Below are 228,847 nucleotides of genomic sequence, written 5' to 3'. Positions count from 1 at the left end.
GCCCCACGATCGCGGGCGGCGCGAAGCACAGGAAGAACACGTCGGCGTAGCTGGGGCTGGGCACGGGCAGTCCCAGGACGACCTCGTACCAGCCCCAGACCCCGTTGCCCAGGGCGGCCATCGCCGACGAGAGGGCGAACAGCAGCCAGCCGGAGCGGAACCGGACGCGGCGGCTGTGGGCGTAGACGAAGCACGACACGGCGGCCGCGGCGGCCGCGGCCGCCAGCCCGAAGTCGCCCATGACGAGGGCGAGATGGGGCGAACCCCAGCCGACCGCGGCGCCGACGGCGTAGCCCGCGCAGAGCAGGGCCAGGACGAGTTGCTGGTACATGCTCGACCCGCCGCGGGTGGCCGGCGGCCGGGGCAGCAGGGCGCCCGGCGCGGGATGCCGTCGCAGCGCCTGGTCGAGGGTGGTCGTGGGCGGCGCGGGCGCATTCACCGGGGCCTCCCGGTCCGTACCACGCCCGGGTCCCGTGGGTCCCGGGGCGCGCACTGAGCCTGCTGCCTGCGGCTGTTGGGCCTGCGGTGGTGGTGGCTGTGGTAATCGCCGTGGCCGGCGTGCCGGCCCCGCCGTCGCGTGGCCGTGCGCCAGGGCCGCCGTCGGCGGCCCCGCCTCGTCGGATCGTTCGTCCATAGGCCGTGCATCGCCCGTCGCCCCCCTCGCAGTCTGAAACGTCCATCCCCGGCGCCGAACGGTGCGCGGCGCAGCCCCTGTCGGGACGATACACCAGTCTCGTCACTCAGGGACATAGCTTCTCTACGCTCCGTGACCACCAGCGAGAACGTGGAACGGACCGCGTCCGCACGATTGCGGAGGGTGCCCGAGTCAGGTCACACGTCGCCCACGCCGACCGTCCTACGCATCCTTCGCGCCCGTCGTAAGGATCACGTTGCGCAACGGCTCCCGGTTCACGAAACGGTGCAACTGGTCCACGAGCAGCCTCTTGGCGCGCGGCAGGAACGCGGACGTGGGGCCGCCGACATGGGGGCTGATCAGCAGGCCGGGCGCCTGCCACAGGGGGTGTCCGGCGGGGAGCGGCTCCGGGTCGGTGACGTCGAGGGCCGCGGTGATCCGGCCGCTCTCCAGCTCGCTGAGCAGCGCCTTGGAGTCCACGACCGGCCCGCGCGAGACGTTCACGAGCAGCGCGCCGTCCTTCATCCGCTCCAGGAACTCGGCGTTCACGAGGCCCCGGCTGGTTTCGGTCAGCGGCGTGGAGAGGATCACGACGTCCGCCTTGGGGAGCAGCGCGGGCAGTTCGGTGAGCGGATGCACGGGACCGCGCGCCGTGGTGCGCCCTGAGCGCGCGACGCGCGCCACCCGCGCGAGTTCGAAGGGCGTGAGCCGGTCCTCGATGGCCTCGCCGATCGAGCCGTAGCCGACGATGAGCACGTGCTTGTCGGCGAGCGCCGGCCGGAAACCGCTGCGCCACTCCTCCCTGTCCTGCGCCCGGACGAAGTCCGGGATCCCGCGCAGCGAGGCGAGGGTCAGGGTGAGCGCGAGTTCCGCGGTGCTCGCCTCGTGCACACCGCGCGCGTTGCACACGCGCACCCCCGGGCGCAGGTGTCCCAGCCCCGGTTCGACATGATCCATTCCGGCGGTGAGCGTCTGCACGACCTCCACCGAGGTCATCCGGGGCAGTGGCCGTACGGCGACCTCGGAGGGCGTCATGTAGGGGACGACGTAGAAGGCGCAGTCGGCGGGGTCCGCGGGGAACGTCTCGCCCGCGTTCCAGAAGCGGTAGGTCGGCCCGTCCGGGAGTCCCTCGATCTCCTGGGGCGGGATGGGCAGCCACACGTCAGCAGTCATGGTCATGAGGCTAAGTGAGGCGCGGGGTCGGGCGGAGGTTAGGTTGGGGGGCCAGGAGAGGGAGGGTCACGGGCAGGTGGAGCGCAGGACGATCGGCGCGGCGGCGCTCGGTGTGGGGGCCGTCGGACTCGGGTGCATGCCGATGAGCTGGGCGTACAGCACGTCACGGCAACGGGGCGACGAGTCGCTCAGAGCGGTGCACCGGGCGCTCGATCTGGGCTCGACGCTGCTGGACACGGCCGACATGTACGGGCCCTTCACCAACGAACTCCTGCTGGGGCGGGTGCTGAAGGAGCGGCGGTCCGACGCCTTCGTGTCGACGAAGGTGGGGCTGCTGGTGGGCGAGCAGCACATCGTTGCCAACGGCCGTCCCGGGTACGTGAGGCGCGCCTGCGACGCCTCCCTGCGGCGATTGCAGACCGACGTGATCGACCTCTACCAGCTCCACCGGGCGGATCCGGAGGTCCCCGTCGAGGAGACCTGGGGCGCGATGGCGGAACTCGTGCGGGCCGGGAAGGTGCGGGCGCTGGGGCTGTGCGCCATGGCCGCCCTGGGCGGACGCCGGTCCGGGACGCGGCTGCACGACGCCACGATCCGTCAGTTGCAGCGGGTGCAGCAGGTCTTTCCGGTGAGCGCGGTCGAGGCGGAGCTGTCGGTGTGGTCGCCGGAGGCGCTGCGGTCGCTGCTGCCCTGGTGCGAGGCGCGCGGCATCGGCTTCCTGGCCGCGATGCCGCTCGGCAACGGCTTTCTGACCGGCACGCTGACCCCGGGCGAGGGCTTCGAACCGGACGACATGCGCGCCCGCCACCCGCGCTTCACGGCGGAGATGATGGCCTCGAACCAGCCGATAGTGGCGGGCCTGCGCCGCGTGGCCGCCCGCCACGGCGCGGAGGTCACCCCGGCCCAGGTGGCTCTGGCCTGGGTGCTGGCCCAGGGACGGCACGTGGTGCCGGTGCCGGGGGCGAAGCGCGAACGGTGGGTGACTCAGAACGCCGGGGCGGAGCGGGTGGCCCTGACGGAGCAGGACCTGGCGGAGGTGTCGGGGCTGCCGCGGGCGCAGGGGTCCTGGGACTGAGGTCCGGGAAGGACCGGGTCGGGGGCCGCTTCCGGTTCTGCCCTGATCTGCCCTGATCTGCCGGCGAAGCGCTCCTGACCTGCTGCTTCGTGATTCGCCGGCGTCGTCCTCGGTTCGGGATCCCGGGACCGGGAACCTGTGAGGCGCGAGCGGTGTATGACAAGGAGAACTCGCCGCGTCGAAGGGACCATGATCGTGCAACGTCGAGCTGTGACGGCCGTCCTGGCCACGGCCACCCTCCTGCTCACGGCCGGCTGCTCCTCCGACGACGGGGCGGGCGGGCCCGCGGACGGCACCGCGCCGAGTCGTACGACGGCGCAGGCGAACCCCTCCGGGCAGCCCGCGGAGGAGACCCCGCCGGCGAAGGGCACGGTGAAGGTCGTGCGCACGGTCACCGAGGGCCTCAAGAGCCCCTGGGGCCTGGCCGCGCTGCCCGACGGCGACCTGCTGGTCTCCTCCCGCGACGAGGGCACGCTCACGCGCGTCGACACGGAGACGGGGAAGAAGACCGAGCTCGGTGAGGTGCCCGGCGTGTCACCGGAGGGCGAGGGCGGTCTGCTGGGCATCGCCCTCTCGCCGGAGTACGCCTCCGACCACATGGTCTACGCGTACTTCACCTCGGCCTCGGACAACCGCATCGTGCGCATGCTCTACGACGGTGACAAGCCCGCCGGTGAGCAGCTGGGCGCCCCGGACACGATCTTCCGTGGCATCCCCAAGGGCTTCATCCACAACGGCGGCCGGATCGCCTTCGGTCCGGACAAGATGCTGTACGCGGGGACGGGAGAGAGCGGCGAGGAGGGCCTGTCGCAGGACAGGAAGTCGCTCGGCGGCAAGATCCTGCGCATGACCCCGGAGGGCGAGCCGGCCCCGGGGAACCCGTTCCCCGACTCGACGGTCTACTCGTACGGCCACCGCAATGTGCAGGGCCTCGCCTGGGACAGCAAGCAGCGGCTGTTCGCCGCGGAGTTCGGCCAGGACACCTGGGACGAGCTGAACGCGATCGAGCCCGGCGGCAACTACGGCTGGCCGGAGGTGGAAGGCAGGTCCGACGACTCGCGCTACCGCAACCCGACAGCCCAGTGGAGCACCGACGAGTCCTCCCCCAGCGGCATCGCCTACGCCGCAGGCTCGGTCTGGATGGCGGGTCTGGGCGGGGAGCGCCTGTGGCGCATCCCCCTCGACGGCACAAAGGCCTCGGCCGATCCCCAGGCCTTCCTGGAGGGCGAGCACGGCCGGCTGCGCACGGTCCTCGCGGCGGGTGGCGACAGGCTGTGGCTGACGACGAGCGAGACCGACGGCCGGGGGTCCCCGGAGGCCGGGGACGACCGGATTCTGGAGCTCGAGGTGAGCTAGCGCCGCTCCTTCGGGTCCGGCTCCTCGTCCCGAGGGGGCTGCGAAGGCTCCGGGGACCGGACGACCACCTTCCCGGAGGCGAGATCTATCGGGCCGCGGCCCGGGTCGTTGTCGCCGACGTCCTCCCGGGTCAGTTCCAGGCGGTTCTGCTCGTCGCGGGTGTGTTTGCGGCCGGGTGCGAACAGTTCCTCGAAGAGGTTGAACACGGGGCCTCCCTCGGCCGGGTCCGCTTCAGCGTAAGCCTCAGCCCGCCGTGCGCGCTGTCGGCGTCGCGGGCTCCGTGGGCGTCGAGGGCGTGCCGGAGGTGAACAGGCCCAGCCGGTGCGCCACCGCCGCCGCCTCGCCCCGGCCGGAGACGCCGAGCTTGGCGAGGATGTTGGAGACGTGCACGCTGGCCGTTTTCGGGGAGATGAAGAGTTCCTCGGCGATCTGGCGGTTGGTGCGGCCGTTGGAGACCAGGCGGAGCACATCGCGCTCGCGGGTGGTGAGGCCCAGCGCCTCGGCGGGGTCCGCGACCGGTTTCGGCCCGGGGCCCGGTGCCAGGCTCAGGCGGGCGCGCTGGGCGAGCAGGGTGACCGCGTCCGTCAAGGGGCGGGCCCCGAGGTGGTCGGCGACGGCGTGGGCGAGGCGCAGCAGCTCGGTGACGCGGTCGCGGTGGTCCGCGGCGTCGGTGGCCAGCAGCGCCCCGGCGAGGCGGTGGCGGACGCGGGCGAGGTCGTAGGGGCGCTCCAGCTGCTCGAAGGCGGTGACGACCGGCGTCCAGGTGTCGGGGGTGTCGTTGCCCTCGGCGCGCTGGAGTTCGGCGCGGACCCACTGCTCGTGGGCGAGCCAGAGGGGCGCCCTGGCGGTGAGTGCCTTGACGGCGGTGAGGATCCGGTCGAGCGTCTCGGCGCGGCCCTGCTCGGCGGCGGGCAGGGCACGGGCGTCGGCCTCGGCGGTGGCGGCGGCCACCAGCAGCGGCCAGCCGTACTGCTGGGTGCCGGGCGGGGTGCCCGCGTCGAGGGCGGCGCCGAGTTCCGCGCGGGCGTCGAGGAGGCGGCCCTGCGAGGCGGCGATGCCGACGGCCACGGCGGCCATCGGCAGCCACTGCTGGGGCATGGGGTCGTGCGAGCCGAACGCGGCCTGGGCGGCATCCAGTTGGCGCCTGGCCTCGGCCAACTCGCCCCGCCCCAGGGCGAGCTGCGCCAGGCATATGGCGCCGGAACCCTGGGGTTTGGCGCTGCGTCCGTGCCGGAAGACGTTCTGCGCGGCCTGCTCGGCCTCCTGCCAGCGGCCGAGGTTGCCGAGCGACTCGGAGAGGTTGGACCACACCCAGGCCTCGGTGTCGAGGAGACCGAACCGGCGGGCGAAGGCGGCGCCCTCCTCCAGCAGCGGCGCGGCCTCCCGGGAGCGGCCGATGGCTTCGAGCCCGGCGGGCAGGTTCACGTAGGCGCGTCCGGCGACATACGGGAAGCCCTCCTCGAGGGAGCGTTCCTTGACCTCGTACATCTCGGCGAGGCCCGCCTCCACGTCGCCCGCGTCGGCGGTGAGGACGCCGAGGGTGAGGCGGGCGTTGAGCTCTATCTCGCGGGTGCCGACCATGCGCGCGTACTGCACGGCCCGCTCGGCGGCGGCGAGGGCCTCGGGGCCGGGCTGGTGCAGCATCGACCAGTTGGCGACGTTGGTGAGGACCTCGGCGTGCACCTCGGAGGGCGGCAGCCCGCGCAGCAGGTCCTGCGCGGTGGCCAGTTCCTGCCAGCCGTCGCCCCGGGCCAGGGCCTGGACGAGCCGGGAGCGCTGGGTCCAGAACCAGGCGGCGCGCAGCGGGTCGTCGTCCTCCTCCAGGATGCTCAGCGCCCGCCGGGTGATCTTCATGGCGCGTTCGCGTTCGCCGCAGAAGCGGCCGGCGACGGCCGCCTCGGCCATCAGGTCGAGATAGCGCAGCGGGGTGGTCGCGGGGTCGCAGCCACAGGGCGGGTAGGAGGCGGTGTAGTCGACGGGGCGCAGCCCGGCCCGCACGTCCGCGGGGGCGGCGTCCCAGAGCTCCATCGCGCGCTCCAGGAGCCGTAGTTGCTCCGAGTAGGCGTCGCGGCGGCGGGCGGCGACGGAGGCGGCGAGGACGGCGGGCAGGGCCTTCGCGGCGTCGTTCGCCTGATACCAGTAGCTGGCCAGGCGGGCCACCCGCTGGTCGGCGGGGACGAGGCTCGGGTCGGCCTCCAGTGCCTCGGCGTAGCGGCGGTTGAGGCGGGAGCGCTCACCGGGCAGCAGGTCGTCGCCGACGGCCTCGCGGACCAGGGAGTGGCGGAAGCGGTAGCCGTCACCGGAGGGGGCGGCGAGCAGGATGTTGGCGTTCACCGCGGCGCGCAACGCCTCGATCAGGTCGTCCTCGGGCCGCCCGGCCACGGCGGCGAGCAGCCGGTACTCGACGGTGGAGCCGCCCTCGGCGACGATCCGGGCGACCCGCTGGGCGCTCTCGGGCAGCGCCTCCACGCGGACGAGGAGCAGATCGCGCAGCGAGTCGGTGAGGCCGTTGCAGGAACCCTCGTGTGCGGCGACGGCCAGTTCCTCGACGAAGAAGGCGTTGCCGTCGGAGCGTTGGAAGATCGCGTCGACCTTGGTCGGTTCGGGTTCGGCGGCGTGTATGCCGGCGATCTGGCGGGCCACCTCCTCGCGGTTGAAGCGGGGCAGCTCGATGCGCCGGACCGTGCGCAGCCGGTCGAGTTCGGCGAGCAGGGGGCGCAGCGGGTGGCGGCGGTGGATGTCGTCGGAGCGGTAGGTGGCGAGGACGACGAGGCGGCCGGTGCGCAGGGTGCGGAAGAGATAGGCCAGCAGATGGCGGGTGGAGGCGTCGGCCCAGTGCAGGTCCTCCAGGGCGACGACGACTGTGCGGCGGGCGGCGACCCGCTCCAGCAGGCGGGCGGTGAGCTCGAAGAGACGGGCCATGCCCTCCTCGTCGTGGCGGCGCGCGCCCGCGTCCCCCAACTCGGGCAGCAGCCGGGCCAGTTCCTCCTCCTGGCCGGCCGCCGCGGCCGCGAGCTCCGCGGGCAGCTCGCGGCGCAGTGCGCGCAGCGCGGTGGAGAACGGGGCGAAGGGCAGCCCGTCGGCGCCTATCTCGACACAGCCGCCGAGGGCGAACACCGCACCCGCGCCGACCGCCGCGGTGGCGAACTCCTCGACGAGGCGGGTCTTTCCGACGCCGGCCTCACCGCCCAGCAGCAATGCCTGCGGCTCGCCCGCGGCGGCACGGGCGAGCGCGTCGCGCAGCGTCGCCAACTCCTCGGCGCGACCGACGAACACCGGACTGACGGACCTGGTCTCCACGCCCCCGAGCATCGCACGGGGGTCCGACAACCCGGCACCGGTTTTCGGCAGGTGGCGCGGCGTTCGCGCGGGCCGGTCGCGGACGCCGGTCTCCGCACGGGACGCGAGCGCGGGACGGCGGGGGCCGGTCACCCGGCCCCCCGCCGCCCCGCGCGCAGGCGCTCCCCCGTTCCCGGCCACGGCCACGGAAGCCCCGCCCCCCGTGCTCAGGCGGCCCGTGGAGACCGGTGCCGTCGCGTGCCGCCGGTATGCGACTCGCCGCGCCCGGTGCGGGGCGCGGTTTCGTGGCGGGCGGCGCGGGCGAGGCGGACGGCCTCGCGGGCCATGCGCTCCTGCTCGGCCCGGCGGAGCAGGTCGGCGGAGCGCGCCTGGGACAGCTCGTACTCGAACATCTCGTCTCCCCCTGGGAATCGGTGGTTGTCATCGCCTGACGCGATGCCTCCACCTTGGTCTCCCAGGGGGGTCCGCCACATCGGGAGAGTTCCGCATCCTTCGGCGCGGGCGGGGCCTTAGACGCGGGTGAGGGGTCCCAGGGCGCGCGTAAGTGCCTCACGCGCGGCCTAAGACCCCTCAGGAACTGCGGGTATTCAGCTCGCGGCGGGCAGCCCGAGCAGGACGCCGGTGTACTTCAGGACGGCCAGGAGCAGACCGATCACGCCGAGGGAGACGCCTCCCCAGGCGACCGACTTGATCCACGGCGCCTGCGGCGCGCCGGGGGCGCCGAACGCGGGGCGGGCGAGGACCACGACACCGGCGATCAGCGCGGCCAGCGCGAACACACCGGCCCACAGGGCGTTGGCGGCCCAGGCGTCGCCGTAGCCCTCCTTGACCATCGTCGCCACGCCGGCGGACTGCGAGGTCTGCATCTGGCCGATCAGCGACTCGCGCGCGGAGGCCACGGTGCCGACCCAGCTGCCGGTGAGGGAGACGAGGCCGAGCGCGGCGGAGACGACGGCACCGGCACCCTGGCCGACGCCCGTGGGGCCGCTCGGTCCGGCGGGCGCCGCTCCGGGCCGCTCGTCACCGTCCTCGGCGGGGGTGCTGTCGTCCTGCGTGGCGGTGGCGTCCGCCGTCGCGACCCGTTCCTCGTCGGTCTTCGCCCCGGTCCCGGCAGCGCTCTCGGCGGGGGTCTCGTCCACAGTCTTGGTAGCCATGCCCCGCACCGTACGGACGCTGTCTGAGAGGTTCCTTAATGATCGCTGTGCGCGTCACGCGCGCGTGCCGCGGGCCATTCCGGCGCCAGCACCGCCCAGATCTCGTAGTCCTGCCGCACGCCCCGCCACGGGAAGGTCTCGCGCAGCACGCCCTCGCGGGTCAGGCCCAGTCGTCGCGCCACGTTGATGCTGGCGGTGTTGCCGGAGGCCGCGTGCCATTCCACGCGGTGCATGCCGCGCTCGTCGAACGCCCAGTCGATCAGGACCCGGGAGGCGCGCGTGACCAGGCCCCGTCCGGTGGCCGCCGGCTCCAGCCAGCAGCCGATCTCGCAGACCCCGGTGGCGGCGTCGAAGACGCGGAAGAGGACGCCGCCGACGAGCTTGCCGTCCAGCCACAGGCCGTGCAGGGAGCCGCTGTCGGCGGCGCGCTTGTCGGCGTACGACTGGAGGAGGCCGCGGGCCGAGTCGTGGTCGGTGGCCTTGGAGCCGAACGGGATGTGCTCGGTGATGAAGTCCCGTCCGCGCTCCAGGTGGGCGAGGAACTCCTCGGCGTGCCAGGGCTCCAAGGGGCGCAGCCTGGCTCCGTCGTCACCCAGGGGTATCGCGTACATCCGAACGCCGCTCCTTCTCCAGTACGTCCACGACGTCCGTGAGCTTCTCACGTTCGCCGTCGACGTCCGGGAGGTTTCCCTGCGCGGCCCGGCACTCGGGCGGCTCGATGCTTATCCGGGGCAGGTACTTGTCGAGCCGGCGGGGCAGCCACCAGTTGGCGCCGCCGAGCAGGTGCATGATCGCCGGCACCAGCAGGGTGCGGAGCACGAAGGCGTCCAGGGCGACGGCCGCGGCGAGCGCGATGCCGAACATGGCGATCACGCGGTCGCCGCTGAGCACGAAGGCGAGGAAGACCGAGATCATGATGACCGCGGCGGAGTTGATCACCCGGCCGGTCTCGGCGAGGCCGATCCGCACGGCCCGCCGGTTGTCGCCGGTCTCCAGCCATTCCTCGTACATCCGGCTCACCAGGAACACCTGGTAGTCCATGGAGAGCCCGAAGAGCACCGACACCATGATCACGGGGAGGAAGGGTTCGATCGGACCCGCCCGGCCGAGGCCGAGCAGATCGCTGCCCCAGCCCCACTGGAAGATCGCGACGACCACCCCGAACGAGGCGGCGACGGCGGCGACGTTCATCGCGGCGGCCTTCAGCGGTATGCCGACGGACCGGAAGGCGAGCAGCAGCAGCACACAGCCGAGGCCGATGACGACACCGACGAACAGCGGCAGCTTGTCGACGATGACCTCGGCGAAGTCGTCGTAGCCGGCGGTGACGCCTCCGACGTGCACGTCGAGCGAGGTGCCGGCCTCGGCGCGTGGCAGCACCTCGGTGCGCAGCCGGTCGACCAGCTCGCTGGTGCTCTCGGACTGCGGGGACGACTCGGGTACGACGGTGAGGTACGCCGTCCGGCCGCCGGAGTCGAACATCACCGGGGTCACGGCGGCGACGCCCTCGGTGCCGCGCAGGGCGCTGCCGAGTCCGTCGGCGGCGAGCCGGTCCTCGGCGCCGGAGATCTTGGTGACGAGGGTGAGGGGGCCGTTGACGCCGGGTCCGAAGCCTTCGGCGAGAAGGTCGTAGGCCTGCCTGGTCGTCGTCGACTCGGGATTGTTGCCCTGGTCGGAGGTGCCGAGGCGGAGCGAGAGGGTGGGCAGGGCGAGCAGGGTGATGAGCGTGAGCGCGACGGCGCCGAGCTTCTTGGGGTGCCGTTCGACGAAGGCGGACCAGCGGGCGGCGAATCCGGTGGGCAGCTCGGGTTCGGGGCCGTGCTCCTCCAGGCGGCGGCGTTCACGGCGGCTGAGCGCGCGGGTCCCGACGAAGGACAGCAGTGCGGGCAGCAGCGTCACGGAGGCCGCGACGGTGAGCATCACCGTCAGCGAGGCGGCCACGGCGACGCCGTTGAGGAAGCCGAGCCGGAGTATCAGCATCCCCAGCAGCGCGATGCAAACGGTCGCACCCGCGAACACCACGGCCCGCCCCGTGGTGGTGACGGCCGCGGTCGCCGCCTCGGCGACGCTCAGGCCGCGCTTCAGTCCGCGCCGGTGCCGGGTGACGATGAAGAGCGCGTAGTCGATGCCCACGCCGAGCCCGATCAGCACGCCCAGCACGGGCGCGAAGTCGGCCACGGTCATGGCGTGCCCGAGCAGACCGATCCCGGCGTACGCGGTGCCGACGCCGATCAGCGCGGTGGCGATCGGCAGCAGGGAGGCGACCAGCGAGCCGAAGGCGACGAACAGCACGACCGCGGCGACGGCGACGCCGACGATCTCGGCGAGATGGCCGCCGGAGGAGTCGGTGAGCCCGAGGGCACTGCCCCCCAGCTCCACCTGGAGCCCCTCGGCCTCGGCGTCCTCGGCGATGGCCACGACGGCCCCGGCCTCGGACTCGTCGATGTTCTCCGGCTGGTCGTCGAAGGCGACGGCCGCGTACGCCGTACGCCCGTCCTCGCTGATCTGGCCCGCGCCCTGACCGTCGTAGGGGCTCACCACGGCGGCCACGCCGGGCAGTTGGGCCATGGACTGGAGCGCGCGGGTCATCGTCTGCTCGACGTCGGCGGCGCGTACCGTGCCGGACGGGGTGTGCCAGACGACCGTTCCGGCGGCGCCGCCCAGGTCGGGGAAGCCCTCCTTCAGCAGCTGCCCCGCCCTGTCCGACTCGGTGCCGGGGACCTGGTAGTCGTTCGAGTACGCCGTTCCGGCCACGGCGGCGGCTGCGGTCACCCCGCCGAAGGCGAGGAGCCACAGGAGAACCGTGGCCAAACGGTTCCGAACACACCACCGGGCTAGGGCTGCCACGAACGTGCTCCCAAGATGTGACTTGTGGATCTTTGACCGGGAACAGTCGTCCATGTGCTGAACGGCCCGCAAAGAACGCATGAGCAATGCAAAGCCACTGTTACAGGGCGAAGTGATCGTTGGGTGATTTCGTGCGTTTATTCACAGGAATGGGAGACAGCTCACAGGACAATCGCTTGCACTCCGTCAGCCGTCAGTCGAACTGGTCCCCGAGCGCCATCACCGTCACTCCGCCCACCAGCAGCCACAGCGCACGCCGGGTGCGCCCTCGCGACCCGAGCACGGCGGCACCCGCGCAGACGGCCGCTCCGAGGGCGTAGGCGGCCGGTACGAGCGCCGGGGCGGTGCCCGCGGCCCGCAGCACGGACGCGGCGGTCCCGACGGCGGCCAGCAGCCCGCCCGTTCCGGCAGCGGTCCAGCGGGCCCGCCGTGCCTCCTCCAGCGGATCGCCGTCGTCCTCGGCGTCGTCCTGGCCGTCGTCCTCGCCGTCGTCCGTGCTGCCGTCGTCCTCGGCGTCTTCGGGATCCTGGGCGTCCTCGGCGTCCTCGGGGCCCTCGGCGTCCTGTACGGGCTCGACAGGGCCCTGTGCCGCCTCGGGGGGCGTCTCGGAATCAGCACGTCCACTCATGGCGGGCGAGCGTAGCGGGCGAGCACCCGCACACATGAGCGGGGGGCGCGGCAAGATCGCCACGCCCCCCGCTCACACGCCGCCTCAGCCTTCGGCGACACCCAGCTTCTGAAGGATCAGCTCCTTGACGCGGGCCGCGTCGGCCTGCCCCCGGGTGGCCTTCATGACCGCGCCGACCAGGGCACCGGCCGCGGCCACCTTGCCGCCGCGGATCTTGTCCGCGACGCCCGGGTTCGCGGCGATGGCCTCGTCGACGGCCGTACCGAGCGCGCCTTCGTCGGAGACGACCTTCAGGCCGCGCTTGTCGACGACCTCGTCGGGGGTGCCCTCGCCCGCGAGGACGCCCTCGATGACCTGGCGGGCCAGCTTGTCGTTCAGGTCGCCGGTGGTCACCAGCTCGGTGACCCGAGCGACCTGCGCGGGCGTGATCGCCAGTTCGTCGAGCGCCTTGCCCGACTCGTTGGCGCTGCGGGCCAGTTCGCCCATCCACCACTTACGGGCGGACGCGGCGTCGGCGCCGGCCTCGATCGTGGCGACGATCGGCTCCAGCGCGCCGGCGTTGAGGATCGCCTGCATCTCGGTGGCGGAGACACCCCAGTCGTCGCGGAGCCGGTTGCGGCGCACCAACGGCAGCTCGGGCAGACCGGCGCGAAGCTCCTCGACCCACTCGCGGGAGGGGGCGACCGGGACGAGGTCGGGCTCCGGGAAGTACCGGTAGTCCTCGGCCTCCTCCTTCACCCGGCCCGACGTGGTGGACCCGGTGTCCTCGTGGAAGTGGCGGGTCTCCTGCACGATCGTGCCGCCGGAGGACAGCACGGCCGCGTGCCGCTGGACCTCGAAGCGGGCCGCACGCTCCACGGACCGCAGCGAGTTGACGTTCTTCGTCTCGCTGCGGGTGCCGAACTTGCCGGCGCCCTTGGGCATCAGCGACAGGTTGACGTCGCAGCGCATCTGACCCATCTCCATGCGGGCCTCGGACACGCCGAGCGCACGGATCAGTTCGCGCAGCTCACGCACGTACGCCCGGGCTACCTCGGGAGCGCGCTCGCCCGCACCGACGATCGGCTTGGTGACGATCTCGATCAGCGGGATGCCGGCGCGGTTGTAGTCGAGCAGGGAGTGGGACGCGCCGTGGATACGGCCGGTGGCACCGCCGACGTGCGTCGACTTGCCGGTGTCCTCCTCCATGTGGGCGCGCTCGATCTCCACCCGGAAGGTCTCGCCGTCCTCCAGCTGCACGTCGAGGTAGCCGTTGAAGGCGATCGGCTCGTCGTACTGGGAGGTCTGGAAGTTCTTCGGCATGTCCGGATAGAAGTAGTTCTTCCGGGCGAAGCGGCACCACTCGGCGATCTCGCAGTGCAGCGCGAGGCCGATCTTGATGGCGGACTCGACGCCGGTCGCGTTGACGACCGGGAGCGCGCCGGGCATGCCGAGGCAGACGGGGCAGGTCTGGGTGTTCGGGTCGGCGCCGAGCGCGGTCGAACAGCCGCAGAACATCTTGGTCCTGGTGCCGAGTTCGACATGGACCTCAAGGCCCATGACGGGGTCGTACGACGCCAGCGCGTCCTCGTACGACACCAGGTCGGTCGTGGTGGTCACGGTGAAAACTTCCCTCTCAGCCCAGCAGGACGTCGTCGTCGCCCAGCCGCTTCAGCTCGCGGTAGAGCATGGCGAGGCCGGTCACGACACCTGCGGCGGTCACGACGGCGTCGACGAGCCGCAGCGTGTCGCTCTCGGCGCGGGCCTTCTTGATCTGCTTGGCCACGCCGATCGCGCCGAACGCGGTGGCGGCCATGGACAGGTACGTACCGGACTTGGACTTCTTGAAGCCCTTGGCCTTGGTCAGTGCACTCACAGCGACGGAGCCTCCTCGAGAAGCGGGTGCCCCCACTTTTCCACGAAGGCGGCCTCGACGGCGGCGCCCACCTTGTACAGACGGTCGTCCTGCATCGCGGGGGCGATGATCTGCAGCCCGACCGGGAGGTTGTCCTCCGGGGCGAGTCCGCAGGGCAGCGACATGGCCGCGTTGCCCGCCAGGTTGGTCGGGATGGTGCACAGGTCGGCGAGGTACATCGCCATCGGGTCGTCGGCGCGCTCGCCGATCGCGAAGGCGGTGGTCGGCGTCGTCGGGGAGACGATCACGTCGACCTGCTCGAAGGCCTTCTCGAAGTCCTGCGTGATGAGGGTGCGGACCTTCTGCGCCGAGCCGTAGTACGCGTCGTAGTAGCCGCTCGACAGGGCGTAGGTGCCGAGCATGATGCGCCGCTTGACCTCGGGACCGAAGCCGGCCTCGCGGGTGAGCGAGGTGACCTCCTCGGCGGAGTGGCTGCCGTCGTCGCCGGTGCGCAGGCCGTAGCGCAGGCCGTCGAAGCGGGCGAGGTTGGAGGAGCACTCGGACGGGGCGATCAGGTAGTACGCCGACAGCGCCAGGTCGAACGACGGGCAGTCCAGCTCGACGATCTCGGCACCCAGTTCCCTGAGCAGCTCGACCGACTCGTCGAAGCGCTGGATGACGCCGGCCTGGTAGCCCTCGCCGCGGAACTGCTTGACGACACCGACGCGCATCCCGGCGACCGAGCCGTTGCGAGCGGCCTCGACGACCGGCGGGACCGGCGCGTCGATCGAGGTGGAGTCCATCGGGTCGTGCCCGGCGATCACCTCGTGCAGCAGCGCCGCGTCCAGGACCGTACGGGCGCAGGGGCCGCCCTGGTCGAGGGAGGACGAGAACGCCACCATGCCATAGCGCGAGACGGCGCCGTAGGTGGGCTTGACGCCGACCGTGCCGGTGACGGCGGCCGGCTGGCGGATGGAGCCGCCGGTGTCGGTGCCGATGGCGAGCGGGGCCTGGTAGGAGGCGAGCGCCGCCGAGGAGCCACCGCCGGAGCCGCCCGGGATGCGGGTCAGGTCCCAGGGGTTGCCGGTGGGACCGTACGCGCTGTTCTCGGTCGAGGACCCCATGGCGAACTCGTCCATGTTGGTCTTGCCGAGGATGACGACGTCGGCGGCCTTCAGCCGCTTGGTGAGCGTCGCGTCGTACGGCGGGATCCAGCCCTCGAGGATCTTGGAGCCGACCGTGGTGGGCACGCCCTCGGTGGTGAAGATGTCCTTCAGCGCGAGCGGCACGCCGGCCAGCGGGCCGAGCTTCTCGCCGCGCTCGCGCTTGGCGTCCACGGCACGCGCCTGGGCGAGGGCGCCCTCGCGGTCGACGTGCAGGAAGGCGTGGACCTTCTCGTCGACGGCCTCGATCCGCGCCAGGTGCGCCTCGGTGACCTCGACGGCGGTCAGCTCGCCGGAGGCGATCTTCGCCGCGGTCTCGGCCGCGGTCAGCTTGATGATGTCCGTCATGCGGGTTACTCCTCCCCCAGGATCTGCGGCACCTTGAAACGCTGCTGCTCCTGGGCCGGGGCGCCGGACAGCGCCTGCTCGGGGGTGAGCGAGGGGCGGACCTCGTCCGGGCGCATGACGTTCGTCAGCGGGAGCGGGTGCGAGGTCGGCGGTACGTCTTGGTCGGCGACCTCGCTGACGCGGGCGACCGCGCCGATGATGTCGTCCAGCTGGCCGGCGAAGTGGTCGAGCTCTTCGGGCTTCAGCTCCAGACGCGCCAGCCGGGCGAGGTGGGCGACCTCCTCGCGCGTGATGCCAGGCATGCAGCGATCCTCTGGGGTGAGTGTGAGTGGTTTGGGCCCAATCCTATGGGGCGGCGGCGCGTACCTGTTAAACGGTTTCCCGTGGGCAGGGGCGGCCGGCCGCCCGGCCGGGCGCGGCTACTCGTCCGAAGCGGCCGCCGGCAGGGCCGCCGCCGGGCGCTGCCACCCGCGCGAGCCCCGCGCCCGCAGCCACGCCGTGGTCTCCTCCGGCGGCATCGCGGCCGCGACCAGCCACCCCTGTACCGCGTCACAGCCCAGGTCGCGCAGGCGTTCCCAGGTCTCGTCGTCCTCGACGCCCTCGGCGACGACGAGCAGCCCGAGCGAGTGCGCGAGATCGACCGTGCAGCGGACGATCTCCGCGTCCTCCGTGTCGATCGCCAGCCGGGCCACGAACGACCGGTCGATCTTCAGTTCGCTCACCGGCAGCCGGCGCAGGTGCACCAGCGAGGAGTAGCCGGTGCCGAAGTCGTCCAGGGACATCTTCACGCCGTGCCCGGTCAGCCCCGCGAGCGTGTCGGCGGCCCGCTGGGGGTCCTCCAGGAGCACATGCTCGGTGATCTCCAGTTGGAGCGCTCCCGCGGGGACTCCGTGCCGGGCGAGACGGGCGGCGACGGATCCCGCGAAGCCGGGGGTGTGCACGTCGCGCGGGGAGACGTTCACCGCGACCGGCACGAACAGACCCTGAGAGCGCCACCGGGCCACCTGCGCGAGCGCCCTGTCCAGCACGTACTCCGTCAGATGCGGCATCAGCCCGGACGACTCGGCGATCGCGATGAACTCGTCCGGCGGCACCTTCCCGCGCTCCGGGTGCACCCAGCGCACCAGCGCCTCCAAGCCGGCCACCTGGCCGTCGAAGCGCACCTTGGGCTGGTAGTGCAGTTCGACCTCGTGGGCGTCGAGCGCCCGGCGCAGGTCGGCGAGGAGGCCGAGGCGGTCGGGGGTGTTCGAGTCCCGCTTGGACTCGTACACCTCCACTCCGGTGCGGTCCCGCTTCGCCTGGTACATCGCCACGTCCGCGCGACGCAGCAGGCCCTCGGCGTCCAGGGCGTGGTCGGGGAAGACGGCGACGCCCGCGCTGGCCTCCAGCACGAGGGTGAGACCGTCGAGGTCGAGGGGGGAGCTGAGCTCCGCGACCAGGCCGCGGGCGATCCGGGTCGCGGACGTCGTGGAGTCGGCGACCGGCAGCAGGACCGCGAACTCGTCCCCGCCGAGCCGGGCGGCCTCCGCGCCGCGCGGCAGCGCCAGGCGCAGCCGGTCGGCGGTCTGCAGCAGCAGCCGGTCACCGGCGAGATGGCCGAGGGTGTCGTTGACCGACCGGAACCGGTCGAGGTCTATCAGCATCAGGGCGGCGCGGGCGTCGATGCGCTCGGCGTCGTCGAGCGCGGTCCAGATGCGCTCCAGCAGCCACTGACGGTTGGGCAGCCCGGTGAGCGGATCGCGCAGTTGCTCCTCCGCACGGGCCCGGGCCATCCACAGGGTGGAGTCCAGGGCGATGAGGGGGATGGCGAACAGCGGCAGCAGGATCGGCTTGGCGACGGCGACCACGCAGATCAGGGGCGCGATGCCGAGCAGCGCCACGGCGACCAGGCCGTGCCGGACCAGCGCGGTGCGGGCGATGGTGGGCAGTCCGCCGACACGGGGCGCGTGCAGGTACCACAGCAGGGTGCGGGAGACCGCGAGGTAGGCGGTGGCGACCAGGACCACCTCGGTGGCGGTGTAGAGGGTCCAGGTGGCCGGGTGCCAGGGGTTCTCGACGGACGGTACGAGGCCGAAGGCGGCCAGCAGGAGGGCCCCGGCCCCGATGCCGAGGATGTCCACGGCGCCGTGCAGCGCGCCCTGCCGCCAGCGGTGGCGCCGCGCGATGCCGACGAGCACCACGACGGTGAGGCTGACCATCCCGGCGGGCACCCATCCGTACAGCAGCAGGACGGCGAGGGTGAGGGCGGCGCCGGAGCCGGTGCCGCCCCACCAGCGGGCGCGGCCGAGCGCGACCAGGTGGCCGACGATGATGCCGGTCAGCACGGCCAGCGCCCAGCCGGCCGTGCCGGAGGGGAACAGCGCGTGGTTGCCGGTGAACGCCCGCAGGAAACCGGCGCCGAGGGCGAACCCGGCCGCCGCGACGACCGCCGCGGGCAGCGCGGGCCAGGACAGGTGCCGTTCGGTGTCGGCCCCCGGGAGTCCGGTGGCGTGCCCGGCGGAGAGGGCGGCGGCGCCGTGCCCGAGCGGCACGATCCGCTGTCCGGCGCCCTGGTCCCGCGTCGCCGCGGCACTCGTGCGCCAGGCCGAACGGAGTCCCCCTCGCCAGGCGCCGGCCATCCGGCGCAGCCGTGAGTACGGGGCGGCGCTCTCGGTCCGTTCCATTCCCGTCCCTCTCACAGCCGGCGGTGCCCACGCCACGCGGCCCGCTGCCCGACAGCCCTCGACGGCACCGCGTTGGAAGACCCTTCCCCGTGCTCACCGAGAGCAAGGGAATGCCCCAACCGCAGCTGGGCACGGCAGGTGCACACCTCAACAGTAGGCCGCAGAAGGCTTCCACGGGCAGCGGTCGTCGACGGTTGCCCGAATGCACCCCGGCCGCCCGTATGCATCTGGTATGCGTCGATCGGGTGTTCCTCAACCGCTACTCGCCGGTCGGAAGTGCCGCCTCCGACGCCGCCTCAGGCCCCTGCTCCAGCAGGACGTTGAAGCCGTCCTCGTCCAGCACGGGCACCTTGAGCTGCATCGCCTTGTCGTATTTCGATCCGGGGCTGTCACCCACCACGACGAACGACGTCTTCTTCGAGACCGAACCCGTCACCTTGGCGCCCCGGCTCTGGAGCGCCTCCTTCGCGCCGTCCCGTGTGAAGTGTTCGAGCGTTCCGGTGACGACGACCGTGAGACCTTCGAGGGGGCGCGGACCCTCGTCCTCCCCGGTGCTCTCCTCCTCCAGCCGGACCCCGGCGGCCTTCCACTTCCGGATGATCTCGCGATGCCAGTCCTCGGCGAACCACTCCTTGAGCGAGGCGGCGATGATCGGACCGACCCCGTCGGTGGTGGCCAGCTCCTCCTCGGTGGCCTGCTCGATACGGTCGACGGAGCGGAACTCGCGGGCCAGCGCCTCGGCCGCGACCGGGCCGACATGACGGATGGACAGTCCGGTCAGCACGCGTGCGAGCGGACGCTCCTTGGCGGCGGCGATGTTCTCCAGCATCGCGAGCGCGTTCTTCTTCGGCTCGCCCTGCTGGTTGGCGAAGACCGTGGCGATCTTCTCCTCACCGGTCTTGGGGTCCCGCTTGGGCAGGCCGCTGTCCTGGTCGAGGACGTACGCCTTGATGGGCAGCAACTGCTCGAACGTGAGGTCGAACAGATCGCCTTCGTCCTGGAGCGGCGGCTCGGCGGGCTCCAGCGGCCTGGTGAGGGCCGCCGCGGCGACGTAGCCGAAGTGCTCGATGTCCAGCGCCTTGCGGCCCGCCAGGTAGAAGATCCGTTCGCGCAGCTGCGCGGGGCAGGCACGGGAGTTCGGGCAGCGCAGGTCGATGTCGCCCTCCTTCATCGGCCGGAGCGCCGTACCGCACTCGGGGCACTCGGAGGGCATCACGAACTCGCGCTCGGTGCCGTCGCGCAGGTCGACGACCGGGCCGAGGATCTCCGGGATGACGTCACCGGCCTTGCGCAGCACCACCGTGTCGCCGATGAGGACGCCCTTGGCCTTGACGACGTCCTGGTTGTGCAGGGTGGCGAACTCGACCTCCGAGCCGGCCACCGTCACCGGCTCGACCTGCGCGTACGGCGTGACACGGCCGGTGCGGCCGACACCGACGCGGATGTTGACCAGCTTGGTGTTGACCTCCTCCGGCGCGTACTTGTACGCGATCGCCCAGCGCGGGGCGCGGGCCGTCGAGCCGAGGCGGCCCTGGAGGCGGATCTCGTCGAGCTTGACGACCACGCCGTCGATCTCGTGCTCCACCGAGTGGCGGTTCTCGCCGTAGTACGCGATGAACTCCCGTACGCCCGCGAGGTCGTCGACCACCCTGTTGTGCCGCGAGGTGGGCAGGCCCCACTGCCCCAGCAGGTCATAGGCCCGGGAGAGGCGGGTGAGGCCCTCGAAGCCCTCCAGGGCGCCGATGCCGTGCACCACCATGTGCAGCGGGCGGGTGGCCGTGACGCGGGGGTCCTTCTGGCGCAGCGAACCGGCCGCCGCGTTGCGCGGGTTGGCGAAGGGCTTGTCGCCGGCCTCGACCAGCCGGCGGTTCAGCTCCTCGAACTTCTCCATCGGGAAGTAGACCTCGCCGCGGATCTCCACCAGGTCCGGTACGCGGTCGCCGTCCAAGCGGTCCGGGATCTCGGCGATGGTGCGGACGTTGGGCGTGATGTCCTCACCGGTGCGGCCGTCGCCGCGGGTGGCCGCGCGCGTGAGGCGGCCGTGCTCGTAGGTGAGGTTCACGGCGAGGCCGTCGACCTTGAGCTCGCACAGGAAGTGGTACTCCTGCTCGCCCAGTTCACGGGCGATGCGGTCGGCCCAGGCCGCCAGTTCCTCGTCGTTGAAGGTGTTGTCGAGGGAGAGCATGCGCTCGCGGTGCTCGACGGCCGTGAACTCCGTCGCGTAGGACCCGGCGACCTTCTGGGTCGGCGAGTCCGGGGTGCGCAGTTCCGCGTACTGCTCCTCCAGCTCCTCCAGGGTGCGCAGGAGTTGGTCGAACTCCGCGTCACTGACGACCGGAGCGTCCTTCACGTAGTACCGGAAGCGGTGCTCCTCGACCTGCTCGGCGAGCCGCGCATGCCGCTCCCGTGCCTCGGCGGGTACCGCTGTGGACTCCGCTTGCTTGTCGCCGGCCACCGTGTGTCCTCCCGTTACTCAGGGTTGTCCGCGAGGGATCTCGCCGCCCGGACGCAGTGGGCGAGTGCCTGGCGCGCGTACTCGGGGGAAGCGCCCGCGAGTCCGCACGTGGGCGTGACCGTGACCGCCTCCGCGAGAAGCTCCGGAGACAGCCCCAGCCTGCGCCAGAGCGTCCTGACACCCATGACGCTACCGGCAGGGTCCGACAATGGGCCGTCCGTGCTCGGCACGACACCGGTGAACAGCCGCGTACCGCCCTCGACGGCCTCACCGATCGCGTCGTCGTCACGCTCGGTGAGCAGCGAGAAGTCGAAGGAGACGGCGGCGGCACCGGCCCGGCGCAGCAGCGCGAACGGCACGTCGGGGGCGCAGGAGTGGACCACGACCGGACCGCCGTCCTGCACCGCGAAGACGTCGCGCAGCGTGGCCTCGACGAGCTGCCGGTCGACGGCGCGGTGGGTGCGGTAGCCGCTGGCGCTGCGGACCTGGCCGCGCAGTACGGCGGTCAGGGACGGCTCGTCGAGCTGGAGCACCGGTCGGGCCCCGGGGACGCGGCGACGGATCTCGGCGAGATGCAGACGCAGGCCCTCGGCGAGGGACGCGGCGAGGTCACGGCAGGCGCCGGGGTCCGAGAGGACGGCCTCGCCGCCCCGCAGCTCCAGGGCCGCGGCGAGCGTCCAGGGCCCGACGGCCTGCACCTTCAGCGGGCCCTCGTACCCCTGCGTGAACTCCTCCAGGGCGTCCAGGTCCTCGCCGAGCCACGACCACGCCCGCCGGGTGTCCCGCCCCGGCCGGTCCCCGAGCCGCCAGCCGCTGGGCTCCACGCGCGCGTACAGCTCGACGAGGATCCCCGCGGTCCGCCCGATCATGTCCGCGCCGGGCCCCCGGGCGGGCAGCTCGGGCAGGAACGGGAAGTCCTCGAAGGACCCGGTGACGGTCTTGGCGGCCTCACGGGCGTCCCCACCGGGCAGGGAACCGATCCCGGTGGCGGCACCGAAGCCGAACTGGCTGTTTTCGCTCACCCGGGCAGCCTACGGAACGACTGCCGCGCGTTTCACCGACCGGGTCGCACCGTCAGGTCGTTCACCTCCGCGTCCCTGGGCAGGTCCAGGGCCGTCAGGATGGCGGTGGCGACGGACTCCGGGTCGATCCACCGCGCGGGGTCGTACTCCTTGCCCTCCTGCTGGTGGACCTTGGCCTGCATCGGGCTCGCCGTGCGGCCGGGGTAGACCGAGGTGACACGGACGCCGTTGCCGTGCTCCTCGTGGCGCAGGGAGTCGGCGAGGGCCTTCAGGCCGTGCTTGGAGGCGGCGTACGCGGACCAGCCGGCGTTGGCGCTCAGTCCCGCACCCGAGTTCACGAACAGCACGTGGCCCTGTGCGGCACGCAGCTGGGGCAGCAGGAGGCGGGTGAGCTCGGCAGGGGCGACGAGGTTGACGTTGAGCTGGTGGCGCCAGGTCTTGGGGGTGAGGTCGCCGACCGGGCCGAGGTCGACGACGCCGGCGCTGTGCACCAGGGAGTCGACCCGGTCCGGCGGTGTCTGGTGGGACAGGGCCCAGCTCAGCCTGTCGGGGTCGGAGAGGTCGCCGACGAGGGTCCTCGCCCCGGGGAACTCGGCGGCCAGTTCCTTCGCGCGGCCCGCGTCGCGCGCGTGCAGCACGAGGTCGTCCCCGCGCGCGTGCAGACGGCGGGCGAGGGCCGCGCCGATGCCGGAACCGGCCCCGGTGATCACATGTGTAGCCATGCCCGCCATGCTCGCATCATCGGCAGATCAGGCGACGCCCTGGCTCTCCTCCAGGTACGCCAGCGCCCCCACCGGCTCCTCCGCGAAGAACACCAGGTCGGTCAGCGGACGGGGCAGGAACCCCTCGTCCTCCATGCGGCGGAACTGCTCCTTGAGGCCGTCGTAGAAGCCGGCCGTGTTGAGCAGCACCACCGGCTTGTCGGTGTGGCCGTGCTTCTTCAGCTCCAGGATCTCGGTGGCCTCGTCCAGCGTGCCGGTGCCCCCCACCATGATCACCACGGCGTCGGACTTCTCCAGGAGCAGCTTCTTGCGCTCGGCGAGATCCTCGGCGACCACCATCTCGTCGACCCCCTCGCGCGCCTTGGCCGCCAGGAACCGTACGGAGACGCCCACGAGGCGCCCGCCCGCCTCCTGCACACCGTCGGCGACGACCTTCATCAGGCCGACGTCCGAGCCGCCCCACACCAGGGTGTGCCCGCCCTTGCCCAGCAGCTTCGCGAACTCGCGGGCGGGACGCGTGTAGCGGTCGTCGAGGTCGGCGGCGGAGAGGAAGACACAGATGTTCATGGGTCCACCGTACGGGGGGAAGAACGCAGGCCCCGCGGGTGCTTTCCCTACATGACGCAGAACACCACCCGAGGCCACACGATCACCATCGAGCCGGGCACGCAGCCCGTGCGCGTCGTCCGCGACGGGCAGGTGCTGGCCGAGAGCAATCGTCCCCTGCTCCTGCGGGAGACGGGTTCCCCCGTGCGCTACTACATCCCGCCGCAGGACGTACGGCTCGATCTGCTGACGCCCTCCGAGACGCACACCTACTGCCCCTTCAAGGGCACCGCGTCCTACTGGTCGCTCCCAGACGCCCCGGATCTCGTCTGGGCCTATCCGGACCCGAAGCCGGACGTGGCCGCGATCAAGGACCACCTGTGCTTCTACGAGGTGGAGCTGGTCTGAGCCGCGAGGTTCAGACCGCCCCGGCGGTCACGCGCGTGGTCGAGGCGATCGTCGCCGAGCCGACTACGCGCGTGCCGTCGTAGAGCACGATGGCCTGGCCCGGGGCCACGCCCCGGACCGGCTCGGTGAACCGCACGCGCAGGTCGCCGTCGAGCAGTTCGGCCCGCACCTCGGTCTCGCCGCCGTGGGCGCGCAGCTGCGCGGTGTAGGTGCCGGGGCCGCTGGGAGCCGTACCGCACCAGCGGGGCCGGACGGCGGTCAGGGCGCCGACGTCGAGCGCGGACGCGGGGCCCACCGTCACCGTGTTGTCGACCGGGGAGATGTCCAGGACGTAGCGCGGCTTGCCGTCGGGCGCCGGGGTGCCGATCCTGAGCCCCTTGCGCTGGCCGATCGTGAAGCCGTAGGCGCCCTCGTGCGTGCCGATCTTGCTGCCGGACTCGTCGACGATGTCGCCCTCGGCCCGGCCGAGCCGGTCCGCCAGGAACCCCTGGGTGTCGCCGTCGGCGATGAAGCAGATGTCGTGGGAGTCCGGCTTCTTGGCGACCGCGAGGCCCCGGCGCTCCGCCTCGGCGCGGATCTCGTCCTTCGTGGTGAGGGTGTCGCCGAGCGGGAACATCGCGTGCGCGAGCTGCTTCTCGTCCAGCACACCGAGCACGTACGACTGGTCCTTCGCCATGTCGGAGGCGCGGTGCAGCTCACGGGTGCCGTCGGGCCCCGTGACGACCTGCGCGTAGTGGCCCGTGCAGACCGCGTCGAAGCCGAGGGCGAGGGCCTTGTCCAGCAGCGCGGCGAACTTGATCTTCTCGTTGCAGCGCAGGCAGGGGTTGGGGGTGCGGCCGGCCTCGTACTCGGCGACGAAGTCCTCGACGACGTCCTCGCGGAAGCGGTCGGCGAGGTCCCAGACGTAGAACGGGATGCCGATGACGTCCGCCGCGCGGCGGGCGTCGCGCGAGTCCTCGATCGTGCAGCAGCCCCGCGCGCCCGTGCGGAAGGACTGCGGGTTCGCGGAGAGCGCGAGATGGACTCCGGTCACGTCGTGTCCCGCCTCGGCCGCGCGGGCCGCGGCGACGGCTGAGTCGACACCGCCGGACATGGCGGCGAGGACGCGGAGGGGGCGGGAGGGCTGCGGGGTGTCAGTCATAACCCCTCCAGGGTACGGGGACGCGGGAACCGGGGACCGCGAGTATCCGTTCTCGATCACATGGAGCAGACGAAGGGCGACCCGGGCCGGCGGATCGGGCGGCGCGCGCTGATCATCGGTGGGGCCGCCGCCGTGGTGGGCACGGGTGCCGTGCTGGCGCGTGACGAGCTGTCGCGGCTGTGGTGGCAGGTCCCCGGGGTGGACAAGCCCCGGGTGGAGGGGGCCGTCGACTACGCGGGCGCGCGCTGGGTGGCCGCCTCGTCGGCGAACTGGCGGCGGGCGGACCGCCCGGCCGACTTCACGATCGACATGGTGATCGTCCATGTCACGCAGGGCAGCTTCGACAGCGCGGTGAAGGTCTTCCAGGACCCGGAGCACGGCGCCGCGTCGCACTACATCGTCCGTGAGGACGGCCATGTCGCGCAGATGATCCGCGAGCTGGACGTGGCGTACCACGCGGGCAACCGCGGTTACAACGAGCGCAGCATCGGCATCGAGCACGCCGGCTTCGTGGACCGCCCGCAGGACTTCACGGACGCGATGTACGCCGCGTCCGCACGGCTCACGGCCGGGATATGCAGGCGCTACGGCATACCCGTCGACCGCGAGCACATCATCGGCCATGTCGAGGTGCCGGGGACGGACCACACCGATCCCGGCGAGCACTGGGACTGGGAGAGGTACCTGCGCCTCGTGCGGCGGGCGGGTCCGGCCGCGACGCCGGCCTGACGCCGGTTCAGGTCAGCCCGGCCGCCCGCGCCCGCTCCACCGCCGGCCCGATCGCCTTGGCGACCGCCTCCACGTCGGCGGTGGTGGAGGTGTGGCCGAGGGAGAAGCGCAGGGTGCCGCGGGCCAGGTCGGGATCGGTGCCGGTGGCGAGCAGGACGTGGCTGGGCTGGGCGACGCCGGCGGTGCAGGCGGACCCGGTCGAGCACTCGATGCCCTGGGCGTCCAGGAGCAGCAGCAGGGAGTCCCCCTCGCAGCCCGGGAACGTGAAGTGGGCGTTGGCCGGGAGGCGGTGCGCCGGGTCGCCGCCGAGGATCGCGTCCGGCACGGCCGCGCGGACCACGTCGATCAGGTCGTCGCGCAGGGCGCCGATCTCGCGGGCGAACTCCTCGCGGTGCGCGGCGGCATGACGGCCCGCCACGGCGAACGAGGCGATGGCGGGGACGTCGAGGGTGCCGGAGCGGACGTGGCGCTCCTGGCCGCCGCCGTGCAGGACCGGTACGGGGCTGCTCTCACGGCTCAGCAGGAGCGCGCCGACGCCGTACGGGCCGCCGATCTTGTGGGCGGAGACGGTCATCGCGGCGAGGCCCGAGCCGGCGAAGTCGACGGGGAGCTGGCCGAAGGCCTGCACGGCGTCGGAGTGCATGGGCACGCCGAACTCGGCCGCGACGTCGGCGAGTTCATGGACCGGCAGCACGGTGCCGATCTCGTTGTTGGCCCACATCACGGTGACGAGGGCGACGTCGTCGGGATTGCGCGCGAGGGCCTCGCGCAGTGCCTCGGGGGCGACCCGGCCCTGGGAGTCGACCGGGAGGTACTCGACGGTGGCGCCCTCGTGCTCGCCGAGCCAGTGCACGGCGTCGAGGACGGCGTGGTGCTCGACGGGGCTGGACAGGACCCGGGTGCGGGCCGGGTCCGCGGCCCGGCGGGCCCAGTACAGGCCCTTGACCGCGAGGTTGTCGGCCTCGGTGCCGCCCGAGGTGAAGACGACCTCGCTGGGACGGGCGCCGAGGGCTTCCGCGAGGGTCTCGCGGGCTTCCTCGACGGTGCGGCGGGCCCGGCGGCCGGATGCGTGGAGGGAGGAGGCGTTGCCCGTGCTGCGCATGTGGGCGGTCAGTGCCTCTGCCGCCTCCGGGAGCATGGGGGTGGTCGCGGCGTGGTCGAGGTATGCCATGGTGCCGCCGATTCTACGGCGCGACCGCCCGTGTGCCGCGGGTGAGGTGGGTCCGGGTTGCGGCCGGTGCCGGCGGGGCGCCCGTGGCGCCCCGGCGCGGGTCGCGACACCGCCGCCCCGGCGCGGCGTTTCGCGTGCCCGCGTCAGAAACTCCACGAGATGGAGTTGTCCGCCTGCATGAACACGGCCAGGACCACGAGGTCCGCGACACCGAGGCCGAGACCGAGGCAGGCGCGGAAGCGGCGCTCGGTGCCGCGCCACAGGGCGACGGCGGCCAGGGCGATGGCGACGGGGCCGAGGAAGAGGTTGAGCACGAGCAGGCCCAGGAGGCCGAGGACGAAGGACGCGACGGCCATGCCGTCGGTGTCACGGATGCCGGTGCGGCGCTCGGCCGGTGCGGTCAGGTGCATGGTGGGCTCCCGGCGGTCAGTGGGTCGGGGTCCGGCGGCGGCCGTGACGCTCGCGGAGCGTGAAGACGCCGAGCCAGACGGCGATCACGGCGGCCGTGACGAGGGTGAAGCCGATGGGCGCGTGGGCCACGGTGCCCATGACCACGCCGAGCAGCAGCAGTGCGGCGACCAGGAAGAGCATGGGACGAATCCCCCTCCGCTTCGGTGAACGTTTGTAGTTACACTTGTTCACTGACTTCCCAGTCTAGCTCGTCCCATGACTTCCGCATTACAGAGAACAGTTGTTAACTGCATGGTATGAGTCACACCCTCGGCATCCGGCAGGCACAGAAGCAGAAGACCCGGCAGGCGCTCCTGGACGCCGCGTTGGAGCTGCTGGAGGAGCAGAGCCTGAGCAGTCTGGGCCTGCGCGAGGTCACCCGCGCGGTCGGCGTCGCCCCGACGGCCTTCTACCGGCACTTCCGCTCCACCGCCGACCTCGGGGTGGCCCTGGTCGAGGAGGCGCTGGGCAGCCTGCACCCGACGATCCGCACCATCGTGGCCACGAGCGGCGACAGCGACGAACGCATCGCGGGCGCCGTGGAGTTGATCCGGGGACATGTGCGGGAGCACCCCGCCCATGTGCGCTTCATCGCGCGTGAGCAGCACGGCGGGGTGCAGCCGGTGCGCGAGGCCATCCGCAGCCAACTGACGCTGTTCACCGAGGAGGTGAAGGCCGAACTGGCCAAGGACCGCGCGTCCGGCGGCTGGAGCGACGACGATCTGCTGATGCTCGCCGGGCTCTACGTCGACCAGATGCTGGTCACGGCCTCACTCTTCCTGGAGGCCCTCGGCTCCGAGCCGCAGGAGCGGCGGGTCGCCGGGACGGCGAACCGCCGGCTGCGGCTGATCAGCAGGGGCCGCGCGCACTGGCTGGACTGAGTCCCGGCGCTCAGGACGCGAGCCGCACCCGCGCCAGCTGGCGGGACTGCGCCACGAGCCGGTCCGCGCTGTCCCAGACCTCGGCGTCCTCCTCCAGGAACCCGCCCGCCAGATTGCGCGTGGTGACGGACACGCGCAGCGGCCCCGGCGCGGGACGGCACCGGATGTGCACGGTCAGCTCGACCGTGGGCACCCAGCCGGAGATGCCGAGCTCGAAGGCGGTGGGCGGCAGCGCGTCCACGGCCAGCAGCAGCGAGAAGGGGTCGGCGTCCCGGCCGTCCTTGAGGCCGAACCAGGCCCGCATCTCCCCCTTGCCGGAGGGCGCGCCCAGCGCCCAGCCGAGGGTGGCGGGGTCGAGCTTGAGCATCAGCCGGTCGGTGATGGCCGAGCTGCCGTCGACCGGGGCGGGTCCGTCCTCGGGCCCGAAGCACTGCTCGATCGGCGGGATCGCCGGGGGGCGCGCGGAGGTACGGACGTCGTCGGGGAGGGCTCCGAGGTCGCCGTAGGAGGCGAGGACGCGGATCCGCTCGACCTCGCGGCCCTGGTCGTCGTACTGGAAGAGCGAGGCCTGGCCGGTGGAGAGGGTGCGGCCGGAGCGGACGACGTCGGTGCGGACGACCGCGGGGCCCGGCTGGGAGGCGGTCAGGTAGTGCGCGGAGATGGTGAACGGGTCCGGGTGCGGCAGGGCGTCGGCGAGCGCCCGGCCCAGGACGGCCAGCAGATAGCCACCGTTGACGGCGCTGATGATGGTCCAGCCCGCCGAGAGGTCGATGTCGTAGACGCCCTCGGAGCGCCGCACGACGGCCGTGTCGCGGTCGAACTCGCTGTTACCGATGGTCGCCTGGGATGCCTGAGCCATGGCGGTACGGTACAACAACAAACTACTAAGCGGTAGCTTTGCTCGGGGACGGCCGCGGTGGCTCCTCCTCGCGGACCGTCGAGCGGCGGTTCCACGCCCGCGGCGCCCGCCAGTGGAAGCGCATCGCCAGCAGCCGCAGCATGAAGGCGGTGGCGGCGGCGAGCGTGCTGGTCACCGGGTTGAGGACGTCGTACCGGATGCACAGGGCGACCATCAGGGCGCCCACGATCGCGGGGACGGCGTAGAGATCGCGGTCCCAGCGCAGGAGCGAGGGCACCTCGTTGGCGAGGACGTCCCGCAGGACGCCGCCGCCGACCGCGGTGGCCAGGCCGAGGGCCGCGGAGGCGTGCAGGCCGAGTCCGTACTCGTACGCCTTGGTGGTGCCCGCGACGCAGAAGAGGCCGAGGCCGGCCGCGTCGAAGACGTTGACGCCGGCCTGGATGCGCTCCACGTGCGGATGCAGGAAGAAGACCAGGAGCGCGGCGAGCAGCGGCGTCAGGAAGTACCCCAGGTCCGTGAAGGCGGCGGGCGGTACGGCGCCGATGACCAGGTCTCGGAAGAGTCCGCCGCCCAGCGCGGTGGCCTCGGCGAGGACGGCGATGCCGAAGACGTCGAAGTTCTTGCGGACGGCCAGCAGGGCGCCGGAGATCGCGAAGACGAAGATGCCGACCAGGTCGAGGGTGTGCTGGACGGACGGGGTGAACAGTTGCTGGAGCACCCTGACATTCTTACCCGACCAGCAGCCCCTGCCTTACAAAACAAGGCAGGGGCTCCATGAACCTTATGTGTCCTCGCCGAACCTCAGGCCTCGGACGCCTTCGCGTCGCCCGACTTCGCCTCGGCGTCAGCCGCCTTGACCGGCGCATCCGCCTTGGGCGCCTCGCCCTCGGCCGTCTTCACCGGCGCCTCCGCCTCAGGCACCTCGGCCTCGGTCACCTCGGCCGGGGTCTCCGCCTCAGGCACCTCGACCTCGGCCGTCTTCACCGGCGCCTCCGCCTCCGGCACCTCGACCTGGGCCGTCTTCACCGGGGCCTCCGCCTCCGGCACCTCGACCTCGGCCGTCTTAGCCGGCGCCTCGGGCACCTTGGCCTCGGGCACCTTGGCCTCGGTCACCTTGGCCGGGGTCTCCACCGGGGGCGTCTCGGGCGTCTTCGCCTGGGACGGGCGCTCGGACACCGGTACCAGCTCCGCCGCCTCCTTCGCGGCGGTCAGCAGCACCGTGTCCTGGGGTGCCTGGTCCTCGAAGTCCTCCGGGTGGTGGCAGGCCACCTGCTGACCGGGACGCAGCTGGAGCAGCGGCGGTTCGGTGGTCTTGCAGATCTGCGTCGCCTTCCAGCACCGGGTGTGGAAGCGGCAGCCGCTCGGCGGGGAGATCGGCGAGGGCACGTCGCCCCGGAGCAGGATCCGCTCGCTCTTGGCGTCGCGGCGCCGGGGGTCCGGGACCGGCACGGCCGACAGCAGGGCCTTGGTGTACGGGTGCATCGGCGACTGGTACAGCTTGGCGCCGTCGGCCAGCTCGACGATCTTGCCGAGGTACATCACCGCGATCCGGTCCGAGACGTGCCGGACGACGGACAGGTCGTGCGCGATGATCACGTACGTCAGGCCCAGCTCCTCCTGGAGATCGTCCAGGAGGTTCACCACCTGCGCCTGGATGGAGACGTCCAGGGCGGAGACCGGCTCGTCGGCCACGACCAGCTTGGGGTTCAGGGCGAGCGCGCGGGCGATGCCGATGCGCTGGCGCTGACCGCCGGAGAACTCGTGCGGGTAGCGGTTGTAGTGCTCGGGGCTCAGGCCCACCAGCCCCATCAGCCGCTGGACCTCCTTCTTCACCCCGCCCTCGGGCTCCACGCCCTGCAGCCGGAACGGCGCCGAGATGATGGTGCCGATGGTGTGCCGGGGGTTCAGCGAGCCGTACGGGTCCTGGAAGATCATCTGCACGTCGCGGCGGAACGGCCGCATGCCGCCCGTGCTCAGGTGCGTGATGTCCGTGCCGTCGAACTCGACCTTGCCGCCGGACGGCTCCAGCAGCCGGGTGATCAGCCGGCCCATGGTCGACTTGCCGCAGCCGGACTCGCCGACGACACCGAGGGTCTCACCGCGGCGTACCTCGAAGTCGATGCCGTCGACGGCCTTGACCGCGCCGGCCTGCCGCTGGAGCAGGCCCTTCTTGATCGGGAAGTGCTTGACCAGGCCCTCGACCTTGAGAAGCGGTTTCTCGACGTCGGTGGTCTCGGCCATCGTCCCTGTCCGGGTTTCGGTCTCGCTCACAGCTTCGGCGCAATCTCTTCGGTCCAGATCCGCGTACGGTCCTCCTGCGACAGGTGGCACGCGGTGAAGTGCCGGGCGTCGACCTCCCGCAGATCGGGCCGCTCGGTGCGGGTGATGCCGCCCTTGGGGACGTCCGCGTAGGGGCAGCGCGGGTTGAAGGCGCAGCCGGACGGGACGTTGATGAGGCTGGGCGGCTGTCCCTTGACCGGGATGAGCCGGTCGGTCTGCGCACGGTCGATGCGCGGCATCGAGCCGAGCAGGCCCCAGGTGTAGGGGTGCTGCGGCTCGTAGAAGATCTTGTCGACCGGGCCGCGCTCCACACAGCGACCGCCGTACATCACGAGGATGTCGTCGGCGATCTCGGCGACCACGCCGAGGTCGTGCGTGATGATGACGACCGCGGAGCCGAACTCCTTCTGCAGATCCCGGATGAGGTCGAGGATCTGCGCCTGCACGGTCACGTCGAGCGCGGTGGTCGGCTCGTCCGCGATGAGCAGTTCGGGGTTGTTGACCAGCGCCATCGCGATCATCGCGCGCTGGCGCATACCGCCGGAGAACTCGTGCGGGTAGGAGTCCACCCGCTTGCCGGGCTCCGGGATGCCGACGCGGTCGAGCAGTTCGACGGCCCGCCTGCGGGCGGTCTTCTTGTCGACGTCGTGGTGGACGCGGTACGCCTCCACGATCTGGCTGCCGACCGTGTAGTACGGGTGCATCGCGGACAGCGGGTCCTGGAAGATCATCGCCATCTGCCGGCCGCGCAGGCGGCGCACCTCGTCGGGGCTCGCCGAGACGAGCTCCTGGCCGTCCAGCCAGATCTCACCGGACATCTGGACGTTCTTGCCGCGGCTGCCGAGGCGGTGCAGGCCCATGATGGCCAGCGAGGTCACGGACTTGCCGGAGCCCGACTCGCCCACGATGCCGAGCGTGCGGCCCTTCTCCAGCTGGAAGGAGAGCCCGTCGACGGACTTGACCAGACCGTCGTCGGTCGGGAAGTGCACCTTGAGGTCGCGCACCTCCAGGAAGGCCCGGGAGGCCTCGGCGCTACGGACGGGCTCGCCGACGGCGGCCCCTGTCTTGGTCAGGTCGGTCACGAGAGCCTCACCCGCGGGTCGACGGTGGCGTACAGGACGTCCACCACCAGGTTGCAGAGCACGACGAAGAAGGCGGCCAGCAGGGTGACGCCCAGGATCGGCGGCAGGTCGTTGTCGGTGATCGCCTGGACGGCGTACTGCCCGATGCCCGGCAGCGAGAACACCGACTCGGTGATCACGGCACCACCCAGCAGCAGGCCGATGTCCATGCCGAACACGGTGACGATCGGCGTCAGGGCCGCCCGCAGACCGTGCTTGAGGACGACCTTCCGCTCCCTGAGGCCCTTGGCCCGGGCGGTGCGGATGAAGTCCTCGCTCATGGTTTCGAGCATGCCGGAGCGGGTGAGCCGGGCATAGATGGCGGAGTAGAGCAGCGCAAGCGAACACCATGGCAGGAACAGGGTGTTGGCCCACTGGGACGGATTCTCCGTCAGTGGCACATAGGTCCGCCCGAAGATGTCGAGCTGGTAGCTGAAGACGAGCAGCGCCAGCTGGCCGGTGAAGAACATCGGCAGCGAGACGCCGGCGAGCGCGACGCCCATGGCGGTGCGGTCGAAGAACGAGCCCGGCTTGAGCGCGGAGATCACACCGGTGGCGACACCGGACAGCAGCCACAGCACCGCGGCGCCCGAGGCGAGCGAGATGGTGACCGGGAGCCGGTCGACCAGCTGCGGCCAGACCTCGGTGTGGTTCTTGAAGGAGTAGCCGAAGCAGGGCACCTCGCACGTGGCCGTGGTCGGGCCGAGGTTGTACGTGGCCCCGGAGACGAGCCCCTTGATGAAGTCCCAGTACTGCTCGTAGACCGGCTTGTCCAGCCCGAGGTTCGCCTTGACCGCCGCGATGGTCTCCGGCGAAGGGTTCTTACCGATGTACTGCGCGGCCAGCTGATCGGGCGTCTGTCCGGCCATTCTCGGCAACAGGAAGAAGATGCCGAAGGTGACCGCGGTGACCACCAGCAGCAGGATCACTGCCGCAAGGGTCCTGCGGATGAAGTACGAGATCACGGGGATCGGCGCTGGTGCCCGCGGGCCGCGTGGCCCGCGGGCACCAATGCCTTCACCTGCCTTCCGGGGCTGCTGCTTTGCCGCTACTTCTTGGTCGTACCGAGGTTGAGCGCGTCGTACTGACCGCTCCAGGCAGCCGAGGAGGCCACGTTGGTGGCGTTGGGCGACCGGTAGAGCAGGACCTTGAAGTAGGTCAGCGGCACGATGACGGCCTCGTCCATGGTCTTCTTGTCGACCTCGGCGTAGGCGGTGTTGCGCGCGGACTCGTCCTGGTTCTGGATGGCCTCGTCCAGCAGCTTGTTGACCTCCGCGTTGTCGAACTGCGAGAGGTTGGTGTTGCCGGACTGGCTGATCGCCTTGCCGTTCAGGATCTGGTTCAGGAAGCCGTAGCCGGTCGGCCAGTCGGCGCCCCACTGCATCATGATGATGCCGATGCCCTGCTTCTCGGTGAAGCCGGGCACACCCGCGTAGTCGGTGAAGTACTTACCGGACGGGTACTGCTTCATCTCGGCGGTGATGCCGACCTTCTTCAGCGAGTCGATGATCGCCGTGGCCGCGTCGACCTCCTGCTGGCGGTCGCTGCGCGCGGAGATGTAGGTCTTGAAGCCGTTCGGCTGCTTGCAGGCCGTCAGGTGCTCCTTGGCCTTGGCCGCGTCGCCCTTGTTCCCGCTGGTGGGGTAGGCGTCGAACTTCTGGTAGCCGATGACGTCCGGCGGCAGCACCGTGGTGGCGACGTCACCACGGACCGGGCCACCCTGCGCGGTCTGCACGGCCACCTTGTCGATGGCGTACTGCACGGCCTTGCGGCACTCGACGTTGTCGAACGGCTTGACCTTGGTGTTGATCGCCGCGTAGACCAGCCGGCCACCGTAGGTGTTGTCCGTGTTGGCCTTCTGGTCCTCGCTGTTGAGCAGCTGGGCCTGGGTCTGCGTGTCCACGCCACGGCCCGCGAGGTCGACGGTCGTGGTGCCGGCCATCAGGTCCTTGTCGATCGTGGCCTGGTTGACCTTCAGGTTGACCACGATCTTGTCCGGGTACTGCTTGCGCAGCGGGTCGGTCTTCGCGTCCCACTCGGGGTTGCGCACCAGGGTGACCGACTTGCCCTCCTGGTAGCTCTCGAACTTGTAGGAGCCGGAGGAGACGATCTTCTTGGTGTAGTCGACGCCGGTGTCCTTCGCCCGCGGCACCGGCGCGGTCTGCGGCGCGGTGACCAGGTAGTCGAAGTCGGCGAACGGCTGGCTGAGCTTGAAGGTGACCGTGTACTTGTCCGGCGTCTCGATGGACGAGATGCCCTTCGTGCTCTTGTCCTTGTACGGGCCCTTGTACTTGTCGGCGCCGTCCAGGAACTGGGCGAAGTAGTTCGGGCCCAGGGAGAGCACGTCACGGGCGAAGTTGGAGCGCTCCACCGCGTACTTGACGTCGGCCGAGGTGACCTCGGTGCCGTCCTCGAACTTCACGCCCTGGCGGATCTTGTACGTCCAGGTCTTGCCGCCGTCCGAGGACTGGCCCTTGGACTCGGCCAGGTCGGGCACGATCTCGTTGCCCTTCTCGCCGGGGGCCGGCTTGAAGGTCAGCAGAGGACGCGCGTAGAGACGGCTGAAGTTGTACATGTACGCGTAGTACGTGTTGCCGGGGTCGAACGAGTCCGGCACGTCGGACATCGCGTAGGTGACCGTGCCGCCCTTCTCCGTAGAGGCGTTCACGACCTCCTTGGTGGCGGCGTTGGCCCCGGCGGACTTCCCGCCGTCGTTACCGTTGTCTTCGGCCTTGCTGCAGCCGGCCAGGAGCAACCCGGCACTGCTGACGGCCGCGACCACGGCCATTGCTGACCTTCGCATGATGGTCGTATTCCCCTTCGTAGTTGGACACTTGAGCTGGACGCGACAGCGATCGCAGACGTCAGCGGCTGCGGGGGTCGAGCGCGTCCCGGAGGCCGTCACCGAGGAGGTTGAAGGCCAGAACGGTGATGAAGATCGCGAGGCCGGGGACGATCATGTACTGCGGATCGACCTCGAAGAAGTCGACGGCCTGGTTGAGCATGCCGCCCCAGGAGGCCTGCGGCGGCTGGATGCCGACGCCCAGGAAGCTGAGCGACGCCTCGAAGAGGATGTTGGTCGGGATGAGCAGCGTCGAGTAGACGATGATCGGCGCGACGAGGTTCGGCAGCAGTTCCTTGAAGAGGATGTACGGCCCGGAGGCGCCCAGTCCCCTGGAGGCGTCGACGAACTCACGCTCGCGCAGCGCAAGCGCCTGACCTCGGACGATACGGCCCATGTACGGCCAGTTGAAGAAACCGATGACAAAGATCAGCACAAGGATGTGCAGGGGCAGGCCCTCCAGGCCGAACGCGCCGCCCTGAAGCGTCGCCGAGATGGCGATTGCGAAGAGCAGCAGCGGGAAGGCGAGGAACGTGTCCATCAGCCGGCTGACGACCGAGTCCACGCGGCCGCCGTAGTAGCCGGCGACCAGGCCCATGACGGTGCCGATGGCCACGGACAGCAGCGTCGCGCCGAACGCGACGACCAGGGAGACCCAGGAGCCCTCCAGGATGCGGGCGAGGATGTCGCGCCCGAACTTCGGCTCCACGCCGAGCGGGTGGTCCCAGCTCATGCCACCGAAGGAGCCCTTGGGGAGGGTGGTGTTGGGGTCGATCAGATCCTGGTTGAAGGCGTTGGGGTCGAGCCCCAGCAGCGACTGGAGGGGGCGGGAGAGGGCGGCGACGAGGATGAGCAGTACGACAACGATGCCACCCGCGACCGCCACCTTGTCGCGCTTGAAGCGGGACCAGGCGATCTGTCCGAGAGAGCGGCCCTCGATCCGTTTGGCGTCGATACCCTGCAGCACAGCCTCCGGCTGGGCCTCGGCCTGCGATCCGGTGGTCTCGATCGGTGCCGTCACAAGTGCCATGCCCTTCTCGCCGGTGGTCACCCGGCTTTCACTTGCCGTTGTTCACGGCCTGGGTCGCTCTCGGCTACGCGGCGTTCCCAGATGGTGGGCATGCACGCGTGCTGTATGACAGCGGAGTCTTCAACGTCTTCACGATCACTCGCCAGAGCTGACGGAGAAAGTATGCGCAACCGTGATACCGGCCTTCACATTCCGTTATCCGAACATCGCGAATCGGCCTGCGAACACGGAGGGTTGATGACCGGAATCCGTGTGTGCCGATGACCGGAAAAGGTCGGATTCTCAGACGGTCCGCGGACCGGGATAGCCGTAGCCGGCGGACGGGGCCTGGGCGGGGGCGACGTGGGCCTCACGGTCGTAGAACGGCCGGGCGTTGGCGCGCATCCACATCGCCACCGGGTCGAAGTCGTCGGACATCGCGACCGTCGACACCGGCAGGCCGTCCGGAACGGCGCCGATGGACTGCTGCATCATCGCGCGTACCGAGTCCACGGCGGGCGGCGAGGTGTCGTACACATCGAGACCGATCGCGAGGTACGGCGCCCCGAGCGCGGGCTGGACCCAGGCGCGGCGCAGGGAGCGGACCGCCGGGGTGCGGTGGGCGTTCTGCGACAGCAGGGCGTAGAACTGCGGAGTCTGGACGCCGGGTTCGGACAGACGCAGAGGGCCTGCGGGCTGGCGTTCGAGGCCGGCGGCGATCCGGCGCAGGTCCAGCCAGGGAATGCCGAGGCCGCCGCCCGGGGCGTGCGGGTTCAGCCAGAGTCCGTAGTGGTCCGGGAAGAGGGTGCGGGCCACGTCCAGGCCGTCGATCACCTCGTACGAGCGGTTCCAGCCGCTCGCCGAGAGCTCCTGTGCGGAGGTGACGCAGGGGGCGTAGCTCTGGCCGCCGACCTCCATGTTTCCGTACTGGGCGTCGGGGCTGCCGGCCTGGCCGTGCCACAGCAGCATCCAGATCTGGCCGGAGCCGGAGGTCGCGAGGGCGCGCAGGAGCGCCTCGTAGGCGTCGTAGCGCCCCGGCGTCACCTGGCGCAGCATGTGCTCGACCTGGCCGGCCGCGGCGGTGCCGCTCGCGCTCACTTGTTACCGCCCCTTCGTGCAACGCCCTCGTGTGCGCCCTAGCTTAAGCCCGCCCGCGCTCCTGGCCGGCTGCCCCTCCGGGACGTCTTACAGGGCTCGTCGGTAGAACGGCCGCACCTTCTCCCGCAGCCACGAGACCACCGGGTCCTGGGCGACGTCCATCAGCACCAGGTTGACCGGCCACCGGACCGGGACCCGGCCGAGGGCACGGCCGAGGGCGTCCAGCGGGGCGGCGCGCAGGTCCCCCTCCCACCGGGAGAGTTCGACGCCCACGAACATCACCGGTTCCCCCGTCTCGATCGCCGCAAGACAGCGGCGGCCCGTGGTGATCACGCCGACGGCCTCGAACTCCTCGGACGCCGCGGTCAGGAAGTCGACCGGGTCGTCCTGCCAGTCCGGCTCGAAGAGGCGGACCCGGCCGCCGCTCGCGAGACCGTCCAGGGGGGTGCGGCCGGCGCGCCCGAGTTCGGCGACCGCCGCGGGCGGCAGCGGGAGGCCGACCACGCCGCCGGGGTTGACCACGATGCCCGCCTGCGGGGGCAGACCGCGGGCGAACTCGACGGCGGGGGCGACGGTGAAGGACATGTGGGCGCCGACGACCTGGCGGAACTGTTCCTCGGAGCTGAAGACCGGGACGTAGGCCTGGCCGTCGATCTCCATGCCCGGCAGGTCGAGGGAGCCGCTGCCCGGACCGCCGCCGTTCGGCAGCGGCACCCAGACGAAGCTGCGGGCGAGCACCTCGACGATGCGGCCACCGGCGGAGGGCACGCCGAGTGACGCGGAGAGCACCTCCTCGAGCTCGTTGCCGGGCCATCCGCCGTGCGGATGCGGGTGCTGCGTCTGCGCCGGAAAGTCCCCCGGGAAGTCCATCTGCCTACCGCCTGCTCCGTACCAGTGCTACCGGCTGAAAAGGCTAACCCGCCCGCCCCGCCGCCCGTGGTGTCAGCCCGTGAAGCCGATTCTGCGCAGGGTGTCCGCCGCCGCGCGGTCGAGGAGGATCGCGGCGCCGCAGCCGCGGGGCAGGACCCCGCGCTCGGAGCGGTGCAGCAGGCGGGCGGCCGCGCGGCGGTGCCGCAGGAACGCGTACCGCGAGACTCCGCGGCCGCGCTCGCGCTGGCCGGCCAGGGCCTGTTCGGCGCTGACGTCGAGCAGCAGCACATGCAGGGTGCCGCCCCGGCGCCGGGCCTCGCGGGCCAGCCAGGCGCGCACCCAGGCCTGCGTGCCGCAGTCGTGGACGACGACGCCCTCGCCGGTGCGCAGGGCGCGGCGCAGCCCGGCGTAGTGGGCGAACCGGACGAGGGGGCGGTAGACCGCGTAGGGCAGCCAGTGCGGCGTCCGGGCGTCCCAGCGGTCGCGGGTGTCCTGGGAGTCGATGCGCCGGGCACGGACCGCGCGCCGCATGAGGGTGGACTTGCCGCTGCCGGGCAGGCCGGTGATCACCACGAGGTCGCGGGGGCCGAACAGCAGGGCGTGCGGGCTGCGGCCCGCCCGGTCGCGCAGGTCGCGGACCACGGGGAAGGGCAGCGGGCCGCACGCCTCCCGGGCCGAGGCCGCCGACTGCTTGGGCAGAGCGAGGCCCGCGGTGGTCGCGTAGGCCGTGGTCCTGTTCACCGTGATCGTCCTCCCCTGGGGCGGTTCACGAGTTACCGTCCCCGTCGAGTGTAAAGAGAAGGTAATGCGGGGCGCCTCGCGTTTCCGTCCGCTTCCGGCTACAAGCCTGCTACAACACGCTGTGCCCGGTCACGGACACTGTGTGCCCCCTCTGAAAGGTCCCCCTGCCGCGCGCGGGCGATGCGTGCAATGATGTGGCCGCCAACTGCATACCGGCCGCTTGAATCCGCGCGGGAGAGTTCCCAGGCACGCTGTGACTGGGACGCCGAAGGAGCAAGTCCCTCCCTTGAATCTCTCAGGCCCCGTTACCGCGCGGGCGAGGCACATCTGAAAAGCGGGCCGCTGCCTCAGTGGCTCCACCCAAGGTGCAAGCCATGGTTCCCCCTTCCCGGGCGGTCATGGCGAACCTCTCAGGTTCCGATGACAGATGGGGAGGAACGACCTCGCCGTCATGCCTTGGGAGACCGACCGATGAGCAGTACCGCACTCCGTCGTACCGCGCTCGATGCCGTGCATCGCTCGCTGGGCGCGACCATGACCGACTTCGCCGGCTGGGACATGCCCCTGCGCTACGGCTCCGAGCGCGACGAGCACCTCGCGGTGCGCACGAGGGCCGGGCTCTTCGACCTCTCGCACATGGGCGAGATCACGGTCGGCGGCCCGCAGGCGGCCCAGCTGCTGAACCACGCGCTCGTCGGCAACATCGCCTCCGTCGGCGTCGGCCGCGCCCGCTACACCATGATCTGCCAGGCCGACGGCGGCATCCTGGACGACCTGATCGTCTACCGGCTCGCCGAGACCGAGTACATGGTCGTGGCCAACGCGAGCAACGCGCAGATCGTGCTGGACGCCCTCACCGCGCGCGCGGAGGGCTTCGACGCCACCGTCCGCGACGACCGCGACGCCTACGCCCTGCTCGCCGTCCAGGGCCCCGAGTCCCCCGGCATCCTGCGGCAGCTGACCGACGCAGACCTCGACGGCCTGAAGTACTACGCCGGGCTGCCCGGCACCGTCGCGGGCGTCCCGGCGCTGATCGCGCGCACCGGGTACACCGGCGAGGACGGCTTCGAGCTGTTCGTGAAGCCGGAGCACGCCGTCGCCCTGTGGGAGGCGCTGACGGAGGCGGGCGCAGGCGTCGGTCTGATCCCGTGCGGCCTGTCCTGCCGGGACACGCTGCGCCTGGAGGCGGGCATGCCGCTCTACGGGAACGAGCTGTCCACCTCGCTGACCCCCTTCGACGCCGGGCTCGGCCGGGTGGTGAAGTTCGAGAAGGAGGGCGACTTCGTCGGCCGCGAGGCGCTCACCGAGGCCGCCGCCCGCGCCGAGGCCGCTCCGCCGCGCGTCCTCGTCGGCCTGATCGCCGAGGGCCGCCGGGTGCCGCGCGCCGGATACGCGGTCGTCGCCGGCGGCGAGGTGATCGGCGAGGTCACCTCCGGCGCCCCCTCCCCCACGCTCGGCAAGCCGATCGCGATGGCCTACGTCGACGCCGCCCACGCGGCCGCCGGCACGCCGGGAGTCGGCGTGGACATCCGGGGCACCCACGAGCCGTACGAGGTCGTGGCTCTGCCCTTCTACAAGCGCCAGAAGTAGACACTGGAACCGGGTCCACCTGACCGGCGCACCTTTCTGCCTGCTCACCCGCAGTGCCATCAGCCCCCTTTCCACAGCACCTCCCCGCGTACAGGAGAATCCAGGCCATGAGCAACCCCCAGCAGCTGCGCTACAGCAAGGAGCACGAGTGGCTGTCGGTCGCCGAGGACGGCGTCTCGACGGTCGGCATCACCGAGTTCGCGGCGAACGCGCTCGGTGACGTCGTCTACGCCCAGCTCCCCGAGGTGGGCTCCCAGGTGACCGCGGGCGAGACCTGCGGCGAGCTGGAGTCGACCAAGTCGGTCAGCGACCTGTACTCCCCGGTGAGCGGTGAGATCACCGAGGTCAACGAGGACGTCGTGAACGACCCGTCGCTCGTGAACTCCGCGCCCTTCGAGGGCGGCTGGCTGTTCAAGGTGCGGATCGCGGAGGAGCCCGCCGACCTGTTCTCCGCCGACGAGTACGCCGCCCACACCGCCGGCTGAGGAGTCGTAGCGACATGTCCGTCCTGAACACCCCCCTGCACGAGTACGACCCGGCCGTCGCCGCCGCCGTCGACGCCGAGCTGCACCGCCAGCAGTCCACCCTCGAAATGATCGCCTCGGAGAACTTCGCCCCGGTCGCGGTCATGGAGGCCCAGGGCTCGGTCCTGACCAACAAGTACGCCGAGGGCTACCCCGGCCGGCGCTACTACGGCGGCTGCGAGCACGTCGACGTGATCGAGCAGATCGCGATCGACCGCGTCAAGGAGCTCTACGGCGCCGAGCACGCCAACGTGCAGCCCCACTCGGGCGCGCAGGCCAACGCGGCCGCGATGTTCGCGCTGCTCAAGCCCGGCGACACGATCATGGGTCTGAACCTCGCGCACGGCGGGCACCTGACCCACGGCATGAAGATCAACTTCTCCGGCAAGCTCTACGACGTGGTCGCCTACCACGTCGGCGAGGACGGCCTGGTCGACATGGACGAGGTCGAGCGCCTCGCCAAGGAGAAGCAGCCGAAGCTGATCGTGGCCGGCTGGTCGGCGTACCCCCGCCAGCTCGACTTCGCCGCGTTCCGCCGGATCGCCGACGAGGTCGGCGCGTACCTCATGGTCGACATGGCCCACTTCGCCGGCCTCGTCGCCGCCGGACTGCACCCCAACCCGGTGCCGCACGCCCATGTCGTGACCACCACCACCCACAAGACGCTGGGCGGCCCGCGCGGCGGTGTGATCCTCTCCACCGCCGAACTGGCCAAGAAGATCAACTCCGCGGTCTTCCCCGGTCAGCAGGGTGGCCCGCTGGAGCATGTGATCGCCGCGAAGGCGGTCGCCTTCAAGGTCGCCGCCTCCGAGGACTTCAAGGAGCGCCAGCGGCGTACCCTGGAGGGCGCGCGCATCCTCGCCGAGCGGCTCGTGCGGGACGACGCCAAGGCGGTCGGCGTGGACGTGCTGTCCGGCGGCACGGACGTCCACCTGGTCCTGGTCGACCTGCGTGACTCCGAGCTGGACGGCCAGCAGGCCGAGGACCGGCTCCACGAGGTCGGCATCACGGTCAACCGCAACGCCGTCCCGAACGACCCGCGCCCGCCGATGGTGACGTCCGGGCTGCGTATCGGCACGCCCGCGCTGGCCACGCGCGGCTTCACGACCGAGGACTTCACCGAGGTCGCGGACGTGATCGCCGAGGCGCTGAAGCCCTCGTACGACGCCGCCTCGCTCAAGGCACGGGTCAAGGCCCTCGCCGACAAGCACCCGCTGTACCCCGGCCTGACGAAGTAGTTCCACCCCCGTGGGCTCCACACCGGCGTGGAGCCCACCGCACCACCCCCTGCCCCAAGGAGTCACCGTGGCCATCTCGGTCTTCGACCTGTTCTCGATCGGCATCGGCCCGTCCAGCTCCCACACGGTCGGCCCCATGCGCGCGGCCCGCATCTTCGCCAGCCGGCTGCGCGGCGAGGAACTGCTCGACTCCGTGGCCTCGCTGCGCGTCGAGCTGTACGGCTCGCTGGGCGCGACCGGCCACGGGCACGGCACGCCCAAGGCGGTGCTGCTGGGCCTGGAGGGCGACTCGCCGCGCTCGGTGGACGTCGAGACCGCCGACGAGCGCGTGGAGGCGATCAAGAGCGCCGGCCGGCTCACGCTGCTCGGCGAGCGCGAGGTCGCCTTCGACTTCGACGCGGACCTGAAGCTGCACCGCCGAAAGGCCCTGCCCTACCACGCCAACGGCATGACCCTGTGGGCCTACGACGCCTCCGGGGCGGAGCTGCTGTCCAAGACCTACTACTCGGTGGGCGGCGGATTCGTCGTCGACGAGGACGCCGTCGGCGCGGACCGCATCAAGCTGGACGACACGGTCCTGAAGTACCCCTTCCGCACGGGCGACGAGCTGCTGCGCCTGACGAGGGAGACCGGTCTGTCGATCTCGGCCCTGATGCTGGAGAACGAGCGCGCCTGGCGCACCGAGGAGGAGATCCGCGCCGGGCTGCTCGACATCTGGCAGGTCATGCAGGCCTGCGTGGGGCGCGGCATGACCCGGGAGGGCATCCTGCCCGGCGGGCTGAAGGTGCGCCGCCGCGCGGCCAACACCGCGCGCAAGCTGCGCTCCGAGGGCGACCCGAAGGCCCTCGCGATGGAGTGGATCACGCTCTACGCGATGGCGGTGAACGAGGAGAACGCGGCCGGCGGGCGGGTCGTGACCGCGCCCACCAACGGCGCGGCCGGCATCATCCCGGCGGTTCTGCACTACTACATCAACTTCGTGCCCGGCGCGGACGAGGAGGGCGTGGTCCGCTTCCTGCTCGCCGCGGGCGCCATCGGCATGCTGTTCAAGGAGAACGCCTCCATCTCCGGCGCCGAGGTCGGCTGCCAGGGTGAGGTGGGCTCGGCCTGCTCGATGGCCGCGGGCGCCCTCGCCGAGGTGATGGGCGGCAGCCCCGAACAGGTCGAGAACGCCGCCGAGATCGGCATGGAGCACAACCTCGGCCTCACCTGCGATCCCGTGGGCGGCCTGGTCCAGATCCCCTGCATCGAGCGCAACGGCATGGCCGCGGTGAAGGCCGTCACGGCGGCCCGGATGGCGATGCGCGGCGACGGCAGCCACAAGGTGTCCCTGGACAAGGTCATCAAGACCATGAAGGACACCGGCGCCGACATGAGCGTCAAGTACAAGGAGACGGCCCGGGGTGGGCTGGCGGTGAACATCATCGAGTGCTGAGGGCTTACCGGCGCCGCGAAGGGGAACCATCAACTCCCGTCCCCCACAGGCACATTCGGGAGTCCCCATGGTCCGTGGCATCGACGTCAGCTCCTACCAGTCCAGCACCTACGACACCGACGGCCTCTCCTTCGTCTTCATCAAGGCGACGGAGGGCCGTTCCTACGTCAACCCCAGACTGGCCGCCCAGACCAAGCGCGGCCGCGACGCCGGCCTGGTCGTCGGCTTCTACCACTTCCTGTGGCCGGGCAACCTCACCGCACAGGCCGAGTACTTCGTGAGCAAGGCCCCCGAACGGGCCGGCGACATCCTCGCGGTCGACTGGGAGACCACGGGCGAGGGGACGCACGCGAGCAACGCGGAGAAGGACCGCTTCATCCGCACCGTGAAGCAACTGCGCCCGGACAACCGGGTGATCCTCTACTGCAACCGCCACTACTGGCTGAACGTCGACACCACGTCCTACGCCGGGGACGGCCTGTGGATAGCGGACTACGTCACCGCGGGCAAGCCCCGCATCCAGGCGAAGTGGCGCTTCCACCAGTACACGGACGACCCGGTGGACACGAACGTGGGCGACTTCGCGAGCAGGACGGCCCTGCGGGAGTGGGCCACGAGCGCCTGACGAAGGGGCGCCCGACTCCCCGGGAGGGAGAGGGGCGCCCCTTCGTGGTGCGCGTCACTTGTTCAGGTGGGCCCAGAACTCGTCGAACGACAGGAGCTTGTCGCCGTCGAGGTCGCGGCTGGCGATGATGGCCTCGGCGACCGCCTCGGTGACGTTCCAGTCGCCCCCCTGCGCCAGAGCGGTCTTGAACTCCTTGGCGGTGATCATGCCGTCACCGTCCGTGTCGATCCGCTCGAACTGCTTGCGCGCTTCCTCGATGTCCGCCACCGATCCGCCCCTCTGTCTCGTGCTGTGCCGTCGTACTGACGCAGGTCAGATTATCCGGCCGTACGCGCCTCCAGTGCCGCGACCACCCAGGCGAACTCCTCCCGGTGCGCGGCGGCCGGTGCGCCGCCCTTCACCACGGCGAGCAACTCGCGGTACCGGGCGACCCCCTCGTCGGAGCTGGAGCGCAGCCGTTGCAGTACCTCGGCGGGGTCTGCGTCGCCCAGCAGGTCGCGCAGGACCCGGGCCGCCTCGGGAGACTCGGGGGCGACGCCCCGGTCCCTGGCCTCGGCGGCCAGCTGCACCAGGCGCCGCGCGAACCACAGCGACGCGCCCGCGGGCACCTCGGGGCCCCGGTCGGCCGCGTTGAACTCGGCCACTTTCCGCATCCGGGCCCGGAACCCGGGGTCCTGGAGCATCTCGGCGAGCTCCACCCAGGCGTCCACCTGCTCGGGCGTCGGCTCGTCCGGCAGGTCCACGGCCATGGTGCGCATCCGCTCCCTGATCACCGGGTCCGCCGTGTCCAGCCCGTGGAACATCTCGTCCACGAACTCCTCAAGGATCCGGCTCCGTTCGGCGGCCGACAGCCGCGCCAGCTTGTTCATGAGCGTCATCTCCTCAGCGGTCGAGCCGCGTCGCGCCACGGTCGACAGCACCGCGCGGGTCACCTTCAGCGCCCTGATCCGGGCGTCCAGCGCCACCACGTGGGCGGCGGCCACCTCGGCCACCGTCGCCTCGCCGGCCAGCACCCGGCGTACGTCGTCCAGGCCGAGGCCCAGTTCGCGCAGGGTGCGGATCAGCTCCAGACGGGCCACGGACCCGGCGTCGTACAGCCGGTAGCCGCCGGCGGAGCGGGCCACCGGGCGCAGGACGTCCTCGTCGGACCAGTAGCGGATGGTCCGGACGGTCAGCCCGGTGGCCCGCGCCAGCTCGCCGATGGTGAACCGGCCGGTGCTGTCGTCGATCATGTCTGCGAGTCTGTGCCTTCCAGTGGGTGGAGACTCAAGGAGCGCCGCGATGGAGAGCTTGCGGGACATTCTGGACGCCGCCGCGCGGGGTGTCTTCCCGCCGCCGGACGGTCGTACGACGGTCGTGGCCCAGCCCTCGCCCAGGGACGCGGGCGTGCTCGCCTTCACCGGCCACTCCGTCGTCTTCACCGACGAGGACCCGGGCTGGGTCCACGCCACCCTGGACGCCCTGGAGTGCGACGCGCTCGCGGCGACGATGAACGCCCGTTTCCTCGCCGCCTTCATGGAGCGGACGGGACGCACCACGGACACGGTCGACGTGATGACGGTGGGGGCGCCGCTCGCGGGTGAACCGCCCCTCGCGCTGCGCGAGATCCGCGATCCCGGGCATCCGCGGGTCGTCGGTTCGCGCAGACGCCGCGACGACGTGCGTGTGTGGGCCGCCGAGGGCGGTGTGCTGGTGCTGGGGCGCGGCGTCGCGGGGCGGCTGGAGGCCGCGGTGGAGGTGGCGGAGGCGGTACGGCACCGGGGGCTGGGGCGGGCCCTCGCGGTGGCGGCGCGGCATCTGGGCGGGGGCGAGCCGGTGTGGGCGCAGATCTCCCCGGGGAACGCCCGCAGTCTGCGGGCGTTCCAGGCGGCCGGCTACCGGCCGGTGGGGTCTGAGGCGCTGCTCAGTGCCAGGCCTCGTAGTACGGGTTGCTCTCGCAGCCGCTCATGATCTCGACCTTGGTGGTCTTGTCGACCGGGCAGACGCCGATGACGTACTTGCGGTCGATGCCGCCGGGGAAGGCCACCTCCACCTGGTCGGCCCACTTGTGGGTGTCACCGATGGTGCGGTTGACGTCGATGCCGCCGGGGGCGTCGATGTAGTAGTTGTAGCCGGACTTCCACCACTTCTTGTAGAGGTCGTGGTCGTACGTCGTGGACACGAACGGCGAGGGCTGGTTGACGAGGACGTAGGCCTCCAGGTCGTACTGGCCCTCGACCACGTCCCTGGGCTGGAAGCCCTCCTCGAAGACGATGCGGGGAGCACGGCTGTCGGCGCGGTACAGGGTGCCGCAGGTGGTCCGCCAGGCCGGTTCGGGGGTGATCCGGGCGACGTCGACACGGCGGTCGGCGGCGGCCTTGATCTTGTCGTCGTACTGGACGGGACAAGAGGCGGGGGCGGGCGCGGCGGCGGGGGCGGCGAAGGCCGCCGGGACGGAGGCCGCGGGGGCGGCGGCGGCCGAGGTGGCGAGGACGGCCGCGAGGGACAGGGCGGCGGCAGCGGCCCGACGACGCAGGCGAGTTGTGATCATGAGGGCACAATTCCCACCTCACGACGGAAGGTTGCGGATCGTCACCCGTACGGCGGCGTGTCGGCTGCGGTGCCGCTGCCGGTCAGCGGTCCGCGACCCGCATCTCGAACCAGGTCGTCTTGCCGCGGGGTAAGAGGTCCACGCCCCAGCGGTCCGAGAGCTTGTCGACGAGGTACAGGCCCCGGCCGCTGACGTCGAGTTCCTGGACCGGCATCAGGCAGGGCAGGCCCCGGGAGGGGTCGCGGACCTCGATGCGGATCCAGCCCCGGCGGCGGCGCATGCGCAGGCCGAAGACGCGGGCGCCGGTGTGCCGCACGGCGTTGCCGACGAGTTCCGAGACGAGCAGGACGGCGTCCTCGGTCATCTTGGCCGACAGGCCCCACTGGCGGAGGACGACGACCTGGGCGAGCCGGCGTGCCGTGGCCGCCGACTCGGGGCGGGACGGCAGCGGAACCTCCGCCTCCGTCGGGTTGCCGAACAACTCCAGTGCCTTGAGCGCTCGTTCGTCCTCGACTGCGGGCGACCAGCGCGCCGCGGTCGTACGGCCGCGTCCTTGCGGCTGTTCGATGCCCTCCAGCCCCGCCATGCCCCCATCATGGCCGTCCGGCGTGCCCCGCGGGGCCGTTCCTGCCGAATACGCCCCCCTCGGGGCATCGTTCCCCACCGTCCGTCCGGCATATGCCGGGGGCAGTTCGGAGGCTTCGAGAGCCCCTCTGAGCTGCGAAGAAGGCTCGACTCCTGGCAATGGACGGACTCCCTCGACAAGACAGGCTTAAGGCTGCCTTAAGGCTTCCATAAACCGCCCCATCGAGGGACCCGGATCAGACACCGCGTCAATTGCAAGCCCTGACGCGGAGATTTCAGAGGAACTTGGCCTTGCCCGGCCCCTCCTCGACGAAGCTGCGCATGCCCCGCTCGCGGTCCGGCGTGGCGAACAGGCCCGCGAACCAGTTCCGTTCGACGGCGAGGCCCGTGTCGATGTCCGTCTCCAGGCCGGTGTCCACCGACTCCTTCGCCGCGCGCAGCGCCAGGGCCGGGCCCTGCGCCAGCTTCGCCGCCCACGCGTGCGCCGTGGCGTAGACCTCGGCGGCCGGGACGATCCGGTCGACCAGGCCGAGGGTCAGCGCCTCGTCGGCCTTGACCATGCGGCCGGTGAAGATCAGGTCCTTGGCCTTGGAGGGGCCGATCAGGCGGGCCAGCCGCTGGGTGCCGCCCGCGCCCGGGATCAGGCCCAGCAGGATCTCCGGCTGGCCCAGCTTGGCGTCGTCGGCGGCGATGCGGTAGTCCGCGCAGAGGGCGAGTTCGCAGCCGCCGCCGAGCGCGTACCCGGTGACGGCGGCGACCACCGGCTTGGGGATGCGGGCCACGGCCGTGAAGGCGTCCTGCAGGCCGCGGGCGCGCAGGACCATGGCCGTGTGGTCCATGTCCTGCATCTCCTTGATGTCCGCGCCGGCCGCGAACACCTTCTCCCCGCCGTACACGACGACCGCGCGCACGTCGTCGCGGCGCGTGGCCTCCTCGGCGAGTTCCTTGAGCCGGTCCTGCGTGGCGATGTCCAGCGCGTTCATGGGCGGGCGGTCGAGACGCAGCGTGCCGACGCCCTCGGCGACTTCGAGATTCACGGTCATGCCAGCAGGTTAACGGCCACTAACGCGACCACACCCGGTGCGCTCGATCACATGCAGGGACGGGCCCGGTGCGGTGGTCGCACCGGGCCCGTCCGTGTCAGGGGGTCAGGCCTTCCACTTCTCCCACGGCATGTTCCAGCCGTTGAGCCCGTTGTCCGGGTCCACGATCCGGTCGTTGGAGTTCTTCACGACGACCACGTCACCGATCATCGAGTTGTCGAAGAACCACGCGGCCGGCGCGCCCTTGTCCCAGCCGCCGCGCGCGTCGCGCAGACCGATGCAGCCGTGGCTGGCGTTGTAGTTGCCGAAGGCACCGCCGGCCCAGTAGTTGCCGTGCAGGAAGGTGCCGGAGGTGGTCAGGCGCATGGCGTGCGGGACGTCCTTGATGTCGTACTCGCCGCCGTAGCCGACCGTCTCGCCGTTCATCCGGGTCACCACGTGCTTCTCGCTGATGACCATCTGGCCGTTCCAGGTCTCCATGCCGGCCTTGCCGGTGGTGACAGGGAGGGTCTTGACGACCTTGCCGTCCCGCATGACCTTCATCGTGAGCTTCTTGGCGTCGACGACGGAGACCTGGTCGCGACCGATGGTGAAGGAGACGGTCTTGGCCTGCTCGCCGTACACGCCGGGGCGGCCCTCGACGCCGTCGAGGTTGAGCTTGACGGTGACCTTGGTGCCGGCCTTCCAGTACTTCTCGGGCCGGAAGTCGAGCCGGTCGTTGCCGAACCAGTGGCCCTCGACGTCGACGGCCGGTTCGGTCTTGATCTCGACGGCCTTCTCGACCTGCTCGGGGTTGGTGATGCCCCGGGTGAAGTTGAGGGAGAAGGGCATTCCGACGCCGACCGTCGAACCGTCCTCGGGGGTGAAGTGGCCGACGAACGTGTTCTGCGGCGTCAAGGTGGTGAAGCTGGAGGACTCGGCGGCCTCGCGGCCCGCGGAGTCCTTGGCGACCGCGTGCACCTGGTACCTGGTGGCGGCGGCCAGATGGATGGACGGCGTCCAGCTGGCGCCGTCCGCGGCTATCTCCCCCGCTATCTCGGTGCCCTTGGCGTCCTTGACCACGACCTCGGTCAGCTTGCCCCCCGCCGCGGTGACCTTCAGCGCACCGCTGGTGTCGACGGACTTCGCGCCGTCCTTGGGGGCTATGGTCACGGCCGCCTCGGACTGCTTGCTCTCGGCCGTGGCCGAGCCCTTGCCCTTGCCGTCCCCGGCCCCCGCGCCGGAGTCCCCGGAGTCCGAGCCGCCACCGCACGCGGTGACGGTCAGCAGCAGCACCCCGGCGGCCAGAGCCAGGCCTTTGCGTCCGCGCCCCCCACGCGCGTCAACCGACGCCCCCGATATCGGTCGCACTTTCAACTTGTCTCCCCTCAACGGGCCCCGGACCGGACCCTCATCGGGCCCCGTCGGGCCCGCTCCCCTGCGCGTCCCGCGCGTTCGGCGCATATTAACCACATGGTCGGCGCGGTCGAGGCCGTGCGAATGTCACCGTTCAGTCCCAACCTCGACCGGCCGTCACGGGCCACCCCGCCCCCCGGCAGGCTCACTTCAGAGCACTGCCCGTTTTCCACTCGTTCCACCCCATGTTCCAGCCTCCGAGCCCGTTGTCCGCGGCGACCTTCTTGTCGTCGCTGTTGACGACCTCGACGACGTCCCCGACCAGACTCCGGTCGAAGAACCAGCCCGCCGGGCTGTCCGAGCTGCCGCCCTTGACGTCCCGCAGGCCCACGCACCCATGACTCACGTTCGCCTCGCCGAAGGTGGCCGCCGACGCCCAGTAGTTGCCGTGCAGGAAGGTGCCGGTCTCGGTCAGGCGCATGGCGTGCGGGACGTCCTTGATGTCGTACTCGCCGCCGAAGCCGACTGTGCTGCCGTTCATCCGGGTCATCTCGTACATCTCGGTGACGACCATCTTCCCGTTGTACGTCGGGTACTTGGGCGCCCCCGCCGTGATCGGCACCGTGCCGAGCAGTTCGCCGTCCCGGCGCACCTGCATGGTGTGCTGCTCCGCGTCGACCAGCGAGACCTGACTGCGGCCGACGGTGAAGGTGACGGTCCGGTACTGGAGCCCGTAGACCCCGCGTGCCCCCTCGACGTCCCTCAGCCGCAGGTCGACGGTGACCTCGGTGCCGGGCTCCCAGTACTCCTCGGGGCGGAAGTCGAGACGGTCCCGGCCGAACCAGTGCGGGCGGATCTCGACGGGGGGCTCCGAGGTGACGCGCACGGCCCGCTCGACGGCGGCCCGGTCGGTGATCTCCCGGTTGAAGCCCAGGCTGACGATCATGCCGGTGCCGACCACGGAGCGGTGCTCCGGGGTGACGTACGCGATGAAGCGCTGGTCGGGGACGTAGGTGCTGAAGGTGGTGTGCCGGGCGGAGCGGTGGCCCTCGTCGTCCACGGCCACCGCGTCGACCGCGTATCTGGCGGCCAGCGCGAGCCTGCCGTCGTCGGGGCGCCAGCGCCGGCCGTCGGCGGAGATCCGGCCCGGGACCGTCTGCTCCTCCGCGTCCTGGGTCCGGACGACCCGGACCGACTCCAGGCGCCCGCTGGACACCTGTACGGACAGCGCCCGTCCGGGGCGGACGCCCTTGTCGCCGTCGTCCGGCGCGACCGCGATGACCTCCTCGGGGGCCCGGGGTTTGCCCAGCGAGCCGGGCCCGCTCGCACCGTCCGCGGTGCAGCCGACGGCCCCGGCCAGCAGCCCTGCCCATGTCAGTACGGCGGCCAGAGCGGCCCCCGCGCGCCGCGCGCGCCCATGTACGTGCCTCACAACCGTGTTCAACGACCGGGCCCGCCCTGGGGAAACGTGAGTGCGACCCAAGCTCTGGGCAGAACAGTGGGGAGGACGACGGGCCGGGCTCCGCGGAAGGGACGCCGCGGGCCCCGGCGCACGTCGTCGACACGAGCCGCGGGAGGCTGACAGGTGTCCAGCGCAGCCGAGCAGGAGACGGTGGCCGGGCAGGGCGGACGCCCGGCCGCCGCGTTGAACGGCGCGCCACGCGCGGCGCCGGCCGCCGCGGTGGCGGTGTGGCCGGGTGCGTCGACACCGCTGGGGGCCCGGTTCCGGGTCGGCCCGGACGGGGTCGCGGGCACCAACTTCGCGTTGTGGGCGGGTGGGGCGGAGGCGGTCGAGCTGTGCCTGTTCGACGAGGACGGCACCGAGCGCCGGCATCGCCTGAGCGAGCTGACCCATGAGATCTGGCACGGCTTCGTGCCGGGGGTGATGCCGGGGCAGCGCTACGGCTACCGGGTGCACGGCCGCTGGGACCCGTGGACCGGCGGCCGGTGGAATCCGGCGAAGCTGCTGCTGGACCCCTACGCGCGCGCGGTCGACGGCGACTTCGGCCTGCCGCCGGAGGTCTACGGGCACGTCCGGGACTGGCCGCAGCAGCAGGTCGCGGACACCGTGCGCGACGAACGGGACTCGGCGCCGTACGTACCGAAGGGCGTCGTCGTGCACGACGACGACGACTGGGCGGACGACCGGCGGCCGAAGACGCCCTGGGCGGACTCGGTGATCTACGAGCTGCACGTGCGGGGCTTCACCAAGCTGCACCCGGACATTCCCGAGGAGCTCCGCGGCACCTACGCGGGCCTGGCCCACCCGGCGGCGGTCGAGCACCTCACGCGGCTCGGCGTCACGGCCGTCGAGCTGCTGCCCGTGCACCAGTTCGCGCACGAGGACCATCTGCTGCGCCGGGGCCTGAAGAACTACTGGGGCTACAACTCCATCGGCTACTTCGCCCCGCACGCCGCGTACGCCGCGTCCGGCACGCGCGGGCAGCAGGTCGGAGAGTTCAAGCGGATGGTGCGCGCGCTGCACGCGGCCGGGATCGAGGTCATCCTCGACGTCGTCTACAACCACACCGCGGAGGCCGGCGAACTCGGGCCGACGCTGTCCCTGAAGGGCATCGACAACCGCGGGTACTACCGCCTCCAGTCCGACGCCCGCCGCTACGCCGACTACACCGGCTGCGGGAACACCCTGCACGTCGTCCAGCCGCACGTGCTGCGCCTCATCACGGACTCGCTGCGCTACTGGGTGACCGAGATGGGCGTGGACGGCTTCCGGTTCGACCTGGCGGCGGCGCTCGCGCGGTCCATGCACGACGTGGACATGTTGTCCCCCTTTCTGGCCGTCATCGCGCAGGACCCGGTGCTGCGCCGGGTGAAGCTGATCGCCGAGCCCTGGGACGTCGGCTCCGGCGGTTACCAGGTCGGCGCCTTCCCCCCGCTGTGGACGGAGTGGAACGACCGCTACCGCAACGCCGTGCGGGACTTCTGGAGGCACGCGCTCCCGGACGTCCGGGAGATGGGGTACCGGCTGTCGGGCTCCAGCGACCTCTACGCCTGGGGCGGCCGGCGGCCCTACGCGTCGGTCAACTTCGTCACCGCGCACGACGGCTTCACACTGCGGGACCTGGTCTCCTACGAGCGCAAGCACAACGAGGCGAACGGCGAGGGCAACCGGGACGGCACGAACGACAACCGGGCCTGGAACTGCGGGGCGGAGGGCGAGAGCGGCGAGGAACGGGTACAGGCGCTGCGGCGGCGGCAGCTGCGCAACCTGCTGACCACGCTGCTGCTCTCGACGGGCGTGCCGATGCTGGTCGCGGGCGACGAACTGGGGCGCACCCAGCGGGGCAACAACAACGCCTACTGCCAGGACAACGAGATCAGCTGGCTGGACTGGGGCCTGCTCGACGAGCCGGGCTGGAAGGCGCTGTTCGACCTGACGGCCCGGCTGATCGCCCTGCGGCACCGGCACCCGGTGCTGCGGCGGCGGGCGTTCTTCTCCGGCCGGGCGCACTCGGCGGACGGCCTGCGGGACCTGGCCTGGTTCACCCCGCGAGGCACGGAGATGACGGAAGGGGACTGGTACGCGCCCGCCGCGACGCTCGGCATGTATCTGTCGGGACGCGACATCCCGGGCCGGGACGAACGGGGGGCGCCGATCGTCGACGACAGCTTCCTCGCCGTGCTGCACGCCGGGGAGCGGCCGGTGAGCTTCGTCCTGCCGGGGCCCCCGTGGGCGGAGCGCTACGAGGTCGTCGTCGACACGGCGCAGGAGGGGCAGGCGGCGCCGCCCGGCGTGACCCACCCCGCGGGGCAGGCGATCACGGTGCCCGGACGGTCGGTGCTGCTGCTCCGGGCCGGGTGAGGCGGCAGGCGAACGCGCAGGTCGTAGGTCCATCGGCGGACGGCGGTCCGGCCAAAACTCGGTAGGCGTTGTCAGTGCCGATCCGTAGGCTCGCTCCTGATGCCCACGACACGTGCCACCTCGCCCCGCGACCGCTCCGCCGTCCGCTCGCTGCTGCGCCTGTGGCCGTATGTCAGGCCGGTGCGGGCCCGCCTGTTCACCGCCGCGTTCGTCGCGATCGTGGCGTCCTGCGTCGGGCTGGTGATCCCGCTCGTGCTCAAGTGGCTCGTCGACGGGCCGATCGCCGGCCGGGACCCGGCGGGCGTGTGGCTGGGCGCGCTGTTCCTGCTGCTGCTCGGGCTGGGCGAGGCCGTGCTGTTCGGGCTGCGCCGGTGGCTCGTGGCGCGCCCGCTGGCGGGGGTGGAGGCGGCGATGCGCGCGGATCTGTACGGGCATCTCCAGCGGCTGCCGGTGGCGTTCCACGACCGCTGGGCCTCGGGCCAGTTGCTCTCCCGGGGCACCACCGATCTGATGCTGGTGCGGATGTTCCTGGCCTTCCCGCTGACGTTCCTGCTGGTCAACGGAGTGACGATTCTCGTCGGCGTGATCATCATGCTGGTGCAGGACCTCACGCTCGGGCTGGTGATCCTCGGGCCCGCGGTGCCGGTGATCGTCAGCTGCGCGATCTTCGAGAAGCGCTACGCCGAGGTGGCACGGCGGGCGCAGGACCAGGTCGGCGATCTCACCACGGTCGTCGAGGAGGGCGTGCTCGGCATCCGCATCATCAAGGGGTTCGGGCGGCACCGCAGTCAGGCGCGGGCGTTCCGGGAGCTGGCGCGCACGCTGCGCGGGACGGAGCTGACCAAGGCCCGGCTGCTGGCGGCGATCCTGAGCGTGATCGTGACGCTCCCGGAGGCGGCCATCGGAGCGGCACTGGTGCTCGGCGCCGTGCGGGTGGCCGACGGAGACCTGTCGGCGGGCACGCTCGTGGCCTTCCTGTCCACGGCGCTCGCCCTGCGGTGGCCGGTCGACTCGATCGGCTTCCTGCTGGCGATGAGCCAGGAGGCGGCGACGGCCACCGAGCGGTACTTCGAGGTGATGGACGCGCAGCCGGAGACGGCCACCAAGGCGGCGGGCACGGCGGCGGACGTCCACGACAGCGGACTCCGCTTCCACGCCGTCAGCTTCCGCTACCCCGACGCCCCCACGGGCTCCCCACCCGTCCTCGCCCATGTCGACCTGCACGTCCGCCCCGGCGAGTCCATGGCCCTGGTCGGGGCGACCGGAAGCGGCAAGACCACCCTCACCGCGCTGGTCCCACGGCTGCACGAGGTGACCGGGGGCCGGATCACGCTGAACGGCGCCGACATCGCCGCCATGTCCCGCGAGGAACTGCGCGCCCGGGTCGCCGTCGCGTTCGAGGAGCCGACGCTGTTCTCCGCCAGCGTCGGGGAGAACGTGCTGATGGGCGCCTCCGACGAGGCCGGGCCCGCCGATCTGGACCGCGCCCTGTCCGTCGCCCAGGCCGGGTTCGCGCACAGGCTGCCGCAGGGCACGGACACCCAGGTCGGCGAGCAGGGCCTGAGCCTGTCCGGCGGTCAGCGGCAGCGGCTGGCGCTGGCCAGGGCCGTCGTGGGACGCCCGGAGTTCCTGGTACTGGACGACCCGCTCTCGGCGCTGGACGTGCACACCGAGGCCGCCGTGGAGGAGGCGCTGCGCGAGGTGCTCGCCGACACCACCGCCCTGATCGTCGCGCACCGCCCGTCCACGGTGCTGCTCGCCGACCGGGTCGCCCTGCTGTCCGGCGGCCGGATCACGGCCGTCGGCACCCATCACGAACTGCTCCGCGACAACGCCGAGTACGCCCATCTGATGTCCGGTACGGAACTGGAGGCAGCCCGGTGACCGCGTCCACCTCCACGCCCGCCCCCGTCACCGACGAGGAGCCGGCTCAGCCGCCCGGGGCGGGCGACCCGTTCGACAAGGACGTCCTGCCCACCCCGCCGGGCGCCACCGGGACGCTGCTGAGGTCGCTGCTCGCGCCGATGAAGGCCAGGGTCGCGCTGACCACGCTCCTGCTGTTCCTCGGACAGGCGGCGGTGCAGGCGGGCCCGCTGCTGGTGGCGTACGCGATCGACCACGCCGTGCCCGCCTTCCGCGCCCACGACCAGGGGCCGCTGATCGCGGTGGCGGTGGGCTACCTGCTGTGCGCGGCCGCCTCCGGCGCGCTCCAGTACGCCTTCGTCGTCACCTCCGCCCGGGTCAGCCAGGACGTGCTCCTCGATCTGCGCGGCCGGATCTTCCGGCACGCGCAGGCGCTGAGCGTCGACTTCCACGAGCGCTACACCTCGGGCCGGCTGATCTCCCGTTCCACCACCGACGTCGAGTCGCTGCGCGAGCTGCTGGAGGAGGGCCTGCAGGAGCTGGTGACGGTGATCCTGTCGTGCGTGTACGTCGCGGCGATCCTGCTCTGGCTGGATCTGGGCCTGGGCGCCGTGGCGGTGGCGTCGTTCCTGCCGCTGTGGTGGCTGGTACGGCTGTACCAGCGGCGGGCGCGGAAGGTGTACACGACACGGTCGACGGCGATCGCCGCGGTGATCGTGAAGTTCGTGGAGACGATGAACGGCATCCGCCCGGTGCGCGCGTTCCGCCGGGAGGCCGCCAACGACGCCGAGTTCCGGGTGCTCAACCGGCGGCACGAGCGCACGAACGGCGACGCGCTGCTGGAGATGGCCCGCTACGTCGTCGGCTCCCGGGTCGTCGGCAACACGGCGGTCGCGCTGATCGTCCTGTGGGGCGCCCACCGCGTCGCGGACGGCACGCTGGCGCTCGGCGTGCTCGCGGCGGCGGTGCTGTACCTGCGGCGGATGTACGACCCGATCGACCGGTTCGGCATGTTCCTCAACTCCTACCAGTCGGCGGCGGCCTCACTGGAGAAGATCGCCGGGCTGCTCGCCCAGACGCCCTCGGTGCCGGAGCCGTCCGCGCCCAGGGAGTTGCCGCCGCTCGCCTCCGAACACCCCGGCCGCGAGGTCGTCTTCGACGGTGTGCGCTTCGCCTATCGCACCGGCGGCGAGGTACTGCCCTCCTTCGACCTCGCGATCCCGGCCGGGCAGACGGTCGCGGTCGTCGGCTCCACGGGTGCCGGCAAGTCGACCCTGGCCAAGCTGCTGGCCCGGTTCTACGACCCGACCGACGGGCGGGTGCTGCTCGACGGGGTCGACCTGCGGGAGCTGGCCGTGCCGGAACTGCGGCGCGGCATCGTGATGGTGACGCAGGAGTCGTTCCTGTTCTCCGGCACGGTCGCCGAGAACATCGCCGTCGGGCGGCCCGACGCGAGCCGTACGGAGATCGAGGCCGCCGCCAAGGCCATCGGCGCGCACGACTTCGTCGCCGCGCTGCCCGACGGGTACGACACGGACGTCCGCAAGCGCGGTGGCCGGATCTCGGCCGGTCAGCGTCAGCTCGTCGCGTTCGCGCGGGCGTTGCTCGCGGACCCGGCGGTGCTGATCCTCGACGAGGCGACCAGTTCGCTGGACATCCCCGGCGAGCGTGCGGTGCAGCGGGCGATGGCGACCGTGCTGAAGGGCCGGACGGCCGTCGTGATCGCGCACCGGCTGTCCACGGTGGAGATCGCGGACCGGGTGCTGGTGATGGAGCACGGCCGGATCGTCGAGGACGGCAGCCCGGCCGAACTGATCGCGGGGACGGGCCGGTTCGCGGGGCTGCACCGGGCGTGGCAGGACAGTCTGGCGTGAGCAGGGGAACGGGTCACGGGAAGCGAGCGGCGCGATGATCGACGCGTACGAGGACCCCGGCACCCCCGACGTCCGGGGTCCCGCCCGCTATCTGTGCTGGCTGGTGCGCAGCCAGCCGGGCCGCTCGGCCGCGGGGGCGCTGTTCGGGGTCGTGTCGCTGGCGCTGCCCGCGCTGGTGCCGTATCTGCTGGCCCGCGCGATCGACGACGGGCTGGAGCCCGGTGACCGGGCGGCGCTGTTCGGCTGGGCGGCGGCCGTGCTGGCGGCGGGGGCGGTCGACGCCTGGCTGAACATCGCCCGGCACCGCACGATGACCAGGGTCCGGATGGACGCCAACTTCCGCACGGTCAAGGTCGTGATCGGTCAGGCGGTCCGCCTCGGCGCCTCGCTGCGCCGGCAGGTCACGGCCGGGGAGGTCGTCACGATCGGCGTGGGCGACGTGCAGACCGTCGCCACCGCCCTGACGGTCATCGGCCCGGGCCTCGGCGCGGTCGTCGCGTACGGCGTCGTCGCCGCGCTGCTGCTGTCGGTCTCCCCGCTGCTGGCCGCGGTCGTGCTGCTGGGCGTGCCGGTGACCGGCGTCCTGGCCGGGCCGCTGATGAGCCGCCTGCAGGGCACCGAGACGGCGTACCGGGAGGCCCAGGGCACGCTCACCGCGCGCATCGGGGACATGGCGGGCGGGCTGCGCGTGCTGGGCGGCCTCGGCGGCAAGGAGCTGGTCGCCGGGGCCTTCCGCGGGGACTCCCGGCGGCTGCGCGACGACGGGTACCGGGTCGGCGCCGTGACCAGCTGGATCCAGGCGCTCGGCCTGGGCCTGCCGACGGTGTTCCTGGCCGTGGTGACCTGGCTCGCGGCCCGGCTGGTGGCCCAGGGGGCGATCACCGTGGGCGAGTTGGTCTCGGTCTACGGCTATGTCGCGGTGCTGGTGGTGCCGGTGGCGTACTTCCTGGAGTTCGGCCAGCAGGTCAGCCGCGGACTGGTGGCCGCCCGCCGGATCGTGGGGTTCCTGCGGCTCGACCCGCCGGCCGGCGCCGGGGCGCACGACGCCCCGGCCGAGCCGTCCGCGCTCGACGACCCGGAGTCGGGCGTGCGGGTGCTGCCGGGCCGGCTGACCGCGCTCGCCTGCGAGCGGCCCGCCGACGCGGCGGAGATCGTCGACCGGCTCGGGCGGTACGCGCCCTCGGACGTCACCTGGGGCGGGCTACGGCTGGACGAGATCGCGCTCGCCCAGGTGCGGGAGCGGATCCTGGTCGCGGACCACGAGGCCGATCTGTTCGCGGGAACGCTGCGCGAGGTGGTCCTCGGGCGGCGTACCGACGCCGGCGACGCGGCCGTCGCGCGGGCCGTGCGGGCGGCCGTGGCCGAGGACGTCGTGCGCGGGCTGCCGGACGGGCTCGACTCCCGGATCGACGCGCAGGGACGCAATCTCTCCGGCGGTCAGCGCCAACGGGTGCGGCTGGTGCGGGCGTTGCTGGCCGACCCCGAGGTGCTGCTCGCGGTGGAGCCGACGTCCGCGCTCGACGCGCACACCGAGGCGGCCGTGGCGCGTCGGCTGCGGGAGGCCCGCCAGGGCCGTACCACCGTCGTCACCACCACCTCGCCGCTGGTGCTGGACCGGGCGGACACCGTGTACTTCCTGGTGAACGGCAAGGTCGAGGCGAGCGGCACCCACCAGGGGCTGCTGGATCACGCGCCCGGGTACCGGGCGCTGGTGGCCCGGGACGCGGAGGCCGACGGGGACGAGGGGGCCGATCCGTCCGGTATCGGCGCCGAGGAGGCCGTGCGATGACGTCCGGGAAGGCGCCGGGCGCCACCGCGGAGCCGACGGGCCGGCTGCCCGTCGCCGGGCCCGCCGAGGTGCGGCGGGCCCTGGCCTCGCTGGTCCGGGCCGACGGGCGGCTCTTCGCCGCGGTACTGGCGCTGAACGCGCTGGCCGCCGGGGCCGGGCTGGCCGGGCCGTGGCTGCTGGGCACGATCGTCAACGAGGTCCGGGCGGGCGCCGGCGTCGACGTCGTCGACCGGCTGGCACTGGCCCTCGTCGGCTGCGCGCTGGCGCAGTTGCTGCTGTCGCGGTGGGCGCGCTACGCCGGGCACCGGTTCGGTGAGCGGACACTGGCGCGGATCAGGGAACGCTTCGTCGACCGGGCGCTGTCGCTGCCCGCCTCGGTCGTGGAGCGGGCCGGAACCGGTGATCTGACGGCCCGGGGCACCGCCGACGTCACCGCCGTCGGCACGACGCTGCGGGACGCCGGTCCGGCGCTGCTCATCGCCTCGGTGCAGGTGCTGTTCCTGTTCGGCGCGGTCGTCGCGCTGGACCCGCTGCTCGGTTGCTGCGCGCTGCTGGGCTGGCTCGGCATCTGGTTCCCGCTGCGCTGGTACCTGCGCCGGGCGCGCTCCGCCTACCTCGACGAGGGGGCGGCCACCTCGGACGTCGCCGAGGTCCTCACCGCGACGGCGGCCGGCGCCCGCACCGTCGAGGCCTTCGGTCTGCAGCGGCACCGGATCGCGGCGAGCCGGGACGCGCTGGCACAGGCGCGGCGCACCCGGCTGCACACCCTGCGGCTGCGCAGCGTGTTCTTCCCGGCGGCGGACTTCTCGTACGCCTTCCCGGTGGTGGCCGTGCTGCTGGTCGGGGGGTTCCTGCACGAGCGGGGGACGGTGACCCTGGGCGCGGTGGTGGCGGCCGCGCTGTATCTGCGGCAGGTCACCGAGCCGTTGGACACGATCCTGATCAGGGTCGAGCAGTTGCAGATGAGCAACGCCTCCTTCGCCCGGGTGGAGGGCCTGGCGCTGGCGCCCCGGTCGGCGCCGGCCGACTCTCCCGATCCGGACGGCGACCGCATCGACGTGCGGGGCGTGCGCTACTCGTACGACCGGGGCGGGGAGGTGCTGAGCGGCGTCGACCTGACGATCCGGCCCGGTGAGCGGCTCGCGGTCGTCGGCCCGTCGGGTGCGGGCAAGTCCACGCTGAGCCGGCTGCTCGCCGGTGTCGACTCGCCGGGTGCGGGCAGTGTGACGGTGGGCGGGGTGCCGGTCGCCGGTCTGGGGCCGGAGCGGCTGCGCCGCCAGGTCGCGCTGGTCACGCAGGAGCACCATGTCTTCCTCGGTACCGTCCGCGACAATCTGCTGATCGCGGAACCGGCGGCCACGGACGCCCAGTTGTGGACCGCCCTCGACACGGTGGGCGCCGACGCCTGGGTGCGCGGGCTGCCCGGCGGCCTCGACGCCGAGCTGGGCACGGGAGGGGTCCGCACCGACGGCTCGCAGGCCCAGCAGCTCGCCCTGGCCCGCGTCGTGCTGGCCGACCCGCACACACTGATCCTCGACGAGGCCACCGCCCTGCTCGACCCGGCGACGGCCCGGCACACCGAGCGTGCCCTGGCCGCCGTGCTGCGGGGCCGCACGGTGATCGCCATCGCCCACCGGCTGCACACCGCGCACGACGCGGACCGGGTGGCGGTGATGGAGTCGGGGCGGATCACCGAACTCGGCACGCACGACGAACTGGTGGCGGCGGACGGCGCGTACGCGCGGCTGTGGCGCACCTGGCACGGCGAGCCGGCCGGGTAGAAAGGCGTCCCGTTCGTATACCGAACGCGAACTCCCGGACAACGAACCATTTCCGGCCAAACTCTTGACGCGCTCCTGACAGGTCGCGCCCGTGGTGTCACGCTTCACACGGCCACTCCACAGCAACCCCACCTCCATGCCGCTGTGTTGTTCCCGTGGCCGTCCGCACCTGGTTTCGCGTTCTGCCCGGACGGCCTGACGCCGCCCGGCTCCCCTGGCCGTGTGAACCACGGCCACGCAGAAGGAGTCAGTGTTGAAGAGCAGTTCCTCATCGAGCAACCGTTCCTCCCACAGACGCACCCCCCGCGTCGCGGCCGTCGCCCTCGTCGGCGTCGCCGCGTTCCTCGCCGCCGCCGTGCAGTCCGGCGCCGCGGCAGCCCCCGCGGACTCGGCGCCCTCGGCGTCGGCGAAGGCCGACCCGGGCTCCCTGCCCGTCAAGCTCACTCCGGCCCAGCGCGCGGCGCTGATCCGCGAGGCCGACGCCGGCAAGGCGGACACCGCACGGGAGCTGAGCCTGGGTTCCCAGGAGAAGCTCCTCGTCCGGGACGTCGCCAAGGACGCCGACGGCACGGTCCACACCCGCTACGAGCGGACCTACGCCGGCCTGCCGGTCCTCGGTGGTGATCTGGTCGTCGAGACGTCGAAGGCCGGTGCCACCGAGAGCGTCACCAAGGCCACCCGCGCCACCATCGAGGTGCCCTCGCTCAAGCCCGCGATAGCCGGGGCGCAGGCGGAGCGGCAGGCGCTCGGCGCCGCCCGCGCCGAGGACGCCAGGAGCCCCGAGGTCAGCGGCGAGCCCCGCAAGGTCGTCTGGGCCGCGAACGGCGAGCCGGTCCTCGCCTACGAGACGGTCGTCGGCGGCCTCCAGCACGACGGCACCCCGCAGGAGCTGCACGTCGTCACCGACGCCGGCACCGGCGAGAAGCTCTTCGAGTGGCAGGCGGTCAGGAACGGCACCGGGCACACGGTCTACAGCGGCACGGTCCCGCTCACCACGACCCAGTCCGGCTCGACGTACAACCTCACCGACGGCGCCCGCGGCAACCACCGCACCTACAACCTGAACCGCGGCACCTCCGGCACCGGCACGCTCTTCTCCGGCCCGGACGACGTCTGGGGCAACGGCACGCCCTCCAACGCGGAGTCGGCCGGTGCCGACGCCCACTACGGGGCCGCGCTGACCTGGGACTACTACAAGAACGTGCACGGCCGCAACGGCATCCGCGGCGACGGCGTCGGCGCCTACTCGCGGGTCCACTACGGCAACAACTACGTCAACGCCTTCTGGTCGGACAGCTGCTTCTGCATGACCTACGGCGACGGATCGGGCAACGCCAACCCGCTCACCTCGATCGACGTGGCCGCCCACGAGATGACCCACGGCCTGACCTCGGCCACCGCGGGCCTCATCTACAGCGGCGAGTCCGGCGGCCTGAACGAGGCGACGTCCGACATCCTCGGCGCGGCCGTCGAGTTCTACGCCAACAACTCCTCCGACGTCGGTGACTACCTCATCGGCGAGGAGATCAACATCAACGGCGACGGCACGCCGCTGCGTTACATGGACAAGCCGAGCAAGGACGGCGCGTCGAAGGACAACTGGTACTCGGGCATCGGCTCGATCGACGTGCACTACTCGTCCGGTCCCGCGAACCACTTCTTCTACCTGCTGAGCGAGGGCAGCGGCGCCAAGGTGGTCAACGGCGTCAGCTACGACTCGCCGACCGCGGACGGCCTCCCGGTGACCGGCATCGGCCGGGCCAAGGCCGAGCAGATCTGGTTCAAGGCGCTCACCACGAAGTTCACGTCGACCACCAACTACGCGGCCGCGCGCACCGGCACGCTCGCGGTCGCCGGTGAGCTGTACGGCACGACGAGCACCGAGTACAAGGCGGTGCAGGACGCGTGGGCGGGCGTCGCGGTCGGTTCGCGGCCCGGCGGCCCCGGCGGCGGCACCTCCTTCGAGAACACCGCCGACGTGGCGATCCCGGACAACGGCGCGGCCGTGACCTCGTCGGTCACCGTGTCCGGCCGGGCGGGCAACGCCCCGGCCAACCTCCAGGTCGCCGTCGACATCGTGCACACCTGGCGCGGTGACCTGGTGATCGACCTGCTGGCCCCGGACGGGACGGCGTACCGCCTGAAGAACTTCAGTTCCTCGGACTCGGCGGACAACGTCAACGCCACCTACACCGTCAACGCCTCCTCCGAGGTCGCCAACGGCACCTGGCGGCTGCGGGTGCAGGACCAGGCGGCGCAGGACACCGGCTACATCAACAGCTGGAAGGTGACGTTCCCGTAGAGCGGTTCGTGACGGCGGCACCCGGCGGGCGGTCGACGCCGGGTGCCGCCCTACTCTTGGCCGCATGTCGTTCACGTACGAGGATGTCGGCGCGACCCGCGAGACGGGTTTCTGCCCACCCGGCTTCCATCCCCTGCATGTGCGCACCCGCATCGGCGAGGGCGAGCGGGTGTTCCGGCGGGCCGCCGACGCCGTGGGCACCTGGGAGATGCACCGCGCCGCCGGCCTGGGCGTCGAGGCCGCCGCGGACCGCGCCGCCCCCGGCGTCGACGTCACCGTCACGCTCGCCGGCCTGATCAAGGCGCCCTGCCGGGTCGTGTGGACGGTCTCCGAGTACCGCCGCGCCGGCTGGGCCTACGGCACCCTGACCGGCCACCCGGAGTGCGGCGAGGAGGCCTTCGTGGTCGAGCGCACCGGGGACGGCACCGTGTGGCTGACGGTGTCGGCGTTCAGCCGCCCCGCCAAGTGGTACGTCCGGGCCGGCGGCCCGGCGAACCGGGGGCTGCAGTCGGCGTACGCGCGGCGGTGCGGGAAGGTGCTCCGCCGGCTGTGCGAGCCGGAGAACGAGTACTGAGCACCGCAACCCTGGGGATCTCTCGGCCAGTACCTCCCGCACCGCGCCCGGCGCGTCAGCGCAGCAGCACCCCGGCCCCCTCCGCCACGTCCTCCGCCGGCACGGCCACCAGCCCGAGTTCCGCGCCGGTCGCCAGCAGGCGGTGGGCGGGCAGGATGCGGACCGTGTAGCCGTAGGGGCCCGTCCGGTCCAGGGCGAGCGGGCCCTCGTACATCCAGCGCCCTTCGAGGTCCGGCCCGCCCGCCGGCTTCAGCGGGACCGCGGTGGCGTCGGCGATGCGGTCCTCGGGGTCCACCCGGCCGGAGACCGCCTGGACCTCCACGTCGTCGGGGGCGAGGTCACCGAGGGCGACCCGGACGCGGAGGGTGAGGGTGGAGCCGAGCTCGGCCGTGGCCGTGGTCGCGGACGTCTCGACGTGGTCGACCCGCACACCGGGCCAGGAGCGGCGTACCCGGGCCTTCCAGTCGGCCAGTTCGCGGGCCGCGTCCGGCACCATCGCGCGGTGGGCGCGGGCCGCGGGCGCGTACAGCCGCTCGACGTACTCGCCGACCATGCGGCCCGCCAGCACCTTCGGGCCCAGCAGCATCAGCGTCCGGCGGACCATCTCGATCCAGCGGTCGGGCAGTCCGCCGGTGCCGCGTTCGTAGAAGCGGGGGGCGATCCGCTGTTCGAGCAGGTCGTACAGCGCCGCCGCCTCGATGGCGTCCCGACGGTCGGCGTCCGTGCCCGCGCCGTCCGCGGTCGGGATCGCCCAGCCGAAGTCGGGCTGGAACCACTCGTCCCACCAGCCGTCCAGCACGGAGAGGTTGAGGCAGCCGTTGAGCGCGGCCTTCATCCCGCTGGTGCCGCAGGCCTCCAGCGGACGCAGGGGGTTGTTCAGCCAGATGTCGCAGCCGGGGTAGAGCTTCTGCGCCATCGCCATGCCGTAGTCGGGCAGGAAGACGATCCGGTGCCGTACCCGAGGGTCGTCGGCGAACCGGACCAGCTCCTGGATGAGCCGCTTGCCGCCGTCGTCGGCCGGGTGCGCCTTGCCCGCGACGACGATCTGGATCGGCCGCTCGGGATGCAGCATCAGATCCATCAGCCGGTCGCGGTCCCGCAGCATCAGCGTCAGCCGCTTGTACGAGGGGACGCGCCGCGCGAACCCGATGGTGAGCACGTCCGGGTCGAGCACTCCGTCGATCCAGCCCAGCTCGGCCGTGCCCGCCCCGCGCTGCCGCCAGGAGGCCCGCAGCCGCTCCCGCACCTCGGTGACCAGCTGTTCGCGCAGGTCGCGGCGGAGGTCCCAGATGTCCTGGGCGGGGATGTCGGCGACCGCGTCCCAGCGGTCGGAGCCCCCGCCGGTGAAGGCGTCCTCGACGCGCTGGGCGCCCACCTGCCGGGCGCCGAGCCGGAACACCTCGGGGGCGATCCAGGTCGGCGCGTGCACACCGTTGGTGACGGAGGTGATCGGCACCTCGTCGGGGTCGAACCCGGGCCAGAGCCCGGAGAACATCCCGCGGCTGACGTTGCCGTGCAGCAGGGAGACGCCGTTGGCGCGCTGGGCCAGGCGCAGCCCCATCACGGCCATGTTGAACAGGTTGGGCTCCCCGCCGGGATAGGTCTCCATGCCGAGTCGCAGGATGCGCTCGACGTCGATGCGCGCGAGCTCGGCGTCGGGCCCGAAGTGCCGGGCGACCAGCTCGCGGTCGAAGCGGTCGATGCCGGCGGGGACGGGGGTGTGCGTGGTGAAGACGGTGCCGGCCCGCACGGCCTCCAGGCCCGAGTCGAAGTCGAGTCCGGCGTCGCAGAGTTCGGCGATCCGCTCCAGGCCGAGGAACCCGGCGTGCCCCTCGTTGGTGTGGAACACCTCGGGCTCGGGATGCCCGGTGAGCCGGCAGTACGTCCGCACGGCCCGCACACCTCCTATGCCCAGCAGCATCTCCTGCAACAGCCGGTGCTCGCTGCCGCCGCCGTACAGCCGGTCGGTCACACCCCGCTCGCCGAGGTCGTTCTCCTCGACGTCCGAGTCGAGCATCAGCAGCGGCACCCGGCCGACCTGGGCCAGCCAGATCCGGGCGCGCAGCCGGCGCCCGCCGGGGAGGGCGAGGGTCACCTGGGCGGGCGTGCCGTCCTCCTCCTTGAGCAGGGCGACGGGCAGCTCGTTGGGGTCGAGGACTGGGTAGTGCTCCTGCTGCCAGCCGTCCCGGGAGAGCGTCTGCCGGAAGTAGCCGTGCCGGTAGAGCAGCCCCACCCCGATCAGCGGTACGCCGAGGTCGCTGGCCGCCTTGAGATGGTCTCCGGCGAGGATGCCGAGACCACCGGAGTACTGCGGCAGGGCCGCCGTGATGCCGAACTCCGGGGAGAAGTAGGCGACGGCGGCGGGCAGGTCGCCGGACTGCGCCTGGTACCAGCGCTCTCCGGTGACGTAGTCGGCCAGGTCTCCGGAGACGGTGGTCAGCCGGCGCAGGAAGCGGCGGTCCTCGGCCAGCTCGGCGAGCCGCGCGGGCGGGACACTGCCCAGCAGCCGCACCGGGTCACCGCCGGACGCGGCCCACCGCTCCGGATCGACGGACTGGAACAGCTCGCGCGTCTCCGTGTGCCAGGACCAGCGCAGATTCCGCGCGAGATCACTGAGCGGCCGTAGGGGTTCGGGGAGAACGGGTCGGACGGTGAATCGACGGATCGCCTTCACATTCCACCTCGTCAGCGTGCGGACAAGGACGCACGGCGGTGTGCGTCCGGTCATCGATGTCGACGGTAGTGGCTACCCGGCGTCGCCGGGGCCGACTCAGGGCGCGCCTCGGGAACGACCGCCGTCCGCCCCCGATGGGTGATATGGCCGATTCCACCCGCACACACGTCCATCGGGTGGTTCGGGACGCGCGCTCGACGTCCGCGCCGGGGCGAGCGCCGGTGAGCACGGGGTGAGATTCGGCCATATTTACGGCACTGCGCCGAACGGGTCACACACGCCCAACTGCACGACGTCGTGGGCAAGTCCGCCGCCACCCGAGGGCATCCGTGTCACCGCGCGTCCCGGGCGCCGCCTCGGGCACGTCCCGGCGCGGGGCCCGGTTCACCGAACGCACTTCTTCAAGTCCCGCGGCCGTAGCGGCGCATTCGGGACCTGGTGCGAGCATCGGCCCCGTACGTCCGGAACGGGGCCGGTCTTGAGCGTAGACATACGCGCGGGTAGTTAACAAAGTGCCGGATTGCCCACCCGAATAGGGTGGGAAGGCTCCTGCGGTACGCCCCACAGGCACACCCGCGCACGACCCTCCTCCCCACCAGCCATCCGCCCACCCAGTTGACGCGGAACGGAGCGGTGATGCCCGCAACGCACCACTCGTCAGCACCTCCGACAACCAGTACCGAGAGCACGGGAGCACCACCGGTGCACCCCGCCGACACCGGCCCGCCCGCCCCGGAGCCGGCCTCCCCGGACGAGAGCACCGCCGTCGGGCGCATACCCGTCCTCGACGTCCGCCCCGTCGTCCAGCACGGGCGCCGCCCGGCAAAGGCGGTGACCGGCGAGACGTTCGAGATCTCGGCCACCGTCTTCCGCGAGGGTCATGACGCGGTCGCGGCCAACCTCGTGCTGAGGGACCCGGACGGCCTGCCCGGCCCCTGGACGCCGATGCGCGAACTGGCCCCCGGCACCGACCGCTGGGGCGCCACCGTCACCGCCGGCCGGGCCGGCCTGTGGACGTACACCGTGGAGGCCTGGGGCGACCCGGTCAGCACCTGGCGCCACCACGCCGAGATCAAGATCCCCGCGGGGATCGACACGGACCTGGTCCTGGAGGAGGGCGCGCGCCTGCACGAGCGCGCCGCCGAAGGGACCCGCGACACCGAGCGCTCCGTGCTGCTCGCCGCCGTCGACGCCCTGCGCGACGAGTCCCGCCCCGCCGCTTCCCGCCTCGCGGCGGCGCTGACGCCGGAGGTGGACGAGGTGCTCGGGCGGTGTCCGCTGCGGGAGTTGGTGACGGCGTCGGATCCGCTGCCGCTGCTGGTGGAGCGGGAGCGGGCGCTGTTCGGGTCCTGGTACGAGTTCTTCCCGCGGTCCGAGGGCACGCGGGAGCGGCCGCACGGCACGTTCCGTACCGCCGCGCGGCGCCTGCCGGCGATCGCGGCGATGGGCTTCGACGTGGTCTACCTGCCGCCCGTCCACCCGATCGGCACCACCTTCCGCAAGGGCCCCGACAACACCCTCTCCGCCGGCCCCGACGACGTGGGGGTGCCCTGGGCGATCGGCTCGCCCGAGGGCGGGCACGACGCGATCCACCCGGACCTGGGCACCCTGGAGGACTTCGACTGGTTCGTGGCCCGGGCCCGGGCGCAGGGGCTGGAGATCGCGCTGGACTTCGCGTTGCAGTGCTCGCCGGACCACCCGTGGGTGGAAAAGCACCCGGAGTGGTTCCACCACCGCCCGGACGGGTCCGTCGCCTACGCGGAGAACCCGCCGAAGAAGTACCAGGACATCTATCCGCTGGCCTTCGACCGGGACATGGACGGCCTGGTCGCCGAGACCCTGCGGGTGCTGCGGCACTGGATGTCCCACGGTGTGCGCATCTTCCGTGTCGACAACCCGCACACCAAGCCGGTGGTGTTCTGGGAACGGGTCATCGCCGACGTGAACCGCACCGACCCGGACGTGATCTTCCTGGCCGAGGCGTTCACCCGGCCCGCGATGATGCACGCCCTGGCCCAGATCGGCTTCCAGCAGTCGTACACCTACTTCACCTGGCGCAACACCAAGCAGGAGCTGACGGAGTACCTCACCGAACTTTCGGGTGAGGCGGCCTCCTACATGCGGCCCAACTTCTTCGTCAACACGCCGGACATCCTGCACGCCTACCTCCAGCGGGGCGGCCGGCCCGCCTTCGAGGCCCGTGCCGTCCTGGCCGCCACCCTCTCCCCCACCTGGGGCGTCTACTCGGGCTACGAACTCTGCGAGAACGTCCCCCTGCGCGAGGGCAGCGAGGAGTACCTCCACTCGGAGAAGTACCAGCTCACACCCCGTGACTGGGACGCCCCGCACAGCATCGCCCCCCTCATCACGCGGCTCAACGCGATCCGCAGGCAGCACCCGGCGCTGCGGCAGCTGAGGGACGTGCACTTCCACGACGTCGACAAGGAAGCGGTGATCGCCTACTCGAAGCGGTCGGGATCGAACACGGTTCTGGTGGTCGTCAACCTCGACCCCCACCACACCCAGGAGGCCACGGTCTCGTTGGACATGCCGCAACTCGGCCTGGACTGGCACGAGTCGGTGCCGGTGCGCGACGAGCTCACCGGCGAGACCTACCACTGGGGCAGGGCCAACTATGTGCGCCTGGAACCCGGCCACCGGCCGGCGCACATTCTGACCGTCCTGCGACCGTCCACCCCGCAGATCGGAGGGTCACCCACAACATGATCGTCAACGAGCCCGTGCCGGACACCTTCGAGGACACGCCCGCCAAGGACCGGGACCCCGAGTGGTTCAAGCGTGCCGTCTTCTACGAAGTCCTCGTCCGCTCCTTCCAGGACAGCAACGGCGACGGCGTCGGCGACCTCAAGGGCCTGACCGCCAAGCTCGACTACCTGCAATGGCTCGGCGTCGACTGCCTCTGGCTGCCGCCCTTCTTCCAGTCGCCGCTGCGCGACGGCGGCTACGACGTCTCCGACTACACCGCGGTGCTCCCCGAGTTCGGCGACCTCGCCGACTTCGTGGAGTTCGTCGACGCCGCCCACCAGCGCGGCATGCGCGTCATCATCGACTTCGTCATGAACCACACCAGCGACCAGCACCCGTGGTTCCAGGAGTCCCGCAAGGACCCCGAAGGCCCCTACGGCGACTACTACATGTGGGCCGACGACGACAAGCAGTACCAGGACGCCCGCATCATCTTCGTCGACACGGAAGCCTCCAACTGGACCTTCGACCCGGTCCGCAAGCAGTACTTCTTCCACCGCTTCTTCTCCCACCAGCCGGACCTCAACTACGAGAACCCGGCCGTCCAGGAGGAGATCCTGTCGGCGCTGCGCTTCTGGCTGGACCTCGGCATCGACGGCTTCCGGCTGGACGCCGTGCCCTACCTCTACGCGGAGGAGGGCACCAACTGCGAAAACCTTCCGGCAACCCATGAGCTCCTGAAACGGGTGCGCAAGGAGATCGACGCGCACTACCCGGACACGGTGCTGCTGGCCGAGGCCAACCAGTGGCCGGAGGACGTCGTCGACTACTTCGGCGACTACGCCTCCGGCGGCGACGAGTGCCACATGGCCTTCCACTTCCCGGTCATGCCGCGCATCTTCATGGCCGTCCGGCGGGAGTCCCGCTACCCGGTCTCGGAGGTCCTCGCCAAGACCCCGGCGATCCCCTCCAGTTGCCAGTGGGGCATCTTCCTGCGCAACCACGACGAGCTCACGCTCGAGATGGTCACCGACGAAGAGCGCGACTACATGTACGCGGAGTACGCCAAGGACCCGCGGATGCGCGCCAACATCGGCATCCGCCGCCGGCTCGCCCCCCTGCTGGACAACGACCGCAACCAGATCGAGCTGTTCACCGCCCTGCTGATGTCGCTGCCCGGCAGCCCGATCCTGTACTACGGCGACGAGATCGGCATGGGCGACAACATCTGGCTCGGCGACCGGGACGCGGTGCGCACGCCGATGCAGTGGACTCCGGACCGCAACGCCGGGTTCTCCTCCTGTGACCCCGGCCGCCTGTCCCTTCCGGCCATCATGGACCCCGTCTACGGCTACCAGGTGACCAACGTCGAGGCGTCCATGGCGTCGCCCTCGTCGCTGCTGCACTGGACCCGCCGCATGATCGAGATCCGTAAGCAGAACCACGCCTTCGGGCTCGGCTCGTACACCGAACTCCAGTCGTCCAACCCGGCCGTACTGGCGTTTCTGCGGGAGCACGGCGACGACCTCGTGCTGTGCGTGAACAACTTCTCCCGCTTCCCGCAGCCGACCGAACTCGACCTGCGCGCCTTCAGCGGACGCCATCCGGTCGAGCTGATCGGCGGGGTGCGTTTCCCCGCCATCGGCGAACTGCCGTACTTGCTCACCCTCGCGGGGCACGGCTTCTACTGGTTCCGGCTCCGCAAGGACGCCGTCTAGAAGGCCCGGGGCGGGGCGGTTTCTACCGTCCCGCCCGGGGCACGCATCAGTAACACCCCGTCCGCCCGCGTGAGCCGACACCGGCTGACAGCGCCCCCCCAGGGCGAACCGGAGAAGGGGAAAGGACGCACGCCATGTCGGAAGCCGTCACCCACCCCGCCACGGCCGGCCCCGGCCTCCTCGTGTCACTGGATCCACTGCTGCGGGACTGGCTGCCACGGCAGCGCTGGTTCGCCGGCAAAGGACGTCCGGTCACCGGGTTCACGCCGGTGGCGGCCACCGAGCTGCTGCCACCGGGCGGCAAGCTCGGCCTGTACCACCTGCTCGTCCAGGTCCACCAGCCGCACCCACCGGTGCAGGGCACCGGCACCGCCCCGGCCCCCGGCGACTGCTACCAGCTCCTGATAGGAGTGCGCGAGGCGCTGCCGCCCCGGCTGGCGCCCGCGCTGATCGGCCACGTCACCGAGGGCCCGCTCGCCGGACAGACCGTCTACGAGGCCCTGTACGACCCACGGCCCGCCGAAGTGCTCCTGGAGGCCCTCCGCACCCAGGCCCGCATTGGCCACCTGCGCTTCGAACGTGACCCGCACCGGGAGATCCGGCCCGGACTGGTGAGCCGCGCGGTCACCACCGAGCAGTCCAACTCGTCGGTGATATACGGAGATACGTTCATCCTGAAGCTCCTCCGCCGCATCGTGCCGGGCGTCAACCCCGACCTGGAGCTGCCGCTCGCGCTGGCCCGCGAGGGATGCCCCCGGGTGCCCGCGCCGACCGCCTGGCTGGGCGCCGAGCTCGCCGGGCAGTCCTACGTCCTCGGAGTCCTCCAGCCCTACGTCCAGGGCGCCGCCGACGGCTGGGAGCTGGCCCTGCGCGAACTGGCCAAGGGGGAGGACTTCAGCGCCGAGGCGCGGGCCCTCGGCCGGGCCACCGCCGAGGTGCACACGGCGCTGGCCCGCGCCCTGCCGACCGTCACCCTCGGCCACACCCAGCTGCGCTCGACGGTCGACGGCATGCTCGGGCGCCTCGACCTCGCCGCACAGGCGGTACCCGCGCTCGGTCCGTACGTCCCCGGACTGCGCTCCACGTTCGAGGCGCTGGCCGACCTCGCGGCCGAGGGCCAGACCTGGACCGCCCAGCGGGTCCACGGCGATCTGCACCTCGGCCAGTGCCTGCGCTCACCGGCCGGCCAGTGGTCGCTGATCGACTTCGAGGGCGAACCGGCCAAACCGCTCGCCGAACGCCGGATGCCGCAGCCCGCCGTGCGGGACGTCGCCGGGATGCTGCGCTCCTTCGACTACGCCGCCCACTCCGTGCAGCCCTCGGTGCCGGGCTGGGCGGAACACTGCCGGGCCGCGTACTGCTCCGGCTACGCCGAGGCGGCCGGCCGCGATCCACGGACCGACCCGGTGCTGCTGCGTGCCCATGAGACCGACAAGGCCGTTTACGAGGTCGTCTACGAGGCCCGCCACCGCCCCGACTGGCTCCCCGTGCCGTTGTCGGCGATTCGGCGCCTCGCCTCGACCCAACCGACCTGACCCTCCCAGGAGGCTCCGCCCGTGACCCCCCGACCCACCTCCTCCGCCAGCGGCTCCGACCCGAACACCACGGCCGGGCAGGCCACGGCCCCCCAGGAGAAGGCCGCCGTGCCGAAACAGGCGACCGCGCCCGAGGGGACGGCCGCGCCGGCGAAGAAGGCCGCCCAAAAGAAGGGGGCGGCGAAGAAGGCCGCCGCGAAGAAGGCCACCGCCAAGAAGGCGGCCCCTGCGAAGAAGGCGGGCGGTGCCAAGAAGGCGGCCGCGAAGAAGACGGCGGTGGAGGCGACGCCGGCGACGAGGACGGCCGCCGGGAAGGCCTCCGACGCGAAGTCCGCGGCCGAGAAGGCGGTGGCCAAGAAGGCCGTCACCAAGAAGGCCACGGCGAAGACGGCCACGGCGAAGACGGCGAAGACGGCCACGGGCACGGCGGCGGCCGCGAACAAGTCCGCCGCCGCGAAGAGCGCGCCCGCGAAGAAGACGGCGGCCAGGAAGACCCCGCCGGCCGAGCCCGCCACCCCCGCCGCGCCGACCGCCGCGCGGAAGAAGGCCGCCGTCGAGGCCGCCCCCGCCCCGGTCCCGTCCACCCCGGTCTCCCCCGCCCTCGGCGCCGCCGACCGCGGTCGGCTGCTGACCGGCGCCCACCACGATCCGCACGCCGTCCTCGGCGCCCACCCGGCGCCGGACGGCGGTGTGATCTTCCGCGTCTTCCGCCCCTACGCCCTGTCCGTCACGGTGGTGGCCGGCGACCGCAGGCACGAACTCCACGACGACGGCGACGGCTTCTTCTCCGCGTCGCTGCCGCTCGCGGAGGTCCCCGACTACCGGCTCGCCGTGACGTACCGGGACGCGGTCCAGGACACCGACGACCCCTACCGCTTCCTGCCCACCCTCGGCGACCTCGACCTGCACCTGATCGGCGAGGGCCGGCACGAGCAGCTGTGGCGGGCGCTCGGCGCCGAGCCGATGACGCACCAGGGCGTGACCGGCACCCGCTTCACGGTGTGGGCGCCGAACGCGCGCGGGGTGAGCCTGGCCGGCGGCTTCAACCACTGGGAGGGCACCGGCTTCCCGATGCGCTCGCTGGGCGGCACCGGGGTCTGGGAGCTCTTCGTGCCCGGCATCGGTGAGGGCGAGCTGTACAAGTTCGAGATCACCCGGCCCGACGGTTCGAAGACCCTGCGGGCCGACCCGATGGCCCGCCGCACCCAGGCCCCGCCGGACACCTCCTCCATCGTGACCGCCTCGCACCACGAGTGGGGCGACGCGCAGTGGCTGGAGCAACGGGGAAGGGTGCCCGCGCACGAGGCCCCGTTCTCCGTCTACGAGGTGCACCTCGCCTCCTGGCGCCCGGGGCTGACCTACCGGCAGCTGGCGGAGGAACTGCCCGCCTACGTCAAGGAGCTGGGCTTCACCCACGTCGAGCTGATGCCGGTCGCCGAGCACCCCTTCGGCGGCTCCTGGGGCTACCAGGTCACCGGCTTCTACGCGCCCACGGCCCGCCTCGGCACCCCGGACGACTTCCGGTACCTCGTCGACGCCCTGCACCGGGCGGGCATCGGCGTCCTCATGGACTGGGTGCCGGCGCACTTCCCCCGGGACGACTGGGCGCTCGCGGAGTTCGACGGCCGTCCGCTGTACGAGCACGCCGATCCGCTGCGCGCCGCCCACCCCGACTGGGGGACGCTGGAGTTCGACTTCGGCCGCAAGGAGGTGCGGAACTTCCTGGTCGCCAACGCGGTCTACTGGTGCGAGGAGTTCCACATCGACGGGCTGCGCGTCGACGCCGTCGCCTCCATGCTCTACCTCGACTACTCGCGCGAGCCGGGTCAGTGGACGCCGAACGAGCACGGTGGCCGGGAGAACCTGGACGCGGTGGCGTTCCTCCAGGAGATGAACGCGACGGTGTACCGCCGGGCACCGGGCGTCGTCACCATCGCCGAGGAGTCCACGGCGTGGGACGGCGTCACCCGGGCCACCCATCACAAGGGCCCGAGCGGGTTCGGCGGGCTGGGCTTCGGGCTGAAGTGGAACATGGGCTGGATGCACGACTCGCTCGAGTACATGAGCAAGGAGCCGGTCCACCGCAAGTACCACCACCACGAGATGACCTTCTCGATGGTGTACGCGTACAGCGAGAACTACGTGCTGCCGATCTCGCACGACGAGGTCGTGCACGGCAAGCGGTCGCTGGTGTCGAAGATGCCGGGCGACTGGTGGCAGCGGCGCGCCAACCACCGCGCCTACCTCGGCTTCATGTGGGCCCACCCGGGCAAGCAGCTGCTCTTCATGGGCCAGGAGTTCGCCCAGGGCGCGGAATGGTCCGAGGCGAACGGCCCGGACTGGTGGCTGCTCGACCCGCAGTACGGGGCCGAGGCCGACCACCGTGGCGTGCGCGACCTGGTCCGGGACCTCAACGCCTGCTACCGGCACACGCCGGCCCTGTGGCAGCGCGACACCCACCCCGAGGGCTTCCGGTGGGTCGTCGGCGACGCCGCCGAGGACAACGTCCTGGCCTTCCTCCGCCACGACGCCGACGGCACCCCGCTGCTGGCGATCAGCAACTTCTCCCCGGTGGTCCGCCACGACTACCGGGTGGGCGTCCCGGACGAGGTCCCGGCCTGGCACGAGTCCCTGAACACGGACGCCGCCCGCTACGGCGGCAGCGACGTGACGAACCCCGACCCGATGAAGCCGGAGGCCCTCCCCTGGCACGGCCACCCGGCGAGCATCCGTCTGACGCTGCCCCCGCTGGCCACGGTCTGGCTGCAGCCGTCGTGACCGCCCGGCCCACCCGCCCGGCCGCGGTCGGGCGGTGGGTGGGCGCGGGTTGCGGGCGTCCGGGCGGGCCCCCGGGCGGTCAGGCCGCCGCCGGGGGCTCCTCGGCCAGGCCGTGCGGCAGGGGCCCCGTGTGCAGCACCCCCAGCCGCTGTGTCGCGCGGGTCAGGGCGACGTACAGATCGCTCGTCCCGTAGCGGCCCGGCTCGACCACCAGCACCGAGTCGAACTCCAGCCCCTTCGCCTGACGCGGGTCGAGCAGCACGACCGTCCGCGTCAGATCCGGCTCGTCGCCCGCCGTCACCCCGTCCAGGGCGGCGGCGAGCCGCCGGTGCAGCTCGCGCGGCGCGACGACGGCCAGCCGGCCCTCGGCCGGGGTGAGTTCGGCGACCGCCACGGCGACCGCCCCGGGCAGGTCGTCGGTCGTACGGATCCACGGACGTACGCCCGTGGACCGCACGGAGCTCGGCGGTTCGAAGTCCGGGTCCTGCGCCCGTACCACCGCCGCCGCGAGGTCCATGATCTCGGCGGGGGTGCGGTAGTTGACGCCGAGACGGGTGTGCTCCCAGCGGTCCCCCACGTAGGGCTGGAGGATTTTCGACCAGGACCCGACCCCCGCCGCCTCCGCGGTCTGTGCGGGATCGCCGACCAGCGTCATCGAACGGGTCGGACTGCGCCGCATCAGCAGCCGCCACGCCATCGGCGACAGCTCCTGCGCCTCGTCGACGATGATGTGCCCGAACGCCCAGGTCCGGTCGGCCGCGGCCCGCTCCGCGGCGCTGCGGTGGTCGTCCTCCTCCTGGCGCTCGGCGAACCGCTCGGCGTCGATGATGTCGTGCGCGGAGAGCACCTCCGAGCCGTCCGGGTCGCTGTCCTCCTTGTCCTCGAACTCGTAGGTCCGCGAGGCGTACGACACGTCCAGCACGCCCTGCGCGTACGACACCTGCCGCTCCCGCTCGCGTTCCGCCCGCGCCCGGGCCACGCGGTCGTCCTCGCCGAGCAGTTCGGCCGCCTCGTCGAGCAGCGGAACGTCCGCCACGGTCCACTTCCGCGTCACGGGCCGCCGGATCGCGGCGGCGTCGGCGTCCCCGACGTAGCCCTCGGGCGCGGCGAGGAAGTCGGCGACCAGCCGCTGCGGCGTGAGGACCGGCCACAACCGGTCGATGGCGGACCAGACTTCCGGGTTCTCGGCGATGTCGTCGCGGATCTGGGTGATGTCGGCGGCGTCGAGGAGGTTGGTGCCGTCGTAGGGGTCGGTGCCGACCCGCTCCGCGTACAGCTCGGTGAGCGTGTTGAGGATGTACCCCTCGAAGTGCTCGCGCGCGGCGTTGTGCGGCAGCTTGGCGGCGCGGGTCCGCTCCCGGGCGACGCCCACGAGACCGTCGTCGAGCATCAGGATCTCGCGGTCGTGCGCGATGGCGATCACCGGGTCGGGCAGCGCCTGCCGGTCCCGTACGACGTCGGCGAGCACGTCCGCCATCCGGGCGTCGCCCTTGACTGCGGCCGCCTCCGGGGTGTCGGCCGCCGTCGCCTTCACACCGGGGAAGAGTTCGCCGACCGTCGACAGGAGCACGCCCGTCTCACCCAGCGAGGGCAGCACCTCGCCGATGTAGCCGAGGAAGGCCGGGTTGGGGCCGACGATCAGGACGGCCCGCTTGGCGAGCAGTTCCCGGTGCTCGTACAGCAGGTAGGCCGCACGGTGCAGGGCCACCGCCGTCTTGCCGGTGCCGGGGCCGCCCTCCACCACCAGCACGCCCCGGTGCGGGGCGCGGATGATCTCGTCCTGCTCCGCCTGGATGGTCTGCACGATGTCGGCCATCCGGCCGGTGCGCGCGGAGTTCAGGGCGGCGAGCAGGACGGCGTCGCCGCTGGGGTCCTCGTGACCGGTCCGGGTCTCGTCTCCGACGTCGAGGAACTCGTCGTGCAGCGCGGTGACGCGGCGGCCGTCGCTGGAGATGTGCCGGCGGCGGCGAAGGCCCATCGTGGTGTGGCCGGTGGCCAGGTAGAAGGGGCGGGCGACCTCGGCCCGCCAGTCGATCAGAAGGGGCGTGCGCTCGATGTCGGCGGCCCGCAGCCCGATGCGGCCGATGTGGTGCGTGGCGCCGGAGGTCAGGTCGATCCGGCCGAAGCAGAGCGAGCCGTCCACCGCGTTCAGCGCGGCGAGCAGCCCGGACCGCTCGGCGACGAGGATGTCCCGCTCCAGCCGGGCCTGCATCGGCTTGTCACCCTGCGCGAGGGCGTCCGTGACAGAGGCCTCGGCGTCGCCGCGCAGCACGTCGACACGCCGGTACAGCCCGTCGATGAATTCCTGCTCGCCGCGCATTTCATCGTCCGGAAAGTCGACGTTTGACGAATCCATGTTTGACAATTCCGCTCCTGCCCGGATATACTCAGCTCAGTGAACTTCTTCGCGACCTCTTTTTCTCAAGTCGCGAATCATTGAATATACGCAGAGAAATCCCCCGGACGCAATTGCCCGGGGGATTTCTTTACGTCTTCTCAGGGGCCGGTCCCGTTCACAGCGCCGCCTCGATCTCCGCCAGGAGCCGCCGCTTGGGTCGGGCCCCCACCATGGACCCCACCGGCTCTCCGGCACGGAAGACCATGAAGGTCGGCATCGACAGCACCCGGTAGGCGTTGGTCGTCCCCGGATTGCGGTCCACGTCCAGCTGCACCACCTTCAGCCGCTCCCCCTCCTCCGCCGCCAGCGCGCTGAGCACCGGCGCCATCTGCCGGCACGGAGGGCACCAGTCGGCCGTGAACTCCACCAGCACCGGCAGCTCGGACCCGATCACCTCCGCCGCGAAGTCCTCGTCCGTCACCTCTGCCACACCCGCCGCCCTGCTCATGGCTGCCCTCCCAGTTCGCACCCCGGCTCCGGACCTCCCGGAGCCACCGCTTCGGCGGCCAGCTCGTCCCGCGCCCGCTCGGCCCGCGCCAGCTGCGCGCCCACCTGCGCCCGCACGGCCCGCAGATCGCCGATCAGGGCGTCGAGCTCGTCCAGCTTGCGCCGGTAGACCGCGAGCGAGGCGGGGCAGGAGTCGCCCTCGGGGTGACCGGCCCGCAGGCACTCCACGAAGGGCCGGGTCTCCTCCAGGCCGAAACCGAAGTCCTGCAACGTCCTGATCTGCCGCAGCAGTCTCAGGTCACGCTCGTCGTAGTCCCGGTGGCCGTTCGCGTTCCGCCGTGCGGGCAGCAGGCCCCGTGCCTCGTAGTACCGGAGCGTGCGCGGGGTGGTCCCGGCCCGTTCGGCCAGCTCGCCGATTCGCATGCCACGAACGTAAGCCCTGACGTCGGCGTCAGGGCAAAGGGTGGGCCCGGGCGACTGAGGGACGGGGGGAGCATCTCAGCCGCCCGGGCGGGGAGGGTGGTCTCTACCCGGGATGGAACGGGAAATCAGAGGCGAAGGCCGAGCGAAAGCGACAGGGGGAACGGGGCTCAGGCCTTGGCCAGTTCCTTTTCGCCCTCCTGGTCGCCACGCTGCTCCGGCATCCCGGCGTCGTCGGCCTCGCCGCCGCCGTGCCCGTCGTCCAGGAGCGTCCTCTCGTCGAACGGCAGCCGGCCCGCGAGCACCTCGTCCACCCGCTCCCTGTCGATCTCCTTGGTCCAGGTACCGATCAGCACGGTGGCGACGGCGTTGCCCGCGAAGTTGGTCAGGGCGCGGGCCTCGCTCATGAAGCGGTCGATGCCGACGATGAGGCCGATGCCGTCCACCAGGGCCGGCTTGTGGGACTGCAGTCCGCCCGCGAGGGTGGCCAGGCCCGCCCCCGTCACACCGGCCGCGCCCTTGGAGGCGACCAGCAGGAAGAGCAGCAGCGGGATCTGCTCGCCGATGCCCATCGGCGTCCCCATGGCGTCCGCGATGAACAGGGACGCCATGGTCATGTAGATCATGGTGCCGTCGAGGTTGAAGGAGTAGCCGGTCGGGACGGTGATGCCGACGACCGGCTTGCTGACGCCCAGGTGCTCCATCTTCGCGATGAGCCGCGGCAGCGCGGACTCGGAGGAGGAGGTGGAAAGGATCAGCAGGAACTCACGGCCCAGGTACTTGAAGAAGGTGAGGATGTTCAGGCCCGAGACCAGCCGCAGCAGCGCGCCGAGCACGAGGAAGACGAACAGGACGCAGGTGACGTAGAAGCCGAGCATCAGCACGGCCAGGCTCTTGAGCGCGTCGATGCCGGCGGACCCGGTGACGGCCGCGATGGCGCCGAAGGCACCGATCGGGGCGGCCCACATGATCATCGCGAGGATGCGGAAGACGAGCCGCTGGATGTGCTCGATGCCTCGCAGGATCGGCTGTCCGGCGGAGCCCATCGCCTGCAGCGCGAAGCCGGCGAGCAGCGCGATGAGCAGTGCCTGGAGGACCTCGCCCTCGGTGAAGGCGGAGACGATGGTGGTCGGGATGATGCCGAGCAGGAACTCGGTGGTGTCCTTGGCCTCCGCGTCGACCTGTGCGTGTCCGGTCTCGCGGACGGCGTCGGTGACGGCGAGACCGGTGCCCGGGTCGAGGATGTTGCCGACGACCAGGCCGATGGCGAGGGCCACCAGCGACATGACCAGGAAGTAGGCGAGCGCGATACCGCCGACCGCGCCCACCTTGGCGGCCTTGCGTACGGAACCGATGCCCAGCACGATCGTGCAGAAGATGATCGGCGAGATCATCATCTTGATCAGGTTCACGAAGCCCGTGCCGATGGGCTTCAGCTCCACGGCGAAGTCGGGAGCGGCCAGGCCCACGGCGATGCCGAGCGCGACCGCGACGATCACCGCGATGTAGAGATAGTGGGTGCGGTCCCGCTTGGCGCGGGGTGTGGCAGGTGCCGTGTCGGCTGCGCTGGTCACGACTGCCCTCCTTGACGACGTCATCGGCATCACCGGCGTGCGGCTCACGTCCGGGGGAATCGCCCGGGGCGCTGCCCGCGGACGAAGGAATGCCGTGACTATCTCCCGTGCTGTGAGGGCGGTCACCCTTCCGTTCATTTAGTTCACGCTTAACCGGCGAGGCACACTGACGGCATGCGCATCCCGGTCCCTAGAGCCCGCAGCCTGGCCGGCCAGCTGTTCGCCATGCAGGCCGTGCTGATCGCGGTGCTCGTCGCCGGCTACGCGCTGTTCACCTATGTGAGCGACCGCAACCAGGCCGAGGACGCGGCGGGCCGCCAGGCGATGGCGGTCGCCCGCGCGATCGCCGACTCCCCCTCGGTACGGGAGGCGATCCGCACCTCCGACCCGACGCGCCCGCTCCAGCCGTACGCCCTGCGCGTGATGCGCGACACGGACGTCGACTTCGTCACGATCATGGATCCGGAGGGCATCCGCTGGACCCACCCCGATCCGGAGCAGATCGGCGGCCGGTTCCTGGGGCACATCGACCCCGCCCTGCGCGGCGAGTCCTTCACCGAGACCTACACCGGCACGCTCGGCCCGTCCGTGCGCGCGGTCACACCGGTCCACGACGGCCCGCGCATCGTGGGCCTGGTCAGCGCCGGCATCCGGGTCGAGGCGATCAGCGAGCGGGTACGGGGCCAACTCACCGCCCTGATCGGCGCCGCGGGCGGCGCCCTCGTGCTGGGCGGTGTCGGCACGTACGTGGTCAACGCCCGCCTCCGCCGCCACACCCACGGCATGAACGCCACCGAGCTGAGCCGGATGCACGACTACCACCAGGCCGCCCTGCACGCCGTGCGCGAGGGGCTGCTGATGCTCGACGGCCAGTACCGGGTGGCGCTGATCAACGACGGCGGGCAGGAACTGCTCGGCATGTCCGGCGACGTGGTCGGCCGCTCGGTGGCCGACCTGGGCCTGCCGGCCCCGCTGACCGGCGCGCTGCTGTCCTCGGAGCCGCGGGTGGACGAGGTCCATCTGACGGCGGACCGGGTGCTGGTGCTGAACACGTCACCGGTCTCGGGCGGTGAGCGGCGCGGTACGGTCGTCACGCTGCGGGACGTGACCGAACTCCAGTCGCTGATGGGCGAACTGGACTCGGAGCGGGGGTTCACGCAGGCGCTCCGGTCGCAGGCGCACGAGGCGGCGAACCGCCTGCACACGGTGGTCTCCCTGATCGAACTGGGCCGGGCGGAGGAGGCCGTCGAGTTCGCGACGGCGGAGCTGGAACTGGCCCAGGCCCTGACCGACCAGGTCGTAGCGGCGGTGAGCGAGCCGGTGCTGGCGGCGCTGCTGCTCGGCAAGACCGCCCAGGCGAACGAGCGGGGTGTCGAGTTGGTGGTGTCGGAGGACAGCGGCCTCGACGACGGGCTGCTGCCGCCGTCGTTGCCCGCGCGGGACCTGGTGACCATCCTGGGCAACCTGATCGACAACGCGGTGGACGCCGCGCAGGGCAGCGTACGGGCGCGGGTGATCGTGACGGCGTACACGGCGGGCGGTGAACTCGTACTGCGGGTGGCGGACACCGGGGACGGGGTGGATCCCGAGCACGCCGAACGGGTCTTCCAGCGGGGCTTCTCGACCAAGCCGTCGGGCCCCGGCGGGCGCGGCCTCGGCCTCGCCCTGGTCCGGCAGACGGCGCACCGGCACCGCGGGACGCTGTCGGTCTCCGGGGCCGGTGAGGGAGGAGCGGAGTTCGAGGTGCGGTTGCCGCTGTCGCAGGAGGCCGTGACGGGCGGTCGGTCCGGTGCCGCCGCGGACCCGGCGGCCACGGGAGTGGGAGGCCACGCATGACGCACGAGGCACGGATCCGTGTGCTGGTGGTCGAGGACGATCCCGTCGCCGCGGACGCGCATGTGATGTACGTGGGGCGCGTCCCCGGGTTCGTCGCGGTCGGAAAGGTGCACACGGGCGCGGAGGCGCGGCGGGCGCTGGAGCGGACGCCGGTCGACCTGCTCCTGCTCGACCTGCACCTGCCGGACGTGCACGGCCTGCAACTGGCGCGGTCCCTGCGGGCGGCGGGGCATCACGCCGACGTGATAGCGGTGACCTCGGCCCGGGACCTGGCGGTGGTGCGGGAGGGGGTGTCGCTGGGAGTCGTCCAGTACGTCCTCAAACCGTTCACCTTCGCGACGCTCCGGGACCGTCTGGTCCGCTACGCGCAGTTCCGGGGAGCGGCGGGCGAGGCCAGCGGCCAGGACGAGGTCGACCGCGCCCTGGCGACCCTGCGGGCACCCGGCCCGGCGGCACTGCCCAAGGGCCTGAGCGGACCGACGCTGGAACGCGTGACCTCGGCGCTGCGGGAGGTGGAGGAGGGCCTGACCGCGGCCGGGTTGGCCGAGGCGGTCGGCATCTCCCGTATCACGGCCCGCCGTTACCTGGAACACCTGGTGGACGCCGGGAGGGCGGGCAGGAGCCCGCTGTACGGACAGGTGGGACGGCCGGAACTCGTCTACCGATGGGTGCCGGTGCACCGCGGGTGACGACAGTTTGTCAGGTCAATCCTCCGCAGACTCATTGACCTGACTAGACCATTCCTCATACGTTCACCGGGCAACAACCCCCAGGCCACAACGACGTAGGCCCCAGGAGGTCATGCTCGTGCGCCCCAACGCCTCGCTGCCCGCTCTCCTCGCCCTGACCCTCGCCGCCGCGGGCACCCTCACGGCCTGTGGCGGCGGAGCCGGCAGTGATCCGGACACCGTGAAGGTCTCCTTCAAACAGTCCACGGACAACTCCGTGAAGGTGATGGACACCTACCTCGCGGACATCAAGAAGCAGTTCGAGAAGGCCAACCCGGGCAAGAAGGTCGAGCTCGTCCCGATCAAGGCCCCGGACTCGGAGTACTACACCAAGCTCCAGCAGATGCTCCGCTCCCCCAAGACCGCCCCGGACCTGGTCTACGAGGACACCTTCCTCATCAACTCGGACATCACCAGCGGCTACCTCAAGCCGCTCGACCCGTACCTGGCCAAGTGGCAGGACTGGGACCAGTTCATCGACACGGCCAAGACCGCGGCCAAGGGCGAGGACGGCAAGACGTACGGCGTGCCGGACGGCACGGACACCCGGGGTCTCTGGTTCGACAAGGCGATCTTCGCCAAGGCCGGTCTGCCCGCCGACTGGCAGCCGAAGACCTGGGACGACGTCCTGGAGGCCGCCCGCACGATCAAGCGGAAGGTACCCGGCGTCACCCCGCTCAACGTCTACACCGGCAAGCCCGTCGGCGAGGCCGCCACCATGCAGGGCTTCCAGATGCTGCTCTACGGCACGAACGACGGCACCGCCGATCCGCTCTACGACGAGCAGTCCAAGAAGTGGATCGCCGGCGGCAAGGGCTTCAAGGACGCCCTCACCTTCGTCGAGACGGTCTACAAGGAGAAGCTCGGCCCGGACGTCGCCGACGCCCTCGACCCCAACATCGGCACCCGTGTCCGCGGCGAACTCCTGCCCGAGGGCAAGCTCGGCATCAACCTCGACGGCTCCTGGCTCCCGCAGGACTGGCTGGAGGGCAGCGGCCACGAGTGGCCCGAGTGGTCGGACAAGCTGGGTCTCGCCGCGATGCCCACCCAGAACGGCCAGGCACCCGGCAAGGTGAGCATGTCCGGCGGCTGGACCTGGGCGATCCCCGCCAAGGCGGGCAACCCGGACCTCGCCTTCGAGTTCATCAAGACGATGCAGACGAAGGCGAACGCCCAGAAGTGGTACATCGCCAACTCCGGCATCGCGGTCCGTGAGGACGTCGCCGCCGACCCGGCGTACGTCGAGGCCCAGCCCGGCATCAAGTTCTTCACCGACCTGGTCGCCAGCACCCACTACCGGCCCGCCTACCCGGCGTACCCGAAGGTCTCCACCGCGATCCAGGAGGCCATGGAGAGCGTCACGACGGGGGACATGTCGGTCGAGGAGGCGGCGAAGACGTACGACGAGGACCTGAAATCGGCGACGGACAACCAGGTGATCGAGAAGTGAGCCGCCGTTCATGACGACAGCCCCCGCCACGGGCTCCGGAACCGGTCCCGGCCTCGCCAAGAGGCCGGGACCGGCCGGCCCGGACCGCACGCCGACGCAGGGCCCCCGCTCCCTCCCCCTGCTGCGGGCCCTCCCCCTCGCCCCCGCAGTGGTCCTGCTGGTGCTCTTCCTGGCCGGCCCGATCGGTTACTGCGCCTACATCGCGTTCACCGACCTCCAACTGACCGGCCAGGCACAGGACTCGTTCGTAGGCCTGGAGAACTTCCGTACGGCGTTCGGGGACGAGGCGTTCCTGAACGCGGTGTGGCTGACCCTGGTCTTCACGGTCGTCTCGGCGCTGATCGGCCAGAACACCCTCGGACTGGGGCTCGCGGCACTGATGCAGCGCGCGTCGAAGCCCCTGCGCACCCTCACCGGCGGCATCGTCATCACGGCCTGGGTGCTGCCGGAGGTCGTCGCCGGCTTCCTGCTCTACGCCTTCTTCCGCCGCGAGGGCACCCTGAACGCCGTCCTGGACTGGCTCCACCTCCCCTCCCAGAACTGGCTGTTCACGCTTCCGATCCTGGCGGTGTCGTTCGCGAACGTGTGGCGGGGCACGGCGTTCTCGATGCTGGTCTACTCGGCGGCCCTCAACGAGATCCCCAAGGAGATCACGGAGGCCGCCGAGGTCGACGGCGCGGGTGGCTGGCGCCGCCTGTGGCACATCACCCTGCCGATGATCCGGCGGTCCATCGGCACCAACCTGATGCTGATCACCCTTCAGACCCTGTCCGTCTTCGGCCTGATCTGGGTGATGACGAGGGGCGGCCCGGGCGGCAAGAGCCAGACGCTCCCGCTGTTCATGTACGAGGAGGCGTTCCAGAAGAGCATGATCGGATACGGCACCGCGGTCGCCCTGCTGCTCCTCGTGGTGGGCTCCCTGTTCTCGGTGATCTATCTGCGCCTGCTGCGGACGGAGGTCTGAAGCGCCATGTCCCGAACCCCCTCCTCCCGCAGGACCGCGCACCGCGTGGCCGCGGACGCCGGCCTCCTGGTGGTGGCCGCCGCCTTCTCCCTCCCCCTGCTGTGGGTGGTCCTGTCCTCGCTGGACACCGGCGCCAACCTCCAGGTGAAGGTGCCGGACGGTGTGACGCTGGACAACTTCGACGCCGTCCTGACGCCGGACATCACCTTCACCCCGCTCCTGAACAGCCTGCTCCTGTGCGGCGGCGGCACCCTGCTGACCGTGGCCTGCGCGGCCCTCGCCGCCTACCCGCTGTCCCGCTTCCGCTCCCGCCTCAACCGCCCGTTCCTGCTGACGATCCTGTTCGCGACGAGCCTGCCGATCACGGCGATCATGGTTCCGGTGTACGCCCTGTTCGTGCAGGTGAACCTGATCGACACGATGCAGGGGACGATCTTCTTCTTCGCCGCCTCCCAACTCCCCTTCGCCATCTGGCTGATGAAGAACTTCATGGACGGCGTACCGAAGGAGCTGGAGGAGGCGGCCTGGACCGACGGGGCCTCGTCGTTCCAGTCCCTGCTGCGGATCGTGCTGCCGCTGATGGGTCCGGGCGTGGCGGTCGTGACGGTCTTCTCGTTCGTGATGATGTGGGGCAACTTCTTCGTCCCCTTCATGCTGCTGCTCACGCCGGACCAGATGCCGGCGGCGGTCAGCATCAACGACTTCTTCGGCAACCGCGGGACCGTCGTCTACGGCCAGCTGGCCGCCTTCTCGATCATCTACTCGACCCCGGTGATCCTGCTGTACGTGCTGGTGGCGCGGCGGATGGGCGGGGGGTTCGCACTGAGCGGCGCGGTCAAGGGGTGAGGGACTACGAGAGCACCGTATGTTCCTACAATCCGTGTTCCTGGCCGAACAGACCGTAGTCAGAACCCCGCCGCACCCCTAGCTTGTGCCCCGTGCGCCAACCCCCAGCCGGACCGAACCAGTCCACCCCGCCCACCCCGCCGTTCAACGCCCCCGCCGCCCGACGCCTGCGTGCCGCCCTCGGCATGGGGCCCGAGCACGTGGCCTACAGCATGCGCTCCTCGTACGGACTGCCGTACGTCACCCCGGACCTCGTCATCGCCTGGGAACGCGGGGTCACCCATCCCGACAGCCCCGAACTGACCGCCCTCGCGGGTGTGTTGTGGTGCTCCCCGGGCGAACTCATCGGACGGCCCCGCACCCTGCGCGAGCACCGCATCTCGCGCGCGCTCGCGCCGGAGGACGTCGCCCGCGGCGTGGGCCTCGAACTCGCCGCGTACCAGCGGATGGAGGAGAGCGGCACCTGGCGCGGCAACGAGCGGCAGTCCGCCGCCCTCGCCGACGTCCTCGATCTCGACCTGCCCGACTTCGTCGCCGTCACCGGCCGCGAGGCGGGGCTCGCCGACCTGCTGCGCAGTGCCGTGACCACCCGCTGGCAGGCCTATCTCCGACCGGTGGGCAGGGCGGTGCCGCTGGAGCGCGCCGTCCTGGAGGCCGTGCTCCAGGAGCTGCACAGCCAGTATCAGGGGCAGATGGTCGCCACCCTCAGCTGGGGCGGCGGCAGCCGGGAGACCGGCGACAACGGCCGCGAGTTCCTCGACCGGATCGTCGACCACTTCTGGAACGCCGTCGAGCGCGGCAAGCCGCCTCGGTACTGAGCCGGCCGCCGCCGTGTACCGAACCGGTCTAGAAGACCGACTCGGCCTCGTCCATCCGGTCCTTCGGCACCGTCTTCAGCTCGGTGACGGCCTCCGCGAGGGGCACCATCACGATGTCCGTCCCCCGCAGCGCGGTCATACGGCCGAACTGACCGCGGTGCGCCGCCTCCACCGCGTGCCAGCCGAAGCGCGTGGCGAGCACCCGGTCGTACGCCGTCGGGGTGCCGCCCCGCTGGACGTGGCCGAGGATGACCGGCTTGGCCTCCTTGCCGAGGCGGCGCTCCAGTTCGTACGCCAGTGCCGTGCCGATGCCCTGGAAGCGCTCGTGGCCGTACATGTCGATCTCGCCCTTGCCGTAGTCCATGCTGCCCTCGACCGGGTGGGCACCCTCGGCGACGCAGATGACGGCGAACTTCTTGCCGCGCGAGAACCGCTCCTCGACCATCTTGACCAGGTCGACGGGGTCGAAGGGGCGCTCCGGCAGGCAGATGCCGTGCGCGCCGGCGGCCATGCCGGACTCCAGCGCGATCCAGCCGGCGTGGCGGCCCATGACCTCGACGACCATGACCCGCTGGTGGGACTCGGCCGTGGTCTTCAGGCGGTCCATCGCCTCCGTGGCGACCCCGACCGCGGTGTCGAAGCCGAACGTCCGGTCCGTGGAGGAGATGTCGTTGTCGATGGTCTTCGGCACGCCGACCACCGGCAGACCCGCGTCGGAGAGCATGCGGGCCGCCGTCAGGGTGCCCTCGCCGCCGATCGGGATCAGGGCGTCGATGCCGAACTCGTGGATCATGTCGGACGCGTTCTCGCAGGCCTCGCGGAGCCGGTCGCGCTCCAGCCGGGAGGAGCCGAGGATCGTGCCGCCGCGGGCGAGGATGCCGCTGACCGAGTCGAGGTCGAGGCCTCGGTAGCGACCGTCCAGCAGACCCGCGTAGCCGTCCTCGAAACCGATCACCTCGTCGTCGTACTGCGCGACCGCTCGGTGCACGACCGACCGGATCACGGCGTTCAGGCCGGGGCAGTCGCCGCCTGCGGTGAGAACTCCGATGCGCATCGTGCTGTGTCTCCTGCTCGCTGTCGAGGCCGGTGAGCCACTGCCGATTGTTTCACGTCCCTCAGGCGCCCAGCACGACGACACCTTGACGGGCGCCTTATCCATGTCGAGGGGTATTGTCAAGAGGGTTCCGCTCGCCCCGGCGGGCGATTTTTACGGTCCCGGGGGGCCACGGCCTCGGATTCACCACCTGTCCGGCCGCATCACCCCCGATTCCGATGGAACCCGCTACGGACGGGACCGGCACGGGCGAGCCGGACGCGACAGAACCGACGCGCACGACCCCGAGCGCAGCCGAACCCCGAACGCAGACGAACCCGATGCAGACGAAACGGAGAGCACGCGTGACGCGCAGCGTGTACGTGACCGGTATCGACCGCGGCGACGGCCGCCAGGTCGTCGAACTGGGGGTCATGGAGCTCCTGACCCGGCAGGTCGACCGGGTGGGCGTCTTCCGCCCCCTCGTCCACGACGGGCCCGACCGCCTCTTCGAGCTGCTGCGCGCCCGCTACCGGCTCGCGCAGGACCCGGCCACGGTCTACGGCATGGACTACCAGGAGGCCTCCACGCTGCAGGCCGAACGCGGCACCGACGAACTGGTCTCCACGCTCGTCGACCGCTTCCACCTGGTCGCGCGCGGCTACGACGTCGTCCTCGTCCTCGGCACCGACTACGCCGACACCCAGTTCCCGGACGAGCTGGCCCTCAACGCCCGGCTCGCCAACGAGTTCGGCGCGTCCGTGATCCCCGTGGTGGGCGGCCGCAAGCAGACCGCCGAGTCCGTGCTCGCCGAGACCCGCAACGCCTACCGGGCCTACGAGGGGCTCGGCTGCGACGTCCTGGCCATGGTCACCAACCGGGTCGCCCGGGAGGACCGCGACCGGATCGCCGACCGGCTCGCCACCCGCCTGCCCGTGCCCTGCTACGTCCTGCCCGACGAGCCCGCCCTGTCCGCCCCGACGGTCGCGCAGATCGCCCACGCCCTCGGTGCCAAGGTGCTGCTCGGCGACGAGTCGGGGCTGGCGCGCGACGCGCTCGGGTTCGTCTTCGGCGGAGCCATGCTGCCGAACTTCCTGGCCGCCCTGACCCCGGGCTGCCTGGTCGTCACCCCGGGGGACCGCGCCGACCTGGTCGTCGGCTCGCTCGCCGCGCACAGCGCGGGCACCCCGCCGATAGCCGGAGTCCTGCTCACCCTGAACGAGGTGCCGAGCGACGACGTCCTCACCCTCGCCGCCCGGCTCGCACCCGGCACCCCCGTCCTCTCGGTGTCCGGCAACAGCTTCCCCACCGCCGAACAGCTGTTCTCCCTGGAGGGCAAGCTGAACGCGGCCACCCCGCGCAAGGCGGAGACCGCGCTCGGCCTGTTCGAGCGCTTCGTCGAGACCGGCGACCTGCTCAAGCGGGTGAGCGCGCCGAGCAGCGACCGCGTGACGCCGATGATGTTCGAGCACAAGCTGCTGGAGCAGGCCCGCTCCGACCGCCGGCGGGTGGTGCTGCCGGAGGGCACCGAGGAGCGGGTGCTGCACGCCGCCGAGGTCCTGCTGCGCCGGGACGTGTGCGACCTGACCCTGCTCGGGCCCGTCGACCGGATCCGCAAGAAGGCCGCCGATCTCGGTATCGACCTCGGTGGGTGCCGGATCGTGGACCCCGCCACCAGCGAGCTGCGCGACACCTTCGCCCAGAAGTACGCCGCCCTGCGCGCCCACAAGGGCGTCACCGTGGAACTCGCGTACGACGTCGTCTCCGACGTCAACTACTTCGGCACGCTGATGGTCCAGGAGGGCCACGCCGACGGCATGGTCTCGGGCTCCGTGCACTCCACGGCGGCCACCATCCGCCCCGCCTTCGAGATCATCAAGACCAAGCCGGACGCCTCGATCGTCTCGTCCGTCTTCTTCATGTGCCTCGCCGACAAGGTGCTCGTCTACGGCGACTGCGCGGTCAACCCCGACCCGGGCGCCGAGCAGCTCGCCGACATCGCCGCCCAGTCGGCGTCCACGGCCGCCCAGTTCGGCGTGGAACCGCGGATCGCGATGCTCTCGTACTCCACCGGTACGTCGGGCTCGGGCGCGGACGTCGACAAGGTGCGCGAGGCCACCGAGCTCGTACGGCAGCGGCAGCCCCACCTCAAGATCGAGGGGCCGATCCAGTACGACGCCGCCGTCGAGCCGAGCGTCGCCGCCACCAAGCTGCCGGGCTCCGAAGTGGCCGGGCAGGCCAGCGTGCTGATCTTCCCCGACCTCAACACCGGCAACAACACCTACAAGGCCGTGCAGCGCTCGGCCGGCGCGATCGCCGTCGGGCCGGTGCTCCAGGGGCTGCGCAAGCCGGTCAACGACCTGTCCCGCGGCGCGCTCGTCCAGGACATCGTCAACACCGTCGCCATCACGGCGATCCAGGCCCAGTCTCCGACCTCCCAGAAGGCGTCCCAGCTGTGAGCGCGACCCGCGTCCTCGTCCTCAACTCCGGTTCCTCGTCCGTGAAGTACCAGTTGCTCGACATGAGCGACAGCAGCCGGCTGGCGGCGGGCCTCGTCGAGCGGATCGGCGAGCAGACCTCCCGGCTCAAGCACACCTGCCTGACCACCGGCGACACCCGCGAAAGGAGCGGGCCCATCGCCGACCACGAGGCCGCGCTCAAGGCGGTCGCCGAGGAACTCGGCCGGGACGGCATGGGCCTCGACTCCCCCGAACTCGCCGCGATCGGGCACCGGGTGGTGCACGGCGGGCTGTTCTTCACCGAGCCCACCGTCGTCGACGACGAGGTGCTCACCGAGATCGAGCGGCTGATCCCGGTCGCCCCGCTGCACAACCCGGCCAACCTCACGGGCATCCGCACCGCCCGGGCGCTGCGGCCCGACCTGCCCCAGGTCGCCGTCTTCGACACCGCCTTCCACACGACGATGCCGGAGGCGGCGGCGCGTTACGCCATCGACCCGAAGATCGCAGACCGGCACCGGATCCGCCGCTACGGCTTCCACGGCACCTCGCACGCCTACGTCTCCCGGGAGACCGCGCGCCTGCTGGGCAAGGACCCCTCCGAGGTCGACGTCATCGTGCTGCACCTGGGCAACGGCGCCTCCGCCTCGGCGGTCCGCAAGGGCCGGTGCGTGGACACCTCCATGGGGCTGACGCCTCTGGAGGGGCTCGTGATGGGTACCCGCTCTGGAGACCTGGACCCGGCCGTCATCTTCCATTTGGCGCGTGTCGGCGGAATGGACATGGACGAGATAGACAATCTCCTCAACAAGAGGAGCGGTCTGCTCGGCCTGTGCGGGGACAACGACATGCGGGAGATCCGGCGCCGGATCGACGAGGGCGACGAAGAGGCGGCACTCGCCTTCGACATTTACATTCACCGGCTGAAGAAGTACATCGGCGCCTATTACGCGGTGCTCGGCACGGTGGACGCGGTCGCCTTCACCGCGGGTGTCGGAGAGAACGCGGCACCGGTGCGTGAGGCGGCGATCGAGGGCCTGGAGGGGCTCGGCCTGGCGGTCGACCCGGAGCGCAACGCCGTGCGCGGCGACCACGCGCGGCTGATTTCGCCGGATTCCGCGCGCGTGGCGGTGGCCGTGGTACCCACGGACGAGGAACTGGAGATCGCGACACAGACCTACGCACTGGTCGGAAAGAACACCTGAGCATCAGCGCGCCCATTTGTATCTTCCGCCAGACGGAATATTCCGCGACGAAACAAACCGATAGGATCGCCCCATGCGCCGTTCGAAAATCGTCTGTACTCTCGGCCCCGCGGTCGACTCCCACGAGCAGCTCGTCGCGCTGATCGAGGCGGGCATGAACGTGGCCCGTTTCAACTTCAGCCACGGCACGCACGCCGACCACCAGGGGCGGTACGACCGCGTCCGTGCCGCCGCCAAGGAGACCGGCCGGGCCATCGGTGTCCTCGCCGACCTCCAGGGCCCGAAGATCCGCCTCGCGACCTTCGCCGAGGGACCGGTGGAGCTGGTGCGCGGTGACGAGTTCGTCATCACCGCCGAGGACGTCCCCGGCGACAAGGCGATCTGCGGCACCACCTACAAGGGCCTGCCCGGCGACGTCTCGCGCGGCGACCAGATCCTCATCAACGACGGCAACGTCGAACTGAAGGTGCTGGACGTCGAGGGCCCGCGGGTGCGGACGATCGTCATCGAGGGCGGCGTCATCTCCGACCACAAGGGCATCAACCTGCCCGGCGCGGCGGTGAACGTCCCGGCCCTGTCCGAGAAGGACGTCGAGGACCTCCGCTTCGCACTGCGCATGGGCTGCGACCTGGTCGCCCTCTCCTTCGTCCGGGACGCCAAGGACATCAACGACGTCCACAAGATCATGGACGAGGAGGGCCGGCGCGTCCCGGTCATCGCCAAGGTGGAGAAGCCGCAGGCGGTGGCCAACATGGAGGACGTCGTGATGGCGTTCGACGGTGTCATGGTCGCCCGTGGCGACCTGGCCGTCGAGTATCCGCTCGAGAAGGTCCCGATGGTGCAGAAGCGCCTGATCGAGCTGTGCCGGCGCAACGCCAAGCCGGTGATCGTGGCGACCCAGATGATGGAGTCGATGATCACCAACTCCCGCCCGACCCGCGCCGAGGCCTCCGACGTGGCCAACGCGATCCTGGACGGCGCGGACGCGGTCATGCTGTCGGCGGAGTCCTCGGTCGGCGCCTACCCCATCGAGACCGTCAAGACGATGTCGAAGATCGTCCAGGCCGCCGAGGGGGAGCTGCTCTCCAAGGGCCTCCAGCCGCTGGTGCCCGGCAAGAAGCCGCGCACGCAGGGCGGTTCGGTGGCCCGCGCGGCCGCCGAGATCGCCGACTTCCTCGGCGGCAAGGGCCTGGTGGCCTTCACCAAGTCCGGTGACACGGCCCGCCGTCTGAGCCGCTACCGCGCGAGCCAGCCGATCATCGCGTACACGACGGACGAGTCCACCCGCAACCAGCTGTCGCTCAGCTGGGGCGTGGAGTCCCACGTGGTGCCGTTCGTGAACAGCACGGACGAGATGGTCGACCTGGTCGACCAGGAGATCGCGAAGCTCAGCCGCTTCAACCCCGGCGACATCGTCATCATCACGGCGGGCTCGCCCCCCGGCGTCCCGGGCACGACGAACATGGTCCGCGTCCACCACCTGGGCGGCGCGACCGACTGAGTCCGTGGCGGACTGTGGCCCGGTACCCGCGAGGCGGGTACCGGGCCACAGTTCTTCTGCGGCTCCCGGAAGGGTTCGTGGGCCGGGCGGCTCAGTCGGTGATGTACGACGAGAGGCCCGGCACGTGCAGGGTGCCGCCGAACTGGCCGGCCTGCTGGACCTTCACGTTGGTGAAGTAGATCAGCGGGATGTTCAGCGGCGGCGGGTTGTCCGGGCTGAAGGTGATCGGGATCAGGCCGAAGAGGTTGCCGGAGATCTTCTCGGTGTACATCACCGTGTCCCCGTCGGTGATGGTGGACATGGAGCCCTTGTCGGCCTGGACGTGGTACGTCTTGCCCGACTGCTCGTCCTTCACCGTCTGGTGCAGGTCGCCGATGTCCGTGCCGTCGGATATGACGTACTTCAGGACTTCCTTGACGTTGCCGGACGCGGTCTTGACCTTCACGATGCCCTGGTAGTCGGCGCCCTTGAGCTTCAGCGAACTGGCGTCCAGGAACCAGGGGTCGTCGGGCAGCAGGATCTCGTTGTCTATCCCGCCCTCGACATCCGTGGCGAGCGGGCAGTCGTCCGGGTCGACGGTGGCGGTCACGGAGGGGCTGGGGGTCGGCGAGGCGGTGGCCTCGTCCGCCGCTTCCTCGGCCTCCTTTGCCGGGTCCGACGCCGCGTCGGTGGGCTCGTCGGCGCTGTCCCCGGCCGGGTCGGCGTCCTTCCCCGAGTCGTCCGTGTCCTTGCCGGAGTCGCCGGAGTCGTCCGCGGTGCCGGAGTCGCCGGAGGTGCCGTCCTCCTCGGACGTGCCGGTCCCGGCACCCGAGGACGGCGTCGGCGTCGGCGACGGCTTGGGGGCGGTCTCGCCCTCCTCGCCCTTGCCGAGCCCGGTGATGCCGTCGACGACGCCCGTGATCGTGTCGCCGATGGCGCCCAGCACGCCGCCGTCACCGCTCTCGGACGCACTCGGCGCGGGCTCCGCGTCCTGCGGCTGCGCGTCCTTGTCCGCCGAGGCCGACGGGGACGGCGCGGGCTCGGCCTCGTCGTCGGAACCTGAATCCGACGAAGAGCCGTCACCCGAACCGCTGTTGTCCGTGGCCTCGTCACCCGAGGTGTCCGAAGTCTGCGGCGACTGCGGCGAGCCGGTCGCCGAGGCCGACGGGCTCGGCTTCTCGGACTCGGTCTCGCTCGCCGAGGCGGACGGCGACGGCGAGGCGCCGTCGGTCTCCTTGAGGAGCTCGACGCAGTCCTCGTACTCCTCGGCCGTCAGGCTCTGCGGAGTCGGCCGGTCGTCGGCGAGCGCCAGCTTCGGCGTGAGGCCCATGCCCAGGAGGATCGCGGTGGGCATCGCCGCCACGGCTATCGCGCGTCCGGCCGGGACCTGGAATCTGGTGAACAGCGGCTTCCTGGGGGCGGCGTGACGCGGCCCCGTCCTTGCCGGTTGCGGGGCCGCAGAGCTTTCGCCCCGGACCTCGTCAGCCGACACGGTGCGCCCCCTTCGGCTCCTCTGCCCGGAAGCCGTCGGCGGTGCCGTACGGAGGGTGCGGCTCGGCCGGCTCGACGGGGGTGCCCCCCGTGGTGTCCGGGGCGGAGCCGGGGGCGTCGTCGCCGCCGTCGCCGTCCGGGGCCTGGTCGGCGTCCCGGCGGGCGGCGTCCTCGGCCTCCGGCTTGCCCGGCGCCCAGGACAGCGCGAGCGCGCCGCCGAGCATGGCCAGCAGGAAACCGATCAGGAAGCCGCCGATGTTGGAGACCACCAGGGACACCAGCGCCAGGAGGATCGCCGCGACTCCGGCGAAGAAGCGGGTGGCCTGCTGGAACCACATGGTCAGGCCCAGCGTGATGAGCAGCACGCCGATGATCAGTGAGCCGGCACCCGCGGTGGTCGCCATCGCGAGCGACATGGTGCCCAACTTGAGGGTGGCGTACGGGAAATAGGCGATCGGCACCCCGCCGAGCAGGGTGAACAGTCCCGCCCAGAACGGCCGGGTGCCCCGCCAGTCACGGAATCGCAGACGCAACCGGGCGAATGTCCCGGCGCTCTGGTCCGGAGTCTCGGCACTCATGGAAAACAGCTCCCTGGGTCCGGTGGAAGTTCGTACCGGCTCGGCCGTAGGCGTGAAGAAGCCGGAAGTGTGGGTCGGTGAGGGTGCCGACGCTCGGACGGGCCGGGCCGGCGGGGCGGAGAAGCGACGGCTCCCCCGCCCCCGGGGGCAGTTCAGCTACCCCGATACACCCCGGTGACGGGAGCCGTCAGTAGCACTCCATCTTGGGGTCCGCGCCGAGACGCATCGACAGACCGCTGAGCTTGAACGTGCCGGCCGAGGTCGCCCACGCCGTCTGCTCGACGCCGTAGAGGTCGGCCGACTCCGCCTGCTGGGCGAAGCCGCCCGGCAGGGTGGTGGCTCCGTCCTTGTTGGCGGGCCCGCGCGTCTTGTCCTTGACCGCAACACCGATGTCGATGTTCTTGAACTCCGCATCGGCGTCCAGCTGCGCGACGTCGATGTAGAGGTTCTCGGCCTCGACCGGCTTCTTCGGGTTGTTGCCGGCCTCGAGACGGAGGTAGATCGATCCCACGAAGGGGATGTCCGTCTTGACCGACTGGCACATCTTGGTGATCGTCGCCGTGTCGAACGACGAGATCGCGACCGGGACCCTCTTCTTCTCCTTGCCCTCAGTCGACGTGTAGACGCTGTCTATACCGCCGTACTGGGCAAAGCCCTCACCGTGCAGGTGAGAGGCCTTCACCTTGAACTGCTGGCCGGAGACGCTGAAGGACGCGGCCAGCGCACCCTGCGCCAGACCGACACCCACACATGCCGCGGCGGCGACGCTGGGCACCATGACCACAGCGAACCGCTTCCATCTGGTCCCACCACGCACTTGGGACTCCATATTTCCTCCTTCTCGGACGTACATCTCCTGGCCCGACTCGCCCCCGAAGGCGGCTGTACCGGACAGGGATGGGAGAAGTGCTACGTCCTCGGGAAGGAGAGCGCCCGCACTCGGCGGCGCACAACGGCGCCCGAATCACCGGCGATCACCCCCGAGCGACAACCACTGGTCGCGCCTGACACGCATCACGCACAACCTTGCTGGACAGGCTTCACCGGGTGGGCGAAGACCCCCCTGCCCAAGAGCCGGCGCCAGGGGCGTCGGCTCTGCTCGGTGGGGACCCAGGAAGTCCCGCGGCCCGATTGGATGTCGGGGTACGGGAATGGACCGAGCGTCGCCGATCGTGGTGCATTCTCGCCGCCCGCACAAGGGGGTTCGTTACTCGCTAGTAACGGCCGGATAACCGAACAACGACCAGCCGGACTCGGTCAGCGACTCTGGGTGCCATCCAAGGGCAGGACAAAACTATTGATCGCTGGACAGAATCCGACAGATCAATGCCCATGACTTACTCGCAGTAACAGCGGCCGCGATTACCAAGATTTGGTAAAGCGCGGCCGCCTCGACGCCCCCGTCGGACACGTCCTCACTCAGGGCTCACACGCCCAGACGTTCAGCGACCGGCTGCGCAGCGTGCCCCGACGCCGGTCAGAACAGCGCGCGTGCGAGCGCCCGGCGAGCCGCCGTCACCCGCTGATCGTCCGCTCCGACCACCTCGAACAGCTCCAGCAACCGCCGCCGTACGGCGTCCCGGTCGTCGCCCGCCGTGCGGCGCACGGCGTCGATGAGCCGCCCGAAGGCGTCCTCGACATGACCGCCCACCAGCTCCAGGTCGGCGGCCACGATCTGGGCCTGCGCGTCGGCCGGCCGGTCGGCCGCCTCCTTGCGCACCGCCTGGACGTCCAGCCCCTGCACCCGCTGGAGCAACTCCGCCTGCGCGAGACCCAGTTTGGCCTCGGGGTGGCCGGGGTCGTCGGCGAGCACGTTCTTGTACGCCTGGACCGCCCCGGCCAGGTCGCCCGCGTCCAACGCCTGCGCGGCCGCGTTCAGTACGGCGTCGTAGGGTCCGACGGGGGCCTCCGCCGGCGCCTGGCCGCCCGGCCGCGCCTCCGGGTCGACCGTCAGGCCGGTCAGTCCGAAGCGCTGCTCGGCGACGGTGACCAACTGGTCGAGGGTCTCCCGGATCTGCGCCTCGGCGGCGGCACCCTGGAAGAGCGGCAGCGCCTGGCCCGCGACGACCGCGAAGACCGCCGGGATCCCCTGGATCCCGAACTGCTGCATCAGCATCTGGTTGGCGTCGACATCGATCTTGGCGAGGACGAAGCGCCCGTTGTACTCGACGGCGAGCCGCTCCAGCACCGGGCTGAGCTGCTTGCAGGGCTCGCACCACTCGGCCCAGAAGTCGATGACGACCGGGACCTCGGTGGAGCGCTGCAGGACGTCGCGCTCGAATCCGGCCTCATCGACGTCGATGACGAGGTCGGCCGGGGAGACGGCCCCGCCGCCGCCCTCGCGCGCCGCTGCGGCGCGCGCCTGCTCGGCCTTCGCCTTGGCCTCCTGGGCCGCCTTGACCGCGGCGAGGTCGACGACGCCGCTCATGGACATGTTCCGTGGCTGCATGCGTCTATCCTCCCCCGTTCCCCGGGCGTCTGTGAAAAAGCGCCCTCGAAGCCGTGCGTGCGTTCGGCGCCGGGTCCCCACCCCACGCCCGTGGTCGTCGCTCGCATACGTGACAAATACTCCCGTACCGTACGGAAGAACTGGTCGGTCACGTGCTTTCGCTACGAGTCGTAGCGTAACGGCAGGACGGGACCTCGGGACACCCTGCCTTGGTGATCTCCCTCACTGCCACGCGAATCTCGCCAGATCCTGTCCCGGATAGGGTCGAAGGATGCAGAGCCGCACCCCCGCCGGCCGCACGGGTCGCCCGCGCAGCGCCGCCGCCGACACCGCCATCCTGGCCGCGACCCGGGCGGCCCTGGTGGAACTCGGCTGGTCCAAGCTCACCTTGGGAGACGTGGCGGCCCGGGCGGGGGTGGCGAAGACGACGCTCTACCGCCGCTGGGCGGGCAAGAACGAACTGGTCGTCGACGCGGTGGCGGAACTCTTCGACGAACTGCGCCTGCCCGACCGCGGCACCCTGGCGGGCGACGTCGAGGGCGTGGTCGCGCAGTTCGCCGCCATCCTGGCCCGCCCCGAGGCCAGGAGCGGCCTGATGGCGGTGGTGGCCGAGTCCACGCGGGACGAGGCGCTGCGCGAGCGCATCCGCGGGTCGATCGTGGAACGCCAGAAGCGGCTGGTCGTGGAGGGCCGGGCACGCGCCCAGCGCCGCGGGGAGCTGCCGCCGGAGACCGACCCCGGGGAGTCCGCCCGCACGGTCGACCTCATCTTCGACATGGTGGCGGGCTCGGTCGTGCACCGCTCGCTGGTGAGCGCGGAGCCGGTGGACGAGGAGTGGGTGCGGGGTCTGACGCGGGTGCTGCTGCTGGGGCTGGCGGGCGCGGCGGCGGCCGATACGGGGCAACGCGAAGGCCCCGTACGGGAAGGGGAGGACGGGAAAGGGCAAGGCGGGAAAGGGCAAGGCGGGAAAGGGCAAGGCGGGAAAGGGCAAGGCGACGCGGACGCCACGTGACGCCCCGTGGCACCGGTGTCGCCCTCGCCCCTGCCGGTTCTAGAAGCCCGCGGGCTCCGTGTACACGCCCCACTCGTCGCGCAGGGCGTCGCAGATCTCCCCGAGGGTGGCTTCCGCCCGCACCGCCGTGAGCATCGGCTCGATCATGTTGGAGCCGTCGCGCGCGGCCTCCAGCATCGCGCCGAGCGCCGCGCGGACGGCCGCCTCGTCGCGGCCCGTGCGGCGGTCGGACAGGGCGCGCACCTGCTCGCGCTCCACCTCGTGGCTGACCCGCAGGATCTCCAGGTCGCCGGTGACGGAGCCGGTGTGGGCGTTGACGCCGACGACCCGCTTGTCGCCCTTCTCCAGGGACTGCTGGTAGCGGAACGCGGACTCGGCGATCTCGCCGGTGAACCAGCCGTCCTCGATACCGCGCAGGATGCCGGAGGTGATCGGGCCGATGGGGTGCTTCCCGTCGGGGTGCGCCCGCAGGCCGCGCTCCTTGATCTGGTCGAAGATCTTCTCCGCGTCGGCCTCGATCCGGTCGGTCAGCTGCTCCACGAACCACGAACCGCCCAGCGGGTCGGCGACGTTGGCGACGCCGGTCTCCTCCATCAGCACCTGCTGCGTGCGCAGCGCGATCTCGGCCGCCTGCTCGCTCGGCAGCGCCAGGGTCTCGTCGAGCGCGTTGGTGTGCAGCGAGTTGGTGCCGCCGAGGACCGCGGCGAGGGCCTCCACCGCCGTGCGGACGACGTTGTTGTACGGCTGCTGGGCGGTCAGCGAGACACCGGCGGTCTGGGTGTGGAAGCGCAGCCACTGGGCCTTGTCGGAGGTGGCGCCGTAGACGTCCCGCATCCAGCGGGCCCAGATGCGGCGCGCGGCGCGGAACTTGGCGATCTCCTCGAAGAAGTCGAGGTGCGCGTCGAAGAAGAAGGAGAGGCCGGGGGCGAAGACGTCCACGTCCAGGCCGCGGCTGAGTCCCAGCTCGACGTATCCGAAGCCGTCCGCGAGCGTGTACGCCAGCTCCTGCGCGGCCGTCGCCCCGGCCTCGCGGATGTGGTAGCCGGAGACGGACAGGGGCTTGTAGGCGGGGATGCGCGTCGCGCAGTACTCCATCAGGTCGCCGATCAGACGGAGATGCGGCTCGGGCTGGAAGAGCCACTCCTTCTGGGCGATGTACTCCTTGAAGATGTCCGTCTGAAGCGTGCCGTTCAGGACGGCGGGGTCGACGCCCTGGCGCTCCGCGGCGACCAGGTACATGCAGAAGACCGGGACGGCCGGGCCGCTGATCGTCATCGACGTCGTGACGTCGCCGAGCGGGATGTCACGGAAGAGGACGTCCATGTCGGCGGCCGAGTCGACGGCCACACCGCAGTGGCCGACCTCGCCGAGCGAGCGCGGGTCGTCGGAGTCGCGGCCCATCAGGGTCGGCATGTCGAACGCCACCGAGAGGCCGCCGCCGCCCGCGGCGAGGATCATCTTGTAGCGCTCGTTGGTCTGCTCGGCGTTGCCGAAGCCGGCGAACTGCCGGATCGTCCAGGTACGCCCCCGGTAGCCGGTCGGATACAGGCCGCGCGTGAACGGGTACTCCCCCGGCCAGCCGATCCGCTCGAAGCCCTCGTACGCGTCCCCGGGCCGGGGGCCGTACACCGGCTCCACAGGATCGCCGGAAAGCGTGGTGAAGTCCGCGTCGCGCTTCCGCGCCGCGTCGTACCGTGCCTGCCAGCGTCGGCGGCCCTCTTCGATGGCGTCAGCGTCCATACCTTCGAATTTACTAGGACGTCCTAATAAAAGACAGTGCTGCAGCTCAGGACGCGCCGACAGAGGGCCTCGGGGCACCCGATACCCTCGTCGCCATGAAGAAGAGCGTCCTGACCCGATACCGGGTGATGGCCTACGTCACCGCCGTCCTGCTGATCCTGCTGACGGTGGGCGTGATCGGAAAGCGTCTGCTGGAACTGGACGGGTTCGGCGGCTTCGTCACCGTCGTCGGCATCGCCCACGGCTGGCTGTACGTGCTCTACCTGATCTTCGCCTTCGACCTCGGCAACAAGGCCAAGATGCCGGTGGGGCGGCTCCTGTGGGTCCTGCTCGCCGGCACCGTTCCTACCGCGGCCTTCTTCGTCGAGCGCCGGGTGAGCCGGGAGGTCGAACCGCTCCTGGAGAGGGACGCCGACCCCAGCCCTGCCGCGGCCTGACCCCGAAGCCGGCGCCCGGACCGCGGCAGCCGCATCTCATCGAGTGATGTAGTGGCACTGCACGGCGCGCAGTTTGCCGTTCACGTAGAACTTGGCGCACGCCTTGCCGTACTTCGGCAGCGTCTGCGGTGCCGCGTTTCGCAACGGATCACCATTGCACTCCGTGTGCGTCCCGCCTCTCGAGGTGCGGTACGTCCTGTTGTCGGTGTCCGCGTAGGAGAAGTCGATCCTCCAGTTGCAGAACTTCGTGAAGGTCACCGCCAGGCCCGCACAGTCCGCGCCCGCGAACTGCGACGTGATCCGCTTGCCGGAGCCCTTGATGGTGTGACTGAGGAAGCAGCCGGTGGGGACCCTGACCCCGGCGCCCCTCAGGTCGTAGTCGAAACTTCCGATCGCGGTGCTCCCCGTGGCACTCGCATGGGCCGGACCCGCCGTACCGAGGGCAGCCGCGGCGGACAACGCCGCCGCTGCCACAGCCACCGTCGCGGTGCGAACGTGATTTCGAATGCCCACCTGGGTACCTCTCTGCGCTGCCGGTGAATCCGGACTTCGATCATCAAATGATGGTCGGCACACATGATCGCAGCGGGGCGGAGCACTCAGGCCCGAAAAGGGCTGATCCCGGCAGAAACCACCGTCAAGCGGTAGATCTGCGCTCACCGTTGACGACGGTCAGTCTTCCTCGAAGTCGCTCGCCGAGACGCGCAGAGGGCGGAGCATGGCGAAGATCTCGGCGCATTCCTCGGCGTCGTACGCGCTCAGGCCGAAGTCCATCGCCATCAGGTCGCGGGTGGCCGACTCGACCACCTCGCGGCCCTTCTCGGTGATGACGGCGAGGGTGCCGCGGCCGTCGTTGGGGTTGGGGCGCTTGGCCACCAGGCCGGACCTCACCAGTCGGTCGACGGTGTTCGTGACGGACGTGGGGTGGACCATCAGCCGCTCGCCGATCTTGGACATCGGCAGTTCGCCGGCCTTGGAGAAGGTGAGCAGCACCAGCGCCTCGTAGCGCGCGAACGTCAGGCCGTACGGCTTGACCACCGCGTCGACCTCGGCCAGCAGGATCTGGTGCGCTCGCATGATCGAGGTGATCGCGGCCATGGACGGCACGCTGCCCCAGCGCTGCTTCCAGAGTTCGTCGGCGCGGGCGATGGGGTCGAAGGGAAGGCTGAGCGGCTTCGGCACGTCACCAGACCTTACCCGCCGGTCATATCGTGGTCAGCCCCGTCTCGCGTTTCGGTACGCGCACGAGGACCCCGGCCACCGGGCCGGGGTCCTCGGCGGCCGCGGTCACGGTGCCAGGTGGCGTTCCACCGTCTCGACCTTGGAGGTCAGGGCGTCCGTCACACCAGGGCGGATGTCCGCCTTGAGGACCAGGGACACCCGTGGCGCCCGCGCCTCGACGGCGGCCACCGCCCGCCGGACGACGTCCATGACCTCGTCCCACTCGCCCTCGACGGACGTGAACATCGCGTCCGTGCGGTTCGGCAGGCCGGACTCGCGGACCACCCGGACGGCGTCGGCGACGTACTCCCCGACGTCCTCGCCGACACCCAGGGGCGTCACGGAGAAGGCGACGATCATGCGCTCACCACTCCTTCCGTACGGGCCTTACGGGCGCGCTCCGCGATCACCGCGTCCTCGGCCTCGCGGCGCAGCCTGCGCTCGGCGAAGAAGCCACCGGTGGGGAGCACGGAGAGGACGAAGTAGAGGGCGCCGGTGCCGAAGCTCCACCGCGCGCGGTTCCAGGCGTCCGCCCAGAAGATCACGTACAGGACGAACAGGACGCCGTGGACCGCGCCCATCACGGGGACCGCGTTGAACTCCGTGGTCCGCTTGAGCACCGAGCAGACGAGCAGGATCAGGAAGGACACGGCCTCCGGGGCCGAGACCAGGCGGAGGCGGCGGAGGGCGGTGGCTGTCTTGAGATCCACGGGTCACCTTCGGTGGGAGATTCGCTGACGACGAGGCGTGCCGCTTTGTGAACGGAGGCACAAACGCTCCGCCATTGTGGCAAACGACCGGGCGTGCGAGGGGCTCGGGGTCCCGGTCCGGCCCCCTAGGGGCCCGCTCCGGGTTCCTCTCGGGAAACTGACCCTGTCGGCGGAGCCAATCGGCCGATACCTTCACATCCGTGGCGATGTTCCGACTTCAAGGCAGCAAGGTGCTCGCCGTCGACATGACCGGGGACGCCGTGAAGGCGAAGAACGGCTCGATGGTCGCGTACGACGGGCAGATGGCCTTCAAGAAGCTGAGCGGCGGCGGTGAGGGCATACGGGGGATGGTGACCCGGCGCATCACCGGAGAGCAGATGACCCTGATGGAGGTGAAGGGGCAGGGGACGTGCTGGTTCGCGGACCGGGCCTCGGAGATCAACCTGGTGAGTCTCCAGGGCGACAAGCTGTACGTGGAGTCGAGCAATCTGCTCGCGACCGACGGCGGGCTGCGGACCGGCACGTCCTTCACGGGGCTGCGTGGCGCCTCGCAGGGCAACGGGCTGTTCACGACGACCGTCGAGGGGCACGGCCAGGCGGCGATCATGTCGGACGGGCCGGCGGTGGTGCTGCGGGTGAGCGCGCAGTACCCGCTGACCGTGGACCCGGGGGCGTACGTCGCCCACCAGGGCGATCTGCGGCAGTCCTTCCAGTCCGGCGTGACCTTCCGCACGTTGCTCGGCGAGGGCGGGGGCGAGGCGTTCCAGATGCGGTTCGAGGGGGACGGACTGGTGTACGTCCAGCCCAGTGAGCGGAACACGATCGCGGGGGATGTGTGACATGGGCTTCCGCGAGGTCAATTCGAAGATGGTCGAGGCGACCGTCGTGCCGGGCGGGCGGCTGTTCAGCCAGCGCGGCGCCATGCTCGCCTACAAGGGCGAGGTGTCCTTCACGCCCAACACGATCGGCGGCCAGGGCGGCATCATGTCGATGATCGGGCGCCGGGTGGCGAACGAGGACACCCCGCTCATGACCGTCGAGGGCAGCGGCACCGTGCTGTTCGGGCACGGCGGGCATCACGTCCAGGTGATCACCCTCGCCGGGGACACCCTCTGCGTCGAGGCGGACCGGCTGCTCGCCTTCGAGGGCAGCCTCCAGCAGGGCACGATGTTCCTGGGCTCCCAGGGCGGGGTCATGGGGATGGTGCGCGGGCAGGTCAGCGGTCAGGGTCTGTTCACGACCACGCTCAAGGGGCACGGGGCGGTGGCCGTGATGGCCCACGGCGGGATCTTCGAGATCCCGATCAGCCCGCAGCGTCCGGTCCACGTCGACCCCCAGGCCTACGTCGCCCACCACGGCGACGTGCGCAACAAGCTCTCGACCGCGCTGGGCTGGCGGGACATGGTGGGGCGCGGCTCCGGCGAGGCGTTCCAGCTGGAGCTGAGCGGCAACGGCGCGGTGTACGTCCAGGCCTCGGAGGAGAAGCTGTGACCTACGGAACTCCGGGCGCGGGACCCGTCGTGCACGACCCGGCGACGCTGCCCGCCGACGACAGCGTGAACGCGTACACCTTCTGCGTGGAGCTGAAGGGGAGCCAGTGGTTCCTGCAGAAGGGGAAGATGATCGCCTACTACGGCTCGATCGACTTCAACGGCGTCGGGCACGGGCGATTGGACCGTCTTGTCCGTACGTCGTTCCATTCGCCACTGCACGCCGCGGACTGGGTCGTGGCGGAGGGCTCGGGCAAGATGCTCCTCGCCGACCGGGCCTTCGACGTGAATTCCTTCGATCTGGAGGACGGCAACCTGACCATTCGCTCGGGCAACCTGCTCGCTTTTCAGCCAACTCTCGCGCTGAAGCAGTCGATCGTGCCGGGCTTTCTCACCCTCATCGGAACCGGAAAGTTCGTGGCCGCATCTAACGGTCCGGTGGTGTTCATGGAGCCGCCGATCCGGGTGGACCCGCAAGCGCTTGTCGGCTGGGCCGACTGCCCCTCGCCGTGCCACCACTACGACCATGGCTACATGACGGGCGTAATGGGCGGTCTACGTGCGATGACAGGCCTCGGCGGGGCCTCCGGGGAGGAGCATCAGTTCGAGTTCGTGGGAGCCGGTACGGTCCTGCTCCAGTCGACCGAGACCCTGATGGCCGAGCAGGCCACGGGGACGGTCCCGCACCAGGCCGGCGTGCCCGGTGGTGGCGGGGTGACCGGAGGGCACGGGGGGCAAGCCGGCGCACCGCGCCTTCCCGGACAGCTGGGGGACCTCCAGCGTCGCTTCGGGCTGTGAGCGGTAGTCTGCGGAGTGTGACGTCGAACGCGTGCGCACTGTCACACCACCCTCAGTAGTTCACATTTCAACCTCTTAGGTAGACTTCATTCATGGAGACCGAGACGGCCACGCGCTGGCTGACCGATGCGGAGCAGTGTGCCTGGCGCACCCACCTGGAGGTCAACAGGCTGTTGACGTACCAGCTCGAAAAGGACCTGCAGCCGTTCGGCCTGACGATGAACGACTACGAGATCCTCGTGAATCTCTCCGAGTCGGACGATTTGCGGATGCGGATGAGCGATCTCGCCTCCGCCACCATGCAGTCCAAGAGCCGCCTCTCGCACCAGATCACCCGCATGGAGAACGCCGACCTGGTGCGGCGCGAGAACTGCGAGTCCGACCGGCGGGGGCTGTACGCGGTGCTGACCGAGCACGGCATGGAGACGATGCAGAAGGTCGCGCCCCACCACGTCTCGTCCGTGCGGCGGCACTTCATCGACCTGCTGCCCTCCGATTCCCTCACCGAACTCGACAAGGCCCTGAAGCCCATCGCGGACCACCTGCGGGGGCAGCGCGGCAGGCCCTGACCCTCCGGGTTCAGGGGCCCTTCGAGGCGAGCGGCAGGCGGAGTTCGAACTGGGCTCCGCCTGTCGGCGCGTCCTGGACCGTGAGGGTGCCGCCGTGCCGGGTGGCGACGTCACGGGCGATGGCGAGCCCCAGACCGGCGCCGCCCTCGTCCCGGCTGCGGGCGTCGTCCAGCCGTACGAACCGCTCGAAGATCCGCTCCCGGTCCGCCGGCGGCACGCCGTCCCCGTCGTCCGCGACCTGGACGACCGCGCGGTCCCCGTCCCGCCGGACGGCCACCGTGACCGCCGCGCGCGCGTGCCGCTGGGCGTTGTCGAGCAGATTGGCCAGCACCCGCCCCAGTTGCCCACGCGATCCGGCCACTTCGAGCGACTGCGCGTCGACGGACACGCCCGTGCGGCCCGCGGCCTGCTCCCGCGCCAGCTCCGCGAGGTCGACCCGGGTGCCGGTGGGCCGCTCCCCCGCGTCCAGGCGGGCCAGCAGCAGCAGATCGGCGGCGAGTCTTTGCAGTCGTACGGTGTCCTCGACCGCCCCCTCCAGGTCCAGCAGCTCCGGATGCGCCGCCGCCACCTCCAGCTGGGTGCGCAGGGACGCGATCGGGCTGCGCAGCTCGTGCGAGGCGTCGGCGACGAAGCGCCGCTGGCGGTCCACCGAGGTCTCCAGCGCGGCCAGCGTCTCGTTGGTGGTGCGGGCCAGCCGGGCCACCTCGTCGTGGGTGGCCGGTTCGGGGACCCGCCGGGAGAGGTCCTCGGAGGCGGTGATCTCCGCCATCTCGCTGCGGATGCCCTCCACCGGACGCAGCGCCCGCCCGGTGACCAGCCAGGTCACTCCGGCGACGACGCCGAGCAGCAGCGGGAAGCCGATCAGCATGACGGTCTGCGCGGTGCTCACGGCGTTCTGCTCGGCGGCCAGCGGGCCGCCCGCGTACACGGTGTAGGTGCCCTGACCGGGGACCTCGACCTGCACCTTCGCGAACCGGTAGTCCGCCTGGTCGCCGTCGATGGTCGCCGAGCCGTCCGTCAGGGACGCCTCCTCGGCGATCTCGCCCGGCTGGAGCGTGGCCCCGGCGGAGTCGTCGTCACCCGAGCCGTGGCCCGAGTCGTCGCCGGAGTCGTCGTCACCCGAGTCGTCGTCGCCCGACTCGCCCGAGTCATCGGAGTCGTCGTCGCCGGAGCCGCTGCCGGTGCCGGTGCCCGGGTCCGCCGTGGCCGGCGGCTGCTCCTGCGGCCGGACGGCGCTCGTGCCCGTACCGCTGATGCGCTCCAGGTTCTCGCTGGCCGCGACCAGCGTGCCGTCATCGGCGACGACCTGGACGGGACGGTCGTCGTCGTCCAGGGACAGCTGGTCGGCGCGCTTGCCGCCGGCCAGGTCGGCCGCGACCGCCCGCGCGGAGCGCTCGGCCTCGGTGCCGGCCTGCTCGGTCAGGTTGGAGTAGAGGGACAGCAGGACGGCCGCCCCCGCGGCGACCAGGGCCACCGCGACGACGAGCGTGGCGCCGAGGGTGGCCCGGGCCCGCACGGATCCGAACAGCCGGCTCACCTGGGCGCCTCCAGCCGGTAGCCGGCGCCCCGGACCGTGCGGATCAGTCCCGCCCCCAGCTTGCGGCGCAGCGCGCTGACGTAGACCTCGACGATGTTCGGATCGCCCTCGTACGCGAAGTCCCAGACGTGCTCCAGGATCTCCGCCTTGGACACCACCTCGCCGGCCCGCACCGCGAGCTGCTCCAGCACGGAGAACTCCTTCGCGGTCAGGGCGATCTCGTCCCCGTCACGGGTGATCCGGCGGGCGGCGGTGTCGACGCGCAGCGGGCCGACGGTGAGGACGGGCGAGGCTCCGTGCTGACCGCGGCGGCGCAGCAGGGCACGGACGCGGGCGACCAGCACGACGTACGAGAACGGCTTCGTCAGGTAGTCGTCGGCGCCCGTGTCCAGGCCCTCGGCCTCGTCGTACTCGCCGTCCTTCGCGGTGAGCATCAGGATCGGCACGTCGTTGCCGGCGGCGCGCAGGGTGGAGCAGACCCGGTAGCCGTTCATGCCGGGCAGCATGATGTCGAGGACGAGCAGGTCGTACGGCGACTCGGACGCCCGGTGCAGGCCCTCCAGGCCGTCGTGGACGACGTCCACGGCGTAGCCCTCCGCCGTCAGGCCCTTGGCCAGGGACAGCGCGAGGCGTCTCTCGTCCTCCACGATCAGCAGCCGCATTCCCCCAGGGTCCCAAACCCAACCTGAAGGGATCTTCAGGCGGCTTCAGCGTGGCTTCAGGCGTCGGACGGCAGCGTGGTGGACGTCGGAAAGAGAAACCCGATTCGGGGAGAAAACCATGAAGCGCAACATCGTCATCGCCGCAGTGGTCGCGACCGCCGTGATCGGCGGGGGCACGACGCTGGCGTTCGCGGGCAGCGGCGGCGACTCGCCGGGGACGCCCTCCGCGTCCACGTCCACCGACGCGCAGGGCACCGATCGCCGGGACGACGACGGAGACGACGACCGGGACGACCGGGACGACGGCCGGAGCGACGACCGCGCCGGTGTCCGCGACGTGAAGGTGACGGCCGCGGAGGCCGTCGAGGCGGCACTGAAGGCGCGGCCGGGGACCGCGGTGTCCGCGGACCTCGACACCGATGACACCGACGACACCGACGACGGCGACGACGACAGGCGGGGCTGGGAGGTCGAGGTGCTCGGCCAGGGCACGACCTCGTACACCGTGCACGTGGACCCGGCCTCGGGGAAGGTGCTCGGCACGTCGACCCACCAGGACGACGACAACGACGACAACGACGACAACGACGACGACCGGGAGGCTCTGCGGGGCGCCCAGGTCACCGCGGTGGACGCGGCGCACGCCGCCGCCGCGAAGGGGTTCGTCACCTCGCTGGACCTCGACGACGACGACCGGGTGAACGCGTGGGACGTCGAGACCGGCGGCGCGGACGGCCAGGAGGGCCACTGGAAGGTGGACCTGAAGTCGGGCCAGGTCACGGCGGACCGTGACGACGACCAGGGCGACGACCGCGCGGCCGACGACCGAAGCGACGACGACCACGGCAAGCAGCAGCGGGCCCAGGACGACGAGAACGACGACAACGACGACAACGACCGCGACGACGACAACGGCAAGGACGACGGCAAGGACGACGACCGGGGTGACGACCGCGGCGAGGACTGACCGGCTCCGGCGCGGGGTCTTCCGGGGGCGGCCGCCCCCGGAAGACCCCGGCTTCGGCTTCGGCTTCGGCCCTACGGGCCGGGCCTCACGCCCCGTCCGTCACCCCCGCCACCAGTTCGTCCGCCGCGCGGTACGGGTCCAGCTCGCCGGCCACTATCCGTTCCGCCAGCGCGCTGAGGCGGCGGTCGCCGTGGAGGTCCGCGATGCGTTCCCGCAGGGCGGTGACCGCGATGGTCTCGACCTCGCGGGAGGCCCGGGACAGCCGGCGCCCGGTCAGGACGCCGTGTTCCTCCATCCAGGCGCGGTGCTTCTCCAGCGCCTCCACCACCTCGTCGACGCCCTCGGCGCGCGCGGCGACCGTCTTGACGATCGGCGGGCGCCAGTCGCCGGGGGCGCGGGACTCGCCGAGGCCCAGCATGTGGTTCAGCTCGCGGGCCGTGGCGTCGGCGCCGTCGCGGTCCGCCTTGTTGACGACGTAGACGTCGCCGATCTCCAGGATCCCGGCCTTGGCCGCCTGGATGCCGTCGCCCATGCCCGGGGCGAGCAGGACGACCGAGGTGTCGGCCTGGGAGGCGATCTCCACCTCCGACTGGCCGACGCCGACCGTCTCGACCAGGATCACGTCGCAGCCCGCCGCGTCCAGCACGCGGATCGCCTGCGGCGCGGCCCAGGCCAGACCGCCGAGGTGGCCCCGGGTGGCCATGGAGCGGATGTAGACGCCGGGGTCGGAGGCGTGGTCCGACATCCGGACCCGGTCACCCAGCAGGGCCCCGCCGGAGAAGGGCGACGACGGGTCGACCGCCAGGACGCCGACCCGCTTGCCCTGCTTGCGGTACGCCGTCACGAGCGCCGAGGTGGTGGTGGACTTCCCGACGCCCGGGGAGCCGGTGAGGCCGACCACATACGCCCCGCCGGTCAGCGGGGCCAGCGTCGCCATGACCTCCCTGAGCTGCGGGGACGCCCCCTCCACCAGCGAGATCAACCGGGCCACGGCACGTGGCCGGCCCTCCCTCGCCTGGGCCACCAGCGTGGAGACGTCCTGCATCACAGCTCCGTTCAGATCACCGACTCGACAGACTGACGACCGCTCAGTGCTTCGGTACCCGCACGATCAGCGCGTCACCCTGGCCACCGCCACCGCACAGCGCCGCCGCGCCGACACCGCCGCCCCGCCGCTTCAGCTCCAGCGCCAGGTGGAGCACCAGACGGGCCCCGGACATCCCGATCGGGTGACCCAGGGCAATGGCCCCGCCGTTGACGTTCACCCTTTCGCTGGACACCCCGAGATCCTTCATTGACTGCACGGCGACGGCGGCGAAGGCCTCGTTGATCTCGATCAGATCGAGGTCCGAGACCTCCAGGCCCTCCTTCTTCAGGGCGTGCCCGATGGCGTTGGACGGCTGGGACTGGAGGGAGTTGTCCGGGCCGGCGACGTTGCCGTGCGCGCCGATCTCCGCGATCCACTCCAGACCGAGCTCCTCGGCCTTGGCCTTGCTCATCACCACGACCGCGGCCGCGCCGTCGGAGATCTGCGAGGACGAGCCCGCGGTGATCGTGCCGTCCTTGGCGAACGCCGGGCGCAGCTTGCCCAGCGACTCGGCGGTGGTGTCGCCGCGGATGCCCTCGTCCTTGCTGAAGACGACCGGCTCGCCCTTGCGCTGCGGGATCTCGACCGGGGTGATCTCGGCCTCGAAGACGCCGTTCTTCTGCGCGGCGGCGGCGCGCTGGTGGGACAGGGCGGCGATCTCGTCCTGCTCCGCGCGGGCGATGCCGAGCCGGGTGTTGTGCCTCTCCGTGGACTCGCCCATGGCGATGTTCTCGAAGGAGTCGGTCAGGCCGTCGTGGGCCATCGCGTCGAGCATCTCGACCGCGCCGTACTTGTAGCCCTCGCGGGACTTCGGCAGCAGGTGCGGGGCGTTCGTCATGGACTCCTGGCCGCCCGCCACGACCACGTCGAACTCGCCGGCGCGGATCAGCTGGTCGGCCAGCGCGATGGCGTCGAGGCCGGAGAGGCACACCTTGTTGATGGTCAGCGCCGGGACGCTCATCGGGATGCCGGCCTTGACCGCGGCCTGGCGCGCCGGGATCTGCCCGGCCCCGGCCTGGAGCACCTGGCCCATGATCACGTACTGCACCTGCTCGCCGCCGATCCCCGCGCGGTCTAGGGCTGCCTTGATAGCGAAGCCGCCGAGATCGGCTCCGGAGAAGGACTTCAGCGAACCGAGCAGCCGTCCCATCGGGGTGCGGGCACCCGCGACGATGACGGAAGTCGAGCCGTTCTTTGCAGAAGACATGAGCTGCGATCCCCTTCCGGCCTGCACTGGCCGAGGAGTGAACGAGGGTTTACTTCGAATGTACTGAGCGGTACTCCACCACGTCATCGGGCTGTCGGTGTGATCGCGCGCACGTTGCGTAACCACCCGAGGAGCGCTGCACTGAATCCATGCTGACGCGAATCGACCACATCGGGATCGCCTGTCACGACCTCGACGCGACCGTCGAGTTCTACCGGGCCACGTACGGCTTCGAGGTGTTCCACTCCGAGGTCAACGAGGAACAGGGCGTGCGCGAGGCCATGCTCAAGATCAACGATACGTCCGACGGCGGCTCCTCGTACCTGCAGCTCCTGGAGCCGACCCGGGAGGACTCCACCGTGGCGAAGTGGCTCGCCAAGAACGGTGAGGGCGTGCACCACATCGCCTTCGGTACGGCGGATGTCGACGGGGACGCGGCCACGATCAAGGACAAGGGCGTACGCGTTCTGTACGAGGAGCCCCGGCGCGGCTCCATGGGGTCACGGATCACCTTCCTGCACCCCAAGGATTGCCATGGAGTACTGACAGAACTGGTCACTTCGGCGCCTGTTGAGTCACCTGAGCACTGATGCTCGTACATATGGGCCGGTAGGGTTGGGGGGCGGTCGCCGCTTCCACACGGGCGACCGCATTCCGGGGTCCGGGTTTCGGGGGACGAGCGTCGGGGCAGCAGCCCATGCTCCGTCGTTGATCTGACACCATTCCCCGGGGGCCCCGTTCGGCGGATGGACGGAGCTCGTTTGGAGAGACTTGCGACCAGGGGACGGATGGGACCGCGCAGTGCGGGGCTACGAGAGCCAGGAGCGAGAGCCGGCGGCTGACGTCGACCACCTCACTCGGTTCGAAGCCGAGATGAAACGGCTGAGGACCGAGCGGGAAAAGGCCATCCAGCACGCCGAGGACCTCGGCTACCAGGTCGAGGTGCTGCGGGCCAAGCTGCACGAGGCGCGGCGCACGCTCATGACCCGGCCTGCCTATGACAGCGCCGACATCGGCTATCAGGCCGAACAGTTGCTGCGCAACGCCCAGATGCAGGCGGACCAGATCCGGTCGGACGCCGACCGTGAGCTGAGCCAGGCGCGGGCGCAGACCCAGCGGATCCTTCAGGAGCACGCCGAGCAGGCGGCCCGGCTCCAGGCCGAGCTGCACGCGGAGGCAGTGTCCCGCCGGCAGCAGCTCGACCAGGAGCTCGCCGAGCGCCGGCAGACCGTCGAGTCGCACGTCAACGAGAACGTGGCCTGGGCCGAGCAGCTGCGGGCCCGCACCGAGCAGCAGGCCCGCCGCCTCCTGGAGGAGTCCCGCACCGAGGCCGAGCAGGCCATGGCCGCCGCGCGGGCGGAGGCCGAGCGGGTGACCGCCGAGGCCCGCCAGCGTCTGCAGAGCGAGGCCGAGGCCGCCCGCGCCGAGGCCGAGCAGCTGCTGCGCCGGGCCCGTACGGACGCCGAGCGGCTGCTGAACGCCGCCTCCACGCAGGCCCAGGAGGCCACGGACCACGCCGAGCAGCTGCGGACCTCGACCGTCTCGGAGTCGGACGCCGCCCGCCGCCAGGCCGGTGAGCTGAGCCGCGCCGCCGAGCAGCGGATGGCCGAGGCCGAGGAGGCGCTGCGCAAGGCCCAGGCCGAGGCGGAGAAGCTGGTCACCGAGGCCAAGGAGGCCGCGGCCAAGGCCCTCTCCGGTGCCGAGGCGGCGAACGAGACCCGTACGCGCACCGCCAAGGAGCAGGTCGCCCGGCTCGTCAGCGAGGCCACGAAGGAGGCCGAGGCCACCAAGGCGGAGGCCGAGCAGGTCGTCGCGGACGCCCGCGCCGAGGCCGAGAAGATCGTGGCGGAGGCCGGCGAGAAGGCCCGTTCGGCGACCGCCGAGGAGACCGCGAGCCAGCTGTCGAAGGCGGCCAGGACCGCCGAGGACGTGCTCAACAAGGCGTCGGAGGACGCCAAGAGGACCACGAAGGCGGCCACCGAGGAGGCCGAGCGGATCCGCCGTGAGGCGGAGACCGAGGCGGACCGGCTGCGCGCCGAGGCGCACGACATCGCCGAGCAGCTCAAGGGCGCGGCGAAGGACGACACCAAGGAGTACCGCGCCAAGACCGTCGAGCTCCAGGAGGAGGCACGGCGGCTGCGCGGCGAGGCCGAGCAGCTGCGCGCCGAGGCGGTCGACGAGGGCGAGAAGATCCGCGCCGAGGCCCGCAGGCAGGCCGTGGCGCAGATCGAGGAGGCGGCCAGGACCGCCGAGGAGGTGCTCGCCAAGGCGAAGGCCGACGCCGACGAGCAGCGGCAGAGCGCGACCACGGACAGCGAGAAGGTCCGCACCGAGGCGATCGAGCGCGCGACCACGCTGCGCCGGCAGGCCGAGGAGACGCTGGAGCGCACCCGCAAGGAGGCCGAGCGGCACCGCGCGGAGGTCCTGGAGCAGTCCGAGGGCATCCGCGACGAGGCCGAGCGGGCCGCTCGGGAGCTGCGCGAGGAGACCGAGCGGGCGGTGGAGTCCCGCCACGCGGAGGCCGCCGACGAGCTGACGCGGCTGCACACCGAGGCGGAGACCCGGCTCACGGCCGCCGAGCAGGCGCTGACCGACGCCCGTGAGGAGGCCGAGCGGATCCGCCGGGAGGCCGGCGAGGAGACCGAGCGGCTGCGCGCCGAGTCGGCGGAGCGGATCCGCACCCTCCAGGCACAGGCCGAGGCGGAGGCCGAACGGCTGCGCGACGAGGCCGCGTCCGACGCGTCCGCCTCGCGGGCGGAGGGCGAGTCCATCGCCGTACGCCTGCGGTCGGAGGCCGCGTCGGAGGCCGAGCGGCTGAAGTCGGAGGCGCAGGACACCGCCGACCGGGTACGGGCCGAGGCGCAGGCCGCGGCCGAGCGGCTCGCGCAGGAGGCCTCCGAGACGCTGGCCGCCGCGCAGGAGGAGGCCGCCCGGCGCCGCCGCGAGGCCGAGGAACTGCTCGGCGCGGCCCGCCAGGAGGCCGACCAGGAGCGCGAGCGGGCCCGCGAGCAGAGCGAGGAGCTGCTGGCCTCGGCGCGCAAGCGCGTGGAGGAGGCGCAGGCCGAGGCCGTGCGCCTGGTGGAGGAGGCCGACCGGCGCGCCACCGAGATGGTGTCGGCGGCCGAACTCCACGCCCAGCAGGTGCGCGACTCGGTTGCCGGGCTGCACGAACAGGCGCAGGAGGAGATCTCCGGGCTGCGCAACGCCGCCGAGCACGCCGCGGAGCGCACCCGCCGGGAGGCGCAGGAGGAGGCGGACCGGGTCCGCGCCGACGCGTACGCCGAGCGGGAGCGCGCCTCCGAGGACGCGGGCCGGCTCCGGCGGGAGGCGAACGAGGAGACGGAGGCCGCCAAGGCGCTGGCCGAGCGCACCATGTCGGAGGCGATCTCCGAGTCCGAGCGGCTGCGCACCGAGGCGGCCGAGCACGCCCAGCGGGTACGCACCGAGGCGTCGGACGCCATCGCCGAGGCCGACCAGGCGGCGGCACGTACGCGTGCGGACGCCCGCGAGGACGCCAACCGGATCCGGTCGGACGCGGCGACGCAGGCGGACACCCTCATCACCGAGGCGCGCAGCGAGGCGGAGCGGCTCCAGTCGGAGACCGTCGCCGAGGCCGAGCGGGTGCGCGCCGAAGCGCTCGCGGGTGCCGAGCGGCTGCTCGGGGACGCGAGCGGCGAGGCGGAGCGGCTGCGTGCCGAGGCCGCACAGACGGTCGGGTCGGCGCAGCAGCACGCGGAGCGGATCCGCACCGAGGCCCAGCGGGTCAAGGCGGAGGCCGCCCAGGAGGCCGACCGGGTCACCACGGCCGCGCGCGAGGAGGCCGAGCGGACCCTGGACGAGGCCCGCAAGGACGCCAACAAGCGGCGTTCGGAGGCGGCCGAGCAGGTCGACACGCTCATCACGGAGACCACGTCCGAGGCCGACAAGCTGCTCACCGAGGCGCAGCAGCAGGCGCTGAAGACGACCGCGGACGCCGAGGCGCAGGCCGACACGATGGTGGGCGCGGCCCGCAAGGAGGCCGACCGGCTGGTGTCGGAGGCGACGGTCGAGGGCAACGGACGGGTGGAGAAGGCCCGTACGGACGCGGACGAACTGCTCGTCGGCGCGCGCCGGGACGCGACCGCGATCAGGGAGCGGGCGGAGGAGCTGCGGGCGCGGATCACCGCGGAGATCGAGGAGCTGCACGAGCGGGCCCGCCGGGAGGCGGCGGAGACCATGAAGTCGACCGGCGACCGCTGCGACGCGCTCATCAAGGCCGCCGAGGAGCAGCTCGCCAAGGCGCAGGCGAAGGCCAAGGAACTGGTGTCGGAGGCCAACTCCGAGGCCGGCAAGGTGCGCATCGCCGCCGTCAAGAAGGCGGAGGGCCTGCTCAAGGAGGCCGAGCAGAAGAAGGCGGCGCTGGTCAAGGAGGCCGAGCAGCTCAAGGCGGAGGCCGTCCAGGAGGCCAAGCGCACGGTCGAGGAGGGCAAGCGCGAACTGGAGGTCCTGGTGCGCCGGCGCGAGGACATCAACGCCGAGATCTCGCGGGTGCAGGACGTGCTGGAGGCGCTGGAGTCCTTTGAGACCCCGTCAGCCGGCAAGGACGGCACGGTCAAGGCCGGCGCGACGATCGGCGCCCCACGATCGGGTGGGAAGTCGTCGGACGGCTAGCCTCGGGGTACGTTTCCGGTGCGTTCCGGGTGCTTTGACCAAGTCCCCGCCCTGGCCTTTGGCAAGCACTCCTGGGGTTAGCCACTCAAAAGGGGTGTCATTCTCCAGATCAAACACGCATCCGCTCGATGACACACCGCTTCGGCCCCTAGGATTCCACCTATCACCTCACCGGTCTCATTCGACAGGAACCCCATGAGCGACACTTCCCCCTACGGCTTCGAGCTTGTGCGGCGTGGATACGACCGCGCTCAGGTGGACGAACGCATCTCGAAGCTCGTCTCCGACCGTGACAGCGCTCTGGCCCGCATCACCGCTCTCGAGAAGCGCATCGAGGAGCTCCACCTCGAGACGCAGAACGCCCAGGCCCAGGTCACCGACGCCGAGCCGTCCTACGCCGGTCTCGGTGCCCGTGTCGAGAAGATCCTCCGCCTCGCCGAGGAGGAGGCCAAGGACCTGCGCGAGGAGGCCCGCCGCGCGGCCGAGCAGCACCGCGAACTCGCCGAGTCGGCCGCCCAGCAGGTGCGCAACGACGCCGAGTCGTTCGCGTCCGAGCGCAAGGCCAAGGCCGAGGACGAGGGCGTCCGGATCGTCGAGAAGGCCAAGAGCGACGCCTCCCAGCTGCGCTCCGAGGCGCAGAAGGACGCGCAGTCTAAGCGTGAGGAGGCGGACGCCCTCTTCGAGGAGACCCGCGCCAAGGCCGCGCAGGCCGCCGCCGACTTCGAGACGAACCTCGCCAAGCGCCGCGAGCAGTCCGAGCGCGACCTGGCGTCCCGTCAGGCCAAGGCCGAGAAGCGCCTGGCCGAGATCGAGCACCGCGCCGAGCAGCTGCGTCTGGAGGCGGAGAAGCTGCGCACCGACGCCGAGCGCCGCGCCCGCCAGACGGTGGAGACCGCTCAGCGCCAGGCCGAGGACATCGTGGCCGACGCCAACGCCAAGGCCGACCGCATCCGTTCGGAATCCGAGCGCGAGCTGGCCGCCCTGACCAACCGCCGCGACTCGATCAACGCCCAGCTGACGAACGTGCGCGAGATGCTCGCCACGCTCACCGGCGCCGCGGTGGCCGCGGCCGGTACGCCGGCCGAGGACGAGCCGATCTCCCGCGGGGTGCCCGCGCAGCAGTCCCGGTAACGACCCGGCGTACAGCTGCTGAACACCTGCGGAGCCCTCTGCCACTGAGGTGGCAGAGGGCTTTGTGCCGTTTTAGCGTGGCCGCATGATCGAGCTGGCGGGCCTGACCAAGCGGTACGGCGAGAAAGTGGCGGTGAACCAGCTGACGTTCGCCGTCAGACCGGGCATCGTCACGGGCTTCCTCGGTCCCAACGGCGCCGGCAAGTCGACCACCATGCGCATGATCCTGGGCCTGGACCACCCCACCGCGGGCGACGTCCGCATCGACGGCAAGCACTACGACCAGCTCAGGGATCCGATGAAGTACATCGGCGCCCTGCTCGACGCCAAGGCCGTGCACGGCGGCCGGTCCGCCTGGAACCACCTGCTGTGTCTCGCCCAGGCCAACGGCATTCCGTCGCGGCGGGTGCACGAGGTCCTCGACACCGTCGGCCTGACCGCGGTCGCGAAGAAGAAGGCCAAGGGCTTCTCCCTCGGCATGGGCCAGCGGCTCGGCATCGCGGGCGCGCTGCTCGGCGATCCTCGGATCCTGATGTTCGACGAGCCGGTCAACGGGCTCGACCCCGAGGGCATCCACTGGATCCGCACGCTGATGAAGACGCTGGCCGCCCAGGGCCGCACGGTCTTCGTCTCGTCCCATCTCATGAGCGAGATGGCGCTCACCGCCGACCACCTCGTCGTCATCGGCCAGGGCCGGTTGCTGGCGGACACGTCCATGGCGGACTTCATCGCGCAGAACTCGCGCAGCTATGTCCGGATCCGCACCCCGCAGCTGGAGCGGCTGCGCGATGTGCTGCACGGGGCCGGGCTCACGGTGGTGGAGACCGGCAGCGGGGCCTTCGAGGTGGACGGGGGCGCGTCGGAGCGGATCGGGGAGCTGGCGGCACAGCACCAGATCGTGCTGCACGAGCTGAGCACCCAGCAGGCCTCGCTGGAGGAGGCGTTCATGCGGCTGACGGCCCAGTCGGTGGAGTACCACGCGCACTCGGACGCTCCGGCCGGCCGGCAGGAGCGGTGGGGCGACGGCTGGAGGAAGGACTGACATGGCGGCGACCCAGGTCATCCGGTCCGAGTGGACGAAGATCCGCTCCGTCGCGTCCACGGTGTGGACACTGTCGCTCGCCGTGGTCGTCACCATCGCCCTCGGCATGCTGATCTCGGCGCTGTCGAAGAGCGAGTTCGAGAACATGGACGAGGCGGGCCGGCTCTCCTTCGACCCGACCTTCATCAGCTTCGCGGGCATGAGCCTCGGTCAGCTGGCGCTGATCGTGTTCGGGGTGCTCGTCGTCTCGAACGAGTACAGCTCCGGCATGATCCGCACCTCGCTGGCCGCCGTACCGCAGCGCGCCACCTTCCTGTTCAGCAAGATCGCCGTGGCCACGCTGCTGGCCCTGGTGGTCGGCATGGCGACCAGCTTCGCCGCGTTCTTCCTCGGGCAGGCCATGCTGGGCGACCTGGGGGCGGGCCTCGGGGACCCCGGTGTGCTCCGCGCGGTGATCGGCGGCGGGCTGTACATGACGCTCATCGCGATGTTCTCGATGGGTGTCGCGGCGATGCTGCGCTCCCCGATGCTGTCGCTCGGCATCCTGATGCCGTTCTTCTTCCTGATCTCCAACATCCTCGGCAACGTCTCGGCGACGAAGAAGCTCGGCCGGTACCTGCCCGACCAGGCCGGCAGCAAGATCATGCAGGTGGTGGCCCCGGTGCGGGACGACAGCCCCTACGGCCCCTGGGGCGGGCTGGGCATCATGGCGCTGTGGGTGGTGGCGGCCCTGGTCGGCGGTTACGTGCTGCTGAAGCGGCGGGACGCGTAGCAACCCCAGAGGTTCGCCCCACCTTTTACCTCCTCTTGGAGGGAACCGTCAGCTCCTCGCTATCCTCCTAAGCCTTACGGGGGCGTGTGCCCCGCTGTCCTGAACCATTCGATGGGTGCGGAGCATGATCGAGGCAGACGGCCTGACCAAGCGCTACGGCGACAAGACCGCGGTGTACAACCTCTCCTTCCAGGTGCGGCCCGGTGCCGTCACCGGCTTCCTCGGGCCGAACGGCTCGGGCAAGTCCACGACGATGCGGATGATCCTCGGGCTGGACAATCCGACCGCGGGGCGGGTGACCATCGGCGGCTTCCCCTACCGCAAGCTGCCGAACGCGCCCCGCCACGTCGGTGCCCTGCTGGACGCCAAGGCGGTGCACGGCGGCCGTTCGGCCCGCAACCACCTGCTGTCCCTGGCCCAGCTGTCCGGCATCCCGGCCCGGCGCGTCGACGAGGTGCTCGGCGTGGTGGGCCTGCAGGACGTCGCCAGGCGGCGCTCCAAGGGCTTCTCCCTCGGCATGGGCCAGCGGCTCGGCATCGCCGCCGCGCTGCTCGGCGACCCGCAGGTGCTGCTCTTCGACGAGCCGGTCAACGGCCTCGACCCCGAGGGCATCCTCTGGGTGCGGAACCTGATGAAGGCGCTCGCGGCGGAGGGCCGTACCGTCTTCGTCTCCTCGCACCTGATGAGCGAGATGGCGCTGACCGCAGACCACCTGATCGTCATCGGGCGCGGCCAACTGCTCGCCGACATGAGCGTGCGGGACTTCATCGCGGCCAACTCCGCGGGCTTCGCGCGGGTGCGCACGCCCGACACCGAGCCGCAGCTGCGCGAGAAGCTGGCCTCGGCGCTGGCCGAGGCGGGCGCCCATGTGCTGCCCGAGCAGGACGGCGCGCTGCGGGTGACCGGTCTGCCGCTGCCGCGCATCAGCGACCTCGCGCACGAGACGGACGTACGGCTGTGGGAGCTGTCGCCGCACCAGGCCTCCCTGGAGGAGGCGTACATGCGGATGACTCAGGCCGCCGTCGACTACCGCTCGACCGTGGACCAGCGGGCCGGCCTCCAGCAGCAGATGCCGCCGGGCGCGCAGCCGGCCGTGCCCATGCCGGTCCCGGGGCAGGGCCAGCCGGGCTGGTACGCCCCGCCGCCGCCCCAGCAGGGCGGGCAGCCGTTCGCGATGCCCCAGGGCCCCGGCGCGGCGCCCCAGGGGCCCTACGGCGCTCCCTCCGGGCCGGGCGCGCCCGTGGCGAGCCCGCCGAACCCGTACGCCCAGCAGGCGCCGCAGGCGGCCGCCCAGCCGGTCCCGCAGCCGCCCGCCGCCCCGCTCGCGCCCCAGGCGCAGCCCCCGGCCGCCCCGGCCGCCGCACCGCCGGTCCCGCAGCCGCCCGCCTCCTCCCCCGCCGCCCCCTCCGCCGAGACCAAGCCCGAGGACGCCCGATGAGCACGCCCCAGCCCACCATGCCGCCGGCCGCGCCCGGCGCGCCGTACGCCGGCTACACGTCGCCGATCCCCGTGGTCCGCACGCATCTCGGGCACGCGCTCGCCTCGGAGTGGACGAAGATCAAGTCGGTGCGTTCCACGATGTGGACGCTGGGCGTGTTCGTCCTGCTCGTGGTGGGCATCGGGCTGCTCGCCGGGGCACTGGTCGCGGCGAACACCTCCTCGGAGTCGGACCTCGGCGACCAGTCCGCGCTCTCCCTCGGCTTCTTCGGGCTGCTGCTCGGCAGCATGTGCGTGATCACGCTGGGCGTGCTGACCACGGCCTCCGAGTACGGCACCGGGATGATCCGGACGACGATGACCGCCTGCCCGCCGCGCGGCCGGGTGCTCGCGGCGAAGGCGATCGTCTTCTTCTCGCTCGCCTTCGTGGTGACGCTGGTCGCCTCCGGCTTCGTCGCCTTCGTCCAGGTCGGCATGGTGAGCAGCGCCCGGGAGCCCTCCGGCGGGGAGTGGCTGAAGGGGACGGTCGGCGTCTCGCTCTACATCGCGCTGCTCGGGCTGCTCTCGCTCGTGGTCGGCTCGATCGTCCGGCACTCGGCGGGCGCCATCACCATCATGATCGCGGCGGTGCTCGCCCCGCTGGTCATCGCGATGTTCATGTTCGCCTCCTCGCTGGAGGACGTGCGCGATGCCCTGTTCGAGTACTCGATCCCGAACCAGATGAGCATCTTCTACGCCAACTCGCTGTCCGAGTCCGGCCCGTCCGGCTGGGATCCGCTGTGGATCATGCTCGGCGTCACCGCCGCCGCGTACGTCGGCGCCTACGCCCTGCTGGAGAAGCGGGACGTGTGAGGCGCGTGCCGTACGTCACACGGCAGCGGGCGACTCCTGGAACACAGGACCGAGTCCACTAGAACTTCGGCGCGTTACGGGACCGCCGCACCCGCGTGGTGCGGCGGTCCCGCGCGTTCCAGCACGCCTTGTGCCAGTGCCGGCGGTCGTCGACCCCCGCGTGCTCCGGCCACGCCACCACGTGCGGCACGGCGGAGGGAATCAGCTGGTCGCAGCCCGGACAGCGGTACGTCTTGCCCTCCGAACTGGCCCCGGCCACATGGCGCACGCTCCAGTCCTCGCCCTGCCAGTCCTGCGAGGTCTGCCAGCCTCCGTAGCGGCCCGGACCGTCGTCCTCGGCGCTCCGGCCGGACGAGCCGGCGGCCTTGGGACCGTTCGGACGGTTGCGACGCGGGGACACGGGACACCTCACGGAGCTATACAGGAACCGGGTCATCTCCAGCCTACGCGGCCCGGAGACGGGTACGCGGAAAGCGACGAACCTGACAAGTCCCCCTCCGCGACCGAGCATTCTGCCGACAATCCGGAAATCTCTTCGCCAAGCCGTGTCCTCGGCACGTGTCAGACGGTTATGCCGGGTGGGGGAGCTCCGTGTCGGAGCCAAGGAAGCAGGAAGAGCGATGCGCGTAGGAACATTCGTGTTGGCGGCCCAGTTCCCGGGTCAGGGCCAGGGGGAGGCGCTGCACCGCGCGGTCCGCTCGGCGGAGATCACCGAGGAAGCGGGACTCGACTCGGTGTGGCTGGCCGAGCACCACTTCGTGCCGTACGGCACCTGCCCGTCGGCGATCACGCTGGCCGCCCTGGTGCTGGGCCGCACCCACCGTATCCGCGTCGGTACGGCGGTCAGCGTGCTGCCCACCACCCACCCGGTGGCCCTCGGCGAACAGGCCGCGCTGCTGCACGTGACGAGCGGCGGCCGTCTCACGCTGGGCGTCGGGCGCGGTGGCCCCTGGGTGGACCTGGAGGTCTTCGGCGCCGGACTGGAGGCGTACGAGAAGGAGTATCCGCAATCACTCGATCTGCTCCTGCGCTGGCTGCGCGATCCGGCGGTGGCCGGGTCCGGCGGCCGCTTCGACTTCCGTGAAGTCCCGGTCGTGCCACGGCCGTCGGAGTGCCTGACGGAGACCGGCGGCGGCCCGGAGGTGCTCGTGGCGTGCACCTCCCCGGCGAGTGTGCGGATGGCCGCGGAGCGCGGGCTGCCGATGCTGCTCGGCATGCATGTCGGCGACGAGGAAAAGGCCGAGATGGTCGCCCTGTGGCGGCAGCACGCGCGCACGGTGGGCCGCCCGGCGGACGAGATCCGCGCCGCCGCCCATGTGTCGGCCGGCGTCTGCCAGATCGCCGACCGGCGCACCGACGCGGCGGAGACACTGATGAAGGCGATGCCGGGATGGCTCAAACAGGGTCTCGACGCCCACGTCACGGTCGACGGCAGGGAGCGCCGGATGCGCGATCCGCTGGCGTACACCGAACTCCTCTGCGGCCTGCACCCGGTGGGCACCCCCCGGCTGTGCGCCGACCGGCTGGCGGCGACCAGCGAGCGCACCGGCGTCTCCCGCTTCGCCCTGCTCGTCGAGGGCTCGGGGGACCTGGCGGCCACGGAGGAGAACGTACGGCGGCTGGGCGCCGAGGTGCTGCCTCAGCTGACGTGAACACCCCCGTGGCGCGGGAGGCTTGCCGCTCCGGTACAGATCGCACCTCCCGCGTACGGAGCGGCAAGCAAGCGGTTCACCGCCTCAGCAGTCCCGCAGCTCCGGGGACTGATTCAGCAGCTGGCCACGGATCGAGGTGAAGCGGGCCAGCCTCTCGTCCGCCGAGGGGTCCAGCGGGAACACCGCCACCCGGTGGCAGTTCTGGAAGGCCAGGCGCACTCCGAAGTGCCGCTGCAGCGCACCGCGGATGGCGTCACTCGCGAGCGCACGCAGCAGCTGACCGCGTGCCTGCTCGTCCGGCGGGGGCGTCTGGTTGTCGGCGAACTCTCCGCCGTCCACCTTCAGCTGGACCGCCAGGGAGCTGATCATCTCCCATGCGTAGGGCAGGGAGGTCCGGACGCAGTCGACGAATTCAGCTTCGTCGACCTCGCCTCGCTCGGCCTGTTCGAGTAGGGCCGGTGAGACGTCGAGCGACATGGGTTCTCCTCTCGCACCCCCAACCAGCAGGGGTTGCCGGACAGATGAGGGAGCACGCGAAAGCGAACACGCTGTGTACACACATCGCGACCTCCCGTTCAATACGGTAGGCAACGGACGGTGACCGCACCAGAAGAATGCACACACAGGCGGATCCCAGTGGGCACACAATCGGCCACCACCGAACACGGTCATCCAGGACAACAGGGGTGGCCCGGGAGGCCCGCCCCGACCGCGGTGACCGGTGGGCGAATCGCGTCCACGGCGGCCGGTCGAGTAGCGTTGCCGACCATGCGTCTCGTCATTGCCCGGTGCTCCGTCGACTACGCCGGCCGGCTCACCGCTCACCTCCCGACCGCTCCCCGTCTGATCCTGGTGAAGGCGGACGGCAGCGTCTCGATCCACGCGGACGACCGGGCCTACAAGCCCCTGAACTGGATGTCGCCGCCCTGCACGCTGAAGGAGGGCACCGGTGAGGAGGCCGGCGTCTGGACCGTCGTGAACAAGGCGGGCGAGAAGCTGATCATCACGATGGAGGAGGTCCTGCACGACTCCTCGCACGAACTGGGCGTCGACCCCGGCCTGATCAAGGACGGCGTGGAAGCACACCTCCAGGAACTGCTCGCCGACCGCATCGAGACCCTCGGCGAGGGCTGGACGCTGATCCGCCGCGAGTACATGACGGCCATCGGCCCGGTCGACATCCTGTGCCGGGACGCCGAGGGACGGACGGTCGCCGTGGAGATCAAGCGGCGCGGCGAGATCGACGGCGTGGAGCAGCTCACGCGCTATCTGGAGCTGCTGAACCGCGATCCCCATCTGGCACCCGTCCGGGGCGTCTTCGCGGCCCAGGAGATCAAGCCGCAGGCACGCGTCCTGGCGACGGACCGCGGCATCGGCTGCCAGGTGCTGGACTACGACGCCATGCGCGGCATCGAGGACGACAAGCTGCGGCTGTTCTGAGGCGCTCGGTACGGCGGCGAGGGCCGGGTCCGCAGCACGGACCCGGCCCTCGCCGTGTCAGCGGACCCGGCCCTCGCCGTGGCCGCGCGGCTCAGATCAGCGGTTCGGCACCGGCCGGTACGCCGGACTCCGTGGCGGTGGACTCCGTCGCGGTGGCCGAGGCGGAGCCGCTGGCGCTGGTGGACCCGGACGGCGACGGGCTGGACGAGGGCGACGGGCTGGTGCTCGGCGTCGGCGAGTCGGAGGGCGTCGGCTCACCGGACGGCGTACCGGGGGACGTCGACGGCGAGGTGGACGGCCGCTTCGTCGGCGAGGACGACGGCGTCCCCGGGGCATGACCCCCGCCGGGGTTGTCCGTGCCGCTCGGCTCGTCGGACGGTTCGCCCGCTCCCGAACCCGTGCCCGGGTCCTGCGGTGTCGGATCGTCCGTCGTGCCGAACGTGCCGTCGGGACCCGGATCCGTCGGACGGCTGGTCGCCGTGCCGGTGTCTGCGTCGTCCTGGCCCGCGTCGTCCGCGCCCAGGCTGTCGTCGCCGGGGTCCTGGCTGACGGACGGGTTGACGCCGACCTGTTCGGACGGGCTCTCCGCGTCGTTGCTGCCGGTGGCGCCGAGCGTCACGACCGTGCCGAGCACGGCCACGAGCAGCGCGCCCGCGCCGGCCGCGACGAGGTTGCGCCGCGCCAGGCCGCGCAGACCGCCGCCCCTGCCGCGCCCCGAGGCCGCTCCGGGTGTGGAGCGGTGGGTGACGAGGTCCGGGGAGGGCTCGGGCCGTTGCAGCGGCGGGAACTCCGCGAGGACGGCGGGGACTTTGACGGACGGCGTCAGCGACTCCTCGTGGTGGGCCTCGGGCACCTCCTCCGCGGCAAGGGCGCCGAGCGCGAGCGGCTCCGGGGCACCGCCGGCGGTGCCCTCCCGGTCGGTCACCAGGGCGAGGGCGCGGCGGCCGGCCACGGTTCCGCGCTTGTCGGCGAGGGCGCCCCGCAGCCCGATGGACGCCTCCAGTTCGGCGCGCGCCCGGTCGAGCCGTCCCTCGCAGAGCGCCAGGATGCCCAGTTCGTGGTGGAAGTAGGCCTGTTCGGTCACGTCCCCGGCGAGCCGCGCGGCTTCGACGCCGGAGCGCAGCGCCCGTTCCCAGGCGCTCCAGTGCAGGCCCGCGGCGAAGGCGGGCGCGGCGGTGCGGGCCAGCCGCACGGTGGTGCTCTCCTCGTCCTCGGCCACCGGCGCGGTCACCGCGACGAGGGCCGCGAGGGCGGTGAGGACGGCGTCCGCCTCGGCGCACACCCGCTCCGGGGTGACCGAGGGGTGCCCGGCCCACCAGGCGTAGTGCTGGGCGGCCGTCAGGGCGGCGCCCTCGGGGTCGTCGGCGTATCCGGCGGCCTCCAGCTGGGTCTGGACCCCGGCGGCGAGCCGGTAGCGGGCGCCGACCGGGGAGACCAGCGCGCAGCCCAGCAACTCGCCCAGCGCGGCGTCCGCGTGGGTGTCGCCGACCAGTGCGGGCAGATGGGCCTGGTGGGGCACCTCGCCGCCGAGCGCCACGGAGATCCGCAGGGCGGCGCGGGCGGAGGCGCTGAGCCGGGAGGCGAGCAGCGCGGCGGGCGCGGCGCCCTCGGCGAGCGAGGGCAGCGGGATGTCCTCGCCGACGGGCGGTCCGGGGACGGCGTCGAAGGGCTCGTCGACGGGGATGTCCTGGAAGACGCCGAACTCGTCGAGCGCCTCGGCACCGGCGCGCAGCCGGTCGCGCTGCCGCAGCAGGGCGCCGGCCTGGACGAACCGCAGCGGCAGTCCCTCGGACTCGAACCAGAGGTCGCCGGCCCAGTTGGCCTCGTCCTCGCCGAGCGGCCTGCCGACGGCGTGCTCCAGCAGTTCCAGACCGCCGGCGCGGTCGAGGCCGCCGAGGACGACCTCCTCGACTGCGGCCTCGGCGGACGGCGCGGGCACGTCCGGGGTGGCGGCGACGAGGTAGGCGCACTCCGGGGTGGCGTCCAGGAGTTCGTCGAGGGCCGCGCCGCCGAACTCGATGTCGTCGAGGACCACGACCGCGCCGATCTCCCCGACGCAGGCGAGAAGTTCGTCCGGTTCCGGCCGGTACAGGGGGGCGCTGTGGACGGCGTAGAAGAGGTCGTGCAGCAGATCGGCCGCGGTGCGGTGGAAGCCGCTGAGGCGGACGACCCCGTCGGGGGCGAGGTCGGCGCAGTCCTCGGCGACGATGTCGAGGAGGGTGGTGCGGCCGGAGCCGCCGGGCCCGGTGAGGCGCACGGAGCGGCCGCGGGCGAGCAGCCGTACGAGCTGCTCGCGTTCGTCCTGGCGGTGCAGGAGCGGCAGGGTGGGCCGGCTCGGGCCGGGCGGGACCGGCGGGGCCGCGGCGCGCGCCACCTCGGCGCGCTCGGCGGCGGTGAGCTTCTCGGGTCTGGCCGGTCTGTCGGGGCGCTCCGCGCCGGTCCCCCGGCCCCGCTCGACCGGGGAGGTGCTCCCGGGCGGGCGGAGTTCTATCTCGCTGCCGTCGACGGGGTTGACGGTGAGCAGGAAGTCGCCGGAGACCAGCTGCACCGTGCGGGCGAGTGCGGGCGCGTGCTGGCCGAAGTCGGATGTGAGGGAGTCCCGGGGAGGGCGCTGGCGCGGCGCGTGGCCGTCACCGTCCTGGCCGTACTCCTCGGGTCCCCGGTTGTTCGGGTCCATAGGTTCAAGCCCCCCAAAAGCATCGGGTGCGTCGAGCCCCTCCCGGCCTTGCCGCACACCGCGCTGTCGCTTCTGGTCCGGGCCCGCACGAGGGTGGATCAGACGCGGGCGACCGAACCCTAAACCTTCGGTCAGTATCTACGACAGGGCGGGGTGCCACCGGGTCCGAGACGTCACGGTCTTGTGAGGATTGCGCGCGTCGGGCGTTTCGCCGTGAGCTGCCCGGTCTCCTGCGGACCCGGTGACGCTCCTGGTCGGGAGGTCACACGCGGGGCAGGGACTCCACCCCGATGCCGCCCTCGATCGCCAGGATCCGGTGCAGCCTGGTGGCCACCAGCAGGCGCTGCATCTGCGGCGGTACGCCGCGCAGCACCAGCCGCCGGCCACAGCGGCCGGCCCGCCGGTGGGCACCCATGATGACCCCGAGTCCGGTGGCGTCCCACGAGTCCAGTTCGGACAGGTCGAGGACGAGGTCGCCGTCGCCGTCGTCGACGGCCGAGTGCAGGACCGTACGGGCGTCCGCCGCGGTGCGGACGTCGAGGCGGCCCCCGACGACCACCTCGGCGTGGTCGCCCCTGATGTGCATATGCGCTCCCGTGAGTGCGGTGACGTACTCCAAGACGGTGGCTGTGCAACGTCTGACTGCTTCTGTGGCGACTCGGTTGCTGCTTGTAAGCGAACCGATACCGAATTCACCCCGAGGTGTGATGTCTCAGGGGTGTGCACCGTTTCAGTGCTTGTAGAAGCCCTGCCCGCTCTTGCGTCCGATGTCACCGGCGTCAACCATCCGGCGCATCAGCTCCGGCGGAGCGAACTTCTCGTCCTGGCTCTCGGTGTAGATGTTGCTCGTGGCGTGCAGCAGGATGTCGACACCGGTGAGGTCGGCGGTGGCCAGCGGGCCCATGGCGTGACCGAAGCCCAGCTTGCACGCGAGGTCGATGTCCTCGGCGGACGCGACGCCCGACTCGTACAGCTTGGCGGCCTCGACGACGAGGGCCGAGATGAGCCGGGTGGTGACGAAGCCGGCCACGTCGCGGTTGACGACGATGCAGGTCTTGCCGACCGACTCGGCGAACTCCCGGGCGGTGGCGAGCGTCTCGTCGCTGGTCTTGTAGCCGCGGACCAGTTCGCACAGCTGCATCATCGGGACCGGTGAGAAGAAGTGCGTGCCGACGACCCGCTCCGGGTGCTCCGTGGCGGCCGCGATCTTGGTGATCGGGATGGCGGAGGTGTTGGAGGCGAGCACGGCGTCCGGGCGCACGATCTTGTCGAGGGCGCGGAAGATCTCGTGCTTGACGTCCAGCTTCTCGAAGACGGCCTCGACGACGATGTCGGCGTCGGCCGCGGCGTCCATGTCGGTGGTCGGGCTGATCCGGGCGAGGGCGTCCTCGGCGTCGCGCGCCTCCAGCTTGCCCTTGCTCACGAACCTGTCGTACGAGGCCTTGATGCCGTCGGTGCCACGCCTCAGTGCCTCGTCGGTGACGTCCCTCAGGACGACGTCCCAGCCCGCCTGGGCGGAGACCTGGGCGATGCCGGAACCCATGAGACCGGCGCCGATGACGGCGAGCTTCCGTGCCACTGACGACTCCCCTAGTGATGCTTACCCGCTGTTTACGTATGCCTCTCCGGCGGACCCTAGCGTTCGTGAGGGTCCGTGTGACCGGTAAGTAATGCGCGTCACGTCTCACATGACGGACATCACACCGGCACGGCTCATAGGGCGCCCCGTACGGCGTAGTTGAGCACCCGCTCCCCCAACGGCGCGTGCGGCCGGTCGAGGAGCACCGGCAGCGGGCGACACCTCGCAGGGGCCTCACTAGGCTGGCCTCATGGTCAACCTGACGCGCATCTACACCCGCACCGGCGACCAGGGCACCACCGCCCTCGGTGACATGAGCCGGGTCGCCAAGACCGATCTGCGGATCTCGGCCTACGCCGACGCCAACGAGGCCAACGCGGTGATCGGCACCGCGATCGCGCTGGGCGGCCTGGACGCGCGGATCGTCAAGGTCCTCACCCGCGTCCAGAACGACCTCTTCGACGTGGGTGCGGACCTGTGCACGCCGGTCGTGGACAAGCCCGAGTTCCCGCCCCTGCGGGTCGAGCAGTCGTACATCGACAGGCTGGAGGCGGACTGCGACCAGTTCCTCGAAGAGCTGGAGAAGCTCCGCTCCTTCATCCTGCCGGGCGGCACTCCGGGCGCCGCCCTGCTGCACCAGGCCTGCACCGTCGTACGGCGGGCCGAGCGCTCCACCTGGGCGGCGCTGGAGGCGCACGGCGAGACGATGAACACCCTCACCGCGACCTACCTCAACCGGCTATCGGACCTGCTTTTCATTCTCGCCAGGTCGGCCAACAAGGACGTCGGTGACGTTCTGTGGGTCCCGGGCGGGGAGCGCTGACCCCTCCGCGCGGGGCGCTTTCTTCGGCCAGAGGGCGTACGAAAGGGCGATCAGGCCGTGGATGCCCGCCGTGCGCCAGGCCGTGAAGATCCAGCTCTCCAGGGCGCCGGAACGGCTCGGGTCGTCCACATACCACCGCGCGATCAGCAGGAGCACGCTGGCCACGGAGGCGGCGACGACGGTGCCGAGCCAGATCCGCCCCTCGTGCCGGGCGCGGGCCATGCCGTAGCGCGGGGGTTTCGCGGGCGGTTCGGCGCCGCCGAGGCGGTGGGCGGCGTGGCCGTCGAGCCACTTGACCGTGCGGTGGCCGTGTCCGACGGTGTAGCCGATGTACAGGGCGGCCAGGCCGTGCTTCCAGCTCGGGTCGGCACCGTTCCTGAGGTCGATCGCGGTGGCCACCAGCAGGACGACCTCCAGCAATGGTTCGAGCAGCAGCAGGCCCAGCCCCGTACGGCGCATCCCGAGCACGTAGCGGAAGAACAGTCCGGCGGCCAGCAGCACCCAGAAGCCGACCTCGCAGACGACGATCAGCGTGACGATCACGGCTCACTCCTCTCGGTCACCCCTCAAGGCTCCCGCCGGGATCGGCCGATTTCGTCGTCACCGCCGACGAACCGCCACTGCATCCTTCGATGTACCCGCGGACCGTCCCGCGGGACCAGGCGCGGCGCCTGCCCGCCGTGTTGGATGGTGCCATGGCCGCACGACTCCCCCGCCCGCACCGCTTCGACCTGTACGTCGGACTGGCCGGCCTGCTCGGCGGGCTGCTGCTGTGGGGCATCGGACTCGGCCTGCGCCCGGCCGGCGAGGCGATGGTGCTGCTGCCCGGTGCCTGGCCGCTGCTGGTGCCGCTGGTCGTGATGGCGGGCTGCGAGGTGCTGCGCCGGGCCGCCCCGCGCACCGCCCTGCTGACCGCCACCGCCGCGCTGATCATGGACACCGTCACCCAGGGCAGCCTGGTCACCGTCCTGATGTACACCGACGTGATGTACGCCGCCGTCCTGTACGGCACCCCCGCCTCGGCCCGGCGGATCCCGCGGATCACCGGGCTGCTGACGGTGGCCGGGACGGTCGTGCCGTTCGCCGTGTGGCGGGTGCCCGAGGCACTGCTGATCGGTGTCGCGACCGGCGTCGTCGCGTTCGCGCCCGCCTCCACCGGACTGATCGTGCGCAACCACCGCGAGGCCGCCGAAGCCGCCCGGCTGCGTGCCGAACAGACCGCGCTGCTGGCCGAGATGGACCGCACGCAGGCCGTCACGGCGGAACGCGCCCGGATGGCGAGGGAGTTGCACGACCTCGTCGCCAACCACCTCTCCGCGATCGCCATCCACTCCACGGCCGCGCTCTCGCTCGACGACCCGGACACCACCCGCCGGGCCCTGCACGTCATCCGCGAGAACAGCGTCGAGGGGCTCGCGGAGATGCGCCGCCTGATCGGCATCCTGCGCGACGACAGCGGCGGCCCGGGGGCCTCCCCCGGGCTGTCCGCCTCGGGGCAGGGGGGCATCCCGGTCGCTCCCACGCTCGACGGCCTGGACGCCCTGGTCGACACCGCCCGCGCCAACGGCCTCGCCGTCGGCCTCGACGCCGGGCACGGCGAGGGGCTGCCCGCGCCGGTGGGACTCGCGGCGTACCGGATCGTCCAGGAGTCCCTCACCAACGCCCTCAAGCACGCGGGCCCCGGCCGGGTCTCGGTCGCGCTGCGGCGGCGGGACGGTTCGCTGGACATCGTCGTGACGAGCCCTTACGGCGACCGCGACGGGCCGCGGGCACCGGGCTCCGGCGCCGGACTGGTCGGAATGCGGGAGCGGGCCGCCCTGCTGGACGGGACCTTCGAGGCGGGTCCCGAGGACTCCGCCGAGGGCAAGGTCTGGGCCGTGCGGGCCACCCTGCCGGCCGGCGAGGACGAGGAGCCGGCTTGAGGCCGCCGTGGACAGCAGTCGAAGGAGTGACCCCGTGATCCGAGTGCTCGTCGCCGAGGACCAGTCCGCCGTGCGCGCCGGACTGGTGCTCATCCTGGGCAGCGCGCCCGACATCGAGGTGGCCGGCGAGGCCCGCGACGGCGAGCAGGCGGTGGCGATGGCCCGTGAGCTGCGCCCGGACGTGGTGCTGATGGACGTGCAGATGCCGCGTCTGGACGGTGTCTCGGCGACCCGGCAGGTGGTGGCGGAGGGGCTGGCCGACGTCCTCGTCCTGACCACCTTCGACCTCGACGAGTACGTGTTCGGCGCGCTGCGCGCGGGCGCCTGCGGGTTCCTGCTGAAGAACACGGACGCGAGGGATCTGCTGGAGGCGGTGCGCACCGTGGCCCGCGGTGAGGGCCTGATCGCCCCGGCGGTCACCCGGCGGCTCATCGCCGAGTTCGCCGCCAAGCCGGTGCGGGAGCCCACGGCGGACCCCTCGGTGCTGGACGGCCTGACGCGCCGCGAGCGGGAGGTGCTGTCCTGCCTCGGCGAGGGGATGTCCAACGCCGAGATCGCGGCCCGCCTCGCCATGGCCGAGGCGACGGTGAAGACACACGTCAGCCGGTTGCTGGGCAAGCTGGAGCTGCGCAGTCGCGTCCAAGCGGCGGTTTTGGCGCAGGAGTTGGGGATCTAGCGGTCTGGTGCGGGGCCGGCCGGGGACAGTGGTCCAGACCTATTGACCTATGGTCCAGACCTTTCTATTCTCGCGGCACTGAGGGCCTGATGGCTCAGTCAGGCCCCCGACAACCCCCATAAGGAGGCGCAGCATGCGCTTCAGACACAGAGCCGCGGCCGGATTCGCGACCCTGCTGCTCCCGTTCGCCGGCCTGGTCGGTCTCGCCGCCCCCGCCCAGGCGGCCACCGAAGCCACCGCCACCTACGCCAAGACCCAGGACTGGGGCTCCGGCTTCGAGGGCAAGTGGACCGTCAAGAACACCGGTACCACCACCATCAACTCCTGGACCGTGGAGTGGGACTTCCCCTCCGGCACCTCGGTCACCTCCGGCTGGGACGCCGACTTCACCTCGTCCGGCACCCACTGGACCGCCAAGAACAAGGCCTGGAACGGCACCCTCGCCCCCGGCGCCTCCGTCTCCTTCGGCTTCAACGGCTCCGGCTCCGGCGCCCCCGCCAACTGCAAGCTCAACGGCGGCAGCTGCGACGGCGGCTCGGTCCCCGGCGACAACCCGCCCTCCGCGCCCGGCACCCCCTCGGCCTCCGACATCACCAACACCTCGGTGAAGCTGTCCTGGAGCGCCGCCACCGACGACAAGGGCATCAAGAACTACGACGTCCTGCGCGGCGGCAGCAAGGTCGCCACCGTCACCGGCACCAGCTGGACGGACACCGGCCTGACCGCCGGCACCGACTACTCGTACACCGTCCAGGCCCGGGACACCGCCGACCAGACCGGCCCGGTCTCCGGCGCCCGCGCGGTGCGCACCACCGGCGGCGGCACCGACCCGCAGCCCGGCACGAAGATCAACCTCGGCTACTTCACCGAGTGGGGCGTCTACGGCCGCAACTACCACGTCAAGAACCTGGTGACCTCCGGCTCCGCCTCGAAGATCACGCACATCAACTACGCGTTCGGCAACGTCAAGAACGGTCAGTGCACCGTCGACGACACCTTCGCCGCATACGACAAGGCCTACACCGCCGACCAGTCCGTCAGCGGCACCGCCGACACCTGGGACCAGCCGCTGCGCGGCAACTTCAACCAGCTGCGCCAGCTGAAGGCCAAGTACCCGCACATCAAGGTGCTGTACTCCTTCGGCGGCTGGACCTACTCCGGCGGCTTCGGCCAGGCGGCGCAGAACGCGGCCGCGTTCGCCAAGTCCTGCAAGGCCGTCGTGGAGGACCCGCGCTGGGCCGACGTCTTCGACGGCATCGACATCGACTGGGAGTACCCGAACGCCTGCGGCCTGACCTGCGACACCTCCGGCCCGGCGGCGTTCAGGACCCTGATGTCCGCGCTGCGCACCGAGTTCGGCTCGAACTACCTGGTCACCGCGGCCATCACCGCCGACGGCTCGAACGGCGGCAAGATCGACGCGGCCGACTACGGCGGCGCCGCCCAGTACCTCGACTGGTACAACGTGATGACGTACGACTACTTCGGCGCCTTCGACGCGGACGGCCCGACCGCTCCGCACTCGCCGCTCACCTCGTACCCCGGTATCCCGGCGGCCGGCTTCAACTCCGCCGACGCGATCGCCAAGCTGAAGGCGAAGGGCGTCCCCTCCGCCAAGCTGCTGCTCGGCATCGGCTTCTACGGCCGCGGCTGGACCGGCGTCACCCAGTCCGCCCCCGGCGGCTCGGCGACCGGCGCGGCGCCCGGCACCTACGAGGCCGGCATCGAGGACTACAAGGTGCTCAAGAACTCCTGCCCGTCCACCGGCACGATCGCCGGCACGGCGTACGCGCACTGCGGCAACAACTGGTGGTCCTACGACACCCCGTCGACCATCGCCGGCAAGATGACCTGGGCCAAGAACCAGGGCCTGGGCGGCGCGTTCTTCTGGGAGTTCAGCGGCGACACCAGCAACGGTGAACTGGCGACCGCCATCAGCAACGGGCTGAAGTAGCCCGAGCCAGGTAAGTACTAGGCGACATTGACGCTCCCCCAGACTTCGTCCGGGGGGACCCCCATCCAGCGGGTGAATGTGGCTACGCCACATTCACCCGCTGACCGGGCGGGGCTGCCTCGAGCCACGCGAGAAACCCGGTCAGCGCGTCTTCGCTCATGGCGAGCTCGAGCCGCGTGCCCCGGTGCAGACAGGCGAGGATCACCGAGTCGGAGAGCAGCGCCAGCTCCTCCTCGCCCTCGGGAAGACGGCGCCCGGCCACCTCGATCGCGGAACGCTCCAGGACACGGCGGGGGCGCGGGGCGTAGGAGAACACGCGGAACCACTCCACGCGGTCGCCGTTGTAGCGGGCCACGCCGTAGGCCCAGCCTTTGCCACCGGTGTCGGGTTTCTCGGGGACGTCCCAGCGCAGGCTGCAGTCGAAGGTGCCGCCGGAACGCTGGATGAGCCTGCGGCGCAGGCCGAAGACGAACAGTCCCAGCACCACCAGGGCCACGACAATTCCGCACACAGTCAGAGCGAGGACCATCGGCACCGACCTCCTCGTCTCCTCAGTAACGGAACGTGAAAAACACCCTTATCCGCCTCAGCCGCGGTCAGCTCCGGATTGCTCCGGTGCCGACCGCGGCTGAGTGACGTCATCGCAGGGCGGGCTGGATCAACGCGCCGCCGTCGCCGCGCGAAGCCGGACGTCGGCGCGGCGCTTGGCCTCGGCGTCGTCCTCCGCCTTCGCACGCTCCAGGTCCTGCTCGACGCGCTTGACATCGATCTCGTCGGCGAGCTCCGCGACCTCCGCCAGCAGCGACAGCTTGTTGTCCGCGAACGAGACGAAACCGCCGTGCACCGCGGCGACGACCGTTCCGCCATCACTCGTACGGATGGTCACCGGGCCCGACTCCAGCACACCGAGCAGCGGCTGGTGACCGGGCATGACGCCGATGTCGCCGGACGTGGTGCGCGCGACGACCAGGGTGGCCTCGCCGGACCAGACCTGGCGGTCGGCAGCGACCAGCGCGACGTGCAGCTCAGCAGCCAAGGGTGGCTCCTCGGGTCACCACCCGGCGGGATGTGCCGGGTGTTGGTTACAAGTCTAATGGGCGTGACAGAGGGGGCGGGACGACCCCGCCCCCTCACGACACGAGCACAAGTGCCCGGGTCAGGAGACGCCCAGCTCCTTCGCGTTCTTCTTCAGGTCCTCGATACCACCGCACATGAAGAATGCCTGCTCGGGGAAGTGGTCGTACTCGCCGTCGCAGATCGCGTTGAACGCCGCGATCGACTCGTCCAGCGGCACGTCCGAGCCGTCCACACCGGTGAACTGCTTGGCCACGTGGGTGTTCTGGGACAGGAAGCGCTCCACGCGACGGGCACGGTGGACGACGAGCTTGTCCTCCTCGCCGAGCTCGTCGATACCGAGGATCGCGATGATGTCCTGGAGGTCCTTGTACTTCTGCAGGATGTTCTTGACGCGCATGGCGGCGTCGTAGTGGTCCTGCGCGATGTACCGCGGGTCCAGGATGCGGGACGTGGAGTCCAGCGGGTCCACGGCCGGGTAGATGCCCTTCTCCGAGATCGGACGGGACAGCACCGTCGTCGCGTCGAGGTGGGCGAAGGTGGTGGCCGGGGCCGGGTCGGTCAGGTCGTCCGCGGGGACGTAGATCGCCTGCATCGAGGTGATCGAGTGACCACGGGTCGAGGTGATGCGCTCCTGGAGGAGACCCATCTCGTCGGCCAGGTTCGGCTGGTAGCCCACCGCGGAGGGCATACGGCCGAGCAGGGTCGACACCTCGGAACCGGCCTGCGTGAAGCGGAAGATGTTGTCGATGAAGAACAGCACGTCCTGCTTCTGCACATCGCGGAAGTACTCCGCCATGGTCAGACCCGCGAGGGCCACACGCAGACGGGTGCCCGGCGGCTCGTCCATCTGACCGAAGACCAGCGCGGTCTTGTCGATGACGCCCGACTCCGACATCTCCTCGATGAGGTCGTTGCCCTCACGGGTGCGCTCACCGACACCGGCGAACACGGAGACACCGTCGTGGTTGTTGGCGACGCGGTAGATCATCTCCTGGATGAGCACCGTCTTGCCGACGCCGGCACCACCGAACAGACCGATCTTTCCACCCTTGACGTACGGGGTGAGAAGGTCGATGACCTTGACGCCGGTCTCGAACATCTCGGTCTTCGACTCGAGCTCGTCGAAGCGCGGGGCCTTGCGGTGGATGGACCAGCGCTCACCGTCGTAGGACTCGTCGACGTTCAGCACCTCGCCGAGGGTGTTGAACACCTTGCCCTTGGTGAAGTCGCCGACCGGGACGGTGATGCCCGTGCCGGTGTCGGTGACCGAGGCCTGGCGGACCAGACCGTCGGTGGGCTGCATGGAGATGGTGCGGACCAGGCCGTCACCCAGGTGCTGGGCGACCTCCAGGGTCAGCGTCTTCTTCTCGCCGGCGTTGGCCGGGTCGGCCACCTCGACGTGCAGCGCGTTGTAGATGTCCGGCATCGCGTCGACGGGGAACTCCACGTCGACGACCGGGCCGATGACCCGCGCGACGCGGCCGGTGGCCACGCCCGACGCAGCGGTCGGCTCAACAGTGGTGGTCATTAGTTGTCACTCCCCGCGTTCGCGTCGGCCAGGGCGCTCGCGCCACCGACGATCTCGCTGATTTCCTGGGTGATTTCGGCCTGGCGGGCCGCGTTGGCAAGACGGGAGAGCGTGTTGATCAGCTCACCCGCGTTGTCGGTGGCCGACTTCATCGCGCGCCGGGTGGCGGCGTGCTTGGAAGCGGCCGACTGGAGCAGCGCGTTGTAGATCCGGCTCTCGACGTACCGCGGAAGCAGGGCGTCCAGGACGTCCTCCGCCGACGGCTCGAAGTCGTACAGCGGGAGGATCTCGCCCTTGGGCTTGGCCTCCGCCGCCACCTCTTCGAGGCTGAGCGGCAGCAGCCGCGCGTCCTGCGCGTTCTGCGTCATCATCGAGACGAACTCGGTGAAGACGATGTGGAGCTCGTCCACGCCGCCTTCCGCCGTCTCCTTCTCGATGGCCTCGATGAGCGGAGCCGCGACCTTCTTGGCGTCCGCGTACGAGGGCTCGTCGGTGAAGCCGCTCCACGACTCCGCGATCCTGCGCTCACGGAAGTTGTAGTGCGCGACACCGCGCCGGCCGACGATGTACGTGTCGACCTGCTTGCCCTCGCGCTCCAGCCGCTCGGTGAGCTGCTCCGCCGCCTTGATGGCGTTGGAGTTGAACGCACCGGCCAGACCCCGGTCGCTGGTCAGCAGCAGCACCGCGGACCGCGTGACCGTCTCGGCCTGGGTGGTCAGCGGGTGCTTGGTGTTCGACCCGGTGCCGACCGCCGTGACCGCGCGGGTCAGTTCCTGCGCGTACGGCGTGGAGGCCGCCACCTTGCGCTGCGCCTTGACGACGCGCGAGGCGGCGATCATCTCCATCGCCTTGGTGATCTTCTTGGTCGCGGTGACGGATCGGATGCGACGCTTGTAGACCCGGAGCTGGGCTCCCATGAGTCAGGTCCCTTCCTTACGTCACTTGGCGGTGGACGGAGCGTCCTCGCCGAGCAGCTTGCCGTCCGAGGTCTCGAACTGCTTCTTGAACTCGGCGATGGCGTCGGCGACGGCCGTGAGGGTGTCGTCCGACATCTTGCCGCCCTCCTTGATGGAGGTCATGAGGCCCTGCTCCTTGCGGTGCAGGTACTCCAGGAGCTCCCTCTCGAAGCGGCGGATGTCGGAGACCGGAACCTCGTCCATCTTGCCGGTGGTGCCGGCCCAGACGGAGACGACCTGGTCCTCGGTGGACATCGGCTGGTACTGAGCCTGCTTCAGCAGCTCGACCATCCGCTGACCGCGCTCCAGCTGCGACTTCGACGCGGCGTCCAGGTCGGAACCGAAGGCGGCGAACGCCTCCAGCTCGCGGAACTGGGCCAGGTCCACGCGCAGACGGCCGGAGACCTGCTTCATCGCCTTGTGCTGCGCGGAACCACCGACTCGGGAGACGGAGATACCGACGTTCAGCGCGGGGCGCTGACCGGCGTTGAACAGGTCCGACTCCAGGAAGCACTGGCCGTCGGTGATGGAGATGACGTTGGTCGGGATGAACGCCGAGACGTCGTTGGCCTTGGTCTCGACGATCGGCAGACCGGTCATCGAGCCGGCACCCATCTCGTCGGAGAGCTTCGCGCAGCGCTCCAGCAGGCGGGAGTGCAGGTAGAAGACGTCACCCGGGTAGGCCTCACGGCCCGGCGGGCGGCGCAGCAGCAGGGAGACGGCACGGTAGGCGTCGGCCTGCTTCGACAGGTCGTCGAAGATGATGAGGACGTGCTTGCCCTCGTACATCCACTGCTGGCCGATGGCCGAACCGGTGTACGGCGCCAGGTACTTGAAGCCGGCCGGGTCGGACGCCGGGGCGGCGACGATGGTCGTGTACTCCAGCGCGCCGTTCTCCTCCAGCGCGCGGCGGACCGACGCGATGGTGGAGCCCTTCTGACCGATGGCGACGTAGATGCAGCGGACCTGCTTGTTCGGGTCGCCGGTACGCCAGTTGTCACGCTGGTTGATGATCGTGTCGACGGCCAGGGCGGTCTTGCCGGTCTGGCGGTCACCGATGATCAGCTGACGCTGACCACGGCCGATCGGGGTCATCGCGTCGACGGCCTTGTAGCCGGTCTCCATCGGCTCGTGCACCGACTTGCGCTGCATGACCGTGGGGGCCTGCAGCTCGAGGGCGCGACGACCCGAGGTCTCGATCTCGCCGAGGCCGTCGATCGGGGCGCCGAGGGGGTCGACCACGCGGCCGAGGTAGCCCTCGCCGACCGCTACGGAGAGGACCTCGCCGGTGCGGGTGACCGGCTGCCCCTCCTCGATGCCGCTGAACTCACCGAGGACGATGGCACCGATCTCGCGCTCCTCGAGGTTGAGGGCGAGGCCGAGGGTGCCGTCCTCGAACTTCAGCAGTTCGTTGGCCATGGCCGAGGGCAGACCCTCGACCTTCGCGATGCCGTCGCCGGCAAGGGTGACCGTACCGACCTCCTCGCGCGAGGCCGCGTCCGGCTTGTACGACTGGACGAAGGTCTCCAGTGCGTCCCGGATCTCCTCCGGCCGGATCGTGAGCTCCGCCATCTGGGTTCCCTGCTCTCCTTGTTGGGCCCGAAGTTTCACTTTGGGGGGATGGGGACTCCCCCCTAAGAGAGGTGAATCCTCTGCACGGCCCAACCGGGCCGTAATTACGTCTTGCGTGTTCAGTTGCGGCTAGCTCGCCAGCCGGCGCTCGGCGTCCGCGATGCGGTCCGCCAGGGAGCCGTTGATGATCTCGTCACCGACCTGCACCCGGATCCCGCCGAGGACCTCGGGGTCCAGGTCGAGGTTGAGGTGCATCCGGCGGCCGTAGAGCTTGGCGAGAGCGGCGCCGAGGCGCTGCTTCTGCCCGTCGCTCAGCGGCACCGCCGAGGTGACGACGGCCACCATGCGGTCACGCCGCTCGGCGGCGAGCTTGGACAGGGACTCCAGTCCCGCTTCCAGGCTACGTCCCCGCGGCGCGGTCACAAGGCGCGTCACCAGACGCTCGGTGGCCGGGGCCGCCCGTCCGCCGAGCAGGCTGCGCAGCAGCTCGCTCTTGGCAGCGGTGGTGGCCTTGCGGTCGGTCAGCGCGGCGCGCAGCTCGGTGCTGGAGGCGACGATCCGGCCGAACCGGAACAGCTCGTCCTCGACGCTGTCGAGCGTGCCGTCCTGCTGGGCCGCGGTGAGGTCCGCGGTGTTCGCCAGCTCCTCCAGCGCGTCCACCAGGTCGCGGGACTGCGACCAGCGGGAGCGCACCATGCCGGAGACCAAGTCCGCGGTCTCGCCGCCGACCTGGGAGCCGAGCAGGCGCTGGACCAGCTCGGCCTTGCTCTCACCGGCCTGCGCCGGGTCGGTGAGGACCCGACGCAAGCTGACCTCGCGGTCGAGCAGCGCGGTCACCGCGGCCAGCTCGTCGGCGAGCCGCGCCGCGTCCACGGACGTGGCGTCCGTCAGCGCGTCGAGACGCTCACGTGCGGCAGCCAGGGCCTCGCGGCTCGCTCCGTTCATCGAGACGCCTCGGCCTTCTCCTCGAGCTCGTCGAGGAAGCGGTCGATCACGCGGCTCTGCCGGGCGTGGTCCTCGAGGGACTCACCGACCAGCTTGCCGGCCAGCTCGGTGGCCAGCTTGCCGACGTCCTGACGGAGCGCGGACGAGGCGGCCTTGCGGTCGGCCTCGATCTGGGAGTGACCGGCGGTGACGATCTCCTCGCGCTGCCGCTGGCCTTCCGCGCGCATCTCGGCGATGAGCGCGGCACCCTGCTCCTGAGCCTCCTGGCGCAGTCGCGCGGCCTCGTGCCGGGCCTCGGCGAGCTGGGCCTTGTACTGCTCAAGGACGCTCTGGGCCTCGACCTTCATGGTCTCGGCCTCTTCAATACCGCCTTCGATCGCCGCGCGGCGCTCCTCCAGAACCTTGTTGATGTTCGGAAGCAGCTTCTTCCAGAAGATGAAGAAGACGATGGCGAAGGCGATGGTGCCGACGAGCAGCTCGGGACCCGGCGGGACGAGCGGGTTCTGCTCCTCCTCGGCCGCCAGCTGCACCAGGTTGGCGATCACATCAGTGCCTTTCGTCGAATCGTGTCGGTAAGCGTGGGCTACTTACACACCGAACACGAACGGCATAACGATGCCGATGAGGGCGAGCGCCTCACAGAAGGCGAAGCCCAGGATCTGGTTGGCACGGATCAGGCCGGCGGCCTCGGGCTGACGGGCCAGCGCCTGGGTGCCGTTGCCGAAGATGATGCCGACGCCGATGCCGGGGCCGATGGCGGCGAGGCCGTAGCCGATGGAGCCGAGCGAACCGGAGACAGCGGCGAGGGTCTCAGTGGCAGCCATGCTGAATCTTCCTTCTCTTTCATGGACCGGCGGGGGTTGGCCACCGGACGTTCTGGGGGGCTTGCGGGCTTAGGGGCTCAGTGGTGCTCGGCGAGAGCGCCCTGGATGTACGAGCAGGCCAGCAGCACGAAGACGTACGCCTGGACGGCCTGCACGAAAAGCTCGAAGAGGATCATGGCCATCGTCATGATGAACGAGACGCCCGCCGCCGGGATCAGCCAGCTGTTCAGCAGGTACCAGGAGGCCACGGTGAACATGACCAGCATCAGGTGACCGGCGAACATGTTGGCGAACAGTCGCACGGCGTGCGTGAACGGGCGGACCAGCAGGTTCGAGAAGAACTCGATGATCATGACGAGCGGCAGCACCGGACCGAGCGACTTGTCGTAGCCGGTCACGTTCTTGAAGAAGCCGACGAACCCGTGGCGCTTGAAGGTCAGTCCGACCCAGGTGAGGTAGACGATCGCGGCCAGCACCATCGGGTACGCGATGATCGACGACACCGGGAACTGGGCCAGCGGGATCACCGACCAGATGTTCATGATCCAGATGAAGAAGAAGAGCGAGACCATGAGCGGGACCCACTTCTCGCCCTCACGCTTGCCAAGGGTCTCGTAGACGATGCCGCGGCGTACGAAGTCGTAGCCGGCCTCGCCGATCATCTGGAGCTTGCCCGGCACCACCTTCGCCTTGCCGAAGGCCGCCCAGAAGAAGCCGATCACGAGCACGGTGGTGATGAGCGCGAGCAGCATCACCTTGTTGAACTCGAACCCTCCCACCGTGGTGATCGGCTGGAAGAGAAACGAGTGCAGGCCCGGAGCCGGAAAGCCACACCCGTTGTCGGACATGATCCGACAACTCCAGTCAAAGGCGAGCTGGGTCTGGTCAGCACTCACCACGGGCTCCTTCGGCGTGACGCATGGGTACGGCAACCTCGTTGTGTCGGCGCGGCACAGGGCCGCGGGTCGGCACCGGACAGGTGTTACGGATGTGGGGGCGGCTGGGGGACATCAAGCCTCGCGATCGAGCAGGCGTCAGCTCGGATGCCCGCGCCCGCGATGCCGCAGTTGGCACCGGACGATAGCAGGAGATCTCACTGGCCCTTATCCCGCCCCTACCCCTCACGACGACGGCCCTGTCTTCTCGGGCTTCTCGCTCTTCACGGCATCCGGATCGACGTAGAAGATCTTGGCCTTCATGTGCGCACGGGCCTGCGCGGCCATCCACACCACGGTCGCGATGACGAGACCGATGGCGAACGTCTTCGGATTGAAGAGAGAGGTGTCCTTGAAGAGGGCGACGAAGATCAGGAGCAGCAGGAGCTGGGCGACGTAGAGCATCATCCCCATGGCCTGGAACAGCTGGGGGAGCGTCTTCGCCGTCCACTGCAGGACGAACAGGCCGATCCCCATGAAGAGGATGGCGAGCAGAGCGCCGACGCCGGCACCGAGCGCCCCCTTGCCGCCGGCGACCACACCGCTGACCGCGACCGTGACCGCACCGACAGCGGCCGAAGGCACAGCTGTCTGCAGAAGGTTCCGGGCGTCATTGGACGGCATGGCGGCAACTCCGCTTTCACAGGGGGGCAGGGTGTCGTCATGGACGAGCGTAGTCCCGGGCTGAGAGAGAACCTCATGCCGGTGGACCGTCGCACCACGGTCCGGCGGCTCTGTCCGGGGGGTTCTCGTGAACCGTATCACAAACTATTTGATGAGGTCTTTACCTGGGGGTGTGCGCACTGTCACACATGAGAGTGATGGTGCGCGTCTGTGCAGAAACCGAGCCGACATGTCTGGTAATGGGGCCTTCGTTCCCCCACGGCCAGGCAATGCCTTAGTCAGATTCTTACCTTGTGAAGCGTGAGCGGGGACCGACGGCGGTCGCTCCGTTGACACCGGAGACCCCCACGGCGACCGGCGTGCGCTCGTCCTCGTCCTCGTTCCGCTCCTCGGCCGGGGCCTCCACCGGCACCTCCGAAGCGGGCGGCAGCACGGCCCGGCGGCGGTAGCGCGGCGGTACGAAGTGCTCGGCCCACAGCGGCGCCCGCGGGGTGAAGCGGGGCAGCAGCAGCAGGATCAGACCGAGCGCGCTGAGCAGCACGACGCCCAGCACGATCCACATGGACGCGGAGTTCACCGAGTAGCCGAGGGCGCCGAAGGCGATCAGCGCCGACCAGAAGTACATGATCAGCACGGCCCGGCTGTGCGAGTGGCCGATCTCCAGCAGCCGGTGGTGCAGGTGCCCCCGGTCCGCGGCGAACGGCGACTGCCCGCGCCAGGTGCGGCGCACGATCGCGAGGATCAGGTCCGCGGCCGGGATCGCGATGATGGTGAGCGGCATCAGCAGCGGGATGTAGACGGGCACCATCTGGTGCACCGCGTTGCGCTCGGAGCCGGAGAACAGCTTCATCACGTCCGGGTCGACCTGCCCGGTCACCGAGATCGCGCCCGCCGCCAGCACCAGGCCGATGAGCATCGAGCCCGAGTCGCCCATGAAGATGCGGGCCGGGTGCATGTTGTGCGGCAGGAAGCCCAGGCACATGCCCATCAGCACCGAGGCGAAGAGGGTGGCCGGGGCGGCGGCCTCGATGCCGTACGAGTACCAGATCCGGTAGGCGTACATGAAGAACGCGGCCGAGGCGATGCACACCATGCCCGCCGCCAGGCCGTCCAGCCCGTCGACGAAGTTGACCGCGTTGATGGTGATGACGACCAGCGCCACCGTCAGCAGAGTGCCCTGCCACTGGGTCAGCGCGACCGTGCCGACACCCGGGACCGGCAGCCACAGGATCGTCAGGCCCTGCATCACCATGACGCCGGCGGCGATCATCTGGCCGCCCAGCTTGATCAGGGCGTCGATCTCGAACTTGTCGTCCAGCACACCGATGAGCCAGATCAGCGCCGCCCCGGAGAGCAGGGCACGTGGCTCGTTGGACTTCTCGAAGACGTCGCTGAGGTTGGTGAGATGGTCCGCGACCAGCAGGCCCGCGCACAGGCCGAAGAACATCGCGATCCCGCCGAGCCGCGGAGTGGGCTCCCGGTGCACGTCACGTGCCCGGATCTCCGGCATCGCTCCGGCCACGATCGCGAACTTCCGCACCGGCCCGGTCAGCAGGTACGTCACCGCGGCCGTGATGCAGAGCGTCAGCAGGTATTCACGCACGGGCTTCCCCACAGATCTCGCTGGCCATCTCAGCCCCACACCCTAGCGAGGGACGCATATGGTTGGGGACTTCCGGGTAGCGACGATGGTTGCACGGGTTGCTGTGCACCGGGCTTCCGGCTACCCCGCCTCAGCGCGGATACGGCGGAAATCCCCCGGCGAGATCCCGCACTTCCTCCCGTACCGTCCTGCTGTCGGCCTGGTCCCGCAGCACCTCGGCGAGCAGCTTGGCGATGCGAGCCATCTCACCCTCGCTCATCCCCTGCGTGGTGACGGCGGCGGTGCCCAGCCGCAGGCCGCGGGCGTCGTGCGGCAGCGCGCAGCAGTCGACGATCATCCCGGCGGCCGCCAGCCGGCCACGGGCGGCACGGCCGTCCACGCCGAGCGGGGCCGGGTCCGCGGTGATGAGGTGGGTGTCCGTGCCGCCGGTGGTGACGACGAGCCCCTCGGCGGCGAGCGCGGCGGCCAGGTACCGGGCGTTGGCGACCACCTGATGGGCGTACGCCTGGAAGGCCGGTGTCGCCGCCTCGCCGAAGGCGACCGCCTTGGCGGCGATGCTGTGCATCTGGGCGCCGCCCTGGGTGAAGGGGAAGACGGCCCGGTCGACGCGTTCGGCGAGCTCCGCTCCGCACAGGATCATGCCGCCGCGCGGCCCGCGCAGCACCTTGTGCGTGGTGGCGCACACCACATCGGCGTACGGCACCGGACTGGGCGCCGCTCCCCCGGCGACGAGCCCGATGGGGTGCGCGGCGTCCGCGATGAGGTAGGCGCCGACCTCGTCGGCGACCTCACGGAAGTAGGCGTAGTCGAGGTGGCGCGGGTAGGCGATCGAGCCGCACACGATCGCCTTGGGGCGATGCGCGCGGGCCAGGGTGCGCACCTGGTCGTAGGCCATCAGACCGGTCTCCTCGTCGACGCCGTAGCCGACGAAGTCGAACCAGCGGCCGGAGAAGTTGGCGGGCGAGCCGTGCGTGAGGTGGCCGCCGTGGCGCAGGCCGAGGGCGAGGACCGTGTCGCCGGGGCGCAGCAGGGCGGCGTACGCGGCCAGGACGGCCGAACTGCCCGAGTGGCACTGGACGTTGGCGTGCTCGGCGCCGAAGAGCTCCTGGGCCCGGCGGACGGCGAGCCCCTCGGCGACATCGACGATCTCGCAGCCGCCGTGGTAGCGGGAGCCCGGATAGCCCTCCGCGTACTTGTTGGCCAGCGGTGAGCCGAGGGCGGCCAGCACGGCCCGCGAGGCGAAGTTCTCGGCGGCGTTCAGCTGAAGCGTGGTCGACTGCCGGTCCAGCTCCCCGAGCAGGATCTCGGCGAGCGCGGGATCCTGCCGGCGCAGCAGATCGGCCTCGAGGGCATGGGCGACCGACATGGTGGACTCCGGCCGTCGACGATGACGTAGGTCCAATGTAGGCCGGGGCGGTCGGGGGCGCCCGCTGTCGCACGGCCCCGGGGCGGCCGGGACTCAGGTCCGGGCCGCCACTCCCGTCAGCGCCGTCACCACGGGGTCCAGTGCCTGGTGTATCTCGTCGCCGACCGACCGGAAGAACGTCAGCGGCGCCCCGTACGGGTCGTAGACCTCGTCCGCCTCGGCGGTGGGCGCCAGCAGCCAGCCGCGCAGCGCGGCACCGGCCCGCACCAGCGCGCGGGCCCGGGCCACCACCCCGTCCTCCAGCGGCGGCAGGGTCGCCGGGTCGATCGCCTTCACCAGCCGGGTGAACTCCTTCAGCGTGAAGGTGCGCAAGCCCGCCGAGTGCCCCATCGAGATCACCTGGGCACGGTGGTCACGGGTGGCGGTGAGCACCAGGTCGGCACGGATCACGTGCTCGTCCAGCAGCTCCCGGCCCACGAAGCCGGACGCGTCCGCGCCGAAGTCGGCCAGCACCGTCTCGGCGTTGGCCTCCATGGGAGCACCCTCGTGGCCCCAGGTGCCGGCGCTCTCCACGATCAGCCCGCCGCCGAGGACACCGAGCCGCTCCGACACGAAATGCCGGGTCAGCCGCTCGGTGATGGGTGAGCGGCACACGTTTCCGGTGCTGACGTGGAGGATGCGGAAGCTGTCACGCGGAAGCCCCACGAACGTCGTCGTGATCTCCGCCGCGCTTTCCCGGTTGCCTATGCCACGCATGGGGGTGCCCCCTGCGCGAGCGGAGCCGGGAGCTCGGGCGAGTAGGGGGCTGTCAATTGGCCACCTCAAGGTCGGGTACGACCTTGCGCAGCTCGTCCGGCGAGAGGGCGCCCTCGCGCAGCAGGACGGGCACCGGGCCGGTGACGTCGACGATGGAGGACGGCACGTTGCCGGGGGTCGGGCCGCCGTCGAGGTAGACGGAGACGGAGTCGCCGAGCATCTGCTGGGCGGCGTCGCAGTCCTCCGGCGCCGGGTGCCCGGTCAGGTTCGCCGACGACACGGCCATCGGGCCGACCTCGGTGAGCAGCTCGATCGCGACCGGGTGCAGGGGCATGCGCACGGCGACCGTGCCCCGGGTGTCGCCCAGGTCCCACTGGAGCGACGGCTGGTGCCGGGCGACCAGCGTTAGCGCGCCCGGCCAGAAGGCGTCCACCAGCTCCCAGGCCAGCTCGGAGAAGTCCGTGACCAGGCCGTGCAGGGTGTTCGGGGAGCCGATGAGGACGGGCGTGGGCATGTTGCGGCCGCGGCCCTTGGCCTCCAGCAGGTCGGCGACCGCCTCGGAGGAGAACGCGTCGGCGCCGATGCCGTACACGGTGTCGGTCGGGAGGACCACCAGCTCGCCACGGCGGACGGCGGACGCGGCCTCACGCAGACCGGTCACGCGGTCGGTGGCGTCATTGGTGTCGTATCGCCGTGCCATTTCAGCGGTCCTCCTCGTACCCGTACTGCCGGGGTGAAGTCTGGTGGGTGCTCACGGCAGCGCCTTGCGGGCGGTGGCGAAGCGTGGGCGGTTGTTGAGGTCGGGGTGGTCGGCCGCGTCGGCCCAGCCCCGCTCCTCGGTGAAGATCCACGGCACCTGGCCGCCCTGGGTGTCGGCGTGCTCGATGACGACGACGCCGCCGGGGCGCAGCAGCCGGTGCGCGGTGCGTTCGATGCCGCGGATCAGGTCGAGGCCGTCCTCGCCGGAGAACAGCGCCAGCTCGGGGTCGTAGTCCCGCGCCTCGGGAGCGACGTACTCCCATTCGGTGAGCGGGATGTACGGCGGGTTCGAGATGACCAGGTCGACCTGGCCGTCGAGGTCGGGGAAGGCGGTCAGGGCGTTGCCCTGCCGCAGGTCCACCCGCGACCCCTCGACGTTCTTGCGGGTCCAGCGCAGCGCGTCCTCGGACAGCTCCACGGCGTGCACCCGGGAGCGCGGCACCTCCTGGGCGAGCGCCAGCGCGATGGCGCCGGAGCCGGTGCACAGGTCGACGATCAGCGGCTCGACCACGTCCATGGCGCGCACCGCGTCTATGGCCCAGCCGACCACGGACTCCGTCTCCGGGCGCGGCACGAACACGCCCGGCCCGACCTGGAGTTCCAGGTACCGGAAGAAGGCGCGCCCGGTGATGTGCTGGAGCGGCTCGCGCTGCTCACGGCGGGCGATGACCTCCCAGTAGCGGGCGTCGAAGTCGGAGTCCTTCACGGAGTGCAACTCGCCCCGCTTCACGCCGTGCACGAACGCGGCGAGTTCCTCCGCGTCGGTGCGCGGCGAGGGCACGCCGGCGTCGGCCAGCCGCTGGGTGGCCTGGGCCACCTCCGCGAGCAGCAGACTGCGGGGGCCTGGGGGTCGCCCCCCAAAAGATGGCTGCACGCTCGTCCTCCGTCGTACTCGTAAGTGCCTTACGCGGCTGCGAGCTTGGCGGCCGAGTCCGCGTCGACGCAGGCCTGGATCACCGCGTCGAGCTCGCCGTCAAGAACCTGGTCCAGGTTGTAGGCCTTGAAGCCGACGCGGTGGTCCGAGATGCGGTTCTCCGGGAAGTTGTACGTGCGGATCTTCTCGGAGCGGTCGACGGTGCGGACCTGGCTGCGGCGGGCGTCGGCGGCCTCCTTCTCCGCCTCCTCCTGCGCCGCTGCGAGCAGCCTGGAGCGCAGGATACGCAGTGCCTGCTCCTTGTTCTGCAGCTGGCTCTTCTCGTTCTGGCAGGAGGCGACGACCCCGGTCGGGATGTGCGTGATGCGCACGGCGGAGTCGGTGGTGTTGACGGACTGGCCACCCGGACCGGAGGACCGGTAGACGTCGATGCGCAGGTCGTTGGGGTTGATCTCGACGTCGATCTCCTCGGCCTCCGGGGTGACGAGCACGCCGGCGGCGGAGGTGTGGATACGCCCCTGGGACTCCGTGGCGGGCACGCGCTGCACGCGGTGCACACCGCCCTCGTACTTCAGCCGCGCCCACACGCCCTGCCCGGGTTCGGTGGCGCCCTGGCCGCCCTTGGTCTTCACGGCGACCTGGACGTCCTTGTAGCCGCCCAGCTCGGACTCGGTGGCGTCGATGATCTCGGTCTTCCAGCCGACGCGCTCGGCGTAGCGCAGATACATGCGCAGCAGGTCGCCGGCGAACAGCGCGGACTCGTCACCGCCGGCGCCCGCCTTGATCTCCAGGATGACGTCCTTGTCGTCGCTGGGGTCGCGCGGGACCAGCAGCAGGCGCAGCTTCTCGGTGAGCTCCTCGCGCCCCCGCTCCAGCTCCTTGACCTCGGCGGCGAACTCGGGGTCGTCGGCGCCCAGTTCACGGGCCGTCTCGATGTCGTCCCCCGACTGCTTCCAGGAGCGGTACGTGGCGACGATCGGGGTGAGTTCGGCGTAGCGCTTGTTCAGCTTGCGCGCGTTGGCCTGATCGGCGTGGACCGACGGATCGGCGAGCTGCTTCTCCAGGTCGGCGTGCTCGGCGACAAGCTCCTCGACGGCCTCGAACATCTCTGGCTCCTGATGGGGGCATCCCCTGCTCGTACGTGGGTGAGAGCGTGGGGAAGGGTACGGGGTGAAGTGGGCGGGCGACCAAAAACGCCGGTCCCGGCGCGCCCGCAAGGGGCGCGGCCGTGGACCGGCGAAATGGGGCTCGCTACTTCTTGGAGCCGGCGGCCTTGCCGAAGCGGGCCTCGAAGCGGGCCACACGGCCACCGGTGTCGAGGATCTTCTGCTTGCCCGTGTAGAACGGGTGGCACTCGGAGCAGACCTCGGCCCGGACGGTGCCGGACTGAATGGTGCTACGGGTGGTGAACGAGGCGCCACAGGTGCAGCTGACCTGCGTCTCGACGTACTCGGGGTGGATCTCGCGCTTCAAGGTGTCTCCTATGGTTCGGGAGGGCGCCGGGTCGCCGCCGCGGGGTGCGGGAGCGTGAACCGGGACCGACGTACCAGTCTGCCAGGACTGGCGCCATCCCCCAAAACCGGGGGCCGCTCCGATCTATTCCGTACGGGCGGTGCCGTGCCCCTTACGACGTGACCACGCCCTTGGCCTCGCCCGTCGCGGAGCCCTCGGTGGCCGATCTCGGGATGGGCCGGTCGTTCTTCAGGGCGTCCCACACCCGCTGCGCCTTCGCCTCGTCCAGGAGCACGCGGTTGGGGTCGGCGGGGTCGTAGCGCACCGGCATCGTCACCATGTTCATCTTCGAGGCGCTGATGCCCTTGAGGCCGCTCGCGAAGGACGTCAGGGCGTCGACCGAGCCGAGCGAGGAGTCGGTCGTGACCGTGTCGGTGGCGGTGTCGGCGAGGTCGTACAGCTTCTTCGGGCTGGTGAACAGGCCGATCTCCTTGACCTGCTCGACCAGCGCCTTCACGAAGGCCTGCTGGAGCTGGATACGCCCGAGGTCCGAGCCGTCGCCCACGCCGTGCCGGGTGCGCACGAGGCCGAGGGCCTGCTCACCGGTGAGCCGGTGGGTGCCCGCCGCGAGGTCGAGGTGGCTCTCCGGGTCCGCGATGTCCTTCGTCGTGGTCACCTCGACGCCGCCCAGCTCGTCGACGAGTTTCTGGAAGCCGGCGAAGTCGACCTCCAGGTAGTGGTCCATGCGGATGCCGGTGAGGGACTCGACGGTCTTGACGGCGCAGGCGGCGCCGCCGGTGCTGTAGGCCGAGTTGAACATCACGCCGGAGGCGGCGTCGTGCCGGCCGCCGTGGGCGTCGGTGCACGCGGGACGGTCGATCAGGGTGTCGCGGGGGACGGAGACGACGCTGGCCTTCTTCCGGCCCTCGTGGACGTGCACGATCATCGCCGTGTCCGAGCGGGCGCTGCCGTCGTCGGTGCCGCCGCCCAGCTTCTCGTTGCCGCCCGCGCGGGTGTCCGAGCCGAGGACCAGGATGTTCTCGGAGCCGTCGCCGACCTTGCCGGGCCGGTCGGTGCCCAGGGCCTGGTCGATGTCGACGCTGCGGAGATTGCCGTTGAGCTTGAAGTACACGTAGCCGACGCCGGTGCCGCCGAGGACGACGATGCCCGCTGCGGTCCAGGCGGCGATCAGCAGCCCTCTTCGGCCCTTGGCCCGTGGCTTGCGGCGGCTTCCCTCGGCCCGTCGGCGCGGACCGTGTGTGCCGGACTCACCCGGTATACCGGGCTCCGGCGTGCTGTCGGCAGGCATGTGCTCCTCAGCTCTCGTCGGATGTCGGGTACCCCCTGCGGTCAGGAATGCGATCAGGAACGGGCATCAACCAGTCCATCGTCGCCCTGTCCGGTCAGACGGGGAAACTCGGCGCAGGGTTGCACAGAAAACTGTGAAGGGCCGCATCCGTCGATGTGACGGATGCGGCCCTTCACAGGCCGATCTCAGCGGGCCGTCTCGGCGGACCCACTCGGCGTGCCGACGTCAGTCGCCGTTGCCGGGGGTCGGCGTCGTCTTCTGGATCTGCATCAGGAACTCGACGTTCGACTTGGTCTGCTTCATCTTGTCGAGGAGCAGCTCGATCGCCTGCTGCTGGTCGAGCGCGTGCAGCACCCGGCGCAGCTTCCAGACGACGCCCAGCTCCTCGGCGCCGAGCAGGATCTCCTCCTTACGCGTACCGGACGCGTCCACGTCCACCGCGGGGAAGATGCGCTTGTCGGCGAGCTTCCGGTCGAGCTTGAGCTCCATGTTGCCGGTGCCCTTGAACTCCTCGAAGATCACCTCGTCCATGCGGGACCCGGTGTCCACCAGGGCGGTGGCGAGGATGGTCAGCGAGCCGCCGTCCTCGATGTTGCGGGCCGCACCGAAGAAGCGCTTCGGCGGGTACAGGGCGGTCGAGTCGACACCACCGGACAGGATGCGGCCGGAGGCCGGGGCGGCGAGGTTGTACGCACGGCCCAGACGCGTGATCGAGTCGAGCAGTACGACGACGTCGTGGCCCAGCTCCACCAGCCGCTTGGCACGCTCGATGGCGAGCTCGGCGACCGTGGTGTGGTCCTCGGCCGGGCGGTCGAAGGTCGAGGAGATGACCTCGCCCTTGACCGACCGCTGCATGTCGGTGACCTCTTCCGGACGCTCGTCGACGAGGACGACCATCAGGTGGCACTCGGGGTTGTTGTGCGTGATCGCGTTGGCGATCGCCTGCATGATCATGGTCTTGCCGGTCTTCGGCGGGGCCACGATCAGACCGCGCTGGCCCTTACCGATCGGCGAGACCAGGTCGATGATGCGGGTGGTGAGGACGCCGGGGTCGGTCTCCAGACGGAGGCGGTCCTGCGGGTAGAGCGGGGTGAGCTTGTTGAACTCCGGGCGGCCACGGCCGTGTTCGGGCGCCATGCCGTTGACGGAGTCGAGGCGCACGAGCGCGTTGAACTTCTCGCGCCGCTCGCCTTCCTTCGGCTGACGGACCGCGCCGGTGATGTGGTCGCCCTTGCGCAGGCCGTTCTTGCGGACCTGGGCGAGGGAGACGTACACGTCGTTCGGGCCGGGCAGGTAGCCGGAGGTCCGGATGAACGCGTAGTTGTCGAGGATGTCGAGGATGCCCGCGACCGGGATCAGGACGTCGTCCTCGGCGATCTGCGGCTCGCTGCTGCTGCCGCCCATCTCGTCACGGCCCCGGCGGCCCCGGCGGTCGCGGTAGCGGCCGCGACGGCCACGGCGGCCACCGTCGAAGTCGTCGTCGTTCTGGCCCTGTCCGCCGCCGCCCTGCTGCTGGCGCTGCTGACCCTGGCCCTGGTTCTGCTGCTGGTCGTCGCCCTTGCCGCGGCGGTCGCGGTCCCGGTTGTCCCGGTCGCCCCGCTCACGGTCCCGGCCGCGCTCGCGGCGGTCGCGACGCCGGCCCTCGCCGCCGTCGCCGTCGCCCTGCGCCTGCTGGGCGGGCGACTCGGCCTTCGACTCGCTCTTCGCCTCGGCCGCGACGGTCTCGGGGCTGCCCGCCTCGGCGGTGGCCCGCCGGCGCCGGCGCTCGGGGGCGTCGTCCCCGCCGCGCTCGGCCTCGCCCGCGCGGGCCGCGCCGCCACCGGGCTGGCCGGGAATCTCGATCTGCTGCTGGGCCGCGGCCTTGTCGGCGGGCGCCTCGGCCGACGGGGCGGCCTTCTCGGCAGGTGCTTCGTCACCGGTGCGCGCCTTGGACGTGGCGCGGCGCTTCGGCTTGGTCTCGGTGGCGGCCTCGGCGTTCTTCGCCGGGGCTCCCCCTCCCGCCTGCGCCTCCTTGATGACCTCGATCAGCTGGCTCTTGCGCATGCGCGCGGTGCCCCTGATGCCGAGGCCGGATGCGACCTGCTGCAGCTCGGCCAGCACCATGCCCTCGAGGCCGGTACCGCGGCGCCGCCGGGAGCCGGCACCGCTGGCAGGCGCGGAGGCGTCCGTGGCGGGCGCGGCAGCGGTCTCCTCGACACGTGCGCCCATCAGATCGGTGGTGTCGCTCACGAAGGGTCCTTCCCTGGAGCGGACGTCGGCCTGTCTGGCTCGGCGACCGGTTGTGCTGTCCGGCTTCGGTTCTTGCTGACCGAACCGTGCCGGGGCGGTGGTCCGCCACAGCGGCGGAGGAAATATCTGGTGACGGCGCTTCCTTGAGCCGTGACACCCAGTGTCACGTGGCGTGGTCGCACCGGTTCCGGAGCGTGCCCGTCGGACCGCTCAGTGTCGACGTACGACGTACTGCCCGCGTACGAGGTACGAGACACGGTGCGGCTTGGGGAGCTCCCGGAAGAATGTCTGTCCCGAACTGGGACACGAGGCACCTCGCCATGGTGGGGTCGGGTGCAGACTTGAGGTTAACACTACCGGATCCAACAAACATTCCCCCTCTCGAAATCCGGCAATCGCGTGCTTTTAATCGACGCTCGCCACGTCGGTGCCGCCGGTCGCGAGCGGCAGTACGCTCGCCCCCGGCACGTCCAGGGCCAGCCGGTTCGCCGCCCAGCCCGGGCCCGCCAGTTGTTCCACCTTGTCGGCCGTGCCCTCGTCGGCGAGCGCCAGCACGGTGGGTCCCGCGCCGGAGATCACCGCGGCGATGCCGTCCGCCCGCAGCCGCTCCACCAGCGCCGTGCTCTCCGGCATCGCGGGGGCGCGGTACTCCTGGTGCAGCCGGTCCTCGGTGGCGGGCAGCAGCAGCTCGGGGCGCCGGGTCAGGGCCTCGACGAGCAGCGCGGCACGGCCCGCGTTGGTGGCGGCGTCGACATGCGGCACGGTGCGCGGCAGCAGACCGCGCGCGGTCTCCGTCAGAACCGGCTTCCCGGGCACGAAAACCACCGGAACGATGGAATCGGCGGGGTCCATCCTGATCGCCCGTGCCGCGCCGGCCTCCATCCAGGAGAGGGTGAATCCGCCGAGCAGACAGGCCGCGACGTTGTCCGGGTGGCCCTCGATCTCGGTGGCCAGCTCCAGCAGGCCCCGGTCGTCCAGCCTGGCCTCGCCGCCTATGGTCACGGCGCGCGCCGCCACGATCCCGGCGCAGATGGCGGCCGAGGAGGAACCCAGGCCACGGCCGTGCGGAATGCGGTTCGCGCAGACGATTTCCAGGCCACGGGGCTGACCGCCCAGGGAATCGAAGGCGGTGCGGAGAGCGCGTACGAGAAGGTGGCTTTCGTCACGTGGCAGCGTCCCGCTGCCCTCCCCTGCGATGTCGATGTGCAACCCGGAGTCGGCCACCCGGACGACGACGTCGTCGTAGAGCCCCAGCGCGAGGCCGAGGGCGTCGAAGCCCGGGCCGAGATTGGCGCTGGTGGCGGGGACGCGCACCCGTACGGCGGCGGCGCGGAAGGCTGGACCGGCCATCGCTCGATGACTCTCCTTGAGCTGCGTGATGCGTGACGGTGGAGCGTGAGGTGGAACGTGAGGTCTTGCGTGGGGTGATGCGTGATTGCCGAAGACATTCGAAGACGTACGACGGACCCTTCGGGCCGTTGCCGGATCCCTCCGGTCGCTCCGGGAATCACGACGACGGCGCGGCGCCCTGCCTATGCGAGGCATATGCGGGGGGCGGGTTCAGTACAGCCTATCGAAGGAAGGTTCTGTGGCGACATAGGGCGCACAGGAGGCGCACGATGCGTGTCGTAAGCCCCCTGTGCACCCCTGTCAGGGGATGCCCCGGGTCAAGCGGTGCGTCAGACCAGTCCGAGGCGCTCGGCGGCGGTCGCCGCGTCCACCGGCACCGTGACCGGCTGCGGTGCGCCCGCGACGGCCCAGTCGGGGTCCTTGAGGCCGTTGCCCGTGACCGTGCACACGATGCGCTGGCCCGGGTCGACCTTGCCGAGCTCGGCGGCCTTCAGCAGACCGGCCACCGACGCGGCCGAGGCCGGCTCCACGAAGACGCCCTCCTGCGCCGCCAACAGACGGTAGGCGCGCAGGATTTCACGGTCCGTCACCTCGTCGATGAGGCCGCCTGAGGCGTCCCGCGCGTCGAGCGCGTGCTGCCAGGAGGCGGGGTTGCCGATCCTGATCGCGGTGGCGATCGTCGAGGGGTCCTTGACCACCTCGCCGCGCACGATGGGCGCGGAGCCGGAGGCCTGGAAACCCCACATCCGCGGCGTCCTGGCGGCGACGCCGTCGGCGGCGTACTCCTTGTACCCCTTCCAGTACGCGGTGATGTTGCCCGCGTTGCCCACCGGCAGGACGTGGATGTCGGGGGCGTCGCCGAGCATGTCGACGATCTCGAAGGCGGCGGTCTTCTGGCCCTCGATACGTACCGGGTTGACCGAATTCACCAGCGCGACCGGGTAGTTGTCGCTGAGCGCGCGGGCGAGCGTGAGGCAGTCGTCGAAGTTGCCGTCGACCTGGAGGATCTTGGCGCCGTGCACCAGGGCCTGGCCCATCTTGCCGAGCGCGATCTTGCCCTGCGGCACGAGGACGGCGGAGACCATCCCGGCGCGCACGCCGTACGCGGCGGCGGAGGCGGACGTGTTGCCCGTGGAGGCGCAGATGACCGCCTTGGCACCCTCCTCCTTCGCCTTGGAGATGGCCATGGTCATGCCGCGGTCCTTGAAGGAACCGGTCGGGTTCGCGCCCTCCACCTTGAGGTGGACCTCGCAGCCCGTGCGCTCGGAGAGCACCTGCGCCGGCACGAGCGGCGTGCCGCCCTCGCGGAGCGTCACGACCGGAGTGGTGTCGGAGACGGGCAGCCGTTCCCGGTACTCCTCGATGATTCCGCGCCACTGGTGGGTCATTGCTCGTTACTCTCCTTCAACCCGCATGATGCTGGCGACACCCCGCACGGTGTCGAGCTTGCGCAGCGCCTCGACCGTCCCGGTGAGGGCGGCGTCGAAAGCGCGGTGCGTGACGACGACGAGGGAGGCCTCGCCGTCCTTCCCCTGCTGCCGAACCGTATCGATGGACACCCCGTGCTCCGCGAACACGGTGGCGACCTGGGCGAGAACACCCGGTTTGTCGGCGACGTCGAGGCTGATGTGGTAGCGCGTGACGACCTCGCCCATCGACGAGACGGGCAGCGCGGCGTACGCGGACTCGCCGGGGCCGGTCGCGTTGCTGAGCCGGTTGCGGCAGACGGCGACCAGATCGCCGAGGACGGCGGAGGCGGTCGGGGAGCCACCGGCGCCGGGGCCGTAGAACATCAGCTGTCCGGCGGCGTCGGACTCCACGAAGACGGCGTTGTACGCGCCGCGCACGGAGGCCAGCGGATGGGTCAGCGGGATCATCGCCGGGTGCACGCGCGCGGTGACGGACCCGCCGTCCGCGGCCCGCTCGCAGATGGCGAGCAGCTTGATGGTGCAGCCCATCTCCTTGGCGGAGGCGAAGTCGGCCGCCGTCACCTCGGTCATGCCCTCGCGGTAGACGTCGTCGAGGCGCACCCGCGTGTGGAAGGCGATGCCCGCGAGGATCGCGGCCTTGGCGGCGGCGTCGAAGCCCTCGACGTCGGCGGTCGGGTCGGCCTCGGCGTACCCCAGGGCGGTGGCCTCGTCGAGGGCCTCCTGGTAGCCGGCGCCGGTCGAGTCCATGGCGTCGAGGATGAAGTTGGTGGTGCCGTTGACGATCCCGAGCACGCGGTTGACCTTGTCGCCGGCCAGGGACTCGCGCAGCGGGCGGATCAGCGGGATGGCACCGGCGACGGCGGCCTCGTAGTAGAGGTCCTTGCCGTGCTCCTCGGCGACCGCGTGGAGGGCGGCGCCGTCCTGGGCGAGGAGGGCCTTGTTCGCGGAGACGACGGAGGCGCCGTGCGCGAACGCGGTGGTGATGAGCGTACGGGCGGGCTCGATGCCGCCGATGACCTCGACGACGACGTCGATGTCGCCCCGTTTGACGAGGGCGGTGGCGTCGGTGGTGACGAGGGCCGGGTCGATGCCCTCGCGCACCTTGTCCGGCCGGCGGACCGCGACGCCCGCGAGCTCCACCGGGGCGCCGATGCGGGCGGCGAGGTCGTCGGCGTGCGTCGTCATGATGCGCGCCACCTCTGAGCCGACCACTCCACAGCCCAGCAGCGCCACCTTCAGCGGACGCGTACGCATCATCCGACCTCGTTTCCTCTTACCGTCGACGGTGGGACCAGTCTCACTCACCGGACGGGAGTTTCTGGCCCCTCGTCCGGATCGTGAGACGTTTATTTCATTTTTCGAGGGGCGGAAGAAGGAGATCTTCCGCTTGTGGGGGTGAGCCGATCAGGCGACGTCCGACGCCTCGCGGCGCCCGGGGGTCGCGGCCCAGGTGATGCCGGTCGACGGATGTCACCGATGTCACCGAAGTCACCGAAGTCACCCGACGTCGAGGCGCAGGAGGTCCTCCTCCGTCTCGCGGCGGACGATGACGCGCGCCTCGCCGTCCCGCACGGCGACGACCGGCGGGCGGGTCACGTGGTTGTAGTTGCTGGCCATGGAACGGCAGTAGGCACCCGTTGCCGGGACGGCGATCAGGTCACCCGGGGCCAGGTCGGCCGGCAGGAAGGCGTCCTTCACCACGATGTCCCCGCTCTCGCAGTGCTTGCCGACGACACGGGCGAGCATCGGCTCGGCGTCGGAGACACGGGAGACCAGCGACACGCTGTACTCCGCGTCGTAGAGCGCGGTACGGATGTTGTCCGACATCCCGCCGTCGACCGAGACATACGTCCGCAGCCCGTCGAGGGGCTTGATGGTCCCGACCTCGTAGAGGGTGAACGCCGTCGGCCCGACGATGGCACGCCCCGGCTCGACGGAGATGCGCGGCGTCCGCAGCTTCGCGGACTCGCACTCACGGGTCACGATCTCGGTGAGGGCCTTGGCGATCTCGTGCGGCTCGCGCGGGTCGTCGTCGCTGGTGTACGCGATGCCGAGGCCGCCGCCCAGGTCGATCTCGGGCAGTTCCACGCCGTGCTCGTCCCGGATGTCCTTGAGCAGCCCGACCACGCGGTGCGCGGCGACCTCGAACCCGGACATGTCGAAGATCTGCGACCCGATGTGGCTGTGGATGCCGATCACCTCCAGCGCGTCGAGCTGCAGGGCCCGGCGTACCGCCTCGGCGGCCTGTCCCCCGGCCAGCGGGACGCCGAACTTCTGGTCCTCGTGCGCGGTGGCGATGAACTCGTGCGTGTGGGCCTCGACGCCGACGGTGACACGGATCTGCACCCGCTGCCGCCGGCCCAGTTCCTTGGCGATGTGGGCGACGCGGACGATCTCCTGGAAGGAGTCGAGCACGATCCGCCCGACGCCGACCTCGACGGCCCGCCGGATCTCGTCGCCGGACTTGTTGTTGCCGTGGAAGGCGATGCGCTCGGCGGGCATCCCGGCGGAGAGCGCGGTGGCCAGCTCGCCCCCGGAGCACACGTCGAGGTTCAGCCCCTCCTCGTGCAGCCACCGCACGACGGCACGCGACAGGAACGCCTTGCCCGCGTAGAAGACGTCGGCGTCATGCCCGAACGCGGTGCGCCAGGCGCGGGCGCGGGCCCGGAAGTCGGTCTCGTCGAGGAAGTAGGCGGGGGTGCCGAACTCCTCCGCGAGCCGCGTCACGGGGATACCGCCGACGGTGACGACACCGTCGGCGTCGCGCGTGACGGTCTGAGCCCAGACCTTGCCGTCGAGGGCGTTGAGGTCGGCGGGCGGGGCACTGTAGTGGCCCTCGGTGAACACGTCGGCGTGACGGGGCCCGGCGGGGTGTGCGGAACGGCTCATTCTCTTTCGGCTCTCTCAAAGGTGTTCGGGTGCGTCGATGCCGAGCAGGGACAGGCCACCGGCCAGCACCGTCCCGGCGGCTTCGGCGAGCGCGAGCCGGGCGCGGTGGGCGGCCGAGGGTTTCTCCGCGCCACGCGGCAGCACCGTGTGCAGCAGGGGCAGAACGGCATCGGCGACGTCGACGAGGTGCCGGGCGAGTCGGTCGGGGGCGTGCCGGGTGGCGGCGGCGCCGAGGACGCGAGGGTGGTCGGCGAGGGCGGTGAGCACGGCGTTGTGCGCTCCGTCGATGCTGCCGGGTTCGGCAGCGAAGCCCAGGTCGGCGGCGTTGCGGACGAGGGCGCGTGTGCGGGCGTGCGCGTAGCGGACCCGGAAGAGGGGGTTGCTCTCGCGCTGCACCAGATGGTCGGCGGTGACACGGGGCCGGTCGTGGGGCGCGGGATGAAGCAACGCCCAGCGACCGGCGTCACGGGCGAGGGGGGTGGGGTCGGCCGGGGAGGGGGTGGGGCGGATGGGGATGGGGGAGTGGGTGGGGTGGGCGAGGCGGGCGTGGTGGGAGGGGCTGGCGTCGGGTCGGGCGTCGACGCCGACGGAGCTCGCACCGTCCTCCACACTCACGCCACTCATGGCACTCATGGCACTCACGCCGAGGACGGACTCCCACTCGGGATCGGGCCGGGCATCACAGCTGGTGCGGACGGTGGCGCCCTGGGAACGCAGGATGCGGGCGGAGGCGTCGAGTACGACGAGCGCGCGCACCTCGTGCGGGGCGTGCAGGTGCAGCACCTGCCCGGCGAGGAGGTCGCCGTGTCCGTAGCGGTGCCCGTCCCGCAGAACGCGCCGGACGAGGTCGGCGGAGGCGTCCGCGTCCAGGGCGATGTTCAGGAATCCGGGCCCGGTGACCTGGACCTCGCGGACCCCATCGGCCCCCGCCAGATAAGGCCGCAGCACCTCGGCGACCCGGAGCGGTGGCTGTCCCGCCGGCCGGGCGAGCTGGAGTGCGATGTTGGTGGCGTAGTCGCCCCAGCCCCCCGGACCGGGCGGCGTCACGACGGCCCGCGCGGGCACCACCACACTGAGCCGACCCTCGTCGACGGCACGTCGCACGGCGTGCAGCACGGTGCGGGAGAGCTCGACGGGTGTCACGGGACAAGCGTATGGGAGGAGGGGGGTGGGCATGCGAGCCGATTTGGGCGCTGTTCCGGGATATGGACGCGGCGGGACGAGGTCCGCCAGCACTGGCACCGGCATCGGAGGAGCGCCGCTAGCCCCCCGGCGAAGTGATTCGGCACCCCACGGTCACCCGCAGGCCGGCTCGCGCTCGCCCTTCATGCCCCGGCGCGCCCGGCCCGCTCGGCGCCGAGCCACTCACCGACCCCGTCGTCGCCGCCCTCGGCGCTCCGCTCAGCGGCCCGCTCGGTCAACTCCCGCACGAGCCTCACCAGTTCCGCGGGCTCGAAGGGCTTGGCGAGGAAGGCGTCGACGCCGAGATCGAGGCCGCTCTCGACCTCGTACTGCGTACAGGCGCTGACGATGGCGATGGGCAGGTGCCGGGTGAGGGGGTCGGCCCGCAACCCGGCGGCGGTGCGCAGTCCGTCCAACCGCGGCATGACGACGTCGAGCGTGACGACGTCGGGCCGCACCTGATGGACGACATCCAGACACTCGGCACCATCGGCCGCGGTCACGACCTCGAAGCCCTCCAGCTCGAGGTTGACCCTGATCAACTGCCGGATGACCTTGTTGTCGTCCACAACAAGCACCCGGCCAGACGCGCCTGGCACAACTTCGAGAGTAGGTCGGGACCGGCCACCGCGTCCGGGTTTTCCCCACTTCCACCCCCTGCGGGGGACCCACACCGCCCCTGACCACGGCACGACCTCGGGGAAACCCGTTCATGAACACCCCGAGGGAGCTGGTAGTGTTCTACCCGTCGCCGCGAGGTACCACCACCGCGAAAGACACGCCCCCGTAGCTCAGGGGATAGAGCAACGGCCTCCGGAGCCGTGTGCGCAGGTTCGAATCCTGCCGGGGGCACCCATTATGAGGTGCCCAAAGACCCCGTCACCAGCGGAAACGCTGAGGCCGGGGTCTTCGCGTATGTGCAGGCGGATGCAGCCCGAAGCGGCTCCATGTCAGGGTCTGTGGACGAGGCGTGGACGGGTTCTTGAGGCATTGCCGCAGGTGAGCTGGCCGAAACGACGAGGCGCCCGGACCGATCGCTAGGAGCCATGCGCGCGGCTCAGCGATCACGCTTGGTCTCGCGAACCAGGCTGCCATCTCCTTCGTAGAGCTCCAGGGTGTACCTCAGACCAAAGCGGCTGAGTACGCCGTCGAGCTCGTCAAAACGCTGCGGGTTGACGACACCGTTCAGCAGAACGCTTGCGTCCTCGATCGGGTCGACCTCCAGTTGGCACCAACTGGTCTCAACCTCGTAGCTGTGCCAGGAGGACGACCTCGAACTCCATCCCGCCCTCACGAAGTGCTGGGCCACCGCGGAGGCATCAGGGCAACCGCGAAGAACCCCGCATATGTTGTTGCCGACCTCTACCCACTCAGGATCAAGCTTCCGGCCATCGTCGGATATGTCCACGCCGGAAGTATGAGGCCCCGGAGCCCGGGCAATCACTCGTATTCACGCGGCAGGTCCTCGATACGCTCGCGGGTCTGCCGCCCGAGGATGCCCTTGGAGTAGCGGGTCAGCTCCCCCGTTCCGCGGCCGGCGGGACCTGGGTCCAAGCCTGACGATGGCGAGCAACGCTGTACACCTGCTCAACCCGCTCGGCCGTCAACGCCCCTGAAAGCGGCGCCAGTGCCGCAACCTCACGCTCCCTGTAGACACGCACGCTGAGCTGCGTGGCAACCACGTTCAAATCGGTCACACCAACGAAAACGAGCACCGGCGTCACCGGTACAGAGAAGCCGCAATAGTGCTCAAGCACTCGGGCTACCCGCTTGGCCTCCGCCCGGCTCTTGCGGGCGTAAGGTGCCGATTTTCCGTGATCAACCTTCACGGAGTCATCGCCGACCCATACAGCCCTTTTGTGATGGTGCTTCGTATTGATGCTGAACACGCCACCGGGACCGATGAGCAAGTGATCCACATCCACCTTGTCAGCCAAGGGGATGGAATGCAGAACGCGCCAGCCGTGCCGCTCCAAGCGGTGCAGTTCGGCTCCCACCCTCTGCTCCCCCGCAAGGCCCTTCCGCCAGGAGTCCCACTCGGTGGGGCGCCGCAGGAGTTGTGAGACGACTCGCTTGGCCAGGCCCGGCCCGGACTTGTCGAGCAGAGACTCGCCAGGACGGTTGGCGGAGAGGTCATCGGCCGCTGTCAGAGGCGGCAGCAACGGGGGCGCCTCAGGCGTCCTGGGCGTCTTCTGCGGTGGGACCGGTTCGGGGTTGTTCCGTAAGTGGTCCGTGAGTACGGCGATCACGTCGTCGCGATACTCGGCAGCCAGAACGGTGATGTTCCCCGTCTTCACATTTGCCCAGCCGACCGCCGTGCCATCAGGCAAGTTCGCGTACAGGCGCTCATGTCCGTACCGCTTCCACCGCGTGACCCTCAGCTCCACGAGTCCCCCTCGACCGCTCTCGACTCGAAGCGTCGCAGCAGGCAGGGCGCAAGACGAGAGAGGCCCCGGACAAGTTGCCCGGGGCCTCGGTGGGGTACAGCGTGTCTCACTCGTATTCGCGCAGCAGGTCCTCGATACGCCGGTTGGCGACGTCCTGCCGTCCGTCGAGACACTTCGCGTAGCGGGTCAGCAGAACCTCGACGCTGTTGCCAGCGCGCTCGGCCACCTCGGTGGGGTCGACCCCTGCGTTGAGCCACGTCGACAGCGCCGAGTGCCGCAGGTCGTATGGGCGGCTCGCGAGCGGCGAGGCCGCAACGGACGGCGGGAGCGCAAAGAGGCGGGCCTCCTGCCACACGCGGTAGTACGTCGAGGACGGGACGACCGAGCCCTTCTCGCTGAAGAAGAGCCGCCCGTCGTCCGCCGTGCCGAAGGTGGCCAGGTGCTCGCGGAGTGCGGCGACGAGGTGCGGTGGGATCGGCACCCGTCGGACATCCTCGACGGGCCGGTTCTTCAGACCGCGGTCGTCGTGGGTCTCCCCCGAATCGGTCCACTGCTTGCCGACCGACGGACGAGTCCGGTGAAGCAGCGCCCTTCCCCACCCCTCTTCAGGGAGGTTCAGGTCTGTCTCGACGAGGCCGATCGCTTCAGCCGGCCGGAGACCGCCGAAGTACATCGCAGCGAAAAGGCCCACCAGGCGCCGGCCACGGGCCCGCCGGTAGCCGCCTACATAGGAGACCGCCGCCAGGAGATTCCGAGCCTGCTCAGGGTTCGCCACGACGCGAGGGTCTACCTGGTTGGAGACCTTCGGCTTCTGCCAGCGAACGGCCGTGATCGGGTTTTCACGCAGTTCCCCCAGGTCGACCGCATAGTTGGCAGCGTTGACGAGAGTCCGCCGCTTACGCCGCACGGTTTCAGCTGCCGCGGCCGAGCCGTCGAGCTTCAGTTTCAGTGAGTCCAGCACCGTGCGAGCCGTGGCCGGTTCCGCGAGATCGACAAGTGGCCGCGATGCCTTCGACACCCAGTGAAGAACGTTCCGAACATCGTCCGGGACGTCCCGGTCCTCGGAGCGACGATTCCGCCTCCGCAGTACCGCGGGGCGTATTCCGCTCATGACGGCCAGGCATCGGCCATCTCGAAGGAGACCACCGTTCCGCCGAAGCGACTGGGCCCGTGATGCCAGGAGTCGGCGATGGAGTCGACCAGGAGCAGCCCGCGGCCGTGCGCGTCATCGGCGTCGGGACGCCGCAGCCGGACACTCGCCGGGAATCCCGGGTTGTGCACCTCTACCCGGAGGGAAGCACCCTCGCGGAACCACTCGACCCGGACGACCCAAGGGTCGTCGGCGCGACCGTAGGAGATGGCATTGGTGACCAACTCCGAGATCATGAGAGCGCAGTCGTCGAGCGAGCAGGCCGGGTTGTAGGGGGCGATGAACTTCCGGAACCAGCGCCGGGCCCGAGGCACGGACTCCGCGACAGGGTGCAAGGTCATCGCCCCGAGTCGCGGTGAGTCCTCGGAGGGATAGCGGTCGATCTCGTAGTTGGCCATCCGTGCCTACTCCTTGCCGCTGCCGTCGCAGTCGGGGCAGCGCCGCATCGATGTGGCAGGGGTGCGGTCGGCGACGGTGGCAAGCACCAGGGTCGTACGCGAGCCCACGCGCTTCCATCCGCGCCCTCGGCAACCTCGGCAAGGTAAGCGCGTGCCCTGGTCCGGCCGCTGACTCGTCACACCATGCCCCTTCCAATAAAGTGGCCTTAGCCACTTTCTGGATAGTGGCATTAGCCACTTCGTCGACGCAAGCGGTTCGCCTGAACTGGCTGGCTATCTGTCAGGAGAGCGGGTAGCCCTGCTCGAACGCCCAACGGTGCGGCGGGTAGGTGGCTTCGGCGAACTCCAGCGGGCGGTCCTGGAGATCGAAGACGACGTGATGCACGACCAAGACGGCCGAGTTGGAGTCGAGTTGCAGGTCGGCGGCTTCCTCATCGGTCGCCGTCCGTGCGCACATGCGATCTTCGGCGTAACTGCCCCGCCGCCCGGTCACGTTCTCGACGTAGAGCAGGGTGCCTTCCTGGATCCTCTCCGGCTCCAGAAGCCTCGGCGCGCGTTGCCCGACATCCGGTGCGAACCACGAGGTGGACAACGTGATGGGCCCGTCCTGATTGTTGGTCACCCGACGCCGATGAACAGCCCGCCGTTCCTTCACCAAGCCCAACCCTTCGGCGACATGGTCCGGCGCTTCCAGCCAGCCGGCCGACGTGATGACGGCGTACTCGCCGGGGGTGTAGATCTTCCCTGTCTGCCGAGCGCGGCCGTACAACTCACGGGCACGACGGTTGACTTCGAGCCTGCGCACGTACGTGCCCGACCCCTGTCGCTTCTCGACAAGCCCTTGATGACTCAACGCCTCCAGCGAACGGGCCGCCGTCGGCCTGGACACCTTCCAGTCCGACGCCAGTTGCCGCTCGGAGGGAACCTCGTCCCCCGGCCGCAGGTCGCCCCGAAGGATCTGATCGCGGATGTAGTGCGCGATCTGGAGATACTTCGGCTGAGCCTCCTCGATCTTGGGCACGCGCCCTCCTCGTTCTGCGCCGCCCTTGCGGCAAAGTGGCTATGGCCTCTAGCCACTATAGGGTGAGTGGTCAATATCGGACCCCGTACTCTTGCCCCCATGACGCGGTTGATCGTCGCAGCAGGAGGAGGGGGCGACGCTGTCGCCGCCGCAATGCTTGACGCCGCCCTCTACGGCGACGACGCCAGCAGGACGGTGATCCTCACCTACGCGTGGGACCGCCTGCTGATCGACCCGCTCCCAGGCCCGCGAGGCCCCCAGAACTTCACAGGTCTTGAGCCCTTCACTCCAGCTGTTTGGAGAGTGCCGGCGCAGGCCCGACCGGTCGCCCCGGCAGGCTCCACACTCCCCCGGCTCGCGGCAGAGCTCCCGCAAACCTTGGCACTGATCGACCCGAGCCACGGTGCTGAAGGCGTCACACGCCAACTCGAAGAGCTCGTGGACCATCTCCAGCCCGAGTCGATCGACCTCCTGGACGTGGGCGGCGACGTCCTCGCACGAGGCGACGAGCCAACGCTGAAAAGCCCACTCGCCGACGCCATGACACTGGCGGCGTGCTGCCAGGTGAACGCACCTGTCCGACTGTTGATCGCTGGCCCGGGACTGGACGGAGAACTCCCACTCGACGACATGCGGGGTCTGCTCGGCCCGGTTGTCCGCACACTCACGGCCAGGGATGTGGAAACGGTCAGCCCGGTCCTGGAGTGGCACCCCTCCGAGGCGACCGGGATGCTCGCAGCGACGGCCCGAGGAGTACGGGGCACATGCGAGGTCAGGGACGCGGGACTTCCCATCCCTCTGACCGACGAGGGCCCGACGATCCACGAGGTCGACCTGGACGAGGCACTGAGCCGCAACCAGTTGGCCCGCGCGATCATGACGACAGCGACATTGGAAGAGGTCGAGGCCCTCAGCCGCGAGGTGTGCGGCTTCTCAGAGATCGACTACGAGCGCAATAAGGCACTGTGGCTCAAGGAGTTGCGACCAGTGCAGCTGGACGCCGAGTCGGTGCTTCCCCAACTCGACCAGTTCGAGGCGGAGGCCCGAAGCCGCGGAGTCACTCACACGACGTTCCGCCGACTCACAGAGGCACTGAACCTCGACGGCACCCAGCGCGAGGCCCTGCGCCAACTGCTCATCAGCAGCCGGCCGGAGCAGTACGCGGCCCCACTCTGGCGCATCACAGAGGCTCCTGAGTAACAACCTTCTTCACGGGTTCAAGGCGGCTCGCTCCGCTCACCGCGCGCGACCCGGCCCCCGGCCGGGCCTGCGCTCCTGTCTCCGCCCCGCTCCAGCCCAGTCGGCGTCCGTGCCGCGCTCATGGCAATCAGCCGTCTGATGCCAGAAAATGGGGTACGTGGTGGCTGGGGCGGTCGGCTCCACGGCTTTACGGAGCCACTTTGGCGCGAGCCTCGAAGATCATGGCCCCAACGTCGTGCTTTACCGGGCAGGCCACAGACTGCCCAACGCGCCGGAAGCTTACGGGGCCATGATCACTCGCGCCAAAGCAGCGCCACCCCAAAGCCGCTACACCAACCTCGCGGAAAACCTACGCGAGGTTAATCGATCCGGAAATAAACTAGTTGACCAGGGTCAATGCGAGAACCACGGCACTCTCGGCCTCGGCTTGAGATACATGCAAAGGCGCCTGAATATCTGGATCGACATGGCGTGTGTATTCGTTAGTCCAGAGGATCTGCATCATCCCGAGGAGAACCTGTTTTGGGTCTGCGGCGGAGTCAACCTTGAAAGCAAAATTCCACTTCTCTGGCTTGTCACGGAAGGCCGTGATCATCTTTCCGAGGGTGGGGATCGAATCCTTTGGCGAGATCACGGGCGCGGCTGCGGCTTCCACGGCGCGCACGGCGTACCGATAAGCTGCTGATGGGTCGCGATTCATAGAGAATGCATGCTTCCATGCGTCGGCAAGTAGTCTGCCCGCTCGTGCATCGAGAGTACCTGTCGTCTCAGCAGCGAGTTGTACGGTTGGGTCGATACGTTCGACCAATCCAGGCTTCCCTGCTACCAGGCCAACACGCCAGGCCGAGGTTGCTTCCTCGAGTTCATGTTCCAGGGCGTTGCATGCTTTGTCGTCGGGATTCAGATCCGACAGCGCTAGATCCACGGCGCCAAGGAAAGCTTCTTCATTCTCGTAGAGGGCATTCTTCAGGCTGGCGAGTCCTTTTATCCTGTCGGCGTGATCTTTACCGTTTCCGCCCCATCCCGCAGAGATGCGCATGATGCGTTCCACCCTGCGGATCTTCTCTGCACTTGGTGATGAGTAATTCCTGTGGCCATCCCAGTGGGGAGCGTGGAGTCTCGCGGAGAGCCAACGCCACAGCGACTCGCAAAGCCAATGTGGCACACCGTCCGTGAGGCGCACAAACTCGTGATGCCCGCTCTCAGTGCGCCGTGCGAAAAATGGCCGCCACTCTTCCTCTGACGAACTCACTTCGTCCCCCAAGCCCCGAGATTATTCATGCTTCGCACCATACCCGGCCGTAACGGGCAGTAGGCAAGTTTTTTTGTAACCAGGCACGACGGGGGAGTGTTCAATGATCGGCGGATCCGACGATCGAGGAGACGCCAGATGAGCGACACGACTATCGAGCAGATACCGGGCGGCGAGCCGGCGGCGGCCGTGGCGGCGAGTGACGAGCAGTTGGTTGCGATGCTCGTGGATCGGGCCCGGTCGGAGGGCCTGCAGCTGACCGGGGAGGGTGGGCTGCTCCAGCAGTTGACCAAGCGGGTGCTGGAGTCCGCCCTGGAGGGCGATATCACCGATCACCTCGGATACGAGAAGCATGACGCCGAGGGCCGGGGCAGCGGCAACAGCCGCAACGGGACCCGGGCGAAGACGGTGCTGACCGATGTCGGCCCGGTCGAGGTCAAGGTCCCCCGGGACGTGGCGGGTTCGTTCGAATCCTGCCACCCCGACGCTGGTCGGATGGCCAATCGCATGATCGCGATTGGCCATCCGTCGTGCTCGGGGGCAGAACAGAGGTCAACGGGATGGAAGGTGAAGGCAGACAGCTCCCTGTCCCGCGTAAGGGCCCTGGCGAACGGCTGGCCTTCGCACGAGGGGCTGTCCGCCGGCCCGCTGACGGAGACCGTGGTCACTTGGTTGAGTGCCGGCTCTTGTGCTCCAGCTCGCGCCAGTTCGGGACGAGCGCCGACATCATGGCGTGGAAGCGCTTGCCGTGCGTGCGATAGCGCAGATGCAGGAGCTCATGAACGATGACATAGTCCTGGAAGGCTCTGTCGGTCCCAGCCAGCTCGTCCGCGAAGGTCACCACGCCGTCACTGGTGCACGAGCCCCACTTCTTGGGCATATCGACGATATCCACGCGCTTCGGGTTTACCTTGATCCGGAACGCCCACGCCATCGCGCGACGCCTGAGCTGCTGATCCGGATAGAGCGAGGACATTAGTCTCCTGTCATCTGTTCGAGCAGCTGCATGATCTGTTCCACCACCATACGACGCTGCTCATCGGGGAGCTTGATCACCGGCTTGTAAAGGTTCAGGCGGAGACGACGCTGCTCATCTGGGTTCTGTACCCAGTTTGGGAACTTCTCGAGCAGGGATTCCACTTCCCGAGCCACGGCCAGCGTGTCGAGGCTAGCCTCGGAGAGTGCCTCATCGCGACTGAGCTGCCAGTGGACGGCAAAGCCGGTATCGCTCAGGCCGCTGTCCTGGGCTTCCTTTCGGGCTGCTTCCTTTTCGACGACCAGCGCCGCTATCTCGTCCATTGCGGCCATGCCGGTTACCTTGCGCTCCTCCAGGTTCTTGATCACCTGGTCGGCGCGCTCCTTGAGGGCACGCAGCACCACGGCCTTTACCGGGTCCTCGTCCATCTCCTTGCGCAGTCCCCGGAGCAGGTTGTAGACCTTCCCCTCCTCGGGCCCCTCCTCGCCCTTGAGCGACTCCAGGGTAGCGACGTCGAACGTGACAACCTTGGCGATGCGGCCCAAACCTTCCTGCTCCGCGCTGCTCTCGATGAGCCGGCGGGTCTTGTACTCCAGGTCGCCTAGGAAACTGCCGGTCTCGGAGTATGCGTTGCGCACCGCGGCGTAGAGCTGGCTGAGGCGCTTGTAAGTCGCGATGTGGTCACGCAGCTCGGCCGAGGGCGAAAGGATCTCCCAGAGCGCCTCGACATCCTTGTAGTCCTCGAAGAACGTCTTACGGGCATCGGGATCGATGAACCGGCCGTAGACCACCTTCTCCAACTGCTGGTCCGGACTGTCCTTGGCATCGACCTGGAGATAGTTCTCTTCAGCTTGGGTGATGCGCTGATGGAGGTCCTCCATCATGATCTCCAGGTCCTCGATCGCCCCGCCGATGTCTGCGGAATCGAAGCGCAGGGCCTTCTTAAGCTCGCGCAGCACACCAACAAAGTCGACAACCAGGCCGACGCGCTTCTGAACACCCTCGGCGTCGACGTAAGGCCGGTTGACACGAGCAATGGCTTGGAGCAGCACATGGTCACGCATCGGCTTGTCGAGGTATATCGAGTAAAGCACCGGGGCGTCATAGCCAGTAAGCAGCTTATCGGTGACGATCAGGATCTTGGGCTGTTCGGCGGGCTTCTTGAAGGCCTTGCGTACCTCCTGCTCGCGGGCCTCCGAGAGCTGCAGCTCGGCCACCTTCGGTCGATCGACGGCATCCGAAGGGTTGCTGCTGTACACGACCTCCGACCACTCCGGCGGCAGGTGCCGGTCAAGGGCCAACTTGTACTTGGCGCAGGTCGCGCGGTCGACGGCGACCAGGAAGGCCTTGTAGTGCAGCGGGGCGACATTCTCCCGGAAGTGGCTCGCGACGAACCCGGCCACCTGCTCGACACGGTCGTCAGCGCTGAGGAAGGCACGGATACCGACCGCGCGGTCGAGCACCCGGTTCAGCTCCTCGACGTCGGTGACGTCCTCACCCGCCGCTAGAGCGAAAAACTCCTCATCGAGCTGCTCTGTCGGGATGGTCATATTGGACGGCGCCATCATGTAGCGGATGGGCAGCGTCGTCCCATCCTCGATCGACTCCTTGATGGAGTACCTGTCGAGGTAACCGCCGTCGTCCTGCGCGCCAAAGATCTGAAAGGAGCCAGAGCCCCCCTTGGCGTTACCGACCGGCGTTCCCGTGAACCCGATGATCGTCGCCTCGGTAAGCGCCGCCATGAGGTAGCTGCCCAGGTCCTTGGCGACAGAGCGGTGTGCCTCGTCGATGAAGACGTAAATATTGTCGCGGGGAGAGCTGTCCTTCCTGATCTCTTCGAACTTGTGAATCATCGAGATCACCAGGCCGCGAAAGTCAGCGTCGAGCAACTCCTGAAGCTCGGCCTTGGAGTTGGCCCGGCGCACAGCGACGTCGTTGGCCTGCATCTCCCCCAGCAGACGGTCGACCCACTCGCGCAGCTGACCCTCCAGCTCGGTACGGTCGACCACCAGGATGACGGTGCCGTTGTTAAAGCGGTCCTTGTCCTCAAGAATCAAGCGGGCTGCGGTGAGCAGCGTGAACGTCTTGCCGGATCCCTGGGTGTGCCAGATAAGGCCACGGGTCTTTTCGGGGTCTGCGCAGCGGGCCACGATCTTGTCTATCGCTCTGCGCTGGTGCTCGCGCAGCACCGACTTCCGCGTCTCGCCGTCCTCGACGTAGAAGAGGATCCAGTGCTGCAGGGTACGCAGGAAGTCGGTCGGCTCGAAGAAAGCCTGGACGGCGAAGCGGTACTCCTCGTCGGGGGTCTGCTTCCACTTGGAGATGAAGCGCCGGTTGGCGTTCCAGGTGACGCCATACCAGTAGTCAAGCAGATGGGTGACGTTGAACAGCTGAGGCGCGGCCAGCAGTTCGGGCGTCTCCAGTTGGTAGCGGCGCAGTTGCTTCACAGCCCGATCAAGCGCTCCCCCGTCCTTGGGGTTCTTGTGCTCGACGACCGCCACCGGCAGCCCGTTGATCACGAACATGACGTCAGCACGGTTGCCCTTGCGCGCCAGCGGCTCGATCTTCCACTCCCACGTCACGATGCAGGAGTTGCTGCCGGGGTTATCGAAGTCGACGACACGGATGGGACGGTGGCGCTTATCCACCTCGTCGTACCACTGGCGCTCGCCGCGGATCCAGGCGAGGACATCTCGATTACCCTCAATGGTGGGCGGTAGCGCCTCGATGGTATCGACAATGGCCCGGGACTGGTCGTCGCTCAGCCACGGGTTGAACTCCAGGAGCTTGGCCTCTAGATCATCGCGGAACAGCATGTTGGCACGGCCGTGGCGCTTGGCTTCGGCCTCCTGTTGCGTCAGGGGCATCCAGCCGATCTCTACGACATGCTTCACCATCGGGAACTGAACGGTGTAGCCCTCGGCAATCTTGAGCGTAGTCATCCAGCGTTCCCTTCGGGCAGCGGACCGGGCGGGACGAGCAGGTCGTCGACCGTGACATCGCCGGTCATGAGGTCGTGGAGCATGCGCTCGAACAGTTCTTTGAAAAGCTCCAGCTTGGCGCGCTGCAACTCAAGCTTCTGATCGACCGTCTTCAGCAGGGCTGAAATCTCCTGTTGGTGGTCGAGGTCACGGGGATACGCGATCGGAATCGTCCGGACGATATCGAGGCTGAGATTCTGCTGCTGGCCACCGTGCGCCCGGGCTCGGATGTTCTCGTACTGCCACTCGAGGAAGTAGTAGAGGTAGTCAGGGGCGACTTTCCCTTCAGGGCACTGGATAGCGGCACAGGCCTGGTTGCAGGTGGCGTCGATCCCGAGTTTTCCGACCTTCCCGCGCGTGACGCCTTGGCCATACATAGCGAGCAGCAACGTGCCGGCCGGGTAGAGCTTGACACTCGTTTCTTCCAGAGCGGCAGCCGTGATGTGTTCAGAGGTCTCCGTGATCGTCGAGTACGACACTTCGGCCGTCTTCACCCAGGGAATGGTGCCGCCCTCCCAGTACCGCGAATTGCGGCGAGAAGGGGTCCCACCGGTCTGCGCGGTGTGCGAGTCACCGAGTTTCTCGACGACCCAGCCTTCGGGAACCAGTCCAATCTCCGTCTCCTTCTGAGGCTCGCCGCGCATACCCGAGGCAAACAACTCATGGAGAGCGACGCCCTTGAGTTCCTTGAGAGTGGCAGCCTTCCGCTCCTGACGGCGAATACCGTCCTCGACCAGCTTGAGCGCCTGGGCAATCCGTACCTGTTCGGGCTGATCCGGTACGGGTACCAACTGCTCCCTTAGAAGCGTGAAGTGGCGGTTATAGCCGCGACTCTCCAAGTTGAGCGAGCGGAGCGCATAGAAGAAGAACAGCGGGTCGATGTCCGAACGTGGCTTGAGGATCTGGGTGCCGTCAGCCCCACGCACAAAGGGCATGTCGACGTACTTCAGCGTTCGGGAGTGGTCGCCGAAGACGATCAGCGGCAACTGCTCGTCGATGACACCGTCTTCCTCGTCAGTCCAGCCTGCGATATCGGCCTGGCTTTGATCGATGATTGGGTATTTACCTGACCGCTTGTAGGCGCTCGTCGGAAGCTTGACACGGGGCAAACTTGTCCGCTGAAGGCACGCCTCGACGGTCTCCGTCTTCCAGGCGAAGGTCATGCCCTAACCTCCGCGAGCGGACGTAGCGCCGCGAGCATCCGATCGGTCAGCTCGCTGTCCTCGTCGTGGAGCAGCTGCAACTCGCCGAGCAACTCGGCGATGGTGCGATGCTTGCGGTCGTCGGTCGTGCGCACCCACCTGCTGGGACTCAGGTTGTAATCGGCCTCCACGATGTCCCCGAGATCAACGACGGCAACCTCGCCGTCGACGGACTCACCCGCGATGAAGAGTGCAGCGAGCTCCTTAATGTCCTCCTCGCGAAGGTGGTTCTTGGGCTTGCCCTTGGTGAAGCGGCGGCTGGCGTTGACCAGGACGACCTTATTCTCGCGACTGGTCGGCTTGCGCTTGTTGAGCACGATGATCAGGCCCGCGGCCGAGGTGTTGTAGAAGAGGTTGTCCGGCAGCAGGATTACGCCGTCGATCAAGTCACGATCGACGAACCACTTGCGGATGTTGCGCTCCTTATCATCGTTTTTAGCGCCGGAGCCGCGGGTGACTGCGCCAGTATCGAGGACGACCGCAGCGCGTCCGCCGTCATTCATCGTGGCAACGGTGTGCTGCAGCCACGCCCAGTCACCTCTACCTGATGTGGCGCCACCCGACTTCATGAAACGGTCGAAGGGGTCATCGGTGAATAGTCCGGGGTCGAAGGGCTGGTTCCACATCGGGTTCGCCACCATGATGTCGAAGCGCATCAGAGAGCCGGAGGCATCGCGGAACTTGGGGTTGATCATGGTGTCGCCGCGCTGCAGGTCGACGTCCATGTCGTGGATGATCGTGTTCATCCGGGCTACGGCGTAGCTCTCGGCCTGGAGCTCCTGTCCGTACATCTTGAGCGGCACCTTGCCGGTCGGGTCAAGCTCCCGAGCGACAAGCTGCAGTTTGATCAGGAGTCCACCCGATCCACAGGCGTAGTCGTGGCAGGTCTCTCCCGGCCTCGGCCGAAGGATATTAGCCATCAGGAAGCCCACCTCGGTCGGAGTGAAGAACTCGCCAGCACTCTGCCCGGAGCCCTCAGCGAACTTCCGTAGGAGGTACTCATAGGCCCGCCCCAGGAAGTCGGGCTGTACATCAGCTAGGCCAAGGCGGTACCGCGGGTCGGAGAAGGTTTCGACTACCCCGCGCAGCTTGGCCGGGTTAATGTCCCGCTCACCATTGCGTTCGGCGGCGAAGTCGACCACGTCAATAACGCCCGACAAGTCCGGATTATGCCGCACCACGACACGCACTGCCTTGGTGAGATGCTCCCCGATGTCACGAGGTGCCATCGACCGGCCACGCTCGTCGACCGGCCAGTCAAACGTCGTGCGCCCGTTGATTACGCTCCACCGGGCTTCAGGCGGGATGTAGAAACGCAGCAGGCTGTGGTCGGACTCCGCGATCTCCAAAGCGACCGCAGGGTCGCCGAACTCCTCCTCCAGGCGGGCAATCTCGTCGTCGAAGACGTCGGAGAGCCGCTTCAAGAACAGCAGTGGGAGGAGGTAGTCCTTGAACTTGGGGGCGTCTTTCTCGCCACGGATGGAGCAAGCAGCGTCCCAGAGCATCTGCTCCATGGGCTTCGTGCTGTGGGCGCCGGCCACCCGGCCACGCCGGCGAGTGGGTGCCGGAGCTGCAGTCGCATCGATGTCGTCGACGTCGATCCCAGCCTCGGCCGCCACCTTGACGATGCGCGCCATCGCGGCCTTCTGAGGTCTGCTGCCTCCACCTTCCCAGCGGTTGACTGTCGCGAAGGAGACACCGAGCTTCTCCGCTAGTTCGGCCTGAGTGAGGTCGAGGTGGGCCCGGATGGTGCGTAGCGCTGCCGGCACGTCTGCAGATGTCATGTTTGTTATGTTTGTGGTACGACATCGCAAAGTCAAGGGGGTTGCGCTGATTCTGGCTACACCAGCAACGGCCCGCGATGGGCCTCAATGACACCAGTTCGTCAGCAAGCGCACCACCCTGACGAAGCACCCGACCGTGGGCACAGTTTGGAAGCACCTCGCTACGCCCATCCCACTTCTCCCGGACACTGTCCGGTTGATGCGATCAACGCAGCCCGTTACAGAGGCTTCCTCACTACTACGAGCCGGTCCGCCAGCAGGCCCTGCGTTCTCGACCCCTTCCATTTTCCGCTGCTTGGGGCACTCCGCGGCCCCGCTGACGAAGTAACCGCGGGGCCGCTTCCACTGGTGCAGTGGTCAGGTGTCTGACCGGCGGACGATGCGAATCTTGCGTTTGGGCTCGCGGGGCGCGTAGTCCAGTGCGAGACGATCAGTGAATGCCTCGACGAGCTCGGCATCGTCGCCGTCCAGTGAATCGATCTGCGGCGCCAGGCGCTTCACTCGGTCAGATAGGTGCGCCGGGGCTACGCCGAGCCACTGTTCGGCGACCATGGCTCGCACCTGATCGGCCGTGGTCTGGAACAACTTGGCGATGCCGTCGATGTCTCGGTCACGGTAGGGAGGCCCGACATCCTTGCCGTTGGCAACCTCGTTCCACCATGACTCTTGTCGGACCTTGTCGCAGGCCTGCGCCATGTCGGTGTAGCGCATGCTCTTGTGCAGTTCGAGAACTCGGTCCCGAAAGGGGGTGCTCATACCGCGCATCATCCGCTAGATCGGGCCAGGCATGCGATATAGAGAATGAAAGATACGAAAAAGATCGTAGGCGCGTACGATCGGCACGATGCGCCCTCCACAGCTGATCGCGTTGTCACGTGCCAACCGTGACTATGGGTGAAGTCACTGCAACGAACCCATGTGCCGCAACACCGGAAGATCGATGGACCGCTGGTGATCCACGGCTCTGCCCGTGGCGGCGGTCGGTGAGTAGAGGGAATCGCCATCGCCGATGGGCGCTGAGTAGTCGTGGACCATCCGTGGACGCGGCCAAGCCTTCCGACGTGACATAGGCCCTTGACCAGCAACGACGTCGGAGCCCCAAAGGGCCTCCGGAGCCGTATGCGCAGGTTCGATTCCTGCTGGGGCAGCTTGTGCGAAGCGCCTTAAAGACCCCGCCGTCGGAGCTGTCGCTGAGTCAGGGTTTTCGCGTAGGTGCAGGCGTATGCCGATCCGAGCGGGCGTAAGTCGAGGTCGTCAGCTATTTGCGGACTGGCGACGGGCGACGAATGTCCAGGTCGCCAGGGGTTCCTTACGTCGTAGCCCGGGCCTCCGTGAGTGATCGTTGCACGTCGGCCACCAGGTTCCGGAGGTGTCCGGGCTGCACGCCCTCGTGTTCCATCCACTCATCGAAGCGGGGACGCAGGTGCCGCACCATGCCCGTCCCGTGGCGACGCAACACCGAGCGATAGATCGAGATCTCTGCCTGCACCTCTCTTCGGAGATCATCGGTCCACCCCTGCGCCCGGTCTTCCTCGCCCAGTGGAGCCTTGAGAGCGGCCACCGCTTCATCGAGGACCGGAAGCAAGGCCATGGCATCTCCCCGGGGTCACAAGGTGCACTGCACCGGTTCCATATCGGCCCTTGAGCGGCTAAACCCCGGACGAGTCCGGGGCTCGAAGCCTAGCGCTGCACGGGGTCACTCGTATGTGCGCCGACGAACTACTGCCAGCTGTTGATCAGTTGGCAGTAGACGTTGGGGAGCGCGGTCATCGAGTGGCGGGCGCGAGCGGCAAGCTCTGGGGCCCCAGGCGGCCGCCTCCTCCAGGACGTACGGACCCCGGGCCGGGATGGCTTGCCCGGGCGACAAACTGGGGCGCTCGAATCCGTAGGTCTCTGGTCGGTTTGCCGATGACCCGTCAGGCTGCGGCCCCTACGCGTGCGCTTGGATGAGTGGGTGACCGTTCATGATGTTGCTCGGCAACTGCCCGAGATAGCAGTGCTCCGTGAGCACAGTCGTTCCATGGCCGTTCTGGAGGCGGTGCTGAGTCCCGAGTGGGAGAACCGCTATCACTCCTTCGACGACCAGTGGTCCGAGACGGAGTCGATGGCATCCATGCGCAACGGGTCGGGCGACGAGTACTCGATCGTCTTCTCAACCGCCGGCGCCTACATCCGGGGGTTCGATCACGAGTCGCCCATGAGCCCGTATGTGGAGGACGGGCCGTGGCCTGGAGTGCTCGACGAGGTTCCTGACGTGTTCCGGTCGTCCGTCGAGGAGCCGGCGTTCTCGGACGAGGACGGCATGCCCATCGTGACTGCTTGCTTGTGGCGGGAGATGGCGGACAGCGCCTGGGAAGCGGGGGCGATCGACTTTCCCGATGCGGCGACCGGCGATCCGGACGGATCAGGGCTGCTGTTCCAGCTGTTGGTGGATCGCACGCCCGAAGCGTTTCAGCGATGGGCCGAGGACTACTACCAGGTCCCGGTCGACCTGGCCGCCGTTCGTCACGTCTTCTCCTCGCGTCCGCTGACCGAGGAAGTGGTTCGTGCCTTGAACTCGGAGGTGGCCCTGGCTCAGCTCGCGGAGGACCTCGCGGAGATCGGCTATCCGACGAGCGGGGCGCCCGTAGGCACCCACTGCGGGTGACCTGACCTGCTGCGGGGCCGCCGACGTCGATGGATATTCCTTCGCCGGCCGCCCCGCGTGCGGGTGTGATCAGCTCCAGGGTGTGCGGTGGTGGGGGTGCCACGGGCCGGGGCCCGGGGGCATGGGGCGTGTCGGCGGGGCGGGCGGCTGGATTTCCGGGGCCGGGGGCGCGGGGGGTGCCTGTGGTGCGGTGTTCGGGTCTTCGGTGGGCTGGTTCTCCGTGCCCGGGGCCTGGGCGACGCCGTTGGCCCACAGTTCGTCGACGCGGGCGCGCTCGGTGGCGTTCGGGTAGCGGTTGGTGCAGGACGGGCCCGCGCCGCCGCCCGACATCAGCTCGCTGCACGGCCCGCTGTAGTTGTCCGGCAGGCCCAGGACGTGCCCGGTCTCGTGGGTGACGACGCGGATCGAGTCGTTCTGCCGGCTCTGGGTGTAGTCGATGAAGATGTAGCCGCTTCCGTGGCCGTTGGTGGAGGCGTGGGACCCTCGGGAGTCGTTGCCCTCGTAGTAGGAGAAGTCGGCGCCGGTCGTGGCTTCCTCGAGCTTGACGTTGGACTCGGAGCTGTTCCATATGGAGGCGGCGCTCGCTATCTGCGAACGGAAGCTCGGTGCCTTGGAGGCGTCGTAGTAGAGGGTCACCGCCTGCCCGCTGGTCTGGGCGGCGGGCTTCTCGGCGGCCGACTTGAGCACGGCCTCGAAGAACGCCTTGTTGTTCGAGGCCTCCTCGGCCGACCCGTCGTACCGCGCCACGGAGGTGCCGGCTGAGTCGGACGGGCTGGGGGCCGTCAGGGCGCTCGCCGGCGCCGCCGCACCCAGTGCGCTGGACGCCAGGCCCAGGCCGAGAGCGACGGCGAGGAATCTCGGGGACCTTCGGGACGACTTCATGTGGGGGGCTCCAACTGACTCGGTGACGCCGAGCGCCACAGTGCGCGGTCGACTCGGCGTGAACACCGGTTCCGAACTGCTGCGACGTCCTGTGGGGCGCCATTCTTAGAACGGCTCGACAGGGTGCGCAATGGGGTCCGCTACTACGTCGCTTCGTAGGGGTTGGGGCCATGGCGGGGCGGTACGCGAGACACCGGCGGGCGCACGGCGGGAGGGAGGGGACCTTTCGCACCGTCAGAAGCCTTATAACGCTGGGCAGTGGGCGTGCGCGTCGGCAGGCCGGGATCACGGGGCTCGTGACGGGGTTCGCATCCTGGTCAAGACGGACAAATCCTTAGATGTCCGCCATGCTGCCTCTACTAAGCGCACCGGTTGATGGGAGAAGCGCTGTGACTGACGTCACGAAATAATGGGCTTCCGTGCCTTTTGCTCCCCACTGGCCCGCGGCACGCGCTCGTCGAGCCTCGGCCGGCGGACGGGGCGGTGGAACGCCGCGCGTATCGCGTCCCCGCGTCCCGCGTCCCGCGTCCCGCGTCCCGCGAAATACTCGCCCGACCGACAGCCATCGCCAGGTCGCCGGGCGTCGGTCGCCGGTCGCCGGTCGCCGACCGCCGGGCGTCGGGCGTCACAAAGGCCCCGGACCGGTGAGGTCCGGGGCCTTCGCACCCACTTCGAGACGAAACGCAAGCGGCCACTCATGGGCGGGCGCCGGGTTCGCGGCCCGGACGCCGGGGCCCAAGCGGTGAGCTAGGTGACTCGGTTAACGGTCGTCGTCACAATCGGAACCGATGTCGGTGAACTGGGCGCCTGGGCTGCCCTCACCGTTGATCAGGTTCCCGCCCAGGCCGTTGAGAATGCCGACCTGGCCCAGGATGTCGATGTTCAGGTCATGGGATCTGCATCCGCCGCCGTGCGGGCCTTTCGCTTCCACGGCAGTGGCGGGACCGACACCCATGAAACCGACACTGCTTATGATGACGGTCGCGACAGCGGCCTTGTGAAACCTGCGCATATCTCCTCCTTGGGCCGGACAGGGAGCGCCACTCGAAGATCCATTCAGCGCTCATCTCGGAGGCTAGATCGACTTCTCGCGCGGCGCTCATCGGGAAGGCCATCCAGGGGTTCTGAGGCTCCGTCGGCCACGGATGGGCGCGGGCTGTCCGGCCGGTACCCCCGATGCAGCAGCCGCCTCGGCATCGCCGCTGGCAGGAGCGGTCCGCCTCCCCGCGCTCGGCCCAGCGTCCGGCCCGGACGCGCCACCCCTGCGTGGGGGCTGATCGACCGTCACCCGTGTGCGCGGCCGTCCCGTCCACCGGCGACCTGCTCGACCGTGGGTCTGGCCCCCGCGCGGCCCGCCGTCCGGAACTGGCGGGCCCGCACCTGTGAAGGTGCCGCGCGGGGTACCCGGAACCTACGCCTCCACTTGTCGAAACGGAAGACCCTTCGCTCCCTCGTGCTCGATGATCTTGGATCCCTGCGACGAACGGGCCTCTCAGTACACTCCGTCACCACTGTTGGACGTGGGGTGAGGAGTGAGGCGTGGGTCCGCTCCCGCAGCCTCGCCCAGCTCCTCGGGGACCGTGGCCGCCCGACTCCCGCGGAGGCCGGTTGGATCGGCGGTCGGATCGCCGGCGCGCTCGCGAAGTCGCACGGCGAAGGCGTGGTGCGCGGCGATGTGACCCCGAAAAACATCCTGCGACGGGCGGCATCCGCGGCAAGCCCCGCCGTCTCGCCCCCGAGGTGGCCCGCGGCCGGGCGGGGGACGAGAAGTCCGACGTCTTCTCCCTGGGCGCGAGCCTCTTCATGGCGATCGAAGGGCGCTCTCCCTACGGGGAGTTCGAGAACCTCATGGGCTACCTGGCCAAGGCGCAGGCGCTGTGCGGCACCGCCGAGTCGCTGTCGGGCGCGGCCGTGTCGGACCATCGCGAAGAGCCTGCCGACGTCGTCGCGAGGGTGAGGGTCAGCCGCGGCGGCGTGGGGGCGGACCCTCCCCGGGTCCGTCCTCCACGCCGTCGGCCGGTCAGCGGTTGGTCAGCGGCCTGAACGCGTTGCGCACGTCGGAACTGGAGTCGTTGACATACCGGTTCCGCGGTGGGTTGTCTTCGTCGCCCCAGGTCACGTACGACAGGACCGCGGGGCAGCTGGATCCGCTGATCTGGATCGTGCGCCGGGAGACGAGCTTGCCGGTGCGCACCTCGTAGACCCGTACCGGGATCGCGATCCGGTGGAAGGTCACGTACGTGATGGTGCCGGACCGCTGGCTCTGGTAAGGGCACGTCTGGACGGACGTCCCGAAGTCCTCCTCGCCCACGCAGACGACCGCCGCCGCGCGAGCGGCGTCGGTGGCCTTCCAGTTGCCGGGGAGCTGGTTGGTGTACTCGGTGTTGCCGAAGTACATCGCCCGGTTGGTGCCCTTGCCCATGGGCTTGGCGGCGCTGTACTTGGCCGGCCGGGAGCAGTACTCGGGTTGTTCGTCCTGCGTGCCGGTCAGCAGGGAGCGGACGTTGTCCAGCTCGATGGCCTGCGTGGCCTTGGTGACGCCGGTGCGGGCCCGGCTCTCCAGACCGTCGTCGGGATACTCGTCGAGCAGCTGCCGGTAGTGCGCCCTGGCGGCCTGCCAGTCGTCGCCCTGCATAAGGGTGTCACCGCAGGCGACGAGCGCGGCGGGCGCCACGCGGTCCGCGGTGGACGCGGACCGGTCGAGCTGGTCGCGGGTCGCCTCGCGGTCGCGGAGCCAGTCGGTGACGCCGACGGTCCCGCAGGGGTTGTCCGTGGGCAGTCCGTCGAGGAAGCCGTCGAGGACCGTGCCGACGGTCCGCTCGTTGCCGGGTTCGCGGAGCACCGAGGTGAGGATGCCGAAGCCCCGTTCCAGTGCCTCGGTGTCGTTGCCCAGGCCTCTGTCCAGCAGTACTTCGGCCGTTCCCAGGTTCCGGCAGTCCTCGACCACCTCGTCACCGCGGGCGCTGACCGGGGCGCCGGCCACGCGGTGCCCGGCCCACACCTCGTCCTGGGCGCGGAACACCGCGGCGCAGTCGCCCTTGTCGCGGGCCTCGGTGACGTCCTGTCCGATGCGCAGGGCGTCGTAGCGCAGGAGTCCCACCGCCAGCAGCACCGGCACGGTGACGCAGAGCGCGATCAGGCGCTGCCTACGGGACGCGACGCGCGGGACGCCGCGGCTCGCGAGGAACCATCCGTGGGCGCCGAGCGCGACCCACCACACCAGCGCGGCGATCTCGTAGCCCCACGCGGCGGTTGCGGCGAGCAGCGAGACGAGGACGACCGTGCCCAGCAGGGACAGTACGGCGAGTGCGCGGCGTCCGAGCAGCCAGTAGCCGACGCCGAGCAGGGAGGCGTTGCCGAGGGCGGCGGCCAGCGGGTCCTGGTGGTGGACGCGAGGCGGCTCGGGCGGCCGTGGCGGTGGTGCGAAGGGTGTGGTGTAGGTCGGTTCGTCCATCGTGCTCTCCCCCTGGTGCGAGTGGTTCCCCGTGCAGCCGTCGGTGCCGGAGTCACCGGGACCCCGCTTCCGGTGCCGGCGCCACCGGGCCCCCGGTTCGGCGTGCCCCCCGGCCGGCGAACTGCCTCTCAACTCACTTATTTCCCAATGCCGTTGCTGTCCAGCCGTCCGGCGCGCCCTTTATCGGGGCCGCCTCCGGGGAGCGGCCCCGAACCGGCCCCGAACCCGGCGCCGACCAGCGGCGCCGGCCCCGCGCGCCGCCTCGGCGCGCCGCGTGACCAGCGCCTTCGCGCCCCCGATGCGCCGCTTGTCACCACCCCCGCGGGCGCACTACTGTCACCACGCCTTGGTGAACGGGAAATCCGGTGCGATACCGGTGCGGCCCTCGCCACTGTGATCGGGAAGTCCGGCTCCGGCCCTCAGGGGCAGCCACTGGGTCCAAGTGACCCGGGAAGGCGGAGCGCGGGCGGTGTCACCCGTCAGCCAGGAGACCGGCCGAGGCACGTTGTACACCATCCACGAGGTGCTGGAGAGGGTCTGCTGAAGCCATGCACATAGCCGAGGGTTTTCTGCCTCCGGCGCACGCGATCGCCTGGGGTGCCGCGTCCGCGCCGTTCGTCGTCCACGGAGTCCGTTCCCTCACCCGTGAGGTCAGGGAACATCCCGAGAGCACCCTGCTGCTCGGCGCCTCGGGCGCCTTCACGTTCGTCCTGTCGGCCCTGAAACTGCCGTCCGTGACCGGAAGCTGCTCGCATCCCACCGGCACGGGACTGGGCGCCATCCTGTTCCGGCCGCCGGTCATGGCGGTGCTGGGCACCATCACCCTGTTGTTCCAGGCGCTGTTGCTGGCGCACGGCGGACTGACGACGCTCGGCGCCAACGTCTTCTCGATGGCGATCGTCGGCCCCTGGGCCGGGTACGGCGTCTACCGGTTGCTGCGGCGCTACGACGTGCCGCTGATGGTCGCCGTGTTCTTCGGCGCGTTCGTCGCCGACCTGTCCACGTACTGCGTCACCAGCGTCCAGCTGGCACTCGCCTTTCCCGACCCGAGCAGCGGATTCCTGGGCGCGCTCGGCAAGTTCGGCTCCATCTTCGCGGTCACGCAGATCCCGCTCGCGGTGAGCGAGGGGCTGCTGACGGTGCTGGTGATGCGGCTGCTCGTGCAGTCCAGCAAGGGGGAACTGACCCGGCTGGGCGTGCTGCTCACCCCCAAGGGGACCCGCGGCGCGAACGCCGACGCCGAGGCGGTGGCCCGGTGAAGCGCCATACGAGGACCAACCTCCTGCTGCTGCTCGCGGTCGTCGCCCTCGCGGTGCTTCCGCTGGTACTCGGCCTCGGCGACCACAAGGAGGAGCCGTTCACCGGCGCCGACGCCGAGGCGGAGACGGCGATCACCGAGCTGGACCCGGACTACGAGCCCTGGTTCGCCCCGCTGTACGAGCCGCCGTCCGGTGAGATCGAGTCGGGGCTGTTCGCCCTCCAGGCGGCGGTCGGCGCGGGCGCGCTCGCGTACTACTTCGGGGTCCGGCGGGGCCGTCGCCAGGGTGAGGCCCGGGCCAGGGAGCTGCAGGGCGCGGCGCGGGTGTCCGGGGCCGACGGGGCCGAAGGGGCCTGAGCCTCGTGCTGCCGATCGACGCGGCGGCGCACAGCAGTCGCTGGCGCCGCCGCCACCCCGTGGACAAGGCCGTGCTCGGGCTGGGCCTCACGGTGCTGGCGATCTCCCTGCCACCCTGGCCGGGAGCGGCACTGGTGCTGGTGACGGCGCTGGCCGTGCTGCTCGGGCCGGCGGGCGTGCCATGGCGGCGGCTGTGGCTCGCGTACCGCGTGCCGCTGGGCTTCTGCGTCACCGGCGCGCTGCCGTTGCTGGTGCGGGTCGGAGGGCCGGGCGGGTTCGTCGGTCTCGCCGACGGCGGCGCCGTCCGTGCCGGGGAGTTGCTGCTGCGGACCTCGGCGGCCTCACTCGGCGTGCTGCTGTTCGCGTTCACCACCCCGATGTCCGACCTGTTGCCCCGCCTGGTGCGGGCCGGCGTGCCCGCGCCCGTGGTGGACGTGGCGCTGGTGACGTACCGCATGAGCTTTCTGCTCCTCGACTCGGTGCGCCGGATCCGCGAGGCGCAGGCGGCGCGGCTCGGGCACACCACGCGCGCCGCCCAGTGGCGGTCGCTGGCCGGGCTGGGCGCCACGGCCTTCGTGCGCGCGTTCGACCGGGCGAGTCGCCTGCAGGCCGGGCTCGCCGGGCGCGGCTACGACGGCACCCTGCGCGTCCTGGTGCCCGAGGCCCGCGTCTCCGTGCCGTTCACCGTGGTGAGCATCGCGCTGCTCGGGGCGCTCGCCGCCCTCACCTTCGTACTCGAAAGGCCGCTGTCATGAGCGAGGCCGCACCCCTGGTCGCCCTGCGCGACGTGTCGTTCGCCTACGAGGACGGCCCGGCCGTGCTCACCGGCCTCGACTTCGAGGTGCGCGAGGGGCGCGCGCTGGCGCTGCTCGGCCGCAACGGCAGCGGCAAGACCACGCTGATGCGGCTGCTCAGCGGGGGACTCCGGCCGCGGGCCGGGGAGTTGACGGTGGACGGCGGCACGGTGTCGTACGACCGCAAGGGGCTGACCCGGTTGCGGACCACCGTCCAGCTGGTGGTGCAGGATCCGGACGACCAGCTCTTCGCCGCCTCGGTGGCGCAGGACGTCTCCTTCGGGCCGCTCAACCTGGGGCTCGCGGACTCCGAGGTGCGGGCGCGGGTGGCCCAGGCGCTGGCCGCGCTGGACATCGCCGCGCTGGCGGACCGGCCCACGCATCTGCTGTCGTACGGGCAGCGCAAGCGGACCGCGATCGCCGGGGCCGTCGCCATGCGGCCGCGGGTGCTGATCCTCGACGAGCCGACGGCCGGGCTCGATCCCGACGGCCAGGAACGGCTGCTCGCCACCCTGGACGGGTTGCGTGCGAGCGGTACGACGGTGGTGATGGCCACCCACGACGTCGACCTTGCGCTGCGCTGGGCCGACGACGCCGCCCTGCTCACCCCGTCCGGCGTCCGCACCGGCCCGGCACCCGAGAACCTGGCGCGCACCCACCTCCTTCGGGAGGCGGGCCTGCGCCTGCCGTGGGGTGTCGCGGCGGCGGAACTGCTGCGCGGCCAGGGGCTGCTGGCCGGTGCGGCGCCGGGCCCGCGCACGGCGGAGGAACTGGCGACGCTGGTGGCGACACAGCCGGGGCAGGCCGGGTAGGCACTGGGAGGGCAGAGCCCGGAAGGGGGGACGAAGTCGGCTCGCGGCCGGGGGCCGTCACTCAGCCGGGGCGTCGGTGTCCTTCTCGCGCCGCGCGAGCAGCGTCGTACCGGCGACCACGGCGCCGATCGCGCCGACCTTGGCCGCCTGATGGACGGCGTGGTCGCCGCCCGTGCCCATCCCGGCCCACCAGGCGTCTGCGGGGACGTCCTGGTCCCGCCTCCCGCCGGCGACCGGACTCCGTGACAGGGCTGTCGACTTCGAAGAGAGGACCCCGCTCACGCCGAACGCTTGCGCGCCGTCGTCTTCGCCGTCGTCTTCTTGGCCGTCGACTTCTTCGCCGCCGTCTTCGCGGTGCTCTTCGCCGTGCTCTTCGCCGTGCTCTTCGAGGCCGCCGCCTTCTTCGTCCCCTGGGCCGACTTGGACGCCGTCTTCTTGGCGGCCGCCTTCTTCGCCGTGGACTTCTTCCCGGTCGGCTCCTTGGGCGCGGTACGGCTGGACTTGCGCTGCGGCAGGGCGTGGACGTCGGCGTCCTCGGCCGGCGCCTCGCCGCGCGACTCCCGCGCCGCGCGGACGCTGCTCTCCAGCGCCGCCATCAGGTCGAGCACCTTGCCGCCCGCCGCGGGTTCCGGGGCCTCGGGGGGCGCCTCGCCGGCCGCCTTCGCGGCGATGACCTCTTCGACCGCCTCGCGGTACTCGTCGTGCAGGTCCTCCAGGTCGACCTCGCCGAGGGTGTCCATCAGGGCGTCCGCCAGGTCGAGCTCCTTGTCACGGACGGTGACACCGGTGTCGGGGGCGACGCCCTCGGGCGCGCGGACCTCGTCCGGCCACAGCAGCCCGTGCATCGCGATGGCGTCACCGACCACCCGCAGCATGCCGAGCCGCTCCCGGCCGCGCAGCGCGAACTTGGCGATGGCCACCTTGTTGCTCCGCTTGAGCGCCTCGCGCAGCAGCGTGTACGGCTTGGCCGCCGGGGCGCCGCTCGCCGCGAGGTAGTAGGCCGCGTCCATCTGGAGCGGGTCGATCCGGTCGCCCGGCACGAAGGCCACGATCTCGATCGTCTTGGCGGTGGGGAGCGGCAGATGGGCCAGGTCCTCGTCGGTGATCGGGATGATCGAGCCGTCCGCGTCCTCGTACCCCTTGCCGATCTCGGCGCCGCTGACCTCGCGGTCCTCCAGCTCGCAGAACTTGCGGTAGCGGATCCTGCCGCCGTCCTCGGTGTGGATCTGGCGGAACGAGATCGTGTGGCTCTCGGTGGCGTTCACCAGCTTGATCGGGATGCTGACCAGGCCGAATGAGATGGCGCCGTTCCAAATGGATCGCACATCCAGCACCTTTCTTGACCTGCACGGCCTTGGCGGCACCCAAGGCTTCCACGGCTTCCGCGGTGTATCAGCTGAGTTCGTATGATTCTCATGCTTTTCATGTGATTCTTCATCGTATGACGCCGATCACTGAGGTGGAGGGGCGACGGGTCGCGCTCAGCAATCTGGAGAAGGTGCTGCATCCGGCGACCGGCTTCACCAAGGGCGAGTTGCTGCACTACTACGCGACGAACGCCGACGTGCTGCTGCCCCATCTGCGGGACCGGCCGGTGTCCTTCCTGCGCTATCCGGACGGACCCGACGGGCAGGTGTTCTTCGCCAAGAACGTGCCCCCGGGTACCCCCGAGTGGGTCACCACCGCCGAGGTGCCCCGGTCGGAGGGGCCGGCCCGGATGGTGCTGGTGCAGGACCTGCCGAGCCTGATGTGGGCGGCGAACCTGGTCGCCGAGTTCCACACCCACCAATGGGTGATCTCCGCACCGGGCGTCGCCGACCGGCTCGTCCTCGACCTCGACCCGGGTCCGCCGGCCACCGTCGTGCAGGCCTGCGAGGTCGCCCTGTGGCTGCGGGAGCGGCTGGCGGCGGACGGGATCGAGGCGTACCCGAAGACGTCCGGCTCCAAGGGGCTGCATCTGCTCGCGGCGGTCCTGCCCACCCCCTCCGACCGGGTGACGGAGTACGCCAAGGAGCTCGCCGTCGAGGCGGAGCGCGCGATGCCCCGACTGGTCGTACACCGGATGACGCGGAGTCTGCGGCCCGGAAAGGTTTTCGTCGACTGGAGTCAGAACGCCGCGCGCAAGACCACGGCGACTCCTTACACCCTGCGAGCGCGGGCGACGCCGACCGTTTCGGCACCGGTGACCTGGGAGGAAGTCGAGGCGTGCCGAGACGTCGGCCAACTCACCTTCCTCGCCACCGACATCGCCCCGCGCGTGCAGGACTACGGCGATGTGCTGGCCCCGCTGCTCGACGAGGGGCGGGCCAGTCCACTGCCGTGAGCCACAGCGCCCCTCGACGGGCACCTCACAGCAAGGGACCAGCATGGAAACGACCCGCCCGACCCGTCCGACCCGCCCCACCGCCCTCCCCCGCCGCACCCACCGTCGCCGCACGCTCGTCGTGGGCCTGACCGCGCTCGCGCTGGGCGCCACGACGGCCACCACCGTCGCCGCCACGGACCGCGCCCCGGCCGCCGCCGCCAAGGCCCAGGTGCTCCTCGACTGGAACGCGGTCGCCGTCGCCACGGTCAGCGGCGACGCCAAGCGGTACGCGCCCGAGCAGAACGTCTGGCTCGGGTTCGTCTCGGCCGCCGTCTACAACGCGGTCGTGGGCATCGAGGGCCGGTACGCGCCGTACCAGTGGGACGGACGGGGTCCGGCCGGTGCCTCCGCCGAGGCGGCGGCCGCCGCCGCCGCGCACCGGGTGCTGCTGACCTACTTCCCGAAGTCCAGGGCCCGGCTCGACGCCGCCTACACCAAGTCGCTGAAGAACGTCCCCGACGGGCAGGCCGAGCAGCAGGGCGCCGCCTTCGGCCGGCGGGCCGCCGACCGTCTCGTCCAGCTGCGCGTGCAGGACGGACGGGGAGCGGCGGTTGCCTTCACCAAGTCGCCCGCGCCCGGCGTGTGGCGGCCCACCCCGCCCGACAACGCGTCCTTCCGCGTGCCGTGGCTGGCGAAGGTGAAGCCGATGGTGCTGGACTCCGCCGAGCGGTTCCGGCCGGGCGCTCCGCCCGCGACGGACACCCGCCGCTACGCCCGCGAGCTGGCCGAGGTACGGGTGCTGGGCGCGAAGAACAGCAAGGTCCGCACGGCCCGCCAGACGGAGACCGCGAAGTTCTTCACGGACGTGCTGCCGGTGCAGCTCCAGGCCGGCTACCGCGACCACGTCAAGCGGCACGGGCTGGACCTGGTGGACGCGGCGCGGCTGTTCGCGGCGGCCAACACGGCGGTCGCCGACGCGACGATCGCGGCGTGGGACGCCAAGTACACGCACGCCCAGTGGCGGCCGGTCACGGCGATCCGCCAGGCCGGCACGGACGGCAACCTGGCCACCGCCTCCGACCCGGCGTGGGAGCCGCTGCTGCGCACGCCCGCCCACCCGGACCACATCAGCGGCCACACCGCGGCCGACGGCGCCGCGATGGCCGTCCTGCACCGGCTGACCGGCGGGAACATCGACTTCCGGATCTCGTCCGCGGTGACCGGCACCACCCGCACGTACACGAAGGCGGCCGACTTCAACCGTGACGTGACCGGCGCGGGCATGTGGGGCGGCATCCAGTACCGGACCAGCGGCGAGGCGGGCACCCGGGTGGGCCAGGCGATCGGGAACTACGCGCTGGACCACCACTTCCGCCCGGTGCGCTGAGCGGGGTCACACCCTCGCCCAGGTGTTCCTGTCCCTGGCCATCGCGTGCAGGGCCTCGACGTCGGCCGGCTTGAGCACGCCGCCGAGGCGGGAGAGTCCGTCGAGGTCCGTGTCCCTGAGGACGCGGACCTCGCGGACCGGGCCGGGGACCGATACACGGGACGGGCCGACCAGGGCGAGGACCGGACGGACCTCGGCGGTCAGGGCGTAGGAGGCGCGGTCCGCCCCGGCGCGGACCCGGCGCAGCAGCGGCCGCCCCTCCCGCCTGCCGAGGGCCACCATCGGGTCGGCGACGAGGACGCGCTGCCTGCGCGCGTACAGGGCGTGCACGGCGAAGAGCCCACCGGGGCCGATCACCAGGTGGTGGACCCGGTCGCCGCCGGGCAGCGGCACGGAGTGCAGGGCGTGCCAGCCCGCGCCGTCCATGCGGTCCAGCGCCTCCCCCACCGCCTGCTCGGCCTCCAGCGCCCGGCGCCGGGGGTCGGCGCGCAGCCGGGGTCCCGGCGTGCCCGGGTCCCGGTCCAGGGCGACCAGGAGGGCCTCTCCGGGCCGGTTGGGAGCGAGGTCGTCGTCCGGGTGCAGGCTGAGCCGGGCCAGCTCAGCGGGGGTCGGGACCGGTGGCGGGCCGACCGTGACGGAGCCGGTGAGGAAGGGCCCCAGGGCCTCGAGCACGTCGTCCGCGCGGTCCTCGCCGAGCAGCACGACCCGGGCCGCCTCACGGTCGTACCAGGCGATGTTCCTGCCGTCCGTGAGGCAGACGTACAGTCGTTCGCGACCGTGCCGCCAGATCGGTACGACGCGCAGTCCGCTCATGCACATCACCCCACGACCATGGGAACAGGCGGGGTGCTCCAGGGGCAAGAACCCGGCTACCTTTGACAGCAGTTGGCACCGGCCCGTCCGTGCCAGGGCTGGGGAGGCGCGTTGCGTACCCGCGGGAAGCACCCCGACGTACCGGCTCCGGACAAGCCGTGGAACGAGATCGTGCCCGGTCTGTGGATGGGCGGGCACGAGTTCACGGGCCGTTCGGGGCAGGTGGAGGCCGCCGTCGTCCGGGACGAGTTCGATCTCGTCCAGACCCTGCTGCGGCTGCCCGGCCACGGCCCCGACCCGGACGTCCACCACCAGATCTGGCCGATTCCGGACGGCCCTCTCGACGGCACCCAGCTGGCCGGGGTGATCCGGCTGGCCGAGGCGGCGTGCGACGCGCTGGACCGGGGCCGGCGGGTGCTGGTCCGCTGCTACCACGGCTACAACCGCTCCGGCCTGGTCGTCGCGCACGCCCTGATGGCGCGGGGCCGCTCCGCCGAGTCGGCGATCCGGCTGATCCGCGCCCACCGCTCCCCGTGGGCGCTGCACAACGAGCTGTTCGTGGAGTATCTGCACACGGGACTGCCGACGGCGCGGTTCCTGGAGGAGCTCGCGGAGTAGTCCCGGAAGCGGAACGGTCCCGGACCGGGACGGAGCCCCGCCCATGAGTGGATTTCCGCACAGAAAGAACATCCGCAGAAATAAGCCGTACGCACGAATAATGTGCGCGCACGCTTAAGGTGTACGGGCCCGACCGCCCCGGACCACAGGAGCCCCGTGCCCCGCCGCACCACCCCGCCCGTCGCCCGCGTCCGCGTCCGGGCCGTCACCGCCGCCACCGCCCTCGCGCTGCTCGCGATCACCGCGACGGCCTGCGGTGACGCGGGCGAGCTGCGCGACGCGGGGCCCACGGCGACCGCGGACGGGCCGGCCCGGCTGTGGCCCGAGCTGCCGCCGGCGTCCAGCCCGGCCTTCGACATAGGCGAGGTGGACATCCAGACCGTCAAGGGCGTCCCGGTGCCCGACGACGACATCCGCAAGGTGGACCCGGTGGCGGTGGTGCGGGCGGAGATCGCCCGGAGCCCCGCCGACTACGAGGGCGCCAAGGCGCCGTACCGGGGCACGGACAGCCGGATGGCGCGGTGCGGCGCGCCGGCGGACGGGACCGGCACGGGCTGCCCGGTCCTGAAGCCGTACTACCGGGACCTGACCGGCGACGGACGGCCCGAGATGACGCTGGGCTTTCGGCTGCTGCCGGGCGAGATGACCGCCGTGCGCGTCTACACCGTCGAGAAGCACCGGCTCGTGCAGGTCATGGCGTACGACGACGCCCTGACCGGGATCGAGATCGCCGGGCAGTCGGTGATCCTGCGGGCCCCGTCCGAGGTCCGCGGGTACGAGTACCGGCTCCAGTGGAGCTGGGACACCGAGCAGGGCGCGATGCTGCTCACCCACGACGAGATGCTGCGCACGGGCAAGCGGCCGGCCCCGCCCCGCCCCTCGGGCTCGCCCTCCGCGAGCGCTCGATGAGGCCCGTGGTGCCGCGGTGGGCCGGCACCCTCGCCGTGAAGGCCGCCGTCTTCATCACGGTGATGTGCTGCGCCCTGGCCGCGCTGCTCGGTGTCCTGGTCCATGTCTCGGTGACCAACCAGACCGTCGGCCAGGCCCGCACCCTCGCGCTGGCCCGGCTCGCGGACGCGACGGAGGCCTACGAGGCCGGGGATCAGCTCCCGCCGGGCGCGGCGGTTGATCCCCGCGGCCTGCCCGCTCCGCTGCGCTCGCTCGCGGCGGCCGGGGAGCGCGGCACGATGGTCGCCGAGGACGACCGGCCCACGATGTGGGCGGCGGGTCCCGTCGACGGCGGCCGGGCCCTCGCGGTGGCCGTCGACCACTCCCAGCAGGCCCGCACCATCGAGGGCCTGGACCGGGCGATCGGCTGGTCGTCGGCGCTGGCGATCGGGGCGACCGTACTGGTGGGCGCGTTCGCGGTGTCCCGGGTGACCCGGCGCCTGCACGCCACGGCCCGGGTCGCCCGGCGGATCAGCGCGGGCGACCTGGACGCGCGCGTGCACGACCCGCGCACCCGGGACCGCACCCGCCCCCAGGACGAGGTGGCCTCGGTCGCCGCCGCGCTGGACTCCATGGCCACGTCGCTCCAGGGCAAGCTGCTCGCCGAGCAGCGGTTCACCGCGGACGTGGCGCACGAGCTGCGCACCCCGCTGACCGGCCTGCACGCGGCGGCCGAGCTGCTGCCGCCGGGACGCCCGACGGAGCTGGTCCGCGACCGGGTGGCCGCGCTGCGCACGCTCACCGAGGACCTGCTGGAGATCTCCCGGCTGGACACCGGGCGCGAGCGGCTGGACCTGGACACCGAGGAGTTGGGCGCGCTGGCACGGCGGGTGGTGCGGGCGTCCGGCACCGACACGGCGGTGCGGGTCGTGCGGGACACGCGGGTGGAGACGGACCGGAGGCGGCTGGAGCGGGTGCTGGGCAATCTCGTCGCCAACGCGCACAAGCACGGCCGGCCGCCGGTCGTGCTGACGGTGGACGGACCGGTGGTGACCGTGCGGGATCACGGTGCGGGCTATCCGGAGTACCTGGTGGCGCACGGGCCGCAGCGGTTTCGCACGGAGGGCGGGGCGAAGGGGCACGGCCTCGGACTGACCATCGCGCTGGGCCAGGCGGAGGTGCTGGGCGCCCGGCTGGAGTTCCGCCACGCGCCGGGCGGCGGTGCGGTGGCACGGCTGACACTGCCTCAGGCTCCGCCGCACCCGAGTACGGCGGACGAGGAGGCCCCCCTCCCCGATGGCGCACTGTGACGGGCGCCTCGCGAAGCACGCTCCTAATGTGGCGATTAGTCAGCTTCGCCCCGCCCTGTCACGGGAGGTTCTCCCCATGTCCCTGCGCTCTTCCCGCACCCGTCTCGCCATGACGGCAGCCGGAGGTGCCCTGGCCACCGCGCTGGCGGTCTCCCCGGCCGTCGCCGGTGGTATCTGGGGCGACGACTCCGCTCCCGGCCCCGGCAGGGGTACCGGCCCCGCGCCCGCACCCGCCCCCGGTGGCGAGCCGGGGACCGGCGCCGTCCCCGCCCCTGGTGGTGAGGCGGGCACCGGTGCCGCCGTGCCCGCCCCCGTCCCTGTCCCCGCCCCGGTCCCCGTGCCCGTCCCCGGCTTCGGTGTCGGAGGTTTCGGGCCGGGCTACGGTGTCGGAGGTTTCGGGCCGGGCTTCGGTTACCACGACTACGGCGGCCACGGCCGTGTCAACGTCTTCACCGGGAACGGCGGCGTCGACGTGTTCGCCGGCAACCGGGGCGGGTTCAACGGGAACGGCGGATTCAACGGCAACGGCAACGGAGTCGGCGGATACAACGGGAACGGCAACGGGGTCGGCGGGTTCAACGGCAACGACTGGTTCCGCAACGGCGGCAACGGCAATGTCGACGTCTACGCCGGCAACGGCAACGTCGACGTGTTCGCCGGCGGCGGCCGGGGCAACGACGGCCGGGACGGCTTCGGCGGGAACGGCAACGGCAACGGCAACGGCAAACAAAACGGCAACTCCGACAACGACTTCGACGACGACTTCGACGACGACTTCGATGACGACTTCGACGACGACGCGGAGGACTGGGACCTCGGCGGCGACGACGACTTCGACGACGGCGACTTCGACGACGGCATCGGCGGCGACGACGGCATCGGTGGCGACGACGGCGCCAACCAGGCGACCTATCGCGGTGTCGTCACCGCCGACAACCTGGCGGTGCGTTCCCGCCCCACCCTGAGCAGCCGGGTCATCGGCCGGGTCGACCGCGGCGACGTGGTGCGCATCTACTGCAAGGCGGCGGGCGACCGGGTGCGGAGCAACCCGCTCTGGTACCTCCTGAAGGGCCGCACCTGGGCCTGGGGACCCGCCCGCTACATCAACAACCAGGGGCCCGCGCCACGCTGGTGCTGACGCCGACAGCACGCGAGCCACACCATTTGGGTAGGTTCCGGACATGACGAAGGCCGCAACCGGAACCGCCGTGGCAGCGGACGCGCCCGCCCCTGACGTCCGTCTCCCCCGGCGCCGCGGCATCGAACTCACCCTCATCGTCGTGGCCGTCCTCCTCTCGGTGTACGGGTACTGCGTCACCGGCCTCGCCCGGACCGGTGCCGTCCCGCCCGGTGCCGCGGGCTACGGCGCGGGCCTCGGCGTCCTCGCCCTGCTCGCGCACCTCGCGGTCCGGGTGCGCGCCCCCTACGCCGATCCGCTGCTGCTGCCCATCGGCGTGCTGCTCAACGGCCTGGGCCTGGTGCTGATCTACCGGCTGGACCTGGAGACACCGGGTGACCGCGCGGCCCCGGCCCAGCTGGTCTGGTCGGCGCTGGGCGTCACCCTGTTCGCGTACGTCGTCGCCGCCCTGCGCGATCACCGGGTGCTCCAGCGCTACGCGTACGTGTGCGTCGCCGCCGCGCTGGTGCTGCTCACCCTGCCGATCTTCTTCCCGGCGGTGAACGGCGCGCGCATCTGGATCCGGATCGCCGGGTTCTCGATCCAGCCCGGCGAGTTCGCGAAGGTGCTGCTGGCCGTGTTCTTCGCCGCGTACCTGGCCGCGAACCGCAACGCCCTCGCCTACTCCGGCCGGCGCCTGTGGGGTCTGCAGATCCCCACCGGCCGCGTCCTCGGCCCGATCGTCGCCATCTGGCTGGTCAGCGTCGGCGTACTGGTCCTGGAACGCGACCTCGGCACCTCGCTGCTCTTCTTCGGCCTGTTCGTCGTCATGCTCTACGTCGCCACCGGCCGGACCGGCTGGATCGCCGTCGGCCTGCTGCTGGCGACGCTCGGCGCGGTCGCCGTCGGCCGCACCGAACCGCATGTGGCCGCACGGATCCAGGACTGGCTGCACCCGTTCGCCTCCATCGAGGCGGGCCAGGGCCCCAACCAGCTCGCCCAGTCGCTGTTCGCCTTCGCGGCGGGCGGCATCCTCGGCACCGGCCTGGGCCTCGGCCACTCCTTCCTGATCGGCTTCGCCACCAAGTCGGACTTCATCCTGGCGACGGCGGGCGAGGAACTGGGCCTGGCCGGCCTCTCCGCGATCTTCCTGCTGTACGGCCTGCTGGTCGAGCGCGGCTACCGGGCGGGCCTCGCCCAGCGCGACCCGTTCGGCCGGCTGCTCGCGGTGGGCCTCGCCTCGATCGTGGCGCTCCAGGTGTTCGTCATCGCGGGCGGAGTGACCGGACTGATCCCGTTGACCGGCATGGCGATGCCGTTCCTCGCCCAGGGCGGCTCCTCGGTGGTCACCAACTGGGCGATCGTGGCCCTGCTGATCCGGGTGAGCCATTCGGCCCGCCGCGGTTACGACGGGCAGGTCGCCCCGTGACCCGGCACATCCGCCTCGCCGCCGCCTTCTGCGCCCTGCTGCTGGTCGCCCTCCTGGTCAACGCGGCCCGCATCCAGGTCTTCCAGGCGGGCCAGTACGACGCCAACACGGCCAACCGCCGCCACGAGATCAGCCGTTACGGCCAGCCGCGCGGCGACATCCTGGTCGGCGGCCGCCCGGTCACCGGCTCCAAGGACACCGGCGAGCCGCTCCGCTACGAACGCACCTACCAGCAGGGGCCGTTGTACGCCCCCGTCACCGGCTTCGCCTCGCAGGTGTACGGCACCACCTTCCTGGAGCACGCGGAGGACGGCACCCTCTCCGGGAGCGACCCGGTGCTCTCGCCGTTCCCCCTGTGGAACGACTTCACCCGCGCGCGGGGCGTCGGCGGCGACGTCGTCACCACCCTCGACGCGGCGGCCCAGCGGGCGGCGTTTGAGGGGCTGGGCAACCGCAAGGGCGCGGTCGCGGCGATCGAGCCGGCCACGGGCCGGATCCTGGCGCTGGTGTCCACCCCCTCGTACGATCCGGCGGCGCTGTCCGGGAACGGGCCCGCGGTCGCCCGGTCCTGGCTGGGGCTGAACGAGGACCCGGACAAGCCGATGCTGAACCGCGCGGTACGGCAGACCTATCCGCCGGGTTCGACGTTCAAGGTGGTCACCGCGGCGGCGGCGCTGGACGCCGGGGTGATCAAGGATCTCGACAAGCGGACCCGGTCGCCCGACCCGTACACCCTGCCCGGCACCCTGACGACCCTGCGCAACGAGGGCGGCCGCTGCGCCGACGCCTCGCTGCGCAAGGCCTTCGAGTGGTCCTGCAACACGGTCTTCGCCAAGCTGGGCGTGGACGTCGGGGTGACGCGCATGGCGGCGACGGCCCAGGCGTTCGGCTTCAACGACACCGATCTGCGCATTCCCTACTCGGTGGCGCCGAGCACGTTCGACACCACGGTGGACAGGGCGCAGCTGGCCCTGTCGTCGATCGGGCAGTACAACACGCGGGCCACGCCCCTGCAGATGGCGATGGTCTCGGCGGCGGTCGCCAATGGCGGCCAGGTGCGCGAGCCGTACCTGGTGGAGCGGACCACGACCGGACGCGGCGCCACCATCTCCTCGGTCGGCACCCGCCCGCTCCGTCAGGTCATGTTCCCCTCGACCGCGGCACGGATGCGGGAGCTGATGCGCGACGTGGTGGAGCGCGGCACCGGCAAGAACGCCGCGATCGCGGGCGCGACGGTAGGCGGCAAGACCGGCACCGCGCAGCACGGCGTCGACAACTCCGGCACTCCCTACGCCTGGTTCGTCTCGTGGGCGCAGGGCGATGGGGACCTGGAGCCGAAGGTCGCGGTCGCGGTCGTGGTGGAGGACGCGGCCGCGCACCGCCGTGACATCACCGGGGGCGGCATGGCGGCCCCGATCGCCCGGGCGGTGATGCAGGCGGTGCTCGGCCCCCGACCGGCACCGACCGGCCGCGCCCGGCCCGAACGGCCCGACCGCCCCGACCGGCCCTAGGAGTCCTGTTCGGCTCCTGAATCGATCGCCTCCGTCACCTCGGCCACCCGTTCCCGTTCCTCGGCCGCGAACCGCCGTGCGTCGAGCTCCTCGGCGATCTCCTCGTCCTGGGCCATCAGCAGATCGAGGTTGGAGTCACCCATCTCGAAGACGCCCATGTCGACATAGGCCTGCTGGAGGCGCTCGCCCCACAGGCCGATGTCCTTCACGCACGGCACGATCCGGCTGAACAGCAGCTTGCGGAACAGGGCGAGGAACTCGGAGCGTTCGCTGTACTCCTCCGCCTCGGCCCGCGAGATGCCGAAGTTCTCCAGCACCTCCACGCCGCGCAGCCGGTCCCGCATCAGATGACAGCCCTCGATCACGAACTCCTCGCGCTCGCGCAGTTCGGCGTCGGAGAGCTGCTTGTAGTAGTCCCGCAGGGCCATCCGCCCGAAGGCCACGTGCCGGGCCTCGTCCTGCATCACGTAGGCGAGGATCTGCTGGGGCAGCGGCTTGTCGGTGGTGTCGCGGATCATCCCGAAGGCGGCGAGGGCGAGGCCCTCGATGAGCACCTGCATCCCCAGGTAGGGCATGTCCCAGCGGCTGTCGCGCAGGGTGTCGCCGAGCAGGGACTGGAGGTTGTCGTTGATCGGGTAGAGCATCCCGATCTTCTCCTGGAGGAAGCGCGCGTAGATCTCCGCGTGCCGGGCCTCGTCCATGGTCTGGGTCGCCGAGTAGAACTTGGCGTCCAGGTCGGGCACGGACTCGACGATGCGGGCCGCGCAGATCATCGCGCCCTGCTCGCCGTGCAGGAACTGGCTGAACTGCCAGGAGGAGTAGTGCCGGCGCAGCTCGCCCTTGTCCCGTTCGGAGAGCTTCGCCCAGTGTCTGGTGCCGTACAGGGAGAGGGCCTCGTCGGGGGTGCCGAGGGGGTCGTACGGGTCGACCTCCAGGTCCCAGTCGATCCGTCTCTGCCCGTCCCACTGCTTGTCCTTGCCCTTCTGGTAGAGGGCCAGCAGGCGGTCGCGTCCGTCGTCGTACTCCCAGTTGAACCGGGCCTTCCCGGTCGCGGGGACCGGCCAGTTCGGCTCGCCGGGGTCCATGGCGTACAGGTCGAAGGTCGACATGTTCGCAGGCTCACACGTAGTAGACCCGCGGTCAACAAGTGGCGCGCAAGGGATTGACGGGCTTGCTGACGCGCAGTCTCATAAGGGCATGACGACCCTCACCGATGCCGAAGCCCTGGACGGGCTGCGCGACGCGCTGGGCCTGCTCAAGGATCGCGAGCAGGTGGCCGAGCGACTGCTCGACTCCTCCGCCAAGCACTCCTTCGACCCGGACAAGGAACTGGACTGGGACGCCCCCTTCGAGGAGGGCAAGTGGTTCTGGCCGCCGGAGCTGGTGTCGCTGTACGACACACCGATGTGGCGGCGGATGAGCGAGGAGCAGCGGATCCTGCTCTCCCAGCACGAGGCGGCGGCGCTGGCGTCGCTGGGCATCTGGTTCGAGCTCATCCTGATGCAGCTGCTGGTGCGGCACATCTACGACAAGGCGGCGACGAGCGCGCACGTGCGCTACGCGCTGACCGAGATCGAGGACGAGTGCCGGCACTCGAAGATGTTCGCCCGGCTGATAGCCCGCGGCGAGACGCCCTGGTACCCCGTGAGCCGGGCCCACCAGCACCTCGGGCGCCTGTTCAAGACCATCTCGACCACGCCCGGTTCCTTCACCGCCACCCTGCTCGGCGAGGAGGTGCTCGACTGGATGCAGCGGCTGACCTTCCCCGACGAGCGCGTGCAGACGCTGGTCCGCGGGGTCACGCGCATCCACGTCGTGGAGGAGGCCCGGCACGTGCGGTACGCCCGGGAGGAACTGCGGCGCCAGATGGTCACCGCGCCGAAGTGGTCCCAGGAGTTCACGCGGGTCACCTCCGGCGAATTCGCCCGGGTCTTCTCGGTGGCCTTCGTCAACCCCGAGGTCTACACCAACGTCGGCCTGGACCGGCGCGAGGCGCTCGCCCAGGTGAAGGAGAGCGGCCACCGGCGGGAGGTCATGCAGACCGGCGCGAAGCGCCTGACGGACTTCCTGGACGACATCGGCGTGCTGCGGGGAGTGGGGCGGCGGCTGTGGAAGTCGTCGGGCCTGCTGGCGTAGGAACGGCCCGGCGTACGGGTGCGGGTGGTACGGGGCCGGTCGCGGGGTTCCCCGTGCCCCCCGGCGCCGGTGTGCCGGCCAGAGGGTGCGACCGCACCCGGCCGACTACCCTGCCCGGTATGACCCCCGCCGCGCCCACCCCCGCCTACCGCCGCCTCAGCGTCGAGGAACGCCGCAGCCAACTGCTGGACGCCGCACTCACCCTCTTCGCCCACCGGGCCCCCGAGGACGTCTCCCTCGACGACGTGGCGGAGGCGGCCGGGGTTTCCCGCCCCTTGGTGTACCGGTACTTCCCGGGCGGCAAGCAGCAGTTGTACGAGGCCGCCCTGCGCTCCGCCGCCGAGGAACTGGAGCTTTGCTTCGACGAGCCGCACGAGGGGCCCCTGCTGCCCCGGCTGTCCCGCGCCCTGGACCGCTATCTCGCGTTCGTCGACCAGCACGACGCCGGCTTCAGCGCTCTGCTCCAGGGCGGCAGCGTGGTCGAGACCTCGCGGACCACCGCCATCGTGGACGGTGTGCGGCGGGCCGCCGCCGTGCACATCCTGCGCCACCTCGGCGTCACGGACCCGGGGCCCCGGCTGCGGATGACCGTCCGGATGTGGATCACCGCGGTCGAGGCGGCCTCCCTCATCTGGCTGGACGAGGACAAGCAGCCACCCCTCGACGAACTGCGGGACTGGCTGGTGGACCAGTTCGTCGCCGTCCTGTCCGTCACCGCCACCCGCGATCCGCGCACCGCGGCGGTCGTGGCCGCGCTGGCCTCGGCGGATGACTGAGACTGGTGTCGTGAAGAGCGAAGAGACCCCCTTCGAGGGCGGGCCGATGGACGGCCGGACGCTGCCCGTGCTGCTCGGCATCACCGGGCACCCGCCGAAGACGTACCGCATCCCGGTCCCGGACCCGGGCGGCGGTGCGGCCACCGTCCTCGTGTACCGGCGCGAGCCCCGTGGCCAGGGCCGCTTCACCCGGCGCTGGAAGTACGTCCACGACCCCGCCGGCGACCGGGGCAGGGGCCGGGCCAGGTGGCCGTGGCACAAGCCAGACGCCACGCCGGAAGGCAAGCCGGACGACGCGAACGGGTGACCTCCTTAGGCCATCCCGCAGACCTTCGGCGCGCGGACCGCGCGCGCACGTCACATGCTCTCGGAGCGGAGCGGACCCGCTGCCCCGCACCGGAGGTGATGACGTGTCAGGAAGGCTACTGCGCCTGGTGTGTACGGCGACCGTGGCGGCCCACGCCGTTCTCGCAGCCGTACCGGCGGCGGCCGCACCCCGGCCGGCCGAGCCCGAAGGGCGCACGGTCGCCACATTGCTGACGGACCTTCAGCGGCTGTACCGCGAGGCCGAGAAGGCGACCGAGACCTACAACGCCACCGAGGAACAGCTGAAGAAGCAGCGCGCGGTGGCCCGGCGGCTCGACGGGGAGCTGGCCCGCGCCCGGCTCGCCCTGCACTCCAGCAAGGGCGCGGCGGGCCGCCTGGCCCGCCAGCAGTACCAGGGCCGCAGCGACATCTCGCCGTACGTCCGCCTGCTGCTCGCCCGCGATCCGCAGCACGCGCTCGAACAGGGGCATGTGATCGGGCAGCTCGCGCGGGAGCGGGCCAAGACGGTCGAGGAGCTGTCCGGCAGCGAGCGGAAGGCGAACGGGCTGGCCCGCCAGGCGCGCGCGGCGCTGGACCGGCAACTCGCCCTCACCGAGCGCCGGAAGAAGGAACGCGACGAGGTGCGCGCGCGGCTCGGCGAGGTGGAGAAGCTGCTGGCCTCGCTCACCGTCGCCCAGCTGACCGCGGTGGCGAAGCTGGAGAAGGACGGGATCGCCGAGGCGCAGAAGAAGTTCATGGCGGCAGGCGCCCCCCGCAACCTCCACGTGCCGACGAGGGAGGGCGACCGCGCGGTGCGCTACGCGGTGCGCCAGCTCGGCAAGCCCTACGAGTGGGGCGCGGAGGGCCCCCGGTCCTACGACTGCTCAGGGCTGACATCACAGGCCTGGGCGGACGCCGGGACGCCGATCCCGCGCACCAGCCAGGAGCAGTGGGCACAGCTGAACCGCATTCCCCTGAAGCAACTGCGGCCCGGCGACCTGGTCGTGTACTTCCCCGAGGCCACGCACGTGGCGATGTACCTGGGCGACGGCATGGTCGTCCAGGCGCCGCGCCCCGGCGCCAAGGTCAAGGTCTCCCCCCTCGCCGCCAACCCGGTCCTCGGCGCCGTACGCCCCGACCCGCGCGGCAGGCCGCTGCGGCACTACACACCACCGAGGCTCCCCGCGGGCGCACTGGACGGGAAGGACGACGGCTACGCGTCGGCGGCACCCCCGCCGCGCGCCACCCCCGCCCCGGCCACGCCCCCGCGTCGGTGACCTGCCACGACACCAAGGAAGCGACCACGTTCGCGCGCAAGCGCCCCGCGGCGGTCGGCTGCGGGGCGCCGTGGCGGGTTCAGTCGACCTGCTCTCCGTCCGCCGTACCGCCCCTGCAGTAGTTGCCCTCCTCGTTGATCGCGGGAGTTCCACCGCCCTGCCTGCACTCGGAAGGGCTGACGACGGAGGGGGCATCCTGTGCGAGGGCGGTCGCGGCGCCCGTGAGGCCGAATCCGGCGAGGCCCGCCGTGGCGATGACGGCGGCGAGGATTCGTCGAATGCGCATGTGGTTCCCCTTTCGCGGATTGCCTCGATTGGGGCACAAATCACCCTGATTTTCATTATGCGGGCGGCACGTCACCCTGCGCCATTCGGGTGACGGTGGTGTCGGGTGCGAGGGCGGTGACGCGACCCGCGCTCCGGGACGAAGTCCCGTGCACCGAGGCGGCGTTGGAGCCATCCGGAACGTCCCGCTCCCGGGTGCCCAGGACGGGCGGGGGAAAGGATGCGACGCTGGAGTCAGGGGCGCACGACCAGCCCGGAAGGCAGGTGTGTCCCATGCGCACGTCGACCCGTATCGCCGGTGCCCTCGCCGGCCTCACGCTGACGCTCGGCGGTGCGGTGCTCGCCGCTCCCGCGGCCCAGGCGGACATCCCCGCCTGCACACGCATGGCCGAACTGGCCGGTGCCACCGCGTCCGACTCCGTCACAGCGGCCTGCGGCCGAGGCGTGGTCGGAGACCTGCAGGGTTGTGTGACCGGGCTGACCGGGGCCGGAGTGGCGGGCGGCGCCGCCACCGGCGCCTGCCGGGCCGCGGCCCACGAACCGCGTTAGAGGACCCCGCCCGGCGGCCGGGCGCCGCACCGGACCTCGCCTCGCGCCTCGGAGGAGGACGTCATGCGCACGCGAAGAATCCTCGGCCTCGCCCTGGCCGCGGCAACCCTTGTCGGTGTGAGCGCCTTCGGCGCCGCCGGCGCCGGGGCCGCCTCGTCCCCGGACATCTCCCGGGACGAATGCACGGCCGCCGGCGGACAGGTCGTCGCGCGCCCCTACGCCGGTTACGTCTGCGCGATGCCCGACGGGACCTCGCAGCCGGTCACTTGACCTCGGCGCAGGGCCCGGTCAGGCGCCGGTGACCTCGGCCAGGTAGGCGGCCGTCTTCTCCGGCTCGTAGAAGAAGTTCTCGAAGTCGGCCGGGTCGTCGAAGCCGTTGGCGAAGCGGTCGGCGACCGGCTGGAGCTGGCCGGCGGCGCCGATCAGGTTGAGGATGTGCTCCGGCGGCGGGGCCAGCATCGCGTTGGTCCACTTGGTGACGTGCTGGGCGGTGTCCCAGTAGCGGTCGAACGCCTGCCGCATCCAGTCCTCGTCGAACGGCTTGTCCCCGTGCTCCATGATCGAGGCGAGGTACGAGGCGGCGCACTTGGACGCCGAGTTGGAACCCTGGCCGGTGATCGGGTCGTTGGCGACGACGACGTCGGCGACGCCGAGCACCAGGCCGCCGCCGGGCAGCCGGCCGACGGGGTTGCGCACGGTGGGGGCGTAACGGCCCGCGAGGGTGCCGTTCGCGTCGGTCAGTTCGACCTTGGTGGCCCGCGCGTACTCCCACGGGAGGAACTTCTCCATGAGTTCCAGGGTCAGGGAGAGGTGTTCCGCGGGGTCCTTGACGCCGTGGAAGGCGTCCAGCGGGCCGCCGGGTATGCCCTCCCAGAAGAGGATGTCGGCGCGGCCGGAGGTGGTGAACGTCGGCATCACGAACAGCTCGCCGACGCCGGGCACCAGGTTGCAGCGGACCGCGTCGAACTCCGGGTGCTCCGGGCGCGGGCCGAGGCCGTGCACGTAGGCGACCGCGAGGGCGCGCTGCGGCTCGGCGTACGGGGAGCGCTCCGGGTCGCGGGCGAACATCTGCACCAGCTCGCCCTTGCCCGCCGAGACCAGCACGAGGTCGTAGGTACGGGAGAAGTAGTCGAGGTCACCGACCGCCGCGCCGTGGATGACCAGTTGGCCGCCGCGCTGTGCGAACGTCTCCATCCAGCCGGCCATCTTCACCCGCTGGTCGACCGACTGGGCGTACCCGTCCAGCTTGCCCACCCAGTCGATCGCCCGCTGCGAGGGTCCCGGGTCGAACGAGCCGGGGGCCGCCACCGAGACGCCGAGTCCCTCGATCTTCGGGGCCTGGGACTCCCAGAAGTTCAGCTTCAGGTCGCGCTCGTGCTGCAGGGCCGTGTCGAACATGCACTGCGTCGACATGACCCGGCCGGTGCGGATCTCGTCCGCCGTCCGGTTCGACATCAGGGTGACCTCGTACCCGTTCGACTGGAGTCCGAGGGCGAGCTGGAGTCCGGACTGACCGGCTCCGACGACGAGTATCTTCCGCATGCGGGTGGTGACTCCTTGGTCGGTCTACTCAGGTGTTTCGTCGAGCGCGTGGCCGACGAGAGCCAGGAGGGTCTCGATCGCGGAGATCCGGCGGCGCGCATCCATGATCATTACAGGTATGTGCTCCGGGATCGTCAACGCCTCCCGCACGTCCCTTGCGTCGAACCGCTCGCTGCCGTCGAAGTGGTTGACCGCCACGACGTAGGGCAGTCCGCAGCTCTCGAAGTAGTCGAGCGCCGGGAAGCAGTCCTTCAGCCTGCGGGTGTCGGCCAGCACCACCGCGCCGATCGCGCCGCGCACCAGGTCGTCCCACATGAACCAGAACCGCTGCTGGCCCGGCGTGCCGAACAGGTAGAGCACCAGGTCGTCGTCGAGCGTGATGCGGCCGAAGTCCATGGCCACCGTGGTGGTCGCCTTGCCCGGCGTGGCGGTGAGGTCGTCGGTCTCCTCACTCGCCTCGGTCATCAGCGCCTCGGTCTGCAGCGGCTCGATCTCCGAGACGGAGGTGACCAGCGTGGTCTTGCCGACGCCGAAGCCGCCCGCCACCACGATCTTGGTGGCGATGGGGGCGCGGGTGCGGTCCGTCTGCCAGGACCTGAGATTCTCGTCGGGCTCGACGAGGGGGGAGACGCCCGGGGCGGCGTCAGAGACGACGGAGTCCACTCAGCACCCTTTCCAGCAGAGCGCGGTCCGGGCGGCCCGTGCCGTGACCGGTACCCGTTCCGTACACACGGATCTTTCCCTGGTCCGCGAGATCGCTGAGCAGCACGCGGACCACGCCGAGCGGCATCTTCAGCAGCGCGGCGATCTCCGCCACCGTGCGCATCCGGCGGCAGAGTTCGACGATGGCCCGCACTTCCGGCATGACCGTGGACCGCAGGGAACCGTTCGTCAGTTCCCTGCGCTCCTCGGGCGCCTCCAGCGCGGCCGTGCTCGTCACGAAGGTCTCGACCAGCAGCACGTGCCCGAAGCGGGTACGGCCACCGGTCAGGGAGTAGGGGCGGACGCGGGCGGCCTTGCGGTCGCCGCCGCGCACCGGGAGCTTCTTCGGCGTACCGGGCGTACTGCTCATCGGGCACTCCCCGTCGGTTCGGACTCCAGGGACTTGCGCAGTTCGCTGCGGAGTTCGGGCGTCAGGACATGGCCGGCACGGCCCACGAACAGGGCCATGTGGTACGCCACCACGCTCATGTCGCAGTCCGCGGAACCGTGCACGCCGAGCAGCGAGCCGTCGCTGATCGACATCACGAACAGGCTGCCCTCCTCCATCGCGACCATGGTGTGCTTCACCGAGCCGAACTCCAGCACCTTGGCCGCGCCGATGGTGAGGCTGCCGATGCCGGAGACGATGGTGGCGAGGTCGGCGGCGGAACCGCGCGGGCCGCTGGGGCGGGTCTCGCGCGCCTCACGCGCGGCCGCGTTCCTCACGGCGTCGGAGGAGAGCAGCAGCAGCCCGTCCGAGGAGACCACCGCGACGGACTGGATGCCGGGCACCTCCTCGACCAGGTTCGTCAGCAGCCAGTGCAGATTGCGGGCCTCACTGCTCAGTCCGAACGTACTGGGCGCGGTCAACTGCTTGCCTCCTCGACGGTGCCCCCCGTGGATTCTTCGGCATGTACGTGTGCTGGGGCGGACTCCGCGGCCTGCGTGGCGGGCGCCGCCTCGTCGCGGGTCGTGGTCTCGTGCGCCCCTTCCGGCGCCGGGCCGGACGGCGTCTCCGTCCCGGGCGTCCGCCCGGCGATCTCGGCCTCGACGTCGCGCAGGCCGGCCGCGGCGCCCTGGCGGAAGCCGCCCAGTCGGCGGCGCAGGGCGTCGGCGTCGACGGAGCCGCTGCGGGGCCGGGGCGCCGCCGCGGGCGCGTTGAACTTCGGCGTGCGCTTGGGCAGCCCCTTGTCGGTGACGCGCTCGGGCTCGTCCCCCTCGTCGGGGGTGCGCTCGTGGCTGTCGGGGCCGATGGCGTAGGGGTCGTGGGGGGCGGGGGCCGGGTCCGGCGTCTCCCCCCGTCGCGGACGCGCGTCGGGCTCCTGCCCGGCGGACTCCGGGCCGGCAGCGGCCGGGCGGTCCACGCCCGGCACCGACTCGGGCTCCGGGCGGGACTCGGCCCCCGAGGCCCACTCCTCGGACCGGTCCGTCGCGGGGTGCGGTCGCGCCGCCGGGTCCGTCGACGCCTCACGGTCCTGTCCGGACTCACGGGCCGGTGCGGTCTCGCGCGCCGGTGCGGTCTCACGGGCCGGTGCGGACTCGCGGGCCTGTCCGGACTCGCGCGCCGGAGCGGACTCACGGGCCGGTGCGGACTCACGGGCCGGAGCGGACTCACGGGCCGGAGCGGACTCACGGGCCTGTCCGGACTCGCGGGCCTGTCCGGACTCGCGCGCCGGAGCGGACTCACGGGCCGGTGCGGACTCACGGGCCGGTGCGGACTCACGGGCCGGTGCGGACTCGCTCGGCTGTTCCGGGAGCAGAAGCTCCATCGTGGTCTCGGCCGGGGACTCGGGAATCCCCCGGTCGACGGCCTGCTCCTTGGCCCGTACGGTGCGCTCGGCCAGCGCCACCAGCGGGTCGCCGTTCTGCGAGCGGCCGTGCAGGACGTTGGAGTTGGCCTCGGCGTCGGCGCCCGGCAGCGAGAAGCCCTGGGCGCTCTCGGCGAACGAGGCCGGCGTGGGCGACGGCACGGCGACGGACGGTGCCTCGGCGAACAGCGACTGCGGCAGGACCACGACGGCGGCGACACCGCCCTGCTTCTGCTCGCGCAGCTGGACGCGCACCCCGTGCCGGTGGGCGAGCCGGGCGACCACGTAGAGGCCGAGCCCGAGCCCTTCCGAGCCCTCCTGGTCGTACGGCGACTCGGGATCGAAGGCGGCGAGCCGGGCGTTGAGCCGGGTCATCCGCTCCTCGGTCATGCCGATGCCCTCGTCCTGCACGGAGAGCATCACCTCGCCGTTCTCCAGCAGCCAGCCGGAGACCTCGACGGGCACGTCGGGCGGCGAGAACGAGGTGGCGTTCTCCATGAGTTCGGCCAGCAGGTGGGACAGGTCGTCCGCGGCGAACCCCGCGATGTGCGCGTGCGGCGGCAGCGCGGTGATCCGGACCCGCTCGTACCGCTCGATCTCGCTGACCGCGGCCCGTACGACGTCGACCATCGGGACCGGGCCGGCGTGCTGCTGGACGTGCTCGGTACCGGCCAGCACGAGGAGGTTCTCGCTGTGCCGGCGCATGACGGTGGCGAAGTGGTCGAGCTTGAAGAGGGTGGCGAGCCGCTCGGGGTCCTGCTCGCGCTCCTCCAGACCCTCGATGACGCCGAGCTGACGCTCGACCAGGCCCAGGGTGCGCAGCGCGAGGTTGACGAAGGTGCCGCCGATGCTGTCGCGCAGCCGGTCCAGCTGGGCCGCGGCGTCGGCGAGTTCGGTGCGCAGTCCCTCGCGGGCGTCGGCCATCTTCTGCCGCTGGCCGACCAGGTGCTTGCGGTCGGACTCCAGGGTGGTGATCCGCTCGTGCAGACCGGCGGCGTGCGCGTGCAGGGCGTTGACGGACCGGATGACCTGCGCGAACTCGTCGTTGCGCCCGGTGAACTTGACCGGTTCCTCGGCGGCCGGGTTCTCGGCGGCGGCCAGCCGGGCGGAGCCGAGGCGCAGCACGGCGAGCGGGCGGGTCAGGCCCCGGGCCATGCCGGTGGCGACACCGACGGCGAGCAGCATCAGGGCGCCGAGGATCGCGATGCGGATCTCCAGCGCGGTGACGTCGTCGTCGCGCAGTTGCTCCAGGGCGGTGGTGCGGCGCTCGTAGAGAGAGGACTCGACGCCGCGCATCAGGTCGATCCGGGCGGTGAGGGCGGCGTTCAGCTTGTCGGCGCCGATACCGAGGTCCTCGTCGGAGAGCGTCGGCTGGTCGGTGAGGTCGGCCAGGTACTTGTCCGCGGAGTTGACCTCGGGGCCGGTCACCGTGGAGTCGTAGGTGCCGCGGGCGGCCTTGGTGGCGGTGTCGTGGAAGTCGGCGAGCGCGGACTCGGAACGCACCCGGGCCTGCTGGGCCGCGGCGGTCAGGGCGGCGCGCTGCTTGCCGTCGGCCTCGGAGGAGACGCTGGTCTCGGTGGTGAGGCCGGTGACGGGGTCGTAGACCGACTCGGTGCTGCTGGGCACGCTGAGGGCGGCCAGGAGCAGGCCCCGGGTGGCGGCGGCCTGCTGGACGGCGGTGTCGAGCTCGGCGAGGGCGTAGGCCCCGGAGCCCGCGCGGGGCGGCAGCTGTTCGGCCAGGTCCTCGGCGAGCCGGTGGAGTTCGGCGATGGCCGCGGAGTAGGCCTCGTGGGCTTCGAGAGGCCCGCTGCGGCCGGTGAGCGCCGCCCTGCGTACGCCGGCGATGCCGTCCAGGTCCGAGCGCAGCTCGGCCGGGGTGTCCGTGTTGGCGCGCAGCTCCTCGACCTGGCGGTCCACCCGGGCGCTGCGCTCTTCCGAGGGCGCCTTGTCCTTGGGCCGGCCGGCCGCGATGTAGGAGGTGACCTCGTCCCGCTCGTCCGCGAGGGAGTGGGCGAGGGCGAGGGCGTCCTGTGTCCGCCCGCCCAGGGTCACCAGGTCCTGGCTGTCGCTCAGCTGGCCCGAGGCGGCGATCACCGAGGGGGTGCCCGCGCCGGCGATCGCGGCGGCCACGACCGCCACGGCCACGATGAGCCGGTTGCGCACGTGGGTCCGACGGCCCTTGCCGACCGAGGTGCGCTCCGCGCCCCCCTCGGAGGCCGTCTGCTTGCCTGTGCGCCGAGGCCGCGTCTTCTGCACCGGTGCTCGCATTCCTGACTCGTGTACCCATGGGTCCGGGTGACGCCCCGTCAACTGGTGTGCACACCACCCGGTACGTACGGTCCCCGACCCTCCCAGTGCCGGTGGTCGGTCATCGCACATCACCTGACCGGCCACCCGAAGGAGTGAACATCGGAGGGGAGTTGGCGGGCAAGTTCCTCCGGCGCTTGCGAGGGGGCCGCGCGGTGGGCCGGTTGGACGTCGACGGCGGGCTTTGGCAGTATTCGCCGCCACGCGTTCCCCGAGTCCGCCATTCCAACCCAAATCCGGCGGCTGACCTGCGGCGGTGCGGGGATTCGGCGATCCTTGCCCCCCTTCGGCGGAGGCTGTGAAGGGCTCGTGCAGACTGGCCGGATGCGCACGGAACTTCTCTCCCTGCCGGGTGACCCGGCCCGCCCCAACGAGGACTTCGCCGGTATCGGCCTACCCGCCTGCGGACAGGGCGGTTCGCTCGTGGTGCTGGACGGAGTGACTCCGCCACGGGACGGGACCGGCTGTCTTCATTCCGTTCACTGGTTCACCGCGCGCCTGGGCGGGGCCCTGACCGAACTGACCGTTTCACTCCCGGATGTTCCGCTGTCCGAGGCCCTGGCCCGCGCCATCGCGCGTACCGCCGAGGCACACCGGGAGACCTGTGACCTTTCTCACCCGCGAACCCCGCAGGCAACCGTGGTCCTCGCCCGCTGGTCGCGGGAGACCGTCGAGTACCTGGTCCTCTCCGACTCCGCTCTCCTCGTGGAGTCCCCCGACGGCCTGGTCACCGCGTACCTCGACGACCGCCTGGCCCGGCTGCCCCGGGCGACCCTGGCCACCGACGCGCTGATCGACGCGACCGTCCGCAACAAGGAGGGCGGCTTCTTCACCGCCGCCGCGGACCCCTCGGTCGCGGCGCGGGCGGTCACCGGGGTGCTGCCGCGCGACCGGGTCCGGGCGCTGGCCGCGCTCACGGACGGCGCGAGCCGATGGACGGAGACCTTCCGGGAGGGCGACTGGACGGACCTGTTCACCTTCGTCCGCAAGCAGGGCGCCCAGGCCCTGGTCGACCGGGTACGGGCACTGGAGACCGCGGACCGCGAGGAGCGCACGCACCTGGGCCGCAGCAAGACCCACGACGACGCGACAGTGCTATACGCGGAACTCTGACGCCCTCCCCCGCCCCCGGCTCGGCGGGACACCGTGTCCCCTACTTCTCCATGCCGGAGTTCAGCTGGTGGAGGAGGCGGGCGAGTTCGGCGACCTCCTGGCGGTCCCAGTGGTCGAGTTTGCTGACGTAGCGGGCGCGGCGGGCCTCGCGGACACGTTGCACCCGGGTGCGCCCCTCCTCGGTGAGGTGCACCAGCCAGGCGCGGCCGTCCGCCGGGTCGGGTTCGCGGGCCACCAGGCCCAGGTTCTCCAGGGCGCGCAGCTGACGCGACATGGTGGCCTTGCCGACCCCGATGTAGGCGGCGAGGTCGGTGGCCCGCTGCCGGCCGCACTCGTCCAGCCGCACCAGCAGCCCGTACGCCGCCGACTCCAGGTCGGGATGGACCTCGCGGGCCATCTCGCCCTGGTTCGCGCGGGCCCGCCGCAGGAACACCGTCAGTTCGCGCTCCAGCTCCAGGAACTCGTGGTCCACACCACTTCGCACGGCCTGCGCCTCGCCGTGCCGTCTGCCGTCGTTTCCACCCTCGTGCACGTCAGCACCCTGATCCGTTTTCCTGGTCGCGAAACCTGCCGCCGCCGACGGTCATCACCGCAGCTCCGTCAGTATTTCGCAGGCGCAGCCGGACGGCAGCCCCCGGGTCCCGCGACGGTCACCGGGCGTACACCCGCCGGCCCCCTCGTACGACGAGGGCCCGGGCCCCTTTCGGGACCCGGGCCTCGCCCGACCGGTCGCGTCCGTCACGCCGCGACCGGAACCTCCGGCGCCGCCTCGCTCGTGGCCGGCGACAGCGCCAGCTCCAGGACCTGGCGGACATCGGTGACGGCGTGGACGTCGAGCTTGTCCAGCACCTCCGCCGGGACGTCGTCCAGGTCCGGCTCGTTGCGCTTGGGGATGATCACGGTGGTGACCCCCGCCCGGTGCGCGGCGAGCAGCTTCTGCTTCACGCCGCCGATCGGCAGCACCCGCCCGGTCAGCGAGACCTCGCCGGTCATCGCCACGTCCGTACGGACCAGACGCCCGGAGAGCAGCGAGGCCAGCGCGGTCGTCATGGTGATGCCCGCGCTCGGGCCGTCCTTCGGCACCGCGCCCGCCGGGAAGTGGATGTGCACGCCCCGGTCCTTGAGGTCGGCGACCGGCAGCTCCAGCTCGGCGCCGTGGCTGCGCAGGAAGGACAGGGCGATCTGCGCGCTCTCCTTCATCACGTCACCCAGCTGACCGGTCAGCGTCAGACCCGCGGCGCCCGTCTCGGGGTCGGCAAGCGACGCCTCGACGAACAGCACGTCACCGCCGGCGCCCGTGACCGCGAGACCGGTCGCGACACCCGGCACCGCCGTGCGCCGCTCCGCCGGGTCCTGGGCGGACTCGGGGACGTGGTGCGGCCGGCCGATCAGGTCACGCAGGTGCGCGTCGGTGACGATGAACGGCAGCTTCCGCTCGCCCAGTTCGTGCTGGGCCGCCACCTTGCGCAGCAGCCTCGCTACGGACCGCTCCAGGTTGCGCACGCCCGCCTCGCGGGTGTACTCGCCGGCCAGCTTGCGCAGCGCGCTCTCGTCGAGGGTCACCTCGTCCTTCTCCAGCCCGGCGCGCTCCAGCTGGCGCGGCACCAGGTGGTCGCGGGCGATGACGACCTTCTCGTCCTCGGTGTAGCCGTCGAGACGGACCAGCTCCATCCGGTCGAGCAGGGCCTCCGGGATGGCCTCCAGCACGTTCGCGGTGGCCAGGAAGACGACGTCGGACAGGTCGAGCTCGACCTCCAGGTAGTGGTCGCGGAAGGTGTGGTTCTGCGCGGGGTCCAGGACCTCCAGCAGGGCCGCGGCCGGGTCGCCCCGGAAGTCGGAGCCCACCTTGTCGATCTCGTCGAGCAGCACGACCGGGTTCATCGACCCGGCCTCCTTGACGGCGCGGACGATCCGGCCGGGCAGCGCGCCGACGTAGGTGCGTCGGTGACCGCGGATCTCGGCCTCGTCGCGCACACCGCCGAGGGCGACCCGCACGAACTTCCGTCCCATGGCGTGGGCCACGGACTCGCCGAGGCTGGTCTTGCCGACGCCGGGCGGCCCGACCAGCGCCAGCACGGCACCGCCGCGCCGCCCGCCGACGACCCCGAGTCCGCGCTCGGTACGCCGCTTGCGCACCGCCAGGTACTCGGTGATCCGCTCCTTCACGTCCTCCAGGCCCGCGTGCTCGGCGTCGAGCACGGCCTTGGCGCCCTGGATGTCGTACGCGTCCTCGGTCCGCTCGCTCCACGGCAGTTCGAGCACGGTGTCCAGCCAGGTGCGGATCCAGGAGCCCTCGGGCGACTGGTCGGAGGACCGCTCCAGCTTGTCGACCTCCTTGAGCGCGGCCTCGCGCACCTTCTCGGGCAGGTCTGCGGCCTCGACACGGGCCCGGTAGTCGTCGGACTCCTCGCCGTCCTGCTCGCCGTTCAGCTCGCGCAGTTCCTTGCGCACGGCCTCCAGCTGACGCCGCAGCAGGAACTCCCGCTGCTGCTTGTCGACGCCCTCCTGGACGTCCTTGGCGATCGTCTCGGCGACGTCCTGCTCCGCGATGTGGTCGCGCAGCTGCTGGGTGGCGAGCTTGAGGCGCGCGACCGGGTCGGCGGTCTCCAGCAGCTCGATCTTCTGGTCGAGGCTCAGGAAGGGCGAGTAGCCGGAGTTGTCGGCCAGGGCGGACACGTCGTCGATGGCCTGCACCCGGTCGACGACCTGCCAGGCACCCCGCTTCTTCAGCCAGGCGGAGGCCAGGGCCTTGTACTCCTTGACCAGTTCCGTCACATGTCCGGGCAACGGGTCCGGCACGTTCTCGTCGAGGGCGGTCCCCTCGACCCACAGGGCCGCTCCCGGCCCGGTCGTCCCGGCCCCGATCCGCACCCGGCTGCGGCCCCTGATCAGGGCGCCCGGGTCACCGTCGGCGAGCCGGCCGACCTGCTCGACGGTGCCGAGCACGCCCGTGCTCGCGTAGCTGCCGTCGTTGCGCGGCACCAGCAGTACCTTGGGCTTTCCGGGCGTGGCACGGGCAGCCGCCTGAGCGGCCTCCACCGCCGCCCGGACATCTGCGTCGCTCAGGTCCAGCGGGACCACCATGCCGGGCAGGACGACCTCGCCGTCGAGCGGCAGCACGGGCAGAGTGAGCGGTGTGGACGTCGAAGCCATGATCTCCCCTTCGGCAGTCAAGTTGAGCTATGCCGACTCAATGCTTGGCCGGGGCGCATTGTTCCCCCGGACGCGTTCGCTGTGAGCGATCGAGGTCCGCGGCTCCTCGCGGGCCTCCCCCCGTTCACGAGGTCTCCGCCGTTCCGTCAACAACCCGTCAGAGAAGTGCCAGGATGGGCCGATGCCCACCAGCTACGACATCCCCGAAGTCCTGGACCGTCGTGAGGGCCCGTACGGCGAGGTCGTACTGCGGCGCCACGGGGCGCTGCTCCAGATCATCGCCAACGGCTGCTTCCTGATGGACACGTCCGACGGCCGCTCGGAACGGCTGCTGGTCGACGCGGCGCTCGACGCCCTCGACCACCGCCCCGGCCCGCGGGTGCTGATCGGCGGGCTCGGCGTCGGATTCTCGCTCGCACATGCCGCAGGCAACCCGCGCTGGGGCCGCATCACGGTGGTCGAGCGGGAGCGCGCGGTCATTGACTGGCACCGCACGGGACCTCTTTCCACCGTTTCGGGCAAAGCGCTGACCGATCCCCGCACCCGGATCGTCGAAGCGGATCTGATCGCCTACGTCAATGAGACTTCCGACACGTTCGACGCACTGTGCCTGGACATCGACAACGGACCCGACTGGACCGTCACGGAAGCCAACTCGGGGCTCTACTCCACGGCCGGACTCGCAGGCTGCGCACGGGTGTTGGGATCCGGCGGAGTACTCGCCGTATGGTCGGCGAAACCCTCCCCGGAATTTGAAGGAACCTTGCGGAATGCCGGTTTCCGGCATGTGCGTACCGAAGAGATCCCGGTTGCCCGGGGCGTTCCCGACGTAGTGCACCTCGGCGTCCGACCGGAATAGCCGAGCTGCGGTGACTCCCCGTACTCTGCTTGCCTGACGCCGATCATTCAAGCGTCAATCGCAGTCATGGGATCACCCCACGGATTCCGGAAAGCACACTTCAGGGGCGGGCGATGGAGCAGACACACACCTCCCAGAACGGCACGGCGGCGGCCACGCCGGGCGCACAGCGCCGGGTGCTGGTGGTCGAGGACGACCCGACGATCGTCGACGCCATCGCGGCCCGCCTGCGCGCCGAGGGATTCCTCGTGCAGACCGCCGGCGACGGTCCGGCCGCCGTCGACACGGCCGAGGCCTGGCAGCCCGATCTGCTGATCCTCGACATCATGCTGCCGGGCTTCGACGGTCTGGAGGTCTGCCGACGTGTGCAGGCCCAGCGGCCGGTGCCGGTACTGATGCTCACCGCGCGCGACGACGAGACCGACATGCTGGTGGGTCTCGGCGTCGGCGCCGACGACTACATGACGAAGCCCTTCTCGATGCGCGAGCTGGCCGCGCGGGTGCACGTGCTGCTGCGCCGGGTGGAGCGGGCCGCGGTCGCGGCCGCCACGCCGCGCAGCGGCATCCTGCGCCTCGGCGAGCTGGAGATCGACCACGCGCAGCGCCGGGTGCGGGTGCGCAGCGAGGACGTCCACCTCACGCCCACCGAGTTCGACCTGCTCGTCTGCCTGGCGAACACCCCCCGCGCGGTGCTCTCCCGTGAGCAGCTGCTGGCCGAGGTGTGGGACTGGGCGGACGCCTCCGGCACCCGGACCGTCGACAGCCACATCAAGGCGCTGCGCCGGAAGATCGGCGCCGAGCGGATCCGCACGGTGCACGGCGTGGGCTACGCGCTGGAGACCCCGACGCCATGAGCGAGGGGCGGCCGGCCGCACGGAGGAGCCCCGGGGAGCCCTGGGGCGGCGTACGCCCGTTCTCGATCAAGACAAAACTGGGCGCCCTGGTCGTCATCTCGGTGCTGATCACCACCGGTCTGATGATGATCGCCCTGCGCACCGAGACGGAGCTGCGCTTCATCACGGTGTTCTCGATGATCGCCACCCTGCTGATAACGCAGTTCGTGGCGCATTCGCTGACCTCGCCGCTGGACGAGATGAACGCCGTCGCCCGCTCGATCTCGCACGGCGACTACACCCGCCGGGTGCGCGAGAACCGCTGGGACGAGCTGGGCGACCTGGCCGGCACCATCAACCGCATGGCCGACGACCTGGAGGCCGAGGACCGCCAGCGCAAGGAGCTGGTGGCCAACGTCTCCCACGAGCTGCGGACCCCGATCGCGGGGCTGCGCGCCGTGCTGGAGAACATCGTGGACGGCGTCACCCAGGCCGACCCCGAGACCATGCGCACCGCCCTGAAGCAGACCGAGCGGCTCGGGCGGCTCGTCGAGACGCTGCTCGACCTGTCCCGGCTGGACAACGGCGTCGTACCGCTCAAGCAGCGGCGCTTCGAGGTGTGGCCGTATCTGTCCGGGGTGCTGAAGGAGGCCAACATGGTCGCCTCCGCGCGCGCGGCCATGGCCTCCGGCTCGGGCAGCCACACCCGTACGGACGTCCATCTGCACCTCGACGTGTCCCCGCCGGAGCTGACCGCGCACGCCGACCCGGAGCGGATCCACCAGGTCGTGGTCAACCTGATCGACAACGCGGTCAAGCACAGTCCGCCGCACGGCCGGGTGACGGTGCGGGCGCGGCGCGGCACGCTGCCGGAGTCGCTGGAGCTGGAGGTCCTCGACGAGGGTCCGGGCATCCCGCGCTCCGAGTGGCACCGGGTCTTCGAGCGCTTCAACCGGGGAACGGTCAGCCGGCCGCACGGCCCCGGCAGCGACGGCGGCACCGGCCTGGGCCTCGCGATCGCCCGCTGGGCGGTGGATCTGCACGGCGGCAGGATCGGAGTGGCCGAATCCGAGCGGGGTTGCCGGATTCTGATCACCCTTCCGGGCGCGCCTTCTCTGCCAAGTTGACGTAAAGTTCGAAGCGGAGCCACAAGATCCACGGGCGCCCGCTCAGGGAGACACGTGTGATCAGGCAGAGTGATCAGGCAGAGGCCCGTGCCCCAGGGGTGCCGGGCCCAGGTCGTCGCACCCCTTTCGCAACGGAACCACGCTTGTTTCCCGCCATTTCAACCCCCGAAACACGCCCTTCGATGTGACTTGCGCGACGTTGAACCGACCTGGCCTGACCTTCCCGGTCATGGAGGCGTAGCCTTGATTCCCGCTGTCCATCACCTTGTGAAGCGGAAGAGGGCGGTTGCCGCCGTGTCGCCACAGTCCCCCAGTAACGCATCGAGCATCTCGACCGACGCAGACCAAGCGGGCAAGAACCCCGCTGCCGCGTTCGGTCCGAACGAGTGGCTCGTCGACGAGATCTATCAGCAGTACCTCCAGGACCCGAATTCGGTAGACCGTGCCTGGTGGGACTTCTTCGCCGACTACAAGCCGGGGGCGGCTGCGACCACCCCGGCGCAGGCGGCCCCCGCGGCCGCGGAGACCACCACGGCTCAGACGGCTCAGGCGCCCGCCGCGGCGGCCCCGGCCGCGCCCGCGGCCCCCGCGGCACCGAAGCCCGCCGCCGCCGCTCCCGCGCCGGCCCAGGCTCCCGCGCAGCCCAAGGCCCCGGCTCCCGCCCCGGCCGCGGCTCCCGTCCCGGCCGCCGCCAAGCCGCAGCAGCCGAAGGCCAAGGCCGCCGAGCCGGCCGCCGCGGCCCCGGAGGGCCCCGAGCTGGTCACGCTGCGCGGCCCGGCCGCCGCCGTCGCGAAGAACATGAACGCCTCGCTGGAGCTGCCGACGGCCACCTCGGTCCGCGCGGTCCCGGTGAAGCTGCTCTTCGACAACCGCATCGTCATCAACAACCACCTCAAGCGCGCCCGGGGCGGGAAGATCTCCTTCACGCACCTGATCGGCTACGCGATGGTGCAGGCCATCAAGGCCATGCCGGCGATGAACCACTCGTTCGGCGAGAAGGACGGCAAGCCGACCCTCGTCAAGCCGGCGCACGTCAACCTCGGCCTCGCCATCGACCTGGTCAAGCCGAACGGCGACCGCCAGCTGGTCGTCGCGGCGATCAAGAAGGCCGAGACGCTGAACTTCTTCGAGTTCTGGCAGGCCTACGAGGACATCGTCCGCCGCGCCCGCGACGGCAAGCTCACGATGGACGACTTCACCGGCGTGACGGTCTCCCTGACCAACCCCGGTGGCCTCGGCACCGTCCACTCGGTCCCGCGCCTGATGCCCGGCCAGTCGGTGATCATGGGCGTCGGCTCCATGGACTACCCGGCGGAGTTCCAGGGCACGTCCCAGGACACCCTGAACAAGCTCGGCATCTCGAAGGTCATGACGCTCACGTCGACCTACGACCACCGGGTGATCCAGGGCGCCGCCTCCGGCGAGTTCCTGCGCCAGGTCGCCAACCTGCTGCTCGGCGAGAACGGCTTCTACGACGACATCTTCGAGGCGCTGCGCATCCCCTACGAGCCGGTCCGCTGGCTCAAGGACATCGACGCCAGCCACGACGACGACGTCACCAAGGCCGCGCGCGTCTTCGAGCTGATCCACTCCTACCGGGTCCGTGGCCACGTCATGGCCGACACCGACCCGCTGGAGTACCGCCAGCGCAAGCACCCCGACCTGGACATCACCGAGCACGGCCTCACCCTGTGGGACCTGGAGCGCGAGTTCGCGGTCGGCGGCTTCTCGGGCAAGTCCCTGATGAAGCTGCGCGACATCCTCGGCGTGCTGCGCGACTCGTACTGCCGCACCACCGGCATCGAGTTCATGCACATCCAGGACCCCAAGCAGCGCAAGTGGATCCAGGACCGCATCGAGCGCCCGCACACCAAGCCGGAGCGCGAGGAGCAGCTGCGCATCCTGCGCCGCCTGAACGCGGCCGAGGCCTTCGAGACGTTCCTGCAGACGAAGTACGTCGGCCAGAAGCGCTTCTCCCTGGAGGGCGGCGAGTCGGTCATCCCGCTGCTGGACGCGGTCATCGACAGCGCGGCCGAGTCCCGCCTGGACGAGGTCGTCATCGGCATGGCCCACCGCGGCCGGCTGAACGTGCTGGCCAACATCGTCGGCAAGTCGTACGCGCAGATCTTCCGTGAGTTCGAGGGCAACCTCGACCCGAAGTCCATGCACGGCTCCGGCGACGTGAAGTACCACTTGGGCGCCCAGGGCACCTTCACGGGCCTGGACGGTGAGCAGATCACGGTCTCGCTGGCCGCGAACCCCTCGCACCTGGAGGCGGTCGACCCGGTCCTGGAGGGCATCGCCCGCGCCAAGCAGGACATCATCAACAAGGGCGGCACGGACTTCACGGTCCTGCCGGTCGCGATCCACGGCGACGCGGCCTTCGCGGGCCAGGGCGTGGTGGCCGAGACCCTGAACATGTCGCAGCTGCGCGGCTACCGCACCGGCGGCACGGTCCACGTGGTCATCAACAACCAGGTCGGCTTCACCGCGGCGCCCGAGTCCTCGCGCTCCTCGATGTACGCCACCGACGTGGCCCGCATGATCGAGGCCCCGATCTTCCACGTGAACGGCGACGACCCGGAGGCCGTGGTCCGCGTCGCGCGGCTCGCCTTCGAGTTCCGCCAGGCGTTCAACAAGGACGTGGTGATCGACCTCATCTGCTACCGCCGCCGCGGTCACAACGAGTCGGACAACCCGGCCTTCACCCAGCCGCTGATGTACGACCTGATCGACAAGAAGCGCTCGGTGCGCAAGCTCTACACCGAGTCCCTGATCGGCCGGGGCGACATCACCCTGGAAGAGGCCGAGCAGGCCCTCCAGGACTACCAGGGCCAGCTGGAGAAGGTCTTCACCGAAGTCCGTGAGGCAACCTCGCAGCCGGCGACGGTCCAGACCCCGGACGCGCAGCCGGAGTTCCCGGTCGCCGTGAACACCTCCGTCACCTCGGAGATCGTCAAGCGGATCGCCGAGTCCCAGGTCAACATCCCCGACCACATCACCGTCCACCCGCGACTGCTGCCGCAGCTGCAGCGCCGGGCGTCGATGGTCGAGGACGGCACGATCGACTGGGGCATGGGCGAGACCCTCGCCTTCGGTTCGCTGCTCCTGGAGGGCGTCCCGGTCCGCCTCGCGGGCCAGGACTCCCAGCGCGGCACCTTCGGCCAGCGGCACGCGGTCATCATCGACCGCAGCACCGGCGAGGAGTACACGCCGCTGCAGTACCTGTCGGAGGACCAGGCACGCCTGAACGTCTACAACTCCCTGCTGTCCGAGTACGCGGCGATGGGCTTCGAGTACGGCTACTCGCTGGCCCGCCCCGACGCACTCGTGCTGTGGGAGGCCCAGTTCGGTGACTTCGTCAACGGTGCGCAGACGGTCGTGGACGAGTTCATCTCGTCGGCGGAGCAGAAGTGGGGCCAGACCAGCGGTGTGACGCTGCTCCTCCCGCACGGCTACGAGGGCCAGGGCCCGGACCACTCGTCCGCCCGCCCGGAGCGCTTCCTCCAGCTGTGCGCCCAGAACAACATGACCGTGGCGATGCCCACGTCCCCGTCGAACTACTTCCACCTCCTGCGGTGGCAGGTGCACAACCCGCACCACAAGCCGCTGGTCGTCTTCACGCCGAAGTCGATGCTGCGCCTGAAGGCGGCCGCGTCGAAGGCGGAGGAGTTCACCACGGGCGGCTTCCGCCCGGTCATCGGCGACGAGTCGGTGGACCCGGCCGCGGTGAAGAAGGTCGTCTTCTGCGCGGGCAAGGTCTACTACGACCTGGAGGGCGAACGGGTCAAGCGCGGCGTCACGGACACGGCGATCATCCGCATCGAGCGGCTCTACCCGCTGCCGGGTGCCGAGCTCCAGGCGGAGATCAAGAAGTACCCGAACGCCGAGAAGTACCTGTGGGCCCAGGAGGAGCCGGCGAACCAGGGTGCCTGGCCGTTCATCGCGCTCAACCTGATCGACCACCTGGACCTAGCGGTCGGCGCGGACGTCCCGCACGGCGAGCGCCTGCGCCGCATCTCGCGGCCGCACGGCTCGTCGCCCGCGGTCGGTTCCGCGAAGCGGCACCAGGCGGAGCAGGAGCAGTTGGTGCGCGAGGTGTTCGAGGCGTGAGCCGCTGAGCACCGATCGGCGCGAGGGCCCGGCCCCGAGTTCCCAGAACTCGGGGCCGGGCCCTTTGCGGTCACCGCCCGGGCGCCTCGGGTCCCGCGGCACGAAGGCTGCCTCCGAGCCGCTGGGCGAGCCGGGAGCGCTGCCGTCGGGCCTCGGCCAGTACGTCGTCCAGGCCCGCCTCCTCGGCGTGCTCGGCGGCGCGTCCGTACGCCTCGATCGCCCGGTGCAGATGCGTGAGGGTGTCCGTGCGGTGGTGCAGGAGCGCCAGTATCGAGGCGCGCAGCCGCCAGTGGTCCGCGAGGAACGCGGGCTCCTCGGAGCTGCGCACGGCCTCGCCGATCGTCCACTCGGCCTCGTACAGGTCGGACAGCACCCGCTTGATGTCGTAGCGCCGGTAGTGGGCCTGCCCCAGGCCGGACCAGCGGCCGGCGAGGCCCGAGTGGCCGGGCGGGGTGTCCTGGAGGGCGGTGCGCAGTACGGAGACGGCCCGGGCGGCGTCGTCGGCGGACTTCCTCGCTCTGCCCCGGTCCATCAGCGCCGTGCCGTACTCGAACAGCAGATCGCTCCGGTCCGGGTCGTCGGCGTCCAGCAGCCGTTCGGCCTGCGCCCACGCCTCGACGGCGTGGTCCAGCCGGGCGGGGTCGAGGGTCCGCCGGTAGGCGGCCCGGTAGAGCCGCGCCGACCGCGCGTAGCACTCGCGCCGCAGCGCCAGGTCCTCGCCGGCCGCCCGCAGCGCCTGGTCCACGGCGTACAGCGTCTGCCGCTCCCGGCTCTCGCCGGCGGGCCGGGCGAGCTCGGTGGCCGACGCCACCGCCAGCCAGGTCCGGCAGCGCTCCTCGTCCGACAGGACGCGCTTGCCGCGTGCCGCGCCCTGGAAGTCGTCCATGGCGCGCAGGGACAGTTCGGCGGCCCGCTCGGGCAGCGGCCGGGCCGTGGGCACCCGCCCGTCCCCCGCGTACTGCCGCGCCAGGTCGAGCAGCAGCTGCCCCCGTACGATCTGCGCGCGCTCCCGGCTCGGGAAAGCCAGCCGTACGTCGGCGGCGTCGACGGCACGGTGCAGGTGCGTCAGGTACCACTGCTCGGGGTCCCGCGCCCGGTAGGGCCCGTCGGCCCCGGGGTGGTCCACGCCCGCCTCCGCGACGGCCCGGCGCACATGGGGCAGCGCCGCCGCGGCGGTCCGCGGGCCGTTGAGTCCCGCGGGGCAGGATCCCGCGCCCCGCATCGCCAGGGAGAGGTCGCGGTCGGCCACGTACAGCAGCACGGCGCGGGCGAACTCCTCGGCCCGGTACCGGCCGTCCGCCGCCCCGCGCGCCCAGACCCGCAGCGCGGCGGGCACACCCTCGAAGTCGACGGCGCTGCCGCTCAGTTCACGGGCGAGTGCCCAGCAGACCAGTCCGCGCGTGAGGCTTCCGGAGGCCCCGAACCGGTCGGGGTCGCGGATCACCTCCCAGGCGTCGCGCAGATCGTCCCCGACCCGCCGCACCCGCCAGCGCACCAGCAGGGCGTTGGCCAGCTCCTCGGCGGCGGACAGCCGCTCCGGGTCCGGCGCCGAGACCTCCAGCGCCTGCTGCAGGTACCGCACGGCGGCATCCAGGGCGCGGGTCAGGCCCTCCCCCTCGAACCGGGCCATGGCCTCCTTGCCCTTGCCGAGGAGTTCTCCGGCGGAGAGCTCGGGCCGCCCCGGCACCGCCGGGATACGGGCGCCGAGGTCCCGCAGCACGTCGGCCGAGACCTCGGCGAAGGCGCGCAGTCCGGCCGGTTCGTCCTCCACCGGGCCGACGGGCGGACCGGGTACGTGCGGGTCCACCGCGCCCCGCAGGAACGCCCCGGCCAGCGCCGGGAAGTTGCGGGCACTGCGCCCGAACCTCCGGTCCACGTACTCGGAGCAGTGCTTGAACAGGAGCTGGGCCTCCTCCAGGGTCAGCCGGGACCGCAGCTCGCTCGCCACCCCCGGCAGGAAGTCGTAGCGCACGGCGCGCGGGTCGTCCGCGTCCTCGCGGCGTCCGAGCAGCCCGCCGAGCAGCACCTCGGACAGCGCCTCGGGGCCGCTGCCCGGGAGCATGGCGTGCTGGACGAGCTGCATGACGGGCAGGTACAGCGGCACCGCCGACAGGTACACGGCGAGGCGGCGGGCCTCCGGGGAGGCGGCGCGCCAGAACCTCCGCACCCGGTCGGCGCCGCCGGCGTCCTCGGCGGCCCGCACCGGCGCGCGCGACTCGGCGTGCCCGGCGTGCACCCAGCCGGCCGCCGAGGAAAGCGAGTGCCCCGTGGTGCCCGACACCAGCCGGGCCCAGCCCTCCAGCGAGCCCCGGCGCAGGGCCAGCACCGGGATCGGCAGCGCGCCCCGCTCGACGCGCCCCTTGTCCGGCCGGAACTCCAGGGTTCCGGCCGGCCCTTCGTGACGGCGCAGCAGGCCGCGCCGGGCGGGGAGATGGGTGCGCATCCACATCCGCTGCGGCAGCGGCTGGACCACGGCCACGGGCGCGGTCGAGGCCCAGCGGTGGAGCAGCCGCTGCATCCGGCCGCTGCGCCACATGGGGCCCGCGCAGTCGCTGAGGACGAGGGTCAGGCGCCGTCCGGTCGGGTCGCTGAGCTGCTCGGGGGCGTGCAGCGGGCGGACGCGTTCGGGGGTTGCGGCGTAGCCGGGCAGACCTCCGGGGGCCTCGTGCAGGTACTGCACCCGGACCTCGCGGAAGGCGCCGGCCCGTTCACAGACCTGGCGCAGTTCGTCGAGCACCTGCTGCCAGACCACCGTGGAGGTGGAGACGTCCATCAGGAGCAGCAGCCGTGCCTCGCGGCTCCGCTCGGTGCGCAGCACGGGCAGCACGATCCCGGACTCGGCGGCCCGTTCGGCGGTGGCCCGCTCGTCGAGGGTGCGCGGTACGGGGCGCACGGGGGCGCGGTAGCGCTGGAGCGGGCGTAACCCTCGTTGCAGGGCGAGCGGTTCCGGCAGGACCGGCGCCGCCGGCGCGCTGACGGGGGCCGTGCGGATGCCGGTGGCGTCGGTTCCGGGTGCGGGCGTGAACAGCCGCGCCCCGTCGGGCTCCTGGCCGTCGGCGGTGACCGGACCGTCCGGGCGCACCCGCACGGACACCGGTTCGACGCCGTCCACCGGTGCGGGCGCGGCCGCGTGGGGGCCGGTGGCGGCGGCGTCCCGCGGCCGGTCGGGGCCGGGCAGGTGGCGGGCCAGCCACAGGGCGTCCGCGAGCTCCTCGACGTCGGGGGTGAGGCCCGCGTCGCGCAGGCGTGCCACCAGCGCCGCGAGCGCGTCGCTCGCGATGCCGGCGGGGACTCCCGGGGCCCGTGGGGACATCGGCTACCGGGGCCCGCGGTCCAGGGGCTGCATCAGCAGCTCCGCGATCTCCTCGCGCCGCGCCGCGTCCCGGGCGGCGTGCTGTGCCAGGAAGATGGCGTTGAGCAGCTGGTCGGTGGGGCGCAGCGCCCCGTCCGCCTCTGCCTCCGTGAAGTGGTCGACGATGTCGTGGTGGGCCTCGTGGGCGTCCTGGCCGAAGTGCGCCTGGACCAGCGCGGCGAGCCGTTCGTCGCGGGGCGCCTTGAGGTCCAGCGGGATGCAGCGGCGCAGCAGCGGGGCCGGGAACTCGCGCTCGCGGTTGCTGGTCATGACCACGAAGGGGAACGCCCGGCACCGCACCTGGCCCTCGGTGACCTCGACCTTGCGGCCGTCGTCGGTGAGCACCTGCACCACCGGCGTACGGTCGGCGATCCGCTCCAGTTCGGGGATCGGGAACCTGCCTTCCTCCAGCACGTTCAGCAGGTCGTTCGGCAGGTCGATGTCGCTCTTGTCGAGCTCGTCGACGAGCAGCACGCGGGGCCGCCGGGCGGCGAGCAGCGCGGTGCCGAGCGGGCCGAGCTTGATGTACCGGCCGATGTCCTCGGACTCCGGTCCGTGCGGCCGTCGCCGGCGCACGCGCGATGCGAGGTCCTCGCCGGCCCGCCTGAGCTGGGCGTCGTGGAGCCGTCCGATGGCGTCGTAGGTGTAGAGGCCGTCCCGCAGCTCGCTGCGGCTCACGACGGGCCACTCCAGGACCCGGCCCAGCCCGAGTTCGTGGGCGACGGAGTGCGCGAGCGTCGACTTGCCGACGCCGGGCTCACCGGTGACCAGCAGCGGGCGCCTCAGGTAGAGGGCGGCGTTGACCAGTTCGAGGGTGAGGGGGTCCTGGATCGGCAGCGGCGCGGTGTCGGCGCCGAGCCTGCGGTGGGTGGCGGAGTCGAGGTCCGGCACGTCGTACGGGACGACCGGGGCGTCGAAGGCCCGCCACGGCGGCGGGTCGGGCAACCGGTCGATCCTGGCCGGATCCGGGCGCCCGTCGCCCTGGTAGACGAACCACTCGCTCATGCTGCGCTCCTCGTCGACGGTCGGTGGTGGTCCACGTCCTGGCTGACGGGGGCGTCGCGCACCCACGACGGGCCCATCGGAATGTACCCAGATCCGACCTCTCGCACCGATCTTTTCGGCCGCCTCGGCCGCCCCGCCGCGAGGGTCCGTCCGCGGCACCGCCGGGCGGGCGGGGTGCTCACAGGGGCGCGTCCAGGGTTTCGGTCTCCTCCGCGGGCAGCGGCCGCCCCGGGTCGTCGTAGAGCAGGGCGAGCGGTTCGGCCCAGGTGTGGTCGGCGCGGCGCTCGCTGATGTCCTGCCGCAGGTGCCGCAGCCGGTCGGGGAGCTCGGCCAGCGAGCCGAGGGAGCCGAGCAGTTCCTGTGCCTTGGCGTGGAGGGTGTCGCAGTCCTCCGCGCAGGTGCGGGTGGCATGCCCTTCGACGTGCCACAGGGCGACGCCGTGCCCGTTCTCCAGGGCGAGCTTGAGCGCGGCCCGTCCCGGTCCGCGGCCGGCCGGGCGGCACATCACGGGGATGCGGTCGAAGGCCGCCTCCCGGTAGCCGCGGCCCGTGGTCACCACCCCGCGCTGCGGGGTGCGCCAGCAGGCGAAGCGCTGCTGGGCGGTCATGCCCTGCCAGCGGTCGGCCCACAGTTTGTCCGGATCTCCCCGGCGCGCGAGGGAGCGCAGTACCACCCGGCGGCGTGCGCCGAGGTGTCCGGCGTCGTCGAGGTGGGCGATGTCGTCGAACCGCCAGCGGTGCACCGCGGTGTCGAAGTGCTCGGCGGGCAGGGCCACTTCAAGGGGCACCGGGCGGTCGTGCCGGTCCTTGGCCCGCAGCAGGTCGCCCAGCGGCCTGCGCAGCGCCTGGACCAGCTCCCCGGGGAGACGGCCGTGCACGGAGTCGTCGGTCGCGTACAGCTCCGGCTCGCCCTCGCCGTCCCCGTCGTCGAGCCAGACCTGCCAGAAGAAGCGGGTGGGCTCCGAGCCGATCACCGGGTCGAGGAGGACGGCGACGGTGGTGCCCTCGCCGGGGCCGGGGTAGGGGATCACGACGCGGTCGGACCGCTCGGCCGGGGCGGCGGACAGGTCGTCCGGAAGTCGCGCGTCGCGCACGAAGGCGTGCATCTCGCGGCGCGGGTCCCGGCGCAGCCGCCGCTCGATCCAGGCGCCGAGCAGGGCGCTCGGTTCGCCCCGGGCCCGCACGTAGGCGTCGACGAACCTCAGGTAGCGCAGGAACGCGAGCGGGTCGAGCGGGTGCGCGCCCTCGTAGAGGAGCCCGTGCCCGTCGCGCCAGGTGCGCAGGTCGGGCGGCGGTCCCGGCCACCTGGTGCCGCTGCGGGCCCTCGTCGCGAGCGCCTCGACGGTCGGCGCGTCGGGCGGCGCGGGCAGCGCGGCGAGCAGGTTCAGCGCCTCCCGGCGGTCCGCCGGCGTCCATCCGGCACCGCCGTCGGCGCCGGGACCGGACTGCTGGTCGATCCAGTTGTCGCCGCTCTCGGAGACGGGTTCCGTGCCGTGCCACCGGTCGTGGGCGGCGATGACGGTGCGGTAGGTCTCGCCGAACCTCCGCAGCGCGGCGATGGAGACCGCCTTGCCGCCGTCCTGCTCCCTGCGCCGGGACTTGACCAGGCCCACGACGGCCCCGGTGGCCGGGTCGAGCAGCGGGCCGCCGGAGACGCCGGCCGGGAAGTCGATGTCGGGCTTGATGATCAGGCCGTACCCGTCCTCGTGGCCGTTGACGTCGGCGTCCACGGCACGGGCACGGGTGTGCGGCGGCTCGGGGTGGTAGCCGTACACCTTGACGGGACCGGAGTGCCGTACGGCCCGGTCGGCGAGCCACACGCACTCGTGGGGCTGCTCGTCGGCCTCCCCCAGCAGGCGCACCAGCGCCAGATCCTCGTCCAGGGGTACGACGGGCCGGTCGGGGTCGGTGAGCAGCCACTCGGCGAGCCGCGCCTCGGCGTCGACGCCCTCACCCCGCACCCGGAAGGTCAGTTCTGGGTCCGGCCTCAGATGCCGGCGCAGCACGTGGGCCGCGGTCAGCACCCAGCCGGGGGCCACGAAGAAGCCGCTGCCCCACAGGGGCCGGTCGTCGTCGGTGGCCGGCAGGAGGTGCACGGTGGCGGCCTGGGCCAGGGCGTGCAGACGTTCGTTGGGCTGGGTCATGCGCCGGCGGGCCCCGGGTCCTGGGCGGTCCCGCGGTCGAGCTGCCAGGTGAGGGTGACCTGGAGCGAGGCCTTGGCCTCGCCGCGGGCGAGGACGGCGACGGCGAGGCCCTCCTTGGCGGTGAGCTCCACGCCGAAGGTGATGGCGGCCTCCGTGGGTCCGGCGGCGCGGGCGGCGTCGAGCACCGTGCCGCCCACCGCGGTGATCAGCTCCTGGAGCTGTTCGACCTTGGCCAGCGCGGTCTGCGTGAATCCGACGTCCTCCTGGTCGCCGTAGGCGTCCGCGCTACCGATCCGGGCGGCCACCACCGTGCCGTCGGGCAGTTCGATGTCCTGGATGTGACTCATGGCGTTCCCCCGTCGAGCTTGCGTCCCGGCCGTCCGGCGCACCCAGGGAGTGCGCCGGCCCCAGCCTTCCGTACCGCGCACAGGGGAGGCCGTTAACTCGCCAAGTGGCGCATATTCTGAAGGCATGTACTTCACCGACCGAGGCATCGAGGAACTGGAGAAGCGGCGCGGCGAGGAGGAGGTCACCTTCGAGTGGCTCGCCGAGCAGCTGCGTACGTTCGTCGACCTGAACCCGGACTTCGAGGTGCCGGTGGAGCGCCTGGCCACCTGGCTGGCGCGACTGGACGACGAGGACGACGAGTAGACGAGCCGGGGTCCGGGGTCCGGGACGCGGGGGCGGTCGGGGGGCTTGTCGGGGCGGTCGGGGGCGGTGCCAGGTCCTGTGAGGTGGTCCAGGGCCTGAGGTCGGGGCCCGGGGACGGAGCATGCGCTCTCCGGGCTCTCCGCGCTCTCCGGGCGGGGGTGTTCCGGCCTGAGGCCTTCCTCCGGCATGCCCGCAGACAGTAACCGCTGTGGCGATTTGCCCCACTTCGCGGGGTGTGAGGCGGCAAGGGGTCACCGGAAAGAGTGTCTTGACTTCCGACAGCCACGATATATCGTGAATCACGTAAGACGCGATATGGCGTGTCGAGTCTGTCCGTCCCGTCCCGCGTGCGGTCAGGCAGGTCGAGGAGGTCAGCACCATGCCCGAATGGTCCGTCGCCGAGCCGAGGAAGCTCACCTTCGACGAGCCCGTGAGCGAGCTCCACGTACGCATCGTGGGGGGAACGGTGAACGTGGTGGGCACCGACGAGGGTTCCGCCCGCCTGGAGATCGGCCGGATCGAGGGGCCGCCCCTGATCGTCACCCAGCAGGGCGCCACGCTCACGGTGGCCTACGAGGACCTGCCCTGGAAGGGCTTCCTCAAATGGCTCGACCGCAAGGGCTGGCGTCGCAGCGCCGAGGTCTCCCTGGCCGTTCCGGCGGGCACACGCGTGGAGGTCGGTGCCGTCAGCGCCGCCGCCGTGGTCTCCGGGATCGACGGACGCGCCGAGGTCAAGGGCGTCTCCGGGGACACCACGCTCGTCGGGCTCGCGGGACCGGTCCGCGCGGACACCGTCTCCGGGAGCGTCGAGGCCCAGGCGCTCAGGGGCGATCTGCGCTTCAACTCGATCTCCGGCGACCTGACGGTGGTCGAGGGCGCGGGCTCCTCCGTCAAGGCGGACTCGGTGAGCGGCTCGATGATCGTCGACCTCGACCCGACGGGTGGCCCGAGCGAGATCACCCTGACCAGCATCTCGGGCGAGATCGCGATCCGGCTGCCGCATCCGGCGGACGCGGAGGTCGAGGCCAACACCGCGAGCGGGGCCGTCTCCAACGCCTTCGAGGACCTCCGGGTCACCGGTCAGTGGGGCGCCAAGCGCATCACCGGGCGTCTCGGCGCGGGCAGCGGCCGGCTGAAGGCCACGACCGTCTCCGGCTCGATCGCGCTGCTGCGCCGCCCGTCCGTGGAGGACGACGGACCGTGGCCCGCCCCGGCGGACGGACAGCACACGACCTCGGGGGACAATTCGGATTCCGGTCCGGGCGAGGACACCACCGCGTCCAGCGCCCCGGCCGATGGCACGACCGACAAGAAGGTGCTCTGACATGCCCCCCGTCTTCGCTCACGGCCGTCTCCGCCTCTACCTGCTGAAGCTGCTGGACGAGGCCCCGCGGCACGGCTACGAGGTGATCCGCCTCCTGGAGGAGCGCTTCCAGGGGCTCTACGCGCCGTCGGCGGGCACCGTCTACCCGCGCCTGGCCAAGCTGGAGGCCGAGGGCCTGGTCACCCACACCACCGAGGGCGGCCGCAAGGTGTACGCCATCACGGACGCCGGACGCGCCGAGCTGGCCGACCGCAGCGGTGAACTGGCCGACCTGGAGCTGGAGATCCGCGAGTCGGTGGCGGAACTCGCCGCCGAGATCCGTGCCGACGTGCGGGGCGCGGCGGGCGACCTGCGGCGCGAGATGCGGGCCGCGGCGACCGAGGCCCGCAGGACCGGCACGGTCAACGGCGACACCGGGGACTTCGCCGACCACACCGACAAGGAGGCCTGGCGCGCCGCGAAGGAGGAGATGCGGCGGGTCAAGCAGGAGTGGAAGGAACAGGCCAGGCGCGCCAAGGACGAGAGCCGCCGGGCCCGCGACGAGGCCCAGCGGGCGCGGCGCCAGGCCAAGGAGGCGCAGGAGCGCGCCCATGAGCAGGCCCAGGAGGAGATGCAGCGCATCGCCCAGAAGGTGCAGAAGCAGGTGCAGGACCACTTCGCGCGGGGCGACTGGCCCACGGGGTTGCGTGAGGGTCTGACGGAACTCGCCAAGGAGTTCGGTGAGTTCGGGATGGACTTCGGCAAGGAGTTCGGCAAGGACCTCGGCTTCGGGCGCGGCGGAGCGGCCAGGCCCACCCCGGAGTACTCGACGACGCCGGAGGACTTCCCCGCCGCCCACGAACCGGGCTGGGCCCACGAGGACTCCCCGAGCGGCGACCCGGCCCGCGACCTGGACCGCCTCCTCGACCGCTTCCGCGACGACATCCGTGACGCGGCCCGCGACCACGGAGTGACACAGGACCAGCTCCGGGACGCCCGGCGCCATCTGTCGACGGCGGCGGCACACATCGGGGCGTTGCTGCGGACGCCGAAGGCGTAGGGCCCCCGTACGGGGTGACCGCCAGCAGCACCGCCGTCAGCAGCACTGCCAGAGGAAGCGGCCCTCCCTGCCGTCCGGCGAGAGGAAGGCGTATCCGACGCCGGCGTCGCCGAAGTTGACGTCGAAGGGGAGGTCGCAGGAGTCCAGTTGGACGACGAGCCGCCAGCCCTCGCCGGGCAGTTCCTCACCCTGGAGCCAGTGGGGCTCGATGCCGGGTCCGCCGAGGAACTGCAGGGGACGGCTGTCGTCGTCCCCCTTCACGTCGTCCTCGGCGATCTCGGCGATCTCGGTGATCTCGGCGATCTCGGCGCCCTCGTCGCCCTCGTCGCTCGCACCCGCGCAGCCGCCCGCGTCGTCCGGAGAGGGATGCGGCAGATGATCGGTGCCCGCGCTCGGACCGACGGCCCGCCCGTCGATCCTCACGAAGCCGGGGATCCGGCCCTCGGGCTGGATCACTAGCGCGTTCTCCCCCGCCTCCGGCTCGTAGGTGCCGTCGATGAAGTCGTCCTCGTCGTCCGTCATGAAGAGGTAGGCCAGACGCCCGTCGTCCAGGGCGAACTGCCCGAGGAACTCCATCGGTTCGCCGGTCGAGCGCGACAACGGCCACTGCGGTTCCGCCAGCCACACCGGCTGCCCGCCGACCTTCGTCACCGGTTCTCGGACGACGTCGCCCGTCCGCACGAAGGCGATCGGCACCGGCTCGGACACTGTCATGGAAGCTCCTTGGCAACGAGACGACCGGGACGTCCGGGAATCGACGTCGACACCGCCCACCGTAGGACCCACCACTGACAGCACGGCCCGGAATCGGACCGGCCGGGCCGCACCGGCCGCTCAGCCCGCCTTCGCCGCTCCCCCCTCGCCGATCACCCGTGTCACCGACGCGTAGGTGACGCCGTGGTCGGCGAGCACCTCGGCGGGCACGCCGGGACGGGCGGTCAGGGCGAGGAGGATGTGCTCGTCGCCGATGGTGCGCTCGCGGCGGGCTAGGGCGATACGCAGGGACTTCTCCAGCACGTGCTTGGCCTCCCGGCCGAACGGGCGGTGCCCGCCCCGGCGCCCCTTCTCCCGCTCCCCGGGCCCGTCCCCCGGGTCGCCGGACATCGCACCCACCCCGTGCGCCTCCTCCACCCGGGAGACGATCTCCGTGACGTCGATCCCCAGTCCGGCCAGCGCGTCGGTGTCGGCCTGCGAGAGTCCCGCGCGCCGCCGCGCCGCCTCCAGCGCCCGCCGCACGGAGTCCCGGCGGCGGTCCAGCCCGAGCGCGGACAGCGCGAACGAGCCCCGGCCGGCACCGCGATCGAGCAGGGCGAGCAGCAGGTGCTCGGCCTCGACGGTGCGCGCCCCCACCTCCTCGCTGTGCTCGACCGCGCCCTTCACCACGGCGCGGGCGTCCTTCGTGAACCGCTCGAACATCATCGCCTCCCGTACTTCTTGTGCACGGCCTGCCTGCTCACACCGAGTTCCGCGGCGATCTCCTGCCAGGACCAGCCCTGTCGGCGCGCACTGCGCACCTGGACGGCCTCCAACTGCTCCAGCAGCCTGCGCAGCGCGGCGACGGCACGCAGTCCCACCCGTGGATCGCGATCACCTGCCCGCTTGGCGAGTTCCGTGGCATCGGTCATGATGTCAACTTAGGTTGACAGTGGCGTACGTGTCAACCTTTATTGACAGCAAGAAGCGGGGGGGGGGGGCGGGGGCCCCCCCCCCCCCCCCGCCCGCCACCCCCACCCCCTGGTGTGGACCATAATAACCCACAAGACGCCCCGCGACCCCCCGTAGAAAACCCCCC

General features: G+C 71.0%; 200 protein-coding genes, 1 tRNA gene, 3 pseudogenes and 2 riboswitches (1 of these 206 only partly in view). Of the genes and pseudogenes, 81 read left to right on the top strand and 123 right to left on the bottom strand.

Translation table 11 applies throughout. From position 1 onward, the window contains the following. Together ACIP2X_RS17790 and ACIP2X_RS17785 are read right to left on the bottom strand one after the other, a co-directional pair. Positions 1-439: the start of a putative bifunctional diguanylate cyclase/phosphodiesterase gene (locus ACIP2X_RS17790; protein WP_401673648.1), read on the bottom strand. Its footprint begins 2,603 nt before the window's first position; 439 of the gene's 3,042 nt are visible here — the first part of the coding sequence; it begins with the start codon at positions 437-439; its stop codon lies beyond the left edge, outside the window. Between the two features lie 417 nt (positions 440-856). Further along, positions 857-1,807: a 2-hydroxyacid dehydrogenase gene (locus tag ACIP2X_RS17785; protein WP_401673646.1), complete on the bottom strand. Its 951-nt coding sequence runs from the start codon at positions 1,805-1,807 to the stop codon at positions 857-859. Positions 1,808-1,883: 76 nt separating this feature from the next. Here ACIP2X_RS17785 and ACIP2X_RS17780 point away from each other — a divergent pair, with 76 nt between their 5' ends. Then, positions 1,884-2,882: an aldo/keto reductase gene (locus tag ACIP2X_RS17780; RefSeq protein ID WP_401673644.1), complete on the top strand. Its 999-nt coding sequence runs from the start codon at positions 1,884-1,886 to the stop codon at positions 2,880-2,882. Positions 2,883-3,038: 156 nt separating this feature from the next. After that, positions 3,039-4,238 carry a PQQ-dependent sugar dehydrogenase gene (locus ACIP2X_RS17775; RefSeq protein ID WP_401673642.1) on the top strand — a complete coding sequence of 400 codons (1,200 nt, stop codon included), beginning with the start codon at positions 3,039-3,041 and terminating at the stop codon, positions 4,236-4,238. On the opposite strand, the gene ACIP2X_RS17770 is transcribed toward ACIP2X_RS17775, so the two are convergent. From ACIP2X_RS17770 to ACIP2X_RS17695, 16 genes are all read right to left on the bottom strand, one after another. Further along, positions 4,235-4,444 (bottom strand): DUF6191 domain-containing protein, encoded by a 210-nt coding sequence (locus ACIP2X_RS17770; protein WP_401673640.1) that lies wholly within the window; start codon positions 4,442-4,444, stop codon positions 4,235-4,237. The genes ACIP2X_RS17775 and ACIP2X_RS17770 overlap by 4 nt on opposite strands. Positions 4,445-4,481: 37 nt before the next feature. After that, positions 4,482-7,550: an AAA family ATPase gene (locus tag ACIP2X_RS17765; protein WP_401674494.1), complete on the bottom strand. Its 3,069-nt coding sequence runs from the start codon at positions 7,548-7,550 to the stop codon at positions 4,482-4,484. 194 nt (positions 7,551-7,744) lie between these two features. After that, positions 7,745-7,930: a hypothetical protein gene (locus ACIP2X_RS17760; RefSeq protein WP_401673638.1), complete on the bottom strand. Its 186-nt coding sequence runs from the start codon at positions 7,928-7,930 to the stop codon at positions 7,745-7,747. Between the two features lie 195 nt (positions 7,931-8,125). Then, positions 8,126-8,692, bottom strand: coding sequence for a hypothetical protein (locus ACIP2X_RS17755; protein ID WP_401673635.1), 567 nt, complete (start codon positions 8,690-8,692; stop codon positions 8,126-8,128). Between the two features lie 35 nt (positions 8,693-8,727). Next, the gene (locus ACIP2X_RS17750; protein ID WP_401673632.1) at positions 8,728-9,303 is read right to left on the bottom strand and encodes a GNAT family N-acetyltransferase; all 576 of its coding nucleotides are present in this window, start codon (positions 9,301-9,303) and stop codon (positions 8,728-8,730) included. Further along, positions 9,281-11,539: an MMPL family transporter gene (locus tag ACIP2X_RS17745; protein ID WP_401673630.1), complete on the bottom strand. Its 2,259-nt coding sequence runs from the start codon at positions 11,537-11,539 to the stop codon at positions 9,281-9,283. The genes ACIP2X_RS17750 and ACIP2X_RS17745 overlap by 23 nt, the downstream gene beginning before the upstream one ends. Positions 11,540-11,732: 193 nt before the next feature. Then, positions 11,733-12,167, bottom strand: a complete 435-nt coding sequence (locus ACIP2X_RS17740; RefSeq protein ID WP_401673627.1) for a hypothetical protein — start codon at positions 12,165-12,167, stop codon at positions 11,733-11,735. Positions 12,168-12,251: 84 nt separating this feature from the next. Continuing rightward, positions 12,252-13,766: an Asp-tRNA(Asn)/Glu-tRNA(Gln) amidotransferase subunit GatB gene (gatB, locus tag ACIP2X_RS17735; protein ID WP_401673625.1), complete on the bottom strand. Its 1,515-nt coding sequence runs from the start codon at positions 13,764-13,766 to the stop codon at positions 12,252-12,254. Positions 13,767-13,782: 16 nt separating this feature from the next. After that, a complete protein-coding gene (locus tag ACIP2X_RS17730; RefSeq protein WP_365452781.1) occupies positions 13,783-14,022 on the bottom strand; it encodes a hypothetical protein in 240 nt (79 codons plus the stop codon). Next, the gene (gene gatA / locus ACIP2X_RS17725) at positions 14,019-15,512 is read right to left on the bottom strand and encodes an Asp-tRNA(Asn)/Glu-tRNA(Gln) amidotransferase subunit GatA (RefSeq protein WP_401673622.1); all 1,494 of its coding nucleotides are present in this window, start codon (positions 15,510-15,512) and stop codon (positions 14,019-14,021) included. The genes ACIP2X_RS17730 and gatA overlap by 4 nt, the downstream gene beginning before the upstream one ends. A 5-nt stretch (positions 15,513-15,517) precedes the next feature. Continuing rightward, complete coding sequence (gene gatC / locus ACIP2X_RS17720) at positions 15,518-15,814, bottom strand: Asp-tRNA(Asn)/Glu-tRNA(Gln) amidotransferase subunit GatC (protein WP_004925108.1); 297 nt, start codon at positions 15,812-15,814, stop codon at positions 15,518-15,520. A 117-nt stretch (positions 15,815-15,931) separates the two neighbouring features. Beyond that, positions 15,932-18,175: a putative bifunctional diguanylate cyclase/phosphodiesterase gene (locus ACIP2X_RS17715; protein ID WP_401673619.1), complete on the bottom strand. Its 2,244-nt coding sequence runs from the start codon at positions 18,173-18,175 to the stop codon at positions 15,932-15,934. 259 nt (positions 18,176-18,434) lie between these two features. Then, positions 18,435-20,630, bottom strand: a complete 2,196-nt coding sequence (ligA, locus tag ACIP2X_RS17710; RefSeq protein WP_401673617.1) for an NAD-dependent DNA ligase LigA — start codon at positions 20,628-20,630, stop codon at positions 18,435-18,437. A gap of 14 nt (positions 20,631-20,644) precedes the next feature. After that, complete coding sequence (locus ACIP2X_RS17705; protein WP_401673614.1) at positions 20,645-21,652, bottom strand: methionine synthase; 1,008 nt, start codon at positions 21,650-21,652, stop codon at positions 20,645-20,647. Between the two features lie 32 nt (positions 21,653-21,684). Continuing rightward, positions 21,685-22,383, bottom strand: a complete 699-nt coding sequence (locus ACIP2X_RS17700) for an SDR family oxidoreductase (RefSeq protein WP_401673612.1) — start codon at positions 22,381-22,383, stop codon at positions 21,685-21,687. Between the two features lie 18 nt (positions 22,384-22,401). Continuing rightward, positions 22,402-22,941 carry a TIGR00730 family Rossman fold protein gene (locus tag ACIP2X_RS17695; protein ID WP_401673609.1) on the bottom strand — a complete coding sequence of 180 codons (540 nt, stop codon included), beginning with the start codon at positions 22,939-22,941 and terminating at the stop codon, positions 22,402-22,404. A gap of 51 nt (positions 22,942-22,992) precedes the next feature. Between ACIP2X_RS17695 and ACIP2X_RS17690 the strand changes: the two genes are divergently transcribed. Then, positions 22,993-23,328 (top strand): DUF427 domain-containing protein, encoded by a 336-nt coding sequence (locus tag ACIP2X_RS17690; protein WP_401673607.1) that lies wholly within the window; start codon positions 22,993-22,995, stop codon positions 23,326-23,328. Positions 23,329-23,338: 10 nt separating this feature from the next. Here the strand turns inward: ACIP2X_RS17690 and mnmA are convergent, their stop codons facing one another. Next, positions 23,339-24,469 (bottom strand): tRNA 2-thiouridine(34) synthase MnmA, encoded by a 1,131-nt coding sequence (gene mnmA / locus ACIP2X_RS17685; RefSeq protein ID WP_401673604.1) that lies wholly within the window; start codon positions 24,467-24,469, stop codon positions 23,339-23,341. Positions 24,470-24,529: 60 nt separating this feature from the next. On the opposite strand from mnmA, the gene ACIP2X_RS17680 reads away from it, so the two are divergent. Continuing rightward, positions 24,530-25,198, top strand: a complete 669-nt coding sequence (locus ACIP2X_RS17680) for an N-acetylmuramoyl-L-alanine amidase (RefSeq protein WP_401673602.1) — start codon at positions 24,530-24,532, stop codon at positions 25,196-25,198. A gap of 7 nt (positions 25,199-25,205) precedes the next feature. On the opposite strand, the gene ACIP2X_RS17675 is transcribed toward ACIP2X_RS17680, so the two are convergent. The 3 genes from ACIP2X_RS17675 to ACIP2X_RS17665 form a co-directional block, all read right to left on the bottom strand. Then, complete coding sequence (locus ACIP2X_RS17675; RefSeq protein ID WP_401673599.1) at positions 25,206-26,369, bottom strand: cysteine desulfurase family protein; 1,164 nt, start codon at positions 26,367-26,369, stop codon at positions 25,206-25,208. Positions 26,370-26,512: 143 nt separating this feature from the next. Continuing rightward, on the bottom strand, positions 26,513-26,779 hold the full coding sequence (locus ACIP2X_RS17670; RefSeq protein WP_401673598.1) for a DUF4190 domain-containing protein: 267 nt from the start codon (positions 26,777-26,779) through the stop codon (positions 26,513-26,515). Between the two features lie 16 nt (positions 26,780-26,795). Continuing rightward, complete coding sequence (locus tag ACIP2X_RS17665; protein WP_401673595.1) at positions 26,796-26,960, bottom strand: hypothetical protein; 165 nt, start codon at positions 26,958-26,960, stop codon at positions 26,796-26,798. Between the two features lie 116 nt (positions 26,961-27,076). Here ACIP2X_RS17665 and ACIP2X_RS17660 point away from each other — a divergent pair, with 116 nt between their 5' ends. Beyond that, positions 27,077-27,700 (top strand): TetR family transcriptional regulator, encoded by a 624-nt coding sequence (locus tag ACIP2X_RS17660; RefSeq protein WP_401673592.1) that lies wholly within the window; start codon positions 27,077-27,079, stop codon positions 27,698-27,700. A gap of 10 nt (positions 27,701-27,710) precedes the next feature. On the opposite strand, the gene ACIP2X_RS17655 is transcribed toward ACIP2X_RS17660, so the two are convergent. The 10 genes from ACIP2X_RS17655 to ACIP2X_RS17610 form a co-directional block, all read right to left on the bottom strand. Continuing rightward, positions 27,711-28,559 (bottom strand): thioesterase family protein, encoded by an 849-nt coding sequence (locus ACIP2X_RS17655; RefSeq protein ID WP_401673589.1) that lies wholly within the window; start codon positions 28,557-28,559, stop codon positions 27,711-27,713. A gap of 25 nt (positions 28,560-28,584) precedes the next feature. Further along, a complete protein-coding gene (locus tag ACIP2X_RS17650) occupies positions 28,585-29,277 on the bottom strand; it encodes a trimeric intracellular cation channel family protein (RefSeq protein ID WP_401673586.1) in 693 nt (230 codons plus the stop codon). Between the two features lie 83 nt (positions 29,278-29,360). After that, positions 29,361-30,800: a dipeptide ABC transporter ATP-binding protein gene (locus ACIP2X_RS17645; RefSeq protein WP_401673583.1), complete on the bottom strand. Its 1,440-nt coding sequence runs from the start codon at positions 30,798-30,800 to the stop codon at positions 29,361-29,363. Between the two features lie 26 nt (positions 30,801-30,826). Continuing rightward, complete coding sequence (locus tag ACIP2X_RS17640; protein WP_401673581.1) at positions 30,827-31,921, bottom strand: ABC transporter ATP-binding protein; 1,095 nt, start codon at positions 31,919-31,921, stop codon at positions 30,827-30,829. Then, on the bottom strand, positions 31,918-32,925 hold the full coding sequence (locus ACIP2X_RS17635; RefSeq protein WP_401673578.1) for an ABC transporter permease: 1,008 nt from the start codon (positions 32,923-32,925) through the stop codon (positions 31,918-31,920). Before ACIP2X_RS17635 ends, ACIP2X_RS17640 begins: the two co-directional genes overlap by 4 nt. An 83-nt stretch (positions 32,926-33,008) precedes the next feature. Further along, positions 33,009-34,763: an ABC transporter substrate-binding protein gene (locus ACIP2X_RS17630; protein WP_401673576.1), complete on the bottom strand. Its 1,755-nt coding sequence runs from the start codon at positions 34,761-34,763 to the stop codon at positions 33,009-33,011. A 61-nt stretch (positions 34,764-34,824) separates the two neighbouring features. Further along, positions 34,825-35,823 (bottom strand): ABC transporter permease, encoded by a 999-nt coding sequence (locus ACIP2X_RS17625; protein WP_401674490.1) that lies wholly within the window; start codon positions 35,821-35,823, stop codon positions 34,825-34,827. Between the two features lie 291 nt (positions 35,824-36,114). After that, a complete protein-coding gene (locus ACIP2X_RS17620; protein ID WP_401673574.1) occupies positions 36,115-36,909 on the bottom strand; it encodes an enhanced serine sensitivity protein SseB C-terminal domain-containing protein in 795 nt (264 codons plus the stop codon). Between the two features lie 87 nt (positions 36,910-36,996). After that, on the bottom strand, positions 36,997-37,779 hold the full coding sequence (locus ACIP2X_RS17615; RefSeq protein ID WP_401673571.1) for an enhanced serine sensitivity protein SseB: 783 nt from the start codon (positions 37,777-37,779) through the stop codon (positions 36,997-36,999). A gap of 72 nt (positions 37,780-37,851) precedes the next feature. Next, entirely contained in the window at positions 37,852-38,520 is a 669-nt protein-coding gene (locus ACIP2X_RS17610; protein WP_401673569.1) for an AAA family ATPase, read from the bottom strand. 221 nt (positions 38,521-38,741) lie between these two features. Continuing rightward, positions 38,742-38,841, top strand: a riboswitch (glycine riboswitch). Between the two features lie 150 nt (positions 38,842-38,991). Here ACIP2X_RS17610 and gcvT point away from each other — a divergent pair. The 5 genes from gcvT to ACIP2X_RS17585 all read left to right on the top strand — a co-directional run bounded on the left by gcvT (position 38,992) and on the right by ACIP2X_RS17585 (position 43,932). Further along, positions 38,992-40,110, top strand: a complete 1,119-nt coding sequence (gene gcvT, locus ACIP2X_RS17605; RefSeq protein WP_401673566.1) for a glycine cleavage system aminomethyltransferase GcvT — start codon at positions 38,992-38,994, stop codon at positions 40,108-40,110. Positions 40,111-40,217: 107 nt separating this feature from the next. Next, positions 40,218-40,595, top strand: a complete 378-nt coding sequence (gene gcvH, locus ACIP2X_RS17600; RefSeq protein ID WP_401673564.1) for a glycine cleavage system protein GcvH — start codon at positions 40,218-40,220, stop codon at positions 40,593-40,595. A 14-nt stretch (positions 40,596-40,609) separates the two neighbouring features. Further along, positions 40,610-41,872, top strand: a complete 1,263-nt coding sequence (gene glyA / locus ACIP2X_RS17595) for a serine hydroxymethyltransferase (protein ID WP_401673562.1) — start codon at positions 40,610-40,612, stop codon at positions 41,870-41,872. 67 nt (positions 41,873-41,939) lie between these two features. Further along, positions 41,940-43,307 (top strand): L-serine ammonia-lyase, encoded by a 1,368-nt coding sequence (locus ACIP2X_RS17590; RefSeq protein ID WP_401673560.1) that lies wholly within the window; start codon positions 41,940-41,942, stop codon positions 43,305-43,307. Positions 43,308-43,374: 67 nt separating this feature from the next. Continuing rightward, positions 43,375-43,932 (top strand): glycoside hydrolase family 25 protein, encoded by a 558-nt coding sequence (locus tag ACIP2X_RS17585; RefSeq protein ID WP_401673557.1) that lies wholly within the window; start codon positions 43,375-43,377, stop codon positions 43,930-43,932. A gap of 54 nt (positions 43,933-43,986) precedes the next feature. Here the strand turns inward: ACIP2X_RS17585 and ACIP2X_RS17580 are convergent, their stop codons facing one another. Both ACIP2X_RS17580 and ACIP2X_RS17575 read right to left on the bottom strand, forming a co-directional pair. Further along, a complete protein-coding gene (locus ACIP2X_RS17580) occupies positions 43,987-44,199 on the bottom strand; it encodes an EF-hand domain-containing protein (protein ID WP_401673555.1) in 213 nt (70 codons plus the stop codon). 50 nt (positions 44,200-44,249) lie between these two features. Then, entirely contained in the window at positions 44,250-45,164 is a 915-nt protein-coding gene (locus tag ACIP2X_RS17575; protein WP_401673552.1) for a MerR family transcriptional regulator, read from the bottom strand. Positions 45,165-45,213: 49 nt separating this feature from the next. Here ACIP2X_RS17575 and ACIP2X_RS17570 point away from each other — a divergent pair, with 49 nt between their 5' ends. Beyond that, on the top strand, positions 45,214-45,882 hold the full coding sequence (locus ACIP2X_RS17570; RefSeq protein WP_401673550.1) for a GNAT family N-acetyltransferase: 669 nt from the start codon (positions 45,214-45,216) through the stop codon (positions 45,880-45,882). Here the strand turns inward: ACIP2X_RS17570 and ACIP2X_RS17565 are convergent. From ACIP2X_RS17565 to ACIP2X_RS17545, 5 genes are all read right to left on the bottom strand, one after another. After that, positions 45,836-46,462 (bottom strand): ADP-ribosyltransferase, encoded by a 627-nt coding sequence (locus ACIP2X_RS17565; protein ID WP_401673548.1) that lies wholly within the window; start codon positions 46,460-46,462, stop codon positions 45,836-45,838. The genes ACIP2X_RS17570 and ACIP2X_RS17565 overlap by 47 nt on opposite strands. Positions 46,463-46,544: 82 nt before the next feature. Beyond that, positions 46,545-47,048, bottom strand: coding sequence for an ATP-binding protein (locus ACIP2X_RS17560; protein WP_401673546.1), 504 nt, complete (start codon positions 47,046-47,048; stop codon positions 46,545-46,547). A 274-nt stretch (positions 47,049-47,322) separates the two neighbouring features. Further along, a complete protein-coding gene (locus ACIP2X_RS17555) occupies positions 47,323-48,090 on the bottom strand; it encodes an enoyl-CoA hydratase/isomerase family protein (protein WP_401673544.1) in 768 nt (255 codons plus the stop codon). Positions 48,091-48,195: 105 nt separating this feature from the next. Beyond that, positions 48,196-49,446 carry an Ig-like domain-containing protein gene (locus ACIP2X_RS17550; protein WP_401673542.1) on the bottom strand — a complete coding sequence of 417 codons (1,251 nt, stop codon included), beginning with the start codon at positions 49,444-49,446 and terminating at the stop codon, positions 48,196-48,198. Positions 49,447-49,630: 184 nt separating this feature from the next. After that, the gene (locus tag ACIP2X_RS17545; protein ID WP_401673539.1) at positions 49,631-50,857 is read right to left on the bottom strand and encodes an Ig-like domain-containing protein; all 1,227 of its coding nucleotides are present in this window, start codon (positions 50,855-50,857) and stop codon (positions 49,631-49,633) included. 153 nt (positions 50,858-51,010) lie between these two features. Between ACIP2X_RS17545 and glgX the strand changes: the two genes are divergently transcribed. The 7 genes from glgX to ACIP2X_RS17510 all read left to right on the top strand — a co-directional run bounded on the left by glgX (position 51,011) and on the right by ACIP2X_RS17510 (position 63,431). Further along, the gene (gene glgX, locus ACIP2X_RS17540) at positions 51,011-53,248 is read left to right on the top strand and encodes a glycogen debranching protein GlgX (RefSeq protein WP_401673538.1); all 2,238 of its coding nucleotides are present in this window, start codon (positions 51,011-51,013) and stop codon (positions 53,246-53,248) included. Positions 53,249-53,347: 99 nt separating this feature from the next. Next, the gene (locus ACIP2X_RS17535; protein ID WP_401673535.1) at positions 53,348-55,132 is read left to right on the top strand and encodes an ABC transporter ATP-binding protein; all 1,785 of its coding nucleotides are present in this window, start codon (positions 53,348-53,350) and stop codon (positions 55,130-55,132) included. Then, positions 55,129-56,985, top strand: coding sequence for an ABC transporter ATP-binding protein (locus ACIP2X_RS17530; RefSeq protein ID WP_401673532.1), 1,857 nt, complete (start codon positions 55,129-55,131; stop codon positions 56,983-56,985). The genes ACIP2X_RS17535 and ACIP2X_RS17530 overlap by 4 nt, the downstream gene beginning before the upstream one ends. 34 nt (positions 56,986-57,019) lie before the next feature. Next, complete coding sequence (locus tag ACIP2X_RS17525; RefSeq protein WP_401673530.1) at positions 57,020-58,774, top strand: ABC transporter transmembrane domain-containing protein; 1,755 nt, start codon at positions 57,020-57,022, stop codon at positions 58,772-58,774. Further along, complete coding sequence (locus ACIP2X_RS17520; RefSeq protein WP_401673527.1) at positions 58,771-60,555, top strand: ABC transporter ATP-binding protein; 1,785 nt, start codon at positions 58,771-58,773, stop codon at positions 60,553-60,555. The genes ACIP2X_RS17525 and ACIP2X_RS17520 overlap by 4 nt, the downstream gene beginning before the upstream one ends. A 250-nt stretch (positions 60,556-60,805) precedes the next feature. Then, positions 60,806-62,857: a M4 family metallopeptidase gene (locus ACIP2X_RS17515; RefSeq protein WP_401673524.1), complete on the top strand. Its 2,052-nt coding sequence runs from the start codon at positions 60,806-60,808 to the stop codon at positions 62,855-62,857. 64 nt (positions 62,858-62,921) lie between these two features. Further along, complete coding sequence (locus ACIP2X_RS17510) at positions 62,922-63,431, top strand: DUF1990 family protein (RefSeq protein ID WP_401673522.1); 510 nt, start codon at positions 62,922-62,924, stop codon at positions 63,429-63,431. Between the two features lie 55 nt (positions 63,432-63,486). Here ACIP2X_RS17510 and ACIP2X_RS17505 read toward each other — a convergent pair whose 3' ends face one another. Then, complete coding sequence (locus tag ACIP2X_RS17505; protein WP_401674487.1) at positions 63,487-66,105, bottom strand: glycosyltransferase family 1 protein; 2,619 nt, start codon at positions 66,103-66,105, stop codon at positions 63,487-63,489. A 636-nt stretch (positions 66,106-66,741) separates the two neighbouring features. Between ACIP2X_RS17505 and ACIP2X_RS17500 the strand changes: the two genes are divergently transcribed. The 4 genes from ACIP2X_RS17500 (at position 66,742) to glgB (ending at position 74,842) form a co-directional block, all read left to right on the top strand. Beyond that, positions 66,742-68,832, top strand: a complete 2,091-nt coding sequence (locus ACIP2X_RS17500; protein ID WP_401673520.1) for an alpha-1,4-glucan--maltose-1-phosphate maltosyltransferase — start codon at positions 66,742-66,744, stop codon at positions 68,830-68,832. Further along, on the top strand, positions 68,829-70,529 hold the full coding sequence (treS, locus tag ACIP2X_RS17495) for a maltose alpha-D-glucosyltransferase (protein WP_401673518.1): 1,701 nt from the start codon (positions 68,829-68,831) through the stop codon (positions 70,527-70,529). The genes ACIP2X_RS17500 and treS overlap by 4 nt, the downstream gene beginning before the upstream one ends. A 134-nt stretch (positions 70,530-70,663) precedes the next feature. Next, on the top strand, positions 70,664-72,064 hold the full coding sequence (locus tag ACIP2X_RS17490; protein WP_401673516.1) for a phosphotransferase: 1,401 nt from the start codon (positions 70,664-70,666) through the stop codon (positions 72,062-72,064). 21 nt (positions 72,065-72,085) lie between these two features. Continuing rightward, the gene (gene glgB, locus ACIP2X_RS17485; protein WP_401673513.1) at positions 72,086-74,842 is read left to right on the top strand and encodes a 1,4-alpha-glucan branching enzyme; all 2,757 of its coding nucleotides are present in this window, start codon (positions 72,086-72,088) and stop codon (positions 74,840-74,842) included. A gap of 79 nt (positions 74,843-74,921) precedes the next feature. On the opposite strand, the gene ACIP2X_RS17480 is transcribed toward glgB, so the two are convergent. The 4 genes from ACIP2X_RS17480 to ACIP2X_RS17465 all read right to left on the bottom strand — a co-directional run bounded on the left by ACIP2X_RS17480 (position 74,922) and on the right by ACIP2X_RS17465 (position 79,681). Continuing rightward, entirely contained in the window at positions 74,922-77,198 is a 2,277-nt protein-coding gene (locus ACIP2X_RS17480; RefSeq protein WP_401673511.1) for a HelD family protein, read from the bottom strand. Between the two features lie 157 nt (positions 77,199-77,355). After that, positions 77,356-77,688: a thioredoxin family protein gene (locus ACIP2X_RS17475; RefSeq protein ID WP_401673509.1), complete on the bottom strand. Its 333-nt coding sequence runs from the start codon at positions 77,686-77,688 to the stop codon at positions 77,356-77,358. Then, positions 77,685-78,110: a MerR family transcriptional regulator gene (locus ACIP2X_RS17470; protein ID WP_401673507.1), complete on the bottom strand. Its 426-nt coding sequence runs from the start codon at positions 78,108-78,110 to the stop codon at positions 77,685-77,687. Before ACIP2X_RS17470 ends, ACIP2X_RS17475 begins: the two co-directional genes overlap by 4 nt. 167 nt (positions 78,111-78,277) lie before the next feature. Continuing rightward, complete coding sequence (locus ACIP2X_RS17465) at positions 78,278-79,681, bottom strand: cation:dicarboxylate symporter family transporter (RefSeq protein WP_401673505.1); 1,404 nt, start codon at positions 79,679-79,681, stop codon at positions 78,278-78,280. A 174-nt stretch (positions 79,682-79,855) separates the two neighbouring features. Here ACIP2X_RS17465 and ACIP2X_RS17460 point away from each other — a divergent pair, with 174 nt between their 5' ends. The 6 genes from ACIP2X_RS17460 (at position 79,856) to ACIP2X_RS17435 (ending at position 86,323) form a co-directional block, all read left to right on the top strand. Then, positions 79,856-81,517 carry an ATP-binding protein gene (locus ACIP2X_RS17460; protein WP_401673503.1) on the top strand — a complete coding sequence of 554 codons (1,662 nt, stop codon included), beginning with the start codon at positions 79,856-79,858 and terminating at the stop codon, positions 81,515-81,517. Beyond that, on the top strand, positions 81,514-82,206 hold the full coding sequence (locus ACIP2X_RS17455; RefSeq protein WP_401673500.1) for a response regulator: 693 nt from the start codon (positions 81,514-81,516) through the stop codon (positions 82,204-82,206). Before ACIP2X_RS17460 ends, ACIP2X_RS17455 begins: the two co-directional genes overlap by 4 nt. A 112-nt stretch (positions 82,207-82,318) precedes the next feature. Further along, entirely contained in the window at positions 82,319-83,695 is a 1,377-nt protein-coding gene (locus ACIP2X_RS17450) for an extracellular solute-binding protein (protein WP_401673498.1), read from the top strand. Between the two features lie 10 nt (positions 83,696-83,705). Beyond that, entirely contained in the window at positions 83,706-84,659 is a 954-nt protein-coding gene (locus ACIP2X_RS17445) for a carbohydrate ABC transporter permease (RefSeq protein WP_401673495.1), read from the top strand. Positions 84,660-84,665: 6 nt separating this feature from the next. Next, on the top strand, positions 84,666-85,505 hold the full coding sequence (locus ACIP2X_RS17440; protein ID WP_401673493.1) for a carbohydrate ABC transporter permease: 840 nt from the start codon (positions 84,666-84,668) through the stop codon (positions 85,503-85,505). A gap of 92 nt (positions 85,506-85,597) precedes the next feature. Further along, positions 85,598-86,323: a helix-turn-helix domain-containing protein gene (locus ACIP2X_RS17435; protein WP_401673490.1), complete on the top strand. Its 726-nt coding sequence runs from the start codon at positions 85,598-85,600 to the stop codon at positions 86,321-86,323. A 28-nt stretch (positions 86,324-86,351) separates the two neighbouring features. Here ACIP2X_RS17435 and ACIP2X_RS17430 read toward each other — a convergent pair whose 3' ends face one another. Beyond that, positions 86,352-87,377: an ATP-dependent 6-phosphofructokinase gene (locus tag ACIP2X_RS17430; protein WP_401673488.1), complete on the bottom strand. Its 1,026-nt coding sequence runs from the start codon at positions 87,375-87,377 to the stop codon at positions 86,352-86,354. Between the two features lie 344 nt (positions 87,378-87,721). On the opposite strand from ACIP2X_RS17430, the gene pta reads away from it, so the two are divergent. The 3 genes from pta to pyk all read left to right on the top strand — a co-directional run bounded on the left by pta (position 87,722) and on the right by pyk (position 92,521). Further along, positions 87,722-89,815, top strand: a complete 2,094-nt coding sequence (gene pta / locus ACIP2X_RS17425; protein ID WP_401673486.1) for a phosphate acetyltransferase — start codon at positions 87,722-87,724, stop codon at positions 89,813-89,815. Then, on the top strand, positions 89,812-91,020 hold the full coding sequence (locus ACIP2X_RS17420; protein ID WP_401673484.1) for an acetate kinase: 1,209 nt from the start codon (positions 89,812-89,814) through the stop codon (positions 91,018-91,020). The genes pta and ACIP2X_RS17420 overlap by 4 nt, the downstream gene beginning before the upstream one ends. A gap of 73 nt (positions 91,021-91,093) precedes the next feature. Next, a complete protein-coding gene (gene pyk, locus ACIP2X_RS17415) occupies positions 91,094-92,521 on the top strand; it encodes a pyruvate kinase (RefSeq protein WP_401673481.1) in 1,428 nt (475 codons plus the stop codon). Between the two features lie 91 nt (positions 92,522-92,612). Here the strand turns inward: pyk and ACIP2X_RS17410 are convergent, their stop codons facing one another. From ACIP2X_RS17410 to ACIP2X_RS17395, 4 genes are all read right to left on the bottom strand, one after another. After that, on the bottom strand, positions 92,613-93,992 hold the full coding sequence (locus tag ACIP2X_RS17410) for a hypothetical protein (RefSeq protein ID WP_401673479.1): 1,380 nt from the start codon (positions 93,990-93,992) through the stop codon (positions 92,613-92,615). After that, a complete protein-coding gene (locus ACIP2X_RS17405) occupies positions 93,982-94,569 on the bottom strand; it encodes a DUF6114 domain-containing protein (RefSeq protein ID WP_401673476.1) in 588 nt (195 codons plus the stop codon). Before ACIP2X_RS17405 ends, ACIP2X_RS17410 begins: the two co-directional genes overlap by 11 nt. A gap of 187 nt (positions 94,570-94,756) precedes the next feature. Next, positions 94,757-95,398 (bottom strand): DUF6230 family protein, encoded by a 642-nt coding sequence (locus tag ACIP2X_RS17400; RefSeq protein ID WP_401673473.1) that lies wholly within the window; start codon positions 95,396-95,398, stop codon positions 94,757-94,759. Positions 95,399-96,046: 648 nt separating this feature from the next. Further along, positions 96,047-97,018: a tetratricopeptide repeat protein gene (locus tag ACIP2X_RS17395; protein ID WP_401673471.1), complete on the bottom strand. Its 972-nt coding sequence runs from the start codon at positions 97,016-97,018 to the stop codon at positions 96,047-96,049. 271 nt (positions 97,019-97,289) lie between these two features. Here ACIP2X_RS17395 and ACIP2X_RS17390 point away from each other — a divergent pair, with 271 nt between their 5' ends. Next, positions 97,290-98,030, top strand: a complete 741-nt coding sequence (locus ACIP2X_RS17390) for a TetR/AcrR family transcriptional regulator (protein WP_401673469.1) — start codon at positions 97,290-97,292, stop codon at positions 98,028-98,030. 39 nt (positions 98,031-98,069) lie between these two features. Here ACIP2X_RS17390 and ACIP2X_RS17385 read toward each other — a convergent pair whose 3' ends face one another. Further along, positions 98,070-99,770 carry a methylmalonyl-CoA mutase gene (locus ACIP2X_RS17385; protein WP_401673467.1) on the bottom strand — a complete coding sequence of 567 codons (1,701 nt, stop codon included), beginning with the start codon at positions 99,768-99,770 and terminating at the stop codon, positions 98,070-98,072. A gap of 95 nt (positions 99,771-99,865) precedes the next feature. On the opposite strand from ACIP2X_RS17385, the gene ACIP2X_RS17380 reads away from it, so the two are divergent. After that, entirely contained in the window at positions 99,866-100,207 is a 342-nt protein-coding gene (locus ACIP2X_RS17380) for a DUF3817 domain-containing protein (RefSeq protein ID WP_401673465.1), read from the top strand. Between the two features lie 36 nt (positions 100,208-100,243). On the opposite strand, the gene ACIP2X_RS17375 is transcribed toward ACIP2X_RS17380, so the two are convergent. The 4 genes from ACIP2X_RS17375 to ACIP2X_RS17360 all read right to left on the bottom strand — a co-directional run bounded on the left by ACIP2X_RS17375 (position 100,244) and on the right by ACIP2X_RS17360 (position 102,138). After that, on the bottom strand, positions 100,244-100,687 hold the full coding sequence (locus tag ACIP2X_RS17375; RefSeq protein WP_401673462.1) for a hypothetical protein: 444 nt from the start codon (positions 100,685-100,687) through the stop codon (positions 100,244-100,246). A gap of 192 nt (positions 100,688-100,879) precedes the next feature. Continuing rightward, positions 100,880-101,389 carry a MarR family winged helix-turn-helix transcriptional regulator gene (locus tag ACIP2X_RS17370; RefSeq protein ID WP_401673460.1) on the bottom strand — a complete coding sequence of 170 codons (510 nt, stop codon included), beginning with the start codon at positions 101,387-101,389 and terminating at the stop codon, positions 100,880-100,882. A gap of 105 nt (positions 101,390-101,494) precedes the next feature. Beyond that, positions 101,495-101,788, bottom strand: coding sequence for an MTH1187 family thiamine-binding protein (locus ACIP2X_RS17365; protein WP_401673458.1), 294 nt, complete (start codon positions 101,786-101,788; stop codon positions 101,495-101,497). After that, a complete protein-coding gene (locus tag ACIP2X_RS17360; RefSeq protein ID WP_401673456.1) occupies positions 101,785-102,138 on the bottom strand; it encodes a DUF3817 domain-containing protein in 354 nt (117 codons plus the stop codon). The genes ACIP2X_RS17365 and ACIP2X_RS17360 overlap by 4 nt, the downstream gene beginning before the upstream one ends. Before the next feature lie 206 nt (positions 102,139-102,344). On the opposite strand from ACIP2X_RS17360, the gene ACIP2X_RS17355 reads away from it, so the two are divergent. The 4 genes from ACIP2X_RS17355 (at position 102,345) to ACIP2X_RS17340 (ending at position 104,995) form a co-directional block, all read left to right on the top strand. Then, positions 102,345-102,977, top strand: a complete 633-nt coding sequence (locus ACIP2X_RS17355; protein ID WP_401674485.1) for an AIM24 family protein — start codon at positions 102,345-102,347, stop codon at positions 102,975-102,977. A 1-nt stretch (position 102,978) separates the two neighbouring features. Further along, complete coding sequence (locus ACIP2X_RS17350) at positions 102,979-103,629, top strand: AIM24 family protein (RefSeq protein ID WP_401673453.1); 651 nt, start codon at positions 102,979-102,981, stop codon at positions 103,627-103,629. After that, positions 103,626-104,426, top strand: a complete 801-nt coding sequence (locus tag ACIP2X_RS17345) for an AIM24 family protein (protein ID WP_401673450.1) — start codon at positions 103,626-103,628, stop codon at positions 104,424-104,426. The genes ACIP2X_RS17350 and ACIP2X_RS17345 overlap by 4 nt, the downstream gene beginning before the upstream one ends. Positions 104,427-104,518: 92 nt before the next feature. Beyond that, positions 104,519-104,995 carry a MarR family winged helix-turn-helix transcriptional regulator gene (locus ACIP2X_RS17340; RefSeq protein ID WP_401673447.1) on the top strand — a complete coding sequence of 159 codons (477 nt, stop codon included), beginning with the start codon at positions 104,519-104,521 and terminating at the stop codon, positions 104,993-104,995. A 10-nt stretch (positions 104,996-105,005) separates the two neighbouring features. On the opposite strand, the gene ACIP2X_RS17335 is transcribed toward ACIP2X_RS17340, so the two are convergent. Both ACIP2X_RS17335 and ACIP2X_RS17330 read right to left on the bottom strand, forming a co-directional pair. Further along, positions 105,006-106,532, bottom strand: a complete 1,527-nt coding sequence (locus ACIP2X_RS17335) for an ATP-binding protein (RefSeq protein ID WP_401673444.1) — start codon at positions 106,530-106,532, stop codon at positions 105,006-105,008. Further along, positions 106,529-107,194, bottom strand: coding sequence for a response regulator transcription factor (locus ACIP2X_RS17330; protein ID WP_401673442.1), 666 nt, complete (start codon positions 107,192-107,194; stop codon positions 106,529-106,531). The genes ACIP2X_RS17335 and ACIP2X_RS17330 overlap by 4 nt, the downstream gene beginning before the upstream one ends. A gap of 118 nt (positions 107,195-107,312) precedes the next feature. Between ACIP2X_RS17330 and ACIP2X_RS17325 the strand changes: the two genes are divergently transcribed. Beyond that, the gene (locus tag ACIP2X_RS17325) at positions 107,313-108,161 is read left to right on the top strand and encodes a PepSY domain-containing protein (protein WP_401673439.1); all 849 of its coding nucleotides are present in this window, start codon (positions 107,313-107,315) and stop codon (positions 108,159-108,161) included. An 85-nt stretch (positions 108,162-108,246) separates the two neighbouring features. Here ACIP2X_RS17325 and meaB read toward each other — a convergent pair whose 3' ends face one another. Then, positions 108,247-109,206, bottom strand: a complete 960-nt coding sequence (meaB, locus tag ACIP2X_RS17320) for a methylmalonyl Co-A mutase-associated GTPase MeaB (protein ID WP_401673436.1) — start codon at positions 109,204-109,206, stop codon at positions 108,247-108,249. 43 nt (positions 109,207-109,249) lie between these two features. Beyond that, on the bottom strand, positions 109,250-110,455 hold the full coding sequence (locus ACIP2X_RS17315; RefSeq protein WP_401673434.1) for an acetyl-CoA C-acetyltransferase: 1,206 nt from the start codon (positions 110,453-110,455) through the stop codon (positions 109,250-109,252). 149 nt (positions 110,456-110,604) lie between these two features. On the opposite strand from ACIP2X_RS17315, the gene mce reads away from it, so the two are divergent. The 7 genes from mce (at position 110,605) to ACIP2X_RS17280 (ending at position 120,339) form a co-directional block, all read left to right on the top strand. Continuing rightward, on the top strand, positions 110,605-111,045 hold the full coding sequence (gene mce, locus ACIP2X_RS17310; protein ID WP_401673432.1) for a methylmalonyl-CoA epimerase: 441 nt from the start codon (positions 110,605-110,607) through the stop codon (positions 111,043-111,045). A gap of 211 nt (positions 111,046-111,256) precedes the next feature. Next, on the top strand, positions 111,257-115,105 hold the full coding sequence (gene scy / locus ACIP2X_RS17305) for a polarized growth protein Scy (RefSeq protein WP_401673429.1): 3,849 nt from the start codon (positions 111,257-111,259) through the stop codon (positions 115,103-115,105). 195 nt (positions 115,106-115,300) lie between these two features. Next, entirely contained in the window at positions 115,301-116,236 is a 936-nt protein-coding gene (locus ACIP2X_RS17300) for a cellulose-binding protein (RefSeq protein WP_401673426.1), read from the top strand. 85 nt (positions 116,237-116,321) lie between these two features. After that, positions 116,322-117,278, top strand: coding sequence for an ABC transporter ATP-binding protein (locus ACIP2X_RS17295; protein WP_401673424.1), 957 nt, complete (start codon positions 116,322-116,324; stop codon positions 117,276-117,278). A 1-nt stretch (position 117,279) separates the two neighbouring features. Beyond that, a complete protein-coding gene (locus tag ACIP2X_RS17290; RefSeq protein WP_401673422.1) occupies positions 117,280-118,050 on the top strand; it encodes an ABC transporter permease in 771 nt (256 codons plus the stop codon). Between the two features lie 124 nt (positions 118,051-118,174). Continuing rightward, positions 118,175-119,488: an ABC transporter ATP-binding protein gene (locus tag ACIP2X_RS17285; protein ID WP_401673420.1), complete on the top strand. Its 1,314-nt coding sequence runs from the start codon at positions 118,175-118,177 to the stop codon at positions 119,486-119,488. Further along, a complete protein-coding gene (locus tag ACIP2X_RS17280; protein ID WP_401673418.1) occupies positions 119,485-120,339 on the top strand; it encodes an ABC transporter permease in 855 nt (284 codons plus the stop codon). The genes ACIP2X_RS17285 and ACIP2X_RS17280 overlap by 4 nt, the downstream gene beginning before the upstream one ends. A gap of 58 nt (positions 120,340-120,397) precedes the next feature. On the opposite strand, the gene ACIP2X_RS17275 is transcribed toward ACIP2X_RS17280, so the two are convergent. Continuing rightward, a complete protein-coding gene (locus ACIP2X_RS17275; protein WP_401673415.1) occupies positions 120,398-120,739 on the bottom strand; it encodes an ATP/GTP-binding protein in 342 nt (113 codons plus the stop codon). A 220-nt stretch (positions 120,740-120,959) separates the two neighbouring features. Between ACIP2X_RS17275 and ACIP2X_RS17270 the strand changes: the two genes are divergently transcribed. Then, a complete protein-coding gene (locus ACIP2X_RS17270; protein ID WP_401673413.1) occupies positions 120,960-121,991 on the top strand; it encodes an LLM class flavin-dependent oxidoreductase in 1,032 nt (343 codons plus the stop codon). Between the two features lie 84 nt (positions 121,992-122,075). On the opposite strand, the gene ACIP2X_RS17265 is transcribed toward ACIP2X_RS17270, so the two are convergent. Then, positions 122,076-122,468 (bottom strand): SCO5389 family protein, encoded by a 393-nt coding sequence (locus ACIP2X_RS17265; protein ID WP_365452197.1) that lies wholly within the window; start codon positions 122,466-122,468, stop codon positions 122,076-122,078. A 291-nt stretch (positions 122,469-122,759) separates the two neighbouring features. Here ACIP2X_RS17265 and nucS point away from each other — a divergent pair, with 291 nt between their 5' ends. Beyond that, positions 122,760-123,431: an endonuclease NucS gene (gene nucS / locus ACIP2X_RS17260; RefSeq protein ID WP_401673409.1), complete on the top strand. Its 672-nt coding sequence runs from the start codon at positions 122,760-122,762 to the stop codon at positions 123,429-123,431. A 91-nt stretch (positions 123,432-123,522) separates the two neighbouring features. Here nucS and ACIP2X_RS17255 read toward each other — a convergent pair whose 3' ends face one another. The 3 genes from ACIP2X_RS17255 to ACIP2X_RS17245 all read right to left on the bottom strand — a co-directional run bounded on the left by ACIP2X_RS17255 (position 123,523) and on the right by ACIP2X_RS17245 (position 127,687). Beyond that, the gene (locus ACIP2X_RS17255) at positions 123,523-126,108 is read right to left on the bottom strand and encodes an ATP-binding protein (RefSeq protein ID WP_401673407.1); all 2,586 of its coding nucleotides are present in this window, start codon (positions 126,106-126,108) and stop codon (positions 123,523-123,525) included. 262 nt (positions 126,109-126,370) lie between these two features. Continuing rightward, a complete protein-coding gene (locus tag ACIP2X_RS17250) occupies positions 126,371-126,694 on the bottom strand; it encodes an STAS domain-containing protein (protein WP_365452203.1) in 324 nt (107 codons plus the stop codon). Between the two features lie 144 nt (positions 126,695-126,838). After that, entirely contained in the window at positions 126,839-127,687 is an 849-nt protein-coding gene (locus ACIP2X_RS17245; RefSeq protein WP_401673403.1) for a 3-hydroxyacyl-CoA dehydrogenase family protein, read from the bottom strand. Between the two features lie 250 nt (positions 127,688-127,937). Here ACIP2X_RS17245 and ACIP2X_RS17240 point away from each other — a divergent pair, with 250 nt between their 5' ends. Next, entirely contained in the window at positions 127,938-128,510 is a 573-nt protein-coding gene (locus ACIP2X_RS17240) for a cob(I)yrinic acid a,c-diamide adenosyltransferase (protein WP_401673400.1), read from the top strand. Here ACIP2X_RS17240 and ACIP2X_RS17235 read toward each other — a convergent pair. After that, complete coding sequence (locus ACIP2X_RS17235) at positions 128,427-129,053, bottom strand: hypothetical protein (protein ID WP_401673398.1); 627 nt, start codon at positions 129,051-129,053, stop codon at positions 128,427-128,429. The genes ACIP2X_RS17240 and ACIP2X_RS17235 overlap by 84 nt on opposite strands. 152 nt (positions 129,054-129,205) lie before the next feature. Between ACIP2X_RS17235 and ACIP2X_RS17230 the strand changes: the two genes are divergently transcribed. The 3 genes from ACIP2X_RS17230 (at position 129,206) to ACIP2X_RS17220 (ending at position 133,062) form a co-directional block, all read left to right on the top strand. Next, on the top strand, positions 129,206-130,432 hold the full coding sequence (locus ACIP2X_RS17230; RefSeq protein WP_401673395.1) for a sensor histidine kinase: 1,227 nt from the start codon (positions 129,206-129,208) through the stop codon (positions 130,430-130,432). A 34-nt stretch (positions 130,433-130,466) separates the two neighbouring features. Then, positions 130,467-131,108 (top strand): response regulator, encoded by a 642-nt coding sequence (locus ACIP2X_RS17225; protein WP_401673393.1) that lies wholly within the window; start codon positions 130,467-130,469, stop codon positions 131,106-131,108. Between the two features lie 133 nt (positions 131,109-131,241). Further along, positions 131,242-133,062 carry a glycosyl hydrolase family 18 protein gene (locus ACIP2X_RS17220; RefSeq protein WP_401673391.1) on the top strand — a complete coding sequence of 607 codons (1,821 nt, stop codon included), beginning with the start codon at positions 131,242-131,244 and terminating at the stop codon, positions 133,060-133,062. 82 nt (positions 133,063-133,144) lie between these two features. Here ACIP2X_RS17220 and ACIP2X_RS17215 read toward each other — a convergent pair whose 3' ends face one another. The 25 genes and pseudogenes from ACIP2X_RS17215 to ACIP2X_RS17095 all read right to left on the bottom strand — a co-directional run bounded on the left by ACIP2X_RS17215 (position 133,145) and on the right by ACIP2X_RS17095 (position 159,436). After that, positions 133,145-133,591 carry a DUF2550 domain-containing protein gene (locus ACIP2X_RS17215; RefSeq protein ID WP_189701486.1) on the bottom strand — a complete coding sequence of 149 codons (447 nt, stop codon included), beginning with the start codon at positions 133,589-133,591 and terminating at the stop codon, positions 133,145-133,147. A 129-nt stretch (positions 133,592-133,720) separates the two neighbouring features. Beyond that, positions 133,721-134,098: a F0F1 ATP synthase subunit epsilon gene (locus ACIP2X_RS17210; RefSeq protein WP_401673389.1), complete on the bottom strand. Its 378-nt coding sequence runs from the start codon at positions 134,096-134,098 to the stop codon at positions 133,721-133,723. Between the two features lie 120 nt (positions 134,099-134,218). Continuing rightward, on the bottom strand, positions 134,219-135,667 hold the full coding sequence (atpD, locus tag ACIP2X_RS17205; RefSeq protein ID WP_401673387.1) for a F0F1 ATP synthase subunit beta: 1,449 nt from the start codon (positions 135,665-135,667) through the stop codon (positions 134,219-134,221). Next, entirely contained in the window at positions 135,667-136,584 is a 918-nt protein-coding gene (locus tag ACIP2X_RS17200) for a F0F1 ATP synthase subunit gamma (RefSeq protein WP_401673385.1), read from the bottom strand. Before ACIP2X_RS17200 ends, atpD begins: the two co-directional genes overlap by 1 nt. Before the next feature lie 21 nt (positions 136,585-136,605). Beyond that, positions 136,606-138,195, bottom strand: a complete 1,590-nt coding sequence (atpA, locus tag ACIP2X_RS17195) for a F0F1 ATP synthase subunit alpha (protein ID WP_401673383.1) — start codon at positions 138,193-138,195, stop codon at positions 136,606-136,608. A 129-nt stretch (positions 138,196-138,324) separates the two neighbouring features. Then, positions 138,325-139,140: a F0F1 ATP synthase subunit delta gene (locus ACIP2X_RS17190; RefSeq protein ID WP_401673381.1), complete on the bottom strand. Its 816-nt coding sequence runs from the start codon at positions 139,138-139,140 to the stop codon at positions 138,325-138,327. After that, a complete protein-coding gene (locus ACIP2X_RS17185) occupies positions 139,137-139,685 on the bottom strand; it encodes a F0F1 ATP synthase subunit B (RefSeq protein ID WP_401673379.1) in 549 nt (182 codons plus the stop codon). Before ACIP2X_RS17185 ends, ACIP2X_RS17190 begins: the two co-directional genes overlap by 4 nt. 42 nt (positions 139,686-139,727) lie before the next feature. After that, on the bottom strand, positions 139,728-139,964 hold the full coding sequence (atpE, locus tag ACIP2X_RS17180) for an ATP synthase F0 subunit C (RefSeq protein ID WP_189701479.1): 237 nt from the start codon (positions 139,962-139,964) through the stop codon (positions 139,728-139,730). A gap of 77 nt (positions 139,965-140,041) precedes the next feature. Then, positions 140,042-140,812, bottom strand: a complete 771-nt coding sequence (gene atpB, locus ACIP2X_RS17175; protein WP_401674483.1) for a F0F1 ATP synthase subunit A — start codon at positions 140,810-140,812, stop codon at positions 140,042-140,044. A 273-nt stretch (positions 140,813-141,085) separates the two neighbouring features. Beyond that, complete coding sequence (locus ACIP2X_RS17170; protein WP_401673377.1) at positions 141,086-141,523, bottom strand: hypothetical protein; 438 nt, start codon at positions 141,521-141,523, stop codon at positions 141,086-141,088. 286 nt (positions 141,524-141,809) lie between these two features. Next, positions 141,810-143,126, bottom strand: a complete 1,317-nt coding sequence (locus ACIP2X_RS17165; RefSeq protein ID WP_401673374.1) for an MraY family glycosyltransferase — start codon at positions 143,124-143,126, stop codon at positions 141,810-141,812. Positions 143,127-143,256: 130 nt separating this feature from the next. Beyond that, entirely contained in the window at positions 143,257-144,492 is a 1,236-nt protein-coding gene (glyA, locus tag ACIP2X_RS17160; RefSeq protein ID WP_401673372.1) for a serine hydroxymethyltransferase, read from the bottom strand. Between the two features lie 93 nt (positions 144,493-144,585). Beyond that, positions 144,586-145,248, bottom strand: coding sequence for a protein-tyrosine-phosphatase (locus tag ACIP2X_RS17155; RefSeq protein ID WP_365456787.1), 663 nt, complete (start codon positions 145,246-145,248; stop codon positions 144,586-144,588). A gap of 52 nt (positions 145,249-145,300) precedes the next feature. After that, on the bottom strand, positions 145,301-145,948 hold the full coding sequence (locus ACIP2X_RS17150) for an L-threonylcarbamoyladenylate synthase (RefSeq protein ID WP_401673368.1): 648 nt from the start codon (positions 145,946-145,948) through the stop codon (positions 145,301-145,303). 51 nt (positions 145,949-145,999) lie between these two features. Further along, positions 146,000-146,839, bottom strand: a complete 840-nt coding sequence (gene prmC / locus ACIP2X_RS17145; protein ID WP_401674481.1) for a peptide chain release factor N(5)-glutamine methyltransferase — start codon at positions 146,837-146,839, stop codon at positions 146,000-146,002. 71 nt (positions 146,840-146,910) lie between these two features. Then, positions 146,911-147,987, bottom strand: a complete 1,077-nt coding sequence (gene prfA / locus ACIP2X_RS17140) for a peptide chain release factor 1 (RefSeq protein WP_401673366.1) — start codon at positions 147,985-147,987, stop codon at positions 146,911-146,913. A 145-nt stretch (positions 147,988-148,132) separates the two neighbouring features. After that, the gene (gene rpmE, locus ACIP2X_RS17135) at positions 148,133-148,354 is read right to left on the bottom strand and encodes a 50S ribosomal protein L31 (protein WP_401673365.1); all 222 of its coding nucleotides are present in this window, start codon (positions 148,352-148,354) and stop codon (positions 148,133-148,135) included. Positions 148,355-148,505: 151 nt separating this feature from the next. After that, positions 148,506-149,642 carry an LCP family protein gene (locus ACIP2X_RS17130; RefSeq protein ID WP_401673363.1) on the bottom strand — a complete coding sequence of 379 codons (1,137 nt, stop codon included), beginning with the start codon at positions 149,640-149,642 and terminating at the stop codon, positions 148,506-148,508. 225 nt (positions 149,643-149,867) lie between these two features. After that, positions 149,868-151,871, bottom strand: a complete 2,004-nt coding sequence (gene rho, locus ACIP2X_RS17125; RefSeq protein WP_401673360.1) for a transcription termination factor Rho — start codon at positions 151,869-151,871, stop codon at positions 149,868-149,870. A gap of 405 nt (positions 151,872-152,276) precedes the next feature. After that, positions 152,277-153,221 carry a homoserine kinase gene (thrB, locus tag ACIP2X_RS17120; RefSeq protein WP_401673357.1) on the bottom strand — a complete coding sequence of 315 codons (945 nt, stop codon included), beginning with the start codon at positions 153,219-153,221 and terminating at the stop codon, positions 152,277-152,279. A gap of 329 nt (positions 153,222-153,550) precedes the next feature. Continuing rightward, a complete protein-coding gene (thrC, locus tag ACIP2X_RS17115) occupies positions 153,551-154,609 on the bottom strand; it encodes a threonine synthase (protein WP_401673355.1) in 1,059 nt (352 codons plus the stop codon). Between the two features lie 6 nt (positions 154,610-154,615). After that, positions 154,616-155,908, bottom strand: a complete 1,293-nt coding sequence (locus ACIP2X_RS17110; protein WP_401673352.1) for a homoserine dehydrogenase — start codon at positions 155,906-155,908, stop codon at positions 154,616-154,618. 240 nt (positions 155,909-156,148) lie between these two features. Next, positions 156,149-157,540 carry a diaminopimelate decarboxylase gene (gene lysA, locus ACIP2X_RS17105; protein ID WP_401673350.1) on the bottom strand — a complete coding sequence of 464 codons (1,392 nt, stop codon included), beginning with the start codon at positions 157,538-157,540 and terminating at the stop codon, positions 156,149-156,151. Between the two features lie 15 nt (positions 157,541-157,555). Further along, a complete protein-coding gene (gene nrtL / locus ACIP2X_RS17100; RefSeq protein ID WP_401673348.1) occupies positions 157,556-158,683 on the bottom strand; it encodes an ArgS-related anticodon-binding protein NrtL in 1,128 nt (375 codons plus the stop codon). 182 nt (positions 158,684-158,865) lie between these two features. Beyond that, positions 158,866-159,436 (bottom strand): annotated as a pseudogene (locus ACIP2X_RS17095) (response regulator). A gap of 66 nt (positions 159,437-159,502) precedes the next feature. Here ACIP2X_RS17095 and ACIP2X_RS17090 point away from each other — a divergent pair. Further along, positions 159,503-159,574, top strand: a tRNA-Arg gene (locus ACIP2X_RS17090). A gap of 205 nt (positions 159,575-159,779) precedes the next feature. Here ACIP2X_RS17090 and ACIP2X_RS17085 read toward each other — a convergent pair. From ACIP2X_RS17085 to ACIP2X_RS17065, 5 genes and pseudogenes are all read right to left on the bottom strand, one after another. Next, positions 159,780-160,130: a hypothetical protein gene (locus tag ACIP2X_RS17085; RefSeq protein WP_401673346.1), complete on the bottom strand. Its 351-nt coding sequence runs from the start codon at positions 160,128-160,130 to the stop codon at positions 159,780-159,782. 106 nt (positions 160,131-160,236) lie between these two features. Further along, the gene (locus tag ACIP2X_RS17080; protein ID WP_401673344.1) at positions 160,237-161,109 is read right to left on the bottom strand and encodes a nuclease-related domain-containing protein; all 873 of its coding nucleotides are present in this window, start codon (positions 161,107-161,109) and stop codon (positions 160,237-160,239) included. 106 nt (positions 161,110-161,215) lie between these two features. After that, positions 161,216-162,169: pseudogene (locus ACIP2X_RS17075) on the bottom strand (tyrosine-type recombinase/integrase); the annotation flags it as partial. 47 nt (positions 162,170-162,216) lie between these two features. Continuing rightward, positions 162,217-162,657 carry an ATP-binding protein gene (locus tag ACIP2X_RS17070; RefSeq protein ID WP_401673341.1) on the bottom strand — a complete coding sequence of 147 codons (441 nt, stop codon included), beginning with the start codon at positions 162,655-162,657 and terminating at the stop codon, positions 162,217-162,219. A 280-nt stretch (positions 162,658-162,937) separates the two neighbouring features. After that, on the bottom strand, positions 162,938-163,678 hold the full coding sequence (locus tag ACIP2X_RS17065; protein ID WP_401673339.1) for a GntR family transcriptional regulator: 741 nt from the start codon (positions 163,676-163,678) through the stop codon (positions 162,938-162,940). Positions 163,679-163,777: 99 nt separating this feature from the next. Between ACIP2X_RS17065 and ACIP2X_RS17060 the strand changes: the two genes are divergently transcribed. Continuing rightward, positions 163,778-164,878: a DUF1152 domain-containing protein gene (locus ACIP2X_RS17060; protein ID WP_401673337.1), complete on the top strand. Its 1,101-nt coding sequence runs from the start codon at positions 163,778-163,780 to the stop codon at positions 164,876-164,878. Positions 164,879-165,257: 379 nt separating this feature from the next. On the opposite strand, the gene ACIP2X_RS17055 is transcribed toward ACIP2X_RS17060, so the two are convergent. Continuing rightward, positions 165,258-165,929 (bottom strand): hypothetical protein, encoded by a 672-nt coding sequence (locus tag ACIP2X_RS17055; RefSeq protein ID WP_401673335.1) that lies wholly within the window; start codon positions 165,927-165,929, stop codon positions 165,258-165,260. Between the two features lie 339 nt (positions 165,930-166,268). On the opposite strand from ACIP2X_RS17055, the pseudogene ACIP2X_RS17050 reads away from it, so the two are divergent. Continuing rightward, positions 166,269-166,601: pseudogene (locus tag ACIP2X_RS17050) on the top strand (transposase); the annotation flags it as partial. Positions 166,602-166,794: 193 nt separating this feature from the next. Here ACIP2X_RS17050 and ACIP2X_RS17045 read toward each other — a convergent pair. From ACIP2X_RS17045 to ACIP2X_RS17020, 6 genes are all read right to left on the bottom strand, one after another. Further along, entirely contained in the window at positions 166,795-167,106 is a 312-nt protein-coding gene (locus ACIP2X_RS17045) for a M48 family metallopeptidase (protein ID WP_401673332.1), read from the bottom strand. Next, positions 167,106-170,048, bottom strand: coding sequence for a type I restriction endonuclease subunit R (locus tag ACIP2X_RS17040; protein WP_401673330.1), 2,943 nt, complete (start codon positions 170,046-170,048; stop codon positions 167,106-167,108). Before ACIP2X_RS17040 ends, ACIP2X_RS17045 begins: the two co-directional genes overlap by 1 nt. After that, entirely contained in the window at positions 170,045-171,250 is a 1,206-nt protein-coding gene (locus ACIP2X_RS17035; protein ID WP_401673328.1) for a restriction endonuclease subunit S, read from the bottom strand. Before ACIP2X_RS17035 ends, ACIP2X_RS17040 begins: the two co-directional genes overlap by 4 nt. Beyond that, entirely contained in the window at positions 171,247-173,073 is a 1,827-nt protein-coding gene (locus ACIP2X_RS17030) for an N-6 DNA methylase (protein WP_401673326.1), read from the bottom strand. Before ACIP2X_RS17030 ends, ACIP2X_RS17035 begins: the two co-directional genes overlap by 4 nt. Positions 173,074-173,430: 357 nt before the next feature. Continuing rightward, a complete protein-coding gene (locus ACIP2X_RS17025) occupies positions 173,431-173,829 on the bottom strand; it encodes a hypothetical protein (protein WP_401673324.1) in 399 nt (132 codons plus the stop codon). A 553-nt stretch (positions 173,830-174,382) separates the two neighbouring features. Further along, complete coding sequence (locus ACIP2X_RS17020) at positions 174,383-174,664, bottom strand: hypothetical protein (protein ID WP_401673322.1); 282 nt, start codon at positions 174,662-174,664, stop codon at positions 174,383-174,385. A 363-nt stretch (positions 174,665-175,027) separates the two neighbouring features. Here ACIP2X_RS17020 and ACIP2X_RS17015 point away from each other — a divergent pair, with 363 nt between their 5' ends. Continuing rightward, on the top strand, positions 175,028-175,720 hold the full coding sequence (locus ACIP2X_RS17015) for a hypothetical protein (protein ID WP_401673320.1): 693 nt from the start codon (positions 175,028-175,030) through the stop codon (positions 175,718-175,720). Positions 175,721-175,789: 69 nt separating this feature from the next. On the opposite strand, the gene snpA is transcribed toward ACIP2X_RS17015, so the two are convergent. From snpA to ACIP2X_RS17000, 3 genes are all read right to left on the bottom strand, one after another. After that, a complete protein-coding gene (gene snpA / locus ACIP2X_RS17010) occupies positions 175,790-176,602 on the bottom strand; it encodes a snapalysin (RefSeq protein WP_401673318.1) in 813 nt (270 codons plus the stop codon). Between the two features lie 760 nt (positions 176,603-177,362). Continuing rightward, on the bottom strand, positions 177,363-177,614 hold the full coding sequence (locus ACIP2X_RS17005; RefSeq protein WP_401673316.1) for a hypothetical protein: 252 nt from the start codon (positions 177,612-177,614) through the stop codon (positions 177,363-177,365). 1,008 nt (positions 177,615-178,622) lie between these two features. After that, positions 178,623-180,056, bottom strand: coding sequence for a hypothetical protein (locus ACIP2X_RS17000; RefSeq protein ID WP_401673314.1), 1,434 nt, complete (start codon positions 180,054-180,056; stop codon positions 178,623-178,625). A gap of 330 nt (positions 180,057-180,386) precedes the next feature. After that, positions 180,387-180,571, top strand: a riboswitch (cobalamin riboswitch). Positions 180,572-180,604: 33 nt separating this feature from the next. On the opposite strand from ACIP2X_RS17000, the gene ACIP2X_RS16995 reads away from it, so the two are divergent. Genes ACIP2X_RS16995 through ACIP2X_RS16980 form a run of 4 tightly spaced genes read left to right on the top strand, consistent with a single transcriptional unit; the run spans position 180,605 to position 183,277 of the window. Further along, complete coding sequence (locus ACIP2X_RS16995; RefSeq protein ID WP_401673312.1) at positions 180,605-181,315, top strand: energy-coupling factor ABC transporter permease; 711 nt, start codon at positions 180,605-180,607, stop codon at positions 181,313-181,315. Further along, a complete protein-coding gene (locus tag ACIP2X_RS16990; protein WP_401673309.1) occupies positions 181,312-181,671 on the top strand; it encodes an energy-coupling factor ABC transporter substrate-binding protein in 360 nt (119 codons plus the stop codon). The genes ACIP2X_RS16995 and ACIP2X_RS16990 overlap by 4 nt, the downstream gene beginning before the upstream one ends. Before the next feature lie 5 nt (positions 181,672-181,676). Then, complete coding sequence (gene cbiQ, locus ACIP2X_RS16985; RefSeq protein ID WP_401673307.1) at positions 181,677-182,426, top strand: cobalt ECF transporter T component CbiQ; 750 nt, start codon at positions 181,677-181,679, stop codon at positions 182,424-182,426. Continuing rightward, positions 182,423-183,277, top strand: a complete 855-nt coding sequence (locus tag ACIP2X_RS16980; RefSeq protein ID WP_401673305.1) for an ATP-binding cassette domain-containing protein — start codon at positions 182,423-182,425, stop codon at positions 183,275-183,277. Before cbiQ ends, ACIP2X_RS16980 begins: the two co-directional genes overlap by 4 nt. A gap of 57 nt (positions 183,278-183,334) precedes the next feature. On the opposite strand, the gene ACIP2X_RS16975 is transcribed toward ACIP2X_RS16980, so the two are convergent. Together ACIP2X_RS16975 and ACIP2X_RS16970 are read right to left on the bottom strand one after the other, a co-directional pair. Next, on the bottom strand, positions 183,335-183,457 hold the full coding sequence (locus tag ACIP2X_RS16975) for a hypothetical protein (protein WP_401673303.1): 123 nt from the start codon (positions 183,455-183,457) through the stop codon (positions 183,335-183,337). A 98-nt stretch (positions 183,458-183,555) separates the two neighbouring features. Beyond that, positions 183,556-184,611, bottom strand: a complete 1,056-nt coding sequence (locus ACIP2X_RS16970; RefSeq protein ID WP_401673300.1) for a Ku protein — start codon at positions 184,609-184,611, stop codon at positions 183,556-183,558. Between the two features lie 107 nt (positions 184,612-184,718). On the opposite strand from ACIP2X_RS16970, the gene ligD reads away from it, so the two are divergent. Together ligD and ACIP2X_RS16960 are read left to right on the top strand one after the other, a co-directional pair. Continuing rightward, positions 184,719-185,600 carry a non-homologous end-joining DNA ligase gene (gene ligD / locus ACIP2X_RS16965; protein WP_401673298.1) on the top strand — a complete coding sequence of 294 codons (882 nt, stop codon included), beginning with the start codon at positions 184,719-184,721 and terminating at the stop codon, positions 185,598-185,600. A gap of 43 nt (positions 185,601-185,643) precedes the next feature. After that, the gene (locus ACIP2X_RS16960; protein WP_401673295.1) at positions 185,644-186,969 is read left to right on the top strand and encodes a vanadium-dependent haloperoxidase; all 1,326 of its coding nucleotides are present in this window, start codon (positions 185,644-185,646) and stop codon (positions 186,967-186,969) included. 6 nt (positions 186,970-186,975) lie between these two features. Here ACIP2X_RS16960 and ACIP2X_RS16955 read toward each other — a convergent pair whose 3' ends face one another. After that, a complete protein-coding gene (locus tag ACIP2X_RS16955) occupies positions 186,976-187,782 on the bottom strand; it encodes a nuclease-related domain-containing protein (protein WP_401673292.1) in 807 nt (268 codons plus the stop codon). 111 nt (positions 187,783-187,893) lie between these two features. Between ACIP2X_RS16955 and ACIP2X_RS16950 the strand changes: the two genes are divergently transcribed. The 6 genes from ACIP2X_RS16950 to ACIP2X_RS16925 all read left to right on the top strand — a co-directional run bounded on the left by ACIP2X_RS16950 (position 187,894) and on the right by ACIP2X_RS16925 (position 194,655). Beyond that, on the top strand, positions 187,894-188,400 hold the full coding sequence (locus tag ACIP2X_RS16950) for a protein phosphatase (protein ID WP_401673290.1): 507 nt from the start codon (positions 187,894-187,896) through the stop codon (positions 188,398-188,400). Positions 188,401-188,556: 156 nt separating this feature from the next. Next, on the top strand, positions 188,557-189,309 hold the full coding sequence (locus tag ACIP2X_RS16945) for a hypothetical protein (protein WP_401673287.1): 753 nt from the start codon (positions 188,557-188,559) through the stop codon (positions 189,307-189,309). Further along, complete coding sequence (locus ACIP2X_RS16940) at positions 189,306-190,598, top strand: ATP-binding protein (protein ID WP_401673284.1); 1,293 nt, start codon at positions 189,306-189,308, stop codon at positions 190,596-190,598. The genes ACIP2X_RS16945 and ACIP2X_RS16940 overlap by 4 nt, the downstream gene beginning before the upstream one ends. A gap of 76 nt (positions 190,599-190,674) precedes the next feature. Then, entirely contained in the window at positions 190,675-191,736 is a 1,062-nt protein-coding gene (locus ACIP2X_RS16935) for an SH3 domain-containing protein (RefSeq protein ID WP_401673282.1), read from the top strand. Positions 191,737-191,779: 43 nt separating this feature from the next. Next, entirely contained in the window at positions 191,780-193,144 is a 1,365-nt protein-coding gene (locus ACIP2X_RS16930; RefSeq protein WP_401673279.1) for an FtsW/RodA/SpoVE family cell cycle protein, read from the top strand. After that, positions 193,141-194,655 (top strand): peptidoglycan D,D-transpeptidase FtsI family protein, encoded by a 1,515-nt coding sequence (locus tag ACIP2X_RS16925; protein ID WP_401673276.1) that lies wholly within the window; start codon positions 193,141-193,143, stop codon positions 194,653-194,655. Before ACIP2X_RS16930 ends, ACIP2X_RS16925 begins: the two co-directional genes overlap by 4 nt. On the opposite strand, the gene ACIP2X_RS16920 is transcribed toward ACIP2X_RS16925, so the two are convergent. Further along, positions 194,652-195,764, bottom strand: a complete 1,113-nt coding sequence (locus ACIP2X_RS16920; RefSeq protein WP_401673274.1) for a ferritin-like domain-containing protein — start codon at positions 195,762-195,764, stop codon at positions 194,652-194,654. The genes ACIP2X_RS16925 and ACIP2X_RS16920 overlap by 4 nt on opposite strands. Positions 195,765-195,852: 88 nt before the next feature. On the opposite strand from ACIP2X_RS16920, the gene ACIP2X_RS16915 reads away from it, so the two are divergent. The 4 genes from ACIP2X_RS16915 to ACIP2X_RS16900 all read left to right on the top strand — a co-directional run bounded on the left by ACIP2X_RS16915 (position 195,853) and on the right by ACIP2X_RS16900 (position 199,150). Then, positions 195,853-196,791 carry a diiron oxygenase gene (locus tag ACIP2X_RS16915; protein WP_401673272.1) on the top strand — a complete coding sequence of 313 codons (939 nt, stop codon included), beginning with the start codon at positions 195,853-195,855 and terminating at the stop codon, positions 196,789-196,791. A 119-nt stretch (positions 196,792-196,910) separates the two neighbouring features. Next, entirely contained in the window at positions 196,911-197,567 is a 657-nt protein-coding gene (locus ACIP2X_RS16910) for a TetR/AcrR family transcriptional regulator (RefSeq protein ID WP_401673269.1), read from the top strand. A gap of 10 nt (positions 197,568-197,577) precedes the next feature. Then, a complete protein-coding gene (locus ACIP2X_RS16905; protein WP_401673267.1) occupies positions 197,578-197,874 on the top strand; it encodes a hypothetical protein in 297 nt (98 codons plus the stop codon). A 103-nt stretch (positions 197,875-197,977) separates the two neighbouring features. After that, complete coding sequence (locus ACIP2X_RS16900) at positions 197,978-199,150, top strand: NlpC/P60 family protein (protein ID WP_401673265.1); 1,173 nt, start codon at positions 197,978-197,980, stop codon at positions 199,148-199,150. 79 nt (positions 199,151-199,229) lie between these two features. On the opposite strand, the gene ACIP2X_RS16895 is transcribed toward ACIP2X_RS16900, so the two are convergent. Continuing rightward, complete coding sequence (locus ACIP2X_RS16895; protein ID WP_401673262.1) at positions 199,230-199,436, bottom strand: hypothetical protein; 207 nt, start codon at positions 199,434-199,436, stop codon at positions 199,230-199,232. Positions 199,437-199,708: 272 nt separating this feature from the next. Between ACIP2X_RS16895 and ACIP2X_RS16890 the strand changes: the two genes are divergently transcribed. Continuing rightward, positions 199,709-199,984, top strand: coding sequence for a hypothetical protein (locus ACIP2X_RS16890; protein WP_401673260.1), 276 nt, complete (start codon positions 199,709-199,711; stop codon positions 199,982-199,984). Between the two features lie 63 nt (positions 199,985-200,047). Further along, positions 200,048-200,254 (top strand): hypothetical protein, encoded by a 207-nt coding sequence (locus tag ACIP2X_RS16885; RefSeq protein ID WP_401673257.1) that lies wholly within the window; start codon positions 200,048-200,050, stop codon positions 200,252-200,254. 18 nt (positions 200,255-200,272) lie between these two features. On the opposite strand, the gene ACIP2X_RS16880 is transcribed toward ACIP2X_RS16885, so the two are convergent. The 5 genes from ACIP2X_RS16880 to ACIP2X_RS16860 are packed head-to-tail and all read right to left on the bottom strand — an operon-like array spanning position 200,273 to position 206,292. Further along, complete coding sequence (locus ACIP2X_RS16880; protein WP_401673254.1) at positions 200,273-201,526, bottom strand: styrene monooxygenase/indole monooxygenase family protein; 1,254 nt, start codon at positions 201,524-201,526, stop codon at positions 200,273-200,275. A 24-nt stretch (positions 201,527-201,550) separates the two neighbouring features. Beyond that, complete coding sequence (locus tag ACIP2X_RS16875; RefSeq protein WP_401673252.1) at positions 201,551-202,189, bottom strand: GTP-binding protein; 639 nt, start codon at positions 202,187-202,189, stop codon at positions 201,551-201,553. Continuing rightward, positions 202,170-202,598, bottom strand: coding sequence for a DUF742 domain-containing protein (locus tag ACIP2X_RS16870; RefSeq protein ID WP_401673249.1), 429 nt, complete (start codon positions 202,596-202,598; stop codon positions 202,170-202,172). The genes ACIP2X_RS16875 and ACIP2X_RS16870 overlap by 20 nt, the downstream gene beginning before the upstream one ends. Continuing rightward, positions 202,595-203,098, bottom strand: coding sequence for a roadblock/LC7 domain-containing protein (locus tag ACIP2X_RS16865; RefSeq protein ID WP_401673246.1), 504 nt, complete (start codon positions 203,096-203,098; stop codon positions 202,595-202,597). Before ACIP2X_RS16865 ends, ACIP2X_RS16870 begins: the two co-directional genes overlap by 4 nt. Then, a complete protein-coding gene (locus ACIP2X_RS16860) occupies positions 203,095-206,292 on the bottom strand; it encodes a nitrate- and nitrite sensing domain-containing protein (protein ID WP_401673244.1) in 3,198 nt (1,065 codons plus the stop codon). Before ACIP2X_RS16860 ends, ACIP2X_RS16865 begins: the two co-directional genes overlap by 4 nt. Before the next feature lie 375 nt (positions 206,293-206,667). Here ACIP2X_RS16860 and ACIP2X_RS16855 point away from each other — a divergent pair, with 375 nt between their 5' ends. Next, complete coding sequence (locus ACIP2X_RS16855) at positions 206,668-207,456, top strand: protein phosphatase 2C domain-containing protein (protein WP_401673242.1); 789 nt, start codon at positions 206,668-206,670, stop codon at positions 207,454-207,456. A 40-nt stretch (positions 207,457-207,496) separates the two neighbouring features. On the opposite strand, the gene ACIP2X_RS16850 is transcribed toward ACIP2X_RS16855, so the two are convergent. Together ACIP2X_RS16850 and lon are read right to left on the bottom strand one after the other, a co-directional pair. Beyond that, positions 207,497-207,988, bottom strand: a complete 492-nt coding sequence (locus tag ACIP2X_RS16850) for a MarR family winged helix-turn-helix transcriptional regulator (RefSeq protein ID WP_401673240.1) — start codon at positions 207,986-207,988, stop codon at positions 207,497-207,499. A 206-nt stretch (positions 207,989-208,194) separates the two neighbouring features. Further along, positions 208,195-210,609 (bottom strand): endopeptidase La, encoded by a 2,415-nt coding sequence (gene lon / locus ACIP2X_RS16845; protein WP_401673238.1) that lies wholly within the window; start codon positions 210,607-210,609, stop codon positions 208,195-208,197. Between the two features lie 181 nt (positions 210,610-210,790). Here lon and ACIP2X_RS16840 point away from each other — a divergent pair, with 181 nt between their 5' ends. From ACIP2X_RS16840 to ACIP2X_RS16825, 4 genes are all read left to right on the top strand, one after another. Further along, entirely contained in the window at positions 210,791-211,468 is a 678-nt protein-coding gene (locus ACIP2X_RS16840) for a spermidine synthase (RefSeq protein WP_401673236.1), read from the top strand. Between the two features lie 113 nt (positions 211,469-211,581). After that, positions 211,582-212,322 (top strand): response regulator transcription factor, encoded by a 741-nt coding sequence (locus tag ACIP2X_RS16835; RefSeq protein WP_401673233.1) that lies wholly within the window; start codon positions 211,582-211,584, stop codon positions 212,320-212,322. Beyond that, a complete protein-coding gene (locus ACIP2X_RS16830; protein ID WP_401673230.1) occupies positions 212,319-213,428 on the top strand; it encodes an ATP-binding protein in 1,110 nt (369 codons plus the stop codon). The genes ACIP2X_RS16835 and ACIP2X_RS16830 overlap by 4 nt, the downstream gene beginning before the upstream one ends. 294 nt (positions 213,429-213,722) lie before the next feature. Next, the gene (locus ACIP2X_RS16825) at positions 213,723-217,541 is read left to right on the top strand and encodes a multifunctional oxoglutarate decarboxylase/oxoglutarate dehydrogenase thiamine pyrophosphate-binding subunit/dihydrolipoyllysine-residue succinyltransferase subunit (protein WP_401673228.1); all 3,819 of its coding nucleotides are present in this window, start codon (positions 213,723-213,725) and stop codon (positions 217,539-217,541) included. Positions 217,542-217,611: 70 nt separating this feature from the next. Here the strand turns inward: ACIP2X_RS16825 and ACIP2X_RS16820 are convergent, their stop codons facing one another. From ACIP2X_RS16820 to ACIP2X_RS16805, 4 genes are all read right to left on the bottom strand, one after another. Further along, positions 217,612-220,854, bottom strand: a complete 3,243-nt coding sequence (locus ACIP2X_RS16820; protein WP_401673226.1) for an SAV_2336 N-terminal domain-related protein — start codon at positions 220,852-220,854, stop codon at positions 217,612-217,614. Between the two features lie 3 nt (positions 220,855-220,857). Beyond that, positions 220,858-221,898: an AAA family ATPase gene (locus ACIP2X_RS16815; protein ID WP_401673224.1), complete on the bottom strand. Its 1,041-nt coding sequence runs from the start codon at positions 221,896-221,898 to the stop codon at positions 220,858-220,860. Positions 221,899-222,076: 178 nt separating this feature from the next. After that, positions 222,077-224,041 carry a trypsin-like peptidase domain-containing protein gene (locus ACIP2X_RS16810; RefSeq protein WP_401673221.1) on the bottom strand — a complete coding sequence of 655 codons (1,965 nt, stop codon included), beginning with the start codon at positions 224,039-224,041 and terminating at the stop codon, positions 222,077-222,079. Further along, entirely contained in the window at positions 224,038-224,388 is a 351-nt protein-coding gene (locus ACIP2X_RS16805) for a CU044_2847 family protein (protein ID WP_401673219.1), read from the bottom strand. Before ACIP2X_RS16805 ends, ACIP2X_RS16810 begins: the two co-directional genes overlap by 4 nt. A 124-nt stretch (positions 224,389-224,512) precedes the next feature. On the opposite strand from ACIP2X_RS16805, the gene ACIP2X_RS16800 reads away from it, so the two are divergent. The 3 genes from ACIP2X_RS16800 to ACIP2X_RS16790 all read left to right on the top strand — a co-directional run bounded on the left by ACIP2X_RS16800 (position 224,513) and on the right by ACIP2X_RS16790 (position 227,055). Continuing rightward, positions 224,513-224,692, top strand: a complete 180-nt coding sequence (locus ACIP2X_RS16800) for a DUF6104 family protein (protein WP_003992906.1) — start codon at positions 224,513-224,515, stop codon at positions 224,690-224,692. 379 nt (positions 224,693-225,071) lie between these two features. Beyond that, positions 225,072-226,016, top strand: a complete 945-nt coding sequence (locus tag ACIP2X_RS16795; protein WP_401673216.1) for a DUF4097 family beta strand repeat-containing protein — start codon at positions 225,072-225,074, stop codon at positions 226,014-226,016. A gap of 1 nt (position 226,017) precedes the next feature. Beyond that, on the top strand, positions 226,018-227,055 hold the full coding sequence (locus ACIP2X_RS16790) for a helix-turn-helix transcriptional regulator (protein WP_401673214.1): 1,038 nt from the start codon (positions 226,018-226,020) through the stop codon (positions 227,053-227,055). 36 nt (positions 227,056-227,091) lie between these two features. On the opposite strand, the gene ACIP2X_RS16785 is transcribed toward ACIP2X_RS16790, so the two are convergent. The 3 genes from ACIP2X_RS16785 to ACIP2X_RS16775 form a co-directional block, all read right to left on the bottom strand. Next, positions 227,092-227,769 (bottom strand): hypothetical protein, encoded by a 678-nt coding sequence (locus tag ACIP2X_RS16785; protein WP_401673212.1) that lies wholly within the window; start codon positions 227,767-227,769, stop codon positions 227,092-227,094. A gap of 120 nt (positions 227,770-227,889) precedes the next feature. Further along, on the bottom strand, positions 227,890-228,471 hold the full coding sequence (locus ACIP2X_RS16780) for a Clp protease N-terminal domain-containing protein (RefSeq protein ID WP_401674479.1): 582 nt from the start codon (positions 228,469-228,471) through the stop codon (positions 227,890-227,892). Next, a complete protein-coding gene (locus ACIP2X_RS16775) occupies positions 228,471-228,680 on the bottom strand; it encodes a helix-turn-helix domain-containing protein (RefSeq protein WP_401673209.1) in 210 nt (69 codons plus the stop codon). Before ACIP2X_RS16775 ends, ACIP2X_RS16780 begins: the two co-directional genes overlap by 1 nt. Positions 228,681-228,847 lie beyond the last annotated feature (167 nt).

Origin of the sequence: Streptomyces sp. NPDC089424 (assembly GCF_044749345.1) — a bacterium.
Lineage (GTDB): Bacteria > Actinomycetota > Actinomycetes > Streptomycetales > Streptomycetaceae > Streptomyces.
The sequence above is the reverse complement of the archived record's forward strand: the minus strand, read 5'-3'. Positions and strand labels throughout refer to the sequence as shown.

What these genes read in the sequence shown, in the direction of transcription:
- ACIP2X_RS17445 (WP_401673495.1), top strand. Translation starts at nt 83,706, where the DNA reads ATGACGACAGCCCCCGCCACGGGCTCCGGAACCGGTCCCGGCCTCGCC.
- mnmA (WP_401673604.1), bottom strand. Translation starts at nt 24,469, where the DNA reads ATGACTGACACCCCGCAGCCCTCCCGCCCCCTCCGCGTCCTCGCCGCC.
- ACIP2X_RS16800 (WP_003992906.1), top strand. Translation starts at nt 224,513, where the DNA reads ATGTACTTCACCGACCGAGGCATCGAGGAACTGGAGAAGCGGCGCGGC.
- treS (WP_401673518.1), top strand. Translation starts at nt 68,829, where the DNA reads ATGATCGTCAACGAGCCCGTGCCGGACACCTTCGAGGACACGCCCGCC.
- ACIP2X_RS16775 (WP_401673209.1), bottom strand. Translation starts at nt 228,680, where the DNA reads ATGACCGATGCCACGGAACTCGCCAAGCGGGCAGGTGATCGCGATCCA.
- ACIP2X_RS17340 (WP_401673447.1), top strand. Translation starts at nt 104,519, where the DNA reads ATGGAGACCGAGACGGCCACGCGCTGGCTGACCGATGCGGAGCAGTGT.
- ACIP2X_RS17700 (WP_401673612.1), bottom strand. Translation starts at nt 22,383, where the DNA reads ATGGCGGGCATGGCTACACATGTGATCACCGGGGCCGGTTCCGGCATC.
- ACIP2X_RS16895 (WP_401673262.1), bottom strand. Translation starts at nt 199,436, where the DNA reads ATGCGCATTCGACGAATCCTCGCCGCCGTCATCGCCACGGCGGGCCTC.
- ACIP2X_RS17155 (WP_365456787.1), bottom strand. Translation starts at nt 145,248, where the DNA reads ATGCGTGGCATAGGCAACCGGGAAAGCGCGGCGGAGATCACGACGACG.
- ACIP2X_RS16830 (WP_401673230.1), top strand. Translation starts at nt 212,319, where the DNA reads ATGAGCGAGGGGCGGCCGGCCGCACGGAGGAGCCCCGGGGAGCCCTGG.
- ACIP2X_RS17020 (WP_401673322.1), bottom strand. Translation starts at nt 174,664, where the DNA reads ATGGCCTTGCTTCCGGTCCTCGATGAAGCGGTGGCCGCTCTCAAGGCT.
- ACIP2X_RS17150 (WP_401673368.1), bottom strand. Translation starts at nt 145,948, where the DNA reads ATGGCACGGCGATACGACACCAATGACGCCACCGACCGCGTGACCGGT.
- ACIP2X_RS17565 (WP_401673548.1), bottom strand. Translation starts at nt 46,462, where the DNA reads ATGATCACAACTCGCCTGCGTCGTCGGGCCGCTGCCGCCGCCCTGTCC.
- ACIP2X_RS17315 (WP_401673434.1), bottom strand. Translation starts at nt 110,455, where the DNA reads ATGTCTTCTGCAAAGAACGGCTCGACTTCCGTCATCGTCGCGGGTGCC.
- ACIP2X_RS17300 (WP_401673426.1), top strand. Translation starts at nt 115,301, where the DNA reads ATGAGCGACACTTCCCCCTACGGCTTCGAGCTTGTGCGGCGTGGATAC.
- ACIP2X_RS17430 (WP_401673488.1), bottom strand. Translation starts at nt 87,377, where the DNA reads ATGCGCATCGGAGTTCTCACCGCAGGCGGCGACTGCCCCGGCCTGAAC.
- ACIP2X_RS17585 (WP_401673557.1), top strand. Translation starts at nt 43,375, where the DNA reads ATGGTCCGTGGCATCGACGTCAGCTCCTACCAGTCCAGCACCTACGAC.
- ACIP2X_RS17740 (WP_401673627.1), bottom strand. Translation starts at nt 12,167, where the DNA reads ATGAGTGGACGTGCTGATTCCGAGACGCCCCCCGAGGCGGCACAGGGC.
- ACIP2X_RS16880 (WP_401673254.1), bottom strand. Translation starts at nt 201,526, where the DNA reads ATGCGGAAGATACTCGTCGTCGGAGCCGGTCAGTCCGGACTCCAGCTC.
- meaB (WP_401673436.1), bottom strand. Translation starts at nt 109,206, where the DNA reads ATGCAGGACGTCTCCACGCTGGTGGCCCAGGCGAGGGAGGGCCGGCCA.
- gatA (WP_401673622.1), bottom strand. Translation starts at nt 15,512, where the DNA reads ATGACGGACATCATCAAGCTGACCGCGGCCGAGACCGCGGCGAAGATC.
- lysA (WP_401673350.1), bottom strand. Translation starts at nt 157,540, where the DNA reads ATGAGCCGTTCCGCACACCCCGCCGGGCCCCGTCACGCCGACGTGTTC.
- ACIP2X_RS17000 (WP_401673314.1), bottom strand. Translation starts at nt 180,056, where the DNA reads ATGGACGAACCGACCTACACCACACCCTTCGCACCACCGCCACGGCCG.
- ACIP2X_RS17390 (WP_401673469.1), top strand. Translation starts at nt 97,290, where the DNA reads ATGCAGAGCCGCACCCCCGCCGGCCGCACGGGTCGCCCGCGCAGCGCC.
- ACIP2X_RS17070 (WP_401673341.1), bottom strand. Translation starts at nt 162,657, where the DNA reads ATGGCCAACTACGAGATCGACCGCTATCCCTCCGAGGACTCACCGCGA.
- ACIP2X_RS17665 (WP_401673595.1), bottom strand. Translation starts at nt 26,960, where the DNA reads ATGCTCTTCCTGGTCGCCGCACTGCTGCTGCTCGGCGTGGTCATGGGC.
- mce (WP_401673432.1), top strand. Translation starts at nt 110,605, where the DNA reads ATGCTGACGCGAATCGACCACATCGGGATCGCCTGTCACGACCTCGAC.
- ACIP2X_RS17490 (WP_401673516.1), top strand. Translation starts at nt 70,664, where the DNA reads ATGTCGGAAGCCGTCACCCACCCCGCCACGGCCGGCCCCGGCCTCCTC.
- ACIP2X_RS17510 (WP_401673522.1), top strand. Translation starts at nt 62,922, where the DNA reads ATGTCGTTCACGTACGAGGATGTCGGCGCGACCCGCGAGACGGGTTTC.
- snpA (WP_401673318.1), bottom strand. Translation starts at nt 176,602, where the DNA reads ATGAAGTCGTCCCGAAGGTCCCCGAGATTCCTCGCCGTCGCTCTCGGC.
- ACIP2X_RS16885 (WP_401673257.1), top strand. Translation starts at nt 200,048, where the DNA reads ATGCGCACGCGAAGAATCCTCGGCCTCGCCCTGGCCGCGGCAACCCTT.
- ACIP2X_RS17130 (WP_401673363.1), bottom strand. Translation starts at nt 149,642, where the DNA reads ATGCCTGCCGACAGCACGCCGGAGCCCGGTATACCGGGTGAGTCCGGC.
- thrB (WP_401673357.1), bottom strand. Translation starts at nt 153,221, where the DNA reads ATGGCCGGTCCAGCCTTCCGCGCCGCCGCCGTACGGGTGCGCGTCCCC.
- ACIP2X_RS17045 (WP_401673332.1), bottom strand. Translation starts at nt 167,106, where the DNA reads ATGTCCTCGCTCTATCCGGATCAGCAGCTCAGGCGTCGCGCGATGGCG.
- ACIP2X_RS17025 (WP_401673324.1), bottom strand. Translation starts at nt 173,829, where the DNA reads ATGAGCACCCCCTTTCGGGACCGAGTTCTCGAACTGCACAAGAGCATG.
- ACIP2X_RS16795 (WP_401673216.1), top strand. Translation starts at nt 225,072, where the DNA reads ATGCCCGAATGGTCCGTCGCCGAGCCGAGGAAGCTCACCTTCGACGAG.
- ACIP2X_RS16815 (WP_401673224.1), bottom strand. Translation starts at nt 221,898, where the DNA reads ATGAGCGAGTGGTTCGTCTACCAGGGCGACGGGCGCCCGGATCCGGCC.
- ACIP2X_RS16935 (WP_401673282.1), top strand. Translation starts at nt 190,675, where the DNA reads ATGTCCCTGCGCTCTTCCCGCACCCGTCTCGCCATGACGGCAGCCGGA.
- ACIP2X_RS17525 (WP_401673530.1), top strand. Translation starts at nt 57,020, where the DNA reads ATGATCGACGCGTACGAGGACCCCGGCACCCCCGACGTCCGGGGTCCC.
- ACIP2X_RS16955 (WP_401673292.1), bottom strand. Translation starts at nt 187,782, where the DNA reads ATGAGCGGACTGCGCGTCGTACCGATCTGGCGGCACGGTCGCGAACGA.
- ACIP2X_RS16960 (WP_401673295.1), top strand. Translation starts at nt 185,644, where the DNA reads ATGGAAACGACCCGCCCGACCCGTCCGACCCGCCCCACCGCCCTCCCC.
- ACIP2X_RS17715 (WP_401673619.1), bottom strand. Translation starts at nt 18,175, where the DNA reads ATGGAACGGACCGAGAGCGCCGCCCCGTACTCACGGCTGCGCCGGATG.
- ACIP2X_RS17480 (WP_401673511.1), bottom strand. Translation starts at nt 77,198, where the DNA reads ATGGATTCGTCAAACGTCGACTTTCCGGACGATGAAATGCGCGGCGAG.
- ACIP2X_RS17760 (WP_401673638.1), bottom strand. Translation starts at nt 7,930, where the DNA reads ATGTTCGAGTACGAGCTGTCCCAGGCGCGCTCCGCCGACCTGCTCCGC.
- ACIP2X_RS17660 (WP_401673592.1), top strand. Translation starts at nt 27,077, where the DNA reads ATGAGTCACACCCTCGGCATCCGGCAGGCACAGAAGCAGAAGACCCGG.
- ACIP2X_RS17765 (WP_401674494.1), bottom strand. Translation starts at nt 7,550, where the DNA reads ATGCTCGGGGGCGTGGAGACCAGGTCCGTCAGTCCGGTGTTCGTCGGT.
- ACIP2X_RS16805 (WP_401673219.1), bottom strand. Translation starts at nt 224,388, where the DNA reads ATGAGTCACATCCAGGACATCGAACTGCCCGACGGCACGGTGGTGGCC.
- ACIP2X_RS16790 (WP_401673214.1), top strand. Translation starts at nt 226,018, where the DNA reads ATGCCCCCCGTCTTCGCTCACGGCCGTCTCCGCCTCTACCTGCTGAAG.
- ACIP2X_RS17170 (WP_401673377.1), bottom strand. Translation starts at nt 141,523, where the DNA reads ATGCCGTCCAATGACGCCCGGAACCTTCTGCAGACAGCTGTGCCTTCG.
- ACIP2X_RS17460 (WP_401673503.1), top strand. Translation starts at nt 79,856, where the DNA reads ATGCGCATCCCGGTCCCTAGAGCCCGCAGCCTGGCCGGCCAGCTGTTC.
- ACIP2X_RS17535 (WP_401673535.1), top strand. Translation starts at nt 53,348, where the DNA reads ATGCCCACGACACGTGCCACCTCGCCCCGCGACCGCTCCGCCGTCCGC.
- pyk (WP_401673481.1), top strand. Translation starts at nt 91,094, where the DNA reads ATGCGCCGTTCGAAAATCGTCTGTACTCTCGGCCCCGCGGTCGACTCC.
- ACIP2X_RS17005 (WP_401673316.1), bottom strand. Translation starts at nt 177,614, where the DNA reads ATGCGCAGGTTTCACAAGGCCGCTGTCGCGACCGTCATCATAAGCAGT.
- nucS (WP_401673409.1), top strand. Translation starts at nt 122,760, where the DNA reads ATGCGTCTCGTCATTGCCCGGTGCTCCGTCGACTACGCCGGCCGGCTC.
- ACIP2X_RS17250 (WP_365452203.1), bottom strand. Translation starts at nt 126,694, where the DNA reads ATGCACATCAGGGGCGACCACGCCGAGGTGGTCGTCGGGGGCCGCCTC.
- ACIP2X_RS17240 (WP_401673400.1), top strand. Translation starts at nt 127,938, where the DNA reads ATGGTCAACCTGACGCGCATCTACACCCGCACCGGCGACCAGGGCACC.
- ACIP2X_RS17330 (WP_401673442.1), bottom strand. Translation starts at nt 107,194, where the DNA reads ATGCGGCTGCTGATCGTGGAGGACGAGAGACGCCTCGCGCTGTCCCTG.
- ACIP2X_RS17560 (WP_401673546.1), bottom strand. Translation starts at nt 47,048, where the DNA reads ATGGCGGGGCTGGAGGGCATCGAACAGCCGCAAGGACGCGGCCGTACG.
- ACIP2X_RS17040 (WP_401673330.1), bottom strand. Translation starts at nt 170,048, where the DNA reads ATGACTACGCTCAAGATTGCCGAGGGCTACACCGTTCAGTTCCCGATG.
- ligD (WP_401673298.1), top strand. Translation starts at nt 184,719, where the DNA reads ATGACGCCGATCACTGAGGTGGAGGGGCGACGGGTCGCGCTCAGCAAT.
- glyA (WP_401673562.1), top strand. Translation starts at nt 40,610, where the DNA reads ATGTCCGTCCTGAACACCCCCCTGCACGAGTACGACCCGGCCGTCGCC.
- lon (WP_401673238.1), bottom strand. Translation starts at nt 210,609, where the DNA reads ATGGCTTCGACGTCCACACCGCTCACTCTGCCCGTGCTGCCGCTCGAC.
- ACIP2X_RS17290 (WP_401673422.1), top strand. Translation starts at nt 117,280, where the DNA reads ATGGCGGCGACCCAGGTCATCCGGTCCGAGTGGACGAAGATCCGCTCC.
- ACIP2X_RS17670 (WP_401673598.1), bottom strand. Translation starts at nt 26,779, where the DNA reads ATGCACCTGACCGCACCGGCCGAGCGCCGCACCGGCATCCGTGACACC.
- gcvT (WP_401673566.1), top strand. Translation starts at nt 38,992, where the DNA reads ATGAGCAGTACCGCACTCCGTCGTACCGCGCTCGATGCCGTGCATCGC.
- prfA (WP_401673366.1), bottom strand. Translation starts at nt 147,987, where the DNA reads ATGTTCGAGGCCGTCGAGGAGCTTGTCGCCGAGCACGCCGACCTGGAG.
- ACIP2X_RS17350 (WP_401673453.1), top strand. Translation starts at nt 102,979, where the DNA reads ATGGGCTTCCGCGAGGTCAATTCGAAGATGGTCGAGGCGACCGTCGTG.
- ACIP2X_RS16915 (WP_401673272.1), top strand. Translation starts at nt 195,853, where the DNA reads ATGACGACCCTCACCGATGCCGAAGCCCTGGACGGGCTGCGCGACGCG.
- ACIP2X_RS17455 (WP_401673500.1), top strand. Translation starts at nt 81,514, where the DNA reads ATGACGCACGAGGCACGGATCCGTGTGCTGGTGGTCGAGGACGATCCC.
- atpD (WP_401673387.1), bottom strand. Translation starts at nt 135,667, where the DNA reads ATGACCACCACTGTTGAGCCGACCGCTGCGTCGGGCGTGGCCACCGGC.
- ACIP2X_RS17285 (WP_401673420.1), top strand. Translation starts at nt 118,175, where the DNA reads ATGATCGAGGCAGACGGCCTGACCAAGCGCTACGGCGACAAGACCGCG.
- ACIP2X_RS17750 (WP_401673632.1), bottom strand. Translation starts at nt 9,303, where the DNA reads ATGTACGCGATACCCCTGGGTGACGACGGAGCCAGGCTGCGCCCCTTG.
- ACIP2X_RS16840 (WP_401673236.1), top strand. Translation starts at nt 210,791, where the DNA reads ATGCCCACCAGCTACGACATCCCCGAAGTCCTGGACCGTCGTGAGGGC.
- gatC (WP_004925108.1), bottom strand. Translation starts at nt 15,814, where the DNA reads ATGCCTGGCATCACGCGCGAGGAGGTCGCCCACCTCGCCCGGCTGGCG.
- ACIP2X_RS16940 (WP_401673284.1), top strand. Translation starts at nt 189,306, where the DNA reads ATGAGGCCCGTGGTGCCGCGGTGGGCCGGCACCCTCGCCGTGAAGGCC.
- ACIP2X_RS17395 (WP_401673471.1), bottom strand. Translation starts at nt 97,018, where the DNA reads ATGCAGCCACGGAACATGTCCATGAGCGGCGTCGTCGACCTCGCCGCG.
- ACIP2X_RS17270 (WP_401673413.1), top strand. Translation starts at nt 120,960, where the DNA reads ATGCGCGTAGGAACATTCGTGTTGGCGGCCCAGTTCCCGGGTCAGGGC.
- ACIP2X_RS17755 (WP_401673635.1), bottom strand. Translation starts at nt 8,692, where the DNA reads ATGGCTACCAAGACTGTGGACGAGACCCCCGCCGAGAGCGCTGCCGGG.
- ACIP2X_RS17190 (WP_401673381.1), bottom strand. Translation starts at nt 139,140, where the DNA reads ATGAACGGAGCGAGCCGCGAGGCCCTGGCTGCCGCACGTGAGCGTCTC.
- ACIP2X_RS17295 (WP_401673424.1), top strand. Translation starts at nt 116,322, where the DNA reads ATGATCGAGCTGGCGGGCCTGACCAAGCGGTACGGCGAGAAAGTGGCG.
- ACIP2X_RS17555 (WP_401673544.1), bottom strand. Translation starts at nt 48,090, where the DNA reads ATGACCGTGAATCTCGAAGTCGCCGAGGGCGTCGGCACGCTGCGTCTC.
- ACIP2X_RS17215 (WP_189701486.1), bottom strand. Translation starts at nt 133,591, where the DNA reads ATGGTCCTCGCTCTGACTGTGTGCGGAATTGTCGTGGCCCTGGTGGTG.
- ACIP2X_RS16820 (WP_401673226.1), bottom strand. Translation starts at nt 220,854, where the DNA reads ATGTCCCCACGGGCCCCGGGAGTCCCCGCCGGCATCGCGAGCGACGCG.
- ACIP2X_RS17365 (WP_401673458.1), bottom strand. Translation starts at nt 101,788, where the DNA reads ATGATCGTCGCCTTCTCCGTGACGCCCCTGGGTGTCGGCGAGGACGTC.
- ACIP2X_RS17380 (WP_401673465.1), top strand. Translation starts at nt 99,866, where the DNA reads ATGAAGAAGAGCGTCCTGACCCGATACCGGGTGATGGCCTACGTCACC.
- ACIP2X_RS17405 (WP_401673476.1), bottom strand. Translation starts at nt 94,569, where the DNA reads ATGAGTGCCGAGACTCCGGACCAGAGCGCCGGGACATTCGCCCGGTTG.
- ACIP2X_RS17775 (WP_401673642.1), top strand. Translation starts at nt 3,039, where the DNA reads ATGACAAGGAGAACTCGCCGCGTCGAAGGGACCATGATCGTGCAACGT.
- gcvH (WP_401673564.1), top strand. Translation starts at nt 40,218, where the DNA reads ATGAGCAACCCCCAGCAGCTGCGCTACAGCAAGGAGCACGAGTGGCTG.
- ACIP2X_RS17575 (WP_401673552.1), bottom strand. Translation starts at nt 45,164, where the DNA reads ATGATCGACGACAGCACCGGCCGGTTCACCATCGGCGAGCTGGCGCGG.
- ACIP2X_RS16890 (WP_401673260.1), top strand. Translation starts at nt 199,709, where the DNA reads ATGCGCACGTCGACCCGTATCGCCGGTGCCCTCGCCGGCCTCACGCTG.
- ACIP2X_RS16785 (WP_401673212.1), bottom strand. Translation starts at nt 227,769, where the DNA reads ATGACAGTGTCCGAGCCGGTGCCGATCGCCTTCGTGCGGACGGGCGAC.
- ACIP2X_RS16995 (WP_401673312.1), top strand. Translation starts at nt 180,605, where the DNA reads ATGCACATAGCCGAGGGTTTTCTGCCTCCGGCGCACGCGATCGCCTGG.
- ACIP2X_RS17035 (WP_401673328.1), bottom strand. Translation starts at nt 171,250, where the DNA reads ATGACCTTCGCCTGGAAGACGGAGACCGTCGAGGCGTGCCTTCAGCGG.
- ACIP2X_RS17355 (WP_401674485.1), top strand. Translation starts at nt 102,345, where the DNA reads ATGTTCCGACTTCAAGGCAGCAAGGTGCTCGCCGTCGACATGACCGGG.
- ACIP2X_RS17695 (WP_401673609.1), bottom strand. Translation starts at nt 22,941, where the DNA reads ATGAACATCTGTGTCTTCCTCTCCGCCGCCGACCTCGACGACCGCTAC.
- atpB (WP_401674483.1), bottom strand. Translation starts at nt 140,812, where the DNA reads ATGTCCGACAACGGGTGTGGCTTTCCGGCTCCGGGCCTGCACTCGTTT.
- ACIP2X_RS16780 (WP_401674479.1), bottom strand. Translation starts at nt 228,471, where the DNA reads ATGTTCGAGCGGTTCACGAAGGACGCCCGCGCCGTGGTGAAGGGCGCG.
- ACIP2X_RS16835 (WP_401673233.1), top strand. Translation starts at nt 211,582, where the DNA reads ATGGAGCAGACACACACCTCCCAGAACGGCACGGCGGCGGCCACGCCG.
- ACIP2X_RS16930 (WP_401673279.1), top strand. Translation starts at nt 191,780, where the DNA reads ATGACGAAGGCCGCAACCGGAACCGCCGTGGCAGCGGACGCGCCCGCC.
- ACIP2X_RS17385 (WP_401673467.1), bottom strand. Translation starts at nt 99,770, where the DNA reads ATGGACGCTGACGCCATCGAAGAGGGCCGCCGACGCTGGCAGGCACGG.
- ACIP2X_RS17440 (WP_401673493.1), top strand. Translation starts at nt 84,666, where the DNA reads ATGTCCCGAACCCCCTCCTCCCGCAGGACCGCGCACCGCGTGGCCGCG.
- atpA (WP_401673383.1), bottom strand. Translation starts at nt 138,195, where the DNA reads ATGGCGGAGCTCACGATCCGGCCGGAGGAGATCCGGGACGCACTGGAG.
- ACIP2X_RS17220 (WP_401673391.1), top strand. Translation starts at nt 131,242, where the DNA reads ATGCGCTTCAGACACAGAGCCGCGGCCGGATTCGCGACCCTGCTGCTC.
- ACIP2X_RS17110 (WP_401673352.1), bottom strand. Translation starts at nt 155,908, where the DNA reads ATGATGCGTACGCGTCCGCTGAAGGTGGCGCTGCTGGGCTGTGGAGTG.
- thrC (WP_401673355.1), bottom strand. Translation starts at nt 154,609, where the DNA reads ATGACCCACCAGTGGCGCGGAATCATCGAGGAGTACCGGGAACGGCTG.
- ACIP2X_RS17785 (WP_401673646.1), bottom strand. Translation starts at nt 1,807, where the DNA reads ATGACTGCTGACGTGTGGCTGCCCATCCCGCCCCAGGAGATCGAGGGA.
- ACIP2X_RS16810 (WP_401673221.1), bottom strand. Translation starts at nt 224,041, where the DNA reads ATGACCCAGCCCAACGAACGTCTGCACGCCCTGGCCCAGGCCGCCACC.
- ACIP2X_RS16980 (WP_401673305.1), top strand. Translation starts at nt 182,423, where the DNA reads ATGAGCGAGGCCGCACCCCTGGTCGCCCTGCGCGACGTGTCGTTCGCC.
- ACIP2X_RS16910 (WP_401673269.1), top strand. Translation starts at nt 196,911, where the DNA reads ATGACCCCCGCCGCGCCCACCCCCGCCTACCGCCGCCTCAGCGTCGAG.
- ACIP2X_RS17680 (WP_401673602.1), top strand. Translation starts at nt 24,530, where the DNA reads ATGGAGCAGACGAAGGGCGACCCGGGCCGGCGGATCGGGCGGCGCGCG.
- ACIP2X_RS17280 (WP_401673418.1), top strand. Translation starts at nt 119,485, where the DNA reads ATGAGCACGCCCCAGCCCACCATGCCGCCGGCCGCGCCCGGCGCGCCG.
- glyA (WP_401673372.1), bottom strand. Translation starts at nt 144,492, where the DNA reads ATGTCGGTCGCCCATGCCCTCGAGGCCGATCTGCTGCGCCGGCAGGAT.
- ACIP2X_RS17230 (WP_401673395.1), top strand. Translation starts at nt 129,206, where the DNA reads ATGGCCGCACGACTCCCCCGCCCGCACCGCTTCGACCTGTACGTCGGA.
- ACIP2X_RS17615 (WP_401673571.1), bottom strand. Translation starts at nt 37,779, where the DNA reads ATGGACTTCCCGGGGGACTTTCCGGCGCAGACGCAGCACCCGCATCCG.
- ACIP2X_RS17645 (WP_401673583.1), bottom strand. Translation starts at nt 30,800, where the DNA reads ATGGCCGAGACCACCGACGTCGAGAAACCGCTTCTCAAGGTCGAGGGC.
- ACIP2X_RS16975 (WP_401673303.1), bottom strand. Translation starts at nt 183,457, where the DNA reads ATGGGCACGGGCGGCGACCACGCCGTCCATCAGGCGGCCAAGGTCGGC.
- ACIP2X_RS17325 (WP_401673439.1), top strand. Translation starts at nt 107,313, where the DNA reads ATGAAGCGCAACATCGTCATCGCCGCAGTGGTCGCGACCGCCGTGATC.
- ACIP2X_RS17475 (WP_401673509.1), bottom strand. Translation starts at nt 77,688, where the DNA reads ATGAGCAGGGCGGCGGGTGTGGCAGAGGTGACGGACGAGGACTTCGCG.
- ACIP2X_RS17200 (WP_401673385.1), bottom strand. Translation starts at nt 136,584, where the DNA reads ATGGGAGCCCAGCTCCGGGTCTACAAGCGTCGCATCCGATCCGTCACC.
- ACIP2X_RS17690 (WP_401673607.1), top strand. Translation starts at nt 22,993, where the DNA reads ATGACGCAGAACACCACCCGAGGCCACACGATCACCATCGAGCCGGGC.
- ACIP2X_RS16855 (WP_401673242.1), top strand. Translation starts at nt 206,668, where the DNA reads ATGCGCACGGAACTTCTCTCCCTGCCGGGTGACCCGGCCCGCCCCAAC.
- atpE (WP_189701479.1), bottom strand. Translation starts at nt 139,964, where the DNA reads ATGGCTGCCACTGAGACCCTCGCCGCTGTCTCCGGTTCGCTCGGCTCC.
- ACIP2X_RS17265 (WP_365452197.1), bottom strand. Translation starts at nt 122,468, where the DNA reads ATGTCGCTCGACGTCTCACCGGCCCTACTCGAACAGGCCGAGCGAGGC.
- ACIP2X_RS17675 (WP_401673599.1), bottom strand. Translation starts at nt 26,369, where the DNA reads ATGGCATACCTCGACCACGCCGCGACCACCCCCATGCTCCCGGAGGCG.
- ACIP2X_RS17655 (WP_401673589.1), bottom strand. Translation starts at nt 28,559, where the DNA reads ATGGCTCAGGCATCCCAGGCGACCATCGGTAACAGCGAGTTCGACCGC.
- ACIP2X_RS16870 (WP_401673249.1), bottom strand. Translation starts at nt 202,598, where the DNA reads ATGAGCAGTACGCCCGGTACGCCGAAGAAGCTCCCGGTGCGCGGCGGC.
- ACIP2X_RS17450 (WP_401673498.1), top strand. Translation starts at nt 82,319, where the DNA reads ATGCTCGTGCGCCCCAACGCCTCGCTGCCCGCTCTCCTCGCCCTGACC.
- ACIP2X_RS17060 (WP_401673337.1), top strand. Translation starts at nt 163,778, where the DNA reads ATGACGCGGTTGATCGTCGCAGCAGGAGGAGGGGGCGACGCTGTCGCC.
- ACIP2X_RS16920 (WP_401673274.1), bottom strand. Translation starts at nt 195,764, where the DNA reads ATGTCGACCTTCGACCTGTACGCCATGGACCCCGGCGAGCCGAACTGG.
- ACIP2X_RS17570 (WP_401673550.1), top strand. Translation starts at nt 45,214, where the DNA reads ATGGAGAGCTTGCGGGACATTCTGGACGCCGCCGCGCGGGGTGTCTTC.
- ACIP2X_RS17470 (WP_401673507.1), bottom strand. Translation starts at nt 78,110, where the DNA reads ATGCGAATCGGCGAGCTGGCCGAACGGGCCGGGACCACCCCGCGCACG.
- ACIP2X_RS17030 (WP_401673326.1), bottom strand. Translation starts at nt 173,073, where the DNA reads ATGACATCTGCAGACGTGCCGGCAGCGCTACGCACCATCCGGGCCCAC.
- ACIP2X_RS17630 (WP_401673576.1), bottom strand. Translation starts at nt 34,763, where the DNA reads ATGCGAAGGTCAGCAATGGCCGTGGTCGCGGCCGTCAGCAGTGCCGGG.
- ACIP2X_RS17400 (WP_401673473.1), bottom strand. Translation starts at nt 95,398, where the DNA reads ATGGAGTCCCAAGTGCGTGGTGGGACCAGATGGAAGCGGTTCGCTGTG.
- ACIP2X_RS17520 (WP_401673527.1), top strand. Translation starts at nt 58,771, where the DNA reads ATGACGTCCGGGAAGGCGCCGGGCGCCACCGCGGAGCCGACGGGCCGG.
- ACIP2X_RS17500 (WP_401673520.1), top strand. Translation starts at nt 66,742, where the DNA reads ATGCCCGCAACGCACCACTCGTCAGCACCTCCGACAACCAGTACCGAG.
- ACIP2X_RS17255 (WP_401673407.1), bottom strand. Translation starts at nt 126,108, where the DNA reads ATGGACCCGAACAACCGGGGACCCGAGGAGTACGGCCAGGACGGTGAC.